This window comes from Massilia phyllostachyos (assembly GCF_021044825.1).
Lineage (GTDB): Bacteria > Pseudomonadota > Gammaproteobacteria > Burkholderiales > Burkholderiaceae_D > Telluria > Telluria phyllostachyos.
In genome coordinates, this window is the sequence record NZ_JAJNOC010000001.1 from 454,102 (window position 1) to 680,291 (window position 226,190).

A 226,190-nucleotide genomic window follows, 5' to 3' on the forward strand; every position below is an offset into this window, starting at 1 on the left:
AAGGAGTCGTTACTGGACGCCGGCCTGCGCGCCGGCATCGACATGCGCTACTCCTGCAAGGGCGGCGTGTGCTCGACCTGCCGCTGCAAGGTGCTGGATGGGCAGGTGGAGATGGATGTGAATTACGCGCTGGAAGACTACGAAGTGGCGCGCGGGTTTGTGTTGAGCTGCCAGAGTTTTCCGATCACTGACAAGGTGGTGGTCGACTTCGACATCGCCGAATAGGCCCGTTAGCGCGTCGTTCCGGCGAAGGCCGGAACCCAAGTTGACTTTCGTAGCTCAGCAACGAACTTGGGTCCCGGCCTGCGCCGGGACGACGACTCAAGGGATAACAAGAATAGTGAAGACACCAATGACCTACGAATCCATCCAGTTCAGCATCGAAAACGGCATCGCCCTCCTGACCCTGAACCGCCCCGATCGCCTGAACAGCTTCACCCAGGCCATGCACCTCGAAGTGCGCGACGCCCTTGAAACACTCCGGGCCGACAAATCCGTCCGCGTCCTCGTGCTGACCGGCGCCGGCCGCGGCTTCTGTGCCGGCCAGGACCTGCAAGACCGCGCGGTGGCCCCAGGCGCCCCCGGCGTCGACCTCGGCGAATCCGTCGAGAAGTTCTACGCCCCGCTGGTGATGACGCTGAAGTCCCTCCCCATGCCCGTGATCTGCGCCGTCAACGGCGTGGCCGCCGGCGCCGGCGCCAACCTGGCGCTGGCCTGCGACATCGTGCTGGCCGCGAAATCCGCCAGCTTCATCGAAGCCTTCTGCAAACTCGGCCTGATCCCCGACACCGGCGGCACCTGGCACCTGCCGCGCCTGATCGGCCAGGCGCGCGCCACGGGCCTGGCCATGCTGGGCGAGAAGCTCACCGCCGAGAAGGCCGAGCAATGGGGCCTGATCTGGGCCTGCGTCCCGGACGAGGCCCTGATGGACCAGGCCATGGCCATGGCCGAGCACTTCGCGAGCGCGCCAACCAAGGGACTGGCATTCACGAAAAAAGCCCTGCAGGCCAGCTGGACCAACACCCTGCCGGAACAGCTGAAACTCGAAGGCGAGATGATGCGCGAACTCGGCTACAGCCACGACTACCGCGAAGGCGTCGCCGCCTTCATCGCCAAGCGTCCGGCGCACTTCAAGGGGGAATGACGATGGAAGCACTCCCGAAGCAAAGCATCGTCGCCGTCATCGGCAGCGGCGCCATGGGCGCCGGCATCGCGCAGGTCGCCGCCAGCGCCGGCCACCAGGTGCTGCTGTTCGACACCCGCCCGGATGCGGCCGACAAGGCCATCGCCGGCATCAAGGCCACCTATGCGAAACTGGTCGACAAGGGCCGCATGGGCGCCGCGGAGGCGGATCTCGCGGGCGAGCGCCTGACGCGCATCGGCAGCCTGCAGGAAGCGTCGCAGGCCGCGCTGGTGGTCGAAGCCATCGTCGAAAACCTCGACGCCAAGCGCGCCCTGTTCACCGAGCTGGAAGGCATCGTGGTCGAGGACTGCATCCTGGCCACCAACACCTCCTCGATCTCCGTCACCGCGATCGCCGCACCGCTGCGCCATCCGGAGCGCCTGGTCGGCATGCACTTCTTTAACCCGGTGCCGCTGATGGCGCTGGTCGAAGTCATCAGCGGCATCGCCACCGACAAGACCGTCGCGGACGTCACGTACGCCACCGCGCAAGCCTGGGGCAAGAACCCGGTGCACGCGAAATCCACGCCCGGCTTCATCGTCAACCGCGTCGCCCGCCCGTATTACGCGGAGAGCCTGCGCCTGCTGCTGGAACAGGCCGGCGACCCCGCCACCATCGACGCGATCCTGCGCGACTGCGGCGGTTTCCGCATGGGCCCCTTCGAGCTGATGGACCTGATCGGCCACGACGTCAACTTCTCGGTCACGAACTCGGTCTACGACGCCTACTTCGGCGACCCGCGCTTCACGCCCTCGATCCTGCAGCAGGAACTGGTCAACGCCGGCTTCCTGGGCCGCAAGACCGGCCGCGGTTTCTACCGCTACGGCGAAGGCGTCGAGAAGCCCGCCGTGCAGACCGAAGCGCCGCGGCCGAAGCCGGAGGCGGTATCGATCGTCGGCAGCGAATCCGACACGCTCGCGCCACTCGCCGCGCGCCTCGCCGCCGCAGGGTACGCATTGCAGTCCGAGGAAACGCTCGACGCGACGGCCGGCTTCCTGTGCGGGGGCGCCGCCGTGTACCTCACCGATGGCCGCAGCGCCACCGAGCGCGCCGCCGAATGCTGGCATGACGACACCGTCGTGTACGACCTGCTGCTCGATCCCGCCGGCGCCACCCGCATCGCGCTGGCCAGGGCCGACCAGTGCAGTGACGACGCTTACTACGCCGTCGTCGGTATGTTCCAGGCCGCCGGCTTCGCCGTGACGCGCCTGGACGACGTGCCCGGCCTGGCCGTGATGCGCACCGTCGCCATGCTGGCCAACGAAGCCGCCGACGCCGTCAACCAGGGCGTGTGCAGCGCGCAAGCGGTCGATATCGCGATGCAGAAGGGCGTCAACTACCCGCGCGGCCCGCTGGCCTGGGCGGACGGCGTCGGCCTGCAGCACATCGTCGCCGTGCTGACCAATCTGGCCGCGACCTATGGCGAGGACCGCTACCGCGTCTCGCCGCTGCTGCGCCGCAAGGTGGCCACGGGAGCGCAGTTCCATGCATGAGAACCCGCAGGCGCTGGCCGAATTGGCCGGCAAGACCATGTACGAGCGCGACCCGGCCAGCCAGGCGCTGGGCATGACCCTGGACGAGATCAAGCCCGGCTACGCGCGCATGTCGATGCGCGTGCGCGGCGACATGCTCAACGGCCACGCCACCTGCCATGGCGGCTACATCTTCATGCTGGCCGACAGCGCCTTCGCCTTCGCCTGCAACTCGCACAACTTCAACACCGTCGGCGCCGGCTGCACCATCGACTACCTGGCCCCCGGCAAGGAAGGCGACGTGCTGGTGGCCGAAGCGACCGAGCAGGCGCTGCAAGGCAAGACCGGCGTCTACGACATCAAGGTCACCAACCAGGAAGGGCGCACGATCGCGCTGTTCCGCGGGAAGTCGCACCGCGTCAGCGGCATGGTGGCAGAGCTTTAGCAACAAAGGAGGTTGAAGATGGTCCAACGCACCCCCGCTCCCGGCGAGCTGGAACCGATCGAACGCGCCAGCCGCGACGAGCTGCAGGCGCTGCAGCTCGAGCGCCTGAAATGGTCGCTGAAGCACGCCTACGAGAACGTGCCGCACTACCGCGCCGCTTTCGACGCCGCCGGCGTGCATCCGGAAGACCTGAAAACGTTGGCCGACCTGGCGAAGTTCCCCTTCACCGACAAGAAGACCCTGCGCGACAACTACCCCTTCGGCCTGTTCGCCGTGCCGCGCGAGCGGGTAGCACGCATCCACGCCTCGAGCGGCACCACCGGCAAGGCGACGGTCGTCGGCTACACGCAAAAGGACATCGACACCTGGGCCGGCGTGGTGGCGCGCTCGATCCGCGCCGCCGGCGGCCGGGCGGGCGACATGGTCCACATCTCCTACGGCTACGGCCTGTTCACCGGCGGCCTGGGCGCCCACTACGGCGCCGAGAAGCTGGGCTGCACGGTGATTCCGATGTCCGGCGGCCAGACCGAGAAGCAGGTCCAGCTGATCCAGGATTTCAAGCCCTCGATCATCATGGTCACGCCCTCGTACATGCTGAACATCGTCGAGGAATTCGCGCGCCAGGGGATCGATCCTGCGACGACCTCGCTGAAGGTCGGCATCTTCGGCGCCGAACCCTGGACCGACGCCATGCGGGGCGAGATCGAAGCGCGCGCCGGCATCGACGCTGTGGACATCTACGGCCTGTCCGAGGTGATGGGGCCGGGCGTGGCGAGCGAATGCATCGAGAGCAAGGACGGCCCGGTGATCTGGGAAGACCATTTCTACCCCGAGATCATCGACCCGGACACCGGCGAAGTGCTGCCGGACGGCGAAGAGGGCGAGCTGGTGTTCACGTCGCTCTCCAAGGAAGCGCTGCCGATCATCCGCTACCGCACGCGCGACCTCACGCGCCTCTTGGCGCCGACCTCGCGCGCGATGCGCCGCATGGGCCGCATCACGGGCCGCTCGGACGACATGCTGATCATCCGCGGCGTGAACGTGTTTCCGAGCCAGATCGAAGAGATCGTCCTGCAAATGCCGGCGCTGGCGCCGCAGTACCAGCTGGTGGTGGCGCGCGACGGCCATCTCGACACGCTGGAAGTGCTGGGCGAGCTGCGCGACACCGCCATTGCACCAAGCGACGTGGACGCGCTGTGCCGCGAACTTCAGCACCGCATCAAGACCCATGTGGGCGTGACCACCCGCGTCACCCTGACCCCGCCCGGCGGCATCGAACGCACGCTGACCGGCAAGGCCCGGCGCGTGGTCGACAAGCGCCCCAAGAACTAGAACACCGAGGAGACTTTCATGCTTGATGCTTTCATCTGCGACGCCGTCCGCACCCCCTTCGGCCGTTACGGCGGCGCACTCGCCAGCGTGCGCGCCGACGACCTGGCCGCGCTGCCGATCGCCGCCCTGATGGCCCGTAACAAGGACGTGGACTGGGGCGCCGTCGACGACCTGTTCTACGGCTGCGCCAACCAGGCCGGCGAGGACAATCGCAACGTCGGCCGCATGGCCGCGCTGCTGGCCGGGCTGCCGCAGGAGGTGCCGGCCAACACCATCAACCGCCTGTGCGGTTCGGGCCTGGACGCCGTCGGCACGGCCGCCCGCGCTATCCGCGCCGGCGAGGCGCAGCTGCTCATCGCGGGCGGCGTGGAGAGCATGAGCCGCGCGCCCTTCGTGATGGGCAAGGCCGACAGCGCCTTCTCGCGCGGCGTCAAGATGGAAGACACGACCCTCGGCTGGCGCTTCGTCAACCCGTTGATGAAGGCGCGCTACGGCATCGACAGCATGCCGGAGACCGCCGAAAACGTGGCGCGCGACTTCGGCGTGAGCCGCGACGACCAGGACGCGTTTGCCCTGCGCAGCCAGGAACGCTGGGCGCGCGCCCATGCCGACGGCTTCTTCCGCGACGAGATCGTGCCGGTCACGATCGCAGGCCGCAAAGGCGAATCGCACGTGGTCGACACCGACGAGCAGCCGCGCGAGACCAGCCTGGTCGCGCTGGCCAAGCTGAAAGGCGTGGTCACGCCCGATGGCTCGGTCACCGCCGGCAACGCCTCCAGCCTGAACGACGGCGCCTGCGCCCTGCTGCTGGCCTCCAGCGACGCCGCCCTGCGCCACGGCCTCACGCCGCGCGCCCGCGTGGTCGGCATGACCACGGTCGGCCTGGCCCCGCGCATCATGGGCTTCGGCCCGGCGCCGGCAGTGAAGAAGCTGCTGGCCCAGACCGGCCTGCGGCTCGAACAGATGGACGTGATCGAACTGAACGAAGCCTTCGCCGCACAAGGCCTGGCCGTCACGCGCGACCTCGGCCTGCCGGACGACGCCGCGCACGTGAACCCGAACGGGGGCGCCATCGCCCTCGGCCACCCGCTCGGCGCCTCCGGCGCGCGCCTGGTGACCACCGCCGTCAACCAGCTGCACCGCACGGGCGGGCGCTACGCCCTGTGCACCATGTGCATCGGCGTCGGCCAGGGCATCGCCCTGATCGTCGAGCGGGTGTAAAGCATGGTCAAGGTCTACGAGATCGACGGCGTGCGGCCGGTGGTCCACCCCACCGCCTACGTGCACCCGAGCGCGGTGCTGATCGGCGACGTCATCGTCGGCCCGCGCTGTTACATCGGGCCCCTGGCCTCGCTGCGCGGCGACTTCGGGCGACTGATCCTGGAAGAGGGGGCGAACCTGCAGGATACCTGCGTGATGCATGGCTTCCCGGGCGAGGATACGGTGGTCGAAGTCGATGGGCACATCGGGCATGGGGCGGTGCTGCATGGCTGCCGCGTCAAGCGCAATGCGATGGTGGGCATGAATGCGGTCGTGATGGACAAGGCGGTGGTTGGAGAAGAGTCGATCGTCGCCGCCATGAGTTTCGTAAAAGCGGGGATGGTGATCCCGCCGCGCAGCATGGTGATGGGCACGCCGGCGAAAGTCATGCGCGAACTCACCGACGAGGATGTGAAGTGGAAGAGCTTCGGCACGCGGCAGTACCACGAGCTGACCGTGCGCTCGCTCGAGACGATGCGTGAGGTCGAGGCCTTGAGCGAGGTCGAGCCGGACCGCAAGGGCATCGAGTTCGACCCGAGCGGCATGCACAAACCGAAAACCTGACTGCACCACCAGCCCGAAGACCGTCGTACGCGCCACTGGCGCCTACGACTACCGGCGAAGGCCGGTACCCAATTTTGTTTGCACAATGGTAGCGCTTTGCGGATGCAGCAGCGGTGCGCAACGGACTTGGATTCCGGCCTTCGCCGCAATGACGTTGGTAAAGAGTGGCGTTATGCGTAGTACCGGATTCCTGAAGAGATAACCGAACGGAGACAACAACATGGGCAACATCGCCACCCTGCAAAGCCTGATCGCCGGCCGCTGGCACGGCGCGCAAGCGCACACCCCGCTGCACAGCGCCCTGAACAACGACCTGATCTTCCACACGCACGCCGAGAAGATCGACTTCGACGAAGCCGTCACCTACGGCCGCAAGACCGGCATCCCGGCCCTGATGCGGCTCGACTTCCAGCAGCGCGCCCAGCGCCTGAAAGCCCTGGCCCTCTACCTGATGGAGCGGAAAGAAGAGCTGTACGAGATCTCGCACCTGACCGGCGCCACCCGCCCCGACAGCTGGGTCGACGTCGAAGGCGGCATCGGCACGCTGTTCGCCTACGCCAGCATGGGCTCGCGCGAGCTGCCCTCGTCGAACGTGCTGCACGAAGGCCCGGCCATGGCGCTGGGCAAGCGCGGCGGCTTTGCAGGCACCCACATCCTGGTCCCGCGCGGCGGCCTGGCGGTGCACATCAACGCCTTCAACTTCCCGATCTGGGGCATGCTGGAAAAATTCGCGCCGAGCTTCCTGGCCGCGATGCCCTGCATCGTCAAGCCGGCCACCGCGACCAGCTACCTGACCCACGCCACGGTCAAGATGATGATGGAATCGAACCTGCTGCCCGAAGGCGCGCTGCAGCTGGTCATCGGCAGCACCGGCGACCTGCTCGACCGCCTGGGCGGCTTCGACGCGGTCACCTTCACCGGCTCGGCCGACACCGCCGCCAAGCTCAAGGCCAACCCGAACCTGATCCGCGAATCGGTCCCGTTCACCGCCGAAGCGGATTCGCTGAACTGCGCCATCCTGGCGCCGGACGTCACACCCGATGACCCCGAATTCGACCTCTTCGTGAAGGAGGTCGCGCGCGAGATGACCGGCAAGGCCGGCCAGAAGTGCACGGCGATCCGCCGCGTCATCGTCCCCGAGCAGCATGCCGAGGCGGTGGGCGCGCGCCTGCGCGAGCGCCTGGCCAAGGTCACCGTCGGCAATCCGAAGATGGAAGGCGTGCGCATGGGGGCGCTGGCCTCGATGGACCAGCACCGCGATGTGTCCGAGCGCGTCGAGATGCTCGCACGCGGCAACGAGGTCCTGTTCAGCGCCCGCGACGGTTTCAGCCCGGTGGGCGAGGGTGTCCCCAACGGCGCCTTCTTCGCGCCGACCCTGCTCCTGTGCCGCAACGCGATGGTCAACGACGCCGTCCACGACATCGAAGCCTTCGGCCCGGTGAGCACGGTGATGACCTACCGCGACATCGACGAAGCCCTGCACCTCGCCGCACGCGGCAAGGGCAGCCTGGTGACGACGCTGGTGACGAAGGACCCGGCCATCGCCGCCCACGCCGTGCCGATCGCCGCCGCCTCGCACGGGCGCGTGCACATCCTCGAGCGCGAATCGGCGGTCGACTCCACCGGCCACGGCTCGCCCTTGCCGCAGCTGAAGCACGGCGGTCCGGGCCGCGCCGGCGGCGGCGAAGAGCTGGGCGGCATCCGCGCGGTCAAGCACTTCCTGCAGCGCGCCGCGGTGCAGGGCTCGCCGACCATGCTGACCGCCGTGACGGGCGAGTACGTGCGCGGCGCCGCGGTCAAGGAAACCGAGGTGCACCCGTTCCGCCGCTGGTTCGAAGACCTCGAAGTCGGCCACTCGCTGCTGACCCACCGCCGCACCGTGAGCGAAGCCGACATCGTCAACTTCGGCGGCGTCTCGGGCGACTACTTCTACATGCACTTCGACGAGATCGCGGCCAGGGACACGCAGTTCGGCAAGCGCATCGCGCACGGCTACTTCGTGCTGTCGGCGGCGGCGGGGCTGTTCGTGTCGCCGGCCCCGGGCCCGGTGCTGGCCAACTATGGCCTCGACAACCTGCGCTTCGTGGCCCCGGTCGCGATCGGCGACACCATCCGCGCACGGCTCACCTGCAAGCGCAAGGTCGACCGCAACCGCACCGACGAGCAGGGCCGCGGCCAGGGCGTGGTGGCGTGGGACGTACAGGTCACCAACCAGAACGACGAACTGGTGGCGAGTTACGATATCCTGACGCTGGTACAGAAGCGCGGCTGAAACGAAGGGGCGGGGGCCCTTGCCGTAGATAAACAGGAGATCACTGCATGTCGAGACTGGATCTGAGCAGCATTCCCGTGGTGAAAGGCACCGGCTATCCGGACCCCTTCGCCGAACTGGTCGACGGACGTTCCCGCCAAGCGCTGGGCGAGGCCGGCGGCCTGAGCCAGTTCGGCGTCAACCTGGTCGAGCTGCAGCCCGGCGCCGCGTCCTCGCAGCGCCACTGGCACACGCACGAGGACGAGTTCGTGATGATCGTGTCGGGCGAGCTGGTGCTGGTCACCGACGAGGGCGAGACCATCATGCGGGCAGGGGACTACGCGGCTTTCCCGGGTGGAAAGCCGAATGGGCATCACCTCATCAACCGCAGCTGGGGCGCAGGCGTGTTCGTCTGCGTCGGCTCGCGCATCAAGGAAGACGCGGCGGAATATCCCGACATCGACCTGCGCTACGACGGCGCCACCGATTCCTATCTGCACAAGGACGGCACGCCGTATCCGAAGCGCGGCTAGGAGCTAGTTCAGCTTGCGCGCATAGCGCGAGCGGATGTGCTGGCTGACAAAGGTCGATAGCCCGCGGCCCTCGCGGGCCAGCTCCTGCATCCTGGCGATGTTCTCGGCGCCGGCGCTGCGCTCGGTGTAGAGGTAGCGATCGCCGCCGGTGAACTGGATGGTGATCGAGTCGCTGTCGATGTCGTAGGCGACGACGCCGGACTCGCCGCTGGTGTTGCGGTAGCGGTGCATGCGCACCTCCGTAGGAATATGTCGATACAGCCCATGTGGGTATCGACCGTTCCAGTGCAAGTTCAGTGGCCGATCTTCCTCTGTACCTTCAGCATGCCATTGTCTAGCCGTACGGCAACGAGGTCGGCGTAATCTGGCACCGGCGCCGAGCGCGTCTCGACCGGATGCGTGTGGGTGGCGGTGACGACGATGCTGTCCATCCCCGCGGCTTCCGCTGCGGCAAGACCAATCGGCGTGTCCTCGAACACCAGGCAATCCTGCGGATTCACGCCCAGCTTCTGCGCACCCAGCAGGAAGGGATCCGGCGCCGGCTTGCCGTTCTTCACATCCTCGGCCGTCACCAGCAGCGGCGGCAGCGGCAGGCCGGCGGCGGCGATGCGCGCGGTCGCCAGCGGCCGCGACGCCGAAGTGACGATGGCCCAGCGCTCAAGCGGCAAGCTGGCCAGGAAACGTCCCACGCCGGCGATCTCCTCGATATCGGCCACGTCCTCGATTTCCGCCAGAGCAATGCCGAGTGCTTCCGCCACCGGATCGACACCGGGCAGCCCCAGCTTGCGGATGGTGTCCTCGGTGCGCTTGCCGTGGACGGTGGGCACGAAGGTGACCGGATCGAGTCCCTGGCGCACGGCCCAGGCGCTCCAGACGCGTTCGGCGGACTTGATCGAGGTGAGGATGGTGCCGTCCATGTCGAACAGGAAGGCGGCGTATTCGCGGGAGGGGAGGACGGTGGGATTAGTTGGCGTCACGGAATGCTCGTCGTCGGTTGATGATACGAGCAAACAGCATAGCGGAAACCGTGACAGGGCATCGCATGCTTCACACGGGGTGGACGGTTGCGCCGCCCACCCCGATCACATCATTCGGCCAACTGCTTGCGCACGCGCTCGATGGCTTTGCGCACCTGATTCGGTGCGGTGCCGCCAACATGATCGCGCGCTGCCACCGACCCTTCCAGCGAGAGCACCTCGAACACATCCTGCTCGATCAGCGGCGAGAATTCGCGCAGCTGCTCCAGCGCCATCTCCGACAAATCGCAGCCGGCGATATCGCAGGCGCGCACCGCATGCGCCACCGCTTCGTGCGCATCGCGGAACGGCAGGCCCTTCTTGACCAGGTAGTCGGCCAGGTCGGTCGCGGTGGCGTAGCCCTGCAGCGCGGCGGCGCGCATGTTCTCGGCCTTGACCGTGATGCCGCCCGCCATGTCGGCGAAGATGCGCAGGGTGTCGGTGACGGTGTCGATGGTGTCGAACAGCGGTTCCTTGTCTTCCTGGTTGTCCTTGTTGTAGGCCAGCGGCTGGCCTTTCATCAGGACCAGCAGGCCGTTCAGGTGACCGTAGACGCGGCCGGTCTTGCCGCGCGCCAGTTCCGGCACGTCCGGGTTCTTCTTCTGCGGCATGATCGACGAGCCGGTGCAGAAGCGGTCGGCGATGTCGATGAAGCCGATGCGCGGGCTGATCCACATCACCAGCTCTTCCGAGAAGCGCGAGACATGCATCATGATCAGGGAGGCCGCCGCGGTAAACTCGATCGCGAAGTCGCGGTCGGAGACGGCGTCCAGCGAGTTGTGGCAGACGTCGTCGAAGCCCAGCGTCTTCGCCACGCGCAGGCGGTCGATCGGGAAGGTGGTGCCGGCCAGCGCGGCGGCGCCAAGCGGCAGGCGGTTCACGCGGCGGCGCGCGTCCTGCATGCGGTCGAGGTCGCGGCCGAACATTTCGACGTAGGCCAGCATGTGGTGGCCGAAGGTGATCGGCTGGGCCACTTGCAGGTGGGTGAAGCCCGGCATGATGGTGTCGGCATGCTTCTCGGCCAGGTCGGTTAGCGCGCCACGCAGGCTGTTCAGCAGGCCGACGATGTCGTCGATCGCCGAACGCACGTACAGGCGGATGTCGGTCGCTACCTGGTCGTTGCGCGAGCGGCCGGTGTGCAGGCGCTTGCCTGCGTCGCCGACCAGCTCGGTCAGCCGCTTCTCGATGTTCAGGTGGACGTCTTCCAGATCCAGCAGCCACTCGAAGGTGCCGGCGTCGATCTCGCCCTTGATCTGGGCCATGCCGCGCTCGATCTCCGCACGGTCCTGGGCGCTGATGATGCCTTGCGCGGCCAGCATCTCGGCGTGGGCCAGCGAACCCTGGATATCGAAGGGGGCCAGGCGCTTGTCGAAGAACACCGATGCGGTGTAGCGCTTGACGAGGTCGGAAACGGGTTCGGTGAAGCGCGCGGACCAGGCCTCGGCTTTCTTGGAGAATTGATCGGTCATGGTGGAATCCAGATTGGGGATTCGACGATTATAACTGGGCTGGCAGACGAATCACTTCGCCCCATCCATGGCGGATGACAAGCCCGCGGAAATGCGTGATGATGCGGACATACTTCATCAAAAGACAATATGGGGGACACATGAAACGACTGAGCCACTTCGGCACGGCGGCGCTGCTGCTTGCCGCATCCTGTGCACCCGCAATCGCGCAACAGGCGACGCCGCCGGCGCCCGGCGCCACCCCGACCGCCATCGCCCCGCCGCCGCCCCAGGCCGCGCCCGGCCTGCCGGCCGCCCGTCCCGCCGACGTTGCCTCGGTCGACGCCATCGTCGCCGCTTTGTATGACGTGATCTCCGGCCCGGCCGGCGCGCCGCGCGACTGGGACCGCATGCGTTCGCTGTTCGCGCCCGAGGGCCGGATGGGCACGGTCGGCATGCGTCCCGACGGCAGCTATGCGCTGCGCAGCCTGACGCCGGAAGACTATATCTCGCGCAATACCAAGGCCTTCGCCACCACCGGCTTCTTCGAGAGTGAAGTCACGCGCACGGTCGAGACCTTCGGCCAGATCGCCCACGTGTTCAGCACCTACGAGGCGCGCCACGCCAAGGATGACGCCAAGCCTTTTATGCGAGGCATCAACAGCATCCAGCTGATCCACGACGGCAAGCGCTGGTACGTGCTGAACCTGATCTGGCGCGCCGAGGACGCCAAGCTGCAGCTGCCCGAGCGCTACCTGCGTAAAGGCTGAGCTGCGCGCGAGCGGCCATGTTTACGCATGGCGCGAGCATGGTCAATCGCGTGTTGTATTGCTGGCAAACGGCGCTAGAATTCACTTTTAAGCCAGAACCAGATACGGGCCCATGATTACCAACGACTCCAGTTTCCAGGTCAGTACCGACCAGACGAAGCTCGACATTCCGATGATCTACCGCTTCCTGAGCGAACAGAGCACCTGGGCAATCGGCATCTCGCGCCCCGTGGTCGAGCGCGCCATCGAGAACTCGCTGTGCTTCGGCGGCTACCTCGACGGCCGCCAGATCGCCTTCGCGCGCGTGATCACGGACTTCGCCACCTTCGCCAACCTGGTGGATGTGTTCGTGGTGCCGGAATACCGCGGCCACGGCTATGGCAAGCAATTGATCGGCGTCGTGCTGCGCCATCCGAGCCTGCAGAAATTGCGCCGCTTCACGCTCGCCACGACCGACTCCCACAGCCTCTACGAACGCTTCGGATTCACCGCGCCGCAACGCCCCGAAACGCTGATGGAGCGTTACTTTCCGAACATATATTTGTCCTGAGCATACTCAACACGGCGACGCCCTTCTCGAATCACGCTTACCATTAGTCGTCATCGAGAAGGAAGCCGTATGTTCCAGGTCGCTGCCCACGTCCTCGTCCGTGCCGCGCTCGCGCTTGCCCTGTTGGCAAGCAATGCCTGCTGGGCAGCCAAGGCCGAGGTTCCTCCGCAACCCAAGGGTTCCCTCGTGATCATCGGCGGCGCGCTGCGCGGCGACAATGCGGCCGTGTGGGAACGCATGGTACAGCTCGCAGGCGGGAAGGGCGCCCGCATCGCGGTATTCGCCTCCGCTTCCGCCAGCCCGGACAAGGCCGGCAAATTCCTGGTCGACCGCTTCAACGCCTACGGCGCGAAAGCCTTCTTCGTGCCGGTCGCCGTGCGCCTCGACGGCACCGACTACCAGGCCGCGGCCGAAGATCCGGCGCTGGCCGACGCCGTGCGCAGCGCCGGCGGCGCCTTCTTCGCCGGCGGCGACCAGGGCCGCATCACGCGCGCGCTCAAGCGCCCCGACGGCGGCAATACCCGCATGCTGGACGCATTGTGGGACCTGTACCGGCGCGGCGGCATGCTGGCCGGATCCAGCGCCGGCGCCGCCATCATGAGCAGCACCATGTTCGGCCACCCCAGGCCGATCCTCGCCACGCTCAGGCTGGGCCTGGACGAGAGCCGCGAAATCGCGCCGGGCCTGGGCTTCATCGGCGAGGACGTGTTCGTCGACCAGCACCTGCTGGTGCGCGGCCGCTTCGCGCGCATGGTGCCGGCCATGCTCAAGAAGGGCTACAAGATCGGCCTGGGCATCGACGAGAACACCGCGATGGTGGTGGGACCGAACCGCGAGGTCGAGGTGGTCGGCTACCGCGGCGCGCTGCTGGTCGACCTGTCGAAGGCGGTGGCGCAGGACGGGCCGCTGAACGTCAGCAATGTGCGCCTGAGCTACCTGGACAACGGCGACCGCTTCAACCTGCAGACCCACGCCTTCACGCCCGCCGGCGACAAGGTCGACAACAAGCTCGACCCCGCCAAGCCCTATTTCCGCGAACCGCTGTTCTCGGCCGACATCCTCGGCAACAGCACCGTGGTCGACCTGATGGCGCGGCTGATCGACAGCGACCAGCCGGAAGCGATCGGCCTCTCGCTCGACAGCCCCAACGGCCCGCAGCCCGACCTCGGCTTCGAGTTCAGGCTGACGCGCACCAACGACAGCGTCGGCTACATGTCGGTGCTCACCGAAGCCTATTCGGTCTACAACATGCGGCTCGACATCCGGCCGATCGTGGTGCAGCGCCCGCTGTACCAGTACCGGCCCGCGGACAGCGCCGGCAACCCGGTCGGCGCCGCCAAGTAGGCCGATCCACTACTCGCAGCGGCCGCCCAGCTGGCTCGCCAGCAGGCGCGCCTGCGCATCGATGAGCGGCACGTTCGGATCGTGGCCGGCACGCGGCACGATGACCAGCTGCTTGCGCGGCGCCGAGATCTTCTCGAAATAGCGTTGCGCGATTTCCTTCGGCGCCACCAGGTCCTGGTCACCGTGCACCATGTAGACCGGCAGCTTGAAGTTCACGGCCTGCGTGGTCATGTCGACTTGCGACATGATGCCGTCGCCCTTGTAGCCCACGAACTGGATGTACGAGTAGTCCTCGCCGGCGACGTAGTCGGCGCGCGCCTTTGGCGTGGAGCGCTCTTCCTTCCACTCGCCCCAGGCGGGCGGCATCGGGTCGGTCACCATGGCTTCGTACTTGCGCGTCGCGCGGCGCAGGATGCCGAAGTTGCGCGGGTTGGTCCAGGGCGGCGTGCCGAGGGCTTCGATCTTCGCGAGCGTCTCGCCGTCGTTCGCCGCGCGGGCGCGCGCCAGGATCATTTCGCGCGAGAGGCGCACGTTCTCGACTTCGTTGACGACCTGCGCCACCGGCATCCAGGCGCAGTACAGTTGCGGGCTGCTGGCGGCCATGTGCCCGCCCAGGATGGAGCCCCAGGAGCTGCCCAGCAGGACCAGCTTGCGCTTGCCGAGTCGCTGGAGCAGGTGGCGCGACAGCTCGGCGCCGTCGTCGCGCATCTGCGACAGCAGCAGCGGGTCGTCCTCATTCGGCGCATTGCGCGACCAGGTCAGGCCCGATGCGCGCTGGTCCCAGTGGACGACGACATAGTTCTTGCTCCAGGCGCCATACGCGTCGGTCTGGTAGACCGAGTTCGGATTACCCGGACCGCCGTGCAGGACCAGGATCGCTGGCTTGCCGCAGTCCTCGCCGTCGATCGAGATCCACTGCTCGATGCCGCCGATCTTGACGTAGCCGCTGTCGTGGATCGGCTGGCCGGGCTTGCAGGCCGCGGGGGAGGCGGCTTGCGCCGCCAGGGGGGAAGCCAGCGCGAGCGCGGCCAGGGTGCTGCGTACGAACAGGTGCATATGGTCTCCGGGTGGTGGTCGAACCATTCTGGGGTCTCAAGCCCCGTGGCGCAACTGTCAACAATGACAGTTCGTGCGAGGTCTTACAATGCGGGTTCTCCACCGAATGAGGACTACCATGTTCCGCCTCCTATCGCCATTCTTCGCCGCCGCGCTGGCCCTGAGCTCCGGTATCGCCACGGCTGGCCCGCAGCCGGCGACCGTGCGCGTCGACTACGCCCATAGCGGCAACGCGCTGGCTGACCAATACGCGCTCGAACGCGTCGTCATCGAGCCGCTGCCCTGGCCGGGCGACACAAGGCGCAATCTCGACGACACGAACCGCGGCCAGAACCGCGTGGAAGTGGTCGATGCGAAAACCGGCGACCTGCTGTACTCGCGCGGCTTCTCGACCGTGTTCGGCGAATGGCGCACGACGGAAGAGGCGAACCGCATCAGCCGCGCCTTCCATGAGTCGGTGCGCTTTCCGAAACAGGATCGCCCGGTGCGCTTGCGCATCCTCAAGCGCGACGAGCGCAACCAGTTCTCGGTGGCGTGGAGCGTCGAGATCGATGCCGACGCCCAGGACGTGGTGAAACAGCAGCCGGCGGCGCCGGCGAAGCCGATCCCGATCCACGTCAGCGGACCGTCGCCCGACAAGGTCGACCTGCTGGTGCTGGGCGACGGCTATACGGCTGCCGAGATGAAGAAGTTCGAGACTGACGCGCGGCGCCTGGTGCAGCACCTGTTCACGGTCTCACCGTTCAAGGAGCGCGCGAAAGACTTCAACGTCTGGGGCCTGGCGGTGCCGACCCTGCAGTCGGGCGTCAGCCGCCCGTCGACCGGCGTGCACCACGCCTCCGCACTGGGCACGCGCTACGACATCTTCGGCAGCGAGCGCTACGTGCTCACGCTCGACAACCGCGCGCTGCGCGACATCGCCCAGCACGCGCCCTACGAGTTCATCGAGATCCTGGTGAACAACGAGACCTACGGCGGCGGCGGCATCTTCGGCCAGTTCAGCACCGCGGCGGCGAGCAACGAGTGGGCCAACTACCTGTTCGTGCACGAATTCGGCCACCACTTCGCGGGCCTGGCCGACGAGTACTACACCTCGCCGGTGGCGTATGCGACCGGCGGCGTGCGCATGGAGCCGTGGGAGCCGAACGCCACCGCGCTGCGCGACCCGGCCAATCTGAAATGGAAGCGCCACGTCAAGGCGGGCACGCCGCTGCCGACGCCGTGGCCGAAGGCGGAGTATGAAGAAGCCTCGCGCGCCTACCAGAAAAAGCGCGCGGCACTGCGCGCCGCCAACCGTCCGGAAAGCGAGATGAATGCGCTGTTCCGCGAAGACCTGAAGACCACCGAGGCGCTGTTCGCGAACAAACCGCACCGCCACGACGTTGGCGCCTTTGAAGGGGCGAACTACGAGGCCAGCGGCTACTACCGGCCGGCGATGCAGTGCCTGATGTTCGACCGCAGCGAGGCCTTCTGCCCGGTGTGTCGCGACGGTGTGAGCGAGATCATCGACCTGTATGCGGGGCCCGCCCGGCAGTAAAGTTTGCTTACAAATGTCACTTAACCTGCGTGGGGTGGCTAACAGACCTGTTGAGCAGGGCGGCCTATTCTGGAACCGTAGTCAGACAAAAACATCAGCGCAGACATAAGGAGCTGCGTGACCACTCACCGGAAAGGAAACATCATGAACAAACTGATCGCCACCCTCATCGCCGGCCTGTTCGCCACCGCCGCTTCGGCCCAGACCGCCACCACCCCGGCCGCCAACAACGCCGTCGTGAAAGCGGAAGCCAAGGCCGAGAAGGAAGTCGTGAAGGCCGAAGCCAAGGAAGTCAAGAAGGCGGCCAAGGCCGATGAAAAAGTGAACAAGGCAGTGGCCAAGGCCAACGAGAAGAAAGCCGAAGCCCACGCGGATGCCGTGAAGGCCCACGCCAACGCGGTCGAGAAAGTCGCCAAGGCCGATCCGGAAGACCGCGCGAAAGCGGTTGCCAAGGCTGAGGAAAAGATCGCCGATGCGAACCTGAAGGCCGACAAGAAGTTCATCAAGGCTGATGAGAAGCTGCTGAAGACCCAGGTCGATGCGGCGGCGGACAAGGCCACTGCTGCAGCGAAGACCGAGCAGGTGCGTGCTGAGGCGACTGCCGACGTGCACAAGGCAGCTGCCAAGCACTAAGCGTTTATCGCTCCAATGAAAAACGCCGGCTTTGTAGCCGGCGTTGTTTGTTTGCGCTGTTGGTGTGCGGGCAAACTTGGATTCCCGCCTTCGCGGGAATGACGTTGTTTCATTGTTCGACTAATCAGTCGACAGCGGTGTTTGCACCGCTAACTTTAAGACCGTCGTTCCCGCGCAGGCCGGAACAATGCCACTGGCATTGTTCCGCCCAAGTTCGTCGCATACCACCAATATCCGATTACACCTCGGTAGCCCGCATCCCCAAATCCATCGCCTTCAACTTCGCCGACAACGGCTTGCCCTTGCGCGCCCGCTTGCCGAAGTGCGGCTCCAGCCCCGACGCGAACAACTCCACCGTGCGCGGCTTCGAGCCCGCCCAGGTGCCGATCACGTTGACACCCTTCTGCGTAATCGGCTGCGCCGCCAGCAGGCTTTCCTTCGGCTCCAACTCCATCAGCGTCACACCACGCCCGCCATTGGTCAGCACCTTCATCTCGTCGATGCCGAACACCAGCACGCGGCCCTTCTCGGACAGGCAGGCCACCGCGCCGGCGGTGTCGACCACGATCCGCGGCGCCAGCGGCGTGGCGCCTTCGTCCAGGGTGATGAAGGACTTGCCGCCCTTGAGGCGGCTGACCATGTCGCCGGCCTTGGCGATGAAGCCGAAGCCGTTAGAGGTGCTCAGCAACAGGCGCGTTTCCGGGTTGCCCGCGAAGTAGTGCAGGATGCGCACGCCGCCCGACAGGTCGACCAGGGTCGTGATCGGCACGCCGTCGCCGCGCGCGCCGGGCAGGGCGGCGACCGGCACCGAGAACGATTTGCCGTTGCTGCCGATGCCGATCAGGGAGTCGACCGTGCGGCACTCGAATGCCTGCAGCAGCGAGTCGCCGGCCTTGAAGGTGAACTGCGCCGGGTCGTGGCCGATGCCGGTGCGCGCGCGCACCCAGCCCTTTTCGGACACGATCACCGTCACCGGCTCGTCGATGATCTTCTGCTCGGCCACCGCGCGCTCGGCTTCCTCGATGACTGTGCGGCGTTCGTCGCCGTACTGCTTGGCGTCGGATTCGATCTCGCGGATGATCAGGCGCTTCATGCTCGACGGATTATTGAGGATGTCTTCGAGCTTTTCCTTTTCGCCGCGCAGGTCGGCCAGCTCCTGCTGGATCTTGATCGCTTCCAGGCGCGCCAGCTGGCGCAGGCGGATCTCGAGGATGTCCTCGGCCTGGCGCTCCGACAGGCGGAAGCGCTCGATCAGGGCCGCCTTCGGCTCGTCCGAATTGCGGATGATGGCGATGACTTCGTCGATGTTCAGCAGGACGGTCTCGCGGCCTTCCAGGATGTGGATGCGGTCGTTGACCTTGCCCAGCCTGAATTCGGTCCGGCGGCGCACGGTCACGAAACGGAAGTCGATCCATTCCTGCAGGATGTCCGTCAGCCCTTTCTGGCGCGGACGGCCGTCGCCGCCGATCATCACCAGGTTCATCGGGCTGGAGGTCTCGAGCGAGGTGTGCGCGAGCAGCATCAGCATGAACTCGTTCTGGTCCTGGTTCTTCGACTTCGGCTCGAACACCAGGCGCACCGCGGCTTCGCGGCCCGATTCGTCGCGCACGGTGTCGAGCGCGCCGAGGATGGTCTGCTTCAGCGCCAGCTGCTCGGGCAGCAGGGCCTTCTTGCCGGCCTTGACCTTCGGGTTGGTCAGTTCTTCGATCTCTTCCAGCACGCGCTGGGCGGAGCAGCCCGGCGGCAGCTCGGTCACCACGGCCTGCCACTGGCCGCGCGCCAGCTCTTCGATCTTCCACCGCGCCCGCACTTTCAGCGAACCGCGGCCGGTCGCGTACATGTCGGCGATGTTCGAGGCAGGGGTAATGATCTGGCCGCCGCCCGGGAAGTCCGGACCGGTGATCAGGGTCATCAGCTCGGCGTGGGTGATCTTCGGATTGCGGATCAGGGCGACCGCCCCTGAGGCCACTTCGCGCAGATTGTGCGAAGGGATCTCGGTGGCCATGCCGACCGCGATGCCGGAGGCGCCGTTGAGCAGCACCATCGGCAGGCGCGCCGGCAGCTGGCGCGGTTCGCTGGACGAGCCGTCGTAGTTCGGCTGGAAGTCCACCGTGCCCATGTCGAGTTCGTCGAGCAGCAGGCGCGACACCGGCGTCAGGCGCGCCTCGGTATAACGCATCGCCGCGGCGCCGTCGCCATCGCGCGAGCCGAAGTTGCCCTGGCCGTCGATCAGCGGATAGCGCAGCGAGAAGTCCTGCGCCATGCGCACCAGCGCGTCGTAGACCGACTGGTCGCCGTGCGGGTGGAGTTTACCGAGCACGTCGCCGACCACGGTCGCCGATTTGCGCGGCTTGGCGGTGTGGCCCAGGCCCAGTTCGTGCATCGAGAACAGGATGCGGCGCTGGACCGGCTTCTGGCCGTCCGACACGTCGGGCAGCGCGCGGCCCTTGACCACCGAGACGGCGTAGTCGAGGTAGGCGCGCTCGGCGAAGGTGGAGAGGGTGAGCATTTCGGTGTCGTCCGAGGGCTCGTGTTGTTGTTCGAAGAGGCTTGCTTGTGACGTCATGATTTGTTTGTTCAGTTCTTGGCGGGGGCTGTCGGCTACGGTGCGAAATTGGATCCCGGCCTTCGCCGGGATGACGGTTTTTAGGTCAACTGTGCTTTCACCGCTAACTTATGCACGTCGTTCCGGCGAAGGCCGGAACCCAAGTTTGCTGGCAGACCTTTACCGCATCAGATATCCGCTTCCGTTTCGTTCCCGTGTTCCTCAAGCCACGCCCTGCGCGCAGCCGCTTCGCCCTTACCCATCAGCATATTGAAGCGCGACGCCGATTCCGCCAGGTTGTACTGGCCGAACGCCACCGGCAGCAAGCGGCGGGTATCCGGATTCATGGTGGTTTCCCACAGCTGTTCCGCGTTCATCTCGCCCAGGCCCTTGAAGCGCGAAATGCTCCATACGCCTTCCTTCAGGCCTTCCTTCTTCAGCTTGTCCTCGATCGCCAGCAGTTCGCCGTCGTCCAGCGCGTACAGCTTCTGGATCGGTTTCTTGCCGCGCGCCGGCACGTCGACGCGGTACAGCGGCGGGCGGGCGACGCAGATGTGGCCGCTGCGGAACAGGGCAGGGAAGTGCTTGAAGAACAGGGTCAGCAGCAGGACCTGGATGTGCGAGCCGTCCACGTCCGCATCGGACAGGATGCAGATCTTCCCGTAGCGCAGGCCGGAGAGGTCCGGATTGTCGTCCGGGCCGTGCGGGTCGACGCCGATCGCCACCGCGATGTCGTGGATCTCGTTGTTGGCGAACAGGCGGTCGCGGTCGGTTTCCCAGGAGTTCAGCACCTTGCCGCGCAGCGGCAAAATCGCCTGGAATTCCTTGTCGCGGCCCATCTTCGCGGAACCGCCCGCCGAGTCGCCCTCGACCAGGAACAGTTCGTTGCGGGTGATGTCGCTCGACTCGCAATCGGTGAGCTTGCCCGGCAACACGGCCACCCCGGACGATTTCTTCTTCTCGACCTTCTGCAGCGAACGCAGGCGCGATTGGGCTTGCTTGATGACCAGTTCGGCCAGCTTCTTGCCGTATTCGACGTGCTGGTTCAGCCACAGTTCCAGCGGCGGTTTCGTGAAGGTCGAAACGAGCTTGACCGCGTCGCGCGAATTCAGGCGTTCCTTGGTCTGGCCCTGGAACTGCGGGTCCAGCACCTTCGCCGACAGCACGAAGGAAACGCGTGCGAACACGTCTTCCGGCAGCAGCTTGACGCCCTTCGGCAGCAGCGAGTGCATCTCGACGAAGTTCTTGACCGCGCCGAACAGGCCATCGCGCAGCCCGGATTCGTGGGTGCCGCCGCTGACGGTCGGGATCAGATTGACGTAGGACTCGCGCACCACGCCGCCTTCCTCGGTCCAGGCCACCACCCAGGCCGCGCCTTCACCCTCGGCGAACCCTTCGTCGCCGCTTGCTGCGTATTGCGCGCCTTCGAACAGCGGGATCACGGTCTGGCCGCCGGAGGTCTGGTTCAGTGCCTCGGTGAGATAGCCGCGCAGGCCTTCGTCATAGCGCCAGGTCTGGACGTCGCCGGTTTTTGCATTGGTGAGCGTGACGGTCACGCCCGGCAGCAGCACGGCCTTGGAGCGCAGCAGGCGCTGCATGTCGCCGAGCGGAATGTTCGGGGAGTCGAAATACTTCGGGTCGGGACGGGCGGTGACGCGGGTGCCGTTCTTCCTGCCGCCACGCTCGGCGGGACGGGAGGCGAGGGGCTCGACCAGGTCGCCGTTCTCGAAGGCCAGGTCGTGCACGCCATTGCCGTCGTCGTCCTTGCGCCAGACGGTGATTTCCAGGCGCGTCGACAGCGCATTGGTGACGGACACGCCGACGCCGTGCAGGCCGCCCGAGAAGGCGTAGGCGCCGCCCGAGCCCTTGTCGAACTTGCCGCCCGCGTGCAGGCGGGTGAAGACGATCTCGACGGTCGGCACGTTTTCTTCCGGGTGCAGTCCAACCGGGATGCCGCGGCCGTCGTCTTCGACCGTGACCGAGCCGTCCGTGTTCAGCGTCACGGCGATGTTCTTGCAGTGTCCGCCCAGCGCCTCGTCGGAGGCGTTGTCGATCACTTCCTGGATGATGTGCAGCGGATTTTCGGTCCGGGTATACATGCCCGGACGCTGTTTCACAGGTTCGAGTCCCTTGAGGACACGGATGGATGATTCGCTGTAGTCGGATGCGGGTTTCTTGGAAGCCATGCTGGGTTTTCTTAAATTTAATGCTTGCGCATTCTAACTTCTATCTTGTCGCGCGGAAAAAAATTGTCTTTTACGCGAAACCAAACGTGCTTGTTAGTCCGCACCATTGTGCTAGATTAAAACGATGTGACCCGGAAGTGCCAGGAAAGGCTGGAAAAGCGATGATCGCACCCAGATATCCGTTCACCATCCGATTGATCGGTTTCGCACCGGCTGAATGCGCGCGGCTGGAATACCTGCTTGCGCAGGCTCCTGCCACAGGGCCGTCGTATTTTTGCCTGCACGACGACAGTTTGCAAGAACCCGACCTCTATATCGCCGATGGCGCCAACCCCGACGCCCTGGCGCGCCTGGCCTGCCTGCCGCCCGGCGCGCTACAGCCGATCCTGCTGATCGGCGGCGACGGCGCCGGCAACTGGCCGACATTATCGCGGCCTGTCGATTGCGCCGGCCTGTGCACCGCCCTGGCCGAACTGCTCGATTCCCGGGTCCAGGCCCAGGCCCTGCTCGCCGCGCGCGGCGAATGCAGCCTGCCGGAGCGCCGCCGAAGGCCTCGGCTGGGGCCGGATACCGAAGCGCCCCCCTATTACCAGCGCATGCGCCAGGGGCCGCCGGACGGCGCGGTCCTGATCATCGACAAGGGCGGCGCTTTCCGCGACCACGTGGCGCGGGTGGTGACCAATCAACTCGGCGCCGGCGCGACCAACAGCAATTCCTGCGGTGGCCGGCCGGTCGAATGGACCGACAGCAGCCGCGCCGCCGTGCGCCTGTGCGACGAAACCCCGGTTTCCCTGGTCATGATCAATACCTGCGCGCCCGGCATCGAACCGTACAGCCTGAGCAGCGCCATCAAATCCCAGGAAGGCGCAGGACGTACCGCCGTGGTGTTTCTTGTTGGGCAATCCTTCAAGTACGACAGCCTGCGCGCCCGCGATGCCGGCGTGCGTGGCCTGCTCGACAAGCCGGTGGCGGACCGTCACCTGGTGGCCACTTTCCGGAAGCTGCTGGCTCTGCCCGGCTAAAACCACTGTAATTGCATACAGTATTAACCGAAATCCGAATTACCGCAAGCTGCCGTTTTCGCAACACGGCCGGCCGTGGTGATGAATATTTGTAACAACTCCGAATCGTGCGCAGTCGCTACGCGGCTATATTGTCATTCATGGCGCAAGACGATCGACAACTTCCCCAGGAAGGCCCCGGCCCGGCCATCGACAAACGTCCGGACACCCCGGAGCGGGTGCCTGACAGGCGCGCTACCCAGGGCCAGACCATGCGTGGCTATGCAAAATACCAGCGCGACGGCGATACGCCGCTGGCGCTGGCGGGGCGCGTGCTGACATCGCGCTGGCGCGCCTTCCGCGAGCGTTTCAATCGCGACTTCATGAACCGCACACTGCACATCGGCGTGTCGGCCCGCATCTTCCATCCCGAAGCCGGCGCCCGCGGCCTGCTCAGCAAGAATCTCCAGTATCTCGAGGAATCGATCGCCCAGTGGGTGATGTCGCGCGACGTGCTGGTGTTCATGATCCCGACGGTGAATACCAACGGCTTGCTCCACCCCAGCAACATCACCCTGCGCCATTACGCCCGCCACCTGGACGGCCTGGTGCTGCAGGGCGGGGCCGACGTGGCGCCCCAGACCTATTCCGAAGTGCCGACCCGGCCCGAGTGGAGCGGCGACCGCGCCCGCGACGTCTACGAGCTCGAGCTGCTGCACGAATTCGTCGATGCCGGCAAGCCGGTCCTGGGGGTGTGCCGCGGCTGTCAATTGATCAATGTCGCCTTCGGCGGCACGCTCTACCAGGACGTCGCCACCAATGTGCCGGAAGCACTGGCGCACGTGCAAGACATCTATGACGCCCACCGCCACGCGATCCGCTTCCCGGCTGGCTCCACGCTCGGCAAGATGTTCGGCACGGTCGAGCGGCCGATCGTCAATTCGATCCACCACCAGGCGGTCAAGGAGCTGGGGCGCGACATCCGCGTCGAAGCGTATTCCGAGCCGGACGGCATCGTCGAAGCGATCCGCTACGAACGTGCCGACTTCGTGATGGGCCTGCAATGGCACCCGGAATTCCACCGCGCCGGCGGCACCGAGCTGCTCGATTGCACGCCGGTACTGGACGAGTTCCTGCGCGCCGCGCGCGAAACCCGGCTCTGACTTCCGACAGGTGTTTCACCCCAAACACGTTTGCCGAAAACGCTTGCTTTCGTTCCGCGACAGGACAATAATTGAATGAGAATGATTCTCATTTGATTTTGCGACCGTTCAGGAGACGTGTGTATGACCATTTCTTTCGCAGACCCTGTCTTGAGCCCGCCGGAACCACGCAGCCAGGACGTGATGCTGGTGGCTTCGCTGCTGCACCTGATGTCGCACTACACCGCCCGCGTCGACGGCGAGCAGCCCTGCGTCAAACTGGCTTCGGTGATCGAGCGCCACCTGTGCGCGCTGTCGCGCCTGCCGGACGTCGATCCGGTGCTGCGCGCCACCTGCGAACAGCTGGCCGATCGCTGGGCGATGCTGGTGGACGAAACCATGCCGCGCCCGCAGCCTGCCAAGCAGCCGCTGCTGGCGCGCTTCATGAAGGGGCAGTGGGCGTCCAAGCCCGCAGTTGCCGGTTGATCGTAGGGCGGACGCGAAACCCGTCCACCCTACAACAGCCACGCTCGCAGCGCGGCTTCTCCCTCCACGCTGAACGCCAGCACGCGCGAGTCCGGTAAGCGTTTGGCCCACCCTAGCCCTTCGAATCGATCGAGCAGCGCCGCGCCCAGCGTCCCAGCCAGATGATGGCGCCGCTCGCTCCAGTCCAGGCAAGTACGGCAGAACGGACGACGCCCACCCGCCGCAGTCGCAGCCACACCGATCCGCTCCATGGCCTGCTGCCCCTGTGGTGTGAGCACGATCCCATCCGCCCCCAGCGCAAACGCGCCGCGCTCGGCCAGCTTCTCGTAGACCAGCACCCCGAGTTCCCCCGCCAGGTGGTCGTAGCAGACGCGCGCCTTGCGCAGCGCCGGTTCGCGCGGACCCGGCCGCGGACCCACGCGCGGCGGACGGGCGAGGGCGGCGGCCCCCATCAGCGACTCCAGCATCTGGGCGACCTCGGCGTCGGCGATGCGAAAGTAGCGGTGCCGCCCCTGCTTCTCGACCGCGAGCAGGCCGGCCTCGACCAGCTGGCCCAGGTGGGTGCTGATGGTCTGGCGCGTGACGCCGGCGCTGTCGGCCAGTTCGGTGGCGGTGAGCGCGCGGCCGGCCATGAGCGCGGTCAGCGCCTGGCTGCGCGCATGGTCGCCGATGAGAAAGGCGATGGTGGTGATGTTCGGTCCCATGCTTCGATCTTAGCCGAAGCATCCGGCCATGCAAACGTCCAGAATGGCTGCATCCACCACACGAGGAGTCCACATGACCATCACCTGCTTCATCCGCTACCAGATCGACCCCTTCCAGCGCGAGAACTTCCGCCGTTACAGCGAGAACTGGGGCCGCATCATCCCGCGCCTGGGTGGCCACCTGCTCGGCTACTTCCTGCCGCACGAGGGAAGCAACGACGAGGCCTGGGGCCTGGTTGCCTTCGACAGCCTGGCGGCCTACGAGGCCTACCGCACCCGCCTGAAACAGGATCCCGAAGCGCGCGCCAACTTCGCGCTGGCGCAGGAACAGCGTTTCATCCTGCGCGAATGGCGCACCTTTACCGAGGTAGTCGATGGCACGCTGGGACGCGAGGCGCTGTCGTGATCGCGGTGATCTTCGAGGTCGAGCCCGCGGAGGGCCGGCGCCAGGCCTACCTCGACATCGCCGCCGGCCTGCGCGCCGACCTCGACGCCATCGACGGCTTCGTGTCGATCGAGCGCTTCGAGTCGCTGTCGCGCCCCGGGCGCATCCTGTCGCTCTCGTTCTGGCGCGACGAGGAGGCGGTGGCGCGCTGGCGTGGTCTCGAAGCGCACCGCGCGGCGCAGGCGCAGGGCCGCGGCGGGATCTTCCGCGACTACCGGCTGCGGGTGGCGCAGGTCGTGCGCGACTACGGCCTGCACGAACGCGCCGGAGCGCCGCTGGATTCGCGCGGCGCGCACGGCTAGACGGCGCCGATCCGGAACGCGGATGGAGGCAGGTGCGTGTTAAGCTTTTTGTAAGACCAAGGCCGAGGCCTTGAACGGCGAAACCAACATACGTACCAGGAGAAAATGTATGAAAGACGTCAGGGTAGATGTGCGCGTGAATGTCGGCGTCGACGCGGCCAGCGTGATCCTGCTGTTCGCGAGTGCGACGGCGGCGCTGTTCTTCTACAAGCAGAACAAGCAGGAAAAACTGCTCGATGCGCTGAAGATGCGCTCACCGGACGGCATGCACCCGTCCGGGAGCGCGACCTAATCCTCGCTGCTCGACGACCGCGGCGACTTCCAGCTCGCATACAGCGTGGGAAGCGCACCGAGCCACGCCATGTTGCCGACCACGAGCGCGAAGGCGACGCCGGCGATGCGCTCGGTCGTCCATGCATGCAACGCCGCCATCAGCATCAGGACCGGCCCGCCGACCATGTTGGCAAAGGCCAGGATGGCGAAGCAGAACAGGAAGGCATCCTTGCGCAACGCGGCTTCCCGTTCGTCGTCTTCGATCGACGGCTTGCCCAGCGGGCCGTTGAGGGAAATGGCCGCCATCGTCGCGATCAGCGGGCCGACCGCGGCATACATGACCGGCGACATGGGTGTCGTGGCGGCAGCCAGGATGAGTCCCGCGCCGCAGGCCATCGGGATCAGCGGAACCCAGCGCATCGGACGATGGCGCCGTCCCGTCTCCAGCTCGTTGGACATATCGCGCTTCACCCGGTCCGATACCCCGGACCAGCGCACCAGCGAATCCATCTTCTGCCAAGCCGTCTTGCCGCTCACATTCATTCTTCTTCTCCCACGCGTTTCAAGGTCATGGCGATCGATTCGAAGCGCTGGAACGAAAACAGCATCTCGACGCTGACGCCGAAGTGCTGGGCGATCTTCATCGCCAGTTCCAGGCTGGGCTTGTAGTCCCCGCGCTCCAGGTAACCGATCGTCTGGTTGTTGACGCCGACTGCTTCAGCAAGCGCGCGTCGCGAGATATTGCGCTCCGCACGGAACAGCGCGATCCTGTTGTGTAACACCATAAGCTTGTATGAATCCCATACGATTTATTGTGATTACACAACAGGGTGGGGCGAGCGTCAATTTCCCATGCATGAAAGAAGGGATGTTTCTATGGACGGAAAGGCTAGCGCACGCGCATGCGCCGGTCGCCCCGGAAGCGCTGGATCGCCGCATGCACCATGCCCTCGACGCTGCCTTCGCGCTCGAACACCCGCCGCAGCTGGGTCGCGTCGCTGCCTTCGCGCGCCGCCGCCGCCAGGTGCTTCAGCGCGTCCACGCTGCCCAGCGCTTCCGCATGCGGCATCATCTTCTCGAGCGTCATGAGGATGTCCTCGCGCAGCGGCAGCGATTCATAAGTCTTCGGATGCGTGATCGACCCCTCCAGCCCGAAGCGGCAGGCCTGGAAGCGGTTGTAGTTGTAGACCAGGTAGTCGTCCTCGACGGGCGCCTCTTCCGCGCGCGTGAGCAGGTAGCGGCACAGGGCCTGCAGGTAGCCGGCGATCGCGGCTGCGCGTTCCACCGTCAGCGGCGTGTCGCACACGCGCAGCTCGATGGTGCCGTATTCGGGTTTCGGCCTCAGGTCCCAGTAGAAGTCCTTCATGCTCTTGATGATGTTGGTGCGCTCCATCTTGGCGAAGTAGACGTCGGTGAACTCCTGCCAGGTGTGGACGAACGGCGCGCGCCCGCTCATCGGGAAGGCGAACACCGAATTCAGGCGCGCCGAGTCGAAGCCGGAGTCGTGTCCCTGAACGAAGGGCGACGAGCTCGACAAGGCGATGAAGTGCGGCAGGTAGCGGTTCAGCGCGTGCAGCAGGTACAGCGCGTCGTCGCCGTTGGCGCAGCCGATGTGCACGTGCTGGCCGAATACCGTGAACTGCTTGGCGAGATAGCCGTACAGCTGCGACAGGTATTCGTAGCGCGGCTTGGCCGAGATTTTCTGTTCCGACCAGTGCTGGAACGGATGCGTTCCTCCGCCGGCGATGCCGACGTTGAGCTGGTCCCCGGCCGCCACCAGGGTGTCGCGGATGTCGAGCAGTTCCGCCAGCAGCGGGCCGTAGGACGAGTGCACGCTCGAGTTAATCTCGATCATGCTCTCGGTGATCTCGGGCGTCACGTTGCCCGGGAAGGGCTTGCGCTTCAACAGGTGCAGCAGGTCGGGCGCGGCGGCGGTCAGGTCGAAGTCGGACAGGCTGACCAGCTGCAGTTCGAGCTCGACCCCGAAGGTGAGCGGCTGGGATGCGTTGAAGGCTTCAAGCGGCATGGTGTTGCTCCGGCTCGCGGGTAGACGATTCGTTGGCCCAGACCAGGGCGCGCTGGATGATGACGGGGCCGAACACTTCGAGCAGCATCGTCACCGCGGCCATGGCGCGTAATTCTTCCACCACGTGCACGCCGGCGTGGCGCGCATGCTCGATCAGGAGAATCACGAACACCGACAAGGGCGCCAGGCCGAGGCCGGTGAGGGCGCCCTTGCGCCAGGAGACGCCGGACAGGTGGGCGAAGGCGGTGACGCCGGCGGTTTTGGCGATCTGGCGCACCAGCACCACGATGACGGCGAGCGCGCTGCCGCTGGCGATCTGGCGCCAGTCCAGGGTCGAGGCGGCGTACAGGAACAGCAGCACGGTGAGCAGTTCGCCCAGCGGCCCGAAATTGCGCTGCGCCTGGCTGAAGGCGACGCGGCGGTGGCGTGCAGTCAAGCCGAAGGCCAGCGTGGCGATGTAGGGCGACAGGGTGCCGGCGTCGCACACCGCCACCAGCAGCACCACGGCCAGGGCGAAGGCGACGGTGGCGTCCTGATGCGGGTTGTGGATGGCGCGCAGCAGGGCCGGCACCAGCAGGCCGAACACGGCGCCGACCAGCAGCGACCCAAGCAGCACCACGAGGCTCTGCCACAGCGCCTCGCCGACCGCGTCGAAGGTGCGGAAGATCCAGAAGCCGATGATGGCGTTGAAGGCGAACACCGCCAGCACGCAGTTCTGCGCGGTCAGGTGCAGCACGCGCTCGGTGACCTGGCCCGAGCTGCGCTGCTCGTTGATGACGCGCACGATGGTGGCCGGCGAAGTGCCCATCGACAGCGCGGCCATCATCAGGGCCACCAGCTGCGGGGTGCCGAAGGCGAGCGCCACCAGGTAGACCGCGACGAAAGTCAGCAGCGCCTCGGCCAGGCCGGCCACGCCGATCCAGGGATTGTGGCGCAGCCAGCGCAGGTTGATGCGGTAGCCGAGTTCGAACAGGATCAGGCCGAAGGCGATGTCGGCCAGCAGGGCGACCGGGCCGGCGTCCGGGGCGGGCAGCACGCCGATCTGGGAAGCGCCGAGGGCGAAGCCGACCAGGCCGTAGAAGCTGATGCGCGGCAGGCCGGTCCAGCGCTGCCCGAATTCGCCGGCGAGCCAGGCGACCGCGAGCGCGATCGGCCAAGCGAGGCTGGTCAGGATGGGCAGCAGGTCGGGCATTCGGTATCCCCAGGTCGAATTGATTTATTGGCAATTCTACAAGGCCTGTAAATGCGCACGATTGATGTGCGAACAGTCCTACTTGCTGAGTAGCCGCATTGCCCGTTCCAGGCCTTCCAGGGTGATCGGGAACATCCGCTCATGCATGATCTGCCGGATCAGCGCGATCGACTGGCGGTAGGGCCACAGGTTCTCCGGCTCCGGATTGAGCCAGGCGAATTTCGGGAAGGCGCTGGTAAAGCGCGCCAGCCAGGCGGCGCCGGCTTCCTCGTTGTTGTACTCGACCGAGCCGCCCGGCGCCAGCACCTCGTAGGGGCTCATGGTGGCGTCGCCGACGAACAGCACGCGGGTGTCGGGCGGATACTTGCGCAGCACGTCCCAGGTCGGGAAGCGCTCGCTGTGGCGGCGCCGGTTGTTCTTCCACAGGTAGTCGTAGACGCAGTTGTGGAAGTAGTAGAACTCCATGTTCTTGAACTCGCTTTTCGCGGCCGAGAACAGTTCCTCGACGCGCTCGATGTGGTCGTCCATCGAGCCGCCGACGTCCAGCAGCATCACCACCTTGATGCGGTTCCGGCGTTCCGGCTGCATGCGGATGTCGAGGTAGCCGGCATTGCTGGCGGTGGCGCGGATGGTGTCGTCCAGCGCCAGCTCTTCCGCGGCCCCGGTGCGCGCGAAGCGGCGCAGGCGGCGCAGCGCGACCTTGAGGTTGCGGGTGCCCAGTTCGCGCTCGTCGTCGTAGTCGCGGTAGCTGCGCTGGTCCCAGACTTTGACCGCGGTGCGGTTGCGGCCTTGCCCGCCGATGCGGATCCCTTCCGGATTGGTGCCGCCATTGCCGAAGGGGGAAGTGCCGCCGGTGCCGATCCACTTGCTGCCGCCTTCGTGGCGGCCGTGCTGTTCCTTCAGGAGTTCCGCCAGGCGCTGCTGCAGCTTGTCGTAGCCGAGCTTTTGCAGCGCCGCCTTCTGCTCCGGCGTCAGCTCGCGCTCGAAGCGCTTGAGCAGCCAGTCGAGCGGAATCTCGGCCTTTTCGTCGAACACCGCGTTCACGCCCTTGAAGTAGGCGCCGAAGGCGCGATCGAACTTGTCGAAGTGGGCCTCGTCCTTCACCAGGGTCAGGCGCGACAGGTAATAGAATTCGTCGAGCGAGGGCGCGATCACCTGGCGCTGCATGGCCTCCAGCAAAGTCAGGAATTCCTTGACCGTGACCGGGACTTTCGCGTCACGCAGGGCGTAGAAGAAATCGATCAGCATGATTCAAGCCCTTGAATGGCGCTCCAGCCGCTCGTGCAGGGCGCGCTTGATGGCTGGCCATTCGCTTTTCAAGATGCTGTACATGACGGTGTCGCGCACCGTGCCGTCGCGGCGCAGGACGTGGTGGCGGATCGTGCCGTCCTTCTTCGCGCCGAGTTTTTCGATGGCCGCCTGCGAGGCGAAGTTCTCGCAGTCGGTGCGCAGGCCCGCCACCCCGGCGCCGAGCGTGTCGAAGGCGTGCGAGAGCAGCAGCAATTTGCAGCTGGTGTTCACGTGGCTGCGCTGGACGCGCCTGGCGTACCAGGTGTAGCCGATCTCCACGCGATCCGCCGCGGGCACGATGTCGTGGTAGCTGGTGGTGCCGAGCACCGCGCCGCTGCGGGTATCGACCGCGGCGAAGGCGACGCGGTCGCGCGTCTCGAGCGCGGTGGCGATGTACTGCCGCGTGTCGTGCGGCTCGGGCACGCTGGTCACGCGCAGGTTCCAGAGTTCGCCGTCGCTGGCGGCGGCGCGCAGGCCTTCTTCGTGGTGCAGCGCCAGCGGTTCCAGGCGCAGGCCGTTGAACTCGAGCGTGACGGGGACGACCGTGATCATCGATTCATCCTCGACATGGTCACCAGGCGCTCGAACAGGTGCACGTCCTGTTCGTTCTTGAGCAGGGCGCCGTGCAGCGGCGGCACGATCGCCTTGGCGTCCTGGCTGCGCAGCGCCTCGGCTGGGATGTCCTCGGCCAGCAGCAGTTTCAGCCAGTCCAGGAATTCCGAGGTCGAGGGCTTCTTCTTGATGCCGGCGACCTCGCGCAGTTCGTAGAAGCTCTGCAGGGCGGCGGCGAGCAGGTCCTGCTTCAGGGTCGGGAAGTGGACCTTGACGATGTCGCTCATCGTCTCGCGGTCCGGGAATTTGATGTAGTGGAAGAAGCAGCGGCGCAGGAAAGCGTCCGGCAGTTCCTTCTCGTTGTTCGAGGTGATGATCACCAGCGGGCGGTGCTTCGCGACCACCATCTCGCGCGTCTCGTAGACGTAGAACTCCATGCGGTCCAGTTCGCGCAGCAGGTCGTTCGGGAACTCGATGTCGGCCTTGTCGATCTCGTCGATCAGCAGCACCACCGGCTCCGGCGCCGTGAAGGCCTGCCACAGCACGCCCTTGACGATGTAGTTGTGGATGTCGCGCACGCGCTCGTCGCCCAGTTGCGAATCGCGCAGGCGCGACACCGCGTCGTATTCGTACAGGCCCTGCTGGGCCTTGGTGGTCGACTTCACGTGCCACTGCAGCAGCGGCATGTCCAGGGCGGCCGCCACCTCTTCCGCCAGCATGGTCTTGCCGGTGCCCGGCTCGCCCTTGATCAGCAGCGGGCGGCCGAGGGTCAGGGCGGCGTTGACGGCCAGTTTCAGGTCGGCGGTGGCGACGTAGCTGTCGCTGCCTTCGAAGCGTGCTTGAGCGTGCATGGGCGTTCTGGATTCGAGTGAAATGGAGTCGAGTATATGCCAGAAAGCTAAGCCCGACAGGCTGCGCGCGTTTGTAGACTGGTGTCAACTCTTCAGATAGAATCGACAGGTTGGTAGTCCATTTGCTAACTTTTTGTGCGTTTGCGGTATTCGAATTACAACTAACGAGCCACACCCATGAAAAAATCCTTAGCACTACTGGTACTGGCCGCGTTCGCCGGTACCGCCACGGCGGCGGAGGTCGTCGGCAATCCCAAGGCAGCACCGAGCAAGATCGAGATGTGCATCGGCTGCCACGGCATCCCCGGCTACAAGGCAGCCTTCCCCGAGGTCTACCGCGTGCCGATGATCGGCGGCCAGTCGGCCAAGTACATCGAAGCCGCGCTGCACGCCTACAAGAAGGGCGACCGCAAGCACCCTTCGATGCGCGGCATCGCCGCCAGCCTGAGCGACCAGGACATCGCCGACGTCGCCGCGTACTACGCGCAGCAGACCCCCGCCACCGCCAAGCGCTGAGGACCGACATGAAGAAACTCGTTTTCACTTTGCTCGCCTGCGCCGCCTCGTTCGCCGCCTCTGCCGCCGACGTCTCCAAGGGCGAAGCGCTGGTCAAGAAGTACAACTGCGCGTCCTGCCACGGCGCCGACTACAACAAGCCGATCGACCCGAGCTACCCGAAACTGGCCGGCCAGCACGCCGACTACCTGGCCCACGCCCTGCGCGCCTACAAGCGCGGCGCCGCCGCCAACGGCCGCACCAATCCGATCATGGCGGGGCAGGTGCAGCCGCTGTCGAACAAGGATATGGAAGACATTGGGGCGTACCTGGCAAGCTTGCCGTCGAACTTCGTGGTGAGCAAATAAGCTTGTAAAGACACGGTTGCCGGCGCTTAGCTGGTAAACTATCGATCCCCCCGACCGGGCAGCCGGCGGGGGGATTTTGTTTTGCGTATCGACTGCGGCATACGTCGTGGTACGCACGCAAAATTGGGTTCCGGCGAAGGCCGGGATCCAAGTTTTCACGCACGCCGCCGCCATTTCTCGAATCCCCATGCTCACCCCATCCCACATCAAAACCAACCTGCTCAGCGGCCTCACCGTCGCCCTCGCCCTGGTCCCCGAAGCCATCGCCTTCGCCCTGGTCGCCCAGGTCTCCCCGCTCACCGGCCTGTACGCCGCCGTGCTGGTCGCCCTCATCACCTCCAGCTTCGGCGGCCGTCCCGGCATGATTTCGGCGGCGGCCGGGTCGCTGGCGGTGGTGATGACGGCGCTGGTGGTGCAGCATGGCGCGCAGTACCTGTTCGCGGCGGTGGTGCTGATGGGCGTGCTGCAGCTGCTGTTCGCCGCATTCAGGCTGGGCAGGTTCATCCGCATGGTGCCGCATCCGGTGATGCTCGGCTTCGTCAACGGCCTGGCGCTGGTGATCTTCGTGGCCCAGTTCGGGCACTTCAACAACGGCGGCCAGTGGATGGCCGGCGCGGAACTGTGGACCATGCTGGCGGTGGTGGCCGTGACCGTGGCCGTCATCTACCTGACCCCGCGCATCACGAAGGCGGTGCCGTCCACGCTGGTCGGCATCCTGCTCGCCACGGCGGGCTGCGCGCTGCTCGGCGTCGACACCAAGACCGTCGGCGACCTCGGTTCGATCGCGGGCGGCCTGCCCAGCTTCGCGATCCCGGACCTGCCGTGGAACCTCGAGACCCTGCGCATCGTCTTCCCCTATGCGCTGGTGCTGGCCGGCGTCGGCCTGATCGAATCGCTGCTGACGCTCACCCTGATCGACGAGATCACCGACACCCGCGGCCAGCCGAACCGCGAATGCCTGGCGCTGGGCGCGGCCAACGTCGTCACCGGTTTCTTCGGCGGGATGGGCGGCTGCGCCCTGATCGGGCAGAGCATGATCAACGTGAACAGCGGCGCCACCGGGCGCCTGTCGGGCATCGTCGCGGCGCTGTTCCTGGCCTCCTTCATCCTGGTCGGCTCCAGCTGGATCGAGCAGATCCCGCTGGCGGCCCTGATCGGCGTGATGTTCGTGGTGTGCGAGAAGACCTTCGAGTGGGGCACCTTCCGCCTGTTCGGCAAGGTGCCGCGCGCGGATGCGCTGGTGATCGTGCTGGTGGCCGGCATCACCCTCGCCTTCGACCTGGCGGTCGCGGTGCTGGTGGGCGTGATCGTGTCGGCCCTGGTGTTCGCCTGGCAGCACGCGAAGCAGATCCGCGTCGCCACCAGCATCGATGCCCAGGGCTGGAAGGTCTACGAGCTGGAAGGCACGCTGTTCTTCGCCTCGGTGAGTGGCTTCCAGGCGCTGTTCGCGCCGAAGGACGACCCGCAGGACGTGGTGATCGAATTCAGGCGCGCGCGCGTGGCCGACCACTCGGCGATCCAGGCCATCGACGCGCTGGCGGAACGTTATCGCGGGCTCGGCAAGCGCCTGCACCTGCGCCACCTGAGCCCGGACTGCCGCGAGCTATTGGAGCGCGCCCGCGACATGATCGAAGTGAACCTGCCCGAGGATCCGCGCTACCACGTCGCCGACGACAAGCTGGCCTGACTGGTCGCCCGAACGCATCGGCTGAAACTCAGCCGCCCAGCTTCGTGTAGGTCAGCTCGGGCGTGGTGCAGCCGGCCTTGATCTGAGCCTCGACGGCTTGCTCCTGCGCGGCCTGTCCGTGCGCGCGGTGGAAGTCGCCCATCGCGGCCAGAGCTTCGCAGCGGCGCTCGGCGCCCTCGCTGTTGGCGCCGCCGGCTTCGGCCAGCAGCTTCTCGGCGGAGAGCTTGCCGAGATAGAACTCGCCGATCGGCTTCGGCCATTCGTCGCTCTGGGTGCGCGCAAAGGTGGCCGCCAGTTCCGACTTCGCGAGGTCGGCCTGGCCGGCGCGCACGCGGGCGATGTAGAGCCAGACCGCGCCGTGGCGTTCGGCCGGCAGCTTGTCGAGCGCGGTGCGCAGGCGCGCGGCGGCGGCGGGGTAGTCGCGGCTCACCAGCAGCTCGTGGCCGGTGTACAGGTTGGCGTAGCCGTTGCCGCCCTTGGCGGCCTTTTCCAGCCACTCGTCGGAACGCGCACGGTCCTTGGCGACCAGCTTGCCGCTGCGGTAGGCGCGCGCCAGCGTGTACTGGGCGTCGCCGTTGCCGGCTTCGGCCTCGGCCACCACCCAGGGCTCGAGCGTGCGGCGCTGGCCGAACGGGTCGCCGCCCACGTAGGAGAAGTAGAGCTTGTTCTGGCTGACCGCGAACAGCACGCGGTGGGCGCGCAGGAAGTCGGCGCCCAGCACCACGTCGGCCATGTTCAGGCCGGAGTTCTCGATCCCGATGTCCGCGTTCTGGACGATCTCCTCGCCGATCTGGAAGGTCGTCTTCGCATGCCAGCGCGAAGCGGCATAGTCGCCGATGCCGCCGATGTCGGTGCCGCGCGTGACGTTGGGGCCGTTCAGGTCGATGCCGGCGCGCTTCGCGGCGTCGGCCGTCATCATGGAGGCAAAGGCTCCGGTATCGATCATCGCTTCCAGTTCCTTGCCGTTGATGCGCACGAAGAACTTGGGATTCATGTGGTCTTCGTCGTGGCGCCGCAGCGGAACCGACTGCACATCCTTGCCCCAATAGCCGAGCCAGGCGCCGCCGCATTTTTCGGGCACGAAGAAGATCAGGTGCTTGTTGGCGAGCGAAATCTCGACGTCGGTCTGGAAGATGAAGGGCGCCCCGAGGATCCCGTCGTAGGAGGGCGTGTCGCCGAAGGTGCCGATCACCGGCATGTTGCTGCGGCCGGCGCGTACCGGGCCGACGATGAACTCGTTGGCGATCGAGGCGTAGATCGGCGAGGAGCCGCCGAAACCGCTGGCGCGGCGGCCGGTGGCGTACAGGCGGATGCCGCGCCGCTCGGTTCCGGTGCGGGTCAGGGCGGTCGCATAAGCGCCGGTGTCGACCAGCAGCTCGGCCGGCATGCCGTTGATGGTGCCCTCGGTGGTGATCTCCAGGCCCGGCCCGCTGTAGCGCAGCGGCAGCTTGCCGATCGGCTGGTACTTGCATTCGCTCTGGGCGAGGGCGTGGGTGAGCGGCGCGAGGGCGCAGGCGGCGCCCAGGACCAGGCGCGGGAAGTGGCGGAGTAGGGAAGTATGCATGCAGAAATTCTAGGAGGAAAGTTTCCTAGAATGCAATCTATCACGCATAAATACGGAAAGGTGTATGTATTCGGTCACGCCTTGAAGACCGTCGTACGCGCCACTGGCGCCTACGACTACCGGCGCGAACACCGATATGGTTGCTAGCGCGTGGCGCGCCCGCGCACGCACTCGACGTAGGCCTCGGTATCCGGCGGCAAGCCACTCCGTTGCGAGGCCCAGATCATTTCGCCCAGGCACTCCATGATCTCGTGGTGCGCCTCGTGCTCGCCGCGGCGCGCGACCAGCAGGTCGTGGGCGGCCTTGATGCCGCGCGGCTGGTCGATCGAGACCTGTTCCACGATCGACAGGTGCATCGACAGGTGGAGGAAGGGGTTCGGCTTGCCGCCCTCGACCGAGTAGTCGCGCGCGATCGCCTCCTCGGCGTCCGCCAGTTCGGCGTGGTATTCGGGATGCTGGACGATCCAGTCGGCCGCGATGGCGTCCATCGGGGTCAGGACTTCTCCGTTGCGCTGCTTGCGCAGTGCGTCGCAGAAAAAGCGGCGCACGTCGTGCGAGGACGGTGTGAACATGGCTGGGGAGGAGGCAATAAAAGGCAGGAAGCCGGCATTCTAGCGCGTCCTGCCTAGCCTTGCTTACGTCGCCTTCGGTGGCGGAGCGCACTCCGGCCGCTGCGCCAGCATGGCCTTGGCCCTGTCCGCCTCGCCCAGCGCCGCGTGGTATTCGGCGATCGCGGTGCGGGCGAAGCAAGCCTGGGCGTTGGCGTGCGGCTTGTCCTCGCGCGCGTCGTCCAGCACGTCGTCCAGGCTGCGCTTGCCGAGCAGGTAGCGCGCCACGGCTTTCGGCCACTGGTCGTTGTCGTCGCGCGCGAAGGTCTTTTCCAGGTCGGCGCGCGCCGCCTCGCCTTCGCCCAGGCGCAGGCGCACCACGTACAGCCACAGCGCGGCGATGCGGTCGCCCGGCAGGCCGCGCAGGCCGGTGCGCAGGCGCCGCGCCGCTTCCTCGTAATCGCCGCGGCCCATGGCCGCGCGGCCGATGGTGAAATTGGCGCGCGGGTTGCCGGCCGCGGCGGCGCGGTCGAACCAGGCCCGGGCCTGGACCGGATCCGCCGTCACGCCGTGGCCGCTGCGGTACATCGAAGACAGCATCATCTGGGCGTCGCTGTTGCCGGCCTCGGCTTCCTTCTGCATCCAGGGCTCGATGCCGCGGCGCTGGCCGAGCGGCTCGCCGCCGACGTAGCTGATGTAGAGCTTGCGCTGGCTCATCGCGAACAGCACCCGGTGCGCGCGCAGGAAGTCGGCGCCGAGCAGCAGGTCGATGTCGCCGAAACTGGCGTCGAGGACGCCGACCGCGGCATTGCGGATGATTTCGCCGCCGATCTGCAGGGTATCGAAGGTGGCGCCCCAGCGCGCTACCCTGGTGTCGCCGACGCCGGCGCTTTCGCCCAGGCGTTCGACGTTCGGCGCATCGAGCTTCATGCCGGCGCGCCTGGCGGCGGCGAGCGTGACCGAGGTGACGCTGGCGCCGCTGTCGATGACCGCGTTCAGCTTCTTCCCGTTCAGCAGCACCGTGAACTGCGGGTTGGGGCTGGACGACCAGCTCGATTCGAAGGGCACCACGACGGCGTCCTGGTCCCAGTAGGCCAGGAAGCGGCCGCCGCAGTTCCTGGGGCGGAAGAAGCGCAGCTCTTTTTCCGCCAGCGAGATCTCGAAGTCGCTCTGCAGCAGGAAGGGCGCGCCGACCAGGCCGTCGAAGTCGGGCGGCACGCCGAAGTCGTGGATCACGCGCAGTTCGCCCGAGCTGGCCGTGGCCGGGCCGGCGCGGAATTCCTTGTAGCGGGTGCGGTAGATGCGGCTGTAGCCGCCGATGCCGACGCTGCTGGCGCCGGTCGACCACAGCGACATGCCGCGCGGTTCGGTGCCGGTGCGGGTCAGCGCCGTGTCGCTGGCGCCGGTGTCGACGAGCAGCTGGGCCGGGGTACCGTTGATCGAACCGTCCATGGTCAGGTTGAGCGAGGGGCCGGTGTAGTGGACCGGGACGCTGGCAACGTTGACGTAGAGGCAACCGTTGGGGTCGATGGCTTGCGCCTGGACGGACGCGGCAGCGAGGAGGGCGGCGCAGGCGAGCGCGCGGGCGAGGGGATGCATGGCTGTATTGTCAGGGCCGCTTATCCGGCTGACAATGCGCCAGGCATAAAACAGAAAAGGACGAGCCGCGGCTCGTCCTTTTGGAGGGTTACTTGTCCGGAACCAGCACCAGCGAATCCGGCGCTGCCGGCTTGGCCGAAGCCGCGGCCAGCGGCGCCTGCTGCGCTTGCGCGCCGCCCTTGCCGCCCTGCGAGCGGCCGTGCGGCTGGCGCAGGTAGCGCGCGCTGTGGCGGCGCTCGCCGTGCTGGCCCTTGGCCGGCCAGGTGATGAAGCGCGACAGTTCCTGCAATGCGCGCTGGTAGACATCGCGCTTGAACTCGATGACCACGTCCAGCGGCACCCAGTAGTCGTGCCAGCGCCAGGCATCGAACTCGGGATGGTCGGTCAGGCGCAGGTTGACGTCGTTGTCGCGCGCCGTCATCCGCAACAGGAACCAGATCTGCTTCTGGCCACGGTAGTGGCCGCGGATCTCGCGCTTGATGAAGTGATCCGGCACCTCATAGCGCAGCCAGTCGCGGGTGCGGCCCACGATCTTGACGTGCTCCTGGCGCAAGCCGATTTCTTCCTCGAGCTCGCGGTACATCGCCTGCTCCGGCGTCTCGCCGTATTTGATACCCCCTTGCGGAAACTGCCACGAGTGCTCGCGCACCCGCTTGCCCCACCACACCTCGTTGTTGGCGTTCAGCAGGATGATGCCGACGTTGGGCCGAAACCCTTCACGATCGAGCATAAGTGCACCTCGAAACTTTCTGCCGGCCGTACGATCCTTATATTTTTACCCACAAATCGGCGCGGCCGCAGCGCCGGCAAATTGCCGACGGGGCCGGGGTTGCCAGTTCCTCTGCGTGTTCCGGACCCATTTGTAGAAAGATTGGTCGCATCAGCCAGCTAATCCTTTAAAATTAGGTTGATTATAACTCTCTCTTTTTAAAAAGAATTCACGGATATGCGCGCCTCACGATTTTTTATTTCTACGCTTAAAGAAGCGCCTTCCGACGCGGAAATCGTCAGCCACCAGCTGATGATGCGCGCCGGGATGATCAAACGGCTCGGTTCCGGCATCTATACGTACATGCCGACTGGCTTGCGGATCATCCGCAAGGTGGAGAACATCATCCGCGAAGAGATGAACAAGGCGGGCGCGATCGAACTGCTGATGCCGCTGGTGCAGCCGGCCGAACTGTGGCAGGAAACCGGCCGCTGGGACAAGATGGGCCCCGAGCTGATGCGCGTGAAGGACCGCCACGGCCGCGAGTTCGCGATCCAGCCGACCTCGGAAGAAGTCGTGACCGACGTCGTGCGCAGCGAGTTGAAGTCCTACCGCCAGCTGCCGATCAACTTCTACCACATCCAGACCAAGTTCCGCGACGAGCGCCGTCCGCGCTTCGGCCTGATGCGCGGCCGCGAGTTCACCATGAAGGATGCCTACTCCTTCGACCGCGACGTCGAGGGCATGCAGAAGTCCTACGCGACGATGTTCGATGCGTATAAACAGATCTTCACCCGCTTCGGCCTGAAGTTCCGCGCGGTGGCGGCCGACAACGGCGCCATCGGCGGCACCGGCTCGCACGAATTCCACGTGATCGCCAGCACCGGCGAGGATGCGCTGGTCTACTGCCCGGATTCGGACTACGCGGCCAATATGGAAGCGGCGGAAGCGCTGGCCATCGGCGAGCGCGGCGCGGCCACGCAAGAACTGACCAAGACCTCCACGCCCGGCAAGACCAAATGCGAAGCCGTGGCCGAACTGCTGTCGATCCCGCTCGAGAAGCACGTCAAGAGCATTGCGCTCACCGTCGAGAACGAAGGCAAGAAAACCTACTTCCTGCTGCTGCTGCGCGCCGACCATGAACTCAACGAGATCAAGGTGTCGAAGGTGGAAGGCCTGAAGGAATTCCGCTTCTCGACCGAAGCCGAGATCCAGGAAGTCTACGGCACCGTGCCGGGTTATCTCGGCCCGATCTCTACCCGCCTGCCGGTCACCGTCGTCGCCGACCGCACGGTCGCCAACATGGCCGATTTCGTCTGCGGCGCCAATGAAGTCGACTACCATCACATCGGCGTGAACTGGGGCCGCGACGTGGCGGAACCCATCGTCGCCGACCTGCGCAACGTGGTCGAGGGCGACGCTTCGCCGGACGGCAAGGGTAAACTCGCGATCGAGCGCGGCATCGAAGTCGGCCACGTGTTCCAGCTCGGCACCGCCTATTCGGAAGCCATGGGCGCCACCTTCCTCGACGAAGCCGGCAAGCCGGCGCCGCTGCAGATGGGCTGCTACGGCATCGGCGTGACCCGCATCCTGGGCGCGGCGATCGAGCAGAACTTCGACGACAAGGGCATCGTCTGGCCGGATGCGATCGCACCGTTCGAACTGGTGCTGTGCCCGATGGGCCTGGACCGCAGCGAGATGGTCAAGGAGCAGACCGAGAAGCTGTACGCCGACCTGGTCGCTGCCGGCATCGACGTCATCGTCGACGACCGCGGCCTGCGTCCGGGCGCGATGTTCGCCGACTGGGAACTGATCGGCGTGCCGCACCGCGTCGTGATCGGCGAACGCGGCCTCAAGGAAGGCAACCTGGAATACCAGGGCCGCCGCGACGACGCCGCCACCAGCGTGCCGGTCGACGGCATGGTCGCCTTCATCAAGGGCAAGCTGGGCAAGTGATCCAGTCGGCGCTGCTTCCCTTTACCGCAGGTGCGCTGCTGGCCGCCGGACTGTTGTTCGGCGCCTCGGCGCATGCCGGCAACCAGAAGGAAGAACAGCTGGCCGACTCGGTGCGCCTGGCCCTGGCCAACGCCATCCACGACACCCGGCCGCCCAAGCCCGTGCTGCGCGACGCCGCCGCGCGGGCGCGCTACGGGGCCTGGTTCGACGAGATGTCGAAGCGCCTGGCCAAGCGCATCCCGGACCAGCTCTCGCGCACCGAATTCCTCGAGACGGTGTGGTACGAATCGACCCGCTCCGGCCTCGATCCGGCCATGGTGCTGGGCCTGATCCAGGTCGAGTCGGCCTACCGCAAGTACGCGATCTCGATCGCCGGCGCGCGCGGCTACATGCAGGTGATGCCGTTCTGGACCAAGGTCATCGGCGACAGCGACCGCCGCATGCTGTTCAACATGCAGACCAACCTGCGCTACGGCTGCTCGATCCTGCGCATGTACATCGACATGGAAAAGGGCAACCTCTACCTCGCCCTCGGCCGCTACAACGGCAGCCGCGGCAAGCCCCAATACCCGAACGCGGTGCTGGCCGCGTGGAAGAAATGGGAGTTCAACCACGCCGGTTGAGATGGTGAACGCTCGATTGCACCGTTAGCCGTAAAACCGTCGTACGCGCCACTGGCGCCTACGACCTCCGGCGAAGGCCGGAGCCCAATTTCCACCACCCGAACTCCCCATGTAATAAATCTGTCACACGCTCTTCTGCCGGTGTATCCTCACCGCTTCCCAATTCCAGAGGTCTCCATGCGACAGCCCCCTCTCGCCAGCCTCGCGCTCGCCTTCGCGCTCGCCGGCTGCGCCTCCGCCCCACCGGCCCCGCCGCACACCGCCGCGCAACACAACCCCATCGACCCGCCCGCGAAAAACGTCATCTTCTTCCTCGGCGACGGCCTCGGCGTCAACACCCTGACCGCCGCCCGCATCTTCCACGCCGGCGAAGAAGGCCAGCTGACCATCGACCGCATGCCCGAATCGGCCTTCGTGAAGACCTTCTCGAACGACGCCATGGTCACCGACAGCGCGGCCGGCATGGCCGCCTACATGACCGGCGTGAAGCACAACAACGGCGTGATCTCGATGTCCTCCGGCACCCGCGCGGTGGCCCCTGGCAAGGACGCCAACGGCAACGCCCTGGTGAGCCGCTGCATCGAGGCCGGCGCCAACGGCGCGCCCGCTCCCACTCTGCTGGAACTGGCGAAACGCCGCGGCATGGCGCTCGGCGTCGTCACCACCACCAGCGTCACCGACGCCACCCCGGCATCGAGCTATGGCCACGGCTGTCACCGCAAGCTGGAAACCGACTTCGCCGCCATGGTCGTGCCGGGCGGCGCCGGCTACAACGCCGCGCTCGGCGCGCGCGGGCTGGACGTGCTGTTCGGCGGCGGCCTGCAATACTTCACGCCCTTCGCGCGCGGCGGCAAGCGTGCCGACAATCGAGACCTGTTGGCGGAACTCGGGCAGCAGGGCTTCCGCGTCGCCACCGACACCGCGGGCTTCAACGCTCTCAATGCGGGCCAGCCGGCCATCGGCCTGTTCGCCCAGAGCCACATGGACTATGACGCCGCGCGCAAGCCGGCGCAGCAACCGAGCCTCACCGAGATGACGCGCAAGGCGATCGACCTGCTGGCGCCGCACGCTGGCAAGGACGGCAAGGGCTTCTTCCTGGTAGTGGAGGGCGGCCTGATCGACCACGCGCTGCACGCCACGCTGGGCAAGCGCGCGCTGCAGGAAACCGTCTCCTTCAACGACGCCATGCAGGCCGCGATCGACAAGATGGAAGCGATCGATCCGGGCCTGAAGAACACCCTGATCGTCTCCACCGCCGACCACGACCACACCCTGCTGCTGAACGGCTACGCGGTCCGCACCGGCAAGACCACGCCGACCAATCCCGGTGTGCTGGGCCTGGTGCGCAACCTCGACGGCACGCCCAAGCTGGACCAGAACGGCCGGCCCTTCACCATCATCGGCTTCGGCACCGGCGAGAACCGGGTCAATGGCCCGCGCGGCTCCCAGCCCGCGCTCACCGACGAGATCGTGACGCGCGACGACTACCACCAGGAGGCCGTGGTGCGCACCCGCGCGGGCGCCGAAACCCACGGCGGCAGCGACGTGTTCCTGGGCGCCCAGGGCGCCGGCGCGGAGATGTTCCGCGGGACCATCGACAACACCCGGGTCTTCAGCCTGATCAAGAATGCCGCCGGCCTGTAAGGAGACCACGATGAAACGACTTTCGACACTGCTGCTTGCCGGCCTGTTCACGACTTCCGCGTTCGCCGCGCCGCAAGCGAAGAACATCATCTTCTTCCTCGGCGACGGCATGGGCCCGACCACCATCGCCGCCGCGCGCATCTTCAAGCACGGCGAGGAAGGCTTCCTGAACTTCGAACGCCTGGAACGCACCGCGCGCATCAAGACCTATTCGAACGACTTCCAGACCACCGACAGCGCACCCTCGATGGGCGCCTACATGACCGGCGTGAAGATCAACCAGGACGGCATCTCGATGAAGGATGCGCGCGCGATCGACCCCGCGAAGGACGCCAACGGCAACCGCACCGTCGACCAGTGCGGGCAGAACAACGGCTACGTCGCCCCGACCATCCTGGAACTGGCCAAGGCCCGTGGTAAAGCCGTGGGCGCGGTCACCACCACCGAACTGACCCACGCCACGCCGGCATCGACCTTCTCCCACGTCTGTCACCGCGACGCGGCCTACACCATCGCGCGCCAGATCGTGCCGGGCGGGGAGGGCTACAACGTCGCGCTGAAGGATGGCGTCGACGTGCTGATGGGCGGCGGCCGCCACCACTTCACGCCCTACGACAAGGCCGCCAATCCGAAGGGCCGCGCCGACGGCCGCGACCTGATGGCCGAATTCGAAGCGCAAGGCTATGCCGTCGGCCGCACGCGCGCCGACATGATGTCGGCGCGTCCGGGCCGCAAGTTCGTCGGCATCTACAGCGCCGATGACCACCTCGACTATTCGCTGGCGCGCCGTCCCGAGCAGCCGACGCTGACGGACATGGCGCTCAAGGCGATCGATTTGCTCTCCAAGGATCCGGACGGCTTCTTCCTGATGGTCGAAGGCGGCAAGATCGACCACGCCCTGCACGACAACAACGCCAGGAACGCGCTGGCCGACACGGTGGCGTTCGACGAAGCGATCCAGGCGGCGATCGACCGGATGCGGCAAATCGATCCGGGCCTGGAGAACACCCTGATCGTGATCACCGCCGACCACGACCACACCATGGTCCTGAACGGCTACCCGAAGCGCGGCAGCAAAGTCCTCGACATCGTCCACGACTATGCGTCAGGCCAACCGAAGAAGGACGCCGACGGCAAGACCTTCACGGCCCTCGTCTTCGGCAACGGCAAGGTGCGTCCCGACGTGCGCGCGGATATCGACAGCGCCGTTGCGCTGGGTGACGATTACCAGCAGGAGGCGGGTGTGCATACGGTGTACGAGTCGCACGGCGGCGGGGATGTGAAGCTGTATGCGGTGGGGGCGGGGTCGGCGCCGTTCAAGGGAACGATGGAGAATACGCAGGTGTTTTACTTGATGAAAGCAGCTGCAGGCTTATAAGACATGCGGCTTCGTCGAAGCCGCTGCTTATGAATACCGTCATCTCTAATCAACGTCATTCCGGCCTGCGCCGGGATGACTGTTCATCAGCTAACAAATGAATTGGAGGCAGTGGTCAGCACATTCCTCCGCATCGCCCAAAAACAAAAAGCCCCGCTATCCGACGGGGCTTTTCATTTACAAGGCTACTGGACAGCCGGCCAGTGCTTACTTCAGGTGGTCCGAAATCAGCTTGGTCATTTCGAACATCGACACCTGGGCCTTGCCACCGAAGACGGCTTTCAGCTTGTCGTCGGCGTTGATCATGCGGCGGTTCGCGGCGTCTTGCAGATTCTGTGCCTTGATGTAGTCCCAGACCTTCTTGGTCACTTCGGTACGTGGCAGCGGCTTGTTGCCCACCACTGCTGCCAGTTCGCCCGACGGGGTCATCTCTTTCATGAAAGCGGCGTTCGGCTTGCGGGCTGCCGCAGGCTTTGCTGCCGGTTTCGCTGCTGCTTTTGCTGGAGCTGCTGCTTTCTTCGCTGCAGGCTTGGCGGCTGCTGCCGGCTTGGCGGCGGCGGCCTTTTTAGCTGCTGCTGGCGCTGCGGTGGATTTTTTGGCTGTTGCCATCTTCGAGCCTCCTAAAACGATCATAGGGAAATTGCGTTATTTACGCACGGGCTTATATTGGTGGCCTTTTACTGTTCGTGCAAGTCTTTTTCGAATTTTTTTCATTCTTGTAAGCCCCAAAATGCGAGCTATCGCACACTGAGTGTATATTCAATGAAAAAAACGGCCTCCAGAACGTAAAAAAACCGCGCAAGGCCAGTGCCCGCGCGGTTTTTCGAAAAGCGCCGATCGATCAGCGCAGGCCGGGCATCATGCCCTTCATCCCGCGCATCATCTTCATCAGGCCGCCGCCTTTGAGCTTCTTCATCATGGTCTGCATCTGGTCGTATTGATTCAGCATGCGGTTCACTTCCTGCACCTGCACGCCGGCGCCGGCCGCGATGCGACGCTTGCGGTTGGCCTTGATCAGCTCCGGCTTGGCGCGCTCGCCCGGCGTCATCGAGTCGATGATGCCGACCATGCGCCGCACCTGCTTCTCGGCCTGGTCCATGTTGGCGCCGCTTGCTGCCTGCTGGAACTGCGCCGGCAGCTTGTCGAGCAGGCCGGACATGCCGCCCATCTTCTTCATCTGCGTGAGCTGGGCCTTGAAGTCGTTCATGTCGAACTTGCCGCCGCCCTTGATCTTGTTGGCGAGTTCGGTCGCGGCTTCGGCGTCGACGCCCTTGCGCGCTTCTTCGACCAGCGCCAGGATGTCGCCCATGCCCAGCACGCGGTTCGCCATGCGCGATGGATCGAAGGCTTCCAGGCCGTCCAGTTTTTCGGACACGCCGGCGAACTTGATCGGCTTGCCGGTCACGTGGCGCACCGATAGCGCCGCACCGCCGCGCGAGTCGCCATCGAGCTTGGTCAGCACCACGCCGGTCAGGGGCAGGGCGTCGTTGAAGGCCTTGGCGGTATTGATCGCATCCTGGCCCAGCATGGCGTCGACCACGAACAGGGTCTCGACCGGATTCACGGCGGCGTGCACCGCGGCGATCTCCTGCATCATCGCTTCGTCGATGCCGAGGCGGCCGGCGGTGTCGATGATCAGGACGTCGTGATAGTGCTTCTTGGCCCAGTCGAGGGCGTTACGTGCGATGTCGACCGGCTTGTCGTTGGCGGTGGTCGGGAAGAAGTCGGCGCCGACCTGCCTGGTCACCGATTCCAGCTGCGCGATCGCGGCGGGGCGGTAGACGTCGGCGGAGACGGTCAGGACCTTCTTCTTTTTCTGCTCTTTCAGGTACTTGGCGAGCTTGCCGGTGGTGGTGGTTTTACCCACACCCTGCAGGCCGGCCATCAGGATGATCGCCGGCGGCTGCTGGGCGAAGGACAGCTGGGTGGCGTCGGGACCGAGGTCGGCGCCCATCAGGGCGGCCAGCTCGCGCTGCACCACGCCGACCAGGGCCTGGCCCGGGCTGAGCGAGCCGATGACTTCTTCGCCCAGCGCTTTTTCCTTCACTTTGGCGATGAACTCGCGCACCGCCGGCAGCGCCACGTCGGCCTCCAGCAGGGCCATGCGCACTTCGCGCAGCATCTCGGCGGTGTTCGCCTCGGTAAGGCGCGCCTCGCCGCGCATGGTCTTGACGACCTTGGCAAGGCGTTGGGTAAGGTTATCTAGCATGTTCTACCTAGCGTATATATATGACCGACGAAAACCCCCATTTTACCTTGCGCAGGCTGCCATGGTCCGGCCGAGCCGAGCATATAGCGCACTTTTTCAGCACCCGTGATGTGTTCGATCACCCCCGACCATTGTCGGATTTGACACATCTCACGTACCACTAGGTCATTTCCCGTCAGCATCGTCCTTTGTGCAGCGCACTTTTTTCGCACCGCATTCAACAGGAGAGAAGCATGACGAAGGTATTCGGCAGCATTCTTGTCGCGGCCGCCCTGCTGGCCGGAGGCGGCGCCCGGGCCCAGGACGTGATCCGGCTCGGCAACCTCAAGCTGGCCCACTTCGGCGCCGTGTCCTATATCAAGGAGATCGCCCCCAGGTGCGGCATCCGGATCGAGGAAAAGGTCTTCGCCAAGGGCCTGGACGTGATGCAGGCGATGATCGCCGGCGAACTGGACGTCGGCGCCACCGCCTCCGAGGCGGCGATCTCGGGCCGCGCCGGCGGCGCGCCGATCGTCGCGGTGGCCGGCTTCGCGCGCGGCGGGGCACGGCTGGTGGCGCGGCCCGAGCTCGGCGTCAAGAGCGTGGCCCAGCTCAAGGGCCGGCGCGTCGGCGTGACGCGCGGCGCGATCCAGGAAGTGCTCTTGATGGCGCAGCTGGCCAAGCACGGCCTTACCTCCGCCCCCGCGCCCGGCAAGGACGTGCAGCTCGTGTACCTGTCCTATCCCGACCTGAACCAGGCCCTGCTCGGCAAGCAGATCGACGCCATGATGCAGTCCGAGCCGCAGTCCTCGCAGGCCATCAACAAGGGCTTCGGCAGTGAAGTCATCAAGCCCTACGATACCCCGATCGGCGAGCCGGTGCGCACCCTGGTCATGACCGAGCAGTTCTACCGCGAGCGCCGCCCGGCCGCCGAGAAGTTCATGCGCTGCTTCGTGGAGGCGACCAGGACCTTCATCGACCAGCCGGCCGTGGCCGAGAAGTACGTACGCGAATCCATCTTCAAGAACCAGATCTCGAGCGACGACTTCCAGGATGCGATCCGCAACTCGCCTTACTCCTATGCCCTCACGCCCCAGCACATCCAGGTCACCACCGACATCATGGTCAAGACCGGGGTGGGACGCATGGCGCGCGCGCCGCTGGCCAGGGACTGGGTGCGGACCGACCTGCTGGAGGCCGCGATGAAGAGCCTCGGCGTGCGCTAGGGGGGAGCGGCCATGAGGATTGCGGACAGGCGAACACGCGCGCGCGCGCGCTGGCGTGAGGTCGCGGTGGGCATGGTGGCGCCGGTGCTGGCGATCGCCCTGTGGCAGTGGGTCGCGTACATGGGCTGGGTCAATCCGCAGGTGCTGCCGGCGCCGCTCGACGTCTGGCGCAAGTGGGTGGCCTACCTGCTGCCGCTCGTGCCCTTCGACCAATACACGGAAGGCGGCCGGCTCTCCTGGGCGTTCTCGGGCGAGCTGCCGATGGACATCTGGACCAGCATGGTGCGCGTCGTGATCGGCTTCGCGATCGGCGCGGGTCTCGCCCTGCCGCTGGGCCTGGCGATGGGCGCGAGCCAGGCCGTGCATGCGTGGATGAACCCCCTGGTGCAGATCCTGCGCCCGATCCCGCCGATCGCCTACATCCCGCTCGCCATCCTGTGGTTCGGCCTGGGCAATCCGCCGGCCGTGTTCCTGATCGCGCTGGGCGCTTTCTTCCCGGTGCTGATGAACACCATCGCCGGCGTGCGCCACGTCGACGGCATCTACCTGCGCGCGGCGCGCAACCTGGGCGCGGGCGGGGCGACCATGTTCCTGCGCGTGATCCTGCCGGCCGCCGTGCCCTACATCCTGTCCGGCGTGCGGATCGGCATCGGCACCGCCTTCATCGTGGTGATCGTGTCCGAGATGATCGCCGTGAACAACGGCCTGGGCTTCCGCATCCTGGAAGCGCGCGAGTACTTCTGGTCGGACAAGATCATCGCCGGGATGATCACCATCGGCCTCTTGGGCCTGGCCATCGACACCGCCGTCAACCGCCTGAACAACCACCTGCTGCGCTGGCACCGCGGCCTGGAGCACTGACATGAACGCACGGCTTGATCCATCGCTCTCCCACATCCGCATCGACCAGGTCCACAAGGCCTTCTCGACCGGCGGCCGGGTCGTGACCGCGCTGCAGGACATCCGGCTCGAGATCCCGCGCGGACAGTTCACTTGCCTGCTCGGGCCTTCCGGCTGCGGCAAGTCCACGCTGCTCAACGCGGTGGCGGGCTTTTCGCTGCCCAGCAGCGGGTCGATCACGGTCGATGGCAACCCGGTGAAGGGGCCGGGGCCGGACCGCGGCATGGTGTTCCAGGAATATGCGCTGTTCCCCTGGATGACGGTCGAGGACAATATCGCCTTCGGCCTGCACATCAAGGGCATGGCGAAGGCCGAGATCCGCGACCGGGTCGGCAGCCTCCTGTCGATGCTCTCGCTGGGCGACTTCCGCCAGCGCTTTCCCAAGGACCTGTCCGGCGGCATGCGCCAGCGCGTGGCGATCGCCCGCGTGCTGGCGCTCGATTCGCCGATCATGCTGATGGACGAGCCCTTCGGCGCGCTGGATGCGCTCACCCGCCGCAACCTGCAGGACGAGCTGCTGCGCATCTGGTCGGAGCTGAGGAAGACCATCCTGTTCGTCACCCACAGCATCGAGGAAGCCGTCTACCTGGCGGACCGCATCGTGGTCATGACCTACCGGCCGGGGACGGTCAAGCGCGACGTCCTGGTCGAGATGCCACGCATGCGCGATCCGGCGGCGCCGGAATTCAACCTGCTCAAGCGCGAGCTGGGGGGGATGGTGATGGAGGAGCAGCAGCGGCATCATTCTGATGAGCTGAGAATGGCGGCGGTCGATTGAGGTCGTGGGTGCGGTAAGTAACTTGGGTCCCGGCCTCCGCCGGGACGACGTGCATGAGCTGACACTTAGTAATGCAGTACCACTAGCCCGAAGACCGTCGCCCCGGCGCAGGCCGGGGCCCAAGTTTGCATGACCAGCCACTGACCTCCCTCGGGCCCGCCAGCCCCCGCCACCGTCGCGATCCGATGGTGTAGACTCCCAGTATGCAGAACTCCCTCTTCCTCGCCGCGGCCGTCCTGTACGCGGTGTGCGCCCTGCTGCCGTCGCGCCGGGGCGCCGTCATCTCCGGCGTGACCGCCCTGGCCTGGGCGGTGCATGGCGCCGCGCTTGTGCTCGACGTGGCCGCGCCCGGCCGGCTGCGGGTCGGCTTCGCCATCATGCTCTCCAGCGCCCTGTGGGTCTCGGTCGCCGCCTACTGGCTGGAAAACCGCAATTTCGCCCTCGACGGCATGCGCCGCCTGGTGATGCCCTTCGCCTGCGTGGCGTCCGCGCTGCCGGTGCTGTTCCCGGGCAGCCTGCTGGCGCTGGACGGCCAGTCGCCCGCCTTCGGCTGGCACGTGGCTGTGGCGGTGCTGGCCTACAGCACGCTGACCATCGCCGCCTTCCACGCGGTGCTGATGGCGCTGCAGGAAGCGCGGCTGCATGCGCGCGGCGGAGCTTCCAGTGGCTGGCTGGGCGGCGCGCTCGACCAGCTGCCGGCCCTCTTGACGATGGAAAAGCTGCTATTCCGCGTGATCTGGATCGGCTTCGTCCTGCTCAGCCTCACCGTGCTGTCCGGCGTGGTGTTCTCCGAACAGCTGTTCGGCCGCGCCCTGCGCTTTGACCACAAGAGCGTGTTCGCGCTGCTGTCCTGGCTGCTGTTCGCGGCGCTGCTGGCCGGCCGCCGCTACCAGGGCTGGCGCGGCAAGACCGCGCTGCGCTTCACCCTGGCCGGCTTCGCCACCCTGGCGCTGGCCTATGTCGGCAGCCGCTTCGTGCTCGAAGTGGTCCTGCACCGGGGGGCGGCATGACCCGCATCCTGTTCTGGATCGCCCTGATCGTGCTGATCGGGATGGCGGTGCGCGCCAAGCTGAAGAAGATGTCCAGCCAGCAGCCGCCGTTCCAGCAGCCGCCGCGGCCGCAGGAACCGGCCCGCGAAATCGAATCGATGACCCGCTGCGCCCACTGCGGCCTGCACTTCCCGGCTTCCGAGGCGGTGCGCGCGGACGGCCTGGATTACTGCTCGCCGGGCCACGTGCGCCTGCCGCCGCAGTAAGGCCGGCCGATGTCGTTCCGGACCGCGCTTTCGCGCGAAGCACGCGTCACCCTGTGGCGCTCGCTGCAGACCTTCACCGTCACCCGCATCGTCATCGCGCTGGTGCTGCTGCTCTACCTGGGCCTGGACATCGCCGAGGACGGCGTGCACGGCACTTCGAGCAGCGAGGCCTGCCTGTTCTACCTGGCGGCGGCGCTCGGCTTCGCCGTCGCCGGCGCGCGCTACCGGCGCCGCTTCGCGCTGCAGCTGGGGGCGCAGGTCGCGGTCGACCTGGCCGTCATCTCGCTGCTCTACCTGGCGGCCGGCGGCATGCGCAGCGGCCTGGCCATCCTCTACCTGTTCCCGCTGGCCGGCGCCGCGATCCTGGCGCCGCTGCTGCTGGCCCTGTTCTCGGCCTCGGTCGCGACCCTGTTCCTGCTGGCCGAAAGCCTGTGGCAGGTCTTCATGCAGGACCGCCAGCCGCCCCTGATGCAGGCCGGCCTGTACGGCGCCGCCTTCTTCGCCGGCGTCCTGATGATCAACCGCCTGGCGGCGCGCCTCCTCAAGCAGGAAGAGCTGGCGGCCCAGCGCGGCACCGACCTGCAGGTCCAGCAGCTGATCAACGGGATCGTGATCGCCGACGTCGGCGACGGCATCCTGGTGGTCGGCGACGATGGCGTGGTCTTCACCGGCAACCCGGCGGCGCGGCGCATGCTCGGCCTGGCGGGGGAGGCGACCGGCTTCCGGCTCGGCGAAGGCCCCGGCATGGAGCCGCTGTCCCAGGCCTTCAATGCCTGGCTGCGCGCGCCGGTGGACGGCGCCGTGTTCGTCACCGTGAAGCCCTACCAGGAAAGCGAAGGCGTGCTGCGCGGCCGGCGCGACGGGCCGGTGCACCTCAAGTTGCGCTTCACGCGGGTCGACACACCCGGCGTCGCGCTCGGCCGCAGCGTGGTCTTCATGCAGGACGTGAGCGCCATCGAAAACCAGGCGCAGCAACTGAAGCTGGCCTCGATGGGCCGCCTGACCGCCAGCATCGCGCACGAGGTGCGCAACCCGCTGTCGGCGATCGGCCACGCCACCGCGCTGCTGGCCGAGGACCTGCACGGCCCGGCCGAGGTGCGTCTCTTGAAAATCGTCGGCGACAACGTGGCGCGCGTGAACCGCATGGTCGAGGACATCCTGCAACTGTCGCGCAAGGTGCAGCCGAACGGCGAGCCGCTGCTGCTGGCGAACTTCCTCGCCGAGCTGAAGGCCGAATTCTGCGAAACCCATGGGCTCGCCGATGATATAGTCCATATCGGCGACGCCGGAGCCAGTTCGGTGCGCTTCGACCCGCTGCACCTGCACGAAGTGCTGCTCAACCTGCTGGGCAATGCGATCCGCTACGCCAGCCGCCAGCCGGCCAGCATCCGCATCTTCCCGGCGCGCGACGCCGCCGGCCGCATCGAGCTGCACGTGCAGGACGACGGCCCGGGCATCACGCCGGAAGTGCGGTCCCACCTGTTCGAGCCCTTCTACACGACCTCGAGCAAGGGCACCGGGCTGGGGCTGTACCTGGCGCGCGAGCTGTGCCTGAACAACGACGCGCAGCTCGACTACGAATACCGCTTCGACGCCGCGGCGATGGGGCCGCGCAAGGCGAGCGGACGCTTCGTCATCAGCTTCGCCCGGCCGGCTTGACCCGCTAATCCGCTAATCCGCTAAACCGTATAGATCAGTCAGAGAAAACCATGGCCGCACCCCGCATCCTCGTGGTCGACGACGAAGCCGACCTGCGCGAACTGCTCGAGATCACCCTGCTCAAGATGGGCCTGGACGTCGACAGCGCCGCCACCTTGCGCCAGGCGCGGGCCCTGGTGGAGGAACACGACTACGCCCTGATCCTGACCGACATGCGCCTGCCCGACGGGCTCGGGCTGGAGCTGGTGCGCGAAGTCAGCAGCTCCAACAAGGCGACGCCGATCGCCGTCATCACCGCCTACGGCAGCGCCGAGAACGCGGTGGTCGCGCTCAAGGCCGGCGCCTTCGACTACATCTCCAAGCCGGTGGCGCTCGACGCGCTGCGCGTGATGGTGCGCTCGGCCCTGAAACTGTCCGAAGCCCCGCCCGCCGCCCAGGACGGCGCCGCACCCGGTTCGCGCATGATCGGGTCCTCGCCCGCGATGCAGTCGCTGCGCGCCCAGATCGGCCGCCTGGCGCGCTCGAACGCGCCGATCTCGATCACCGGCGAATCCGGCAGCGGCAAGGAACTGGCGGCGCGCGAGATCCACGCCCAGAGTTCGCGCGCATTGAGATCCTTCGTGGCGGTGAACTGCGGCGCGATCCCCGAGACCCTGATGGAGGCCGAGTTCTTCGGCTACCGCAAGGGCGCCTTCACCGGGGCGGCGGACGACCGCGACGGCTTCTTCCAGGCGGCCAACGGCGGCACCCTGATGCTGGACGAGGTGGCCGACCTGCCGCTGCCGATGCAGGTGAAGCTGCTGCGCGCGATCCAGGAGCGGCGCGTGCGCAAGATCGGCGCGACGAACGAGGAGCCGGTCGACGTGCGCATCATCAGCGCCACCCACCAGGACCTGGCGCGCTGCGTCGAGCAGGGCAAGTTCAGGCAGGACTTGTTCTACCGCCTGAACGTGATCGAACTGTCGCTGCCGCCGCTGCGCGAACGCATCGACGACCTGGCGCCGCTGGTCGACGCCATCCTGGCGCGCCTGGCGGGGCCGGGGCAGGCCACGCTCGGCGCCGGCGTGCTGGACGCGCTGCGCGCCTATTCCTTCCCCGGGAATATCCGCGAACTGGAAAACGTGCTGGAGCGGGCGCTGGCCTTCGCCAACGACGGCGTGATCGAAGTGGGGGACCTGTCGCTGAAGGCGGCGCGGCCAGGGGATGCGGTGCGCGAGCCGGCGCCGGCCGCGGCTCCCGTGCCGCCGGTGGAGATCGCCGTGGAGCTGGAGCCGGCCCCGGCGGCCGACCCGGCGCCGCCTGGCCTCGGCCCCGCCGGCCTGCCCAGCAACCTGCCCGAGTACCTGAGCCAGGTCGAGCGCGACATCATCGGCCGCGCGCTCCAGCAGACCAACTTCAACCGCACCCAGGCCGCGGCCCTGCTCGGGATCAGCGTGCGCCAGCTGCGCTACCAGATGCAGAAACTCGAGATCGTCGCCCCCGACGACAGCGCCTGACGAATCCGGCCCGTGGGCGGCGATGACATCTATATATAGGGTGGGCGGTCGTGTATGATGGCGGCCCCCCCCCGTCAAATGGCAGAGGCGCCGCTGTCATCATGTTGTCTTTTCGCCAGCGCAAAATGCACGACTTTGATGCATCGCGCATCGCCTTGCTGAAGGCTTGGGCAGCACGATTGAACATCGTTAGTAGCCGCTCACCGCATACCGCCTATCGTTTGGGACGAACTTCGTTGTCAACCCCATGCACCAAAAAAAACAGAAAAAATTGCGAAGGTATTCACTTGCCCTGACCTAGGTCAGGTACTACAATTAGTCTTAACTCAAGATCGAACACTAGATATAGTGGTAGTGGACTGGAAGCAACTAGATTCACTTTCGACTTGAAGCTTGCTCTGCAAGTTCCTGATTAGACAGCGATTTCTGACCCTGCGTATCTGGTTGCCAGTGAGGCGTTCCGGCTGGCGGGGCATCGCTTTGCTTGAAATTTTGTCGGGTTCACCTACCCGGCCCAAGACAAACCACGGCGGCCCGCGCCGCCCACTGGAGGCCCAATGCAAACAGCACAAGACATTTCGATCAACCCGCACGTCACCCCAGGCGCGCCGGCAGGCGCCACGCCTACCGAGATCGTCGCTCGTGGTGACTACCGCGTCATCCGCCGCAACGGCGCCGTGGTGGCCTTCGAACCGCACAAGATATCGGTCGCGATGACCAAGGCCTTCCTCGCCGTCGCCGGCGGGCAGGGCGCGGCATCGGCCCGCATCCGCGAACTGGTCGAGCAGCTGACCGGCAACGTGGTGGCCGCCCTGGTGCGCCGCCAGCCGAACGGCGGCACCTTCCACATCGAAGACGTGCAGGACCAGGTCGAACTGTCGCTGATGCGCTCGGGCGAGCATGACGTCGCGCGCGAATACGTGCTGTACCGCGCCAAGCGCATGGAAGAGCGCAAGGCCGCCAAGGCCGCCGCCGGTGGCGCCGCCGTGGCCACGCCGCAGATCCACGTGGTCGACGGCGGCGAGCGCCGCCCGCTGGACGTGAACGACGTCTACGCCCTCGTGAACGCCGCCTGCTCGGGCCTGGAAAAGCACGTCGACGCCGACGCCATCGTCGCCGAGACCCTGAAGAACCTGTACGACGGCGTGCCGGTCGAAGAACTGTACAAGTCCGCCATCCTGGCCGCCCGCGCCCTGATGGAAACCGATCCGGCCTACAGCCAGGTCACCGCGCGCATCCTGCTGCACACCATCCGCAAGGAAGTCTTCGGCCACGAAGTGCCGCAAGCCGGCGCCGCCGCCGAATACATCACCTACTTCCCGCAGTACATCGCCAAGGGCATCCAGAACGAGCTGCTGGACGAAGAACTGGGCAAGTACGACCTCGAGCGCCTGGCCAAAGCCCTGGTCGCCGACCGCGACCTGCAGTTCGGCTACATCGGCCTGCAGACCCTGTACGACCGCTACTTCCTGCACGTGCGCGAAACCCGCATCGAAATGCCGCAGGCCTTCTACATGCGCGTCGCGATGGGCCTGGCCCTGCGCGAAGCGGACCGCGAAGCGCGCGCGATCGAGTTCTACAACCTGCTGTCGAGTTTTGATTTCATGAGCTCGACCCCGACCCTGTTCAACTCGGGCACCCGCCGCTCGCAGCTGTCGTCCTGCTACCTGACCACCGTCGGCGACGACCTGGAAGGCATCTACGACGCCATCAAGGAAAACGCGCTGCTGTCGAAGTTCGCCGGCGGCCTCGGTAACGACTGGACCCCGGTGCGCGCGCTCGGTTCGCGCATCAAGGGCACCAACGGCAAGTCGCAGGGCGTGGTCCCGTTCCTGAAAGTGGTGAACGACACCGCCGTCGCGGTGAACCAGGGCGGCAAGCGCAAGGGCGCGGTCTGCGCCTACCTGGAAACCTGGCACATGGACATCGAGGAGTTCCTCGACCTGCGCAAGAACACCGGCGACGACCGCCGCCGCACCCACGACATGAACACCGCGAACTGGATTCCGGACCTGTTCATGAAGCGCGTGATGGAAAAGGGCCACTGGAGCCTGTTCTCGCCGAGCGAAACCCCGGACCTGCACGACCTGGTCGGCAAGGCCTTCGAAGAAGCCTACCTGGGCTACGAAGCCAAGGCGGCGCGCGGCGAAATCACCGTGTACAAGAAGATCGAAGCGCTCGACCTGTGGCGCAAGATGCTGTCGATGCTGTTCGAGACCGGCCACCCGTGGATCACCTTCAAGGATCCGTGCAACATCCGCTCGCCGCAGCAGCACGTGGGCGTGGTGCACTCGTCGAACCTGTGCACCGAGATCACGCTGAACACCAGCGCCGACGAGATCGCCGTCTGCAACCTGGGCTCGGTCAACCTGCCGCAGCACATGAAGGGTGACGGCCTGGATCACGCCAAGCTGCAGAAGACCATCCGCACCGCGATGCGCATGCTGGACAACGTCATCGACATCAACTACTACGCCGTCGACAAGGCGCGCAACTCGAACTTCCGCCACCGTCCGGTCGGCATGGGCATCATGGGTCACCAGGACTGCCTGCACATGATGCGCGTGCCGTTCGCTTCGGACAAAGCGGTGGAGTTCGCCGACAAATCGATGGAAGCCGTCTGCTACTACGCCTACCTGGCCTCGACCGAACTGGCCGAAGAGCGCGGCCGCTACGAGACCTACGAAGGCTCGCTGTGGGACCGCGGCATCCTGCCGCAGGATTCGATCAAGCTGCTGGCGGAAGAACGCGGTGGCTACCTGGAGCAGGACACCAGCGAATCGATGGACTGGACCGTGGTGCGCGAGCGCATCAAGCAGTTCGGCATGCGTAACTCGAACTGCGTGGCGATCGCCCCGACCGCGACCATCTCGAACATCATCGGCGTGTCGGCCTGCATCGAGCCGACCTTCCAGAACCTGTACGTGAAGTCGAACCTGTCGGGCGAATTCACCGAGATCAACTCGTACCTGGTGCGCGACCTGAAGGCACGCGACCTGTGGGACGAAGTCATGATCGCCGACCTGAAGTACTTCGACGGCTCGCTGTCCAAGATCGACCGCGTGCCGCAAGACCTGCGCGACATCTACGCGACCGCCTTCGAAGTCGAGCCGAAGTGGCTGGTGGAACAGGCATCGCGCCGCCAGAAGTGGATCGACCAGGCCCAATCGCTGAACATCTACATGGCCGGCGCCTCGGGCAAGAAGCTGGACGAGACCTACAAACTGGCATGGCTGCGCGGCCTGAAGACCACCTACTACCTGCGCACCATCGCCGCGACGCACATGGAGAAGTCGACCACCCGCACCGGCGCCCTGAACGCGGTCCCGGTCTCGGGCGGCCTGTCCGGCCACGCAGCCCCGGCCGGTTCGCCAGCCGCCGCCAACGGCCCGGCAGCCGCAGCCCCGGCCGCCGCCAGCGCCGAAGTGGTGGAAGGCGCCGCCTGCTACCTGCGTCCGGGCGACGCCGGCTTCGACGAGTGCGAAGCCTGCCAGTAATGAAATGAGGTGAAAGCCAGCCCGGAGTGCTGGCTTTCACCATTAACCTAAAAACCGTCGTTCCGGCGAAGGCCGGAACCCAAGTTTGCAAGCGATATCGCAAACGCCCGAGGTTCTGCCAACAGCGAACGACACCAATCATTTACGTGACTTGCCTGCGGTCCCCGCGACAATTCACGACAGAAGGAATCGCTATGCTCTCTTGGGACGACGAACCAACCACCGCACCAGCCCCCGCACCGCAAGCCGCCAGCGGCGACGCCGCACCCACCGCCGCCGAAGTCGCCAAGCGCGTCAACGCCGACGACAAGCGCATCATCAACGGCCAGACCGACGTGAACCAGCTGGTCCCGTTCAAGTACAAATGGGCATGGGACAAGTACCTGGCCGGCTGCGCGAACCACTGGATGCCGCAGGAAGTCAACATGCAGCGCGACATCGAGCTGTGGAAGAGCCCGAACGGCCTGTCGGAAGACGAGCGCCGCCTCGTCAAGCGCAACCTCGGCTTCTTCACCACCGCCGACTCGCTGGCCGCCAACAACATCGTGCTGGGCACCTACCGCCACATCACCGCCCCCGAGTGCCGCCAGTACCTGCTGCGCCAGGCCTTCGAAGAGGCGATCCACACTCACGCCTACCAGTACATCGTCGAGTCGCTCGGCCTGGACGAGAAGGAAATCTTCAACGCCTATAACGAGATCGCGTCGATCCACGACAAGGACCAGTTCCTGATCCCGTTCATCAACGTGCTGACCGACCCGGAATTCAAGACCGGCACCCTGGAAGCCGACCAGCAGCTGCTGAAGTCGATCATCGTCTTCGCCTGCCTGATGGAAGGCCTGTTCTTCTACGTCGGCTTCACCCAGATCCTGGCGCTGGGCCGCCAGAACAAGATGACCGGCGCCGCCGAGCAGTACCAGTACATCCTGCGCGATGAGTCGATGCACGTGAACTTCGGCATCGACCTGATCAACACGATCAAGATGGAAAACCCGCAACTGTGGACCCCGGCCTTCCGCGACGAGCTGAAAGCCCTGTTCCTGCAGGCCGTCGAACTCGAATACCGCTACGCCGAAGACACCATGCCGCGCGGCGTGCTGGGCCTGAACGCCCCGATGTTCAAAGGCTACCTGCGCTTCATCGCCAACCGCCGCGCCGTGCAGATCGGCCTGGATGCGCTGTTCCCGAACGAAGAGAACCCGTTCCCGTGGATGAGCGAGATGATCGACTTGAAGAAGGAGCGCAACTTCTTCGAGACGCGTGTGACCGAGTACCAGACCGGTGGGGCGCTGAGCTGGGATTGATTTTCAGGCCCATCCTCTGCCTTAAGCATGAACAAAGCCCGTCCACTGTGACGGGCTTTGTTTTTTACAATAGCCGTATACCGATGATCTTCGTGGAGTGAGCATGCGCCTGTTGTTGTCATACGCAATCCTCTTGCTGTCCTGCGCCGCTGCCTCGGCGCAGGAAGTTCCCCAGGATCTGGAAGCGTACGGCGAAGTCTATCCGGCCGCCTGCAAGGCCAGCGAACGAAAGGCCCTGAAGTCCTCGTTGGAAGCGTTGAAGGAAGCCGACACGCAGAAACTGTGGCAGGCGATCGACACGCTGCTCTGCGCCCCTGCCACACCGGCCAACGAGCGCTTGGTGAAGCAGATGCTGGCGTCCAGGGGCGAGACGCTGGATGAAGACACGGGTTCCGAACCCACGGTACGGCGCCGACCGCCAACAAACGAACTGGCCCAGGAGCTGATGGCCAAGGGCCAGGCGTGGCGCGCTACCATCGAACTGCATGACGAGGGGCTGGTCCTGCAGTATGCGCCGAACGAGGCCTGCATCTCCAGCGTGACCTTCGTCTACCGCGGCAAGAAGTGGTGGATCTTCCAAACAGGATCGGCATGTGATTGACCAGGACGAGGAAAGGACAGCCATGAACGCACAGGAAGCCGAAGTCTTGCTCCAGACATTGCGAGACCGCTTCGACAAGCACAAAGGGCGTCACGATGCCCTGGCGTGGGCCGACGTCGAAGCCCGGCTTGCGGCCAATCCGAAAGCCCTGCGATCGCTCGCCGCAATGGAGGACACCGGCGGCGAACCGGACGTTACCGGACATGACGCCTCCACCGGCCGCATCGTTTTCTGCGATTGCTCGCCCGAGACCCCATCGGGCCGGCGCAGCATCTGCTTCGACCGCCCCGCCTTGGACGCCCGCAAGGAAAACAAGCCGCGCAGCAGCGCCATGGAGATGGCGGCCGAGATGGGCATCGAGCTGCTCACCGAAGCCCAGTATCGCGCCTTGCAGGAACTCGGTGAATTCGACCGCAAGACCTCGAGCTGGATCGCGACGCCGCCCGACATCCGCAAGCTCGGCGGCGCGCTGTTCTGCGACCGCCGCTACGGCAAGGTCTTCGTGTACCACAACGGTGCCGAGTCCTATTATGCGGCGCGCGGCTTCCGGGGCATGCTGATCGTTTGAACCTCCGGCTCGGCTGTTATGGTAGCGTCTCCAAAAAGGTGAAGAACCATCATCGACTACAGGAGACAGCAATGCCGGCCAGGACGAACATGACAATGATGCGCCACTTGTTGCGCACAATAATCACCACGCTGATGGCGGTGATATTGCCAGTGGCAGCCCAAGCTGCGACGCCCATTCGCGACGCCGCCCAGATGGTGCGCGCCGACGGCCCGCGCTGGGTCACTAGCGACGGCAAGCCCATCGTCCTGAAAGGCGCCAACCTCGGCAACTGGCTGATCAACGAATTCTGGATGATGGGCCAGGGCAAGCACGGCATCGACGACCAGTGCACGCTGGAGGCCGCGCTCGACCGCCGCTTCGGCTACCCCGAGCGCGAGCGCCTGATGAAGCTCTTCCGCGACAACTGGATGACGCCGAAGGACTGGGACATGCTCGCCTCCTTCGGCGTCAACCTGGTGCGCGTCCCCTTCATCCACACCGTGGTCGAGGACGAGAAGCAGCCGGGAAAACTCCGCCAGGATGCCTGGCACTACCTGGACCAGGCCATCAGTGAAGCCGAACAGCGCGGCATCTACGTCATCCTCGACCTGCACGGCGCCGCCGGCAGCCAGGGCTGGGAGCACCACAGCGGCTGCGCCGGCCGCAACGGGTACTGGAGCAAGCCGGAATACCGGAAGCGCACCGTCTGGCTGTGGCAGCAGGTTGCCAGCCGTTACAAGGACCGCCCATCGGTCGCCGGCTACAGCCTGCTGAACGAACCCTGGGGCACCGGTTCCGCCAACATGGCCGCGGTGGTCGCGACCCTGTACCAGGCCGTGCGCGAAAAAGACCCGAACCACGTCATCATCCTGCCCGGCCACGTCAAGGACGACATCAAGGCCTATGGCGACCCGAAGCAGCGCGGCATGCGGAACGTCGCCTTCGAGATGCATCCCTATCCCGGCCACTTCGGCTGGAAGACCGCCGGCCGCGAAGTGCACCGCGAATGGCTGCGCTGCGAACCCGATGGCAAGAGCGGCGTATGCGACTGGGACCGCCGCATCCGCGAACTCGACACGCCTTTCTATCTGGGCGAAATCCAGCCCTGGGCCAGCATGGGCCTGGAACTGGGCGGCCAGGTGGCGCGCGCCAGCTTCGACACCTATGCGCGCTACGGCTGGGCGGCGACCGCCTGGTCCTATAAATTCGTCAGCAACAAGGGCGGCCACGGCGACGGCACCTGGGGCATGGTCACCAATGCGGCAGGCGAAGAGGTGCCGGCGCTCGACTTCAACACCGCATCGCTGGCGCAGATCGAGGCGCTGTTCAAGCGGTTCGGCACGATGCGCTACGAGCCGCACGGCCCGCTGCTGCGCTGGATGACCAGCCCATCGCCGCCCGATCCCTTTGCACCCGGCGCGCGCTGATACAAACGCGCGTGTAAAGCAGGCTGCGCTCCAGGCCGACTTGACCTATGATGGCGAGCTATCAACAAATCCGTCAAACAGGAGAGTCATTTGCAAGCCAAGTCCCTGACGCTGCATGCCGCGCTGCTCGCCAGCCTGGCAGCGATGCCCGCTGCCCATGCCGTCGCCCAGAACGCGGGCCAGACCACCTTCCAGAACAACTGCGCCAGCTGCCACAGCGTCGATGCGAAGCTGACGCCGCTCGCGGGGCCGGGCCTGCACCGGGTCCTGGGCCGCAAGGCGGCATCGGTCCCCGGCTATAACTATTCGGCGGCGTTGACGAAGGCTGGCGCCGCCGGCAAGACCTGGACCCGCGCGGAGCTCGACGTGTTCCTGGCCGACCCGGCGAAGAACGTCCCCGGCACCACGATGCCGGTCGGGATCTCGGACAAGAAGGCGCGCGCCGCCCTGATCGACTACCTCGCCAGCCTGCAAGGCCCGGCCGTCGCCGCCGCCGCCGCTAGCGCGCCGGCCGCGAAAACCGCGCTGGAGCGCCGCGGCAGCTGGGACGACAGCCAGCCCGGCAGGATCTGGCACCTGAAAGCCAGCGACCTGCCGCCGCCCTTCGCCACCAGCAGCGCCGGCAACGGCCCGCGCGTCGAGGCGCGTCCGAACGGCAGCATGCCGACCGTGCCGAAAGGCTTCACGGTGGGCGTGTTCGCCCAGGACGCGGACAAGCCGCGCCTGCTGCTCCGCGCGCCGAACGGCGACATCTTCCTGGCCGCCACCGCCAAGGGCGAAGTCAAGGTGCTGCGCGCGAAGAACGGCGAGAAAGCCGACAACGTCGAGACCTTCGCCAGCGGCTTGACCCGCCCCTACGGCATGGCCTTCTGGCCCTCGAACGACAACCCGCAATACCTGTACGTCGCCAACGTGAATTCGGTGGTGCGCATCCCGTATCGTAACGGCGACCTCAAGGCGCGCGGCGAAGCCGAAGTGATCGTGCCGACCCTGTCCGAGACCAGCGGCGGCCACACCACCCGCACCCTGGCATTCTCCAGCGACGACAAGACCCTGCTGCTGTCGATCGGTTCGGCCACCAACGTCGCCACCGAGATCGGCGCCAAGCCGCCGGAGCCGCTGGCGCAGTGGGAAGCCAAGCATGGCTTCGGCGGCGCCTGGGGCGTGGAGACCGACCGCGCCACCGTCATGGCCTTCGACCCGGACGGCAAGAACCGCCGCACCTACGCCACCGGCCTGCGCAACTGCGTCGGCATGCTGGTGTATCCGGGCACCGGCGACGTGATGTGCAATGTGAACGAGCGCGACGCGCTGGGCGACAACCTGCCGCCGGACTACCTGACGCGGGTGAAGCAGGGCGGCTTCTACGGCTGGCCGTGGTACTACATCGGCGACAACGAAGACCCGCGCCTCAAGGGCCACCGCCCGGACCTGAAGGGCAAGGCCATCGTGCCGGACGTGCTGATCCAGCCGCACTCGGCGCCGCTCGGCATGGCGGTCTACCAGGCGCCGAAGAACGCCGCCAACGCCTTCCCGAAGGAGTATGAAGGCGACGTATTCGTGGCGCTGCACGGTTCCTGGAACCGCGGCGTGCGCACCGGCTACAAGGTGGTGCGGGTATTCATGAAGAACGGCGTGCCGACCGGGCAGTACCAGGACTTCATGTCCGGCATGGTGCTCAGTGACCGCGACGTCTGGGGCCGCCCGGCCGGCGTGGCGGTGGCGCAGGATGGCGCGCTGCTGGTGGTCGATGACGCCGGCGGCGTGGTGTGGCGGATCGCGCCGCAACGCTGAACGCTTCACGAGAACCCGCCGCAAGGCGGGTTCTTTTTTTGCTAGAGGTGTATCAGCATCGCGTGGGTGTGCCTGCACTAAGGAGCGCGGATTAATCACAGAGGGAGAGCGGCCCGCAGCTACCGCGGGTGTTCAGCCTCGACGCGCAGCTTGGCACGCCGCACGGCTTCGGCTACGGAATTGTCGGCGGCATGGTCGGGTGCACAATCCCGACTGAGCGCCGCTCCCGGCGCGGCCTCGCTATGATGGTCGCAAGCCTGTCCCGGGAGTCCGCATGCACGACCGCTTTGCCCTGCACTACGTTCCCGAAGCCTTCTCCACCGCCGGCCAGAAGCTGATGGGCCGCCAGTCCGCCGGCGTCGGCCTGCTGCGCGCGATCGCGCGCCATGCCGGCGACGCGGACATCGGCTGCTTCGCCGCCGAGCGCAGCCACGCCGACGCGTTCCAGGCCGCGCTGCGCGAGGAAGGCTACGGCGGCGAGGCCACCTGGGTGCCGCATGCCGCGCCGCAGGAACTCGGCCGCTTCGGCTGCCTGTACCACCCCGGCCCCGGCATCGAGCGCCTCGCCTGGCGCCGCCTGCAGGCCGGCGAGCACCGCTACAGCCTGTGCGGTGTCACCCACTGCACCGCCTCGCACGAGACGATGAGCATGGTGACCGGCCTGCTGGTGGCGCCGGTGCGCAGCTGGGATGCGATTGTCTGCACCTCGCGCGTGGTGCGCGACAGCGTGCGGGTGCTGATCGAGGCGCAGGCCGACTATCTGCGCACGCGGCTGGCCGCGCAGCGCTTCGAGCTGCCGCAGCTTCCCCTGATTCCGCTCGGCGTGCATTGCGTTGACCTGCAGGCCGAACCCGGACGCCGGATGGAAGCGCGCGCCCGCCTCGGCATCGGCGAGGACGATGTCGCCTTTCTCTACCTCGGCCGCCTGTCGGTGCACGCCAAGTCGCATCCGCAGCAGATGTTCACCGCGCTCGAGCGCGCCGACAAGGGCGGGCGGCGAGTGCACCTGATCCTGGCCGGCTGGTTCGCCGGAGAGGCGATCGAGCATGCCTTTCGCGAAGCCGCCGCGGCGCTGTGCCCGTCGGTGCGGCTGGTCGACGTCGATGGGCGCGACCCCGGCAACCAGGACGACGTGTGGGCGGCGGCCGACGTGTTCACGTCGCTGTCCGACAATGTGCAGGAGACCTTCGGCCTGAGCCCGGTGGAGGCGATGGCGGCCGGGCTGCCCTGCGTGGTCTCGGACTGGAACGGCTACCGCGACACGGTGCGCGACGGCGTCGACGGCTACCGCATCCCGACCATCATGCCGGGGCCGGGCGCGGGGCTCGACCTGGCGCAGCGCTACGACGACGGCGTGGACGGCTTCGACATGTACTGCGGCCACACGAGCCAGGCGGTGGCGGTCGATGGCGCGCTGCTGGCCGAGGCCTACGGCCGCCTGGTGCGCGACGCCGAGCTGCGCCGCACGATGGGCGAGCAGGCGAGAAAGCGCGCGCTGGCGGAGTTCGACTGGAGCGTGATCTTGCAGCGCTACCGCGCGCTGTGGGACGAGCTGGCGGAGCGCCGCCGCGCCGACCCGGTGCTGGCGCCGCCGCTGCCGTCGCGCGCGCCGGACCGGCCCGATCCCTTCAAGCTGTTCGCGACGTATCCGACGCGGCCCCTGACGGCGGCTTCGCTGGTCGAGCTGACCGGGGACGCGTCGCTGGCGCTGGTGCGCCAGTACCGCGATCTGGCCATCAACCGCTTCGCCGCGGCCTCGCTGCCGACACTCGAGGATTTCGGCCGCCTGTTCGGGGCGATCGGCCCGCGGCCGGTGGAAGTCGAAGAGCTGATCGACACGCTGGGTCCGTGCGACCGCCCGACGCTGCTGCGCGGCCTTGCCTGGCTGTGCAAGATGGACCTGCTCAGGGTGGTGGAATGACGTGGGGCGGCCATGCCGCCCCACGGATCGATCAAGCGACTTGGGTCACGCGCTTACGGCTGCTCGCCGCATCCACGCTGTAGGCGCCGGCGCCGAACGCCACCACCTGCAGCAGGCCGCCGGCCATCGCGATGTTCTTCATGAAGTGGATCAGCTGGTTCTGGTCGCCCAGCGCGTGGTGGAACACCAGCGCCGTCACCACCGAGAAGATCGCCAGGCCCAGCGCCACGATGCGGGTCTTGATACCGAGCGCCAGCATCACGCCGCCGCCCAGTTCGACCGCGATCGCGACGATCAGGCCGACGGTGGCGAAGGGCAGGCCTGCGGACTCGATGTAGCCGATGGTGCCGGCCGGGGCCAGGGCCTTGCCGACGCCGCTGAGGATGAAGATGGCGGCCAGCAGCAGGCGGCCGATGGCCGGGACGGCGGATTGATTGGTGGTGGTGTTCATGACGGCTCCTTTCGGTATGGGGTTGTGTGCTGCGATGGAGTCATCTTAGGCAGGATAGATCGATCCAGGAAGCCTATATAATTCGATAAGACCTATCGAAGGAGTAGATACATGCTCGACGGCCTCTCCATGGACCAGCTGCGCACCTTCATCGCCGCAGCCGACGAAGGCAGCTTCTCGGCCGCGGGCCGCAAGCTGCGCCGCGCGCAGTCGGTGGTGAGCCACACGCTCGCCAATCTCGAGCTGCAGGTGGGCCTGGCGCTGTTCGATCGCAGCGGACGCTATCCGCAGCTGACCGAGGCCGGACGCGCGCTGCTGGAAAGCGCGCGCGAAGCCGCGAACAGCATGGACGCGTTCAAGGCGCGGGCGCGCATGCTCGCCGGCGGCCTTGAGCCGGAGCTCGCGGTGGCGGTCGACGTGATGTTCCCGATCGCGACATTGACCGACGCCGTGAAGGCCTTCCACCACCAGTTCCCGGCCACGCCGCTGCGCCTGTACGTGGAGGCGATGGGTGCGGTGGTGCAGCCGCTGCTCGATGGCCGCTGCCGCATCGCGGTGATCGGTTCGCTGCCCGACATCCCGGCCGATTGCGCATCCGACTACCTGGCCGGCGTGCCGTCCGCGATCGTCGCGGCGCCGGAACATCCGCTGGCGAAGGCGCGCCGCGCCCTGACGCGCGCGGAGATCAACAAGCACGTGCAGCTGGTGCTGACCGACCGCTCCACCCTGACCGCGGGCCGCGAGTTCGGCGTGATGTCTCAGCACGTGTGGCGCCTGGCCGACCTGGGCGCGAAGCACGCTTTTCTGCGCGCCGGCCTGGGATGGGGCAGCATGCCGCTGCACATGGTCGAGCAGGATCTCGCGGACGGCACGCTGGTGCGGCTGTCGCTCAGGGCGCACCCGCTGCTCGGCACGGCCTTTTCAATGCACGCGATCTGGTTGAAAGACCAGCCGCCGGGACCGGCGGGACGCTGGTTTGTCGATCGATTGAAATGCGATTAGCGCTTTTGTGTGCGCTGTTTCACATACGAATGCACAAGTGTGTGTGGTTGAATGCGTAAGCGCATGTTTTAGCGCGCAAAATCGATTTGATTTGCGCCGATCCGGTTGCGCGCTCACAAAGTTTTCGTGTACTTTACGTGATTGAATTTGTCAAAACGTGAAGATGTGATATTGTCGCGTCCATCCAGGCAGTAATCGATCGAATAATAGGACACTGATTCAATCAGTATGCACGCAAGCGCAGCGAAAAGAACAAGCCGCACTGCCTGACGAAATGCTCAGGCATGGCGGCTTTTTCTTTTCGCGCCCGTGAGGGTAGCGAGCTGAAAACACGTTGAGTCGGTTGCCTGTCGACGTTGGCTGAAGCGCTGCAATTGTGAGGAGTTGCAGCAGTTCAGCCGGTGCCGGATTCATTGGCCTTAACCGCTTCGGTTTGGTCCGATGAATAATTCGCTCACCACGGTGGTCGGGCGGATTTTAAACCTTGAGCATTTCTCATCGCAGATGAAGGAGCATAAAAATGGCAACCGCTAAGAAACCAGCAGCAAAATCCGCCGCCGAGAAACCGGCAGCAAAGCGAGCTTCGACAGTGTCGAAGTCGAGCGCGGCAGCGACCAAGACTGCAGCCGCCAAGACCACCGCCACCAAGGCAGCCGCCAAGCCGGCCGCCAAGGCAGCGACCAAGCCGGCAGCCAAGCCTGCTGCAAAGAAAGCAGCAGCGACCAAGACTGCAGCGAGCAAGACCACTGCTACCAAGGCAGCGGCAAAACCTGCAGCGAAGAAAACCGCTGCTGCGAAACCCGCAGCAAAACCTGCTGCAAAGAAAGCAGCTGCTAAACCGGCAGCAAAGAAGGCAGCTGCCAAGCCAGCAGCGAAGAAAGCAGCTGCTAAACCGGCAGCAAAGCCTGCAGCGAAGAAAGCAGCTGCTAAACCGGCAGCCAAGCCTGCAGCGAAGAAAGCAGCCGCTAAACCGGCAGCAAAGCCGGCAGCAAAGAAAGCAGCCGCCAAGCCAGCAGCCAAGGCTGCCACCAAGTCGGCAGCTAAGTCGGCAGCTAAGTCGACCGCAAAACCGGCAGCCAAGAAAGCCGCCGCAAAGCCGGCAGCTAAACCTGCTGCAAAGCGAGCTTCGACAGTGTCGAAGTCGAGCGCAACTGCTAAACCGGCAGCGAAGTCGACCGCCAAATCGGCAGCAAAGCCGGCAGCGAAGAAAGCCGCCGCTAAACCGGCAGCGAAATCGACCGCCAAATCGGCAGCCAAGCCGGCCGCAAAGAAAGCCGCTGCTAAACCGGCAGCCAATAAAGCGACCGCTACCAAAACCGCAGCCAAATCGACCGCTAAATCGGCTGCTAAACCAGCTGCAAAGAAAGCGACCGCAAGCAAAACCGCCGCTAAACCGGCTGCTAAAGCGACCGCTGCAAAACCTGCTGCAAAGCGAGCTTCGACAGTGTCGAAGTCGAGCGCAACTGCTCCGGCTAAAACCGCTGCTCCGGCTAAATCGGCTGCTCCGGCTAAAGCCGCTGCTCCGGCTAAAGCCGCTGCTCCGGCTAAAGCCGCTGCTCCGGCTAAATCGGCTGCACCGGCTAAAACCGCCGCTACCAAATCGACCGCCACCAAATCGGCTGCCAAGCCTGCCGCCAAGCCGGCTGCGAAAGCAGAAGCCAAGCCGGAAGTGAAAGCCGAATCGAAGCCGGAAACCAAGGCTGAAGCCAAGCCGGAAGTGAAAGCCGATACCAAGGCCGACAGCAAAACCGATTCGAAATCGGAAACCAAATCGGATTCGAAATCGGATTCGAAAGCCGACGGTAAAGCCGACAGCAAGGCGGCAGCGCCTGCTCCGGCAGCAAAAACCACCCTGTCGCCTGCAGCGGCCTGGCCGTTCCCGACCAGCAGCCGTCCGTAATGGCAGGCTGACACTCGCTCGATAGCGAGCTTTGCCTGGATCAGGCAGAATACCGCTGTGTGAACTTTCACACGGCGGTTTTTTTTTGAGGAGCCTACGTGCTGTCCATTCTCCAGTTCATTGTCGATATCATCGCCGGCCTGCTTGGCGGGCTGCTCCTGCTGCGCTTCTGGATGCAGGCGATCCGCGTGCGTCCGCCGCAGCAGATCGGGCAGTTCACCTTCACGCTCACCGACTGGCTGGTGCTGCCGCTACGGCGACTCCTGCCGGGTGTCGGGGGCTATGACTGGGCGAGCCTGATCGGCGCCTTCCTGATGGTGCTGATCGCGAGCTCGATCGTGCTGATCCTCGGCGCGGACTGGCACGCGGTGCTGGTGGGGGCGCTGTACCGGTTCCTGAGCTGGATCCTGTACGGCTTCATGGCGCTCCTGATCATCGACGCGGTGTTCAGCTGGGTGAACCCGCAGGCGCCGCTGGCGCCGTTCGTGCACGCGATGAATACGCCGATCCTGCGGCCGATCCGGAGGGTGGTGCCGCCGATTGGGGGGATTGATTTGTCGGTGCTGGTGGCGTTGGTGCTGATTCAGATTATTCAGTTTGTGTTGAGGCAGGTATTCTTCGGGTAATGGTGTAGCCGTGCTGTAGTGGCGAGCCAAAGAAATTGGGTCCCGGCCTTCGCCGGGACCCAAGTTTTATGTGCGCCGTGTTAGCGGAACTTGTACCCGAACGCCGCCTCGAACTTCTGCTCGATCTCCTGCGCCGTGAACGTGTGGTTCTGCGCGCCCACGGTGCCGATCTTGATCGCGCCCAGCACGCTGGCGATGCGGCCGCTGGTCGGCCAATCCAGGCCATTGGTGATCCCGTACAGCAGGCCGGCGCGGTAGGCGTCGCCGCAGCCGGTCGGGTCGGCGATGGTGTCGACCTTGACGGCCGGGATGCGGTGGTGTTCGCCGCCGGCGTAGATGTCCGAGCCTTCGCCGCCGCGCGTGACGATCAGCGCTTCCAGGCGCGCGGCGATGTCCTGCAGCGACAGGCCGGTGCGGTCCATCACCACTTCGAATTCGTAGTCGTTGCAGGCCAGGTAGGTGGCTTGCTCGATGAAGCGGATCAGCTCTTCGCCCGAGAACATCGGCAGCTGCTGGCCCGGGTCGAACATGAACGGGATCTTGTTGGCGGCGCAGTCGGCGGCGTGCTTGATCATGCCGTCGCGACCGTCCGGCGAGATGATCGCCACGCGCAGCGCGCCTTGCTCGGCCACGCTGTTCTCGTGCGAGTTCTGCATCGCGCCCGGGTGGAAGGCGTTGATCTGGTTGTTGTCCTGGTCGGCGGTGACGAAGCACTGGGCGGTGTAGGCGTCACCGATGGTGCGGATCGCGCGCGTGTCCAGGCCCTGCTTCTTCATGCGCTCGAGGTAGTCGCCGCCGTCCTGGCCGATGGTGCCCATGATCAGCGGTTCGCCGCCGAGCAGCTTCAGGTTGTAGGCGATGTTGACCGCGCAGCCGCCGTACTCGAGGCGCATGGTCGGCACCAGGAAGGAGACGTTCACGCGGTGCAGCTGGTCGGCGAGCAGGGTCTCGGCGAAGCGGCCGTGGTACTGCATGATCTTGTCGAAGGCGATCGAGCCGCAGATCAGGGCGGTCTTGGTCATGAATGGGCTTTCAAAGGATTAAGGATAGAAGACCGCGATATGGTAACCCGACGGCGCGGGATCCCCGACACGGAAGTGCAGCTTGACGGCCTGCTCGCTGCGCGCGGCGAAGCCGGCGGCGGCGAGCGGCCCGGCGGGCAGGTAGTCGCGCGGGCCGAACACGCGGCGCACCAGCGGCTTGTCGTCGTCGTCCGAGAGCGTCAGTTCCAGGCTCGGCCAGGCCTGCACCAGATCGCCCTGGTTGCGCAGCTGGGTCGTGAAGGTGTAGGCATTGCCGCCCAGCGTGGTCAGCTCGCCGGTGTCCACCACCAGCTGCTCGATGCGGGCCGGCAGCTCGACCCGGCAGCCGAGCAGGGCGCAGGTCGAGACCAGGGCCGGTTTCAGGCCCGGGTAGCGCGCGGCCAGGGTGTTGCGGAAGGTGTGGACGGCCTGCAGCGCCAGCGCCACCAGCAGCAGCAGGCTGCCGGCGATCATGGCGATGCGCACCGCCTTGCCGGAACGTTCGCGCTGGCGGCCGCGGCGCACGAATTCCGGCTCGTCGGTTTCCGGCACGCGCAGCTTGGGTGCATCGATTTTGGTCGGCGTCAGCTTGGAGCGGCGCGCGGCGCGTGCCTCGGCGGCCTTGGCGCGCGGCGTGCGCGGAGCGACCGGAGGCGCGCTCGGGGCGGCCGGCATGGTGACGGTGGTGGGGCCGGATTCGCGCAGCAGCAGCGGCGCGCCGTCATCGTCGTCGGCCTTGCGAGGCGCTGCGGATGCGGGAGGCGGGTCCTCTTCGTCGTCGTGCAGCGGCGCGGCGACCAGCTCTTCGTCGACCGGCGGTTCGGGTTCTGGTACTGGCTCGGGTTCCGGCTCGACGATCGGTTCGATCTCGGGCGGCGTCTCTGGCGGTAATTCGGGCGGCGCCGGCGGCTCGGGTTCCGGTTCCGGCTCGATGACCGGCTGCGGCTCGGGTTCCGGCACTGGAATCTCCGGCTCCGGCAGGTCGACCACCAAGACCTCGTCTTCGCCACGCGCTTCTTCGCTGCTCACCTGCGGAATGATGCCGAAGGGTGCGAAGGTGCGGTCGAATTCGAGGGTGAAGACCGGATCCTCTTCCGGAACCGGCTCAGGCGCCGGCGCGGGTGGAGGAGGGGGAGGGGAAACGGGAACCACCGCGGCCAGGTCGACCAGCGCGGTATTCCCGTCGAAGACGCCCTGGCAGGCGCCGCAGCGCACGATGCCCCCGCGCAGCTTGAGCTGGTCCGCGGCGACGCGGAAGGTCGTGCCGCAGTGGGGGCATTGGGTGGCGAGCGCCATGCGTCAGCCGGCAGTGGCGGAGCGCGGCTGAGGCGTATCCTGGCCGAGCGTCCCGTGAAGGGCAACCCAGCCGTCCTGCTCGGCCCAGACGCCCAGCTTGATGAAAGGTGCGTAGGCCGCGGCCACTTCCTCGGCCTGGCGCGCCAGCACGCCCGACAGGATCAACGAGCCGCCCGGCGCCACGCGGCCCGACAGCATCGGCGCCATCAGCTTCAATGGGCTCGACAGGATGTTGGCCACCACGATGTCGAACTGGCCTTTCGCATGACGCTCGTTCGGCGTCACGGCCAGGTCGTCCGGCACGTAGAAGTCGATCGCGCAGTTGTTACGCTCGGCGTTGCTGCGCGCCGATTCGATCGCCTGCGGGTCGATGTCCACGCCGGCGACGTCGCCCGCGCCCAGCTTCTTGGCGACCATCGCCAGGATGCCCGAGCCGCAACCGTAGTCCAGCACCGACTTGCCCGGAGCCGGATGCGCTTCCAGCCATTCCATGCACAGGCGGGTGGTCGGGTGGCTGCCGGTGCCGAAGGCCAGGCCCGGATCCAGCTCGAGAATCAGGCCATTCGGGTCCGGCGCCTCGTGCCAGCTCGGCACGACCCAGATATTGGCGCCGATGTGGATCGGCTCGAACTGCGATTGGGTCAGGCGCACCCAGTCGGCATCCGCCACCGCGCGGGTGGTAAAGGACGGCACGACTGGCAGCTTGATGGCATTGGCGGCTTCCTGGACGATCGCGAACTGGTCCGCGTCCGTCTCGGTGAGGGCGACCACACGCGAGTGGTCCCACGCGGCCTCGGTCGGCTCCATGCCCGGCTCGCCGAACAGCGGCTTTTCCGCCTCCGTGCCTTCGTCCGCGTCTTCCACCGAGACCGACAGGGCGCCCGCTTCCATCAGGGCGTCCGACAGCGCCTCGGCGTGGTCGCGCGCGACTTCGATGACGACTTCGGTCCAGCTCATGCGTCTGCCTTGGTGTCAGATTTTGCGCCGATACCGCCTTCCTTCGGCAGGTCCGGCTTCGAAGCCAGCTTGTGCTCCAGGTAGTGGATGTTGGTGCCGCCTTCGATGAAGCGGGCGTCGACCATCAGTTCGCGGTGCAGCGGGATGTTGGTGAGGATACCCTCGACCACCATTTCCGAGAGCGCGATTTGCATGCGGCGAATGGCCTGCTCGCGCGTCGCACCGTAGGAAATTACCTTGCCGATCATCGAGTCGTAATGAGGTGGCACATAGTATCCGGCATACGAGTGCGAATCGACACGGATGCCGGGGCCGCCCGGCGGGTGCCAGCCGGTGATGCGGCCTGGCGACGGGGTGAACTTGAACGGGTCTTCCGCATTGATGCGGCACTCGATCGCGTGGCCCGACAGCATGATGTCGCGCTGCTTGAAGCGCAGGCGCTCGCCGCAGGCGATGCGGATCTGTTCCTGCACGATGTCGATCCCGGTGATCATCTCGGTGACCGGGTGCTCGACCTGGACGCGGGTGTTCATCTCGATGAAGTAGAACTCGCCGTTCTCGTACAGGAATTCGAAGGTGCCGGCGCCGCGGTAGCCGATCTTGCGGCAGGCTTCGGCGCAACGGTCGCCGATCTTCTCGATCAGTTTGCGTGGAATGCCCGGCGCCGGCGCTTCCTCGATTACCTTCTGGTGGCGGCGCTGCATCGAGCAGTCGCGTTCGCCCAGCCAGACGGCGTTCTTGTGCTCGTCGGCCAGCACCTGGATCTCCACGTGGCGCGGATTTTCCAGGAACTTCTCCATATAGACTTCCGGATTGCCGAAGGCGGTGCCGGCTTCGGTCTTGGTCATCTGCACGGCGTTGAGCAGCGCGGCTTCGGTATGCACCACGCGCATGCCGCGGCCACCACCGCCGCCGGCGGCCTTGATGATGACCGGATAGCCGACGCGGCGCGCGGTCTGGATGATCTCTTTCGGATCGTCCGACAGGGCGCCGTCCGAACCCGGCACGCAGGGCACGCCGGCCTTGATCATCGCCTGCTTGGCCGAGACCTTGTCGCCCATCAGGCGGATCGAGTCGGAACGCGGGCCGATGAAGACGAAGCCCGACTTCTCGACGCGCTCGGCGAAGTCGGCGTTCTCCGACAGGAAACCGTAGCCCGGGTGGATCGCCTCGGCGTCCGTCACCTCGGCGGCGCTGATGATGGCCGGCATGTTCAGGTAGCTGAGCGCCGACTGGGCCGGCCCGATGCAGACGGATTCGTCCGCCAGCTTCACGTACTTGGCGTCCTTGTCCGCCTCGGAGTGAACGACGACCGTCTTGATGCCCAGCTCGCGACAAGCGCGCTGGATACGCAGCGCGATTTCACCACGGTTGGCGATGAGGATTTTTTCAAACATGGTAGGTTCGGTGTTTCTTGTGAAAACCGGCGCAGCTTTCAATACAAAGCAGCGCCGGACACGACATGGATGGGCTGGGCGGCAGGACGCCGCCTGGCAGGCTGCTTAACCGATGACGAACAGCGGCTGGCCGAATTCGACCGGCTGGCCGTTTTCCACGAGGATCTTGGTGATCGTGCCCGACAGTTCGGCATCGATCTCGTTCAGGAGCTTCATCGCTTCGATGATGCACAGGGTATCGCCCTGCTTGATGCTCTGGCCGACTTCGACGAAGGCCGGGGCGCCCGGAGCGGACGAGCGGTAGAAGGTGCCGACCATCGGCGACTTCACGACGGTGCCGGTCTCGGCGGCAGGGGCGGGTGCGGCAGCCGGCGCTGCGCCGGCTGCCGGGGCGGCGGCCGGCACGGCCGGCGCGGCGAACTGCTGCACGCCCTGCGGCGGCAGCATGACCATCTGGTTCTGCGGGATTGCGGAGGACTTGACGATGCGGACCTTGCTTTCGCCTTCGGTCACTTCGAGCTCGGCGATGTCCGATTCGGCGACCAGGTCGATCAAGGTCTTGAGTTTTCTGAGATCCATGTGAAACCCCTTGGAATTATTCGTTTTAGAGAGCCGGCAGCGCGATGATGGGTGGACGCGCTCCCCGCTGATACATGAAGTTGACGTAGATTAACGCGATTTAAGCGCAAAGTCGATGGCAAACCTGTATCCATCAGGCCCCAATCCGCAGATCACGCCTTGCGCGATCGCAGAGAGGTACGAGTGATGCCGGAAGGACTCGCGGGCGTGCACGTTCGAGATGTGCACCTCCACGAAAGGTATCGCCACCGCCGCGAGCGCATCGCGCAAGGCCACGCTGGTGTGGGTCAGGCCGCCAGGGTTGATGACGATCGCGTCCACGCCTTCGGTGCGGGCGGCGTGGATGCGGTCGATCAGGGCTCCTTCATGGTTGCTCTGGAAGCTGGCCAATGTTGCGCCTGCTTCTTGCGCCTGGGCCACCGCCGCCGCTTCGATGTCGGCCAGCGTCGTCGCGCCGTACACCGCCGGCTCCCGGGTCCCCAATAAGTTGAGGTTGGGGCCGTTGAGCAGCAGTAGCTTTTTCGCCATGTTAAAGAGTCTGGAACGCCCGAAAGGAAGGCATTGTGCCGCCAAGCTCAGCTATTGGCAAGCGGTAAAATTATGCGGCGATAAGCGCATAATCGCCGATATTCCGAATAGAACGACCGTTCGCAGTTGGCGGGTTTCAAATGCGTCAAACCCGCCGTTCACATTACAACTTTGCGAGATCGGCGCGCAATTCCTCGAATTTCAATTTGCCGAGATAGGTCTTCTTTACCTGGCCATCGGCGCCGATCAATACGGTATACGGCAAGCCGCCGGCGCTATTGCCGAATTCCTTCGACAATTCGGTGCCGCCCATTCCCGCCACGTACAGCGGATACGCAATCTTGAGTTTCGCCGCGAATTCGTTCATGTTCGACGGCGAATCGATACCGATGCCGATCACATTGAAGGTCTTGCCGCCATCCTTGCCGGCCAGTTCGGACAGCTCCGGCATCTCCTGCACGCAGGGCGCGCACCAGGTCGCCCAGAAGTTTACCAGGAGCGGCTTGCCCTTCCATTTGGCGAGCGGCTGCGGCTGGCCGGCGAGGTCGTTCAGCGATTGCCCGAACAGATTGTCGACCGCCGTGTGCGGCTTGCCGCCGGTCGGGGCGATCGTGGTGGTGATCGGGGAAGGGTCTTTCTTGTTGATGGCGACCAGTGCGCCCATGATGCCGAACATGGCGGCAACCGCCACATAAACTGCTACGTGTTTCTTGTTCATTCGTCCTGTTCCAAAGTCTCGTCATTCGCCATCAGCGCGCGCAATCCCGCCGCATCGACCCGCTGCAGGCGGCCGTCGCCGCGCGGTTTGAGTGCCCCGCGCAGGTCGTGAAAGTCATATAACTCCGCGTGAATCATTTCCTTATGCCACATGAAGCTCACGGTTTCAACCGGATCGTGGCGACCGCCCTTGAAATGGGGCGTTTCGGAGATCTCTATATTGACGTTGCGGTTGAGGAGATAGATCTCGACTTCCTTGGCGCTCTCGGCGAACAGTTGCAGATGGATGTCGTCGTGCTCGCCCGCGGTGCCATTCAGGACGGCGCCGGTGAGATAGGGGCGGAAGTCCGCCAGCTGGTCCATGACCTGCAGCGCGGTCTCGCGCAGCGCGTTCAGGCGCACGCCATGGCTGGGGCCGCCGAACAGGCTCTGGTATTTACGGACCTCGTCCTCGATCTGCGAATTGTCGGGCATCAGGTTGGGCGCCGGGCGGTCCACGCCGAGCACCTGGCGGGCGGCCTTGCGGCGGGCGGTGTCGTAGTCGGCGCCATCCTGGGCGATCATGCGCGCCGCACCTGCAGCGATTTCGGCGCGCAACTGGAGTACGTCATTGTTTTGTGTCGGCATGATGGCTACATCATACTCTTGAACGGAAAATGACAGCGGGTCGGGTAGAATCGCGTATTCGCGTTTTTCGTCCTGCACTTTCTTCCACGACATGCACATTCATATTCTCGGTATCTGCGGCACCTTCATGGGCGGCCTGGCCGTGCTGGCCAAGGAAGCCGGCCATCGCGTCACCGGTTGCGACGCCAACGTCTATCCCCCGATGAGCACCCAGCTGGAAGCCCAGGGGATCGAACTGATCCAGGGCTATGGCCCGGAGCAGGTGTCGCTGAACCCGGACCTGTACGTGATCGGCAATGTCATGACGCGCGGGAATCCGCTGATCGAAGAGATCCTGAACCGCGGCCTGCCCTATATGTCCGGCCCCCAGTGGATCGGCGAGCACATCCTGCGCGAGAAATGGGTGCTGGCCGTGGCCGGCACGCACGGCAAGACCACGACCACCTCGATGCTGGCCTGGATCCTGGAAGACGCGGGCTATGCGCCGGGCTTCCTGATCGGCGGCGTGCCGATGAACTTCGGCGTGTCGGCGCGCCTGCATGGCGACAAGCCGAGCGACTTCTTCGTGATCGAGGCGGACGAATACGACACCGCCTTTTTTGACAAGCGCAGCAAGTTCGTTCACTACCACGCCAAGACCGCGGTGCTGAACAACCTGGAATACGACCACGCCGACATCTTCCCGGACATCGGCGCCATCGAGACCCAGTTCCACCACCTGGTGCGCACCGTGCCGGGCGTGGGCCGCCTGGTCGTCAACGGCGACGAAGCCTCGCTGGCGCGGGTGATCAAGCGCGGCTGCTGGAGCGAGAAGGAGAGCTTCGGCATCTCGGACGGCACCAACTGGACCATGGTCGAGCACCAGGGCGGCAGCTTCGACGTGCTGTTCAACGGCGACGTCCAGGGCACCGTGCACTGGGAACTGACCGGCCACCACAACCGCTCGAACGCGCTGGCCGCGATCGCCGCCGCGCGCCACGTCGGCGTGCCGACCTCGCAGGCTATCGCCGCGCTGTCGCGCTTCCAGAGCGTGAAGCGCCGCATGGAAGTGCGCGGCAAAGTGAACGACATCACCGTCTACGACGACTTCGCGCACCACCCGACTGCGATCGCGACGACCGTCGGCGGCCTGCGCCAGAAGATCGGGACGACGGGCCGCATCCTGGCCGTGCTCGAGCCGCGCTCGAACACCATGAAGCTGGGCGCGATGAAGGATGCGCTGCCGGGCAGTTTGAAGGATGCCGACCTGGTGTTCGGCTTCGGCAGCCAGCAGGCGCTGGGCTGGTCGCTGGCCGATGCTCTCAAACCCTTGGGAGCGATCGCCCACAGCTTCGACCAGATCGACTACATGGTGCAGGCCATCGTGCAGGCCGCCCAGCCGGGTGACCACATCCTCGTGATGAGCAATGGCGGCTTCGGCGGCGTGCACCAGAAACTGCTGGACGCGCTGGCTCCATGATTCTGTATCTGCACGGCTTTCGCTCCTCGCCCGTGTCCTTCAAGGCGCGGGTGGTGCAGAAGGCATTGGAAGACGCCGGCCGCGCCGAAGAGCTGATCTGCCCGCAGCTGCCGGCCTCGCCGAAAGAGGCGATCGACCTGGCCCTGCGCCTGGCCGGCTCCCACGCGCCTGGCAACCTGTCGATCATCGGCTCTTCGCTGGGCGGCTTCTACGCGACCTGGCTGGCCGAACGCCTGGGCGTGCGCGCGGTGCTGCTCAACCCGTCCGTGAATCCGCTCAAGAACCTGGAACACCACGTCGGCATCACCACCGCCTGGCACTCGGATGAACCGTTCGAGTTCCGCCGCGAGTACATCGACGAGCTGGCCGCATTGAGGGTCGAGACCATCACCCGGCCGGAGCGCTACTTTCTGATCGCCGCGACCGGCGACGAAGTGCTCGACTACCGCGACATGGTGGCGCACTACGCCGGCGCCAGGCAGCACGTGATCGAGGGCAGCAACCATGCGATCTCGGAATTCCCACAGTACGTGGACGACGTCCTGGCCTTCTGCACGGGCAGCGTCGCGTGAGGGGCGCGTCCCTGCGGCAGGCGGCGTGGCAGCCGCATGCGAACGCCGTGCGCGCGCCCGGCAAGATGCACGACTGGCTCACCACCGAGGGCTCGCTGACGGCGCGCCTGATGGCGCACAGCGAACGCTTCCGGGTGCGCCGGCTGCATCAGCGGAGCAGCCTGTGCCTGGCGGACGAGGCGCGCGCCATCGGCCTGCCGCGCCCCGAACGGGTGTGGGAACGCGAAGTGCTGCTCGAATGCGACGGCAAGCCGGCGGTGTTCGGCCACACGGTGGTGCCGACGGATTGCACGGCCACCGACTGGCCCCTGTTTTCGGCGCTGGGCGAACGCTCGCTCGGCACCACGCTGTTCCACGACCCGCTGGTGCGCCGCGGCCAGCTGGAATTCGCGCGCATCCGCGCGGGCCATCCGCTGTTTGCGCGCGTGCGCGCGGCGATCGGCGGGACGGACGACACCCTTTATTATGCGCGGCGCTGCGTCTACCGCCGCCATCAAGGCCTGCTGCTGGTCACCGAGGTATTCTTGCCCGCGGTGCTGAACCTGCAGCCGGCCAAACCAGAACAGAACACGAAATAATATGAACGTATTTTTTGAAGAGTCGGGCGACTTCAAGGTCGGCACGGTGCTGTCGCAGGCCGGCGAGGCCTACCAGGTGGAGCTGGCCAGCGGCAAGCGCAGCAAGGTCAAGGCCAAGGACGTGCTGATCCAGTTCGCGACGCCGGAACCGGAAGCCCTGATGACGGCAGCGAAGGCCATCGCCGCCGAGGTCGACCTTGACTTCCTGTGGGAAGTCGCGGGGCAGGAGGAATTCGGCTTCGCGGAACTGGGTGCCGAGTACTTCGGCCACGCGCCGCTGCCGCCCGAAGCCGCCGGCCTGGTGCTGGCGCTGCACGCCGCGCCGATCTACTTCCACAAGAAGGGCCGCGGACGCTACAAGGCCGCACCGGAGCAGACGCTGAAAGCGGCGCTGGCCGGCATCGAGAAGAAGAAGCAGCAGGCCATCATCCAGGCCGGCTACGTCGAGGAACTCAAGGGCGGCAAGCTGCCGTCGTCGATGCAATCGATCGTGCACCAGCTGCTGTTCAAGCCGGACAAGAACACCATCGAATACAAGGCGCTGGAAGCGGCCGCCAACGAACTGCAGACCACCGCGCCGCGCCTGATGCTGAACACGGGCGGCCTGGCCTCGCCCAAGGACCTGCACATGGCGCGCTTCCTGTTCGAGCACTTCCCGCGCGGCGCCGGTTTCCCCGCCGTGGACGTGCCGGCGGCGCCGGGCGACCTGCCGCTGGCCGACGTCGCCGCCTTCTCGATCGACGACGTGACCACGACCGAGATCGACGATGCGTTCTCGGTGGTGAAGTTAGAGGACGGCACGGTCCGCGTCGGTATCCACATCGCCGCGCCGGGCCTGGGCATCCGTCCGGACGACGCCATCGACAAGATCGCGCGCGCGCGCATGTCGACCGTGTATATGCCGGGCGATAAGATCACCATGCTGCCGGACGAGGTGGTCAACGCGTTCACGCTGGCCGAAGGCAACGACTGCCCGGCGCTGTCGCTGTACGCGGTGCTGAACCCGGCCGACTGGACCGTGGTCTCGACCACCACCCGCGCCGAGCGCGTGCCGGTCAAATCGAACCTGCGCCACAACGACCTCGACGCCCTGGTCAACGAAGAGACCCTGGCCAGCGGCGAGGGCGAGTATCCGCACAAGGAAGAGCTGGGCCTGCTGTGGCAGTGGGCGCTGCAGCTGGAAGCCGGCCGCATGAAGAAGCGCGAAGCCTTCGGCCTGAAGCCGGAGCAGGCCAACCGCGTCGACTTCAACTTCTACGTCGACGATGACGTGGTATCCATCGTGCGCCGCAAGCGCGGTGCGCCGCTCGACAAGATCGTCGCCGAGCTGATGATCTTCGCGAACTCCACCTGGGGCAAGCTGCTGCACGACTCGGGCGTGCCGGGCATCTACCGCTCGCAGGGTCCGGGCGCGGGCGGCTGGAACGCCAAGATCCAGGTCCGCATGGTCACCCACGCGGCGCCGCACCAGGGCTTGGGTGTCGACCAGTACGCGTGGAGCACCTCGCCGCTGCGCCGCTACACCGACCTGGTGAACCAGTGGCAGATCCTGGCCTGCGCGTCGAACGGCGTGACCGCGCCGCTGGTGGCGCCGTTCAAGCACCGCGATGCGACGCTGTTCGCGATCGTCTCGAGCTTCGATGCGGCCTACGCGGCCTATAACGACTTCCAGCAGAACATGGAACGCTACTGGTGCCTGCGCTGGCTGGGGCAGGAACAGGCCAAGCAGGTCGATGCCGTGGTGCTGAAGGACGAGATCGTGCGTTTGGTCGACATTCCGCTGGTGGTGCGCCTGGCCGGCATGCCGCAGGTGGCGCGTGGGGCGCAGGTCAAGCTGGACGTGATTCGCTGGGATGAAGTCGATCTGTCGCTGGAGGCGCGGCTGCTGGAAGTGGCGGCGGTGGCGCCGGGTGCGTCGGTTGAACTCGACGAGGAGGAGGGCGATACGGGTGAAGCCGCGCTGGCCGAAGTCGTGGAAGCCGAGGGCGTGGTCGCCGCGGTCACGACCGAGGAAGGCGTCGAAGTTCCCGCGAACGCGGGAACCAATTGAGTTAGCTGCAGGTCAGGCGCGGATCGGCCGGCAACAGGGTCGCGCCGCAGCTTGTCCGGTGCCCCTCGTAGGCAACACGCACGCCGCCGATGGTATGGCGTGCTTCCCCCTCCACGATGCTGCCCTGGCCATGGATTGGACAGCTGGTCTTGTCGCCCACCCGGGCGACGGGGCCGCCGCCCACCGTGAAATGGGTCGCGGCGACGCTGACGACCTTCCCGCCATGACTGGTGGCGTCGTTCAGGCGGATGATCTTGCGCATGCCGCTTCCTTCTAATGGTAATTGCCGGGATCGACGGCTGGCGTGCCGCGATGCGCGAACACGTCGCCGCCGCGGGGATGCTTCTGGGTCTTGCGCTGCTCGTCCGTCGGAGGACTGATCAGGACGATGCTGGCTTCATCCTCGCCACGCAGATTGACCGCCGCGCTCACGCCGCCGTCGCGGTAGCTGCCCATCACGCCGATCGCCATCTGCACGAACAGGGTGGCGGCGCCCGTGTCGCCCAGGCGCTTGTCGGTATCGATGAACTGGGCTGACTTGTTCGTATCCATCTCGGGACCGCCGGCAGCCGCCTGGGCATCGAGCACGCCGTGCAGGGCAATCAGCTGCTCGGCCTTGCCGCCGGTGGCGGCGATCACGCGCGCCGGTGCGTCCTTGCGCCGGCCTTCCGGCAGGTTCTGGAGCGCGGCCTGCCAGCCGGCCTGCAGCAGCTTTTGCCGCTCGGCGCGCCGCGTTACCGGTTTGCCTTCCGCATCATTGAATCGGACGAAGACCGGGCGGTGCAGGTAGCCGAGGGTGGGCAGGCGGTCGAAGGTCGATAGCTGCTCGCGGTTCCAGGGTATCGGAAACCAGGGGGTCGGTTTCCATTCTTTGGGCGGGTAGTGCTTGAAGGGGTTCACAGTGGCTAACATGCCGCTGACGCCCACACCGCGCAGGTCAGGGCGCTGGCTGAATGCGGCAGCGGCTTCGAGCCATTCGCTGATCAGGGGCTGACGCTCGACTTCTCCGTAAAGTTGCTGGTGCGTCATGTCGGCGCCGACTTGGGATGGGGTCTGAAGAGCATGCTTGCGGATCCAATTGGGTACCGCGAACAGCAGCTGGCAGTACATCCAGCGAAACTCCTTCTGCACGAACTCATTATCCGGATCGTCCCATACGAAAGGTCGCACAGGATCAACGCGCTCGCGCCGCGTCAACACGAAGAGAGCGGAAGCATCCGGCTTTTCGGTGACATAGTTGCCATCCTTGAGCAAGGGCGGTGCATCGTTCGGCTGGTTGCTTTCGCGCGTGCCTAGGCTGTCTTCCGAATTCAGTACGATGTAGGGCACATCCGGGTGGGCGTCGAAGAAAGCGAATACGTCTTCGAGAATGCGGTCGGGCTGCTCGCCGAAGCGGCGAGGGCCGACCACGAACAGGTGCCAGGCCATACCGGATTGAATTGCACCGCCTGCCAAGCCCGACAAGGGAAGCTCGGGACTGTCCCTGCGCAACGCATTATGCGACTCCTGTTGGGCGTTGAAGACGGGCACCGCAAAATACATCGGAGTGAACGATGCGCCGTTCTCAAGCGCATCGCCGCCACGTTCGCCGCCAATTCCATCCTTGTCGAGCGCGCTCCAGGGATATTTGCTGGGATCCTGCTCGCGGATGGTAGCGTAAGGATTGCCGGCCTGGATCGCCTCCCATAACTTGCCCTGCCGGTACTTATCCAGAGTAACGCCTAGCCCAATTACCTCGAGAACGTATTCGCGCTTCTGCTGTTCGCTCAGACTCGCCGCCTGAGTCCGCTGTGTGTCAGCCTGTCGGATTGCCTTATCGCTTTTCGTGGCATTTCCCCAATGTGCGCCAAATAGGCCAGCCACTAACACAAATGGCCCAAGGATCCACCACAAGATTCGATTGCCCATTGTCTGTTCTCCCATAATCAAGCTTTCCGGTTCGATTACCGTCATCACGAACACAGTCCATATCGGGATCAGGAACACCAGCGTCAGTACGGCGCTGGTGACATACACGCCAGCCCTGCCCCTGACGCTCCTGTCATTGCTGTTCATTTCCTCTCCTTGTTTTCGCCTGGCTTAGCTGTGACACGGTCGCCTGCCACCGTTTCGCAGATGACAAGCTTCGGCAGCCCGACATGCAGGCCGGGCACGCAGGCCGGTAGTTCGCCGGAGCTGTAATAAACCGAGTTGCCCTTGATGAGCTCCTTGCGTGCAGGATTCTCTGTTGCCCAGTAGGCACCGAAGAGCGTTTCGAATTTTTCCCAACGCATGATAGAGCGACGCCTTTCGGCATTCAGATCGGACTGCAACCTCCAGTCCGCCACTGCGCACAGATACGCATAGAACGCCGGATCGCTCGATGCCTTCCCGCCGCCGATAGCGAGGTCATAGGCCGTCACGTTCTGGTGATTTTTTACACTCCCGAAGATCGACCCGTGGAACGATTTCGGGCTGACTTCGTTCTGCCAGCGCCTGCGCGCGTCGTTCGGACTTTCCTGGATCTGAGCCATGACCTTGCCATTGGGAAGGCGGGTGGCTCCCAGCACGCGGCGGCGCGCGTTTTCGCCATCCTGGTCGAGCTTGTGCTCGCGGTTGTAGCGCTCCTCGATGCGCTTGCAGTCTGCCGGCGCAAGCACCTCGAACTGCTGCGGGTAGCGCGGAGCGCCGGAGGGATCGGGAACCTCTTCGTATCTGGAGTCGAGCCCCTTGCCGCTGGTGACAGCGATCGCCGCGTCGATCGGATCGACTTCTTCGCATGGCCCCTGGTCCTCGACGGCCACCTTGGCCTGCTTCGACCCTTTCGGGATATTCTTCGGATCGATCTGGCCGCTGCCGCGCAGGTCCGCCAATACCGGCGTGTGCAGGGCTTCGCCATTGATCGTGCGCAGGCCTTCGCGCTTGTCCGCCTCGGATTTCATGAAGTCCAGCATGCCCGGCTTGGCCGGCCATGCCACCTCAGGGTGATGCGTGCGCAAGGTCCGGTTCGCGTCAGCCACGTGTGCGTGGTCGTCCTCGCCATCCACGCGCAGGGCAAAGTCGTGGGGGGCCTGTCCGACCAGCACAGGAGCGACGGCCTTCTTCACCGGGTCGTGGCGTTGTTTGGCAGTGAAGACCCGCTGGAAGAAGCCTCGCCCCAGCTCCGCCAGCGGCTTACGCTGATGCACTTCCGTCGCGACCTGCCTGGTCGAATTGCCCCGGTCACCATGCACCGGGCCTCGCCCATCTTTGTGTACCGCCTTGCCGCTCATGAAGTCAGGAACGCCTTGCCAGCCGATGCCTTTCATATTGTCCAATGCTACCGTCATGTCCTCGGGACAGAAGTAGAGATAGACCTTTCCCCGGTTGTCGCGGTCGGCGCCGGCACTCCACTTGGCACCGACCATGCCGTGGTGTTTCGCATGGTCGGACAGCGCGGCAAAAGCGGGAGTCGTATGCTTGCCGGCGGTGACGCCTTGTACGATGTTGGCCAGCGTGCGCAGACGTGCGTCGAACGTCTGGCGTGACCTTAGGGACGCATAATGCCCCTCCATGGCACGGTCAGTTCCGCTCTTGACGATCTCTGCGATGCCCAGGTAGCTAGCATCCTCTTCGAGGCTATAGGGCGGATGGGTCAGGACCAGGGTGTCGGCCGGGCGCTTACCCTCGTCGAGCAGGTAAGCCTGGGCCAGCAGGCTGACCAGGCAGCCCTGGCTATGGGCAACGATGTTGACTGCTTCGTTGTTGTCATAATCGCGGATCATGGCGACCAGGGCGGCCAGCCGCTTGGCCGCCAGCACCATGTACATGCGACCAGGTGCGCTATACACCGGACGTATCGGATCGCCCCCCACGTCCATCGGTGAGCAGATACCGCGGTTCCACATGTCGGGCAAGGTACTGGTGGCATTGGCGAACGGGCCGCCGCCCTTCGACAAGTCCTTGTCGAGGCGGTTTCCATAGCGGTCGACGCGTTGCCCATTCTTCGTTCCGGCTTCGCTGCGCACTTCGCGATAGCCCCAGTAGAACGGAATCATCGGGCTGTGGGTCGCGTCCTGCATGCTGCGCTTGAAGAATACCGCGTCAGGATCGGCCTCGACCACGTTCTTGTCCGCTGCAGTCGGCATGCGGTAGCTGCCCGGTACGAAGCGCCCCGGCTTGCCGTGCAGGCGCATGTCGAGGCCCGCGCACAGCCCTTGCTCGACCGCGCCGAAGCCGGTGCCGACGTCGTTGACGCCGTGGATGACAATGACATTGCAGGGAAGGTCGGGGCGTACGTCGACAGTCTTGTCCGACTTGCGTCCGCATTGCAGCACGCTGGCATCCTGTCCAATACAGCTGGCCTGTCGTGGGTAGCGCATGATGTGCTCCTCAGGTTTCGTCGCTCAGGATGCGGATGCGCGCGATGTGCATCGCATCGCGTTCCAGCAAACTGGTCTTGCCGGAAGTGTCGCTGGTTCCGCTCAAGATGCTGCCGTCGCTCAGTGCGATCTCGTAGCGGCGGTTGGCGGCGGCCACCGGGTCTTCGCCGTGGGCGCCGTACTTCAGCACGAACTTCTGGTCGGGCGCGCTCTTGTCGAAGACCGGTAGCTCGGTCGCCATCGTGGCCGGGCCGTCGAACGGAAACTTCGCGCCATGGTGTTTGATGTCGCCTTCGGTACCGAGCGTGATGCCGCCGCCGATCTTGATGAACGAGCCGTCTTCGGCGATGAGCTGGATTTCTTTTGCCATCACGACGACCTTGCCGTCCGTGGCCGTGACCCTGACGTTCTTCGCGGAGTTGAGTTCGGTATCGTCGTGCTGGCTCTGGAGCAGGAACTTGCCCTGATGGGCGATGGCCTTGATGCCCCCGTGGTGCGCGAACAGCGACACGCCTTGTCCCGCGTTCAGGTTGAAGCGCTGGCCCGCCGTGAGCTGGAGATGCTGCTGGGCGACGCTGTCGAGATTGCTTCCCGCGTAGCTGACCAGGGCCTTGGACGTGGCGAAGCTGATGCCCTCCGGCGCGCTCAGGCCGATGACGGCGCCGCCGCCGCCCTGGTCCTTGGGAGCGACGTTGCTGCTGTTCTCCCAGCTGTCCAGCTGTTCCTTGAGCTGGGCGAGCGGTTCGGCGTCGAGCGCCATGGCCTGGTGTTCGGCCGCGTAGCTTCCCAGGCTTTGGCATTGCTCCAGGCATTGACCCATCAGGGACAGGAATTCCGCGCGCGCCAGCTGGCTGTCGACCGCGTTCAGGCGTTTCCATGCACTGAGCAGGATGCCCTTGGCCGCGCGGACGGCCACATGGTCGTCGCTGCGTAGTTCCGCGCCTTCGCCGCGTGGCTCCGCCTTGCCATCGCTCCGAGCATGGCGCAATTCACCAAGGTTGAGTTGGCTGTGACCATGCTCGCTTGCTAGCTGGATGCTGATCTGGCCCGGGGTATCGTCCATGCGCAGCTGGTTGTAGCGACGACCGCCGATTTCGCGGCTTTTGATCCCTGACAGGAACCGGTTGCCCGGCAACGTGCCCTGGTGCGTGAAGTCCGGCGGTGGCGTGCGCGCCCCGTGGACCCGGCCGATGATGACCGGCTTGTCCGGATCGCCTCCGAGGAAGGCCACCAGGCACTCGTCGCCCGCGCGCGGCAGCGAGATCGCGCCGCAGTGGTCGCCGGCCCAGGAACTGGCCACCCGTATCCAGGCCGAATCGGTGTCGGTGCCCGATGCCCCTGCGCCCTGGGCATGCAGGTGGTCGCCCGGGCGGCAGGCCGGGAAACGCACCTTGACCCGGCCATGCTGGTCGCAATGCACTTCCTCGTCCGTCGGCGCGACCACGATCACGCTTTGTACCTGCACCTGCGGAAGGTCGACGCGCGGGTCGAAGGCGGGCACGATGGGAATGCCGCGCCGTACGCAACTGAAGCGGTTCACGTAACGGCCGCGTTCCGTGCCGGCTCGCACAGATCCCTCGTCGAGGCGGCGCCACTGGTTCCGGGCAAACAGACGCATGATCCGGTCGTTCAGGGACGTGGGCAGGTTGTTCTCCGCCTCGATGCGCAGGTCAGTCAGCACGAACTCGCGCTCTTCTCGAGGATGCGTATCAAGTTCGGCATGGTCTTCGACGCCGATCCATTGGCCGACATTCAGGTCACGCACGCTGCTCTCCGCCTCGAACACCTTGGCGACGTACTCGTGATGCTCCATGCGCAAGGTCGCAAGATCGCGGAAATCGCGGGGATCGTCGCCGGCATGGGGGGTAACGGCCAGGTAGTCGTCCAGGTTTGCGGCGAAGCGGTTGCCACGCGCGCCCTGGTCATGCCGGCCCGGCACAGCGATCTCCGATCCCGAGGACTGCTTGTAGTCCCAGCTATGACGTGTGACATTCGCGCAGCCCAGCGAACGAAGCGCATGCCATGCGGTGATGCTGTCGCGCGCTTCGGTGCCGTCGTCACGGTGATAGCGGACAGTCCCCGCGCTGGCTTGTGTGAGCGCGCGCGGATCGTCGAACAGCACCAGCCGGTGCCCGCGTACCACATCGCTGCCCAACCGTTCGCCGGCCTCGAAGAACCACGCCAGCCCGCGTTTCTTCCATAGACGGCGCAGGAAAGCGGCGTCGGATTCGTTGTACTGCATCGTGAACTCACGGCGTGGGTAGCTTGTCTTTGCCAGGACCCGAAAATCGAAGGCGCCAGCCAGGACCGGGTTGTTCTGCAAGCATTCGCGCAGCAGGACATGGGTGATGTCGACTTCGCTGGAGTCGCGGAACACCCTTGAGTTGGTACGCGCTTCCATCAAGGCCAGCGCATCGCGGACGACCAGCTGGAAGGTCGCCAGCCCGCCGTCGCTCTCACCCTCTGCCGCATGTGCAACGATTCCGCAAACCGAGTGCAGTTCGCCGCGGTCGGTAACGATCTGCAGTTCCGCCGCCATGGCGTTGAACATCTTGAGCGGCAAGCCTGCCCTGGTGGCAACGCAGAGCAGTCGATATTCGAATCCACCGCAGATTGTGGTGTGCCCTTGTACGTGCTGGACCAGCAGGAGGTCGTCGAGCACTCCCTGTTCACCTGAAAGGCGCAAGCGCAGGGGACGGTTTGCATTGCTCAGTGTGTCGGGTGGCAGTTGCATAGAAGTCATGGGAAGCTCCACCGATCAAATCGAAATGGTGGAGCAACCCTACGAAAATGCTATTGACTGCTGTCAATACATCGGTAGGGAGCCCGACGCATGATGCGTCACTGCCTGTCGCAGCCGCGCCCCACAATCTCCCCGCCTCCGCAGTTGCAGGTTAGAATGCCCCATCCTGATTCCCTAGCCCGTCCGGGCATGCGCAGTGAAGTATTTGCAGAACAATCGCCCCCTGATGATCGCCCTCGGCGTCTCCGTGCTCGCGCACGCAGGCCTGCTGGCCGTGCGTTTCGCCGCGCCGGACGCCTTCCGGCAGCAGCCCGCCGATCCGGGGCTCGAAGTCATCCTGGTCAACGCCAAGCACGCGAACGCGCCGAGCAAGGCCGATGCGCTGGCCCAGGCCAGCCTGGAAGGCGGCGGCACGGCCGACGCGGGCCGCGCCCGGTCCCCGCTGCCGGACCTGCGCAAGATCGAGAACGGCGAAAGCATCAAGGCCCTGCAGCGCCGCATCGCCGACCTCGAGCAGCGCCAGCAGAACGTCCTGACGCAGGTAAGCAAATCCACCTTCACCGCGCCGCCGAAAACCGAGCAGGACAAGCCCGACCCCACCCGCCTTGGTGCCGACGCTTTCGACACCAGCCGCGCCATTTCGCGCGCGGCGGCCGAAGTCATCGAGCGCATCGAGGACCAGAACAAGCGCCCCAAGCGCACCCAGATCACGCCCAGCACGCGCCAGGTCGGCTATGCGCTCTACTATAAAGAGATGCAGAAGCGGATCGAGGAAGTCGGCACGCTCAACTTCCCGCAGCAGGGCGGCAAGAAGCTGTACGGCGAGCTGGTGGTCTACATCCCGATCTTCCAGGACGGGACCATCTATACCAAGGACGGCGGCCCGCGCATCGAGCGCAGCTCGGGCAACCCGGCGCTGGACGCGGCGGCCCTGCGCATCGTGCGCCAGGCCGCGCCCTTCGGGGGCTTCCCGGCGAACATGCGCACGCGCGGCAAGGACGACCTGTGGGAAGTGATCACGCGCTTCCGCTTCACGCGCGAAGAGACCATGCAAGCCGAATTGCGAGGCAATTGAGAATGACGGATAAATACTGCGTGATCGGCAACCCGATCGCCCACAGCAAATCCCCCGAGATCCACCCCGTCTATGCGGCGCAGACCGGCCAGGACCTGGTCTACGAACGCTGCCTGGCGCCGCTCGACGGCTTCGAGGCCACCGTGCAGCGGCTGGTGGCGGAGGGCTACCGCGGCGCCAACGTCACCTTGCCGTTCAAGCTCGAGGCGGCGCGCGTCTGCACCCGCCTGGAAGAACGGGCGCGCGCGGCCGGCGCCGTCAACACGCTCAGCTTCGCGAACGGCGAGATCGTCGGCGACAACACCGACGGCCCGGGCCTGGTGGCCGACATCACCCGCAACGCCGGCGTGAGCATCCAGGGCAAACGCGTACTGCTGCTCGGCGCCGGCGGCGCGGCGCGCGGGGCGCTGCTGCCCTTGATCCAGCAAGGCCCGCGCGAGATCGTCATCGCCAACCGCACCGTCGCCACCGCCGAAGGATTGGCGCAGGATTTCGGCCGCTACGGCATCCCGATCACGGCCAGCGGTTTCGCGGATGTGGAGGGCAGCTTCGACATCGTCATCAACGCCACCGCCGGCAGCATCGCCGGCGACGTCCCGCCGGTTGCGCCGGGCGTGTTCGGCCCGGACGCGCTGGCATTGGATATGATGTACGGAAATCAACCCACCGTCTTCATGGAATTTGCCGCCAGGCACGGCGCCGGCGTGCGCGACGGCCTCGGCATGCTGGTCGAGCAGGCCGCCGAAGCCTTCGCCATCTGGCGCGGCGTGCGTCCCGACACCAGCACCGTCATGAAGAAAATGCGCCCATGAGCACAACGACCATCAGCATGCCCGCGACCAAAAAAGCGGCGGGAAAGAAGACCTCGCGCCGCTGGCTCAAGTGGATCATCCTCGGGCCGATCCTGCTGGTGCTGCTGGTCCAGCTTTACTTCTTCGTCATGGTCTGCTGGTACGCGGTGTTCAATCCCGGCTCGACCAGCTTCATGCGCCAGCAGCTGTCCGAGCTGCGCGAAAAGAACCCGAACGCCCAGCTCAAGCACGAATGGGTGCCCTACGAGCGCATCTCGAACAACCTGAAGAAGGCGGTGGTGGCGTCCGAGGATTCGCGCTTCGCCGAGCATGGCGGCGTGGATTGGGAGGCGCTGGAAAAGGCTTATGAGCGCAATAACAAGCGCAGCAAGGTGGTCGGCGGCGGCTCGACCATCACCCAGCAGCTGGCCAAGAACCTGTTCCTGTCCGGCTCGCGCAGCTATCTGCGCAAGGGGCAGGAGATGATCATCGCCTTCATGCTGGAGACCGTGATGAGCAAAAAGCGCATCCTCGAGGTCTACCTGAACGTGGTCGAGTACGGGCGCGGGGTATTCGGCGCCGAAGCCGCGGCGCGCTACTATTACAAGACCGCGGCCGCCAACCTGAACCCCCAGCAGGCCGCGCGCCTGGCGGTGATGCTGCCCAATCCGCGCTACTACGACAAGCACCGCGCCACCAATTACCTGGTGCGCCGCACCGCCCTGATCCAGCGCCGGATGCGCTTCGCCGACCTGCCGTAGGTTCCTGGCGACGAAATTGTCGGTACGGGGTGGCCGCGCGCGCTGCCGGTCGGTTACACTTGCGGAAATTTTCGAACCCCGGCCGAGAAACAGCGCATGATCAACGTATTTGTCCTACAAAATGGCCGCTTGAACCAGGTCAGCGTCGAGTCGCGCGAGGACCTGGAGAACGTGACGCCGGTCTGGGTCGACCTCAACGAGCCCACCGACGAAGAGCGCATCCTGGTCAAGACCACCTATGGCGTGACCCTGCCGGGCGAGGACGAAGTCTCGGACATCGAAGCATCGGCCCGCTACTACGAAGCGGAAAACGGCGACCTGCACCTGCGCACCGACTTCCTGCTGGAAGAAGAGGACGGCCCCTCGCGCGTGGTCACGGTCGCCTTCATCCTGTCCGGCAAAATCCTGTTCTCGGTCCATAACGACGACCTGCCGGTGTTCCGCCTGGTGCGCCTGCGCGCGCGCTCGCGTCCCGGTTCGATCGAAGACTATATGGACGTGCTGCTCGACCTGTATGCGACCGATGCCGAGTATTCGGCCGACGCGCTCGAGGGCATCTACGAGGCGCTGGAAGAAGTCTCGACGCGCGTGCTGCAAAAGGAATTCACCGACCAGGACGCGGCCGCCGCGCTGAACGCGATCGCGCACGAGGAAGACTTGAACGGCCGCATCCGCCGCAACATGATGGACACGCGGCGCGCGGTCAGCTTCCTGATGCGCGGCCGCCTGCTCAATTCCGACCAGTTCGAGGAAGCGCGCCAGATCCTGCGCGACATCGAGTCGCTCGACGGCCACACCTCCTTCCTGTTCGACAAGGTGAACTTCCTGATGGACGCCACTGTCGGCTTCATCAACATCAACCAGAACAAGATCATCAAGATCTTCTCGGTGGCCTCGGTCGCCTTCCTGCCGCCGACCCTGATCGCCAGCATCTACGGCATGAACTTCCGCGTGCTGCCGGAAATCGACTGGACCTTCGGCTATCCGTTCGCGCTGGGCCTGATGGTCACCTGCGGCATCGCGCCGCTGTGGTACTTCCGCCGGCGCGGCTGGTTGCGCTAAACGGTGAAATAAAATTTCAAAAAGGAACGGGCGGTGAAATTTAATTTCACCGCCCGTTTCGTTCGTGGATACGAAACACGGCATGGCATTTGTATAAATACATTGACAAGTGAATGAGAATTGTTATCATTCGCGTTCAGTAACATGGTGCGCCGCACAAGCCGAGCTTGCCGGGCGCCGCTTTCCACCACTTGTCGAGATTCCCATGACCATCCACGCCCGCAGCACCTTCCGGCTGAACCGCCTCGTTTTCCTCGTCGCCGCCTCCCTGTCCCTGACTGCCCAGGCGGAAGAAGCCGACCAGACCACCGGCATCCAGCAAGTGCAGGTCAACGCGCGCAAGATCGGCGAGACGAGTTACACCGCCGGCAGCGCGCGCAGCGCCACGGCGCTCGACCTGTCGCTGCGCGAGACGCCGCAGTCGGTGTCGGTGGTGACCTTGCAGCGCATCGAAGACCAGAACATGCAGACCGTGACCGACATCGTCAACAACGTGATCGGCGTCTCGGTCAACCAGTACGAGACCAACCGCGCCGGCTTCACCGCGCGCGGCTTCGACATCGACAACCTGCAGATCGACGGCATCCCGGCCACCTGGGACCAGGCCTGGAGCGCCGGCGAAGTGGCCGGCAGCCTGGCGCAGTTCGAGCGCGTCGAAGTGGTGCGCGGCGCGACCGGTTTGATGACCGGCGCCGGCAACCCCTCGGCCGCGATCAACCTGGTGCGCAAGCACGCGACCAGCCGCACGCTCACCGGTTCGGTGGAGGCGGGCATCGGCCGCTGGAACGAGCGCCGCCTGCTGGGCGACGTGTCGACGCCGCTGAACGCGGCCGGCACCGTGCGCGCCCGCGTGGTGGGCGAGTACACCAAGTCCGACAGCTGGGTCGACCTGCTCAAGAACGAAAGCAAGACCTTCTACGGCGTGATCGACGCCGACCTCGGTCCTCGGACACTGCTGTCGGCCGGCGTCAGCCGCCAGGACCTGGACCCGCGCGCCGGTATGTGGGGCGGCCTGCCGTTCTGGTACAGCGACGGCTCGCGCACCAGCTGGGACCGTTCGAAGACCACCGCGGCCGACTGGGTCAGCTGGGCTTCGCGCTACGACAACGGCTTCATCACCCTCGAACACGGTTTCGACAACGGCTGGAAGCTGCGCGCCAGCGCCAACCATTCGAAACGCATCGGCGACTCCTACCTGCTCTACCTGTCGGGCATCCCGAACCGTGTGACGGGCGGCGGCATGAGCGACTTCGCCGGCTCCTACTACACCACCACCAAGCAGGACGACTTCGGCCTGCAAGCCAGCGGTCCCTTCGAGCTGTTCGGCCGCCGCCATGAGGCGACCTTCGGCTACACCCGCATGTCGCAGAAGTTCAACTCCAACAACCGCGCGGCGGACTTCGGCAGCGTCGATCATTCGGTGCGCGACTTCAACGCTTGGGACGGCGCCGCCTATCCAGAGCCGTCCTGGGGCCCGCAAACCTTCTACGAAAGCGCCGAAACCACGCAATCGGGCCTGTACGGCGTGGCGCGCTTCGCCATCACCGATCCGCTCAAGCTGATCGTCGGCGCGCGCGTCACCGACTACGAGAAGAACGGCCGCGGCCTGTGGACGGCGGCCTACGCGATCAAGCACGAGAACGAGGTCACGCCCTACGCCGGCCTGGTTTATGACCTGGGCAACAACTGGTCGGCCTATGCCAGCTACACCGACATCTTCCAGCCGCAGAACCGGAAGGACCTGGCCGGCAATATGCTCGAGCCGATCGTCGGCAAGAACTACGAGCTGGGCGTGAAGAGCGAATTCTTCGGCGGCCGCCTGAACGGGTCCTTCGCCGTGTTCCGCATCGAACAGGACAAGCTGGCGCAGGAAGCCGGCCGCATCGACCGCGACGGCGCCGGCCCGCTGCTGGAAGAAAGCTACTACCGCGCCGCCGAAGGCGCGAAGAGCGAAGGCGTCGAGTTCGAGCTGTCGGGCGAACTGGCCCCGGGCTGGAACGCCACCGCCGGCTATTCGCAGTTCCGCGCCAGGGACGCCAGCGGCGCCGACGTGAACAGCATCTACCCACGCCGCCTGCTGCGCGTGTTCACCACCTACAAGCTGGCGGACGCCTGGAGCGGCCTGACGGTCGGCGGCGGCGTGAACTGGGAAGGCCGCACCTGGACGATCGACCCGGCGGCGCCCGCCGGCAGCAACGGCCTGATCGAGCAGGGCTCCTTCGCCCTGGTCAACCTGATGGCGCGCTACGAGTTCAGCCCGAACCTGTCGGCCCAGTTCAACGTCGACAACCTGTTCGACAAGAAGCACTTCGGCATGTTCGCCGCCTACGGCGCCCTGACCTGGGCCGCGCCGCGCAGCGCCTCGCTGTCGCTGAAGTACCGTTTCTGATAGGGGACCCGCCATGCGCGCTTTCTGGACCCTGGTGCACCGGTATGCCGGATTGATCACCGCCGCCTTCCTGTTCGTGAGCGGCGTGACCGGCGCCGTCATCTCCTGGGACCACGAGCTGGACGACCTGCTCAATCCGCACCTGATGGAAGCGCACACGCCGGGCACGGCGCAGCCGGCGCTGGCATTGGCGCGGAAGGTCGAGGCGCAGTATCCGGAGGTGCGGGTGTCCTATGTCCCGCTGCATCCGGAACCGGGCCGCTCGCTGGCCCTCGGCGTGTCGCCGCGCTGGGATCCAGCAGCGAACGCCATGACGAAGCCCGGCTTCAACCAGGTCTTCCTCGACCCGGTCACCGGCGCGGAACTGGGCAAGCGCGAATGGGGCGCGGTGTGGCCGATCAGCCGCGAGACCTTCGTCTCCTTCCTGTACCGGCTGCACTACACCCTGCACATCCCCGAGATGTGGGGCATCGACCGCTGGGGCATCTGGCTGCTGGGCGTGATCGCGATGATCTGGACGGTGGATTGTTTCGTCGGCTTTTACCTGACCCTGCCGGTGCGCAGGAAAGCCGCGACGGCGGGCGGCAAGTCCTGGGGCGAGCGCTGGAAACCGGCCTGGAAGGTGCGCTGGAAGGGCGGCTCCAGCAAGCTCAATTTCGACCTGCACCGCGCCTTCAGCCTGTGGACCTGGGCGCTGCTCCTGATCCTGGCCTTCACCGCCTTCTCGCTGAACCTCTACAGCGAGATCTTCTATCCGGTGATGAAGACGGTGTCCGAAGTGACGCCGACGCCGTTCGACACCCGCCCCATGAAGCTGGGCGCCGACGTGATCGAGCCGCGCGTGGCGTTCGACAAGGTCGTGGACACCGCGGGTGCGGAAGCGGCGGCCCGGCAGTGGGAAGCGCCGGTCGGCGGCGTGTTCTATTCGCAGGAATACGGCATCTACATGGTCAGCTTCTTCGAGCCGGGGAACGACCACGGCACCGGCGGCGTCGGCCCGCCGATCCTGTATTACGACGGCGTGAACGGGCAGTTGCTGGGCGAGCGCCAGCCGTGGAAGGGCAGCGCGGCGGACATCTTCGTGCAGGCGCAGTTCCCGTTGCATTCGGGGCGCATCCTGGGGATTCCGGGGCGGATCCTGATTTCCGTGATGGGGGTGGTGGTGGCCATGCTGAGCGTGACCGGGGTGATTATCTGGTGGCGGAAGCGCAGGTCGCGCAAGGCAGTCGCGACCCAGCGCGTATCGGAAGAAATGAAGGAAGTGTTAACCTGAAGACCGTCGTACGCGCCACTGGCGCCTACGACTTCCGGCGAAGGCCGGAACCCAAGTTTGCATGCGTACCAGCTGCTCAACGACATTGGGCACCGGCCTTCGCCGGTGCGACGGTCTTGCGGCTAACCGATGCGTTTGAATACGCGGCGTGCTGCTTCGATCGTTTCGTCGATCACCGCGTCGGTATGCTGCGCCGACACGAACCCCGCTTCGAACATCGCCGGCGCAAAATACACGCCTTCGTCCAGCATGCCGTGGAAGAAGCGATTGAAGCGCTCCTTGTCGCCCGCCATCATCTGCCCATAGGTCGACGGCACGTTGTGATTGAAGTAGAAGCCGAACATCCCCCCGACCGCATCGCCGCAGAACGGAATGTCCGCTTCCTTCGCCGCCTCGGTCAGCCCGTTCACCAGGCGCTGCGCCGCCGCCCCCAGCCGCTCGTAGAACCCCGGCTCCTGGATCAGCTTCAGCGTCGTCATCCCTGCCGCCACAGCCACCGGATTGCCCGACAGCGTGCCCGCCTGGTACACCGGCCCGATCGGCGCCATCTTCTGCATCAGTTCCGCGCGCCCGCCGAAGGCCGCCACCGGCAGGCCGCCGCCGATCACCTTGCCCAGCGCGGTGAGATCCGGCGTAATGCCGTACATCTCCTGCGCGCCGCCGAGGCCCACGCGGAAGCCGCACATCACCTCGTCGAAGATCAGCACCGCGCCATGCTCGGTGCACAGCTCGCGCATGCGGGTCAGGAATTCCGGCGTGGCGCGGATCAGGTTCATGTTGCCGGCCACCGGCTCGACGATCACGCAGGCGATGGTGTCGCCCATCGAGGCGAAGGCGTCTTCCAGCTGCGGGATGTTGTTGTAGTCGAGGACCAGGGTGTGCTTCACGAAGTCTTCCGGCACGCCGGCGGACGTCGGGTTGCCGAAGGTGAGCAGGCCGCTGCCGGCCTTCACCAGCAGCGAATCGGCGTGGCCGTGGTAGCAGCCTTCGAACTTGACGATCTTGTCGCGGCCCGTTGCGCCGCGCGCCAGGCGCAGGGCGCTCATGGTCGCCTCGGTGCCCGAGGACACCAGGCGCACCTGCTCGATCGACGGCACCAGGCGGCAGAGCTCTTCGGCGATCTCGATCTCGCCTTCGGTCGGCGCGCCGAAGGACAGGCCATTCGCGGCCGCATCCTGCACCGCCTTGACCACCTTCGGATGCGCATGGCCGACGATGGCCGGGCCCCAGGAACCGATATAGTCGATGTAGCGCTTGCCGTCCGCGTCCCAGAAGTAGGGGCCTTCGGCGCGGGTGATGAAGCGCGGGGTGCCTCCCACCGAGCGGAAGGCGCGCACCGGCGAGTTCACGCCGCCCGGTGTGGTCTGCTGGGCGCGGGCGAACAGCTGGTCGTTCTTCGAAGTATGTTCAGTCATGGTCTCTTGGAGGGCAGGTCAGGCCCGGTAGAATTTATTGGGAATGAATTTGCCCATGCCGAAGCGCTGGGCGTGTTCGAGGGCGCCGTTGGTGTAGTCCTGGGCGGCGAACAGCGCCTGCGGCGCGTCCATGCCATGCGCCATCAGGGCGGTGAAGGCGGCCGAATAGGTATTGCCGGCGCCCACAAAAGGCCCGGGCAGGTGCTGCCACTCGACCTTGGCCACCACGCCGTCGGCGTCGAACAGGGTGTTCGAGCAGGTGCCGGTTTCGTCGCGGGTGCCAGTGACCAGCACGTACTGGCAGCCGGCATTGGTGAGTTCGGCCACGTCTTCCAGCAGGGAGCCGTCGTTCGCGGCTTCGCGCCAGGTCTCGGCCATGCGGCCCAGTTCCGACTGCGACAGCATCAGCACCGTGGTCTGCGGCGCGAGGATCGAGCGGATCGCCGACAGCATCTCCTCGTCGGCCAGGCCGGAGTCGGGCAGGGCGGTGAGGAATGGGTCGAGGATCAGCGGGGCGTCCGGATAGTCGGACACGATCTCGGCGATCGCCGCCAGCTGCAGGACGTTGGCGACGGCGCCGACCTTGAAGGCGGCCACCGGCATGTCCTCGAGCAGGACTCTCGCCTGGTCGGCCATCCAGTCGCTGTCGACTTCGTGCAGGTTCTCGACCTTGGCGCTGTCCGCCACGAGGATGCCGGCGACCACCGACAATCCGTGGCACCCGTTGGCGGCGAAGGCGGCCAGGTCGGCCTGCACGCCGAGCGCGCCGACCGGGTCGGACACGCCAAATGTCAGGATAAGGGGTAACGTTTGGTTTTGCACGGCTGCTGCATGTAAGATACGCGACTCTCCATTCTACTAGATACAAGGACGTATATTGTGAGCACTGAATCGACGGCCCCATTCCAGACCTGGATGTGCCTGATCTGCGGCTGGGTGTATGACGAGGCCGCCGGCGCCCCGGACGACGGCATCGCCCCGGGCACCCGCTGGGCCGATGTCCCGATGAACTGGACTTGCCCGGAATGCGGCGCGCGCAAGGACGATTTCGAGATGACGGCTATCTAAAATGGCAATCAAATCAGGCAACTAAGTTGCCTGCGCAGCACGTCAGTTTGCAAGTTATTACCAAAGAGTTGACGTGCTGCAACACTTTTCGCACAAGCCAAACCCCCTGTGCTATCTTGACGTTTCATGCTGAAGTGAAACGAAAATGACGATATCGCCGCAATCGACCGGCCTGACCATCATGGTGATCGACGACAGCAGCACGATCCGCCGTTCCGCCGAAATCTTCCTGACCCAGGCCGGTTACCACGTAGTGCTGGCGGACGATGGCTTCGATGCGCTCGCCAAGATCAACGACCACCACCCCGCGCTGGTGTTCTGCGACATCCTGATGCCGCGCCTGGACGGATACCAGACCTGTGCCCTGATCAAGAAGAGCGCGCGCTTCCACGCGACGCCGGTGCTGATGCTGTCGTCCAAGGACGGCCTGTTCGACCGTGCGCGCGGCGCGATGGTCGGCGCCTCGGCCTATCTGACCAAACCGTTTTCCAAGGACAGCCTGCTGGCCGCGGTGCGCGAGCACACGGCGGACAAGGCCTGATCCACCCATGCAGTCCGAACACCGAACACCGGAGCCCAACGTGGCCATACACAAGATCCTGATCGTCGACGATTCCCCGACCGAACGCTTTTATCTGACCGACATCCTGGCGCGCGCCGGCTATGAGGTGAGCACCGCCGTCAACGGCGAGGAGGCGATCGACAAGATCCGCGCCGAGCGCCCGCAACTGATCCTGATGGACGTGGTCATGCCCGGCGCGAACGGCTTCCAGGTGACGCGCGCCATCGCCCGCGACCCGGACCTGAGCGCGGTCCCGGTCATCATCTGCAGCAGCAAGAACCAGGAGACCGACCGCATCTGGGGCATGCGCCAGGGCGCGCGCGACTACCTGGTGAAGCCGGTCGACCCGGCGCTGCTGCTGGGCGCCATCGCCACGCTCGACGCGCAAGCGGCCGCAGCGGCATGAGCGACACCGGCGCCGCACGCCGCGCCCGCCTGCGCGAATACCAGGAGCAGCTCCTCGAGCGCATGCAGGCCGCGAAGAGCGGCAGCGGCGCGCCGATCCAGCAGCTCGGCCTGCAGGTGGGCGGCACCCGCTACCTGCTCGACCTGCTGGAAGCGGGCGAGATCGTCGCCCCGGTGCCGCCGGTGCGCGTGCCGCTGACCGTGCCCTGGTACCTGGGCCTGGCCAATGTGCGCGGCACCCTGGTCGGCGTGGTCGACCTGGCGCGCTACCTGGGCGAGGACGGGGCGGCAGGCGCCGGCCCGGCCACCCGCATGATCACCTTCGCGCCCGTGCTGGGCGTGAACTGCGCGCTGCTGGCCGAGCGCGTGTTCGGCCTGCGCCAGGCCAGCGGCATGACGCGCGACGGCGACGCCCTGGTCGACGCCGACGGCCAGCGCTGGACCCCGCTTTCGCTCGCGGCGCTGGTGCGCGAGCCTCGTTTCCTCGATGTGACACAGCCACCAGAACCACAATAACGACAGCAGGACTAGGGAGCCGGTATGGGATTCGCCACGAAACTCAGCATGAACGTATTCTCGAAGGAAGACCCGGACGGGGACTCCGTCCTGACCGCGCCCGATACGCAGTTCGGCCCCGGTGCGTCCCCTGACGGCCAGGTGCACGGCTCGGCCGAAGCGGCCGCGCGCCGGCTCGGCAACACCCGTGCGCGCCGGCCGCAGATCGTGGCCGACGAGGACGAGAACCTGCGCCTGCCCCTGATCGGCCATATGCCGCTGGCGCGCCAGCTGCGCCTGGTGCTGGTCGCCTTTGTCGCCGGCATCCTGCTGACCGTGACCGCGATGTGGCAGGACGGCGCCCACACCGACGTGGTCTCGCAGCAGGGCCAGCTGGCGGCGGACGCGCTGATGCACTCGCAGCGCGTGGCCAAGGCCGCGCCCAACGCCCTGCGCGGCGAGGCCACCGCCTTCGTCGAACTGGACGAAAGCCGCGCCGAACTGGGGCGCCTCCTGACCCTGCTGGCGCGCGGCGGCAAGTCCGGCGCCCTCGACCTGCCGCCCGCCTCCGGCCAGCTGGCGGCCATGCTGGCCAAGGCGCGCTCGGGCTGGTCGGCCTCGAACGCGGCCGCCAGCACCATCGTCGGCAACAAGCGCCACCTGATCGGCTTCGGCGCCAGCGTCGACCGCCTCGACGCCCTGGTCCCCGACCTGCAGCTTCTCGCCGACCGCCTGCGCGGCGGCAGCGCGCGCGACGCCGCCGCCGGCGAGCGCCTGGCCGCGCTGAGCGAACGCCTGCCGGCCGCCGCCCACGCCTTTTCCAGCCCCGGCGCCGCCCACGGCGACGCCGCCAGGGTCGTCACGCGCGACAGCGCGGAACTCGGCGCCCTGCTCGATTCCCTGAGCACCGGCCCGAACCCGGTCGCCGACATCGACCTGCGCGAGCGCCTGGCCGCGGCGCGCATCCTGTGGAAGTCCTGGCAGGAAGGCGTGGCGCCGCTCGCCACCAATATGCACAACTTCGCCGCCGCCCGCACCGCCGAGGAAGTCGTGGCGCGCGACAACGAAGGCCTGCGCGCCACCCTGGCCAAGGCCCAGGCCGAGTACCGCGCCACGCTGGCGGTCAAGAGCAGCTGGTTCTGGGTGCTGGTCGGCGCCTCGGTGTTCACCCTGGCGATGGGCGGCAGCTTGAGCCGCGTGATGCTGCAGGACTCGCGCAACCGCACCCGCGGCGCCGAGGCGCGCCGCCAGGAAGCGGAAGCGATGCGCCAGCTGGCCCAGGCCAAGGAAGAAGAAGCCAAGGCCACCAACGACCAGAACCAGGCCGCCATTCTGCGCCTCATGAACGAACTGCAGGAAGTGGCGGACGGCGACCTGACGGTGCACGCCACCGTCTCGGAAGACATCACCGGCGCGATCGCCGACTCGGTCAACTACACGGTCGAGGAATTGCGCGGCCTGGTGCAGCGCGTCATCAAGACCGCCGAGCAGGTGACCCACGCTTCCGGCGGCGCGCAGACCGTGTCGAGCGAGCTGCTGGGCGCGGCCGAAGCGCAGTCGCGCGAGATCCAGGACGCCTCCAGCACGGTGCTGCGGATGGCGACGCAGATTTCCGACGTGTCGCGCTCGGCGACCGAATCGGCCGACGTGGCGCGCCAGTCGGTGGCGGCGGCGGAGCAGGGCGCGCAGGCGGTGCAGAATGCGATCCTGGGCATGAACGAGATCCGCGAGCAGATCCAGGAAACCTCGAAGCGCATCAAGCGCCTGGGCGAATCCTCGCAGGAGATCGGCGAGATCACCGACCTGATTTCCGACATCACCGAACAGACCAACGTGCTGGCGCTGAACGCGGCGATCCAGGCCGCATCGGCCGGCGAAGCGGGACGCGGCTTCTCGGTGGTGGCGGAAGAGGTGCAGCGCCTGGCGGAACGCTCGGCCGAATCGGCCAAGCAGATCGGCGCGCTGGTGCGCACCATCCAGGCCGACACCCACGACGCGGTGGCGGCGATGGAAAAGTCGACCCAGGGCGTGGTCGAGGGCGCGCGCCTGTCGGATGCGGCGGGCGCCGCGCTGTCCGACATCTCGCGCGTGTCGAACCGCCTGGCGGAGCTGATCCAGGGAATTTCGCTGGCGGCCGAAGAACAGGCGACGTCGGCCAACGGCGTGGCCCATAATATGCAGCACATCCTGTCGGTGACCGAACAGACCCAGGGCGGCACGCGCCAGACGGCGCAGTCGATCCATGAACTGGCGCTGCTGGCGCAGGAGCTGAAAGATTCCGTGTCGCGCTTCCGCGTCGCGGCCTGAGACAAGCACTTACGAGCACAATGACCAAGCCATCCTCCCGCCTGCCCGCCTTCGATACCGGACCGCTGTCGTGGGTGATCGGCGAGATCCGCGACGCCCTCGGGCGCTCGGGCACGGCGCTGCGCGACGCGGCCAGGCGTAGCCAGGAGGCCCAGCCGACCCTGCTGCTGCACGCCAAGACCCACCTGCACCAGGCCCACGGCGCGCTGCAGATGGTCGACGTCGAGGGCGTCAACGTGCTGGGCGGCGCGGCCGAACGGCTGATCGACCGCTTCAAGGATGGCCAGCTTCCCTGCACCCCCGAGACCGTCAAGGTGGTGCAGGACGCATACCAGGCGCTGGTCGAATACCTGGATGAACTCCTGGCCGGCAGCCCGCAGCAGCCGGCGCGCCTGTTCCCGTATTACCGCGACCTGCAGGACCAGCTCGGGGTCGAACGCATCCACCCGTCCGACCTGCTGCCGTCCGACCTGGGCCAGGCGGTCGACCTGCCGCTGGCGGACAACGCCCCGCAGCCGGACATCGCGGCCTGCCGCGCGCGCTTCGAAAAGTCGCTGCTGCCTTACCTGAAAAGCGGAGAAGCCCAGCACGCGGCCGGCATGCGCGATGCGATTGCCCCGATCGCGGCCAGCCGGCAGGACGCCCGCGTGCGCCTGTTCTGGAGCGCGATGCACGCCTTCGCCGGCGTGGTCGCGGACGGCCAGGTCGACGCCGACCTGTATGTGAAGCAGCTGCTCGGCCAGGTCAACCTGCAGCTGCGCCGCCTGTCGCAAGGGCAGGGCGGCACGCCGGATGCGATGCTGCGCGATGCGCTGTTCTTCGTTGCGGCCGCTGGCGAACCGAATGAAGATGCGCGGCGCCTGCGCGCGGCCTGCGGCCTCGATGGCCTGGTGCCGCACGATTACGCGGCGCGCCGCTACGGCCGCATCGACCAGGATGCGCTGCAGGAAGCGCGCGAAGCGCTGGCGCGCACCAAGTCGGACTGGGACCGCATCGCCAGCGAAGGCGTGGACGAGGGCGAGGTCAAGGAAGATTTCGACGCCCAGCTCTCGCGCCTGGCCGGCGCCAGCGAAAAGCTGGGCGCGCCGGCCCTGGCCCAGCTGCTGCGCGAACTGGGCCGCGCCGCCCAGGATGCGATCGCCGCCGGCCGCAGCGACGGCGTCAAGCTCGAGATGGCGGCGGCCATGCTGTTCGTCGAGAACGGCCTGGACCAGCTGCGCCAGCTGCCCGAGGACTTCGCCGAGAACGCCGAGGCGGTCGGCGCGCGCCTGCTGGCGCTGGCCGCGGGCGAAACCCCGCCGGATGCGCCGCAGTGGCAGGGCGAACTGGCGCGCCAGATCCAGCAGGGCCAGACGGTGGCCGTGCTGGCGGGCGAGATCAAGGCCGGCCTGCGCCAGGTCGAGAAGCTGCTCGACGATTACTACGACAACCCAGGCAAGCGCGAGGCGCTGGTCCAGGCCGAGCCGGTGCTGCACGGCGTGCAGGGCGCGCTGGCCATCCTCGACCAGGAGCAGGCGGTGCTGGCGGCGCGCCACGTGGCCGGCGAAGTGCGGGTGCTGGCCCAGAGCGACGGCGAGGTGAACACGCAGTCGGCGCTGCTGCACAACATCGCCCAGAACATCGGCGCCCTCGGCTTCTTCACCGACCTGCTGGCCCAGAACAGCGAATCGGCCAAGGGCCGCTTCACCTTCGATGTCGAGAAACGCCTGCTGCGCGAGCTGCCCTTCGAATTCGTCGAGACGGCGCCGGAGGCCGCGCCCGAGCCCGCACCCGTTGCGGCGCCGGCGCCTGAGGTCACGGCGCAGGAAGCGACGATCGAATCCGAGCTGCTCGAAATCTTCATCCTCGAAGCCCAGGAAGTGCTGGGACTGGTGGCGGCGAACCTGCCGCAGGCGGAAAGCACCCCCGACAACCAGGAAACCCTCACCCTGCTGCGCCGCGCCTTCCACACCCTGAAGGGCAGCAGCCGCATGGTGAACCTGGAGCGCTTCGCCGAAGGCGCGGCCGCGGTCGAGAAGGTCATGAATCTGTGGTTGTCGGAGGCGCGCAGCGCCACGCCGGCCCTGCTGGCGCTGCTGCGCGATGCGCATGCGCAGTTGTCCGCCTGGGTCGACGAGCTGGCCGCGCAAGGCGCGTCGCAGCGCGACAGCGAGACGCTGGTGGCGGCGGCGGCGCGCGTGCTGGAAGGCGGCGAGCCCGAGGCCGCGCCGGTGGCGCAAGTGGAGGAAGCCGCGCCCGCGACCAAGCGCGTGGGCGAACGCGAGATTCCGCTGGCCCTGTACACGATCTACCTCGACGAAGCCGAGGCGCTGGTGGCGCTGCTGGCGCAGGATCTCGAGGACTGGCGCGCCGCGCCGCAGCGCCCCGCATCGGAAGACGCGGTCAAGGCTGCGCACACGCTGGCCGGGACCTCGTCCACGGTGGGCTTCGGCGCCTTGCACGACGTCGCCCACGCCTGGGAGTCGGTGCTGGAAAAACTGGCCGTTCCCGGCCCCGAGCTGGACGCCGCCGGCCGCGAGCTGCTGGACGCGACCCTGGCGCGGGCCCGCACCATGCTGCAGGTGTTCTCGCTCGGCGAACTCGCGCCGCCCCAGCCGGACCTGATCCACCAGCTCGAGACCCTGGGCGAGCGCCTGGCCGGCCAGCAGGCCGCCGGCGTCCATGGCGGCGCCGACACCGGCCTGGCCGCGAAACTGGATGCGCTGTTCGCCACCGCCTACGACGAGCTGCTGGCCGCCCCGCCGCCGGCGCCGCTGCCGCCGGAAGTGCGCGAAGAGGAAGAGAAGGCCGAGGCGGTCAGCGAGATCGACGACCTGTTCGACAGCTTCCTCGACGACCCCTTTGCGCCGCCGCCGCTGCTGCAGGCCGCGCCGGAGGAAGAGGCGCCCGCCTTTGTCGCGGTCACGCCGGACGAGGCGGTGCTGGCCGAAGCGGTACTGGACGAGGCCGTGCCGGATGTCGCGCCCGTTGCCGAGCCCGAGCCCGAGATCGAGATCGAACTGCAGCCGCTGCCCGAGCCCGAGCCTGAGCCCAAAAGCGAACCGGAACCCGCACCCGCCGCGCCGCAGGACGACGGCGCGCTCCCCGTCACCCCGGTGTTCGCGGACGAACTCGACGCCGACCTGCTGCCGGTGTTTCTGGAAGAGGGCGCCGACCTGTTCCCGCAGATCGGCAAGGGCCTGCGCCAATGGCAGCTCGATCCCCAGGACCACGCCGTGGCCCAGGGCCTGCAGCGCGCCCTGCACACGGTCAAGGGCAGCGCCCGCATGGCCGGCGCGATGCGCCTCGGCCAGCACACCCACGAGCTGGAAACCCAGATCGAGAACATGGTCCACGCCGGGACCACCACGCCGGCCGCTTTCGACGAACTGCTGGCCAACTACGACCAGGCCCTGCTGCTGTTCGAACAGCTGCAGCAGCCGGCGCAAGCGCCTGTCGATGCCCCCGTCGAGGCCGCGCCGGCGCCGCCGGAACAGGGCGGCGCCCGCACGCCGCTGGTGCGGGTGCGCGCCGACATCCTCGACCGCGTCGTCAACCAGGCCGGCGAAGTGTCGATCACCCGTTCGCGCCTGGAGAACGGGGTCGGTTCGCTGAAGGGCGCGCTGTCCGACTTCTCGGACAACCTGGACCGCCTGCGCCGCCAGATGCGCGAGATCGAGATGCAGGCCGAGTCGCAGATCGCCTCGCGCCTGTCGATCGCCGGCGAACGCGAATTCGACCCGCTCGAGTTCGACCGCTTCACGCGCCTGCAGGAATTGACCCGCATGATGGCCGAGAGCGTCAACGACGTCGAAGCCTTCCACGAGAGCCTGTCGCGCACCGTGGACAGCGCGGCGGAAGACCTCGCGGCCCAGCAGCGCATGACGCGCGACCTGCAGCGCGACCTGATGCGGGTGCGCATGGTGCCCTTCGCCAGCCTGTCGGAACGCCTGTTCCGCGTGGCGCGCCAGACCGCCAAGGAACTGGAAAAACGCGTCAACCTCGACATCCGCGGCGGCGGCGTCGAAATCGACCGCAGCGTGCTGGAACAGATGGCCGCGCCGTTCGAACACCTGCTGCGCAACGCCATCGTGCACGGCATCGAGGCGCGCTCCGAGCGCGCCGGCGCAGGCAAGGGCGAGACCGGCGAAGTGCTGGTGCAGGTCGCCCAGCACGGCAACGAAGTCGCGATCGGGTTCAGCGACGACGGCGCCGGCCTGGACCTGGACCGCATCCGCGCCAAGGCGCGCGCGCTCGGCCTGGTCGCGCAGGACGCGGTGGTCTCCGATCATGACGCAGCCGAACTGATCTTCGAGCCCGGCTTCTCGACCGCCGACACGCTCACCGAACTGGCCGGCCGCGGCGTCGGCATGGACGTGGTGCGCTCCGAAGCGCATGCGCTGGGCGGCCGCGTCGCGGTCGAGTCCACGCCGGGCCAGGGTACGCGCTTCTCGATCCACCTGCCCCTGACCCTGGCGGTGGCCCAGGTGGTGCTGGTCAGCGCCGCCGGCCGCACCCACGCGCTGCCCTCGACCCTGGTGGAACAGGTGCTGCAGGTGCGCGACAGCGACCTGCTGGCGGCGCAGGCGGCCGGCACGATCGCCGCCGGCGGCCAGCCGCACGATTTATTCGCCCTCGACGCGCTGCTGGGCGAACCGGCAGCGGGCGGCGGCGCGCCGCAGAAACTGACGCCGGTGCTGGTGGTGCACGGCGCCAGCGGCCGCATCGCCCTGCGCGTCGACGAGGTGCTGGGCAACCGCGAAGTCGTGGTCAAGAACATCGGCCCGCAGCTGGCGCGCGTCCCCGGCATCGCCGGCGCCACCGTGCTGGGCACCGGCGAGATCGTGCTGATCCTCGACCCGGTGGTGCTGGCCGAACGCCCGGCCCCGGCCGGCGCACAGGTCGCGGAGATCGAAGAGGAACAGCGCGCGACCATCATGGTGGTCGACGACTCGATCACCGTGCGCCGCGTGACCCAGCGCCTGCTGGAGCGCGAGGGCTACGGCGTGATGCTGGCCAAGGACGGCATCGACGCGCTGGAACAGATCGAAGCGGCGGCGCCGGACCTGATGCTGGTCGATATCGAGATGCCGCGCATGGACGGCTTCGACCTGACGCGCGAGGTGCGCGAGAATCCGCTGACGCGCGGGATTCCGGTCATCATGATCACGTCGCGTACTGCCGACAAGCACCGCAACTATGCCTTGGGGCTTGGGGTGAATGCGTACTTCGGGAAGCCGTATCAGGAGGCGGTGTTGTTGGCGGCGATTGAGGAGTTACTCAAGAAGGGTTAGGGGCTGTTCGACGAACTTGGGGGAATTGATGCCAGTGGCATCAATCCCGCCTTCGCGGGAAGTCGTAGGCGCCAGTGGCGCGTACGACGGTCTTTAGAGCAGTGGTGAAAATAACGTCAGCGTAGCTCAAGCACGTCGTTCCGGCGAAGGCCGGAACCCAAGTTTGCGTGATCAGCCTGCGGCCTTTTTCACGACCGCAAACCGCTCGAGCGTCCGCTTACGCGCAGCATCGTGCTCGACGACAGGCAGCGGATAATCCTGCCCAAGAACGACTCCTTTTTCGGCCAGCACCTCCTCCGCCACCAGCCACGGCGCATGAATCTCCTTCGCGCTCAACAGCTTCAGGGCCGGCACCCACTCCCGAATGAACTCCCCATGCGCATCGAACCGCGTCGACTGCGACACCGGATTGAAAATCCTGAACCACGGCTGCGCATCGCACCCCGTCGACGCCGCCCACTGCCAGCCCCCGTTGTTCGACGCCAGCTCGTAGTCGTTCAGCTTCAGCGCGAAATACCGCTCCCCGCGCCGCCAGTCGACTCCCAGGTCCTTGGTCAGAAAACTCGCCGTCACCATGCGCAGCCGGTTGTGCATGAAGCCAGTCTGGTTCAGCTGCGCCATCGCCGCGTCCACCAGCGGATAGCCGGTACGCCCCTCGCACCAGGCCGCGAACAGTTCTTCGGCTTCGTCCCCGCTTTCCCACGCCAGCGCATCGAAGGCCGGCTTGAACGAGCGCTCCACGACATGCGGATTGCGCGCCAAAATCATCGAATAGAAATCGCGCCAGATGAGTTCCGACAGCCACACCGAGGCCCCGGCGCCGCCGGCGCCGTTCTCCGCCATCTGGCGCGCGGTGCGCACCAGGTGGCGGATCGAGGTGGTGCCGAAGCGCAGGTGGACCGACAGGCGCGAGGTGCTGTCCTCGGCCGGAAAGTCGCGCGCGCGGCCGTAGTCGGCGATGCGGTTCACGAAGTCCTCGAACAGCATCTCGGCGCCTTCCATCCCGGCCGGCAGCGGCGGCTCGCCGGGCGCGAAACCGATCTCCTCGAGCGAGGGCAGGGCCGGCGTGCCGGACGGCGGCGGCGCGAAGTTGTGGGCGTACGGGTCGACCGGCCAGGCGGCCAGCGTCTCCGGCATCGCCGCCAGGCGTTTGAGCCAGGCATTCTTGTACGGCGTGAACACCGAGAACGGTCCCTTTGCCAGGGTCAACACCTCGTGCTGCTCGAAAATGACCTGGTCCTTGAACTTCAAGAATTGCCTGCCGTCAGCCCTCAGGCGCTCCTCCATTTGTGCGTCACGTTCGACCGCCTCGGGTTCATAATCGGCACATACCAACACCGCGTCGACGTCCAATTCGGCGGCCAGCGCGGGAACCACTTCAAGAGGGCGGCCCTGCCGCACGATCAGACAAGCACCGAGCCGGCGCAGTTCGGCATCGAGACTGGCGATGCTCGCGTGAATGAAACGCACCCGCCGGTCGTCACGGGGCAGCGGGTCCAGGATATCGCTGTCATAAACGAAAACGCAGTGCACACGATTGGATGAGGTCAAGGCCTGGTAGAGGGCCGCATGGTCGAATGCGCGAAGGTCCCGCCGGAACCAAACCAAAGAGTTGCTCATATTCATCATCGTGTGCGGGGTCAAGGTGGCGGCCGATTTTACTGGGTAGGATTCTTCCTAGCGGTACAAGGAAGCAGGGAGGCGGGACAGTTGCGGGGCGCACGAGCGGGTTCGACCGGTATCGCGGGTCAGCCAAAAGAGGCGCTTAAGTGGCCGTTCAGCCAATTCAGTGTAAACTATCGAAAAGCGTGTTGTTGTGTTGTGGACACCTTCGGTTGCAGACCTTGTCTATTAGCGCTGTCGATAAACCAGAGTGAGCCCATGTGAGAGTAGCGTATGAAGAAAAGCAAAGTTGGCAACACTCTACCGAAGCCCGGCATGCCACCGGAAGCTGAAACGACGCTCGGCAAGATCGGCCCCGCTCCGTCCGGACTGAATCTCGCCAACCATTTCCTGATCGCGATGCCGTCGATCCAGGATCCGATCTTCGGCGGCACCGTCGTCTACGTCTGCGAGCACAACGAAAAGGGCGTGCTCGGCGTGGTCATCAACAAGCCGACCGACATGACCATGGACGTGCTGTTCGACCGCGTCGACCTGAAACTCGCCCCCGGCCTGCGTTCTTCCGTGACCGACCAGCCGATCATGTTCGGCGGCCCGGTCCAGGACGACCGCGGCTTCGTGCTGCACACGCCCAGCGGACGCTACTCGTCCTCGCTCACCGTCACCGACGACGTCGCCTTCACCACCTCGATCGACGTGCTGGAAGCGGTCGCCAGCGGCGCCGGCCCGGCCCGCATGCTGGTCTCGATCGGCTATGCCGGCTGGAGCCCGGGCCAGCTCGAGGAAGAACTCTCGCGCAACGGCTGGCTCACCGTCGGCGCCGATGCCAAGGTCCTGTTCGACCTGCCGATCGAGGAACGCTATACCGCCGCCATCAAACTGCTGGGAATCGATCCGCTCATGCTCGCGACTGAAGCCGGCCATGCATAAGGGGTTGTTTCCCTGATGGTCGACATCGTATTTGGCTTCGACTTCGGGGTGAAGCGCATCGGCATTGCCATGGGCAACACCCTTACCTGGCAGGCGCAACCCTTGACCGTCATCAAGGCGGTCGATAACGCCACCCGTTTCCAGGTCATCGGCGACCTCATCAACGAATGGAAGCCGGCCCGCCTCATCGTGGGCGAGCCCTTCCATCCCGACGGCGCCGAGCACGACATGACCTTGCGCAGCCGGCGCTTCGCCAACCAGCTCCACGGCCGCTTCAATCTCCCTGTCGAACTCGTCGACGAGCGCTACTCGTCCGCCGTCATCCCGCACAAGCGCGGCGAGGTCATCGACGCCAAGGCGGCCGCCATTATTTTGCAACAATACTTTGACGCTCATGCCAACATCTAATCAAGAGTACGACGCGGAGGCGCTGTACCGCGAGCTGCTGGGCCAGGTCCGCGCGGGCCTGGACGGGGTCGCGGACGCCGCCATCGTCGGCATCCATTCCGGCGGCGCCTGGCTGGCCGAACGGCTGGCCAAGGACCTGGATCTCAGCAATCGCCTGGGTTCCATCGACGTCTCCTTCTACCGCGACGACTACGCCAAGAAGGGCCTGCATCCGGACGTGAAGCCGACCCACATCCGCTTCCCGGTCGACGGCGCGACCGTGGTGCTGGTGGACGACGTGCTGCAGACCGGCCGCACCGTGCGCGCCGCGATCAACGTGCTGTTCGACTACGGCAGGCCAAGCTGCATCCGCCTGGCGGCCCTGGCCGACCGCGGCGGACGCGAGCTGCCGGTGGCGCCGGATTACGTGGGCACCCGCGCCACCCTCGCGCCGAACCAGTCGCTGTGCCTGCAGCGCGACGACGCCGGCCAACTCTCGCTGACCATTGAAGTTGAACACACCGACAATGTCCAAGATCTTTCTTAATCCGCAACTGAACAAGCACGGCGAGCTGCTGCACCTGCTCTCGATCGAGGGCCTGCCGAAGTCCATCCTGAACCACATCCTCGACACCGCATCGAGCTTCGTCTCGATCTCGGACCGCGAGGTCAAGAAGGTCCCGCTGATGCGCGGGAAGAGCGTGTTCAACCTCTTCTTCGAGAACAGCACGCGCACCCGCACCACCTTCGAGATCGCGGCCAAGCGCCTGTCGGCCGACGTCATCAACCTGAACATCCAGGCTTCCTCGGCCAGCAAGGGCGAGTCGCTGCTGGACACCATCGACAACCTGTCGGCCATGCACGCCGACATGTTCGTGGTGCGCCACGCCCAGTCGGGCGCCCCCTACCTGATCGCCAAGCACCTGATCGAGACGCAGCAGTCGCACGTGCACGTCGTGAACGCCGGCGACGGCCGCCACGCGCACCCGACCCAGGGCCTGCTCGACATGTACACGATCCGCCACTACAAGCAGGATTTCACCAACCTGCGCGTGGCCATCGTCGGCGACATCCTGCACAGCCGCGTGGCGCGTTCGGACATCCACGCGCTGACCACGCTCGGCGTGCCGGAAGTGCGCGCGATCGGCCCGCATACCCTGCTGCCGGGCGGCCTGGAGCAGATGGGCGTGCGCACCTTCACCAACATGGATGAGGGCCTGAAGGACGTCGACGTCATCATCATGCTGCGCCTGCAGAACGAACGCATGAGCGGCGCGCTGCTGCCCTCGGCGCAGGAATACTTCAAGAGCTACGGCCTGACCCCGGAACGCCTGGCGCTGGCCAAGCCGGACGCGATCGTGATGCACCCGGGGCCGATGAACCGCGGCGTCGAGATCGATTCGGCGGTGGCCGACGGCAGCCAGGCGGTGATCCTGCCGCAGGTGACCTTCGGCATCGCGGTACGCATGGCAGTGATGAGCATTTTGGCGGGAACCCAGGCATGAAACACCATATCAAGAACGGGCGTGTGATCGACCCGGCAAACGGCATCGACCAGGTGACGGACCTCTTCATCGCCGACGGCGTGATCGCCGGCCTCGGCGCGGCCCCCGATGGCTTCGTGGCCGACAACGTCATCGACGCCACTGGCCTGGTGGTCGCGCCGGGCCTGGTCGACCTGTCGGCGCGCCTGCGCGAGCCGGGCTACGAATACAAGGCGACGCTGGAATCGGAAATGCAGGCGGCGGTGCAGGGCGGCGTGACGACGCTGGTCTGCCCGCCCGACACCGACCCGGTGCTGGACGAACCCGGGCTGGTGGAGATGCTCAAGCACCGCGCGCGCATCCTGAACCAGGCCAACGTCCACCCGCTGGGCGCGCTGACCATGGGCCTGAAGGGCCAGGCGCTGACCGAGATGGCCGAGCTGACCGAAGCCGGCTGCATCGGCTTCGCCCAGGCCGAGGAACCGATTTTAGATACCACCGTGCTGCTGCGCGCCATGCAGTACGCGAAAACCTTCGGCTTCACGGTCTGGCTGCGCCCGCAGGACGCCCACATCGGCCGCGGCGGCGTCGCCCACAGCGGTCCGCTGGCCTCGCGCCTGGGCCTGTCCGGCGTGCCGGTGATGTCCGAGACCATCGCCCTGCACACCATCTTCGAGCTGATGCGCGCCACCGGCGCCCGCGTGCACCTGTGCCGGATGTCCTCCGCAGCCGGCCTGGCGCTGGTCGCCGCGGCCAAGAAGGAAGGCTTGCCGGTCACCTGCGACGTCGGCGCCCACCACCTGCACCTGACCGATGCGGATATCGGCTTCTTCGACTCCAATGCCCGCTTCACGCCGCCGTTGCGCAGCCAGCGCGACCGCGATGCGATCCGCGACAGCCTGCTGGACGGCACCATCGACGCGATCTGTTCGGACCACACGCCGGTGGACGACGACGAGAAGCTGCTGCCCTTCGCCGAAGCCTCGCCCGGCGCGACCGGCCTCGAGCTGCTGCTGTCGCTGGTGCTGAAGTGGACCGAGGACCAGCGCGGCAGTGATGCGCTGCCGCGCGCGCTGGCCAAGGTGACGTCCGATGCCGCCCGTATCGCCGGGCTGCCGGCCGGGACCCTGTCCGTGGGCGCCGCCGCCGACGTGGTGCTGTTCGACCCGGATGCGCGCTGGAAGGTCGAGCGCCGTGCGCTGGCGAGCCAGGGCAAGCACACGCCCTTCCTCGGCTACGAGCTGGCCGGGCAGGTGCGTGCGACCGTCGTGCGCGGCCGCGTGGCGTTCCAGCGCTAGTCAAGCAGGGCGGCTTGCCGCCGCCCGTTTCCTGACCCGTGAAACTCTGGCTTGCCCTGCGCCTGGCGCGCGTACTGGTCCACCTGGTGGCGGGCCTGGCGACCTGCGCGCTGCTGTTTCCGCTCGCCTCGAAGGGTGCGCGCGAGCGCCTGACGCGGCGCTGGTCGCGCAAACTGCTCGGCATCTGCCGCGTCACGGTCGAGCAGGTGGAGGTCGCGCCGGCGCTGGAACACGCGCTGGTCGTCGCCAACCACGTCTCCTGGCTCGACATCTTCGTCATCAACGCCCTGCATCCCTGCCGCTTCGTGGCCAAGGCCGAGATCCGTTCCTGGCCGGTGCTGGGCTGGCTGGCGGCCGGCGCCGGCACCATCTTCATCGCGCGCGGCAACCGGCGCGAGCTGCGCCACATCTTCAAGGGCATCGTCACCGTGCTGGCGCAGGGCCAGCGCGTCGGCCTGTTCCCGGAAGGGACCACGTCGAAGCAGGGCGAGGTGCTGCCCTTCCACGCCAACCTGTTCGAGGCCGCCATCGACGCCAAGGTGGCGGTGCAGCCCTTCGCGCTGGCCTACCTGGACGGCGCGGGGCGCTTCCATCCTTCGATCGACTACGTCGGCGACACGACTTTTGTGGACAGCATGTTCGCGATCCTGCGGGGCCCGCCGGTGCGTGCGCGCCTGAGCAGCCTGGCGCCGATCGACGCCACCGGCGCCCACCGCCGCGAGCTGGCCGAACAGACGCAGACCGCAGTCGCCCAAGCCCTGGTCTCTGATTCATAAAAAGAATCACAGAACGCTGAATCATATATTGGACAAATCACCGGTGGCTTGGCACGCTGGTGCTTTGCTTCGTCCGCATTCCGAGGAGACCACCATGCCGACTTACCGTTCCCGCACCACCACCCAGGGCCGCAACATGGCCGGCGCCCGCGCCCTGTGGCGCGCCACCGGGATGAAGGACGGCGACTTCGAGAAACCGATCATCGCCGTCGTGAATTCCTTCACCCAGTTCGTGCCCGGCCACGTGCACCTGAAGGACCTGGGCCAGCTGGTGGCGCGCGAGATCGAGGCCAGCGGCGGCGTCGCCAAGGAGTTCAACACCATCGCGGTCGACGACGGCATCGCCATGGGCCACGGCGGCATGCTGTATTCGCTGCCCTCGCGCGACCTGATCGCCGATTCGGTCGAGTACATGGTCAACGCCCACTGCGCCGACGCGATGGTGTGCATCTCGAACTGCGACAAGATCACGCCCGGCATGCTGATGGCCGCGATGCGCCTGAACATCCCGGTGGTGTTCGTCTCGGGCGGCCCGATGGAGGCCGGCAAGGTGGTCAAGGTCGTCGACAACGGTAAAAAAGTCATCAAGCTCGACCTGATCGACGCCATGATCAAGGCCGGCGACAGCAGCGTGTCCGACGCCGACGTGGCGGAAGTGGAACGCTCGGCCTGTCCGACCTGCGGGTCCTGTTCCGGCATGTTCACCGCGAACTCGATGAACTGCCTGACCGAGGCGCTGGGCCTGTCGCTGCCGGGGAACGGGACCATCGTCGCTACCCACGCGGACCGCAAGGAGCTGTTCCTGCGCGCCGGCCGCCTGATCGTCGAGCTGGCAAAACGCCATTACGAGGGCGACGATTACTCGGTGCTGCCGCGCTCGATCGCCACCAAGGCGGCGTTCGAGAACGCGATGGCGCTGGACGTCTCGATGGGCGGCTCGACCAACACCGTGCTGCACCTGCTGGCGGCCGCCCACGAGGCGCAGGTGGAATTCACCATGGCCGACATCGACCGCATCTCGCGCAAGGTGCCCTGCCTGTGCAAGGTCGCGCCGATGACCGACAAGTACCACATCGAGGACGTGCACCGCGCCGGCGGCATCGTCTCGATCCTGGGCGAGCTGGCGCGCGCCGGGCTGCTGGACACCTCGCTCCCCACCGTGCACAGCGCCTCGGTGGGCGAGGCGATCGAGAAGTACGACATCAAGCGCAGCATTGATGCGGCGGTGCACCAGCTGTTCCGCGCGGCGCCGGGCGGCGTGCCGACCCAGGTGGCGTTTTCCCAGGCCGAGCGTTTCGAGGCGAATGACCTCGACCGTTCCAACGGCTGCATCCGCGACCGCGAGCACGCGTATTCGCAGGACGGTGGCCTGGCGGTCCTGTACGGGAACATCGCCGAGAAGGGCTGCATCGTGAAAACGGCGGGGGTGGACGAGAGCATCCTGAAGTTCTCCGGCAAGGCGCGCGTGTTCGAGAGCCAGGACGCGGCGGTGGAAGCGATCCTGGGCGACACGGTCCACGCCGGCGACGTGGTCATCATCCGCTACGAGGGGCCGAAGGGTGGGCCGGGGATGCAGGAGATGCTGTATCCGACCTCGTACATCAAGTCCAAGGGACTGGGCAAGGCCTGCGCGCTGTTCACGGACGGGCGCTTCTCGGGTGGCTCGTCGGGCCTGGTGATCGGCCACGCCTCGCCGGAAGCGGCCGAGGGCGGCGCGATCGGGCTGGTGGAGGAGGGGGACTTCATCGACATCGACATCCCGGCGCGCACCATCAACCTGCGCGTCTCGTTCGAAGAGCTGGCGCACCGGCGCGCGAAGATGGAAGAGCGTGGCGCCGATGCCTGGCAGCCGGTCGGGCGCGAGCGCTACGTCTCGCAAGCCCTGCAGGCCTACGCCGCATTGACCACGTCTGCCGACCGCGGCGCCGTGCGCGATCTCAGCCAGCTGCGCCGCTGAACGATCCGAACCGGCGCCGTTCCCGGCGCCGGCGTCATTTCTTGCCGCTGTGTTCCCGGTACTCGGGACAATCCACCTGCAACAGCGAGCGGTCATCCAGGCACACCGCCGTCAGCTTCCCACCCCACACGCAGCCGCTGTCCAGCCCCACCAGGTTCGGCCTGAGGATCAGGCCCAGCGCCGACCAGTGCCCGAACACGACGGTCACATCCTGCGTGCGCCGCTGCGGCAGGTCGAACCACGGCAGCAGCCCCGACCCCTCCGGCCCGCGCTCGCTTTCCTTGTGCAGGAAATCCATGCGTCCATCCGGCGTGCACAGGCGCATGCGGGTCAGCGCGTTGACGATGCAGCGCAGCCGCGCCATACCGGTGAGGTCATCGCTCCACTGGTCCGGCTCGTTGCCGTACATCGCCGAGAGAAAATCGATCCACCCGTCGCCGCGCAGCACGCTCTCGACCTCGTGCGCCAGCGCCAACGTCTGCGCCGCATCCCACTGCGGCGCCACGCCCGCATGCACCAGCAGATGCGCGTCGACGAACATCGCCAGCGGCCGATAACGCAGCCAGGCGATCAACTCATCGCGGTCGGGCGCGGCCAGGATCTCGTCGAGCGTGTCGCTGCGGCTGGTGCGCTGGGCGCCGACCGCCACCGCGATCAGGTGCAGGTCGTGATTACCCAGCAGCGCTTCGACGCGGCCGGGATTGTCTTCGGTGAGCGCCTTCATGCGGCGCAGCGCGGTGAGCGAATCGGGGCCGCGGTTGATCAGGTCACCGACGAATAAAATGCGCGACTGCGTTTGTCCGTGACGCTGCGCATCCTCGTGAATGCAGTCGATCAGGAGCCGCGCTTCGTGGGCACAGCCTTGCAGGTCGCCGATGGCGTAGGTTCTCATGTTGTTCTTATCTGGTGTGGCCTGGAAGCTTGGATACTAAATGATTTTGCGCCCCGATGCAGGACGCATTTGATCCAATCGCGAACGCGCGCCGCACGATCCATTTTGTCGCCGGAGGCCCTCATCTATTCCGGTACAATGAACTCATATCGATCGAAAAGAGTGCCGCGGATTTTCCGCAGGGCCGCACGGAAACGGCCTGCCTATTTGCACCGAAAGAATAATAATGTTCTCCTTTTTCGTCAGTTTCGTATCCTGTGCGCTGCTGACTCTGCTAGTAATCAAGTATGCGAAGCGCAATGGCACGGCGCTGGACAACAATTATGGCGGCGTGCAGAAGTTTCATTCCCATTCGGTCGCGCGCATCGGCGGCGTGCCGATCTATCTCGCGGTCCTGATCACCGGCGCCATTTCGTCATTGCGCGAAGGAGGCTATGGCGCGTGGATCGCGCCTTTGCTCGGATGCGCATGCATCGCAATGGCGGGCGGTATCGTCGAAGACCATACCGGCCGCGTTTCGCCGGCGCGCCGGCTGCTGCTCACCATGCTCGCCGCACTCATCGCCTATTACCTGCTCGATGCGAAACTGGTGCGCCTCGATTATCCGGGCGGCGTGCTGCAGCTCGATCTCGCGTGGATCGTGCTGCCGCTGACGGTGCTCGCGGTGGCGGGCATCGCGAATGCGGTGAACATCATCGACGGCTTCAACGGCCTGGCCGGCGTGGTCAGCATTTGCATGCTGCTGTCGCTGGCCTACGTGGCGCTGCAGGTGGGCGATACCTTCGTGCTGGTGACGGCGATGGTGGTCGCCGGCGCCACCGCCGGATTCCTGATCTGGAATTATCCGGTGGGCCTGATTTTCCTCGGCGACGGCGGCGCCTACTTCCTCGGTTTCATGCTCGGCGAACTGGCGCTGCTGCTGGTGATGCGCAATCCGCAGGTGTCCACCTGGTATGCGGCGCTGCTGCTGATTTATCCGGCTTTCGAAACGATATTCTCCGCTTACCGCCGCATGTTTGTGCGCGGTAAATCACCGGCGCTGCCGGACGGAATTCATCTGCATAGTTTGATATTCCGGCGTATCGTGCAATGGACGGTCGGTCCGCGCGAAGCGCGCGCTTTGATGAAACGGAACGCGCGCACCTCGCCTTATTTATGGCTGTTTTCGCTGATGGCCGTGATTCCTGCAACGGTGTTCTGGAAAAACACCGGTGTGCTGATCTTCTTCAGTCTGTTGTTTATAATCAGTTACCTGTGGTTATATGCGCGTATTGTTCGATTCAAGTCGCCCCGTTGGCTCTTTTGGAACAGGAAAGACTAGTAGTTGGATATTAATGTAGTATATTGCGACAATTGGTGATTTTCTCACCTTGGCTGTTTCAACCTTAACTATCGAGGGAACGAAGATGGATCTGTCCAATATGTCCGTAGCTGATTTGCGCAACCTGCAGGAACAAATCAAGCAGGAAATGAAGAAGCGCGAAACGCAGGACCTGCAGAAAGCGCGTGAACAAATCCTGGCGATCGCCCAGAGTGTCGGCGTGCCCCTCAAGGACCTGCTGGCAACCGGCGGCCGTGGCGGCAGCTCGTCCAAGGGCAATACCGTGGCGGTGCGCTATCGCCATCCGGACAATGCTTCGCAGCAGTGGACCGGCCGTGGCCGTCAGCCGAAGTGGGTCAAGGAATGGGTCGAAGGCGGCAAGTCGCTGGACAAGCTGCGCGTCTGATCCTTCTTGAAGTTGTGCCGGCGTTCGGGCGCTATATAAGCGCCTGAACCGCCCTCCACACGCGGTCCGTTCAATTCCCAAGAAACGCCGCTTGCCGCTACAATAGCGCGATCATTTGTCATTCTTCCATTTGTTAATCCATTAATTTGCGCCGAGGCCTTGCCCTCACTGGCTGCACAGCCGCAGTACAGCCGACTTGCGCGCCCCAGCTTTCCAAGGAAACCATGGTTGCTCTCTCCAAAACGATCTTCAAGGCCTATGACATCCGCGGCGTCATCGACAAGACGCTCGACGAAGGCATCGCCCGCCACATCGGCCGCGCATTCGGCGCTGCCGCCCTGGCGAAGGGAGAGAAGAAGGTCGTGATCGGCCGCGACGGCCGCCTGTCGGGCCCGGGCCTGGCCGCGGCGCTGGGCGAAGGCCTGCGCGACGCCGGCGTCGACGTGATCGACCTCGGCATGGTCGCCACCCCGATGGTCTACTTCGCCACCAACGTGCTCGACACCCGCTCGGGCATCATGGTCACCGGCAGCCACAACCCGCCGGACTACAACGGCTTCAAGATGGTGATGGCGGGCGAGGCGATCTACGGCGACGCGATCACCGCGCTGCACGACAGCATCGCAGCCTACGACGGCGCCATCGCAGGCCAGCGCGGCGAGTACGGCACCCACGATATCCGCGCCGCCTACCTGGAACGCATCATTGGCGACGTCAAGATCGCACGCCCGATCAAGATCGCGGTCGACTGCGGAAACGGCGTGGCCGGCGCCTTCGCCCCCGACCTGTTCCGCGGCATGGGCTGCGAGGTCGTCGAGCTGTTCTGCGAAGTGGACGGCCACTTCCCGAACCACCACCCGGACCCGGCGCACCCGGAAAACCTGCAGGACTTGATCCGCGCCCTGCAGGACACCGATGCCGAGATCGGCCTGGCCTTCGACGGCGACGGCGACCGCCTCGGCGTCGTCACCAAGGATGGCCAGATCATCTTCCCGGACCGCCAAATGATGCTGTTCGCGTCCGACGTCCTGTCGCGCAACCCGGGCGCCGAGATCCTCTACGACGTCAAGTGCACGCGCCACCTCGGCCCCTGGATCGAAAAGGCCGGCGGCCGTCCGCTGATGTGGAAGACCGGCCACTCGCTGGTGAAGGCCAAGCTGAAGGAAACCGGTTCGCCGCTGGGCGGCGAGATGAGCGGCCACATCTTCTTCAAGGACCGATGGTACGGCTTCGACGACGGCCTGTACGCCGGCGCGCGCATGCTCGAGATCCTGACGAAAGAGGCCGATCCCTCGCAGCTGCTCAACAGCCTGCCGATCGCGTCGAGCACCCCGGAACTGCACCTGCACCTGAAGGAAGGCGAGAACTTTACCCTGATCGACAGCCTGCGCGCCAACGCGACCTTCCCGACTTCCGAGAAGATCAACCCCATTGACGGCCTGCGCGTGGAATACCCGGACGGCTTCGGCCTGGCGCGTTCCTCGAACACGACCCCGGTCGTGGTGCTGCGCTTCGAAGGCGAGAACCCTGAAGCGCTGGCGCGCATCCAGGGCGAATTCAAGAACGTGATCCTGGCCGCCAAGCCGGACGCCGAGCTGCCTTTCTGAGGACCTGCGTTTGAAGATCCTGCTGGTGCGCGTGTCCTCGCTGGGAGACGTGCTGCACAACCTGCCGATGGTGGCCGACATCCTGCGCCACCATCCCGGCGCCACCATCGACTGGGTGGTGGAAGAGGGCTATACCAGCCTGGTGCGCCTGAATCCGCACGTGCGGAAGATCATCCCCTGGGCGCTGCGCCGCTGGCGCAAGAGCCTCGGCAAGAAGGAGACGCGGGCCGAGATCAAGGCCTTCCTTAACACCCTGCGCGAGGAAGAATACGACGTCGTGTTCGACACCCAGGGCCTGCTCAAGACCGGCATCATCATGGGCGCCGCCCGTACCCGCAAGGGCGGGCGCAAGGTGGGCCTGGCCAACGGCAGCGAAGGCTCGGGCTACGAAGGCATCTCGCGCATCTTCCACACCAACAGCATCCCCCTGAGCCCGCGTACCCACGCGGTCGCGCGCGGCCGCCTGGTGGCCGGCGTGGCGCTCGGCTATGCGGTCGATACGCCGCCGGACTTCGGCCTGCCGGCGCCGCAGGCGGCGACGCGGCCGGCTTTCCTGCCGGCCGAGGATTACACCGTGTTCTTCCACGGGACTGCGCGCGACGCCAAGAAGTGGTCGCGCGCGAACTGGGTCGCGCTCGGCAAGGCGCTGGCGCCGATGCCGGTGCTGCTGCCCTGGGGCTCGCCGCAGGAGCTGGCCGAGGCTGAAGCGCTGGCGGCGCAGCTGCCGAACGGGCGCGTGCTGCCCAAATTGTCGATGATGGACGCGGTCTCCGTGGCCCAGCATGCGCGCCTGGCGGTCGGCGTCGATACGGGCCTCACCCACATCGCCGCCGCTTTTGTCCGCCCGACCGTCGAGATCTACGCCGATTCGCCGAAGTGGAAGACCGAGGGCAACTGGTCCGATCGGATCGTCAACCTCGGCGACCTGGGCAGCCCGCCGTCGGCCGAGGAAGTCATCGACGCGGCGCGCGGCCTGCTGGGGCGCGCGTGAGCCGTCTGCTGTATTCGCTGGCCTGGTACCTGGCGCTGCCGCTGGTGCTGGCCAGGCTGTGGTGGCGCGGGCGCCAGGAGCCGGGCTACCGCGCGCACTGGGCCGAGCGCCTCGGTTTCCCGGATGCGCCGGCCTCCGATCGCCTGACCTTGTGGGTGCACGCGGTCTCGGTCGGCGAGACCCGCGCCGCGGAACCGCTGGTCGAAGCGCTCCTTACGACATACCCCGACAGCCGCATCCTGCTCACCCACATGACCCCGACCGGCCGCGCCACCGGCAAGTCGCTGTTCGGCCACCATGGCGAGCGCGTGGTCCAGTCCTATCTGCCCTACGACACCGGCTTCATGGTCGGGCGATACTTAGAGCGCTTCCGGCCGCGCGTGTGCATCCTGATGGAGACCGAAGTCTGGCCGAACCTGGTCGCCGGCTGCGCCAGCGCCGGCGTGCCGGTGGCGCTGGTGAACGCGCGCCTGTCCGAGCGCTCGCTGCGCCGTGGCCGCAAGATGGGCGCCCTGATGCTGGATGCGGCCGCCGCGATTCCGCTGGTGGCCGCCCAGACCGAGGCGGACGCCGACCGTATCCGCTCGCTCGGCGCGCCAAAAGTCGCCATCACCGGCAGCATCAAGTTCGACGTGGTGCCGCCTGCCGCGGCCCTGGAGAAGGGCGCCTGGCTGCGCGCGCAGGCCGCCAACCGTCCGACCTTCCTGTGCGCCAGCACCCGTGAAGGCGAGGAAGCGCTGATCCTGGACGCCTGGGCGCGCGTGGACGGAAAGCCTGCAAACGCCTTGCTGGCGATCGTGCCGCGCCATCCGCAGCGTTTCGACGAGGTGGAGAAGATGGTCGCTGCGCGCGGCCTGAAGGTGGTGCGCCGCTCGCAGCTGGAGCATGGCGTGGGCGACGCCGACGTCCTGCTGGGCGATTCGATGGGCGAGATGTTCGCCTACTACGCCGCCTGCGACTGCACTTTCGTCGGCGGCAGCCTGATGCCGCTGGGCGGCCAGAACCTGATCGAGCCATGCGCCCTGGGCAAGCCGGTGCTGGTCGGCGAGCATACCTTCAACTTCGCCGACGCCACCGAGGAAGCGGTGGGCGACGGCGCCGCGATGCGGGTGCCGGATGCCGACGCCCTGATGGCCGCCGCCGTGCGCCTGCTGGAAGACGCGGCGGCGCGAAGCCATATGGGTGAGCGTGCGCTCGCTTTCGCCGGCCGCCACCGTGGCGCGACCCTGCGCACTGTTGAACTCCTGCGACAGCTGATCCGCTGAGATTTGCTACCATTCTCTCTTGGAGCTCGCATAAATACAGGGATACAGGGGATGCGCTATGTTGTCGTTTAATCACCCGAGACCGGTCAACAGCAATAAACCCGTCGCCGTGCTGGTGCAACAGCAGGACGACGACAAGGTGCTGCACGTGCCGGTCGGGACTGCCCCGGCGGAACCCCCGCTGGCGGCCGCCGCGTCCCTGCCCTTGTCCGAGCTGCACTTCTTCGTGCGCTACACCCTGGGCGAGTACATCGCCTTCATGTGGCAGCACGGCGGCTACCTGATCCGCCGCCGCCGCATCCGCTTCCCCGCCAGCCTCTACCTGCGCCTGAAGAGCACCCTGGGCGCCGCCGTCCACTTCGTCCTGCTCGGGCGCGGCCGCCGCACCTACGAATTCACGATCGACCAGCACGGCATCGTCCGCACCAGCGGCGGCGTGACCCTGATCGGCTGGGAAGACGTGATGGCGGTGCGCACCTATCCGCGCGGGTTCATGATGGTGCTGAAACGCGGGACGCTGCCGATTCCCTATCGGGCTCTTTCGGAAGCGCAGATGGGCGCGATGAAGCAATTAGCCGCAGCGCGAAGAGATTCGCTTCTGTAGGGTGGGCCTGGGCGGCCCCGCGGTCCTCCGCCCACGCGGTGATAGTTAGACGATGAACAGCCGCGCGGGCAGCATTAACGTGATTTGAACGCGTGGGCGGAGGACCGCCCACCCTACGAAATCAGTCGGTGAACAGCACCGGCATCTCGTGCGAGCGCTTCTTGAGCGCCAGCCGCGCCCCATCGTAATCCGGATACACCTCGCCCACCGCCGCCCAGAACGCCGGGCTGTGGTTCATCTCGCGCAGGTGCGCCAGCTCGTGCGCCACGACGTAGTCCACCAGCCCCAAGGGATAATGCACCAGGCGCCAGTTCAGGCGGATGTTGCCCTCCACCGTGCAGGAACCCCAGCGTGTGCCGGCCGAGGACAGCGCGAATGCGCGATAGGTCACCCCCAGCAGTGGCGCATAGTGGTCGAGACGCTCCTTGAACAGCTTCTTCGCCTCCGCCTGGAACCACAGCTTGACCCGCTCCTTGAGCTGCCATTCCGACAAGCCCGGCACTACGCCGATCCACAGCTCGCCGTTCGACGCATCGAACTGGCAGTGGCTGCGCGGCGCTTCCTCCAGCCGCAGCGTGATCTCGCCGCCGAGGTAGGGCAGGCGCGCGCCATCCTTCCATTCGACCGGCGCGCGTTCGAGGCGCTGGGCGCGCCGTTCACCGCGTTCGAGCAGCTTGGTGAGGATCCAGCGCTGCTTGGCACGGATCGCGTTGTCGATATCGAGCTGGCTGCAGCGGCGCGGCGCCGTCACGCGCAGGCCGTCGTCGTCGATCATGAAGCCGATCGAGCGGCGCGTGGAGCGGCGCAGGGCGTAGTCGACGGTGTGGGCGCCGAGCACGATGCGCTTGAGCGGCGGCTCGCCGTCGGCGACGGGAGGCGAGGGGATGAGATTGCGTGGCGCCGGAGGCGGCGCCTTGAACAGCGGCTGCGCCGGCGCCGCCGGTTTATCCGAGGGCTTGAGCGCCGCGAAGAAGTCCTGCGCAAACAGTTCCAGCTGGCTCGAGTCGACCTTTGACGACGCCATGGATTGCTGCGGTTTCGACTCCCTGATCTGGGCGCTGACGTCGCTCAGCCACCTCTGTAGGCGTGGGGCGAAATGACGCGCATTTCGGATTCTATCCAATTTTCGACCTCTTGCATCATGCTGTCGGGAGTGTGGCCTGCTGGCGAAATCGGCTTGCCGATCGAGACCGTCACCAGGCCGGGGCGCTTGATGAAGGAATTCTTGGGCCAGCATTCGCCTGAATTATGCGCGATCGGCACGACCACGCTTTGTGTTTCGATAGCCAGGCGCGTGCCGCCGCTCTTGTACTTGCCCTTCTGGCCGACCGGGATGCGGGTCCCTTCCGGGAACATGATGATCCACTGGCCGTCGGCCAGCCGGCGCTTGCCGTGGCGGACCACGTGGCCGAAGGCGTTCTTGCCCTGCTTGCGGTCGATCGGGATCATGCGCAGCAGGCCCATGGCCCAGCCGAAGAAGGGAATGTACAGGATTTCCTTCTTGAAGACGAAGACCAGGGGGCGGGTCAGGTTCGGCAGCAGGAAGATGGTCTCCCAGGCCGACTGGTGCTTCGACAGCACCACCGCCGGCGCGTCCGGCAGGTTCTCGTAACCCTTGAATTCATAGCGGATCCCGCAGATCACCTTGGCGCACCAGATGATGAAAACGTTCCAGCGCGAGGTCACCCAGAAGCGCTTGTTGTAGGGCAGGGGCGCGGCCAGGAAGCAGATGCAGGCCCAGACCACGGTGGCCACGATCATGATGACCGTGAAGAGCAGGGAACGCAGGAACAGACTGAAGGTGTGCAAAGGGGCTCCGGACGAATTTCTGGTTTGGACGGTGATGCTTGTTTTTGTATGCTGCTCAGTCAGGCCGCTGTGCCGCGGTCTTCAGGAAGGACTGTACCATCGAAGCGAGGTCGGGGAAAACCTGGGTGCCCGGCGGCAGGCCGCCGGTCTGTTGCGTTTTCTCCCCTTTGCCGGTCAGGACCAGGTAGGGCACGCAGCCCAGGCGAAAGCCCGCCTGCAGGTCGCGCAGCGAGTCGCCGACCGTCGGCACGCCCTTCAGGCTCACCTTGAAGCGCTTGCTGATCTCCTCGAACATGCCGGCCTTGGGTTTGCGGCAGTCGCAGTTGTCGATCGCGGCGTGCGGGCAGAAGAAGATGGCGTCGATGTCGGCGCCCACCAGCTGGGCGCTGGCGTGCAGTTTCTGGTGGATCGCGTTCAGGGTCGTCATGTCGAACAGTTCGCGCGCGATGCCCGACTGGTTCGAGGCGATGACGACCCGGTAACCCGCCTGGTTCAGGCGGGCGATCGCTTCCAGCGAGCCGGGGATGGGAATCCACTCCGCCGGCGACTTGATGAAGTCCGGCGAATCGTGGTTGATGACCCCATCCCGGTCGAGGATGATGAGTTTCATGGCACTACCTTCAAAAGCTTACGCGGCGAGTTTCGAGATGTCGGCCACGCGGTTCATCATGCCGTGCAGCTTCGACAACAGCGCCAGGCGGTTGTTGCGCAGGTTGACGTCTTCCGCCATCACCATCACGTCGTTGAAGAAGGCGTCGACTTCGTCCTTCATCAGCGCCAGGGTCTTGAGGGCGCCGGTGAAGTCGCCCTTCTCGAACGCAGTGGTGACATCGCCCTCGAGCTGCTGCATGCGGGCGGCCAGCGCCTGTTCGGCCGCTTCCACCAGCAGTTCCTGTTTGATCGAAGCATCCGCCGGCATCGCTTCCTCGTTCTTCTTGAGGATGTTGGTGATGCGTTTGTTGGCGGCGGCCAGCGAGCTTGATTCCGGCAGGGCGGCAAAGGCCTGCACCGCTTCCAGGCGCTGGACGACGTCGTCGACGCGGTCCGGGTTCTGGGCCAGCACGGCTTCGACTTCGTTCGGCGAGAAGCCGCGCTCGCGCAGCATGCCGCGCAGGCGGTCCAGCATGAAGTCCTTCACTTCGCCCGACGGGTCCTTGAACGCGGCCTGGCCCGCGAACACGCCGGCGGCATCGCCCAGCAGTTCGGACAGCGACAGCGGCAGGCGCTTCTCGACCAGCATGCGCATCACGCCCAGGGCGTGGCGGCGCAGCGCGAACGGATCCTTCTCGCCGGTCGGCTGCAGGCCGATGGCCCAGATGCCGACCAGGGTTTCCAGCTTGTCGGCCAGCGCGACCGCCAGGCCGGTATTGGTCGACGGCAGGGCGTCGCCGGCAAAGCGCGGCTGGTAGTGCTCGGAGGCGGCCTTGGCCACTTCCTCGTGCTCGCCGTCGTGACGCGCATAGTAGGTGCCCATGATGCCCTGCAGCTCGGGGAACTCGCCGACCATGTCGGTCAGCAGGTCGGCCTTGGACAGGCGCGCGCCGCGTTCGGCCAGCGCCACGTCGTAGCCGAGGCGCTTCGCGATACTGGTCGCCAGCTTCGTCACGCGTTCGCTGCGCTCGGCCTGGGTGCCCAGCTTGTTGTGGTAGACCACGTTCGACAGCTGCGGCAGGCGCGACTCCAGCGTCTTCTTCTTGTCCTGCTCGAAGAAAAACTTGGCGTCCGACAGGCGCGGGCGCACCACGCGCTCGTTGCCGCCGACGATGGCGGCCGGATCGTCGGTGGCGATGTTCGACACGATCAGGAAGCGCGAACGCAGCTTGCCGTCGTTATCGGTCAGCGCGAAGTACTTCTGGTTCGTCTGCATGGTCAGGATCAGGCATTCCTGCGGCACCGCCAGGAATTCGTCCTCGAAGCGGCACGCGTAAACGACCGGCCATTCGACCAGCGCGGCCACTTCATCGAGCAGCGACTCGGGCATCAGGACGCGGTCGGCGCCGGCTTTTTCCAGCAGCTGCGAACGGATGCTTTCCTTGCGCGCCTCGGCGGAGGACAGCACCTTGCCTTCGGATTCCAGCACCTGCGCGTACTGGTCGGCGTGCGGCACGGTGATCTCGCCGCCATGCGACAGGAAGCGGTGACCCATGGTCTGGCGGCCGGCCGTCAATCCCAGCAGGGACAGCGGCAGCACCTGCTCGCCGTGCAGGGCGAGCAGCAGGTGTACCGGGCGCACGAACTGCACGGTCGCGCCGTCCGGACGCTGGTAGCTCATGACCTTCGGAATCGGCAGCTTGGACACGGTCTCCTGCAGCACGTCCTGCAGGGCCCCGGCCAGCGCGCTGCCGCTTGCGGTGTAGGTGTAGAAGAAGGATTCGGCCTTTCCGTCCTGGGCGCGTTCGAGGTCGCTGATCTGCAGGTCGGGGAAGCCGAGGGCCGCCAGCTTCTTGGCCAGCGGCGCGGACGGGTTGCCGTCCTTGTCCAGCGCGACCGACACCGGCAGCACTTTTTCGCGGATCGACTTGTCGGGCGAGGTGCCGCGCACATTGGTGATGGTGACGGCCAGGCGGCGCGGGGTGGCGTGGGCCGTGGCGACGCTGTCGCTTTCGAGGAAGTCGCGCGCCTTCAGGCCATTGGCGATGCCGTTGGCGAAGGCGGCGCCCAGTTTCACGAGCGCCTTTGGCGGCAGTTCTTCGGTCTGGATTTCGACGAGGAGAGTCTGGTTCATGGTCATGTTCTGTTCTTCTTCTTAGGCGGCGGCTTTGGCGGCGCCTGGCAGCATCGGGAAGCCCAGCTTCTCGCGCGAATCGTAATAGGCCTGCGCCACCAGGCGCGACAGCGTGCGCACGCGGCCGATGTAGGCGGCGCGTTCGGTCACCGAGATGGCGCCGCGCGCGTCCAGCATGTTGAAGCTGTGCGAGGCCTTCATGATCTGCTCGTAGGCCGGCAGCGTGAGCTGCAGTTCGATCAGGCGCTTGGCTTCGGATTCGTGGTTGGCGAAAGCCTGGAACAGCAGCTCGGTGTTCGCGTGCTCGAAGTTGTAGGTCGACTGCTCGACTTCGTTCTGGTGGAAGACGTCGCCGTATGACAGGGTCTTCTTGACGCCGTTTTCTTCCCACTCGGTCCACACCAGGTCGTAGACGTTCTCGACGCCCTGCAGGTACATCGCCAGGCGCTCGATGCCGTAGGTGATCTCGCCCAGCACCGGCTTGCAATCGAGGCCGCCGACCTGCTGGAAGTAGGTGAACTGGGTGACTTCCATCCCGTTCAGCCAGACTTCCCAGCCCAGGCCCCAGGCGCCCAGGGTCGGGCTTTCCCAGTCGTCCTCGACGAAGCGCACGTCGTTCTTCTTCAGGTCCAGGCCCAGGGCTTCCAGCGAACCGAGGTAGAGGTCGAGGATGTTTTCCGGGGCGGGCTTGAGCACCACCTGGTACTGGTAGTAGTGCTGCAGGCGGTTCGGGTTCTCGCCGTAGCGGCCATCCTTCGGGCGGCGCGAGGGCTGCACATAGGCGGCGCGCCAAGGCTCCGGTCCGATCGCACGCAGGAAGGTGCCGGTGTGGAAGGTGCCGGCGCCGACTTCCATGTCGTAGGGCTGCAGCAGGGCGCAACCCTGCTTGTCCCAGTAGGTCTGCAGGGTGAGGATGATTTGTTGGAATGTGAGCATGTGGTGGGCGCCGCGGGGTTGGTGCCGCGGTCGCGGTAAATTTGCCAAATGACCAATTCTACTGAATTTTGGCCAGGGGCTGGGGCGTGATTCGACTCAGCAGTAGGAATTTGTAGGGTGGGCGGTCCTCCGCCCACCCTACGAAACCCGTTGGCGGTACTGGCGGCCGGCGAACCAGGCGCCGAGCAGCATGAGGGCGCCCAGCAGCAGGAAGGCTTGGTTGCCGAAGCGGACGTAAGGCGTCAACCCTTCGGTGCCGCGCACGGTCGCGCTCAGGACGCCGCGTCCATAGAAGGGCAGCGCCTGCGTCACCTTGCCGCGCCCGTCGATGATGGCGGTCGCGCCGTTATTGGTCGAGCGCAGCATCGGCCGCCCGGTCTCGATCGCGCGCATCTGCGAGATCTGCAGGTGCTGCGGGATCGCCACCGACTCGCCATACCACGCCAGGTTCGACACGTTCAGCAGCAGGGTCGCGGGACGCGGCGCGTTGCGCAGCTGGGCCGCGATTTCTTCGCCGAAGGCGTCCTCGTAGCAGATATTCGGCAGCACCAGCTGATCCTTGATCGGGAAGGCCGCCTGCAGCGCCGCGCCGCGGGTCTGGTCGCCCAGCGGAATGCTCATCAGGTCGGTGAACCAGCGGAAGCCCGGCGGGATGAATTCGCCGAAGGGCACCAGGTGGTGCTTGTCGTAGCGGTAGGGCGAGGAGCCGGGGCCGAAGGCGATCACGCTGTTGCCGTATTTCGTCGGGCTGTCCATCATCGGAATGCCGAGCATCAGGTGGCTGCGGGTCCGGGCCGCAAAGTCCTGCAGGCCGGCCAGGTAGTCGGGCGGCAGGTACTGGGGCGAGACCGGAATCGCCGTCTCCGGCGTGGCGATCAGGTCGGCCGGCGCCGCCGTGATCAGCCCCTGGTAGCGGCCGACGATGTCCATCAGGTAGGCCGCATCGAACTTCTGGTCCTGGCGCACGTCGCCCTGCAGCAGGCGCACGGTGAGCGGCTGGCCCACTTCATGGGTCCAGTCGACGAATTTCAGGGTGAAGCCGCCCACCATCACTGCCGCGAACAGCGACAGCGCCGGCCAGCGCGCACGCTGGGTCAGCATCACGATGCAGCCGGCGCACAGGGCCGCCAGCACGCCGACGCCGTAGACGCCGACGATCGGCGCGTAGCCGCCCAGCGGCGAAACGTTGTGCGCATAGCCCGCCGCCGCCCAGGGGAAGCCGGTGAAGACCCAGCCGCGCATCCATTCCGACACGCCCCACGCTGCGGGCAGCACCAGAAGCACGAAGGCCGGCACGGGCAGCGACCACTTGCGGCGCAGCCAGCTGGCGGCGCCGCCGGCGAACGCGCCGAACAGGCCCATGTAGAGACCGAGCAGGGCGATCGCGATCGCGCCGAGCACGGCGGGCAGGCCGCCGAAGCGGGTGATGGCGATGTAGAGCCAGTGCATGCCGGCCACCGACCAGCCGAAGCCGAAGGCCCAGCCGAGCCAGACCCCGCGGCGCGACGAGGTCCCCATCCCGACCTGGTAGAAGAAATACGCCAGCGCCAGGAACTGCAGCGGCCACCAGCCGAAGGGCTCGAAGGAGAACAGCGAGGTGGCGCCGGCAAGCGCCATCAGCGCCAGGGCTCTGGCGGAAGGCCTGCTTGCTTTGAGGGCGGGGTCAGGGCTGGTGGCGGGCTGGGTACGGCGGCGCAGCATCAGTCGTGGTCGGATTCGAGCGCGGGCAGCTTCTCGACCAGCAGCACGTGGATCTGGCGCGCGTCGGCGCGCAGCACTTCGAAGCGCAGGTTCTCAAGGTCGAACACCTCGCCTTTGTGCGGCATGCGGCCCAGGTGGCTGGCCACCAGGCCGCCGATGGTGTCGGCATCGTCTTCCGGCAGGTCGACACCGATCTCTTCGTTGAACTGCTCGATCTCGGTGAGCGCCTTGACCCGCCAGCGCGGGCCCAGCTGGCCTTCCTTGATCGACAGGACGTTGTCTTCTTCCTCGTCGAAGTCGTACTCGTCCTCGATGTCGCCGACGATCTGCTCGAGCACGTCCTCAATGGTGATCAGGCCGGCCACGCCGCTGTACTCGTCGACGACGATGGCCATGTGGTTGTGGTTGGCGCGGAAGTCGCGCAGCAGCACGTTCAGTCGCTTCGATTCCGGGATGAAGATCGCCGGGCGCAGCATCTTGCGCACGTCGAAGGACTCTTCGGCATAGTAGCGCAGCAGGTCCTTGGCCAGCAGGATGCCGACCACCTTGTCGCGCTCGCCCTCGATGGCGGGGAAACGGGAATGTTGCGTCTCGAGCACGATCGGCAGCCATTCCTCGATGGGCTTGGAAATGTCGATCACGTCCATTTGCGAGCGCGGCACCATGATGTCGCGCACCGACAGGTCGGACACCTGGAACACGCCTTCGATCATCGACAGCGCATCGGCGTCGATCAGGTTGCGTTCGTGGGCTTCGTGCAGGACTTCGAGGAGTTCCGCGCGGTTTTCAGGCTCGGGGGAGATGAGTGCGGTCAGCCGTTCGAACAGCGACCGGTGGGGTTTGGCGTCCGATCGGACGTCACTGGGATACTCGGGCATAGTTGGCGTGAAGCCGTTGTTGCGATGGGTATAGGATACACGAAAAGGGCAGATGCCCCACAAAGCGCACCGTTGCCGTAAAGAATGGCAGTGGACGGCGCCGCCGTCCACCATCGGCATCAGTCCGCGTACGGGTCCGGATAGCCCAGCACTTCCATGATGTCGCGCTCGAACTGCTCCATCTCGTCGGCTTCCTCGTCGTGCTCGTGATCGTAACCCTGCGCGTGCAGCACGCCGTGCACCACCAGGTGGGCCGCGTGTTCCTCGACCGTCTTCTTCTGCTCCTCGGCCTCGCGCAGCAGCACGTCGGTGCACAGGATGATGTCGGCCTGGGTCGGGTCCTCGTCGCCGAGTTCCTCGCCCTCGTTGTAGGCGAAGGTGAGCACGTTGGTGGCGTAGTCCTTGCCGCGGTACTGGCGGTTCAGGGCCTGGCCTTCCTCGGCGTCGACGAAGCGGATCGCCAGTTCGGCGGGCCCCAGCAGGGCCGCGTCGACCCAGCGCTGCAGCATCTCCTCGGTGATCTCCTCCTCGAGGCGGGTGTCGGCGTACTGGACGTCGAGGTCGAGCTTATGTTTTTTTTCTTGCATTTTTCACCGGTAGCGGTTTGGGTAAGGAGGCCAGGTCCTCGACCGAGGAATGGGCTTCGTAGGCGTCGATGATGCGTCCCACCAGCGGGTGGCGCACCACGTCGACGCTGGAGAACTGGGTGAAGCCGATGCCGCGCACGTTCTTCAGCACGTGCATGGCGTCGACCAGGCCGGAGCGCTGCGACTTGTGCAGGTCGACCTGGGTCACGTCGCCGGTGATCACGGCCTTGCTGCCGAAGCCGATGCGGGTCAGGAACATCTTCATCTGCTCGACCGTCGTGTTCTGGGCTTCGTCCAGGATCACGAAGGCGTGGTTCAGGGTGCGCCCGCGCATATAGGCCAGCGGGGCGATCTCGATCACCTGCTTCTCGAACAGCTTCTGGGTACGGTCGAAACCCAGCAGGTCGTACAGCGCGTCGTACAGCGGGCGCAGGTAAGGGTCGACCTTCTGGCTCATGTCGCCCGGCAGGAAGCCGAGGCGCTCGCCCGCTTCCACCGCGGGGCGGGTCAGGATGATGCGCTTGACCGCGTCGCGTTCCAGCGCGTCCACCGCGCAGGCGACGGCGAGGTAGGTCTTGCCGGTGCCGGCCGGGCCGATGCCGAAGCTGATGTCGTGCTCGAGCACCGATTTCAGGTACTGGATCTGGTGCACGGTGCGGCCGCGCAGGTCGCTGCGGCGGGTTTTCAGGGTCGGGCTGACCAGCTCGGACGGCTCGCCATCCTCCGCCGCATCGTCAGGCTCCTTGTCCTTCGCGGCCGGGGCGTCCGGCGCCGCGTCGTCCGGCACGCGCGGCTTCAGGCCCGAGCGCTGCTCGACCAGGGCCAGCTGCACTTCCTCGATCGGCACGACCTTGTTGGCGACCGCATAAAAGCGTTCCAGCAGTTCGACCGCGCGCTCGGCATTGCTGCCGCTGACGATGAATTTCTCGCCGCGGCGGAAGATGGTGACGTCGAGCGCGGCCGAGATCTGGCGCAGGTTCTCGTCCAGCGGGCCGCACAGATGGGCGAGCCGCGTGTTGTCGAGCGGCTCGGGGATGAAGTACGAAGGCTGTTGTGGTGTGTTTTTCAACTGGCTTTGGCAATCGTTTCTAGGTTGGCGACGAGTTCGCCGCGGAGGAAATAGTCATGGCTGGCGGTGATGCGCAGGTCGACCAGCTGGCCGACCAGGCCCGCCATATCATCGGCGTCGAACAGCACCGCGCGGTTGTTTTCGCAGCGGCCCTGCAGCTTCTCTGGTTCTTTCTTGGCCGGCCCTTCGACCAGCACGCGCTGCACGCTGCCGACCATCGCCGCACTATATTTGCGCGTATTCGCGTCGATCAAGGCCTGCAGGCGCTGCAGGCGCACCAGTTTCACCTCGTGCGGGGTATCGTCCTCGAGGTTCGCGGCCGGGGTGCCCGGGCGCTTGCTGAAGATGAAGCTGAAGCTGTTGTCGAAGCCGACGTCTTCCACCAGCTTCATCATCGCCTCGAAGTCGGCCTCGGTCTCGCCCGGGAAGCCAACGATGAAGTCGGACGAGAAGGTCATCTCGGGACGCACCGCGCGGATGCGGCGGATGATCGACTTGTATTCCAGCCCGGTATAGCCGCGCTTCATGGCGCCCAGGATGCGGTCCGACCCGTGCTGCACCGGCAGGTAGATGTGGTTCACCAGCTGCGGAATCCTGGCATAGGCGTCGATCAGGCGCTGGGTGAATTCCTTCGGGTGGCTGGTGACGTAGCGCAGGCGCGCGATGCCGGGCAGGTCGGCGATGTATTCCAGCAGCAGGGCAAAATCAGCTGTACCCCCGGCGACTTCCCCGCCTTCCATCACGCCGCGGTAGGCGTTCACGTTCTGCCCCAGCAGCATGATTTCCTTCACGCCCTGGGCCGCCAGGCCGGCGCATTCGGTCAGCACGTCCTCGAAGGGGCGCGAGACTTCCTCGCCGCGGGTGTAGGGCACCACGCAGTAGCTGCAATACTTGCTGCAGCCTTCCATGATCGACACATAGGCGACCGGGCCGTCGACCTTGGCGGGCGGCAGGTGGTCGAACTTTTCGATTTCCGGGAAGCTGATGTCGACCTGGGCGGCGCCGGTGGCGCGGCGCTCGCGGATCATCTGCGGCAGGCGGTGCAGGGTCTGCGGGCCGAACACCACGTCCACGTGCGGCGCGCGCTTGACGATTGCCTGCCCCTCCTGCGAAGCCACGCAGCCGCCCACGCCGATCACCAGGTCCGGCTTGTCGCGCTTGAGCGCCTTGAAGCGGCCCAAGTCGGAAAACACTTTCTCCTGCGCCTTTTCGCGCACGGAGCAGGTGTTCAGCAGGATGACGTCGGCGTCTTCCGGCGTGTCGGTACGGACCAGGTTGTCGGTCGAGCCGAGCAGGTCGGCCATCTTGTCCGAGTCGTACTCGTTCATCTGGCAGCCGAAGGTCTTGATGAATACTTTTTTCTGCATGGAATGCTGTGTTGAATGGAAGTGCAGCTGCCGCGGCAAGTGCGGCGCCCAGTTTATCGTAAATCACTAAATGGGCCGGAAATCGGCCCGTGCGCTCCCGGTTTTCATGCCTCAGGGAACGATAAGTTTCTTAACCTAAAGTCGTTGTCTTACTGTTCAGATTGTTAAATGTGTGTTCGCTAACCGAGCGCTGGAGTAATATCGGACAGTATGTCGACAGCAAACTGTTTCTTCTTGTAAATCAATGGGTTCGAACGGAATTCTGATTAGGAAAATTTATTAAAGAAATCTCTTGCGTGCGCCACAAAACATCCCCATGTGCTGAAATGCCTATGTGACAAGCTTTCCACACGATAGCTTGATTTCTAACAATGAGTCACATGCGTAGCTCGGGTGTACTGAGGGCGTATGGGCCTGATAATTTGTTCGAAAGACAAGTGCGCATGTGGGGAGAGGCACGCAGGGGCATGCGGTCCAGTACGTTTCTTTAAGGAGATTTTCAGGAACCACCTGTTTAATTTCCTCAAGGAAGACGGGGAACTTATGTTGACGAGGTCGCTTTTAACAAAAGTTCGTAAGGGAACTATTTTAACCAACTTAAGAGGTAAACATCATGGCACAACAGCACCATGCATTGTCATCGCAAGAAAGCTACAACCCGAACCATCTGCTGGATATCCTGCTCGGCAAGATGCAACTGAAAAACGACGCCGCGCTGTCGCGCATGCTGGAAGTTGCGCCGCCGGTCATCAGCAAGATCCGCCACCACCGCCTGCCGGTCGGCGCTTCGCTGCTGATCCGCATGCATGAAGTCACCGGCATGAGCATCCGCGACCTGCGCGACCTGATGGGCGATCGCCGCACCAAATACCGCCTGTCGGACGCACAAGGCCGCCCGAAACCAGAAGAGAAGGCAGCCCAGGCAGCCGCAGCGGCCGCCGCCCAGCAGCAACCACAGCAGCCGCAATCGACCAACGAGAACCAGTCGTCCTCGTCCGGCAATTATGCTCACTGATGCCGTGGGCATGACGGAAACGCCGGTCATGCCTTCGGTACCAGCGGGCTGCGGCGCCGCGCCCTGAAGGGCGGCGCCGCGTCCCACATAGATCAAGACGCCTTTCGTCTTTTTGGCCAGCTTGGCCAGTACGTCCTCAAGCCGATCAGTCGGCTGTTTTTTTTAGGCCATCAGGATGGCCGCCATCTCCTCGACCTGCAGCTCGGTCTCGTGGAACACCTCGAGCCACGCTTCCTCAGACAATCCCAGCGCCGTCCACGCCACCGCCGACACGCGCGGAACCAGCTCGTCCGGATTGCCGGCCAGGTCCAGCGCATGCACCACCGCGCTCGCCACGTGCACGATGGTCGCCAGGAAACCCGCGCCCGGCGCTTCCGGCAGGCGATAGAAGGCGATCGCCTGGCGCATGGTATCCGAGAAATGCCAGTGCTCGGCCAGCGCCACGCCGGCGTCGACGTGGTCCAGCCCCATCAGGGCGCGCTCGGCCTCGGCCAGTTCGCAGTCGCGCTTGTCGCGCAGCGAAAGCACGGCCTGGTAGCGTTCGGGAAAGCGGGTCACCAACACCAGGCGGCCGATGCCGTGCAGCAGGCCGGCCGAGAAGGCGTAGTCCGGATTGAAGCGCACCCGCCGCGCCAGTACCCGCGCGCAGGCCGCGGTGGCGATCGAGTGGCGCCAGAAGGCGCGGTCATTGAAGCCGGGGCAGCGTCCGGCCGGAAAGCATCCGGTCAGCGCTGCGGCCGTGATCAATTGTCGCATGGTTTCGTAACCGAGGAAGGTCATGGCTTGCTGGACCGTGGTCGCCTTTACCTGCAGCCCGTAGGCCGAGGAGTTGGCCAGGCGCAGCGTCTTGGCCATCAGGGCGGGGTCGCTCGCGACCTTTTTCGCCAGCACGGCGGTGTCGATGTCTTCCTGCTCGATGCTGCCGAGCAGTTCCATCACGATGTCCGGCAGCGAGGGCAGGTCGTCCACGCCGCCAATCAATTCCTCGATCGACAGGGGGGCGTCGAGATCGTTCATGGCGCCACCCCGCGTTTCAGGCGATAGTCCTCGACGTAGCGGCGCAGCAGGCCGGTGGCCCAGTCGCCCAGGTCGTCGCGGTCGTTGCGGCGGAACAGGTGATCGATCCTGGCCTGGATCTCGGCGTCGCCGGGAGCCGCCAGCGGGGCCGCGCGCTGGACCGGCGCGGCGCCGACGCCATGCCGCGCCAGCGACGCGATCGCCGCCTCGTTCAGGACCGCGCCCGCCGCCAGCAGGACGTGTCCGTGTTCGTCCATCACGGCGTCGGCCAGCACCATCCCCGGGTAGAGGTGGGCCAGCGGCGTCATTTCATAGGTATCGCTCATTGTTTCCCCGCGTAGTTTCTTGTACGTAAAGCCTGTCGATCTTAACACCGCAATGTGATGGACGAGGATGAACGGTGCAGGCTGTGGCGTTCCCGCAAAGTCCGGCGCAAAAATGTTGTACGCTTGCAATCGCGCGGTCATCACCGCATTTATCGTTGAAAAGGATTCGCATGAAACTGTACGTCAGCCCGGGCGCCTGCTCGCTCGCCCCGCACATCGCCCTCACCATCGCCGGCCTGCCGTTCACGGTCGAGCGCGTCAGCCTGAAGAGCAAGTCGATGGCCGGCGGCGGCGACTTCCGCACGATCAACGACAAGGGCTCGGTGCCGGCGCTGCAACTCGACGACGGCAAGCTGCTGACCGAGGCGGCGGTGCTGCTGCAGTACATCGCCGACCAGGCGCCGGCATCCGGCCTGGCGCCCAGCCACGGCAGCTTCGAGCGCTACCAGGTCATGGAATGGCTGAACTACATCGCCACCGAACTGCACAAGCGCTTCTCGCCGATCTTCACGCCCGGCGTCACGCCAGAAGGCCGCGAAGCCGCCTGGACTGCCCTGGCGCGTCCGATCGGCTACCTGGCCGGCAAGCTCGAGGGCCAGCGCTTCCTGATGGGAGAGCAGTTCAACATCGCCGACCTTTACCTGTTCACGGTACTGAACTGGGTCGGCTTCGCCGGTTTCACCCTGGACGCCTGGCCGGTATTGCAGGCCTACCACGCGCGCGTCGCCGCCATCCCCGCCGTGAAGGACGCCCTGCGCGCCGAGGGCCTGGCCTGAGCGCCATCACCGAACCGCCTCGGCTACCATCGATCCATGAGCCAATGCTACGTCGCCCTCTTGCGAGGAATCAATGTTGGACGCGCCAAGCGCGTCGCCATGGCCGACCTGCGCCAGCTGGTCGAGGGCCTGGGTTTTACGCAGGTGCGCAGCCTGCTCAACAGCGGTAATGTGGTGTTCCAGGCCGAGGGCACCAGCGCCGGGGCGGCGGCCGCGGCGATCGAGGAAGCGCTGGTGCTCAAGCTGGGCGTCGCGGCGCGCGTCTTCGTGCTGGACAGTGAAGAGCTGGCAGCCATCGTGGCCGCCAATCCCTTGCTCGACGTGGCGGACAACCATTCGCGCTTGATGGTGTTCGTGCTCGGCGACCCGGACCAGCGCGGCCGCCTCGCGGCGCTGGCCGAACAGGACTGGGGCTGCGAGCAGCTGGCGCTGGGCGAGCGCGCCGCCTATGTCTGGTGTCCGGAAGGGGTGCTGGACAGCGCGCCGGCGCTGGCGCTCGGCAAGCAACTGGGAGACGGGACCACGTCCCGCAACTGGAGTACCTTGATGAAGCTGCACGCCATGTGCAGCGCGTCCTGAAGCCTCGACCTCAGGGCCGGGCAGGGCGCCCGGCCTCATTCAATTCCTGCTTACCTGAACTTCTCGCTGCTGTCGCGGCTCGCCCGGTAGCCGATCAGGACCAGGCCCAGCAGCATCATCGCGAACACTTCCGGCTCCGGTAGCTCGGACATGTGGCTGGGCGGCGTGACGACGTCCTGGCGCTGGGTCACGGACAGGTTGCGGACCGGCTGCTGGGTGGCGGTGGCCGCCGCGCCGGTATGGAGGTCGATCAGGGAAGCTTGCGCCGGACTGCCGAGGCAGAATGCAAGCGCTGCTGCCAGTGCGTATCGTTTCATAGCCATTCCTCTTGAAGAGTAGGAAAGGGCGAACCCAATGTCGGAATCAGCATAGCAAAACTGCGTGAATGGATGCGTTCAATTGAAAGGATGAGTTGCGCAAAGATCTCAACACTATGCACAAAGATGCCTACTGTTGAGCTCACACAAACACATCTTTCACTGTCGCAAAATAGCCTCGCCCATGGCTGACATTATGGCAAGCGTAAGAATACTTTGTAATGGCATTTGAATAAGTAATGCGAATTCTTTTACTACTCCAATAATATTTCCTGACAGTCTGACAAGCAAAATCATTATCGTTGTTTTCACTATCGGAGTAATCGGCATTTTTTTCGTCGCACGGTATACACCTCGGTTTTTTTTGCGGGTATAGTCTCCATATTCCTATTGCCTTCGGGCATCAAAACAATACCAAACGTGCACGTTTGGACTCCAGAGCGGCCCACGCGCCGCAGCCGATCCCGCGCAGACCACGCCGGCACGGCACCCAGCAGCAGCATCGTCGTAGCGTCGCCGTTCCAACCCAAGCCAGAGATCAACCATGCCGAATTTCTCCCAATTGCAAGTTGCTTTCAAGAACGCGTTCAAGAGCGTTTACGTCCGTCTGGCGCTCGCAGCGCTGTTCGGCGTGATTGCAGCCGTGACAATCTGGAAGTCGACCGTGAGCCAGGACCCGGCGCCGGTCGTGCAGTCGCAAAACATTGCCGAGATCACCGAACTGGCCGCCCAGAAGGCGCGCCTCGAATACCTCCTGATCGCCAAGCCGCTGTCGGAGTCGCCGCGCTACGTCTATAAATTCAAGGACGCCGCCAGCATCCACGTGGTAAAGGTGCCGAGCACCTCGCACCTGTCGCTCGAGCGCGAAGTGCTGCTGAAGAACGCGATTCCGTATTCGATCGCCAAGGACGACTACCTGGCCAGCCACAAGGCCGTCATGGACGAGGGCGAAAGCTTCCTCGACAAGACCGGCACTTTCTTCAAGAACTACGGCCTGCAGATCGGCCTGGTGCTGCTGGTGCTCTACCTGCTCAAATTCGGCCTGCCGGGCATGAACACGGCCGGCGCCTCGCTCATCACCCCGGACAAGCTCAAGGGCAGCATGGACGACCTGATCGGCATGGAAGACATCAAGCAGGAAGTGCTGCACCTGGAAGACATGATCCGCAACCGCGACGAATACCAGTCGCACAACATCGACAAGCCCTTCAACGTGATGCTGACCGGCCCCGCCGGCACCGGCAAGACCAAGCTGGTCGGCTACCTGGCCAAGCGCCTCGACATGCCGCTGATCTCGGCCTCGGGCTCGGCCCTGGAATCGGGCTACGTCGGCGGCGGCTCGAAAGCGCTGAACGCGCTGTACAAGAAAGCCTGCGCCAAGGGCAAGTGCATCATCTTCCTGGACGAAGCGCAAAGCCTGTTCATGCCGCGCGGCCGCAGCGAAAAGAAGTGGGAAGACGACACCGCCAACACCCTGCTGGGCCTGCTGGACGGCGTGAAGAGCGACAAGGGCCAGGGCGTGATCTGGGTCGTTGCCTCGAACTTCGACGACTCGAACACCGAGATGGACGAAGCGATGCTGCGCCGCTTCTCGGTCAAGATCAACTTCCGCCTGCCGAACAAGGGCGAGCGCAAGGAACTGCTGCGCAGCTTCCTGGCCCGCAAGAAGGACGGCCTGGTGGACTGGACCGACACCAACCTGGACCAGGTGGCCGAGATCACCCAGAACCTGAGCCCGGCCCTGCTGGAAACCGTGGTCGAACGCGCCTCGATGCTGTCGATCCAGGAAAAGGCGATCATCAACACCAACCTGCTGTTCCGTGCCTACGAACGCGCCACCATCGGCCTGACCGACCGCGCGACGACCGCCGAAAAAACCAAGCAGCGCGAGCGCATCGCCCTGCACGAACTGGGTCACTTCTTCATGCAGATCGATCCCTGGCTGCGCCAGGGCCTGAGCCTGGCCGAAGTGAAGGAAAAGTCGCACCTGCTGAAGATCTCGACCGAAGCGGTGTCGAAGATCGGCGCCCTGGGCTACGTGCTGCAGTCGGGCGAAGACATGTCGCTGCGCACCCTGGAAGAGCTGGAGCGCGATGTCGTCGGCCTGTACGGCGGCGTGGCGGCGGAAGAACTGTTCTACGGCGCCCGCGGCATTTCGGTCGGCAGCCAGAACGACATCGAGAAGATCACCAAGATGCTGAACCTGATGGTCAGCCGCCTGTCGATGTACTCGCGTTCGAAGCTGGATTATTCGCAGCTGTCGAAGGAAGTCGGCGGCGAACACACGCTGCGCCTGGTGGAAGAAAAGGCCGATGAGCTGTACAGCTACACCCTGAACGCGATCCACGACTACAAGCTGGTGATCGAATCGCTGAAGGACACCCTGATGGACGAGTACGTGCTGTCCAAGGATGCGGTGTTCGCCCTGCTGGAAGAGCGCAGCGAGATGATCTACTCGCAGCTGCATGGGCGCCACGCCAACCTGAAGCTGTGCGTCGAAGAAGCCGCCGCTTAAATACTGACCGTTTTTTCCTTGCTGTTCTTAACCCCGCCGCGCGCAAGCCGGCGGGTTTTTTTTGCGTGCGCTGCGCTGCGCGGACGTGAAACAAGATTGTTAGCTTGAAGACCGTCGCTCCGGCGAAGGCCGGAGCCCAATATCGTCGCGTCACGTTAGCAGGTGCACGCAAGCGTTGGTAGGATGCGAAGGAAATTGGGTCCCGGCCTGCGCCGGGAGTCATGGGCGCCAGTGGCGCGCATGACGTTGGTAACGGTATGGGTATAGAGCAGGTCGCGGGCTTCGGTCAGTGCGCCGCGGCGCTTTCCTTCAGCGTCTCCAGCACATGCCGCGACATGCTCGCCGCCAGCTCCTGCTCGCCCACGAACACCTTGCCGCCCGTCTCCTGGCGCAGCAGCGCCGCCTCGCCTTCGTTGTGGCTGCGCACCACCACCTTCACCGCCGGATTGAGCATGCGCGCGATCTCCACCATGCGCCGCACGTGGAAGGTGTCCGGCGTCGCGATCACGAGCAAGGCCGCGTGCGTGATGTGCGCCTGGATCAGCACCGCCGGCTCCGCCGCATTGCCCGCCACCGCGGGAATGCCCTTGGCCCGCAGCTGTTCGACGATCTCGCGGTTCTGTTCCGCCACCACGAAGTGCACGCCGCGCGCCATCAGGTCGTCGGCCATGCGGCGGCCGACGCGGCCGAAGCCGACCAGCACCACCTGGCCGCTGAGCTTTTCGTGCGCGGTTTCCATCGGCAGCTCGGCCAGCGGGTCGGCCGGGCGTTCGAGTTTGCGCGCCAGCTCTGGCTTCGATTTCAGCCATTTTTCCAGCGGCGCGCCGAGGCTGAACATCAGCGGGTTGACGGCGATCGAGATGATGGCGCCGGCCAGGATCAGGTTCTGGCCCAGCGCCGGCAGCAACTCGAGCTGCATGCCCAGCGCTACCAGGATGAAGGAGAATTCGCCGATCTGCGCCAGCGAGGCCGAGACCGTGACCGCGGTGTTGATCGGGTAGCGCAGCGCGATCACCAGCACGAAGGCGGCGATCGATTTGCCGACCAGGATGATCGCTACCACCGCCAGCACCTGCAGCGGATAGTTGATGACCACCATCGGATCGAACAGCATGCCGACCGAGACGAAGAACAGCACCGAGAACGCGTCGCGCAGCGGCAGCGACTCTTCGGCCGCGCGGTGGCTCAGTTCCGATTCGCGCAGCACCATGCCCGCGAAGAAGGCGCCCAGCGCGAACGACACCCCGAACAGGTGCGAGGAACCGTAGGCGATGCCGACCGCCGCCGCGATCACCGACAGGGTGAACAGCTCGCGCGAGCCGGTCTTGGCCACGCGCCACAGGAACCACGGGAACACTTTGCGGCCGACGATCAGCATGAAGGCGACGAAGGCGCCCACCTGCAGCAGGGTCTTGCCCAGCGACGGCCACAGCTCGGCGCCGGCATCGCCCTTGCCGCCCAGCGGGCCGGCCAGCGCCGGCAGCATCACCAGCACCAGCACCATCACCAGGTCCTCGACCACCAGCCAGCCGACCGCGATACGGCCGTTCATCGAGTCGAGCACGCCGCGCGCTTCCAGCGCGCGCAGCAGCACCACGGTGCTCGCGACCGACAGCGCCAGGCCGAACACCAGGCCCGCGCCCAATCCCCAGCCCCACCAATGCGCCAGCCCCATGCCCATGAGCGTCGCCACCGTGATCTGCAGCAGCGCGCCGGGCAGGGCGATCTTCTTCACGTCGAGCAGGTCGCCGAGCGAGAAGTGCAGGCCGACGCCGAACATCAGCAGCATCACACCGATTTCCGCCAGTTGGGACGCTAGCTGCACGTCGGCGACGAAGCCCGGTGTGGCGGGGCCGATCAGGACGCCGGCGGCGAGGTAGCCGACCAGCGCGGGCAGTCGAAGGCGTATGGCGAGCATGCCGAACACGAGGCCGAGGCCCAGTGCGGCGGCGATGGTGGTGATCAGGCTGAGTTCATGGTGCATCCGTGCGGCCTCCGTGACAGGTTGTTAACGCCACGAGTATAAAGTACCGACGCTCCCTGCCGGGAAAAAGTTAACGCCAATTCACGGCACGGTCGCGAGCGATAACAGCACTTTGTGCACCGATGCGCGCATGGCGGCGAATTGCGCGGGGCGCGCGCGGCGGTCCGGGCGAAACAGCATCAGGCCCTCGACCTGGGCCACGATCAGCACCGCGCGCTGCATCGCTTCCTCGTCGTCGATGGCCGGGTTCAGCCCGCGGATCAGGCCATATACGGCCTTGCGCTCGCGCGCCATCATCCTGCCCATCAGGTCGGAAGCGAAGGGGTGGCGCGAGGCCAGCGCCCAGATTTCGAAGAAGATCGCATGCGTGACGGGTTCCGTGATCTCGTCCAGGAACATGTCGATCGTGCTGAGGAAGCGCTCGACCTGCGGCCGGCCCGCCATCGCCACCGCGATGCGGTCCATCTTGGCCTGGAATTCGTCCATCGTGGTGAGCAGCAGCGCTTCGAGCAGGCGCTCCTTGCTGCCGTAGTAGTGCTGGACGTTGGACAGGCTCATGCCGGCATCCTGGGCCACGCGCCGCATCGACAGGCCGGCGTAGCCTTCGGCGGCGAGCAGGGCGCGCGCGGCCTGCAGGATGGCGTGGGCGCGGCCGAGGCCTTTTTCGGTGGTCAGCGAAGGCTTGTTGCGCAGCGCGCTGTCGTTAAGCGGTGTCATGTTGCGATTATCGCATCGGCATGCAAGAATCGAGCGATAACTAGGTCGCGCGACCTAAAACGAGGAGACAGCATGAACAAGGTGGTCGTGAGCGGCGTCGGGATGATCCCCTTCGCCAAGCCGGGCGCGAGCCGCCCCTATCACGAGATGGGCGCGCAGGCGGCGCGCGCGGCGTTGGAGGATGCGGGGATCGCGTGGGACCTGGTCGAGCAGGCCTATGCCGGCTACGTCTACGGCGATTCCACCAGCGGCCAGAAGGCCCTGTATGCGGTCGGCATGAGCGGCATCCCCATCGTCAACGTCAACAACAACTGCTCGACGGGTTCCACCGCGCTGTTCCTGGGCCGCCAGGCGGTGGCCAGCGGCGCGGCCGACTGCGTGCTGGTGCTGGGCTTCGAGCAGATGAGCCCCGGCGCCCTCGGTTCAATCTTCACCGACCGCCCCACGCCCTTCGACGCTTTCGACGCCGTCACCGACCGCGTGGTCGGCAAGCCCGAGATCCCACTGGCGCTGCGCTACTTCGGCGGCGCGGGCCTGGCGCACATGGAGAAGTACGGCACGCCACTGGAGGCCTTCGCGCGCATCCGCGCCAAGGCCAGCCGCCACGCCGTGAACAATCCGCTGGCGCTGTTCCGCAAGGAGGTCACGGCGCAGGACGTGCTGGACGCGCCGGAAATCTGGCCCGGCGTGATGACGCGCCTGATGGCCTGTCCGCCGACCTGCGGCGCAGCGGCGGCCCTGTTGGTGTCGGAAGATTTCGCGCAGCGCCACGGCCTGCGCCGCGACGTCCACATCGCCGCCCAGGCCATGACCACCGACCGCCCGGACACCTTCGAGTCCGGCGACATGATGCGCCTGGTCGGCTATGACATGAGCCGCGCCGCGGCGAGCAAGGTCTACGAGCAGTCCGGCCTGGGGCCGGAAGACCTCGACGTGGTCGAGCTGCACGACTGCTTCGCGCACAACGAGTTGATCACCTACGAAGCGCTGGGCCTGTGCCCGGAAGGCGGCGCCGACAAGTTCATCGTCGAGGGCGACAACACCTATGGCGGCAAGGTGGTCACCAACCCGTCCGGCGGCCTGCTGTCGAAAGGTCACCCGCTCGGCGCGACCGGCCTGGCGCAGTGCTACGAGCTGACCCACCAGCTGCGCGGCACGGCCGACGCGCGCCAGGTGGCGGACGCACAGGTGGCGCTGCAGCACAACCTGGGCCTGGGCGGCGCCTGCGTCGTCACCATGTACCGGAAAGGGTGACGACATGGACATGACGTCCCCGTGGATGAACGAAGAGCTGGGCGCCTTCCGCGACGCGGTGCGCCGCTTCGTGGCGGGCGAAGTCACGCCGCGCCAGGAGGCCTGGCGCGAGCAGCGGCGCGTCGACCGCGAGGTGTGGCGCAAGGCCGGCGAGCTGGGCCTGCTGCTGGCCGACATCCCGGAAGACTACGGCGGCGCCGGCGGCGGCTTCGCCCACATGGCCGTGGTGTTCGAAGAGCTGTCCTATGCCGGCGATACGGCCTTCGGCATCCACGTGCACGCCATCGTCGCGCACTACCTGCTGAACCAGGGCACCGAGGAGCAGAAGCGCAAGTACCTGCCACGCTTGGCCAGCGGCGAGATGATCGCGGCGATCGCCATGAGCGAGCCGGGAGCCGGCTCGGACCTGAAGGGCATCGCTACCCGCGCCGTGCGCGGGGCGGACGGCTACCGCGTGAGCGGCTCCAAGACCTTCATCTCGAACGGCTACCTGGCCGACCTGATCCTGGTGGTGGCGAAGACCGATCCGCAAGCTGGCGCCAGGGGCGTCTCCCTGCTGCTGCTCGAGACAAAGGAGAATCCGGGCTTTCGTGTCGGCCGCATCCTGGAGAAGGTCGGGCAGAAGGGCCAGGACACCTGCGAGCTGTTCTTCGACGAGGCCCACGTGCCGCTGGAGAACATACTGGGAGGCGAGGAGGGCAGGGGCTTCGCCCAGCTCATGACGGAGTTGCCCTATGAGCGCACCATCCTCGGCGTGTGCGGCGTAGCCGCCATCGAACGCGCCCTGCAGCTGACGATCGACCATACGCGCGCGCGCCGCGCCTTCGGCCAGGCCCTGATCGAGATGCAGAACACCCGCTTCGTGCTGGCCGAGATCAAGACCGAGGCCACGGTTGCCCGCATCTTCATCGACCGCTGCATCGAAGACATGCTGGCGGGCCGCATGGACACCGTGCGCGCCTCGATGGCCAAGTACTGGATCTCGGACCTGCAGTGCAAGGTCGTCGACCAGTGCCTGCAGCTCTTCGGCGGCTACGGCTACATGCTGGAATACCCGATCGCCCAGATGTACGTGGACGCGCGGGTGCAGCGCATCTACGGCGGCGCCAACGAGATCATGAAAGAGATCATCGCGCGCTCACTGTGAACCCCGGGAAGGAGATGACGATGGCAGGACCTTTGGCAGGCGTGCGGGTGGTCGAGATGGTCGGCATCGGTCCCTGCCCCTTTGCCGCCATGATGCTGGCCGACATGGGCGCGGAAGTGATCCGCATCGACCGCAAGGCGGCGCCCGGCGAGGACAATCCCTACCCGATGCTGGGCACGCGTCACGACGTGATGGCGCGCGGACGGCGCTCGCTCGCCCTCGACCTCAAGCAGCCGGCCGGGCGCCTGGCCGCGCTGCGCCTGGTCGAGCGCGCCGACGCGCTGCTCGAAGGCTTCCGTCCCGGCGTCATGGAGCGCCTCGGCCTGGGTCCCGACGTCTGCCTGGAGCGCAACCAGAAACTGGTCTACGGCCGCGTCACCGGCTGGGGCCAGGACGGGCCGCTGGCGCAGGCGGCGGGGCACGACATCAACTACGTGGCGCTGTCCGGCATGCTGCACGCGATGGGGCGCACGGGCGAGGCGCCGGCTCCGCCCCTGAACCTGGTGGGCGACTTCGGTGGCGGCGGCATGATGCTGGCCTTCGGCGTGGTGTGCGCGGTGCTGGCGGCGCGCAGTTCCGGCCAGGGCCAGGTGGTGGACGCCGCCATGACGGACGGCGCGGCGCTGCTCGGCGCCATGATGTACGGCCTGCGCGGTTTCGGCGCCTGGAGCGACGAGCGCGAAGCCAACCTGCTCGACGGCGGCGCGCCCTTCTACGACAGCTATGCCTGCAGCGACGGTAAATTCATTGCGCTCGGCGCGATCGAGCCGCAGTTCTTCGCCAAATTGCTGGCGCTGACCGGGACGGAAGTCGACGAATTCGCCCAGCGCTGGGACAAGGCGCAGTGGCCGCGGCAGAAAGAGCGCCTCGCCGCGCTGTTCGCGAGCCGGACGCGCGAGGAATGGTGCCGCCTGCTGGAAGGGACCGATGTCTGCTTCGCCCCGGTGCTGGACATGGCCGAAGCGCCGCAGCACGCGCACAACGCGGCGCGCCGTACTTTTGTGGAGATCGACGGCGTGGTCCAGCCGGCGCCGGCGCCGCGCTTTTCGCGCACCGTCCCGCCAGAGCCCGCGCCGCCATCCAGCCCGGGCCAGGACAGCGACGCCATCCTGCGCGACTGGGGCTTTACGGCAGAGTCAATCGAAGCGCTGAGTGCCAGCGAAGTCATATAGGATGGTGGTGGACGGATCCCCACACAACCATCCCGATGACCAAGGAAGTCGAACTCCGACAATCCAAGCAGCTCGCCCTCTCATTCTTCGTGGGCGCAGCAGCGCTGTTCGTGCTCACCCTGTTCCTGCCCCAGAACTGGTGGACCGGCCTGCTGCGCGCCTTTTCCGAAGCCGCCATGGTCGGCGCCCTGGCCGACTGGTTCGCCGTTGTGGCCCTGTTCAAGCGCGTGCCGATCCCGATCGTGGTGCGCCACACCGAGATCATCCCGAAGAACAAGGAGCGCATCGCCGACAACCTGGCCCTCTTCGTACGCGAAAAATTCCTCGACACCGACTCCATCGTGGGCCTGATCCGGCGCCACGACCCGGTGCAGAAAGTGGCCGAGTGGCTGGTCAAGCCGGCCAACACCGAGCTGCTCGGCCAGCACCTGGTGCGGGTCGGCGTGTGGATGCTCGACTTCATCGAGGACAGCGCGGTGCAGGGTTTCATCCGCCGCGCGGTGCACGCGATGGTCGGCAGCGTCGACCTGTCGAAATCCGCCGGCACCATCCTCGAAAGCCTGACCCGCGACGGCCGCCACCAGGAGCTGCTCAACGAAGGCATCACCCAGCTGGCGCGCCTGCTCGACAACGCCGACACCCAGGACACCATCGGCCAGGGCATCGTCGACTGGCTCAAGGAAGACTATGCCTTCATCGAAAAGATGCTGCCCTCGGAACTCATCGGCCGCAAGGGCGCCGACCTCGCGGTGCGGCTGGCGTCCGGCATCCTGAACAAGGTGGCGGCCGACCCCCACCACCCGCTGCGTGCGCGCTTCGATACCTTCACGGCCGAGTTCATCGAACGTTTGAAGCGCGATCCCGCATTCGCGCAGAAGGCCGACGAAATCAAGAGCTACCTGCTGGGCGACGAGACCCTGAACGGCTACCTCGGCGCGCTGTGGGGCGAACTGAAAGGCTGGCTCAAACAGGACCTGCAAAGCGAGGATTCCAGCCTGCGCCAGCGCCTGGTCGCCACCGGCTCCTGGGTCGGCAAGGTGCTGGCCGAAGACCCGCAGCTGCGCGCGTCGCTCAGCGAGAACCTGGAATCGGCCGCGCGCGGCGTGGCGCCCGAATTCGCGGGCTTCCTGACCCGCCACATCGCCGACACCGTGAAGCAGTGGGACGACCGCGAGATGTCCGAGCAAATCGAACTCAACATCGGCAAGGACTTGCAGTACATTCGCATCAACGGCACCATCGTCGGCGGCCTGATCGGGGTCACCCTGTACCTGCTGTCGCAGGCGCCCGCATTGTTCGGATAAGGAGAGCACCATGGCGCAACTCGCACTGGACGACTGGCTGGCGGCGCACCCGGACGTGGTGCAGATCCCGGGCCGCGACCTGTTCATCATCGCCCGATACCTGATCCCGATGGAGGCCACCCTGGCGCAAGGCTGCCTGGCCGCCGCCGGCATCCCGGCCGTCCTGGCCGACGCCCACCTGATGCAGGCGGACCTGCTGCTGGCGCCGGCGCTGGGCGGGGTGCGCATCCTGGTGCCGTCGGACTTTCTGCAGCAGTCGGCCGACGTGCTGGCGGGCCTGGCGCGCGGCGACTATGCGCTGGACGAGTCGTTTACGGATGAGTAGAACGCTGGCTTGCGTGAGGTAGCGAACGTTGCGAGAACGGGCGGAGGCGTAGGCTGATTTGCGTGGACCAACCCACCAATCAAGGAGAATCATCATGCCTCAAGGTGATAAATCGTCCTACACGGACAAGCAGAAGCGCCAGGTCAAGCACATCGAAGAAGGGTACGAGAAGAAGGGCGTCGGCAAGAAGGAAGCCGAACGGCGCGCCTGGGCCACCGAGAACAAGGTCTCGGGTGGCGGCAAGAAGCACTGATTCTTGCGCTTCTCATGAAAAGCCCGGTTCCAGCGAGCCGGGCTTTTTCGTTGCGGCGCGTGGGGGCGGATTATGCGGCGGACGTGGACGTGGATACCGGGCGTGGCGCATGCTAGAGTCGGCAAGATTGCCGATCAGTACATCCACGCGAGAGGAAACCATGTCCAAGGCCGCCTTCACTGCCAGGGTCTTCGCCGTCTACCTGTTCATCCTCGGGCCCGTGCTGGTGGTCGCGCCCAACGTCCTGCTGTCGCTGTTCGGCATTCCAGCCACCGCCGAAGTCTGGATCCGCGTTGTCGGCGTGATCGTTTTCATGCTGGGGGTCTATTGCTGGGTTGCGGCCAAGCATGAGCTGCGGCCGTTTCTCGAGGCCTCGGTCTATACCCGCTTCGGCGTCTTCATTGCGTTGACCGCCTTTGCTGTTCTGGAGCTGGGCAGCCCCATGCTCGCGCTGTTCGGCGTGATCGACCTGCTCGGCGGTATCTGGACCTATCTTGCGCTGAAGGCCGACGCGCAGTCGGGCCATCCAGCACTGACCATACCCGGAATGTCCGAGTCATGAGCAAAGACCCGTCGAGCTGGATCGACTACCTGGATAATCGCCTCGCATTGAATAACATCTTTGGCGGAGAGGTTCCTGCGCTGGACAAGCTGGTCCTGGCGCAGTTCGTCCTCGATGCTGGCGCCATGTATATCAGTTTGAATTTTCCCTCGCTTCCATCCGGCAGCCCAGCCAGGTGGATTGCACGAGGGTGCGACAGCGCCCAGCTTCGGCTGTCGTTTCACTCCTTGTTTGAGATCTCGATGACAGGAACATGGGAAGAAGCGCCCGACGTGGTCGCTTCTTTCCATTCCGATAAATGTTTTTCGATGTCGAACCCGGAATTCAATGTCCGGTTCAAGTATGAGCACGTGAACGCGGACCTGTATCCGTACAACTCGGATATTTTTGAAGAACCGCGGGATTGGTATCACAGGTAGCGACGACCGCGAAAAGGAAGCCATGGAAGCAGAGAAGCCGAAGCAAACCGCTGATGTTGTTTCACTAAGCGGTCATCCCATCTACAGACATGACGATCCTGCGCCGTGGAGTACGCCGCAAGGCGAGGAATTCATTCGGCAGATATCGGACCACATCGAAAAGCATCTCGGACCGGTGGACGCCGTCTTCCACGAGCTGGTGTCGGACACTGTCCATATCGATGTCCATATCGTCAAACCCACAGCAGAATTCCCCTATACCCGGTTAGTCACGTCCGGCATGAGCGATTTGCCGATGAGCACGCCAGACGAGTCGGACGCGCCGAAATACGTCGAGCTGTTGATGACGCTTCCCGCCGACTGGAAAACCGACCAGTCCTCGTTCGACGACGAATGCTGGTATTGGCCGGTCCGGCTGCTCAAGCAGCTTGCACGTCTCCCGCACAAATACCAGACGTGGCTGGGCTATGGCCATACCATTCCGAATGGCGACCCGGCGGAGCCCTACGCCGCCAATACCGCGTTCTCCGGCGCGATCGTTCTCCCTTCGGTGAGCGTTCCGGAAAGCTTTCATGTCCTCGGCATACCCGGGGTGAAAACAATCACCTTCTTTTCAGTGGTGCCGCTTCATGCCAATGAGATGGCGTTCAAGTTGCGTCTTGGCACGGACGAATTGCTGGAGAAGTTCGACCGCAAAGGATTCAATGACGTTGTCGTGCCGAATCGACCGGATGTCACCGCGAAGAGGTTCTTGCTATGGTGATAAGACGCTCCCGGGCGTCAAGCGTGCGCATGGGGCGGCGACAGGATAAGGAGCGCTGAAATGAAAACGGCGAGATCGCAGATCTCGCCGTTTTATCCTGGTGGTGATAGGTGGACTTGAACCACCGACCCCAGCATTATGAGTGCTGTGCTCTAACCAGCTGAGCTATATCACCGAAACTCGTACTTGCGCGGTAAAACAAAATGGCCTGACTGCGAGAGCCAAGCCATCCGTTTGGAATTCTGTGGTGGTGATAGGTGGACTTGAACCACCGACCCCAGCATTATGAGTGCTGTGCTCTAACCAGCTGAGCTATATCACCGCAACGGCAGGCATTATCGGGGCCAGCGCGACGCCTGTCAAGGCTGGACACTGTTCCCTTGCGCAAAAATCTCGCGCCGATGTCATTTTTCCAACGCGGACAACTGGTCGAGCAGCGTCCGTGTCGGGTCCGTACCGAGGCAGTCTATCACGATCCGCTCCGGCATCGCGCGCAGCCAGGTGATCTGGCGCTTGGCCAGCTGGCGCGTGGCGATGATGCCCAGTTCGCGCAGCTGTTCCCGGCCGATCGTGCCGTCCAGGTAATCCCAGGTCTGGCGATAACCGACGCAGCGCATCGAGGGCAGGGTCGGCGACAGGTCGCCGCGCGCCCGCAGCCGCGCCACTTCCGCCACCAGCCCCTCGTCGTCGCGCGTGCCCAGCATCCCGTCGAAACGCTGTGCGATCCGTTGATGGAGCACCGCGCGGTCCGATGGTTCCAGCGCGAAGGACACCAGGTCGAAGGGCAGCTCGGGCTTCTCGCGCTTGCCCAGCAGTTCCGACATCGGCTGGCCGGTCAGCTGGATGATCTCGAGCGCGCGGTTGATGCGCTGCGCGTCGTTCGGCTTCAGGCGCTCGGCGGTGACCGGGTCCAGCACGGCGAGGCGCGCATGCATGGCGGGCCAGCCGATGCGCGCCGCGTCTTCTTCGATGGCGGCGCGCACGGCCTGGTCGGCGGTCGGCAGATCGTCCAGGCTGTCGGTCAGCCCTTTAAAATACATCATGGTGCCGCCGACCAGCAGCGGCAGCGCGCCGCGCGCCGCGATCTCGCCCACCAGGCGGATCGCATCCTCGCGGAACTGCATCACCGAATACGCCTCCAACGGGTCGATGATGTCGATCAGGTGGTGCGGCACGGCCGCCAGTTCTTCCGCAGAAGGCTTGGCAGTGCCGATGTCCATCTCGCGATACACCAGGGCCGAGTCGACCGAGATGATCTCCACCGGACGCGTCTTCGCGATCGCCAGCGCCGCCGCGGTCTTGCCGGACGCGGTCGGGCCCATGATGGCCACGGCCATCGGCTTCTTCGTTTGAGACACCATCATTGACCGCGCAGGAACAGCTTGTCGAGCGCCGCGATCTCCAGCTGGACCCAGGTCGGGCGGCCGTGGTTGCACTGGTCGGAGCGCTCGGTGATTTCCATCTGGCGCAGCAGCGCGTTCATCTCCTGGTTCGACAGGATGCGGTTGGCGCGCACGGCGGTGTGGCAGGCGAGGGTGCCGAGCAGCTCGTTGCGGCGCTCGATCAGCACGCGCGAGCCGCCGTATTCGCGCACGTCGCGCAGCACGTCGCGCGCCAGGGTCTGGGCGTCGGCATTCTTCAACAGGGTCGGCACCGTGCGCACGGCCAGCGTGGTCGGCGACAGGGCGGCGATGTCGAAACCGAGCGTCTTCAGGGTCTCGCCATGGTCCTGGGCGGTGGCCACTTCGATGGCGTCGGCATAGAAGGTCACCGGGATCAGGAGCTGCTGCACCTGCAGCTCCTCGCCGTCGGCGCGAGCGTCGAGCGCATTCTTGATCTGCTCGTAGAGGATGCGCTCGTGGGCCGCGTGCATGTCGACCAGCACCAGGCCCTTGGTGTTCTGGGCCAGGATGTAGATGCCGTGCAGCTGGGCCAGCGCGAAGCCGAGCGGGAAGTCGTCGTTCGACAGCGGGCGGTCCGAGGCGGACAAGGGCACGCCCACCGGCGCCGCGGCCTTGGCCGGCTCGTTCGATGCGAACAGGGCGCCGTAGGCTGCCGTGGTCTGGGCCACGCCGCCGGTGGCGGGCTGCGGCCGCGCATCGTCCCAGCGGCTGCCCGGCGCGAACGGAGAGGGCGAGAAGGTCGGCGCCAGCTGCGCGCCGAACGAGGTCTGCTCGTGCGGACGCGGCGCCCACACCGGCGTGCCGGTGGGACGCACTTCGGCGGCGGAGATCGGCGCCGGCGCGCTGCCGTGGGCGGTGGCCGAGGTCTGGGCCAGGGCGCGCTGCACCGCGTGGAACACGAACTGGTGCACCGCGCGGCTGTCGCGGAAGCGCACCTCGATCTTCGAGGGGTGGACGTTGACGTCGACCATGGCCGGATCGAGGTCCAGCGACAGCACGTAGCAGGGGAAGCGGTCGCCGTGCAGCACGTCCTGGTAGGCCGCGCGCACCGCGTGTACCAGCACCTTGTCGCGCACGAAGCGCCCGTTCACGTAGAAGAACTGGCCGTCGGCGCGCGCCTTCGAGGCGGTCGGCAGGCCGACGTAGCCGTGCAGGCGCAGCGGGCCGGCGGATTCGTCCAGCGGCAGGCGCGCCTCGGCGAAGTCGTTGCCGAGGATATGGGCGCTGCGCTTGGCCGCTTCGCTCACGTTCCAGTGGTCGATGGTGCGGCCGTTGTGGGTCAGGCTGAACGAGACGTCCGGCCGCGCCAGCGCGATGCGGCGCACGACTTCGGCGCAGTGGCCGTATTCGGTCTGTTCCGACTTCAGGAATTTGCGCCGCGCCGGCGTATTGAAATACAGGTCCTGCACGTCGATCGTGGTGCCGAAGGCGCCCGACGACGGCGCCACCGTCCCTTCGTGCGAGCCGACGATTTCATGGGCATGGGCGGCGCCCGGCGTGCGCGAGGTGATGCGCACCGCGGCCACCGAGGCGATCGAGGCCAGCGCCTCGCCGCGGAAACCCAGGGTGCCGACGTGTTCCAGGTCGTGCAGCGAAGCGATCTTCGAGGTCGCGTGGCGCGCCAGGGCCAGCGGCAGCTGTTCCGGCGCGATGCCGCGGCCGTTGTCGGTAATGGCGATGCGCTTGACGCCGCCTTCTTCCAGGCGTACGGTGATCTGGGTCGCGCCGGCGTCGAGCGCGTTCTCGAGCAGCTCCTTCACCACGGCGGACGGCCGCTCGACGACCTCGCCGGCGGCGATTTGCGAGATGAGCTGGTCAGGCAGCTGCTGGATCGGACGGTGGGTGGGGGCGGGCGCGTTCATGCGCAAATTATAGCCCGCCCGCCGGGCTACGGCGGCGGCCTTATCGTTGCTCGCGCACCGGAATCGGCGCGTTGCACAGGTCGATCTTGCCGCTAGCGACCTTGGTCCACGGCCCGCCGCGGTTGCGCTGGGCCTCGACCACCGCCTGGTAAGTGGCGCTGTCGGTGCGCATCACTTCGAACTTGCTGCGCTCGGCTTCCGGCAGGTCGGCCGCCAGGCGCACCGTCTGCAGCGGCATGCGCTGCTCCGGCTTCTCGTAGAAGCCGGCCGCGCCGGTTCCGCGCGGCTGGGCGGACAGCAGGGGCATGCCCTGCACGATGCGCCCGACCACGGTGATGTTGCGGTCCAGGTGGCGCGGCGAGTGGCCGGTGACCACGTAGAGCTGGGAGCCGTTGCCGCTGTCGAAGCCATTGTCGCGCGCCACGCCGACCATGCCGTAGCAGTGCGGCAGCCAGGTCTCGCCCTTGGCCGGGTCGCGCGCGGCGGGGAAGCCGTTCACGTGGCCGACCTGGGGCGCGTAGACGTCGCCGTCCTTCAGGCGGGTGAAGACGCCGCCCTTGCTCGCGGCCTTGATCGATACCGTGAACTCTTCCTTCACCGTTTTGGCGGCCTTGAACGGCTTCGGATTCTCCTCGTCCGGGTCACCCCACTGCACCACGAAACCATCCTGCGAGCGGATGATGAACAGGCCGTCGAAGTATTTTTCGCGCACCAGGGCGCGGATGTTGGCGGCGGTGGCCGGCGCGAAGGCCGGGGCCAGTTCCATGATCACGCGGCCGGTCGGCAAGTCCATGTAGACCGTGTTTTCGGGGTCGAGCGGGCGCCAGTCGGCCGACTTCGAGGCCTTGACCACGTCGGCCACGCTGGCTCTTGGCGGCAGGGGCTTGGCCTGCTCGGGGGCGGCCTGGGCGCCGGCGGCGAGCAGGGCCAGGGTGGCGGTGGCGAGGCGCGAAGCGAACACGGCGGTCATGCAGTCTCCCGAATGGATGCGTAATCGGGCGATTGTGCGGCAATGTGGTCACAAGGTAAAGCCGTATGCCGCCGGGGTGATATGATGGCGGGCTACCTCTAGGACGAATATGGATTTGATGCAATTGGTCGACATGATCCTGCATGTCGATAAGACGCTGGGCACCCTGCTGGCCCAGTACGGCCTGTATGTCTATATCGTGCTGTTCGCGATCGTGTTCTGCGAAACCGGCCTGGTCGTCCTGTTCTTCTTCCCTGGCGACACCCTGCTCTTCGTCGCGGGCGCCTTCTGCGCCACCGGCGAAATGAATTATCCCTTGCTCACCAGCCTGCTGGTCGCGGCGGCGGTCCTCGGCAATACCCTGAACTACTACATCGGCCGTGGCATCGGCCACCGGGTGTTTTCGCACAATTACCGCTGGATCAATAAGGAAGCGCTGCAGCGCACCCACGATTTTTTCGAGAAACATGGTGGCAAGACCATCATCATCGCCCGCTTCGTGCCGGTGGTGCGGACCTTCGCGCCCTTCATCGCCGGGGTGTCCGAGATGACCCATGCGCGCTTCCAGATGTTCAACATCGCCGGCGCGGTATTGTGGGTGGTCAGCCTGGTCACGGCCGGCTACCTGTTCGGCAATATCCCGATCATCCAGGAGCACTTGACCGAGATCGTGCTGATCGGTATCTCGGCGGCGATGGTGCCGCTGGCCATTGGCGGGATGTACAAATTCGCACGGCGCATGCTTGGCAGATAGTCTTGCCGCTTTGATTTCACCTCTTGCCGCTCTTCCAACGCCCCGATTTTTTCGGGGCGTTGTTGCTTTGGTGCACTCAAGTTTTGACGACGATTTGCCGATAAGACTGAGGAGAGAACACACTGGAATCCCATGCGCCACCTTATCGCCCTGTTCGCTTGCAGCCTTGCCATGGCCGGCGCAAGCGCGAGCGACCCCGCTCCAAAACCCGCCGCCCCGGCCAAGCCGGTTGCCGAATTCAAGGCCAGCGACGCCAAGCTCGACGGCAAGTCGGCCGACGTCAAGGCCATCCTCGAAGGCAAGGGCAGCGCGCCCGCCAAGCCCTCGATCAAGCCGGACCTGAAGACCGCCGCCGTCCGCACCCAGGCGCCCGCGGCCGCCGCCGCTGCGCCGGCCGCCCATGACGAGGACCAGTCCGAGGTCGACCTGTCGGTCCGCATCGCCGAACGCCTGGCCCAGCTGCGCGAGCAGCAGGCCGCGCGCGTGGCGTCGGCCGCCAGGGCGAAAAAGGCGGCGGACGCGAAACGCCGCAAGGAAGCCGAAGCCGCGATCGCCGCCGCCAACAAGCCGAAGAACGGCACCCACTGGACCTATGAGGGCGAGTACGGCCCGGCCAACTGGTCGAACATCAATTCGAACTGGGCCAAGTGCAGCACCGGCAACCGCCAGTCGCCGATCGACCTGCGCGACGGCATGAAGGTCGACCTGGAGCAGATCGCCTTCGATTACCACCCGACCTCGTTCAGCGAGATCGACAACGGCCACACCATCCAGGTCAACGTCGGCGGCGGCAACTTCCTCACGGTCGGCAACCAGACCTACGAGCTGCAGCAATTCCACTTCCACCGCCCGTCGGAAGAACGCATCAACGGCAAGGGCACCGAGATGGTGATCCACTTCGTGCACCGCAGCTTCGAAGGCAAGCTCCTGGTGCTGGCCGTGCTGCTGGAACGCGGCCGCGCCAATTCCCTGATCCAGACCGTGTGGAACAACCTGCCGCTGGAGAAGCTGACTTCGGTCTCGCCCTCGATCGTGCTGGACCCGAACGAAGGCCTGCCGGAAAAGCGCGAATACTTCACCTACATGGGATCGCTGACCGAGCCGCCCTGCACCGAAGACGTGCTGTGGATCGTCATGAAGCAGCCGATGCAGGCCTCGCCCGCGCAGATGGCGCTGTTCTCGCGCCTCTATCCCCTGAACGCCCGTCCGGTCCAGCCGAGCAACGGCCGCATGATCAAGGAATCGAATTAACAGGCGCTCCACCGTTTCACCGCACCGCCTGCACGGCTCGACGCATCGCGCTGGATCGCCGCCCGGCGACCACTTAAGGTGGGAACATTCCAACTCCAGGAGTTCCCATGCGTCTCGCCCTTTCCTCGATCCTGCTCGCCCTCTGCCTGAGCCTCCCCGCGCACGGCGCCGATAAAGTCACCGGCAACGGCCCGGCCGCCGACGTCGCGGCCATCAACAAGGTGGTCGAGCAGTTCAAGGCCGCCATCATCGCCCACGACGGCAAGACCCTCGGCAGCCTGTTCCTGCAGGACCACGACAGCTGGCTGTCGGTGGCGGATGATGGGGTCTGGGCCAAGGTCAAGGCGCGCAATCCGAAGGCGCGCAAGGTCTTCCCCGGCAGCTGGAAGAAGTTCGCCGAGATGATCCAGAACGCCGACAAGCCCGTCGAGGAACGCTTCTACAACGTGCGCATCGACACCAACGGCGCGGTCGCCTCGGTGTGGTTCGACTTCGACTTCCTCGACGACGGGAAGGTGACCAACCGCGGCAGCGAAAGCTGGCAGATGGTGCGCGCCGAAGACGGCTGGAAGATCAGCTCGATGCTGTTCTCGATGGGCGACTGACGCGCTAGAATCGTACGCATCACAAGAATCGGAACGTCCAGCGTGAAAGTCGAAACGCCCCTGCTCGTCCCCGTGCTGGCCGCCTTGCCGGTCTGCGCCTGCATGGCCATCCTCGGGCTGCCGGCCTTCAGCCACCAGCATGGCGCGGCCTTCCGCACGCTGTACTTCCTGGCATGCCTGGCCTGGCTGATGCCGCTGGCGCTGCTGCAGCGCGCGATGTGGCGGCGCGAATGGCCCTGGCTGCGCATGGCGCTGGTGCTGCTGCTTGCAAGCTATGCGATGTCGGTGCTGAACGCCGTGCTGGGCCAGCGCCTGGCGATCTCGCTCGGACTGGAGACCGAGTACCGCTGGTCCGAACTGGTCGAGGGCCTGGACGGCTGCTGGCTGGCCCTGATCGCCTTCTGCGCGGTGCACGCGGTGGCGGGCTACTACCTGTCGCTGCAGCAGGTGCGCCTGCACCTGGCCCAGGCGCAGTCTGCGGCGCGCGACGCCGAGCTGCGCGCGCTGCGCCTGCAGGTCAATCCCCACTTCCTCTTCAACTCCCTGAACGCGATCTCGGCGCTGGTGGCGGCGCAGTCGAACCGCGAGGCCAACCGCATGCTCGCCTGCGTCTCCGACTTCCTGCGCGCCACGCTGGCGCACGACGGCCGCCACGAGCACGCGCTGGCCGAGGAGCTGGCCCTGCTCGACGCCTACCTCGAGATCGAAAAGGCGAGGTTGGGCGAGCGCCTGCGCTTGACGATGAAGGCCGGCCCCGACGTGCTGGAGGCCGTGGTGCCCTACCTGATGCTGCAGCCGCTGGTCGAGAACGCGATCCGCCACGGCATCGCACCGCTGGCGGCGCCGGGCCGGCTCGACATCCGCGTCGAGCGCCAGGACGCACGCCTGCTGGTGGAGGTGCACAACGATGGCCTGGCGCCGGCGCAGGCGGGCAGCGGCATCGGCCTGGCCAACGTTCGTGAGCGCCTGCGCCATCTGTACGGCGCCGAGCAGCAGGTCGAGGCAGCGTGGGACGAGGATGGCCGCTTCGGCGTGCGCATCGCCATGCCGCTGCGCGCTGCGGAGGCGGCGGCATGACGATCCGCGTAGTCATCATCGACGACGAGCCGCTGGCCCGCCTCGCGGTCAAGACCCGGCTCGCGCAGCGCGGCAGCTTCACGCTGGTCGGCGAATTCGGCGACGGCGACAGCGCCCATGACGGCATCGCGGCCTTGCGTCCCGACCTGGTGTTCGTCGACGTCGAAATGCCGGGACGGACCGGCTTGGAGGTGCTGGCCGCGCTGCCGCCCGCGCAGCGGCCGATGGCGATCCTGCTGACCGCCTACGACGGCTTCGCCCTGCAGGCTTTCGACCTGGCCGCCATCGACTACCTGCTCAAGCCCGTCGACGACGAGCGCATGGACGAAGCGCTGGACCGTGCGCAGCAGGCCTTTCCCTACCGGGGACAGGGCCGCGCCACCGCGCCCGCCGCGCCGGCGGTGCAGGCCTTTTCGGTGCGGGTCGGCGCGCGCACGGTGCTGGTCCCGGTCGCCGAGGTCGAGCGCATCGAGGCCGACGGCGACTATGCAACCCTGCATGCGAACGGCAAGACCTGGCTGGTGCGCGAGCGCCTGCACACCCTCGCCCTGCAGCTCGATCCGCGCCGGTTCCACCGCGTGCACCGCTCCAGCATCGTGCGGCTCGACATGATCGCCGAGCTGCGCGCCCTCACCAACCGCGACGCCCTGCTGCGCCTGCGCGACGGCAGCGTGCTGCGCGCCAGCCGCACCTATATGCCCGCCCTGGCGGAAGCCCTCCAACAACGCAAATCCGCATGATCCCCATGTATTCGAAGCCGGCCCGGCTCGCCGGCCTGGACACCCTGCGCGCGCTCGCCATCGTCCTGGTCCTGATGTCCCACTACAACGGCTTCGTCAGCCGCGCGCCGACCTTCGGCATCGCCGGCGCCATCGGCTGGGCCGGCGTCGACCTGTTCTTCGTCCTGAGCGGCTACCTGATCGGCAACCAGCTCCTCGCCCCGGCGGCGCGCGGCGAGAGTCTGGAACTGAAATCCTTCTTCGCGCGGCGCCTGCTGCGCACGCTGCCGAACTACTACGCGGTGCTGGCCGTTTATCTTCTGCTGCCCGACAGCCCGATCGCGGGAAAAAGCATGGCGCCAGCCTGGCAGTTCCTCACCTTTACCCAGAACTTCGGCCTGAACTACGGCGAGACCTTCACCCATTCCTGGTCGCTGTGCATCGAGGAACAGTTCTACCTGGTGCTGCCGCTCGCGGTGCTGGCGCTGGTCGGCGCGCGCCGTTCGCCGCGCCTGCTGTGGTGCGCGCTGTTCGCGGCAATCGGCGCCGGCATGATGGCGCGCGGCCTGGCCTTCATGGACGGCAAGGACGTGTTCGCGGCGCCGGTGTACTACTCGAGCTTCTGCCGCTTCGACGAACTGCTGCCGGGCGTGGCGATCGCGATGCTGAAGAACTTCCATCCGGCGGCCTTTGCGCGCCTCCTGCGGCACGGGAACGCTCTCCTGGCGGCTGGTCTTGCGATGGCGGCGGCGGTCCTGTACGGCGTGATGAACGAGGCGCCGACCGCCTTCATGGCCTCGACCTTCGGCTTCTCGCTGGTGGCCACGAGTTTCGCGCTGCTGACCCTTTCCGCGCTCAGCCCCGGCGCGCTGCTGAACCGCTTGCAGGTTCCCGGCGTGGCCAGCCTGGCGCTGTGGTCCTACGCGGTCTACCTGGTGCACAAGCCGGTGTTCATGGCGCTGCGTCCGGAGCTTGCCAGCCGCGGCATCGATCCGGGCGCGCCGCTCACCATCGCCGCCGTCATGGCGGCCGGCATCGGCGGCGGCTGGCTGCTGTACCGGGTGGTCGAGACGCCGTTCATGCGGCTGCGGGCGCGCTGGTATCCGGCGGGTGGCGCGAAGCCGGCCTGGCCCGCTGCCGCCTACCCGTCTGCGTGACAGTGCGCGTACTTTCGCGCCCGCGCCGGCTGCTACCATCGCTTGTCCCGATACGATGAGGAGGCTGTCCATGAGTATGCTGTCTTTGACGCCCGGCTGGATGAAACGTGCTTGCGTCGCCCTAGCTGTCGGTGCGTTCGCCGTCCTGGAGGCCCATGCCTGCCACGCCCCGCCGCGCGCGCAGAACGTGACACCGGAAGAGCTGGTCGCCATGGCCACCGACGTCTCGGTTGCCAAAGTCGTGCGCGCGACGCCGTCGGCGGCGTGGTCGGGCCGTGGGCGTCAGCCCGTGGAATACGAGTTCGAAGTGGTCCAGCGCATCCTCGGCCCGGACGAGGCGCGCTTCGTCATCGCCGGCGCGCAAGGCGAAACGCGGATGACGCAAGCGGCCGGCGACCATGGCGACGAAGGATTCTGGAACCGCGGCGGCGGTCGGCTGTACAACGATTCGGATTGCGTGCTGCGGCCGAACTTCACGGTCGGCGAAAGCTACCTGATCTTCCGCGACAAGCCGGCCACCTGGCGCAGTTTCGAGCGCATCGAGACTGTACGCGGCCGGCCGAATTCCGACGACAAGTGGTTGTCCTATGTGGTGGAAAAGCTCGGAAGCCGCTAGCCCGACGACTCCCGCATCACGGCTTGCACAGGGCCCGTTTCACGTTTTGAACGCATGAGTGGTTCTCTCCCGCGCAGTCCCCGGACACCTCCAGTATCCGGTCCTGCGCATCCACGAAGACGAAGATGCCGTAGTGGTTGTCGACGTCATCGAAGCCGACGAACCTGACGCGTTCGCCCTGTTTCAGTTCGCCCACGTCCATCAGCACCAGGTAGTCCTCATTCGGCGTGAGGTTCACTTCACGCAGCACCCATGAGTTGCAGAAGTTGTAATCACTAAGCGCTTTCATGTCTCCCTCAAACAAGTCCACCCTACACTTGGCATGACGGAATCATGTCCGGGCGCAGAGGCTGTTCGGCGCCTGGACACGCACCAATCATTTAAACGAGTAATTCACGCTGGCATAGAAGCGCCGCCCACGCGGATCCGTATAGCTCGGATCGTAACCCGACAGGAAGTAATACGCCTGGTTCGAATACGGCGGGCTCTCGTCGAACAGGTTCTGCACGCCGGCGCGCAGCTTCAGGGTCGGCGTCGCCTGCCAGGCGCCCGAGAGATCCCACAGCGAATACGACTTGACCTTGTTGGCCGCGACCACCGAACCGTCGTCGATGTTGATCGCGGTGTTCTGGTCGTCGTAGCCGCTCGACCAGGTGTTCTGCAAACTGGCGGACAGCGGGCCGCGGTCCCAGTCGAAGCTGACCGTATGGCGCCAGCGCTGCACCACGCCGTCGGTGACGAACTTGTTCAGGTTACTGACGAACGCATCGCCCGGCGCATTCTGGATGCGCGAAGCCAGCACGTAGGTGCCGTTCAGGCGTCCGCCGAAGCGGCCGATTGCGGTGTCGACGCCGCGCACCGTCACCGCCAGGTCCAGGCCGCGCGCCACCTGCGCGCCGCGGTTTTCCTTGCGCAGCTCGATGTAGTCGATCAGGCCGTCCTCGTCGCGGTACACCAGGTCGCCGTACTTGGCCAGGTTGCCGAGGATGATGTCGTCGCCGATCTCGCTGATCAGGTCCGTGCGCTTGATGTTCCAGTAGTCGAGCGAGAGGTTGACGTGGCGGCCGGCCGCGAAGGCGGCGCCGAGCGAGAACTGGCGGCTGCGTTCGGGCTTCAGGTCCGGGTTGCTGTAGCGGCGGGTGTCCCAGTTGTCGGCGCAGTCCGAGTAGTTGTTCTCGACGGTGGCGCAGTAGACCGGGTCGGGCAGGGTGGCGGTGGCGCTGTAGACGGTCGGGCGGAACAGTTCGTTCATCGTCGGCGCGCGAAAACCCCGCCCGGCCGAGGCGCGCAGCAGCAGGGCGTCGCTGGGGCGGTAGCTCAGGCCGATCTTCGGGCTGGCGGCGCCGCCGACCTGCTCGTAGCGGTCGTAGCGCGCCGACAGCTGCGCTTCCCACTGCTTCGCGAACGGCAGCAGCACTTCGCCGTACAGGCCGGCCACGTCGCGGCTGTCGCGGGTCGAGCGGCCGCCTTCCGGAGCCGCGTCGTTGTTGATGTTATCGCTCAGCAGCAGGGCGGACGGGTCGAAGCGGTTCTTCTCGCGCCGCACCTCGCCGCCGACCGCCAGCGCCAGGTTACCGCCGGCCATGGCGCCGAAGGTGCGCGAGAGCTTGAAGTCGACCGAGTCGAGGGTGCCGCGCGCGCGCCGCACCACGTCGTCGACCTGGATGCTGTCGATCAGGTCGCGGCCCGCCTGGCTCGATGGCCCGAAGGGATTGATGAGGCCTTCCTGGATGCCCGTCATCAGCTCGTCATACAGCACATAGCCGTGGGTGTCGCGGTCCTTGACCGTGTTGACGCTGTGGTTGTAGGCGACGTCGTAATCCCAGCCGCCCACGGCGCCGGTGGCGCCGACCACGAAGCGCATGCCTTCGCTGGTCAGTTCGCTGGAGCGCTGGCCGGCTTCGTTCAAGCGCATGCGCAGTTCCAGTTCGCCCGGATAGTCGTCGTCGAGGTCTTCGAGGCCGGTGCCGACCAATTGCGGCACCAGGCGGTAATCGATGTAGCCGGTCACGCGCGCCGAGGAGCCGGTGTACCAGCTCTTCGCGCGGCTCAGCGCCACCTCGGCATAGGCCTGGTGGCCGCCGCCCAGCTTCACGACGCCGCGGCTGAGCAGGCTCGCTTTTTCCGTCTTCGGATACAGCTCGGTGTCGCCCATGTAGTTGTAGGTGCAGGCATCGACGCCGCCGGTGCCGGCGGGCAGGTAGACGTTGGCCGGCGGCGCGCAGTTCGGCGCCGACAGGTTGATCAGCCGGTTGGTGATCGGCTGGCCATTGATGGTGAAGCCGAGTTCCTGCAGGCGGTCGCGCTGGTTCGAGGTCAGGCGGATGTTGGCCGGACTGGTGTAACCGGATAGCAGGTGGCCGAGGCGCTTCTCGACCTCCAGGTTCGGGATGAACTTGCGCTGTGCGGTGCTGAGCGCGTCGGTGCGCTGGAAGTCGGCCACCGCGAACACGTTGTAGCCGTCGCGTTCCAGGTCGCCCTTGCCGGCGCTGATGCTGGCGGTGCGCTTGCCGGCGCCGCCCTCATCGGTCTTGCCGCCGTAGGCGTTCAGCTCCAGGCCCTGGAAGTCCTTGCGCGTGATGAAGTTGATGACGCCGCCGATCGCATCGGTGCCGTACAGCGCCGACGCGCCATCGAGCAGCACCTCGACCCGTTCCAGCGCGGCGGCCGGGATGTTGTTCAGGTCGACGCCGCTGTCGTCGCCCGGGGAGGCGAAGTTGGCCATGCGGCGGCCGTTGAGCAGCACCAGCGTGGAGGAGGTGCCGATGCCGCGCAGGTTGGCGCTGTTGAAGCCGCGCTGGTCGCCGCCGACATTGATGCTGGCGCCGTCGGTCAGGCCGTTGACGTTGGCGGAGACGCGGCCCAGGATCTCGGCGGCGGTGGTCACGCCGGCCTTCTCGATCTCGGCGCGCGAGACGATCTGCACCGGCAGCGCGGTCTCCGACTGCACGCGGCGGATCGCCGAGCCGGTGATCTCGACCTTCGGCATGTCGGCGGGCGCGGGCTGCGCCTGCGGTTCCTGCGCCTGCGGCGTTTCCTGCGCCAGCGCCGGCAGCGCCAGCACGCCGCCTGCCATCCAGGCGCCGGCGAGCAGTGCGCCGCGCACGGCGCGTGCGCCCGCGTTCAACTTCGTATGCATCAGTTTTCCCTATCAAAGATTCTTTGCTAATTCGGAATAGTAGCGTTGTCACTATCCAAAGAAACAAACTATTTGAATCGGAAAAAGCGGATGTTGCGAATAAGGTACGGTTATCGACAATGTGCCCGAACAAGGCCGGTGCTTATTTCGCGGCGCTGCGTTTCTTGCGCTGCTCTTCCCGGTATTGCTGGAAGCGCTCGATATGTTCCTCGCGGCGCAGGATCTTCGAATTCGGATCGAGCACGTAGTGGGCATCCGCGTCGAGCGTGACCGTGCCGCGGCCGTCCGCCATGGGCACGTTCACGATGCGGTTCCCGACGCGCACTTCGACCGGCATCGGGAAGGGGGTGTCCTTCTCGGTCTTCCACGCCAGGTTCAGCGTGTTGCCGTTGCGGGTCGCCTGCAGCTCCGGCAGCTTGGCCTGGTAGAGGTAGGCCTGGAAGAACCAGTCGAGGTCGCGCCCGCTCACGCGCTTGGCGATCTCCATGAATTCCCTGGTGGTGCCGAGGCGCGGCTGGAAGTTGCCGGGGCGTGGGTCGGGGGTGCCGTAGACGCTCTCGCGCACGGTGCGGAAGAAGGCGTCGTCGCCGACCAGGCCGCGCAGCGTGTGCATCACCAGCGCGCCCTTGGTGTAGATGTCCTGGCCCGGGCCGCCGCGCTCTAGCGAGTAGACCTGGCCTTCGGTACGCGGCTTGCCCGAGACGATCGGCGCCTTGTTCTGGATGCCGGCGCGCTGCGCCATCAGCTCGGCGAAATAGGCTTGCTGGCCGCGCAGGTACTGCATGTAGAGCGGCTGCATATAGGTGCCGAGGCCCTCGTGCAGCCACATATCGTCCCAGTCGGCATTGGTCAGCTGGTTGCCGAACCACTCGTGGGCCAGCTCGTGCTGCAGCAGCTCGTCGTAGCCGTACTGTGTCTTGGCGTACTTGTTGCCGTAGGCGTTGATGGTCTGGTGTTCCATGCCCTTGTGCGGAGTCTCGACCACGCCCATCTTCTCGTCGCCGAAGGGGTAGGGGCCGACGGTGCGTTCGAAGAACTCGAGCATCTGCGGGAATTCCTTGAACAGCTCCGCCGCCTGCTTGTCGTACTGCGGCAGGTACCAGAAGCGCAGCGGGATGGTGTTGCCGTAGCGGCTGGCGTAATTCCCTTCCAGGAGTTTATAGGGGCCGACGTTGATCGAGATGCCGTAGGTGCTGGGGTTCTTCGTGCTCCAGTGCCAGGTGCGCCAGCCGTCCTTCTCCTCCATGCCTTGCGCGACCCCGGCGCCGGCCGCGACCAGCGGCGACGGCACGGTGAAGTGCTGGTCGACCTGCTTCGGTTTGCCGGTGGGGTGGTCGATGCAGGGCCAGAACAGGTCGCAGCCTTCGCCCTGGACGGCGCTGGCCACCCAGGGCTGGCCGTCTGGCGTCTGCGACCAGACAAAGCCGCCGTCCCACGGCGCATTCTTCGCGACGTGCGGCGTGCCGTGGTAGCGCACGCGGATCGTGGTTTGCCTCCCCGGCTCCAGGCGCTGCGGCAGCTTCACGGTGAGGCGGCCCTCCGGATTGCTCCAGCCGCCGGCGGCGAGCGGCTGGCCATCCACCTCGATGGCGTCGATCGGCAGGTTGCGGTCGAGGTCGAGTTCGATGCGGTCGACCGGCTGGCGGGTGCCGAAGGTGAGCATGGCGTCGCCCTGGATGCTGCGGGTCTTGGGCTCGACGCGGATCTTGAGATCGGCCTTCTCGAAGCTGAGCGCCAGCTGGTCCGGGCTGCGGGCGACGCCGGAATCGACGGTGTAGTTGCTGAGGGAAGCGGGTGGGGCGGTGGTGGCGCAGGCGGTGAGCAGGGAGCAGGCGGCGGCGATCGCGAGTTTTTTCATCGAGCAGGACGGACGGTGGGTAATCCGTTCAATTTATCACGGTGGCAAGGCCCCGGATAGTTTGACGGCCCGCCGCTGGTCAGCTTACGCGATAAGTGCCGGTCCAGGTTTCGCCGGGCGCCAGGGTATGCGGCTCGAGCAGCGCCGGCTCGATGCACACGAAACGCTGGTATTCGTCGTCCGCCATGTCGGCCAGGGCCGCGGTGTCCGCCGCGCCCGGATTCCACACGACCGCGTCGAGGAAGCCGCTCTGTTCGAGCAGCAGGGTGCGCTCGCCGGTCGCCAGGGTGGCGCGGCCGCTCACGTGCTGATAGACCTCGTCGAGCTTGTCGATGATCGAGATCTCGTCCGACGAGATGCCCTCGATGCGCACCGCGCACACGTCCGGCACCAGGTGGTAGGTGTGCAGGGCGGCGGAGAAGGGGAAGGATGCGCCGCCCGCGTTGCGCACGGTGAGCGTCATGGACAGCGCGTTGGCGCACACCGCCACGCGCAGCAGCAGGGCAAAGTCGTGGGCCCAGGCCTGGCGCACCGGCTCGGCCAGCATGCGCGGCGCGAGCAGGAATTCGGCCCAGGCGGTATCGCCATCGAGGCCGCTGGCGGCCAGCTCCCAGGTGCTGACGCGCGCGAAGCCGTGGCGCATGCCGGCGCCGCGTTCGGCGAACTGGGGGAAGATCACCGGCACGCCGCCGCGGATCGCCTTGCCGCCGTCCAGCGCGGAGTTCGCACTGAGGAACATGCGCTCGCCGCCGTCCGCCCCCGTCCACGACACCAGGTGAGCGCCGTACAGCGTCACGATGGCCTGGGCGCCGTCCGGCGCCGCGATGCGGATGGCGGGCAGCTGCCCGAAGGTGATGGCGGTGGCGTGGGTCATGGTTGATAAAATCAGGTCTGGCGGTTCTTGGCCATCGGCGGGTTGTCGGCGAAATAGCGCTTGATGCCCTTGGTAATGGCGTCGGCCAGCTGGTTCTGGTAGCCGTCGTCGCGCAGGCGCGCTTCCTCGTCGGGGTTCGAGATGAAGGCGGTTTCGACCAGGATCGAGGGGATGTCCGGCGCCTTGAGCACGGCGAAGCCGGCCTGCTCGACGGCGGCCTTGTGCAGGCGGTTGATGCCGCCGATCTCCTTCAGCACGGCCTTGCCGACCTTCATGCTGTCGTTGATCTGGGCCGTGGTCGACAGGTCGAACAGCACGCTGGCGAGCTGCTTGTCCTGCACCGCGGCGGTGTTGGCGCCGCCGATCAGGTCGGCCTTGTTCTGGTCGTTGGCCAGCCAGCGCGCCGCGCTCGAACTCGCGCCCTTCTCGGACAGCACGAAGACCGAGGAGCCGCGCGCGGTGGGCGAGACCCAGGCGTCGGCGTGGATCGAGACGAACAGGTCGGCCTGCACCTGGCGCGCCTTCTGCACGCGCTGGCCGAGCGGGACGAAGAAGTCGCCGTCGCGGGTCAGCATCACGCGGGTATTGGGCATCTGCTCGAGTTTGGCCTTGAGGCGCTTGGCGACCGCCAGCACGATGTCCTTCTCGCGCGCGCCGGTGGCGCCGATCGCGCCCGGGTCTTCGCCGCCGTGGCCCGGGTCGAGCGCGATGGTCACCATCCGCACCACCTTCTGCGCCGGCGCCTTGGCGACCTGCTTGCCCGGCGTCGGCTGGATCGCCTGCGGCGGCGGGGTGCCGTTCTGGGCCGACATCTCGGATTCGAGCTTGGCGATGGCGTCCGGCACCACGCCGGTCTGGGCCGGCGGCGCGGCCGGCAGGGGCGAGGCCGGGTTGGCGCTGCCCACCGCGGCGGCCGGGGCGTCGGTGCTCCACTCGCCCTTCTGAATCATGGCGGCGAGCGGATCGACCGGCCTCACCGGGTACAGGTCGAAGATCAGGCGGTGCTGGTAGCCGGCCACCGGCGCCAGCGTAAACACCTGCGGCTTGATCTCTTCCTTCAGGTCGAACACCAGGCGCACCACGTTCGGCCGGTTCTGGCCGACGCGCACCTGCTTGATGTAGGGGTCGTTCGATTCGACCTTGGCGACCAGGCTTTTCAGGGTGGCGTTGAGCGCCAGGCCGTCGATGTCGACCACCAGGCGCGGCGGATCGGTCACCAGGAAATGGGTGGTTTTCAGCTCGCTGTCGTTTTCCAGCGTGACGCGGGTGTAGTCCGGCGCCGGCCACACGCGCACGGCCATGATCTGGGCCGCGCCGGCGGTGAGCGGCGTGAACACGGACAGCAGCAGGGTGCCGCCCGCCTTGATCAGGGTGCGGCGGTGCGAGGAAGCGGGAGTCAGGGCGGCGGGGCGTAGGCGAGACGGTCGAGGCATAGCAGGCCCAATTGAGACAACGCCTGCAATTCTACCTCACGGCCGAGCCCACTGACGCTCAGCAATACCCGGACGTCGGGTGGCGGCAACACCGGCTCGCCCTTTTCCGGCCATTCGACGATGCAGACATTGCGCCCGTCGAAGTCGTCGCGGAAGCCCGCATCCAGGAATTCTTCCGGGCTCGACATCCGGTACAGGTCGTAGTGGATGATGTTGCCGGGCTGGCCATCGATGCTCACGCGATACGGTTCCGACAGGGTGTAGGTCGGGCTCTTGACCGTACCGCCGTGCCCGCTGGCCTGGATCAGGGCGCGGGTGAGCGCCGTCTTGCCGGCGCCGAGGTCGCCGTGCAGGTAGATCACCAGGCCAGGCTGGAGCGCGCGCGCCAGCGCCTGCCCCAGGGCGATGGTGGCGGATTCGTCGGGCAAGTAGGCTTTGAAGGGCTGCATCGAATAAAATAGCGAGTTGATTCGCGGCCGGTTACGCCGCCTGAGTTCCATCCTGCCATGTCCACCACCACCCCAGATCTGCCAGAACTAGCCCGCGCCATCAAGGCGTGGGGGCGCGAACTCGGCTTCGCCGACGTGCGCATCGCGGACGTCGACCTGGCGCATGCCGAAGCCGGCCTGCAGGCCTGGCTGGACGCGGGTTACCACGGCGAGATGGATTATATGGCAAGCCACGGCATGAAGCGTGCGCGGCCCGGCGAGCTGGTGCCGGGCACGGTGCGCGCCATCGTCGCGCGCATGGATTACCTGCCGATGGGGCGCGAGGAGGGCTGGCGCGAGCAGGAGCGCACCCGCCAGTCGGATCCGGGCGCGGCCGTGGTCTCGGTGTATGCGCGCGGCCGCGATTACCACAAGGTGCTGCGCAACCGACTGCAGGCGCTGGCGGAAAAGGTCAAGGCGGCGGTCGGCGAACTCGGTTACCGCGTGTTCACCGATTCGGCGCCGGTGATGGAGTTGCCGCTGGCGGAAAAGGCGGGCCTGGGCTGGCGCGGCAAGCACACCCTGCTGCTGTCGCGCGACGCCGGCTCGACCTTCTTCATCGGCGAGATCCTGGTCGATTTGCCATTGCCGGTCGATCCGCCCACCGGCGCCCACTGCGGCGCCTGCAGCGCCTGCATCGTCGCCTGCCCGACCCAGGCCATCCTCGGTCCGGGGCGGCTGGATGCGCGGCGCTGCATTTCCTATCTCACCATCGAGCTCAAGGGCAGCATCCCGGAAGAATTGCGGCCGCTGATCGGCAACCGCATCTACGGCTGCGACGATTGCCAGCTGGCTTGCCCGTGGAACAAGTTCGCGCAACGCGCCAGCGTGCCGGATTTCGATGAGAGAAATGGCCTGGGCGAAGCGGGGATGATCGCGTTGTTCGCCTGGGACGAGGAAGAATTCAACCGCCGGATGGAAGGCAGTCCAATCCGCCGCATCGGCCACGAGCGCTGGCTGCGCAACCTGGCGGTCGGGCTGGGGAATGCGGCGGGGGAGGAAGGCGCCGACGTGGCGGCGATCGTGGCGGCGCTGCGGAAGCGTGCCGCGCACCCATCCAGCCTGGTGCGCGAGCACGTGGGGTGGGCGCTGGCGCGCCACGGCGCATCACTCGATGCGCTTGAGGCGCAGGGCTGACCAGTCGCCGTCGATCGAGATCATCGCCACGCCGGTGATGCCGTTTTCCTTGGCGTAGGCATTGATCGAATCGCGGTGGATGTCGGTCGCCTTGGAGGCGGTCTGCTTGAGGTAGGCGATCCAGAGCGAACCCTTGTCGCCGAGGCGTTCCTTGGCGGTGGGGAGGTATTGTTCGAGTTCCTTGCGGTTGAGGGCGAACATCAGGATGACGTCGAAGGGGCCGTCACCTTCCTTGACGAGCTCGGCAGGCATCTGCGCCGCCACGCTGGGGTTGGCCTGGCCATTGAGGATCAGCATCGATTTGGCCGTCCTCAGGAACATTTTGTCTGCGACAGTTTTTTCGTTCATGAGTATTCCTAAATGCAATTGCTCGCCGCGCAATGCGGCGAGGCGTTCAGGCTGATTTTACAAGGCTTCGTTCAAGAGGCTCGAACGCTTGCATGCGTGCAAAAATCCATGACGATCGGATATCCGTAGGGTGGGCGATCCCTCGCCCACGCGTTCAACTCCCTTGTGAATGGTGGCGGCGCGGCTGTTTATCGGGTGGTTGAACGCGTGGGCGGAGGACCGCCCATTTTTCACACCCTCTACTTGAGCAGCCCGGCCAGTTCGACGGCCGTCTTGACTTGCATCTTGTCGAAAATGTGGGCGCGGTGCACCTCCACCGTCCGCATGCTGATACCCAGCTTGTCCGCCACGACCTTGTTCATCATCCCGGCCAGGATCAAATCCAGCACCTCGCGCTCGCGCGCGGACAAGGTTGCCAGGCGCTCCTGCACCGCCGCCGAGTCGGCCGCCTTGCGCGAGGCCGCCAGGGCTTCCTCGACCCGGTCCATCAGCATATTGTCGTTGAACGGTTTTTCGAAGAAATCGAAGGCGCCGCGCTTGAGCGAGTCGACCGCCATCGGCACGTCGCCGTGGCCGGTGAGGAAGATCACCGGCAGGCGCGCGAGCAGGCCGCGCGCCACCAGCTGGTCGAACACCGCGATGCCGTTCATGTCGGGCATGCGCACGTCCAGCAGCACGCAGTCGCCTTCCGGATCGGGCTGCCTGACCTCGTCGAGAAAGGCCTGGCCGCCCGAATAGCCGCGCGCCTGCAGGCCGCGCGACTGCGCCAGCCAGGCCAGGGCGTCGCGGATGACGTCTTCGTCGTCGACGATGTGCAGCATGGGTGTCTCCGTCTGTCGATGTTGTTATGCTGGGTTGCAGGCGGATTTTAGCCCAGCGTCCCGTTCGCCGCTTGGGTCGGCAGCGCGAAGGTGAACACGGTGCCGCCGCCGGGGTTCGGCGCGTGCGTCAGGGTGCCGCCGTGGAATTCGATCGCGGTGCGGCAGATCGACAGGCCCATGCCCATGCCCTCGGCCTTGGTCGAATAGAAGGGCTCGAACAGGCCGGCGGCGACGTTTTCCGGAATTCCGTGGCCGCGGTCGATCACCGACACCGCCACCTTGTCCTCGATATGGGCGGCCGCGATGCGCAGCACGCGCTGTCCCGGCGCGGTGTCCTGCATCGCTTCGATAGCGTTGCGGGTGAGGTTGAGCAGCACCTGCTCCAGCATCACGCGGTCGGCCAGCACCGCGGGCAGCTGGGGCGGCAGCTCGACCCGCAGGGTCACGCCGGCCTGGCGCGCCTGCAGCTCGACCAGGGCGCGCACGCCGTCGATCACGCTGCGGATCGTCACCTGTTCGCGGCGCGGTTCGCGTTTCTTCACGAATTCGTGCACGCTGCGGATGATCTGGCCGGCGCGCTGGGCCTGCTGGCGCGCCTGTTCCAGCGCGTGGCGCAGCATGCCGCCGTTGACCGGCTCGCCGGATGTGTTGTTGCGCTCCAGGACATTGATCGCGCCCGCCGTGTAGCTCGAGATCGCCGCCAGCGGCTGGTTCAGCTCGTGCGCCAGCATCGAGGAAATCTCCCCCATGGTCGCGAGGCGCGCGCTGGCTTCCAGCTTGGCCTGCTGCTGGCGATTGAGTTCCTCGGCGCGCTTGCGGTCGGTGATGTCGAGGATCGAGCTCATCCAGCCGCTCTGGCGTCCGTAGGCATCCACCAGCGGCGCCTCGAACACCAGCACCGGCACCCGCACGCCGTCGGGGCGCTGGAACACGGTCTCGAATTGCGGCGTGATATTCCCGGACAGCACGCCGCGGAAGCGTTCCTCGTACTCGGCCATCGCTTCCGGCGCCCAATAGGGCATGGGCGGTTTCTTGCCGACCAGTTCTTCCGCCGAGTGGCCGACGATCTCGCAGAAGGCCCGGTTGACGTAGGTCACGCGTCCCTCGAGGTCGCGCGCGCGCAGTCCCGTGATCAGGGAGTTTTCCATCGCGGTGCGAAAAGCCATCTGCTGGCGCAGCGCGCTTTCGGCGGCCAGGGTGCGCGAGATGTGGCGCCACAGCGCGCCCAGGCTGAGCACCAGGCCGAGGGCCAGCACGATCACCGAACCGACCAGCAGGTTGGGCAGCAGTTGCGGCGCGCGCTTGGTGCTGTCGGTGGACAGGATCACCAGCGCGCCCGGCAGGTCGAGTTCGCGCCGGTGGGTGTAGATGCCGCGCCCCGGGCCGCCGGCCGCGCGGCGCGCCACCGGATCGTCGTCGCGATCGAGCAGGGTCAGGGCATTGTCCTGGGCGAACCACCAGGGCACGGTTTCGTCGAGCAGGATCTGCAGGCTGTAGGTCGCCACCAGGCTGCCGGCCGGGCGCCCGTTCGCGTACAGGGGCAGCACGTAGTCGAGCAGGCCCGGGGTGGCGGAGGTGGCGCCGTAGGGCTCGCTGTAGCGGGGGCGGCGGGTGCCGTTCGCGATGTCGGCGGCCAGGCGCGTCGGCGCGGGCAGGGCGGCGGGCGGCTCCAGGCCGTGGCTGGCCAGCACCTGTCCGTCGACGCCGTACCAGACCGCGCGCACCAGCTCGTGGCCGTTGTTGAACATCTGCTTGAAGCGCGCGTCCAGGGCGGCTGGCGTGGGCGGATGATTGACCAGGTCGGCGCCGAGGCCGGCCAGGGCTTCCTCGCTGCGCGCCAGTTCGAAGCGCAGGGTCTGTTCGACCCACAGCGTGTCAGCGATCAATTGCTCCTGGCGCTCGGTGGCCTCCATCTGGCGCGCCTGCCACGGCAGCCAGACCAGCACCGCGAGGAACAGCAGCACCAGCAGCACCGGCACCAGCCAGCGCCAGGAGCGCGCGCGTTGGGCGGCCGCGGGCTGGGCGGAAGGAAATTTCATGGGCACGTCGACATCCCTTACACTGTCGGGCGATTGTGGAAGTCCACGATGGTGCGCCGGCCATGCGGCGCGCAGACTGCGATCATCTTATTCTCTTTGTTTAACCCGTCAAACCTGGAACACCGCCATGCGATTCCCTCTCCTGGCCGCGGCGCTGATGGCCTGCGCCGGACTCGCCGCCAGCGCCGGCGCCTTCGCGCAGACGCAGGGCGCGCCGATCATCATCAAGTTCAGCCACGTGGTCACGCCCGATACGCCGAAGGGGCAGGCCGCGCTGCGCTTCAAGGCCCTGGCCGAGCAGATGAGCAATGGCCGGGTGAAGGTGGAAGTCTACCCGAACAGCCAGCTCTACAGGGACCGCGAGGAACTCGAAGCCCTGCAGCTGGGCGCGGTGCAGATGCTGGCGCCCTCGCTGGCCAAGTTCTCGCCGCTGGGCGTGAAGGAATTCGAAGCCTTCGACCTGCCCTACATCTTCCCGTCCAAGCAGGCGTTGTACGCCGTCACCGAAGGGCGCATTGGCCGCGGCCTGCTGCGCAAGCTGGAAGCCAAGGGCATCACCGGCCTGGCGTATTGGGACAATGGCTTCAAGATCATGTCGGCCAACAAGCCGCTGCTGGCGCCGTCCGATTTCCGCGGCCTGCGCATGCGCATCCAGTCCTCGCGCGTGCTGGACGAGCAGATGCGCGTGCTGGGCGCCCAGCCGCTCTCGCTGGCCTTCTCGGAAACCGCGCCGGCGCTGCGCGAGGGCGTGGTGCAGGGCACCGAGAACACCCCCTCCAACATGTACACCCAGCGCATGCATGAAACCCAGAAGCACCTGACGTTGTCTAACCATGGCTACCTGGGCTATGCGGTGATCGTCAATAAGAAATTCTGGGACGGCCTGCCGGCCGGCACGCGCCGCATCCTCGAGCGCGCCATGGCAGAGGCCACCGCCTACGAGAAGACGATCGCCCAGCGCACCAACGACGCCGCGCTGGAATCGATCCGGCGCGCGGGGACGACCACCATCCACACGCTCAGCCCGCAGCAGCAGGCCGAGTGGCGCAAGGCGATGGCGCCGGTGTATGCACGCATGGAAGAGCGCATCGGCAAAGACGTAGTCGGGGCGATCCAGCGCGAAGTCGCCCGGCCATGACAGCGGGATGACAAGCGATGCGAACGCTCATGCGTTTTCTTGATAACTAAAATAATTTCCTGGAATGTGGTCGAAAAGATACGTTTCCAATTAAAGCTTGCGTTATGATGGGGACCTCACGCACTCACATGGTGCGTACGCGAACAGAACACACACGGTTTTGGGGAGCATAGAGAAAATCACGGTAATCCATACCGGAGAACAATCGAGGAGACACACGTTTTACAGAAGCCGTTAGCACAGCTAAACGGCCGGGGACGTGACCCGAATTGGAGCGCACCTTCGAGTGCGCTTTTTTTTCGTCCGCCGCCCGCCCGGCGGTTTAGAATAAGCGCATGAAGACTGACCAGGTTTCGTTCAACGCCATCGTGCCGGCCCCTTTCGGCGCGATCGGCATCCGCACGCAGGATAATTCGGTGCGCGAGCTGGTCTACCTGCCGCCCTCGTTCGAGGAACAGGCCGCCGACAACCCGGTGGCCGCCGAGGCCGCCCACCAGGTCGCGCAATATCTCGAAGACCCCGATTTCCGTTTCGACCTGCCCCTGTTTGCGGCCGGCACCGACTTCCAGCGCCGCGTCTGGGACGAGATTTCCAGCATCCCGCGCGGCAGCGTCAAGACCTACGGCCTGCTGGCCAAGACCCTCGGCTCGGCCCCGCGCGCGGTTGGCCAGGCTTGCGGCGCCAACTGGTTCCCCCTGATCATTCCCTGCCACCGCGTCACCGCATCCGGCGGCCTGGGCGGCTTCTCGAACCAGGACGACGAAAACGGCTTTCATTTATCCGTCAAGCGCTGGCTGCTGCGCCACGAAGGCGCCACCGCATCTCCATGGCAGCAGCAATCGATCTGGGACTGATCGACGAGTTCTGCGACACCCTCTGGCTGGAACAGGGGCTGGCCAAAAATTCGCTCGACGCCTACCGCCGCGACCTGAAATTGTTCGCCGGCTGGCTGGAGGCCACGCGCCCCGGGCGCGCCAGCCTGCTGGCCGTGCAGCCGGAAGACATCGCCGCCTACTTCGCCGAACGCCACGAGGACACCCGCCCGAGCTCGGCCAACCGGCGCCTGTCGGTGCTCAAGCGCTTCTATGGGCTGGCGCTGCGCCGCAACCAGATCGCGCAGGATCCCTGCCTCAAGATGGCTTCGGCCAAGCAGCCTCTGCGTTTCGTCCATACCCTGACGGAAAGCCAGATCGACGCCTTGCTGGACGCGCCCGATGTATCCACGCCGCTCGGTTTGCGCGAGCGCACCATGCTGGAACTGATGTATGCCAGCGGCTTGCGGGTGTCGGAACTGGTGGCCCTGAAACTGGTCGAAGTGAGCCTGAACGATGGCGTGCTGCGCATCACCGGCAAGGGCAGCAAGACCCGCCTGGTGCCGTTCGGACAGGAGGCGCGGCTGTGGCTGGAACGGTATCTGAAGGATGCGCGCGGCATCATCCTGAACGGCCAGGTCGACGATGCCCTGTTCGTCACCGGACGCGGCGGGGCGATGACGCGTCAGATGTTCTGGATCCTGATCAAGAAACATGCGGCCAAGGCCGGCATCAAGGGGCCGTTGTCGCCGCACACCCTGCGCCACGCCTTCGCCACCCACCTGCTGAACCATGGCGCCGACCTGCGCGTGGTGCAGCTGCTGCTTGGCCACGCCGACATTTCTACCACACAGATTTACACGCATGTTGCGCGCGAGCGCCTCAAGCACCTGCACGCCCAGCATCATCCGCGGGGTTAATTCAAACCGCGGCGCATTCCCTCGTCCATAATGGCCGGGCAGCATGGCAGTGGACATCCTTCTTCAATCGGCACAGCGCGACATGAGGTGAACATGGCACGGACCAATTTCCAGTACGAAAAGCGGCAACGGGAACTCGAGAAGAAGCGCAAGGCCGAGGAAAAGGCGCGGCGCAAGCAGGAGGCCAAGCTGGCGGCCCCGGAAGGCCAGGATGGCGCGCCGGCCGGCGAAGGCAGCGAAGGCGAGGCGCCGGCGGAAGACGAGGCGGCCCAGCAGGGCGCTGCCTGAGCGCCAGCCGCCAGCGCGCGCATAGTGGGCGCTCAGGCTCCGTCTTGGATGCAAGATGGAGCTCCTTGCGCATGGTGTGACTGTAGGCGCACTAGCCATGCGCCGCCACCGGCGTGCGACAGGCGGCGGCGCGGCGGGTCTGGAATGCGCCCATGCGCGACGAAATGCAGCCGCCGAACCGTTTGCGTGCCCGCAAACGGTCGATCGCGGGAAGGGGAAGAATGGCGGGGTTGTCATCGGTTGCCCGATGTTTCCCCTCCAGACAAGGAACTTTCCCGTGGACGAATTCAAACAGGATCAGACTGGCCGGCCGGGGACGCCCGGCGACGGCGATCCTGGCCGGCCCAAGCCGTTCGCACGCAGCGAAGGCCAGGCCGGCGTCTTCCACAGCGATAGTCCCGGCCGCGAAGCGCTGGACTGGCTGTACCGCTTCGTGACGGCCATCGAGCTGGCGCCGGCGGTCGCCGTGCATTCGGTCGACGCGAAGGGCATCGTGCGCTTCTGGAACCATGCCTGCGCCCAGTTGTTCGGGATCCCGGCCAGCCATGCGCTGGGGCGGCCGTTTCGCGATCTGGTCTTCCACCTCGAACGCCAGGCCGAATTCGACGCCACCATCGCCGGCATCTGGCGCGACGGCAGCGCACCGGCGCCGCGCGACTGGCAGGTCGAAACCGCCGCCGGCCGCCGCCTGTGGCTGCACTCGAACCATTTCCCGGTCAAGCGCGAGGGCGCCACCCAGCAGGTGTTCTGCATGGAGGTCGACATCACCGGCCGCAAGCAGGTCGAGGACAACCTGGTGTCGGCCGCGCGCGTGTTCGAGAACGCGCACGAGGGCATGATCCTGATGGACGCCGAATACCGGGTGCAGTCGGTCAACCCGGCCTTTACGGCGATTACCGGCTACGCCGCCGCCGACATCGTCGGCGCCACGCTGGCCAGCCTGCCCTGGGGCGAAACCGAGACCGGCTTTTACGAGAGCATCTGGTCCCAGCTGGACGGCAACGACCACTGGCAGGGCGAGGTCGCGGCCATGCGCAGGAACGGCGAGCGCTACCCGGCCTGGGTGGCGCTGACCACCATCCGCGACCCGCGCGGCGAGGCAGTCAGCTACATGGCGATGCTGTCCGACATCAGCGAGCGCAAGCGCGCCGAAGACCGGGTGCGCCACCAGGCCGAGCACGATCCGCTCACCGGCCTGCCGAACCGCGCGCTGTTCCTCGACCGCATGCACCACGCGCTGGCCACCTGGCGCCGCCAGCGCGACAACTTCGCCGTGCTGTTCCTCGACCTCGACCGCTTCAAGGCCATCAACGACAACAACGGCCACCAGACCGGCGACGCCGTGCTGCGCGAGGTGGCGGCGCGCCTGCGCGGCTGCGTGCGCCGGGTCGACACCATCAGCCGCCTCGGCGGCGACGAGTTCGTGATCCTGCTGGCCGACATCGGCGGCGCCGACCAGGCCGCCCACGTGGCGAACGCCGTGATGCAGGCGGTGGCGCGGCCCATTGAGGCGGGCGGCGTCCAGCTCACGCTCTCGGCCTCGATCGGCGTCGCCATCTGTCCCACCGACGGGGTCGACGTCGACACCCTGATGCACCACGCCGACGTCGCCATGTACCACGCCAAGGAGAACGGGCGCGACAGCTTCCGCTTCTTCAGCCCCGAAATGAACGCCCGCATCCTCGAGCGCGGCGTGCTCGAGCGGCGCCTGCGCCAGGCTTTGGCGCAGGGCGAATTCCTGCTCGAATACCAGCCCGAGCTCGAGGTCGGCAGCGGCCGCGTGATCGGCGTCGAGGCCCTGATCCGCTGGCGCCATCCCGAACGCGGCCTGCTGCTGCCGCACGATTTCCTGCCCGTGGCCGAGGAATGCGGCCTGATCGTCCCAATCGGCGACTGGGTGCTGCGCGAAGCCTGCCGCCAGGCGCGCAACTGGCGCGACGAAGGGCATGAGGTCTCGGTGGCGGTGAACCTGTCCGACGCCCAGTTCCTGCACGCGGATCTGCTGGACACCGTCGACGACGCCCTGCAGCAGTCCGGCCTGGCGCCCGACTGCCTCGACCTGGAAATCACCGAAGGCGCGATCATGCGCGGCGACGCCGGCCTCGACGACATCGTCGCCGCCCTGCGCACCCGCGGCGTGCAACTGACCATCGACCGCTTCGGCACCGGCCTGTCGAGCCTGTCGTCGCTGCGGCGCTATCCGCTGTCGAAGCTGAAGATCGACCGCAGCTTCGTGAGCGACATCGAACACGACCCGCTCGACGCCGCCCTGATCCCCGCCATCATCGCCATGGCCCGCAGCCTGCGCCTGCGCGTGGTGGCCGAGGGCGTGGAAACGGCGGAGCAGCTGCGCTTCCTGCAGCAGCACGGCTGCGACCAGTACCAGGGATTTTATGCTGCCGGGGCGAGCAGCCGCCCGGATTTCAGGCCGGTTCTTCTGTAGGGTGGGCGGCTCCACCCTTAAATGTGACCGGCCAACGGCCCGAACGCCGCCCACGCGGTCAACGAACGGGTCCGAAACACGGAGCATGCCGGGACACGTGATTTGAACGCGCGGACGGCGAAGCCGTCCACCCTACTGGGCGGTAATGGCATCACGTCGCCCACACGTCAACGAACGGATTCGCCAATCGTGGTCCGATCCACCCAACACACGGGAGACGTGTCGCGCGTCGCGCGCCTAATCCCGCTCGCCGTCGAACCGCCCCGCCTGCGGATACAAGCGAATCCGCGCCAGCACCTGCCCATGGTCCGACGCCTCCGGCAGCCCCAGGTCCAGGTGGTCATTCAGGTACACCACATCCACCACTTCCCCGATCGCATCCGGCAGCACCGGATTGAATTCCTGCGATACCAGGATATGGTCGATGGTCGAATGCCGGCTTTCGTGCACGATCGAGAACCCCACGCTGCGCAGGTTATCCTGGTGCATGTGCAGGCGCGCCGCATCGAACATGCGCTCTGCCAGCGGCGCGCCTTCGCCCAGCACGATCTCGGTGGTGACCGAATCGGCCACGTCGTTGAAGTCGCCCAGCACGATGCGCGGGCGCTGCTGTTCGCGCGCCATATCGGTGAGCAGCACGCGCAGGGCGGTGGCTTCGGTGCCGCGCCGGACCAGCGAACGCAGGCAGGCGAGGGCGTACAGGTTCGGGTCTTCGCCGGTGTCGCTGGCGCGGTAGTCCGGGCGGCGCGACTTCAGGTGCACGACGATGACGTCGATCACGATGCCCGGCGCCAGTTCGACCTCGGCATGCAGCGGCGCGCGCGTGAAGCGGTCCGGGTCGCGGCTGCCGGCCGGCATCGACACGCTCTCCGGGAACATGGTCATGGGCCGCGCATGGCCGACCACCGGCAGGCGCGAGACCAGCGCCACGCTCGGCGTCAGGCGCGGCGCTTCCGGATCGGGATCGAAGCCGAGGTGGATCGCGTCGCGAAAGCGCCGGGTGCGTGCCAGCACTTCGCGCAAGGTGGCCTGCGAAAAAATCTCCTGGAAGCCGATGACGTCCGCATTGAGCAGGTCGATCTGGCGCGCCGTCCACTCCAGCTTGGCCTCGTATTCCTCGGCGCTGCACGGCTCGAGATTTTCGTAGCAGCGCATGCCCGGCGGGGCGAGGTTATAGGTATTGAAGGTGGCAAAGCGAATTTCTTGCTGCATAATGGAAATCCCTTATATTCGTCTTTAGCGTACCACGCATGGCCAAGAAAGAGCACGTGTCCGAGACACCCGCAACCCAGTTCCTGCGCAAGCAGGGCGTGAGTTTCACGGAACATCCCTATGACTATGAAGAACATGGTGGAACGTCCGTTTCCTCGCGTGAATTGGGCGTGCCCGAGCACCATGTTGTGAAGACACTGGTGATGCAGGACGAGGCGGCGCGTCCGCTGATCGTGCTGATGCATGGCGACCGCAAGGTCTCGACCAAGAACCTGGCGCGCGCGATTCCCTGCAAGTCGGTCGAGCCGTGCAAGCCTGAGGTGGCGCAGCGCCATTCGGGCTACCTGGTCGGCGGCACGTCTCCCTTCGGCATCCGCAAGGCGATGCCGGTGTATGTCGAGGAATCGATCCTGGCGCTGGAAAAAATCTATATCAACGGCGGCCGCCGCGGCTTCCTGATCGGCATCGACCCGAAGGTCCTGAGCGTCGTGCTGGGCGCGCGCGCGGTCCAGTGCGCGCTGGCCGAGTGAGCTTCCAAGTGGCTCGGGCAATGGTGTATAGTCCCGTGCGCCCCAGTACATGTACTGACGAGAACAGCAAGAACACATTCAGAGAAACCCCATGAATACCCTGATCGCCACCATCGCCGCCTACCTGATCGGCTCGATTTCCTTCGCCGTCGTGATGAGCCGCGCCTTCGGCCTGTCCGACCCGCGCACCTACGGTTCGAAGAACCCGGGCGCCACCAATGTGCTGCGCAGCGGCAGCAAGAAGGCCGCGATCGCGACCTTGGTCGGCGACGCCGCCAAGGGCTGGCTCGCGGTGTGGCTGGCGGTCAAGTTCGGCCCGTCCTACGGCCTGGAAGAGGGCGGCATCGCGCTGGTCGCGATCGCGGTCTTCGTGGGCCACCTGTGGCCGGTGTTCTTCCGTTTTGTCGGCGGCAAGGGCGTGGCGACGGCGCTCGGCGTGCTGCTCGGCATTAACGTCTGGCTCGGCCTGGCGACCCTGGCGACCTGGCTGATCGTCGCCTACGCTTTCCGCTATTCCTCGCTGGCCGCCCTGATCGCCTCGGTCTTCGCACCTTTCTATTACGGCCTGCTGTTCGGCGCCGACGAGATCCTGTTCGCGGTCGTCGTGATGAGCGCGCTGCTGCTGTGGCGCCATAGCGCGAACATCGCCAACCTGATCGCCGGCAAGGAGTCGAAAATCGGCAGCAAGGCCAAGGGCGCTGCAAAGAAATAGAGCCCCGGCTACTGGTGCGCCGAAGTAGCCGGCGCGCCACGCCAATATCCACATCGCGTTACCATACGCCACCCGGCACATCCTCGTGCCCGCAATTATTTGAAAGGTGGCGTCATGACCAAGCAACTCAGGATCGACTTCGTATCGGACGTTTCGTGCCCATGGTGCGCGATCGGCTACAAGTCGCTGGAAACGGCGCTGCTGCGCATGGGCGGCGAGGTGACCGTCGACCTGCACTTCCAGCCCTTCGAGCTGAACCCGAACATGGGGCCGGACGGCCAGGACATCGTCGAGCACATCACGGAAAAATACGGCGCGACCGCCGAGCAGCAGGCCAGCAGCCGCGAGATGATCCGCCAGCGCGGCGCCGACGTTGGTTTCACCTTCGACATGGAACGGCGCGGCCGCATCTACAACACTTTCGACGCCCACCGCCTGCTGTCCTGGGCCGAGGGCGAAGGCCAGCAGCGTGACCTGAAGGTGGCCTTGCTGGAAGCCTATTTCACCCGCTGTGAAGATCCGAGCAAGCACGACGTGCTGCTGCGCGCCGTCGAGCGCGTCGGCCTGGACCGCGACACCGCCGAGCAAATCCTGAAGTCGGACGCCTTTGCGGACGAGGTGCGCGAGCGCGAGCAATTCTTCCAGCGCGCCGGCATCCATTCGGTGCCGGCCATCATCATCAACCAGCGCCACCTGATCTCGGGCGGGCAGCCGCCGGAAGTGTTCGAGCAGGCGCTGCGCGAGATCGCCGCACGCGGCGATACGCCCCAGCCTGAGTAAGCTCGCTTAATTCAGTTCGAGCACGATCGGCTGGTGGTCCGAGGCCGCGGTCTCGGACTGCACGTCGACCGAGACCACGCGCGGCGCCAGGTCCTCGGTGACGAAGAAATAGTCGTAGCACTCGGGCCGCTCCGGCCACGGATAGCCGTGCAGGCCGGTGGTCGGCGCCCGCGCCACGCCGCCGTGGGCCACGCGCCAGGCATCCTGGAAGGCGGGAGCGCCGCCCTCCATCGGGCTCAGCAGCGCCGTGTAATCCTCCGCGTCCGGGGCAAAATTGAAATCGCCGCAGAGGATCGCGGACGCCGGCCGGAAGCCCAGCTGGAAGGGCGCGTCGAGGTTCGGATCGGGCTGGAAGATGCGGGCCCGGCTGCTGGCTTCCATGTGCAGCTCGCGGATGCGGCGCACCTGCGCCATGCGCTGCAGCGGCGAATAGTACTCGAGGTGGGTGGTCATCAGGCGCAGCTTGCCGCTGGGCGCATCGATGACGGTTTCCATCAGGCCGCGCGGCATGCCGGCGGGACGCTCGGGGTCGGCTGGCCAGGGCAGCAGGTGGCGGTGCACCTGCGAGATGCGGTACTTCGAGAGGATCAGGTTGCCGAACAGGCGCGGCGAGTTGTTCTTGTAGAGTTCACTCGGGGCATGCTCCATCATGTGGTAGCCGCCGAAGGCGCCGCCCAGCTGCTTGAACTGGTTGGCGGTGGCGCCGCCCTCCAGCTCCGAATGATTCGCCGCCACTTCCTGCAGGCAGACGACATCCGGATTCAGCCGGCGCAGGACGTCGATGATCGCGTGGATGCGAATCCTTCCGTCCTTGCCACAGCCCCAGTGAATATTCCAACTTACTACGCGCATCACGATACCTCCGTAAAACTTTACCGCCGGATATTGCCACTGTTTGGCAGGGGGCGGTCACACGGTAGGATCGGTGTCAAGCTAGCAAGTTCAATCCTGCTAACAAGCGTTTCAGCAGAGAATCAGGCCGCTTCGAGCTCGTCCAGCGGCCAGCGCGGACGCACATTGAAGGCGTAATCGCGCTGCGCCAGATCGGGGTTGCGCTCGAGACGCAGGGCGCCGGCGAAGGCGATCATGGCGCCGTTGTCGGTGCAGAATTCCAGCTCCGGATAATAGACCTGGAACTTGCGCTTGGCGGCCGCGGCATCGAGCGACGCGCGCAGCTGGCGGTTGGCGCCGACGCCGCCCGCGATCACCAGGCGTTTCAAGCCCGTGTGCTTCAGCGCGTTGACGCACTTGGCCGTCAGCACGTCGACGATCGCATCGACGAAGCCGCGCGCGATGTTGGCCTTGTCCTGTTCGCAGATGTTCGCCACCGCCTCGTTGTGGTTCTTCACCACGGTCAGCACGGCGGTCTTCAGGCCCGAGAAGCTGAAGTTGAAATCCTTCGAGTGCAGCATCGGACGCGGCAGCGTGTAGGCGGCCGGGTCGCCGAATTCCGCCAGGCGCGAGATCGCCGGACCGCCGGGGTAGCCGAGGCCGAGCAGCTTGGCCGACTTGTCGAAGGCTTCGCCGGCCGCATCGTCCAGCGTCTCGCCCAGCAGCGTGTAGCGGCCGACGCCGTCCACCCGCATCAACTGCGTGTGGCCGCCCGAGACCAGCAGCGCGATGAAGGGAAATTCCGGACGCTCGCTCGCCAGCAGGGGCGAGAGCAGGTGGCCTTCCAGGTGGTGCACGCCGAGCACCGGCTTGTCGAGGGCAAGGGCCAGCGAGCAGGCCACCGAAGACCCGACCAGCAGGGCGCCGGCCAGGCCCGGGCCCTGGGTGTAGGCGATGGCGTCGATGTTCGATGCGGGAAGGTCGGCGCGCTTGAGCACTTCTTCCAGCAGCGGCAGGGCGCGCCGGATGTGGTCGCGCGAGGCGAGTTCCGGCACCACGCCGCCGTACTCTTCGTGCATGGCGACCTGCGAATGCAGGGCATGGGACAGCAGGCCGCGCTCGGTGTCGTACAGAGCCAGGCCGGTTTCATCGCAGGAGGATTCGACGCCGAGGACAATCATGGGAGAGAAAGGTAAAGCGGAATCCGCCATTGTAACGTAGGGTGGGCGGATTCCGCCCACGCGGTGATACATGGCAGCCAGATCATCCGGCGCGAAACCGGAGCCGATAACGTTACGGGCGTTGCAGCAGCTCTGCGTGCGCGCTACGCAACATCGCTTCCGTCTCTTCCCACCCGATGCACCCATCCGTTACCGAGCACCCATACTTCAGCTGCGACAGATCCGCCGGAATCGCCTGCGCCCCGCTGACGATGTTCGACTCGATCATCACCCCCACCAGCGACCCATTGCCATGCTTGATCTGCTGGATCACATCCGACATCACCAGCGGCTGCAGTTCCGGTTTCTTGTAGCTGTTCGCGTGCGAGCAGTCGACCACCAGGTTCGCCGGCAGCCCCGCCTTCTTGAGCGCACCCTCGGCGATCGCGACCGACACCGAGTCGTAGTTCGGACGCCCGCCGCCGCCGCGCAGCACCACGTGGCCGTAGGCATTGCCGCTGGTGCGCACGATGGACACATTGCCCTGGCCATTGATGCCGAGGAAGGCGTGCGGATTGGCCGAGGACAGCACCGCATTGATCGCGATGCTCACATCGCCGTCGGTGCCGTTCTTGAAGCCGACCGGCGTCGACAGGCCCGACGACATCTCGCGGTGGGTCTGCGATTCGGTGGTGCGCGCGCCGATCGCGGTCCAGGCGATCAGGTCGCCCAGGTACTGCGGCGAGATCGGATCCAGCGCCTCGGTGGCGGTGGGCAAGCCCAGTTCGCACACGTCCAGCAGGAAGCGGCGCGCGCGTTCCATGCCGACCTCGACGCGGAAGGAATCGTCCATGAACGGATCGTTGATATAACCCTTCCAGCCGGTGGTGGTGCGCGGCTTCTCGAAATACACGCGCATCACCAGCACCATGGTGTCGGCCACTTCGTCCTGCAGCGCCTTGAGCCGGCGCGCATAGTCCAGGCCCGCTTCCGGATCGTGGATCGAGCAGGGCCCGACCACCACGAACAGGCGCTTGTCCTTACGATCCAGGATATTACGCAGGGTTTCGCGGCCGCGCATCACGGTGGCGAAGGCGCTGTCGCTGAGCGGCAGGGTGGCGTGGAGTTCCGTCGGCGTCGGCATGCGTGCGAAGGAACTGACGTTGGTATTTTCGATTGCTGGGGTATTGATCATGGTGCGATGGTCTCTGGTGGACATACCAGTGTAGACCGAAATTGCTGCGAATGCACAATCAGGGCGCATTTCGGCAACGCGTTGTATGCTGGCGTCATGGACAAGAACACTGAACGTTTTGCCGCGGCGCCCTTCATCAAGGAAATCGGCCGCGGCGTCAAAGGCGCGCGCAGCATGTCGCGCGAAGATGCCGGCGCGCTGTATGCCGCCATGCTGGAGGGCCGCGTTTCCGACCTCGAACTCGGTGGCATCCTGCTCGCCATGCGCATCAAGGGCGAATCGGTCGAGGAACTGGCCGGCTTCATGGATGCGGCGGAACGTTCCTTCGCACCCTTGCCGGCGCCACCGGGGCAGTATGCCCCGGTCCTGATCCCGAGCTACAACGGCGCGCGCAAGCTGGCCAACCTGACGCCGCTGCTGGCCCTGCTGCTGGCGCGCGAGGGCGTGCCGACCTTGGTGCATGGCGTGAGGAACGATCCCGGCCGCATTACCACTGCCGAGATCCTGGCCGAACTCGGCCTGGCCGAAGCCGGCGGCTCGGCCGACATCCTGGACGCGATGGCGAGCGGCCGCCCGGCCTTCATCCCGATCGAGCGCCTGGCGCCGGAATTGGCGCATCAATTGTCCCTGCGCCGCATCCTGGGCGTGCGCAATTCCACCCACACCCTGGTCAAGATCCTGCAACCCTTCGAGGGCCCGGCGCTGCGCCTGGTGTCCTACACCCACCCCGAGTACCTGGAAACCCTGGGCGCCTACTTCATGACGGCCGCGCCATCGGCGCGCGGCGACGCCTTCCTGATGCGCGGCACCGAAGGGGAGACGGTGGCCAACCCGCACCGCGCCCAGCAGATCGACTGGTTCCATGGCGGCGAGCGCACCGTGCTGGCCGAGCGCGATGCGCCGGCCGACGAGCTGGCCGAAGTGCCGGAAGCACGCGACGCCGCGACCACCGCCGCCTGGATCGCCGCCGCCCTGCGTGGCGAGGTGCCGGTGCCGCGTCCGATCGCGGCGCAAGTTGCACATTGCGTGCGCGTCGCACGTTCCCTGCGCGCCTGAGCTGCCCCCGCCTTTCGCCTGGCTCATCAACCGTTTACAATGGTCGGTTTGGCGGAAGATTCAGGGGCAGGAGCATGGCAAAACAGTATGATGTGGCAGTAATCGGCGCGGGCGCCGCCGGCATGATGTGCGCCGCCGTGGCCGCTGCGCGCGGCAAGCGCGTGGTGCTGCTCGACCACGCCACCCGCCTGGCCGAGAAGATCCGCATCTCCGGCGGCGGGCGCTGCAATTTCACCAACGTGGGCGCCGGCCCGGCCAACTTCCTGTCCGAAAACCCGAACTTCTGCCGCAGCGCCCTGTCGCGCTACACGCCGCAGGATTTCCTCGGCCTGGTCAAGAAATACCGCATCGCCTGGCACGAAAAGCACAAGGGCCAATTGTTCTGCGACGATTCTTCCGAGCAGATCATCGGCATGCTGCGCGCCGAGTGCCAGCAGGGCGACGTCGCCTGGCGCATGCCGTGCAAGATCGGCGGCATCGAAAAGCTGGATGCCGGCTTCCTGATCACGGCGGAAGGCGGCGACATCGCCTGCGACAGCCTGGTGATCGCCACCGGCGGCCTGTCGATCCCGAAGATCGGCGCGACCGACCTCGGCTACCGCATCGCGCAGCAGTTCGATCTGCAGATCGTCGCACCGCGCCCCGGCCTGGTACCGCTGACCTTCGACGGCCCCAGTTGGGAAGCGTTCGCGCCGCTGGCCGGCATCGCCCTCGAAGTCGAGGTCAGCACGGGCGGCACCGGGAAAGGGAAGAAGAACAAGGGCGGCGGCCATTTCCGCGAAGACCTGCTGTTCACCCACCGCGGCCTGTCCGGTCCGGCCATCCTGCAGATCTCGAGCTACTGGCAACCGGGCACGCCGATCGTGCTCGACCTGCTGCCGGAGATGGATGTCGCCGAGGAATTGATCTCGTCGAAAACCACGGTCAAGAAGCAGCTCGGCAATGTGCTGGCCCAATGGCTGCCGGCGCGCCTGGCCGAGGGCTTGCTGCTGGCGAACGGCTTCGCGCCCGATGCGCGCTTGGCGGACATGGCCGACGCGAAACTGCGCAAGCTGGGCGACGCCATCAACCGCTGGGCCATCGTCCCGACCGGTTCCGAAGGCTATAAAAAGGCCGAAGTGACGCTGGGCGGCGTGGATACGCGCGAACTGTCCCAGCAGACCATGATGGCGAACAAGGTGCCGGGCCTTTACTTCATCGGCGAGACCGTCGACGTCACCGGCTGGCTCGGCGGCTACAATTTCCAGTGGGCCTGGGCCTCGGGATTTGCTGCCGGCAGCAGCGTGTGAAGCACATGTGTCAATTGCGGCACAGCGTGATAAAACCTTCCACAGTTCGGCAAATGGTGCTAGAATTTCGTTCTTCCCTAAATCCAACGGTTTGATTTTTACATGACCACTATCCGCCTTAAAGAAAACGAGCCGTTCGAAGTCGCTATGCGTCGCTTCAAGCGCACTATCGAAAAAACCGGTCTGCTGACTGAACTGCGCGCTCGCGAGTTCTACGAAAAGCCAACTGCAGAGCGCAAGCGCAAGCTGGCTGCCGCAGTGAAGCGTCACTACAAGCGCATCCGCAGCCAACAGCTGCCGAAGAAGCTGTACTAATCAGACTGCACCCGCGGCTTGCTCCGGCGACACCATTGTCCCGGCGAGCCGCTGAGCGTCCGCAAGCCCGCTCCGGTTGTTACCGCGGCGGGTTTTGTCGTTTATATCCATCGAACACGGAGAACCCATGAGCCTGAAAGCACAAATTACCGAGGACATGAAAGCGGCGATGCGCGCCAAGGAAAGCGCCCGCCTGGCCACCATCCGCCTGATCCTCGCCGAGATCAAGCGCAAGGAAGTGGACGAGCAGATCGAAGTCGACGACACCCAGGCCCTGGCCATCGTCGAGAAGATGATCAAGCAGCGCAAGGACTCGATCACCCAGTTCGAAGCCGGCGGCCGCGCCGACCTGGCCGAGATCGAAAAGGGCGAGCTGGCGATCCTGTCGGCCTATATGCCGGCTGGGCTGTCGGACGAGGAAATTGCTGCCGAAGTGCAGGCTGCCGTGGCGTCGACTGGGGCCGCAGGTCCGCAGGACATGGGCAAGGTGATGGGCGTGCTCAAGCCGAAGCTGGCCGGGCGTGCGGACATGACGGTGGTGTCCGGTTTGGTGAAAAAGGCGCTGTCCGGCGGCTGATCGTCGTGTCGTGAACGCGTGGGCGGCTATGCCGTACGCGCGTCCAACCGGCTCATGAATGCCTGTGATGCGCACTCCCCACAACCAACCCCATCAAGACCACCCGCCTTGGCATAAATCAATTTGCAGTCACCGCTGCGGTATAGTCTGAGTTGAGACAAACACTGAGTACCTCCTAGTGATTCCGCAATCCTTCATCACCGATTTGCTCAATCGTGTCGATATTGTCGACATCGTAGGCCGCTACGTCCAACTGAAAAAGGGCGGGGCCAACTACATGGGCCTGTGCCCGTTCCACAACGAAAAATCCCCCAGCTTCACGGTCAGCCCGACCAAGCAGTTCTACCACTGCTTCGGCTGCGGCGCCCACGGCACCTCGATCGGCTTCCTGATCGAATACTCGGGCATGGGCTTCGTCGACGCCGTCAAGGACCTGGCCCAGAACGTGGGCATGGTGGTCCCGGACCAGGACGACAAGATCCCGCCCCAGCAGCGCGCCGCCCAGCAGGCGCAGGCGCTGGCGATGACAGACGCGCTGACCCAGGCCTGCGCCTTCTACCGCGCCCAGCTGCGCGAGGCGCCCAACGCCATCGCCTACCTGAAGAACCGCGGCCTGACCGGCGAAGTCGCGGCCCGCTTCGGCATGGGCTACGCCCCCGGCGGCTGGGACAACCTGCGCTCGGTCTTCCCCGATTACGACGCCCTGGCGCTGGTCGAATCCGGCCTGGTGATCGACAAGGTCGACGAGGACGGCAATAACAAGAAACGCTACGACCGCTTCCGCGAGCGCGTCATGTTCCCGATCCGCAATACCAAAGGGCAGGTGATCGGCTTTGGCGGCCGCGTGCTCGACGGCGGCGAACCGAAATACCTGAACTCGCCGGAAACGCCGCTGTTCCAGAAAGGCCTCGAACTGTACGGTCTGTTCGAAGCGCGCCAGGCGATCCGCGACGCCGGCTACGTCTTGGTGACCGAAGGCTACATGGACGTGGTCGCGCTGGCCCAGCTCGGGTTCCCGCAAGCCGTGGCAACGCTCGGCACCGCCTGCACCAGCACCCACGTGCAAAAGCTGTTGCGCCAGACCGATACCGTGATCTTCAGCTTCGACGGCGACAAGGCCGGCCGCCGCGCCGCCCGCCGCGCGCTGGAGGCCTGCCTGCCGCAGGTGACCGACGACAAGACCATCAAGTTCCTGTTCCTGCCCCAGGAACACGATCCGGACAGTTTCGTGCGCGAACGCGGCGCCGACGCCTTCGACCAGGAAATCCAGGATGCGATGCCGCTGTCCCAGTTCCTGCTGCGCGAAGTAACCACCGAGCACGACCTCGACACGCCGGAAGGCCGCGCCCACGCCCAGCACGAGGCCAAGCCGATGCTGCAGGCGATGGCGCCGACCTCGCTGCGCCTGCAGATCGTGCGCGGCCTGGCCAGCCTCACGGAATCGACGCCGGCCGAGATCGAATCGCTGTTCGAACTGTCCAAGCCGGTATCAGTGGCGCGCCGGGCGCCGCCGCGCCAGGGCCGGCCCAAGCCGGTGGGGCTGGAACTGCAGATGCTGCGCATCCTGGTCTCGCATCCGCACCTGGCGGGCCAGCTCGACGAGGCCGCGCAACAGTCCTTCGACTATTTCGGCCAGGAAGCCGCGGACAATCTGCGCCACCTGGTCGGCATGGCCCAGGCGCTGGGTGAATACGGCACTTTCGCTGCCCTGTCACAACAATTAAAGGAAGTGACGACAGAATACGACAGTCTGATCGCAGAAATTGCGGCGGAGCCGGAGTCGGAAGTTGATGCAGATCGCATATGGCTAATGAGTGCTGTGCGGCAAATCAAGATGGAATCGTTAAAGCAGGAACTTAACCAGTTGTTTTCTTCCGGGCTAACCCCAGATCAGGTAAGTACTCGCTATCGCGAAATTACCGCCCAGCAGGACCTCCTGGCCCGAGAAGCAGCGGCAGAGATGACGCCCCGTTGATCAAGACTATCAAGCACAACTGTGTACATTTGTGCAACTTGGAAAAATAGGGGTGCGTGCTATAATAAAACGCTAACTATTGCAACCTTTGAAACCATTTTTTGTTTCAATCGGGGCGTGGTGTTTCAGTTAGCGAGGCAACAGATTGTTGTCTGCAGGGTGATGTAAGGTAACAAAACTTTATCTTTAACCATCGTAAAGTTAGTCGTTGTGACTTCGAAAGCGCCTGTGCCAACCAAGAAACCCGAAACCAAAGTGGCTGCTAAAACCACGAGAGCGTCCGCCAAGGCGGATCAAGGTCAAGACAAGGCCGAGGTTCGTACCGCGAGCCCGGCGCCTGTCAGCCAGACGACCGATGCGGCAGCACTGGCCGCGATCGACACGTCCGGTTATGTCCTGCCGTCCGTCAAGGTCCCGGGACGCCGTGGTCGCAAGCCGAAGGAATTCACGCCCGAGAACGACGAGATCGCCGCGCTGAACGCGGTCGAGCGCGCCGAACTGAAAGCTGCGGACAAGGCCAAGGCCAAGGACCGCAAGGCCAAGGAAAAAGCGCTGCTGAAAGACGCGTTCTCGTCCGATACCGAAGCGAGCGAGGAAGAGCTCGAAATCCGCCGCAACAAGCTCAAGGCCCTGATCAAGTCGGGCAAGGAGCGCGGCTTCCTCACCTACTCGGAAATCAACGACCACCTGCCGGAAAACATCGTCGATCCGGAAGCGATCGAAGGCATCATCGGCACCTTCAACGACATGGGCATCGCCGTCTACGAGCATGCCCCTGACGCGGAAACGCTGCTGCTGTCCGATAACGTGCCGAACGCCACTAGCGACGACGAGGCCGAAGCGGCTGCCGAAGCCGCCCTGTCGACCGTCGATTCCGATTTCGGCCGCACCACCGACCCGGTCCGCATGTACATGCGCGAAATGGGTTCGGTCGAGCTGCTCACCCGCGAGGGCGAGATCGAGATCGCCAAGCGCATCGAGGATGGCCTGAAGGACATGATCCAGGCGATCTCCGCCTGCCCGGTGACCATCGCCGAGATCATCGACGCCGCCGCCAAGATCGAGAAGGACGAGATCAAGATCGACGAGATCGTCGACGGCATGGTCGACCCGGACGAGGACGAGAACACCTCGCCGACCGCGGTCGCCCCGACCTCGACCGACGACGAGGACGAGGACGAGGACGAAGAGGAAGAAGCCGAAGAGGAAGAAGAGGAAGCGTCCGGCGGTTCCGCCGCGGCCGGCTACTCGGCCGAGCAGCTGGAAGCCCTGAAGCAGTCGGCGCTCGACAAGTTCCGCAACATCGCGGACCAGTTCGACAAGATGCGCAAGGCCTTCGAGAAGGATGGCTACAACTCCAAGGCCTACGTCAAGGCGCAGGATGCGATCTCCGACGAACTGCTGGGCATCCGCTTCACGGCCAAGGTCGTCGAGAAACTGTGCGACACCCTGCGCGGCCAGGTCGACGAGGTGCGCCACATCGAGAAGCAGATCCTGGACGTCGCCGTGAACCGCTGCGGCATGCCGCGCGCCCACTTCATCAAGGTGTTCCCGGGCAACGAGACGAACCTGGAATGGGTCGATGGCGAAGTCAACGCCGGCCACGCCTACAGCGCCATCCTGGGCCGCAACATCCCGACGATCAAGGAACTGCAGCAACGCCTGATCGACCTGCAAGCGCGCGTCGTGCTGCCGCTGCCGGACCTGCGCAACATCAACCGCCAGATGGCGGCCGGTGAAATGAAGGCGCGCAAGGCCAAGCGCGAGATGACCGAGGCCAACCTGCGCCTGGTGATTTCGATCGCCAAGAAGTACACCAACCGCGGCCTGCAGTTCCTGGATCTGATCCAGGAGGGCAATATCGGCCTGATGAAGGCGGTGGACAAGTTCGAATACCGTCGTGGGTATAAATTCTCGACGTATGCGACGTGGTGGATCCGCCAGGCCATCACCCGTTCGATCGCGGACCAGGCGCGCACGATCCGTATTCCGGTGCACATGATCGAAACGATCAACAAGATGAACCGGATCTCGCGCCAGATCCTGCAGGAGACCGGCGCCGAACCCGATCCGGCCACCCTCGCCATCAAGATGGAGATGCCGGAAGATAAGATTCGCAAGATCATGAAGATCGCGAAGGAACCGATTTCGATGGAGACGCCGATCGGCGACGACGACGATTCGCACCTGGGCGACTTCATCGAGGACAACAACACGCTGGCGCCGTCGGATGCGGCCCTGCACGCCTCGATGCGCGGTGTGGTGAAGGACGTGCTGGACTCGCTGACCCCGCGCGAAGCCAAGGTGCTGCGCATGCGCTTCGGCATCGAGATGTCCACCGACCACACGCTGGAAGAGGTCGGCAAGCAGTTCGACGTCACCCGCGAGCGCATCCGCCAGATCGAAGCGAAGGCGCTGCGCAAGCTGCGTCACCCGTCGCGCTCGGACAAGCTGAAGAGCTTCCTCGAAGGCAGTTCGTGATCGTTGTAGTCTGGCCTTGACGTACCTGCACTAAAAGCAATATCCTCTCGCCACTCTGCTTCACGGTATCGCACCGCTGGAGCGTGTGGCGAGATCACTTTCTGGCCGTAGTTCCGATTTTTGGGCCTCTAGCTCATGCCTGGTTAGAGCAGCGGACTCATAATCCGTTGGTGCCCGGTTCGACTCCGGGGAGGCCTACCAATAAAATCAAGCACTTAGAGTGCTTTTTGCGATTTGCGCAGTTCCGCAAAACGATTTTTGCGTCTGCAAAGGTTCGCAATAGCCGCCCAAAGCCGCCGCTCACAGTCAAACGCCAGATGAGGCAATGTACGCCGCCAATGCGCAAAAGTTAGTGCGCTGCAGGCGGCTCCCTAGAATGAAGTGTTAGCCTCGACCTATTAGCTTCACCGGAAGGATTTGATCAGGTGCTTTTACAGTTACCTGGCGAAATGGACCAACGCATCGCCAACTGATGTTACCGCAGTCGCAGCGGGCCCAATAGAAGAGCCGCTGCTTTGGGATTGACGAGGGTGATACCGAACCACAGGTAAGGCACTGCACATACCCTCCCAAGGTCGGACGCCAACCCGCGCTGCCGTTAGGAAGCACTACAAACAACTCGTTAAGCCGCTTGCGTGTCAGAAGCGGTAGCCTGTGATGGAGCCACTTTTCTCGACGCATACCGTTCTTGTAGTTAGCTCCCCATTTAGGATCATCATACGTGGCGGGGTTTGCGGTCTTCAAGGCGGCATGAATCTCTGCTGACTGCCGCGCAACCTCAGCCTTCCCGAGGTTTTTGAGCTGTCTTTTACGTTCGGCATCCATGAGGGTTGACGTGTTATAGATCGGAAATGCCAGCTTAACATGGGCTAGCTGTCTCTTAGTATAGGCCGGCAAACTGTTGACTGGCCGCTTGTTGCCGTTAGCGGTGGACCGACGGCTGAGTGTAAAACCCACGTTAGCCATGAGGCAAGTATGGAAGTGGAATGCGGTTCCGCAAAAACACTTCAAATTCTGCAGAAGCCCAAGAGGAATAAGCGAAAGTTCTAATTTTTGCGGAACTATTCTTTGCTTAAGTGCTTGATTTCATTGATTTTCGCAGGTGACTCATAATCCGTTGGTGCCCGGTTCGACTCCGGGGAGGCCTACCAATTAAATCAAGCACTTAGAGTGCTTTTTGCGATTCTCGCAGTTCCGCAAAACGATTTTTGCGTCTGCAAAGGTCCGCTAACGACCTGTTGAACACGTGCCGTTGCGTTATTTTTTGCGGCGTCCCGGAGGAGGCAAGGTCTCCACCCAACCGATATATTCTGCCAGCTCCTTTTCTACTGAACTGTTACCAAATCCGTTATTAGAGCGCCGTGCACTCTCCGCTGCTGCCTCGGCACGAATGCGCCAAAACGCTTTCATGCATTCCATGTCGTTTGACCGGATGCACTGCTGCTCTTCAACACGGACAAATGTAGCGTTCACATACGCCGAGCGGCCAATAGCACTATTCATTCCGGCGACGTAGGCGAAGTAGCTTGCTATCCCGACTAATAGCACAGAGAGAATGACAACGTGTACCCGTCGAAAAGCGTTTATCTTTGTGATCAAGGAGACGATTCCTAACCGTGCTTGCGGTGTCGAACAGTAGTGCTTACTGTCTCTGGTTGTGGCCGATAACGGACGATTGATAGCTGAGTGTACAAACAGAGTTGGCTTCAAGGCAAGAAGGTCTTGGCCGGCAAGCTGTTTTTCGTGCAATAGGCAGTTCCGCAAATGTTTCTGGAAAACCTTGGAAGCCTAAGGAATTTAATGAGAAATCTTGGTTTTTGCGGAACGATTTTTAACCTAAGTGCTTGATTTTATTGAGTTTAGTAGGTGACTCATAATCCGTTGGTGCCCGGTTCGACTCCGGGGAGGCCTACCAATAAAATCAAGCACTTAGCGTGCTTTTTGCGATTGGCGCAGTTCCGCAAAGCGAATTTTGCGTCTGCCGAGGTCCGCTATCGACCCAAAGCGGTCATCGCATCGTTGACTAGGATTGGCGCGAATCTGCGGCCGAATATGATCTTGTTGAGCCATGCTCAGCAAGGAATGCGTCAATCAACGGCCTTGTGTACTTGACCTCTGGATCAGTACCCGGCGGATCAGTCTCTCGGTAATATTCTCCGGCGTCGAACGCCGCGTAGACGGCACTCGTCGCAGGGGGAATAGTTCGGTCGTAATCAGCCCAAAACTCTTCGGAAACGCAGACGGCCCAAAGGGCATTCATGACCGCGTCTGCTACCTCAAAATCTATTTCATTGGCAGAGTATCGCGACGCTACTACATAGGAGAGCTCATCAAGAAGATCAGGGGCGCTCCGTCCAGACTGAATAGCGGCATCCTTCAACAGCGCATACGGGACGCGTCCATTCTGTGCAGCTTCGAAAAGCCTCGAATCAGCTGAAGAATTCGTCATGTTCTATGTTGTTCGTTGGTAGTCGTTCCGATGTCCGCTCCTGGCCGCTAGCGGAAGTTCGATGGCTGAGTGTACGACCGCAGTGGCCTCAAGGCAAGGAAGGCCTTGGCCGACAAGGCCTTTTTTCGAGCACCCTGCAGTTCCGCAAAAGTGTCTAGGAAACGTTCGAAGCCTGAGGAAAACGGCGCGAAATTTTGATTTTTGCGGAACGATTTTAAATCTAAGTGTTTGATTTTATTGAATTTCACAGCTGACTCATAATCCGTTGGTGCCCGGTTCGACTCCGGGGAGGCCTACCAATTCAGTCAAGTATGTGGAGTGCTTTAGCAAAGCCCCATGTCCGCAAAACGAAATTGCCTTCGAAGTAATTCGCTATTAACCCAAGCGGACCTTCATGTGTTTGGTTTGTGCTCACCAAATTTTGCGATCAGTGACCTACAGGCATCAGCAGCAACACTTGAAGCCCATTGTTCAGCCTCTTCGATCTCAGGCTGAAGGCGAGCCAAGGCGTCCCGGTCCCAATGCTCTTGAACCGCGCCAAGCGGCAAATCATCGGTTTCCGACGCAATAGCAACGAAAGTCACGAAGTCAGCGTCGTCTGCAGCCATGCCAGTCTCATCGCATAAGGCAGCCAGTTGTCGTGAACCGATCAGAAAGCTCAGCTGTCCCTCGAGCATTGCCTGTGTTGTAGAGACGACCTGCCGGCATACGGACCGGACGTATTCCTCATGAGTAATGTGTTGAGACACCTCGTCACTGCCCTTCTTCTGGTCAGTCGCAAGACATTGAGAGAATATTTCGCGCCAAAAATTTGTTCTTGGCCGTACCCGGATCAGGGACGCTTCAACTGGCCAATAATGCTCGCCACCTTGGTGGTGATGACATCGACCGCCGGCCCATTCGCGCCATGCGGCAGGATGACATCGGCGTGCCGCTTGGTCGGCTCGATGAATTGCTTGTGCATCGGCCGCACCGTTTCCAGGTACTGGTTGACGATGCTTTCCGTCGTGCGGCCGCGCTCGGCGATATCGCGCTGCATGCGGCGGATGAAGCGCACGTCGGCGGCGGTGTCGACAAAAATCTTCAGCGACATCATGTTGCGCAGGTCGGCGTCGTACAGGGCGAACAGGCCCTCGATCACGATGACCGGGGCGGGCTTGACGGGAATGGTCTTGTTGGAGCGGTTGTCGATCGTGAAGTCGTATTCCGGCATGGCGATCGTTTGGCCATTGCGCAAGGCCTGGACGTGCTCCACCAGCAGCGGCCAGTCGAAGGCTTCCGGGTGGTCGTAGTTCTGCTTGCGGCGGACTTCGGGGGTGAGGTCGGATTGGTCGCGGTAGTAGTCGTCCTGCATCACGACCGAGACCATCTCGGTACCGAACGAGGCCAGTACCTGCTGGGTCACCGTTGACTTGCCACTGCCGCTTCCTCCAGCGACACCGATGACAAACGGTTGGAAAGAAATCTGATTCATCCCCGAATGATACCGGAGTGGCGGGCGGACCGACAGGGCCGCCTGATGTGGCGTGACGTGTTCGATACGGTGTCAACGCCTGTTTCCATGCTGGATTGTCAAGGTTGCTCACCCGCTGCCCAACTGATCTGTAACGCGTACTCCGCACTTCAAATCGTCCAGTCAACACCGATACCGATGAGCCGAACCCATCCACCCGGTGCGTCGATATCGCCGCGTTCCCGGTATAGTCGGTCATCGAATCATATTGACAGGGAAAGGCTGGACATGAAAAAAATCTTCTGCTTGACTGCGATTGCACTCCTCAGCGCATGCTCGGACAAGGCGGCGCCACCCGCCGCGCCGAATGCGCCTGCCACGACCGTGGCTATTCCAGCATCGCCGGCGAGCGAGGCGCCGGTGCAGGCAGTTCCCGCGGCAACCCCTGCGCCGGCGCCGAATGCGCTGAGCGCCCAGGGCATCGGGGCGGTCCGCTTCGGCATGACCCTGGCGGAAGCGGAGGCGGCGGCCGGCAAGGCGACCTTGCCCGAGCCCTTCGATCCGGTCTGCAGCATGGTGCGTTTCGCGTCCTTGCCCAAGCTGCGCTTCATGCTGGAAGAGAACGTCGTGAAGCGGGCGGATGCCGAGGCCGGTGTCGAGAATGCCGTGGGCGTGGCGGTCGGCGACACGCTGGCGCAGGTGCGCGACAAGCACCCGGAAGCGCAAGTCAGCACGCACAAGTACGACAAGAACGGCCACTACGTGACCTTCCCGACCGCCGACGGCAAGGCCGCCATCATCCTGGAGGAATCCGGCGGCAAGGTGACCAAGGTGCGTGCCGGGTTGCAGCCGGCGGTGGCGTACGTCGAGACCTGCGGATAATCCCGGTCCTGACTCAGTCGCACAGTGCGATCGTTTTGCTGCGCTGGTCGATCATTACCGTGTAGCGTTGCAGGATGTGCGCGCCCACCAGCAGTTCCGGGAAGCGCTCCGATACGCGCACGTCGACGCCCGACAGGCTGGAAGAACCGAGCGTGACCGGTTGATCGAGGACGCCGCGTTTGGTGTCGATCCGTGTGTTGGTAAGCATTCCCTGACCGGCATCCCGCAGGGAAGCGCGCGACACCTTGTCGAACATCGCCTGCGGCATCACCAGGCCGACGTTCGCACCCGTGTCGAGATTGCCCTCGAGCTTGTTCCCGCCGATGGACACGGGGACGCGAAATGCCCGTTCATACTTCAGCACGTTGCTGCCCGTTGCAGCGAGCGACAGGGCAGGACTGAAGGACAGGGTCCTGGCCGGATAGTCGAGGATCAGGAGGCCGTCCGCGAAGAAGTCGCGTCCCAGGATGCCGTGGAATGCCGCTTCGGGTTTCATGCGGCTGCCGTAGTCGCGCGTGATCACCTCTAACGCTCGCCGGGACAGTCCGCCCAGTTCCACGGAATCGAGTAATACCGTGTCGACCGTGGTGGATTGCACGCCATCCGAACTGGCGCTCGCGCCGTGGATCGGCAAGCCCAGCGCGGCCACCAGCGTCTTGTCCGCACGGCCGAGTCCGCTCGCTCCCGTATCGACGGCGAACCTGAACGGACCGCGGCCGTTGACGCGGACTTGCACGTAGATGCGGCCATCGACGACGTCGAAAGGAAGGCGCGCGGTGAAATTGCTGGCCGGCGCCCTGGGCAGCGCGCAGGTTTGCGATGCCGGCGCCGGCTGGGCCGCCACGGCCATGGATGTAATCAGGCAGAACAGGCAAAGGATTGTGGATAAAAAGCGTGCATAGGCGAACATGGCGTCTCCCTGGAAGAAAACGCAAGTGTCCTGGCAAGCCTCCGCACGCGCCTCGGCTTTCCGACGAAACCGTGCAGGGAGCGACGAAACGCCGCTCCCTCCGCATACCGGGCTATGCCGCCATCTTTAACGCCCGCCTCGGATTGCGCCGCTGCAGCAGATCGAAGCGGTCCAGCATCATGACCTTGTCCCAGGCCGCCACGAAGTCGCGTACGAACCGTTCCTTGGCATCGTCGCTCGCATACACCTCGGCCAGTGCGCGCAGCTGCGAATGCGCGCCGAAGACCAGGTCGGCCGCCGTCGCCGTCCAGCGCACCGCCTCCGTCGCACGGTCGCTGCCCTCGTAGAGCTTCTCGCCCGACGTCGATGGCCGCCACGCCGTGCCCATGTCGAGCAGGTTGACGAAGAAGTCGTTGCTCAGGACGCCCGGCTGCGCGGTGAACACCCCGTGCGGCGCCTGGCCGTGGTTGGCGCCCAGCACGCGCAGGCCCCCGACCAGCACCGTCATCTGCGGCGCGGTCAGTTTCAGGAGGTTGGCGCGGTCGAGCAGGCGGGTTTCCGGCGGCAACGGGTCGTCCGGGCGGAAGAAGTTGCGGAAGCCGTCGCCCATCGGTTCGAGCACGTCGAAGATGGCTTCGTCGGTCTGTTCCTGGGAGGCGTCGGTGCGGCCCGGGACGAAGGGGACCGTGATCTGGACGCCTGCCCTGGCGGCTGCATCCTCGACCGCGGCGCAGCCGGCCAGCACGATCAGGTCGGCCAGCGAAATCTTCTTGCCGCCGGCTGCCGCGCCGTTGAATTGCTGCTGGATCTGTTCCAGCCCGGCCAGCACCTGCGCCAGGCGCGCCGGTTCGTTCGATTCCCAGTCCTTTTGCGGCGACAGCCGGATGCGGGCGCCGTTGGCGCCGCCGCGCTTGTCGGTGCCGCGGAAGCTCGCGGCCGCGTTCCAGGCGGTGGAGACCAGGTCGGCGGGGGCGATGCCGGATGCCAGGATGGTGCGCTTGAGGGCGGCGATGTCGTTCTCGTCGACCAGCGGATGGTCGACCGGCGGGACTGGATCCTGCCACAGCTGCGGCTCCGGCACCCAGGGGCCGAGGTAGCGCGACAGCGGGCCCATGTCGCGATGCAGGAGCTTGAACCAGGCCTTGGCGAAGGCATCGGCGAGCTCCTCGGGGTGTTCGTGGAAGCGCTTGGCGATCGGGCCGTAGACCGGGTCCATGCGCATCGACAGGTCGGTGGTCAGCATCATCGGCGGATGGCGCTTGGCGGCGTCGTGGGCGTCCGGCGCCAGGTCCTGCGGTTCCGGATTTTTCGGGGTCCATTGCTTGGCGCCGGCGGGGCTGGTGGTCAGTTCCCATTCGTACTTGAACAGGTTCTCCAGGAAGCCGTTGTCCCACTTGGTGGGGTTGGCGGTCCAGGCGCCTTCGAGGCCGCTGGTGATGGCGTGCGGGCCCTTGCCTGTACCGAACTTGTTCTTCCAGCCCAGGCCCTGGTCTTCGAGCGGCGCGCCTTCCGGTTCGGGGCCGACGTTGCCGACCGCCGGGGCGGCGCCATGGACCTTGCCGAAGGTGTGGCCGCCGACGATCAGGGCCACGGTTTCTTCGTCGTTCATGGCCATGCGCGCGAAGGTTTCGCGGATGTCGTGGCCGGCGGCCAGCGGGTCGGGGTTGCCGGCCGGGCCTTCGGGGTTCACGTAGATCAGACCCATCTGGACGTTGGCGAGCGGCTTGGCGAGCTGGCGTTCGCCGCTGTAGCGCTCGTCGCCGAGCCAGGTGTCTTCCGGGCCCCAGAAGATGTCTTCGGGTTCCCAGACGTCGGTGCGGCCGAAGCCGAAGCCGAAGGTCTTGAAGCCCATCGATTCCATGGCGACGTTACCGGCCAGGACCAGCAAATCGGCCCAGGACACGGACTGGCCGTATTTCTGCTTGACGGGCCAGAGCAGGCGGCGCGCCTTGTCGAGGTTGGCGTTATCGGGCCAGCTGTTGAGCGGCGCGAAGCGCTGCTGGCCTTCGCCGCCGCCGCCGCGGCCGTCGGCGATGCGGTAGGTGCCGGCCGCGTGCCAGCTCATGCGGATGAACAGGGGGCCGTAGTGGCCGTAGTCGGCCGGCCACCACTCCTGGGATTTCGTCATGACCTCGACCAGGTCGCGCTTCAGGGCCTCGGGGTCGAGCGCCTTGAACTGTTCGGCGTAGTCGAATTCTTCTTCGAGGGGACAGGACAGGTGGGAATGGGTGTGGAGTATGGAGAGGTCCAGCTGGTTGGGCCACCAGTCCTGGTTCCGGCGCGGCCGCCCGACTTTCGGGGTGGGCGCCGGCATTGCCGGGTTTTCGCTTTCGCTGACGCTGCGGGTATTGTCCTTGTCTGCCATGTCGGTCTCCATCGAATAGGGGCACAGTATTGGAGTGCTTCAGTCAACAGCGCGTTCAGCCTAAGCCAAAGTGATCGACACGACAATCAAATTAAATCAATGATGGCGATAAGTTTTCGCCAAGGGGAAATGCCCCACGGCGCAGCCAGCCGCGCGCGATGCGGAAGGTCCATTCGCGTTCCGCACGCACGTCCCGGGCCTGGTCGCCGACCTGCCAGTGCACCTCGGCCAGGCCCTGCAGCTGCAGGATGTCGCCGCTGCCGAAGTCGACCATCACCAGCGAGGCGCGCGGTTGCAGCAGCAGGTTGCCGAGCGTGTTGAAGTAGCGGTTGCCCCAGTAGTCGGGCACCGTCAGCACATTGCCGTCCAGGCGCAGGAAGCCGGCTTCGCCGCCGCGGTGCGAGATGTCGAGGCCGGCGCCATGCAGGGACGCGCCGCTCGAGGTGGCGACGAACATGGTGTCGCAGCGCGCGATCAGCGCGGCCGCGTCCGCGGGCAGTTCGGAGCCGAAGGTTTCTACCGGCTGCGCTTGCCGCGTGACGGGACCGAGCTGGCGCACGTGGATGTACTTCGGGCAGTTGCCGAACGATTCGTTCACATCGACCAGCAGACCACCGTCGCCGGCTCGTGCGATGACGCCGTTGACCCGGTTGCGCCGGCGCGTGGCGAGGTCGATGCCGAGCATGCCGATGGCGGCGCCATCCGTCACCAGGGCAAGCGCCGGATCGTCCGCATCGGGCAAGGCGTCGATGCGCAGCCGGCCGGGGTCGGGAGAAGCCACGAAGCCCGGTGCGCCATGCACCAGCGTCGCCAGCGGCCAGTCGCTCGCGTCCGCCACCCCCACGCAGAGGAAACGGAGCAGGGGAAAGAACTGCCGGTGCTGTTCCGGCATCCGGCTGCGGATCGGCGCGCCGGGCGGGCCGCCGCCGGCGAGTTGCTGGGCGCGCAGTTCGCCGGCGTGGAAGGGTTCGGGAATGCGGTCGTCCATCATGGTGTCAGTCCTCGGGCATGGCGACGAAATGGGGCAGGGCCTGGATGCGCGCGATCCAGTCCAGCACGTTCGGATAGGGATCGAGCGCGATGCCGCCCTCCGGCGCGTGCGCGATGTAGGCGTAGCAGGCGAGGTCGGCCAGGGTCGGCGCGGCGCCGGCGAGGTAATCGTCCGGGGCGAGCGCCACATCCATGAAGCCCAGTACCTTGTCCGCCAAACGGTGCGTCAGTTCCGGCGGCACGCCGGTGTCGTAGAAACGGGCCGAGATCCGCGCGCTCGCCGGGCCGAAGGCAATTTCTCCGGCTGCCAGCGAAAGCCAGCGCTGGACCCGGGCGGCGCCCACGGCGTCCTCGGGCAGCCAGCCGCTGTCCGGAGCGTAACGTTTGGCCAGGTAGACCAGGATGGCGTTGCTGTCGGCCAGCACCAGGCCGCCATCCTGCAGCACCGGGATCTGGCCGAGCGGATTCAGGCGCAGGAATTCGGCGCTCCGGCGCACCGCGGCCGAGGCATCGACGTGGCGGTAGGGCAGTTGCAGCAAGTGCAGGAACAAGGCCACGCGGTGGGTATGGCCGGAGAGCGCGGTGCCGTACAAGGTGAGGGTCGGGTTCATGTCTGCGAAGAGTTGGTGGGAGGTGCTTCATCGTAGGTACAAAAACACCATTGCGGAATGGGGCATAATGACAATTCATTCTTTCGAATTTCGCAACAATGGACCGACTGGACGAACTGCAGGTATTCCTCGCCATCCTCGACACCGGCAGCATGGCGGCGGCCGCGCATAAACTGCGGCGCTCGGCGTCGAGCGTGACCCGCGTCCTCGCGACGCTCGAGGAGCGGGTCGGCGCGCGCCTGTTCGAGCGCAGCACGCGCCGGCTGACGGCGACCAGCGAGGGGCTGGGCCTGGCCGACGGGGCGCGCCGCCTGCTGGCCGACTACGACGCGGCGATCCAGGAACATGGTTCCAGCGCACCGCGCGGCCTGCTGCGGGTGACCGCGCCGATGGTGTTCGGACGCCGGCACATGGCGCCGGTCGTCACCCGCTTCCTGATGCGCTATCCGGAAATCCAGGTCGACCTGGTGCTGGCCGACCGCAATGTCGACCTGATCGACAATGGTATCGATGTGGCCCTGCGGATCGGGGCGCTGGACGATTCCGGGCTGGTCGCGCGCCAGCTGGGGACGGTGCGCCGGGTGACGCTGGCCAGTCCCGCTTACCTGGAGCGGCGGGGCGAGCCGCGCAGGCCCGAGGAACTGGCCGGGCACGAGCTGATCCTGGGAACGGCCGTGCACGGCCTGGCGGAATGGCGCTATCGGACGGGCGAGCGGGAGCAGGTGGTGCGCTTCACGCCGCGCTTGCAGATGAACGACGTCGAGGGCGTGCTGCATGCGGCGCGCGAAGGGTTCGGGATTGCGCGGGCCCTGTCTTACCAGGCAGCGCCGGACCTGGAGGCGGGCACGCTGAAGCAGATCCTGGGCGCGTACGAGCCGGACCCGATCCCTGTGCAGCTGGTGTTTCCGAGTGGGCGGCATATGGCGCCGCGCTTGCGTGCCTTTGTAGATTTTTCGCTGGAGCAATTCGCGCAATTGGCGCTGATCGGCCAGGGTGGACGGGCATTCGGGCCGACGGCCTGACTGTCGAACGCGGCGCAGCCTGCCATCCTGCGAAGCGGCACACATCGCAGGCGTCCCATGGCGCTTCCTGCTGCAAACTGCCAAAATCCCCCTAGCTCATTCCCCGATACATTTGGTTTTGCTTTATAGTGCTTCCTCCAGTCAACGTCAGATAATCAAGGACATCTGATGTGATTTTTACCCAAGTAAACGAACCAAGGCAGCAATGGACACCCTCGATCAATTCGTCGAAAAATTCAAGAATGCCGTCGACTTCCAGGAAGAAGTCGAACTCAGCGGCGATACCAACCTGAAGGCCCTGGCGGAATGGGATTCATTGGCCGCCCTCGGCGTGATCATCATGTTCGACATGGAATACGGCAAGGCCATCACCGGCAAGGATCTGGTCCAGTGCCAGCTGGTCAGCGACGTCTACAAACTCATCGGCTGAGAACTCCATGGCACAGGCGACCATCCATAACGTCCGCTACGCAGGCATGGCGACCTGCGTGCCCAGGCGCGTGCTGTCGAACGTCGACGATTGCCCGCCGCAGATGCGTTCGGCGCGCGAACGCGTGGTGCGCAACATCGGCATCGAGACCCGCCGCATCTGCTCGGAATGGCAGTATTTCTCCGACCTGGCGTTCGACGCGACGGAGCGCCTGCTGGCCGAGCTGGAATGGGAGCGCGACGAGATCGACGCGCTGATCGTGGTGACCCAGTCGCCGGACTACCTGATCCCGGCCACCGCGATCATCCTGCAGGAGCGGCTCAAGCTCAAGCAGACCACCATCGCCTTCGACATCAACCTGGGCTGCTCGGCCTATGCCTTCGGCCTGCACGTGCTGGGGTCGATGATCGCGTCCGGCGGCATCAGGAAGGGTCTGCTGCTGGTGGGCGACAAGTCGGCCTCGGTGATCGAGCCGCTGTTCTCGGACGCCGGCACCGCCACCGCGCTCGAGTACGATCCGGATGCGCCGCCGATGTATTTCGACCTGAACAGCGACGGCAGCGGCTACCAGGCGATCATGCTGCCGGCCGGCGGCCATCGCGAGCCTTTCGCGACCCAGCACATGATCCCGACCAAGGACGAGGACGGCATCTGGCGCTATCCCGGCGCGCTGATCCTGGATGGTCCCGCGGTGCTGAGCTTCTCGACCCAGCGCGTGCCGCCGGCGGTGAAGAACCTGCTCGAGTATGCCGGCTGCGGCATCGACGACATCGACTACTTCATCTTCCACCAGGCCAACCGGATGATCAACGAGACCATCCGCAAGAAACTCGGACTGCCGGTGGAAAAGGTGCCGAGCACCTTGCAGGACTTCGGCAACACCAGCGGCGCGTCGCTGCCGGTGACGATGACGGCGCGCATCCGCGACGCGCTGCTGGCGAAGAAGAACCGGGTCCTGATGTCCGGCTTCGGCATCGGCCTGTCCTGGGGCAGCTGTATCGTCGACATCGAGAACGCGGTGTTCCCGGAGCTGGTCATATCGTGAGCGACGCGCCGTCGAACCCCTTCAGCCTCGAAGGGCGCCGGATCCTGGTGACCGGCGCGTCGTCGGGCATCGGCGAGGCCAGCGCCCGCATGTGCGCCAATATGGGCGCGACGGTCGTCGCCTGCGGCCGCGACACCGCGCGTCTCGAGGCGGTCGTGGCCGGCCTGGCCGGCAGCGGCCACCAGATGGTCGCCGGCGACCTCACCGATCCTGCCGCGCGCCATGCGCTGGTCGATGCCGTGCCGGCGCTGGACGGCTGCGTGTTCAGCGCCGGCGTGGTCGCGCTGGCGCCGATGCGGATGGCGTCGCAGCGCCACCTCGACGCCCTGTTCGCGGTGAACTACGACGCGCCGGTGCTGCTGACCCAGGCGCTGCTGGCCAAGCGCAAGCTGGCCCCTGGCGCCTCGCTGGTGTACCTGTCGGCGCTGGCCGAGCATACCGCGCCGTACGCCACCGGCGTGTATTCCGGCACCAAGGGCGCGCTCGAGTCGACCGTCCGCACCATCGCCTCCGAGGTCGCCAAGCAGGGCATGCGCGCCAACTGCGTCTCGCCCGGCTATGTCGCCACGCCCATGATGGATGGCCTGCAGAACGTCATGAACAGCGACAGCAAGATGGAGATGGCGGCGCTGGGCCCGATCGAGGCCGACGACGTCGCCGCCGGCATCGTGTACCTGCTGGCGCCGGCCAGCCGCTGGGTCTCGCGCGCCTCGCTGCCGATCGACGCCGGCCTGACCCTGCACCATCGATAGACGGATCGACCATGTTCCAGAATCCCTTCAGCCTGCACGGCAAGACCGTGCTCGTGACCGGCGCCTCGAGCGGCATCGGGCGCGCGGTCGCGGTCGAATGCGCGCGCGCCGGCGCCTGCCTGGTCATCACCGGCCGCGACCGGCCGCGCCTCGATGACACCCTGGCCCTGCTGGCCGCGCCGGCCGAGGGCGCGCACCAGGCGGTGACCGCCGACCTGACCGATGCCGGGCAGCTGGCGCAGCTGGTGGCCGCCGTCGGCCAGCTCGACGGCGTGGTGTTCGCCGCCGGCACCCACGGCACCTCGCCGGTGCGCATGTTCCGCCAGGCCCACCTGGAATCGGTGATGGCCACCAACTACATCGCGCCGGCCATGCTGACGCAGAAGCTGCTGTTCCAGAAGAAGCTGCGCAACGGGGCCTCGCTGGTCTACGTGTCGTCGATCTCGGTCCATACCGGCACCGTGGGCGTCGGTCCGTATTGCGCCTCGAAAGCGGCGCTGGAAGGCTTCATGCGCGCGCTGGCGCTGGAGGTCGCGCCGCGCGGCATGCGCGCCAACGCCCTGGCGCCAGGCCTGGTCGACACCCCGCTGGTATCCTGGGCCGAGGAGTGGTTCGCCGAGCAGGAAAAGAAGTACCCGCTCGGCCTGGGCAAACCGGAAGACGTGGCCTGGGGCGCGGTCTACCTGCTGGCCGACGCCAGCCGCAAGGTCACCGGCATCCACCTGCACCTCGACGGGGGCATCGTATGGACCTGAGCCCGGATCCGGCCTTGCGGCGCATCCTGGTCATCAGCGCGGGCGGTTTCGGCCGCACCATCCACGGCATGGTGCGCGACGATCCCGCCAGCGGCAAGGAATGGCGCATCGCCGGCTTCCTCGACAGCCGTCCCGAGATGGCCGGCAAGACCGCGCTGCCGATCGTCGGCGATCCGCTTACCTACCAGCGCCAGCCGGGCGAGGAATTCATCTGCGCGCTGGGCGACCCGCGCCAGCGCCGCCGCTTCGCCGCGCCACTGCTGGCGCAGGGCGCCGTGTTCATGAACCTGTGCACCGGCCTGATCGACTACGGCGGCCCGGTCATGGGCCAGGGCTGCATCTTCGAACAGCACGTGCGCACCGGCGTCGACCTGCGCATGGGCGACTTCGTGATCGTCCAGTCGACCACCATCATCGGCTACGAAGTGCGGATCGGCTCCTACGTGACGATCGGCAGCTTCGTCTTCGTCGGCGGCGGCGCCGAGATCGGCGACGACGTGATCATCCATCCGCACGCCACCATCCTGCCCGGCGTGAAGCTCGGCGCAGGCAGCGTGATCGGCGCGGGCAGCGTCGTCATCAAGGACGTGCCGCCCGGCGTCACCATGATGGGCAATCCCGCCCGGATCTTCCAGTTCAAGTAAATGCATACCCGGATACCGCCGCAAGCCTACATCGACCAGGAATGGTTCGAACGTGAGCGCGACCTGCTGTTCAAGCCGCTCTGGCAATTCATCGCGCCCAGGACGATGCTCGACAAGCCGAACGCCTTCGTCACCCGCACCCTGTTCGGGATGCCGATCGTGGTGCAGAACATGAAGGGCGAGCTGCGCGCCTTCGAAAACGTCTGCCCGCACCGCCAGAACCCGATCCAGCTGCAGCCGCATGGCGTGCGCCCGCTGTTCTGCGGCTACCACGGCTGGAGCTTCGGCCAGGACGGGGCGCCCGTGAACATCCCGTTCGAAGACACGATCTACCGCTTCACGCCGCAGGAAAAGGAGTGCCTGCACCTGCGTCGCTTCGCGCTCGAAACCGTGGGCAACCTGGTGTTCATCAACCTGTCGCCGCAGCCGCTGCCGATCGAGGAGCAGTTCGGCGCCGACTATCTCGCCTACCTGGCCAGCGCGTCGGAAGCCTTCGACAGCGAGGTGATCATGACCACCTACGATGCGCGCTTCAACTGGAAGCTGGTGTACGAAAACCTGCGCGACGCCAACCACGCGCGCTACGTGCACTCGCGCACCCTGTACCAGGAAACCCGCTTCCAGCCGGTCATCAACGAAGACAACCTGGCGCTGCTGCGCCGCATGGAACGGGCCGGCGACATCACCGACCGTGGCCAGGCGCTGGCGGCCCTGCGCTCCTTCAGCACCGGCGGGCGCGACGCGCCGCTGGAGCAGGAACCGGCGAATGCCTGGCACCCGCTGGTCGAGCGCTTCCGCGACCGCGACGGCGAGCACCATGACGACTATTACAACTGGCTGCCGTTCCCGAACATGCACATCGCGTCGGCCAACGGCGGCTATTCCTTCACCATCGAGCATCACATTCCGGTGTCGCCCGGCCGCACCGAGATGATCGTGTACTACATGACCGCGAAGAAGAAGCGGCCATATGCGGCGTCGGCGGCGGTGCTGCACGCGACCATGATGGGGGCGGACAAGGTGCTGCGCGAGGATATCGACGTCATGGAAGACATCCAGCGCACGCTGCATCCGGCCGCCTGCCACGCCAGCCTCGGCGAATACGAGTCCGAGAACGCGATCATCCATCACTGGTACATGAACCTCATGGAGGGGAAATTTGTCCTGTAAATTCGTGGTCGGCACGGGCGCCGCACTGGACTGGGCGATGGGCGCCTGGCGCGAAGCCGCGCCCGAACTGGAACTGGTGCCGCTGGCGATGACCTCGATCGCCGATGCCGCCGAGGTCGAGGCGCTGCTGGCGGGACGCGCGCTGGCCGGCGCGACCGCCTTCGTGACCTTCGACGCATTGCACCTGAATTTCGCGCGCCTGGAGCGCATGGGCGCCTTCCGCATGCACGGCCTGCGCATGCCGCCGCTGGTCTGCCGCGGCGCCATCATCAGCGACAGCGCGAAGATTTCCGAGAACAGCTACGTCGGGCCGGGCGCCATCGTCGGTCAGGGCGTCAAGGTCGGCTTCAATACCGTGATCGGCGCCGGCGCCCGCATCGGTCACGGCGCCAGCATCGGCAACTCCTGCTGGATCGAGGATGGCGTCGTGGTGGGACGCGCGGTGAAACTCGGCGCCCACGTCACGCTGGGCGGCGGGGTGGTGGTCGCCAACGAGGTCGAGATCGGCAAGCTGTGCGTGGTCGACAAGCCGATGCGGGTCGATGCCGACATCGCGGCCAGGACCTTCATCCAGGCGTCGCATGCCAATCCGATGGTGATCGTCGGCGAATAAGCCCTGCAGCCGGAGGCCGGCTTGCAGGGAGGTCGAATCAGGCGCCGAACAGCGCGGGCGTCAGGATCGCCGCCACCAGATTGCTGGCCGTCGTATCCGGCTGGCGCAGCAGGATGCGGTACTGGCGCCCCTGGCAGGCATCCGCGACGGCGACATAGTCGATGATCGAGCGCCGCATGAAGAACACAGCCGACAGCAGCGCGCCGGCCGGCAGGACCGGCGCCGTCGATCCGCTCAGCAGGATCGATCGCGGGTCCCGCGCCGCCTCATCGCGGGCGAAAGGCGCCAGGCAGTCGGACAGGCTGCGGCGATAGAACTCGGCGCGCCCGCCCAGGTCCGCCATGGCAGCCTCGCTCACGCTCACGGTGAACGATGCGTTCGCATCGTGATGCTTCAGCTTCAGGATGGCGTCGAGGAACAGGCGTGGCGTATCGAGCACGATCAGGTGCCTGAGCAGGCCTTGCCGGCCCAGATCGAGCAGGATCGTGAAGACCGCGCTGTCCGGCGTATCGTCCTGGTCGAAGCCGATCAGGTGGTGCCATTCCGAATGGCGGAAGACGCCGTCGAGCGTGGCGGCCAGCCTGCTCGATGCCGGGTCCAGGAAATGCTGGTCGAAGGGGCCGGGTGCAGGCCGGGTCTTGAGCTTCCTGATGTCGCTCGCCTTGATGCCCTCGACCGGCAGCTGCAACGCGTCCTGCCGGTCGTCGCCGATCAGGCGATCGAGGAAGGCCGGGATGCCGACGAGCGGGATGCCTTGCGCCGCGAAGAACGTGGCCAGCTCTTGTTGCAGCGCGGGATTGGCCGCCGTATCGAGGACGGTGTCGTCCGGCCCGACGGCCTCCCGGGCCGCCTCGAAGTCGAGCACGGGAATGCCCTCGATATCGTCGGGCACTTTTTTCGGGTACACGATGCCGGCCAGCGCCATGCCGTTCAGGCGCAGGAATTTCTTGAAATAGTTCTCATGCGGCTTCTGGAGCGACCACCCCGCAGCGAAGGTTTTCATAGTCATTTCTTCTGGAACTCGAAAAATAGGGTGTCGCCGGCCTCGAGGTCGAGCGGGCGCTGGTTGTCGATCTGGTAGGGATAGAACAGCCGCGCCACGCCGTCCTTGTAGGCCTGGCACGAGGTCGAAAACGCGGCGATCTCGGCCAGCCCGTAGCGTTCGGCGAGTGCGCGCACCTCGGCCGGCTGGAAATGCTTGTAGTGCCAGATGTAGCCGTCATAGGGCATGGTGTCCTGGTTCGGCGACGAGATGAACAGCCGCCCGCCCGGTTTCAGCGCTTTCGCCAGGGTCCAGAAGAAGGTCTCGAAGTCCTTGACGTGCTCGATCGACTCCAGGCTGGCGATGAAATCGAAGGCGGCCTCCGGCAATTCGAAGGGGAACAGCTTGTTCGCGAAGATCACATTGGACGCGTTCAGTTTCCGGTTCGCGAAATCGATCGCATCCTTCGAGCCGTCGATCGCGAGGATGGTCGCGTTCAGCCCTTGCGACATCAGCATCGCGCCGTAGCCGGAACCGCAGAACACGTCCGCGCCGAACAGGCTTCCCTCCTGTCCGGCCATGCGCTCGACCACGTATTGATAGCGCCACAGGTGGTCGCCGCCGATGAGCGTCAAGTCGAAGGACCCATAGCGCTCGCCGCTTTTCAGTGAATAGTCTTTCATTTCTCCGGGTTTTCCTTGGACCGATCGATCAGTAGAAGTACAGGCAGGTGTCCCAACGGTCTTCCGTGTGGTGGCGCAGGCCGATCCGGTAGTCCGGCGCGACCGTGTCGATGAAGGCGGGGATCCCCAGCAGGTCGGTGGAGCGGTGGTAGCCCGAGACCATCAGCTTGGGGCGGGCGTCGCGGATCACGCCGGCTGCGCCCTTCAATGCAGCCAGTTCGGAACCCTCGACGTCCATCTTGATGATGGTCGGCTTGTCGTCGACGATGTCGTCGACGCGCCGTACCCGCACGTAGTCGGCGCGCGGGACGTCGGGCGCCCCGCTTGCGGGCAGCACCGCGCTGCCATGGTTGCCCAGGTGCTGGAAGGGGACCTCGTCGTCATGCTCGCCGACGGCGCACTGGTGCAGCGTCAGCTTGGCGGCAATGTCGGTGCCGGCGTACTTCCTGAGAAGGACCTGCAGGCCGGCGATGTTCAGGCGGTCCGGCTCGATCATCCAGGAACGGTCGAAGCGTCCCTGGGTGGCGCTGTTCAGGGCATTGGTCGATTCGCCGACCGAGGCGCCGCAGTCGACCATCCTTTCGTGCGCCGAGAGCGAAAACAGGCCGCTGCGGAAGTACAGCGTCGGAATCGGACGGGCCACGCTCAGCAGCCATTCGGGATTGCCGGTCAGGTGGAAACCCAGCACGCCGTACAGGGTCTCGGCGGAATAGCGGTCGCCCATGCGCTGCGCCAGCTTGTGGTAGGACTGGACGTTCTCGCCGATCACGCTGCCCCAGTCGGCGACACGGTGGTCCAGGGTGTCGTTCAGGTCGAACGCGCGCGCGCCCTGCTCGAAGGTCATGCACGGGATGCCGTGGTTGCGGCACAGGTCGTCGAAGTAGCGCTTGGAGAAGTCCGCGCGGCAGGCGTTGATGGTGACGATGTCGGGATCCTGCCGGGCCATCGCCAGCAAGCCGTCGGTGGTCGTGATGTCGACGCCGTAGTACTGCTCGCCGCGGCGTGCGCGGAAGTCGTCGACTACCGCGAGGAGCTTGCCGCGCTGGCCGAGCGCGCTCATGAAGTTGGCGCCGAAGTGGCTGCGGCCCAGCATGACGATGGGGGTATCGGCGCCGCGGCGCGACAGGATCTCGCGGGCGCGTGCCGGTACGCAGAACAGCGGATCCTTGCGGTACAACTCGGCGGTGGCCAGGAAGGCGTCCTCGGGATCGAAGTTTCCGAGCCCGAGATGGGAGACGAGGGAATCGGTGGTGAAGGACTGCATGGGTGTTCCTTTCAGGAGGATTTGATCAGGCTGGCGATGCTGTCGATGGCGCCTGGTTCCAGCCCCGGATAGATCGGCAGGCACAGCACCTGGCGCGCCGCCGCCGCCGCCTGCGGCAGGTTCTCCGGCGCGGCCGAGGCAATCCCCTGGTACATGGGGAAGTCGCTGATCAATGGGTAGAAGTAACGGCGCGCATGGATGCCGGCGTCGCGCAGCTTCTGGTAGAGGCCGTCGCGTCCGAGCGGGTAGTCGTCGCCCACCAGGATCGGGAAGTAGCCGTCGTTCGCCTCGTGCACGGGGGCGGGCATGCAGCGCACGCCCGGCACGCCGGCCAGCAGGCGGCGGTAGTGCGCGGCGACGGCGCGCCGCTTGCCGATCGCGGCGTCGACGCCCTTGAGCTGCAGCAGTCCGCAGGCGGCGCTGACCTCGTTCATCTTGCCGTTGATGCCGGCGGCGACTACCGTTACTTCGTCGGCGATGCCGAAATTCTTCAGGTGGTCGATGTGCTGCTTCATCGCGGCGTCGCGGCAGACGATGGCGCCGCCCTCGAAGGTGTTGAAGACCTTGGTGGCATGGAAGCTGAGCACCGACAGGTCGCCGTGGCGCAGGATGCTGCGGCCGTCCTGGCGCACCCCGAAGGCGTGGGCGGCATCGTAGATCACCTTCAGGCCGTGCCTCTTGGCGATGGCCTCGATGCGCTCGACGTCGCAGGGATTGCCGTAGCAGTGCACCGGCATGATCGCCGTGGTGCGTGGCGTGATCGCGGCTTCGATGCGGGCCGGGTCGAGGTTGAAGGTGGCCGGGTCGATGTCGGCGAACACCGGCTGCAGGCCGTTCCACAGCAGGGCGTTGGCGGTGGCGACGAAGGAATAGGGCGTGGTGACGACCTCGCCGCCGATGCCGAGCGCCTGCAGCGCCGTCATCAGCGCGATGGTGCCGTTGGTGAACAGCGACACGTGCTCGACGCCCAGGTACTCGCACAGCGCCGCCTCGAACTGCTGGTGGAATTGCCCGCCATTGGTCAGGAACTTGCTGTCCCAGATCTGCTCGAGCGCGGCGACGAAGTCCTGCAGCGGCGGCAGTTCGGGCTGGGTCACGTAGATAGGGGGCGGCGCCGGCGCCGGGACGACCGGGTCGGCCACCGGTTCCATGTACAGCGGCGCCTCGAAGCTGGCCGTGGGCAGCCCGGCGCACCAGCGCCGCCACATCAGGCGCAGCGCATGCTCGACGCCGTCGGCCACCAGCACCATGTCCGTCGACGAAGCCGCCGGGAAGCGGCGGCGCATGTTGGCGCGCAGGACCGCCAGCGCTGGCAAGTCGGCGCAGGCGGCCAGGCCGCGCGCCACGAAATCGTCGGCGTCGTGGCCGATGAACTGGGGCAGGCGCTTGTGCTCGAGGATGCAGGCGCTCTGGCGCCCGGCGGCGGTGTCGCCGGCCAGGGTCAGCGTCGGCACGCCCATGTAAAGCGCATGCAGGGTGGTGGTGCCGCCCGAATACGGGAAGGTGTCGAGGTTGATGTCGACCGCATTGTGCAGGGCCAGGTAGTCGCGCATGCCGGTGCGCGGATGGCAGCGCACGCGCGCCCTGTCGATGCCTTCCTCCTCCAGCCAGGCCAGCAGCGCTTCCTGGCCGCCGCCTTCCGGCAGGCCCGCGACCAGCAGCCGGGAGGCAGGCAGGGCGCGCAGCAGGCGGCCCCACGCGGCCGCCACCTGGCGGCTGATCTTGCTGATCCGGTTGAAGCTGCCGAAAGTGACGTGGCCGTTCGCCAGTGCCGGCAGCGGGGCCAGGTCGGGCGCATCGGGCGCCGGCTGGAATGGCGCCGACGCCGGCAGGTGCACCAGCTTTTCGGTGAACAGGTGGTCGAACTGCCCGGGCGGCAGGATGTGGCGGTCGGTCAGGTAGTAATCCATCGCCGCCAGGCCGGTGCTGAACGGGTAGCCGATCCAGGTCGCCTGCAGCGGCGCCGGCTTGCGTGCGAACACGGGCAACCGGTTGTGCGCGGTGTGGCCGGCCAGGTCGATCAGGATGTCGATGCCGTCGGCGCGGATCGCCGCTGCCAGCGCGTCGTCATCCAGCTGTGCGGCGTCGACCCACCCGTCCATGTAGCCGCGCAGGCGTTCGCTCACCGCATCCCGGGCCGGATAGGTATAGTAGGCGTACAGCGCCACGCCCGGGCGGCCGCACAGCTGCCGCAGCACCGGTTCGATGAAGCTGGTCAGCGCGTGGTGGCGCAGGTCGCCCGACACGAAGCCGATGCGCAGGCGGCGTTCCGGCTCGCGGCCGTTGTCCCAGCCGCGCGGCGCGCCGAGACGTTCTTCCAGCCGGCGTCCGAAGGCGCGGTGGGCGGCGAACAGTTCGTCCGCGGCGACGCCCTCCATCTGGCTCATGCAGAACAGCATATTGCTGTGCGCATCCGTGAAGTCGGGCCGCTGCGCCAGCACCTTGCGGTAGGCCGCCACCGCCTCGGCCGCGCGGCCCTGGCGCGCCAGGATCGCGGCCAGGGTATTGCCGGCGTCGGCGTCGAGCGGATCGAGCGCCACGGCGCTGCGCGCGCTGGCCAGCGCGGCTTCCAGACGCCCCATTTCCATCAGGGTCACCGCCAGGTTGTTGTGCGCGCTGGCGCTGTCCGGCTGCAGGGATATCCCGCGCAGCAGCACCTGCTCGGCCTCGGCCAGGCGGCCGGCCAGTTTCAGCAGCATGCCGAAGTTGCTGACGGTCTCGGGGTCGTCCGGGCCGCGCTCGGCGGCGGCGCCCATGGCGGCGACCGCGGCGGCGATGTCGCCGCGCAGGTGGTGGATGGCGCCCAGCAGCTTGAAGCCGAAGGGATGCTGCGGATAGTTCGCGGCCAGCGCCTGCGCGGTGGCGTGGGCGGCGTCCAGCCGCCCCTGCGCGAACAGGTCGCTGGCGGCGTCGATCGCCTGCGCGTCCGGCGCCCCGGCCGCCGCCAGCTGGCGCGCGATCGCGTCCACCGCCTCGCCCTGCAGGCCATGATCGCGGCCCAGGTCGAGCACGGATCGGGCGGTGCCGAACTGGCGCGCCACGATCAGGGCGTCGAGATAGGCGAGCCAGTGCGCTTCCTCGCCCGGGTCGGCTTGCAGCGCGTCGGCGAAATGGGGGAGGGCCTGGTCGAGGCGGCCGGCCGCGCAGGCCAGCGCGGCCAGGCCGAAATGCGCGCCGGCGTGGTTCGGCACGAGGGTCAGGACCGCCTGGTACAGCGCACCGGCCTGCTCGCCGCGGCCGGCGCCGGCTTCCAGCCGGGCCGAGCGGATCGCTTCATCGGCCAGCCGCAGGGCTTCGTCGCTCGGGGATGACTGCGTGAATTCTTGCATGAAGTGCTAGCCTGCGAAGCGGGACGTCCAAGGGTATCGACGGCGTCGGATGCGCCTGTCGCATGCCGGCATGTTGCCCGGCGTTACTGCGACACAATAGAGCAAGGGCAGGCGAGGGTCAAGAATCGTCCGCCTCCTCGTCCGGGGCGGGGGCGGGGCGGGCGCCGCCGCGGCTCTTCAGCCAGTCGCGCCCGCCGTTGGCGAGGGCTTTCGCGATGACGTCGGCGGGCAGGCTGTAGACGGTGGCCCAGGTGGCGCGCCCGTCGGCGGCGTTGGACGGGAAGCTGGTGGTCTCGATCGGCCAGTGGTACTTGCGCTTCAGGGCGCGCACGATGGCGGCCAGGGTGATGCGGCCGCGCATCGGTTCGGCGCCCAGCTGGTCCTCGTTGGACAGCAGGACGGCGAGGACGGCGCCGCGCGCGGTCGTGGGGCCGGGGAAGAGGGGGGATTTTTTGGGCATGGGCGATTGTAGAGGATCGGAGGCTCTGCGGTTCATGCGGCAAGCCGCAGCACGCCATCCTTGCCCAGCTCATAGCGATCGAGATCGCGCGCCAGCGCCAGCGTGCCCTGGTAGTGTTCGCGCGCCTCGCGCTCGATGTCGTCCAGGCTCGGCGCGCCGTTCCCCGGCCGGTCCAGGTAGCGCGGGCTGAAGTGCGTCAGCACCAGGTTCGGCACCCCGGCCTCGCGGGCGAAGCGCGCCACCATGGCCGCCGAGCTGTGCTGCGGGCCCGGGCCGATCTTGTGCAGGATTTCCTCGGTATAGGTAGCTTCGTGCACCAGCAGGTCGGCGTCGCGCGCATCGATCGCCAGCAGCGAAGGCGTGTCGTTGTCGCCGCCGATGATCACCTTGCGCGGCTTGCGCGGCGGCGCCAGGTAGTCGGCGGCGGCGATGCGCCGGCCGTCGGGCAGGGTGACGTCGCGTCCTTGCTGGATCTCGCCCCAGGCCGGACCGGATGCCACGCCGCCGGCGCGCAGCCTGTCGCGGTCGAGGCGCCGTTCGACCGCGGCCTCGGTGAAGCTGTAGGCCCAGCAGTCGATGCGGTGCGACAGCTTGGTCGCGCGCACCTGCAGGTCGGGCAGCACCGCACGCTGCGGCAGCGCCTCGATCGCCACCCAGTCGAGCGCATAGGGCAGCTCCAGCTGGGTCCCCGCCATGATGCATTCGATCATGGCGCGCAGTGGCGCCGGGCCGACGATGACGAGCGGCTCGCGGCGGTTCAGCATGCCGGCCGTGGCCAGCAGGCCGGGCAGGCCGTAGCAGTGGTCGCCGTGCAGGTGGGTGATGAAGATGGCGCGCAGGCTCATCGGCGACAGGCCGGCGCGCTGCAGGCGGTGTTGCGTGCCTTCGGCGCAATCGACCAGCGACCAGGTCTTGGCGCCGCTGTTGCGGACCGCGATCGCCGTCATGTTGCGGCTCCGGGTGGGCACGCCGGAGGAAGTGCCGAGGAACTGGATTTCCATGGGATGGGGCTGCGATGACAATGCCCCATTATCACGCAATCGGCGAAATGTTTGATATTTCGCAAAGCGTATGCATTCCGCGTTTTGTCTGACGTGACAGGACGGCCGCCGTGGCGCGGCTGCCACCGTCATCGACTACGAGGAGGTGTCATGGGTACTTCAACGATGCTGATCGCGGCAGCATGCCTGCTGGCCGCGCCGATTTCATCCGCTGCCGAGTGCAGCGGCAGGGTCTCGCGCGCCGCGCTGACCGATACCGGGCGCCAGGCGGGCGCCTCGGTGCTGGCCGGCACCGACATCCGCGGCATGTACACGCTGTCCAACGGGCAGCGCCTGAAGCTGGTCGATTACTACGGCGACCTGGTCGCCGTGTTCGAGCAGCGCCGGCCGGTGCGGCTGGAGGAGGTGGGCGTCAACCGCTTCGCCTCGCGCGAGCGCGACGTCGAGGTGAGCTGGGAGCCGCACAACGACCTCATCCGTCTGCAATACCCGGCCGATGGCACGGGCCGGCTGCAGCGCGCCTGCGACTAGCGCAGCCGACGCAACTTCAGCCGAACATCAGCGACTGGTGCGCGCCGGCGCCGGCGATGGCGCCGTCGGCCACCGCGATCGCGACATTGCCGGCCGCCCGCGCCGCGTCGCCGCCCGCGTACACCCCCGGCACGCTGGTCTGCTTGCGCTCGTCGGTGCGGATGAAGCGCCCCAACGGGCCGTCGTCGAAAGCGCAGCCGAGGCGCTCGGCCAGCGGGCTGGCCATGTGGGTGCGGCCGTAGGTGAACAGGCCCGCCATCGGCAGCCGGCGGCCATCGAGCAGCACCACGGTGGCGGCGTCCTCGATGCGCGCGACCAGGGTCTCTTCGATGGCGGCCACGCCGCGCGCCGCCATCGCCGCGCGCTGTTCCTCGTTCGGCGTGAAATTGCCGTTGGTGAACAGGGTCACGCGGCCCCAGTCCGGCAGCATCATGGCCTGGTGGAAGGATAGTTCGCCCGTCGCGAGGATGCCGATCGCGCCCTCCTGCAGCTCGTAGCCGTGGCAGTAGGGACAGTGGAACACGCTGCGGCCCCAGCGCTCGGCCAGGCCCTCCACCGGCGGCAGCTCGTCGCGCACGCCGGTGGCGAGCACCAGGCGGCGGCCGTGCACGGCGGGCGCGCCCTCGAGTTCGACGACGAAGCCCTCGCCCTCGGCGCGCGCGTCCAGCGCCGCGCCCTGGTGCCAGCTGACGTTCGGATAGGCGGCGACATCGTCCCGGCCGGCCTGCGCGATGGCGGCGGCGCCCTGGCCGTCGCGGCCGAGGAAGCCGTGCGACTCCCGGGCGAAGCGGTTGCGGCGCTGGCCGGCGTCGACGACCAGCACGCGGCGGCGCGCGCGCGCCAGTTGCAGGGCGGCTGACAGGCCGGCGTAGCTGCCGCCAACGACGATGGCGTCAAAGTTCGGGGTGGTCATGGTGGGGGCCTCCGTGTTGTGCAAGGTGATGGTCGTATTTGCGGTTGAACTCGGCCGACAGGTCGGCCAGGCTCACGTGCCCGAGACGGCGCATGAGCAGGGCTTCGGCTTCGTCGAAGGCTTCGCCGAGCGAAGCGTTGACCACCTGTTCGACCAGGCAGCCGGGCGACTCGGTCCGGTTGCCCATGGCGAAGAAGGGCGGGGCGCCGACCGCTTCGTAGATGTCGCGCAGCGTGACTTGCGCCAGGTCGCAGGTGATGCTCCAGCCGCCGCCGTGGCCGCGGTTCGAACTGATATAGCCGCGCTCGCGCAGGCCGGCCAGCACGCGCCGCACCAGCACCGGGTTGGTGTCGAGGAAGCGCGCCATGTCTTCCGAGGTCATCGGATGGTCGCTGTGGGCCAAGTGCAGCAGCACGTGGAGCACCGAGGATAGTTTGCTGTCGCGTCTCATGTAACTCATGATATTACAAATTTGGCCGGCCGTGTGCGCGGACATGCGAAAACGGGATCAGCGCGGCGGCAGGCGCAGGGTCGGCAACACGCGCCACATGTAGTAGCTGACGCAGGCGCCGGTCAACCCCAGCAGCGCCGGCGCCAGCATGCCCTCGAAGCGGCGCATGCCCATCAGGAGCGAACCCCATAGCATCACGGTCGCCACGATCTTGGCGCGCAGCGGGATGCCGCGCCCGGCCTCGACATTGCGCAGGTACTCGCCGAACACGCGGTGCGACAGCAGCCAGCCGTGCAGGCGATCGGAACCGCGCGCGAAGCACCAGGAGGCCAGCAGCAGGAAGGGCGTGGTCGGCAGCAGGGGCAGGAAGATGCCGAGGATGCCGAGCAGCACGGCGATCACGCCAGCCAGGTTGTACAGGGATTTCATGATGTCACTCTAGCATGCGGGCCGACGTGCGGCTGAAGAGGCGGGCATGAAAGAATATTTCATGAGAGGCTTGCGAATGAAACAATATTTCATCGTTGTGAAATGGCAGCGATGAGTAATCAATTTCAGCAAATTAAAAGGCAACACTAAGTTCCACAAGGAAACAAGCGGTATAATCGTGTCAAATTTGACGGGCGCGATTCATGAATGAACAGGCGCGAGCATGACGCCCGGCTCCGCCTCATTGCCAAGTGCCGCGTTTCGCCGTCCATGTTTCCATCCACGACTTCCTCTTCAAGCGCTTCAACCCGACGCAGCCGGCGCCCGGGCGACTTCTTCCGCCCGCGCGTGCTGCGCGACCTTGCCATCTACCTGGCCTGCATGCTGCCCATCGTCTGGGGCCTGGTGGCGGTGGAGCAGACGCGCTTCACCGCGCTGGCCGAAACCGCTACCCGGCGCGACCTGCGCAATTACGCGAGGGTGTGCACCGAGGAAGTGCGCGCCACCGTCGGCATCGTCGACCTGTCGCTGCTGCAGCTGCGCTCGACCTGGCTGCGCGACCGCGACGGCTTCGCCCTGACGGTGGGCGAGCATGCGCACTACCTGCGAAACCGGGTCCCGATGGTAATCACCGTCGTCGATGCGGCGGGGCGGCTGGTGTACACCAACGCAGGGCCGTCGCACGCGGGACGCGACCTGAGCGCCTACGCTGCCTATCGAACCCACCTCGAGACAAAAGAGGATCGTTTCTACAGCGGACATCTGGTCGAGTCTCCGCTGACCCATGCCTGGGCAATCCAGTTCAGCCGCCCGATCCGCGGCAAGGGGGGGCGCCTGCTGGGCGTGATCGTGGCCGCCGTGTCGCCCGACTACTTCGTGCGATTCTATGACGACATCGATTTGGGGCCGAGCGGGTCGGTGTCCCTCCTGAGCGTCGACGGCGTCCTGCTGGCGCGCAGCACCCGGAACGACCGCCACCGCGGCATCGGCAGCGTCCTGCAGGACAATCCGTACAGCGAGTCCAGCCTGCTCACGGGTAGCTTCCGACGCAGCAGCCAGATCGACCGCGTCGAGCGCTACTTCGCCTGGAACAAGCTGCCCGAGTACGGGATGGTGGTGACGGTCGGCCAGGCCGTGCAGGACGCCGGAGCGCGCTATGCGCAGCAGCGCGACGTACTGTCCGGGATCGGCGGCGGCGTGTCGCTGCTGCTGGCATTGCTGGGCTGGGCCGCGCTGGCCGCCACCGACCGCCGCCGGCGCGCCCTGAAGGCGCTGGCCGCCGCCGAGACGCGCTGGAAGCTGGCCCTGAACGCGGCCGGCGACGGCGTCTGGGATTGCGACGTGGTCACCGGCCTGGCGACGCTGTCCTCGCGCGCCCAGCTGATCCTCGACACCGACCGCGCCGTGCTCTCCTGGTACGGCAGCGCGCTCGACGGCATCGTCCATCCGGACGAGCTGCCGGAACTGCGCAGCGCCCTGCGCAGCCACCTGGCGGGACGCAGCGCCGACTTCGCGGCCGAATTCCGGGTGCGCATGCGGCGCGGCGACTGGAGCTGGATCGAAGCGCGCGGCACCGTCAGCGAGCGCGACGAACTGGGCCAGCCGCTGCGCATGGTCGGCACCTTCTCCAACATCGACGTGCGCAAGAACGAGGAGGCGCGCATGCGCCGCATGGCGCACGAGGACGCGCTGACCGGCCTGCCGAACCGGGTGCTGCTGGGAGACCGCCTGCGCCAGGCGATCCGCAGCGCCGGCCGCGACGGCCACAAGGTGGCGGTGGTCTACTTCGACCTCGACCGCTTCAAGCCGGTCAACGACACCCACGGCCACGCGGTAGGCGACCGCCTGCTGCAACTGGTGGCGCGCCGCCTGCGCGCCGGCCTGCGCGAGTCCGACACCCTGGCGCGCGTCGGCGGCGACGAATTCGTCGTGCTGCTGCCGCGCTGCGCCGGCAGCGAGGACGCGGCCACGGTGGCCGACAACATCCTGGCCCAGCTCAACCAGCCTTTCGAGGACGGCGAGCTGACCCACCGCATCTCGGGCAGCCTGGGCATCGCGCTCTACCCGGACGATGGGCTGGACGGCGACAGCCTGCTGCGCAGCGCCGACCTGGCCATGTACGACGCCAAGTCGCACGGGCGCAACCGCGTAGAAAGCCACCGCAGCGAACCGTAGGGTGGGCGAGGGATCGCCCACCCTACGGTTGCGCGGCCGTGTCTTCCGTTACGGCGCGCGGTGCGACCGCCACATGGCGCGGCAGGTAAATCGTCACCGTCGTGCCTTCGCCCGGCACGCTCGCGATGCGGATATCGCCGCCGCTCTGGCGCGCGAAGCCATGCGCCATCGACAGGCCGAGGCCCGTGCCCTTGCCCTCGGGCTTGGTGGTGAAGAAGGGTTCGAACACGCGCTCCATCACTTCGGGCGGCATGCCGTGGCCGCTGTCGGCCACCGCCACCGTGACGTAGTCGCCGGGCGCCAGCTCCGGGTCGTCCTCGACGTGCACGTTGTCGAGCACCAGGCGCACGCGGCCGGCGCCGTCCATCGCGTCGCGCGCGTTGATGACGAGGTTCAGCAGCACGTTTTCCAGCTGGTTCGGGTCGGCCAGGGTCGGCCACAGCACGGGCGGGCTGCTGCGCTCGATGGTGACGGCGTCGCCGGCGGCGCGCTGCACCAGGCTGTCCATGCGCGCCAACAGGGCGTCGACGTGGACTTCGCTCGGGTGCAGCGGCTGGCGGCGGGCAAAGGCGAGCAGCTGGCCGGCCAGCTTGGCGCCGCGCTCGACCGCGTCGAGGATGCTGAGCAGGCGCTTGCGCACGCCGTCGTCGATGCGGCCGGCGCGCAGCATCAGCTGCACGTTGGCGCTGATGATGTGCAGGATGTTGTTGAAGTCGTGCGCCACGCCGCCGGTGAGCTTGCCGACCGCTTCCAGCTTCTGGGCCCGCGCCAGCGCCTGGCGCGCCTCGACCAGGCGCTGCTGGCGCTGCTGTTCGCGCAGCAAGGCTTCGCGCCGCGCGCTGATGTCGCGCACGAAGATGGTGGCGCCGAACGAGGCGCCGATCGGCAGCACTGCCCCGCTCAGTTCGACGGGAATGCGGCGGCCCGCGCGGTCGATCACGTCGAGCTCGGTGGGGCCGCCCAGCAGGGGACAAGGTTCGCCGGCGAGGAAGCGCGCGAATCCGTCGCGGAAGGCGGCGCGGGCGTCAGGCGGCAGCAGCTCTTCCACGCCGCGCCCGATGGCTTCCTCCGCGCTCCAGCCGAACAGGCCCGCGGCCCGGGCGTTCCAGTCGGTGATGCGGGCGCCGGCGTCGACCGCGAGGAAGGCGTCGTGGGTGTGCTCGAGGATGACCTGGATGCGCTGGCGCTCGGCCGCGACCTGGTCGTGCGACTGGCGCAGCTCGAGGGTCATGGCGCGCGCCAGCAGCAGGGCGCGGCGGCGCGAGCTGGCCAGCAGCCAGACCACCAGGCTCAACAGCACGCTCAGGCTGATGCCGGTGAGCGCGACCAGGCGCGGGCGGGTGCTGTCGACGCTTTCTTCGAGCGCGGGGCTGGAGCGCATGCTGACGGTCCAGGTGCGCCCGCCCGGCATGATCTGGGCGCTGGCCTTCAGGCGCGGAACGCGCGCCGGCTCGGCATGCGTGGAGCGGTACAGCAGGGTGGCCTCGCCTTGCGGGTCGCCGTCGTGGATCTCGATCTCGAGGTCGGCCGAGTGGGCGCCGCCCAGGCCGCGCATCAGGTCGTCCATGCGGAAGGGCGCGTAGACCCAGCCGGCGAGGGCGGCGCGGCGCTGTTCGACCGTGCCGGCCAGCTGTCCGGCGCGGTAGACCGGCAGGTACATCAGGGCGCCCGACTGCGGCGCGGCGGCGGCCCCGTGCGGGCCCTCCTGCACCAGCACCACCTTGCCGCTCAGGGCCGCGCGGCCGCTGTCGCGCGCGCCTTCCATCGCGGCGCGCCGCACCGGCTCGCTGAACATGTCGAAGCCGAAGGCGCGCAGGTTGCGCCCGCCGAATGGTTCGATATGCGTGATCGCGGTCAGCAAGGGGCGTTCGCCGGGCGGCGTCACGCGGTAATCGGGAAAACCTGCGCGCCGAACCGCCGCTTCGTGCGCGGCCAGCTGTCCGGGTGCGATCACGGTGGCGATGCCGAGCGCCTCCATGCCGGGGAAGGATTGCTGCAGGCCCAGCACCCGGTAGTACTCGGCCCAGTCGCGCCGCTCGAGCGCCACCGAGCCGCGCAGGTAGCCGCGCGCGCCGCGCAGCACCTCTTCGTAGACCGCCATGCGGCGGCTGATCGACGACACCATGTCGCGGGTGCGGTAATCGAAGGTTTCCAGCAGCCGCGCCTCGACGGCCTGCCTGGCGCCGCTCCAGGTGAAGAACGTGACCAAGAGGGTGACCAGGCATACCAGCATGGCCAGCAGCAGCGGCAGATGCCCTGATTCGGGCGGCGTGCTGCGGCTGGCGGAAGAAGGCTGGGAAAGCGGCATGGTTCGGGGCGCGCGGCGGCGCCTTGGCGGCGGCGAGTTGATCGGGATCGAAAACGCGCACAAACGTGTAGCATACGCATCCTTGCCCTGTCGGGGCGCACGCCACTTTGCGCATTTGGCAACGGCATTATCCTCTAAAATTGGTCTAGTGCAACTTTCCAGCCTTCCCCTGCTGCGCCGCCACTGGCCGCTGGCGCTGTTGTCCAGCCTGCTCGGCCTGGCCCTGCTATGGGGTGCCCTGTGGCCGCTGGGCGGCGGCAGCCATGAGCTGCTGCTGGAGGTGCCGCCCGGCGCGCGCGGCGTGCCGGCCGAGGTGCGCCTGACCGCCGGCGTGCGCGACGTGCTGCTGCTGCGCAACCGCAGCGGCCGGCCGCTGGTGTTCGGGCCGCTGCAGCTGGCGCCCGGCGCCCAGGTGCGGCTGCCGTTCGGGGAGGAGGGCGAGCAGGCGATGCCGATGCCGATCCTGCAGGGCGGGGTGCTGCGGGTGCGGGTGGTGCCGATGCCCTCGCCGGGCTGGGAGCGCCTGCGCTGGCGCTTCGGCAACCTGGGGGACGCGGTCCGGACCCTGCCGCTGCAGGGCCCCGACTGAGGCGGCAAAGCGCCCAATCGTGCACCGCGCCCCCCGGCGATTCTGTCATCATGGGCATCATGCCGACGATCTCCATGCCCCTGTTCCCGCTCAGTACGGTACTGTTCCCGGACGGGGTCTTGCCGCTGCAGGTGTTCGAGGTGCGCTACCTCGACATGATCAGCCGTTGCCTGACCGAGGACATGCCCTTCGGCGTGGTCTTGCTGACCCAGGGGCACGAGGTGCGCCAGCCGGAACGCGAGCCGGAACGCTTCGTGGCGTCCGGCACCATCGCTTCCGTCACCGAGACCGAAAGCACCACCCCGGGCCTGCTGCAGGTGCTGTGCCGCGGCGGCTCGCGCTTCACCGTGATCACGGCCGAGCAGCGCCTGAACGGCCTGTGGATGGCCGAGGCCGAGCTGTGCGAGGACGACCACGACGTGCGCATCCCGTCCGAGCTGCAGGGCGCCTCGGACGCCCTCGACCGGGTGCTGAATTCGCTGCACGACGTGCCCCAGCACCGCTGGCCGGTGCAGCCGCCGTTCCGGCTCGACGACTGCGGCTGGGTCGCCAACCGCTGGTGCGAACTGCTGCCCTTGCCCAACCGGCAGAAGCACAATATGCTCATGCTGGACAACCCCGTGATCCGGCTCGAACTGCTGCACGATGTCCTCGACGAGCACGGCCTGATCACGTCCTAGCAGGGAGAAGCCGCGGCCATGAAATTCTCGGACGACCTCCTGATCGCCTACCTCCACGGCGAGCTGGCCGAGCCGGCGCGCGCCGCGGTCGAACGGGCGATGCGCGCCGACCCGGTGCTCGCCGCCCGCATCGCCCAGCACCGCCGCAGCGAAGCGCGCGCCCACATCTTCAGCGTCTCGGCCAACGGCCACCACGACGGCGGCCAGCCGCAGCGCCAGCTGCCGCCCAAGGGCGCCAAGGTGGTGCACCTGGACGCGATCCGCCCGGGCCGCCCCGTGCCGCCGCCCGCGCCATCGGCGCAGCACGGCTGGCGCGCGCGCCACTGGCTGGCTGTGGGCGGCGCCCTGGCTGCCGCCCTGGCGACCGGCCTGGTGGCCGGCGCGCTCGGCTGGCAGCAACTGCAGGGCGGTCCGCGGCTCGTGATGCTGGTGGCCGGCGACGGCGCCCTGGTCGCGCGCGGCCGCCTGGTCGACGCCCTCGGCGAGCAGCTGGCCAGCCCGGGCCCGGCCGAGACCGGCGTGCGGATCGGCGTCACCTTCGTGTCGAAGGACGGCGGCTATTGCCGCAGCTTCGTGGTCGACACCAGCGCCGGCCTGGCCTGCCGCGGCAACGGGCGCTGGACCATTCCCGTGCTGGCCCAGGCCCCGGCCGGCGCAGCCTACCTCGACGGCAGCGTGCCGCCGCCGGCGGTGCAGGCTGCGATCGACGCGCGCATCGTCGGCGCGGCGCTCGACCCGCAGGCCGAACGCGCCGCCCAGCAGCGTGGCTGGACCCCGTGATGACGGTGGACGATGGGCGCCGTCCGGCCGAAAATCGGCCCCGAAAACAGGACTTTATATACAGTAGGGTGGATTTGAGGTATCGTGTCACCCGCTAAAGTGCCTCTACCTCCGCGCGCCCGTACCGCCGGCGCCTTTCGCGGCAGAGCGGTCCGGTCGCCCGGCCCGCCATCCCCTCAGGAAGCTTCCCGCGCAGGCCCCATCGTGCCCGCAGGCGGCGCCGTAGAGCTAACGAAATACTGTCGAAAAAGAAAATGTCTGATATCCAAAATGAAGCCAGCACCGATCCGGTCGACAACCTGCCGATGGGCGACGATACGCCGGTGGTCCAGGTAGCCGCCGACCAGGCGCCGACCGTGCGCTTCGCCGACCTCGGCCTGGCGCCGGAAATCCTGCGCGCCCTGACCGACCAGGGCTATGTGCATCCGACCCCGATCCAGGCCCAGGCCATCCCGCTGGTGCTGCAGGGCCGCGACGTCATGGGCGCCGCCCAGACCGGCACCGGCAAGACCGCCGGCTTCTCGCTGCCGATCATTCAGCTCTTGATGGCGCACGCCAACGCCAGCATGTCGCCGGCGCGCCACCCGGTGCGCGCCCTGGTGCTGACCCCGACCCGCGAGCTGGCGGTGCAGGTGGCCGACAATGTCAAGGCCTACTGCCGCCACACCCCGCTGCGCTCGACCGTCGTGTTCGGCGGCATGGACATGAAGGGCCAGACCACCATCCTGAAGGGCGGCGTCGAGATCGTCATCGCCACCCCGGGACGCCTGCTGGACCACGTCGAGCAGAAGAACATCAGCCTGGGCCAGGTGCAGATGCTGGTGATGGACGAAGCCGACCGCATGCTCGACATGGGCTTCCTGCCGGACCTGCAGCGCATCATCAACCTGCTGCCGAAGGCACGCCAGAACCTGATGTTCTCGGC

The 226,190-nt window shown here is 66.0% G+C and carries 208 protein-coding genes, 3 tRNA genes and 1 pseudogene (2 of these 212 only partly in view); 123 read left to right on the top strand and 89 right to left on the bottom strand.

Annotated features, from left to right (window positions below; translation table 11 throughout):
* The 9 genes from paaE to LQ564_RS01980 form a co-directional block, all read left to right on the top strand.
* Positions 1–225, top strand: partial view of a 1,2-phenylacetyl-CoA epoxidase subunit PaaE gene (gene paaE / locus LQ564_RS01940; protein WP_231056399.1) — the final stretch only. The gene continues 852 nt to the left of window position 1, outside the view; only the last 225 of its 1,077 coding nucleotides appear in the window; the start codon falls outside the window, past its left edge; the stop codon is at positions 223–225.
* Between the two features lie 127 nt (positions 226–352).
* Positions 353–1,144: a 2-(1,2-epoxy-1,2-dihydrophenyl)acetyl-CoA isomerase PaaG gene (gene paaG, locus LQ564_RS01945; RefSeq protein ID WP_231056400.1), complete on the top strand. Its 792-nt coding sequence runs from the start codon at positions 353–355 to the stop codon at positions 1,142–1,144.
* A 2-nt stretch (positions 1,145–1,146) separates the two neighbouring features.
* On the top strand, positions 1,147–2,676 hold the full coding sequence (gene paaH, locus LQ564_RS01950; protein ID WP_231056401.1) for a 3-hydroxyacyl-CoA dehydrogenase PaaH: 1,530 nt from the start codon (positions 1,147–1,149) through the stop codon (positions 2,674–2,676).
* Positions 2,669–3,100 carry a hydroxyphenylacetyl-CoA thioesterase PaaI gene (gene paaI, locus LQ564_RS01955; protein ID WP_231056402.1) on the top strand — a complete coding sequence of 144 codons (432 nt, stop codon included), beginning with the start codon at positions 2,669–2,671 and terminating at the stop codon, positions 3,098–3,100. Before paaH ends, paaI begins: the two co-directional genes overlap by 8 nt.
* An 18-nt stretch (positions 3,101–3,118) precedes the next feature.
* Positions 3,119–4,432: a phenylacetate--CoA ligase PaaK gene (gene paaK, locus LQ564_RS01960; RefSeq protein ID WP_231056403.1), complete on the top strand. Its 1,314-nt coding sequence runs from the start codon at positions 3,119–3,121 to the stop codon at positions 4,430–4,432.
* Positions 4,433–4,450: 18 nt separating this feature from the next.
* On the top strand, positions 4,451–5,653 hold the full coding sequence (pcaF, locus tag LQ564_RS01965; protein WP_231056404.1) for a 3-oxoadipyl-CoA thiolase: 1,203 nt from the start codon (positions 4,451–4,453) through the stop codon (positions 5,651–5,653).
* A 3-nt stretch (positions 5,654–5,656) separates the two neighbouring features.
* Positions 5,657–6,256 (top strand): phenylacetic acid degradation protein PaaY, encoded by a 600-nt coding sequence (paaY, locus tag LQ564_RS01970; protein ID WP_231056405.1) that lies wholly within the window; start codon positions 5,657–5,659, stop codon positions 6,254–6,256.
* 220 nt (positions 6,257–6,476) lie between these two features.
* Positions 6,477–8,528: a phenylacetic acid degradation bifunctional protein PaaZ gene (gene paaZ / locus LQ564_RS01975; RefSeq protein ID WP_231056406.1), complete on the top strand. Its 2,052-nt coding sequence runs from the start codon at positions 6,477–6,479 to the stop codon at positions 8,526–8,528.
* A 47-nt stretch (positions 8,529–8,575) separates the two neighbouring features.
* Positions 8,576–9,040, top strand: coding sequence for a cupin domain-containing protein (locus LQ564_RS01980; protein ID WP_231056407.1), 465 nt, complete (start codon positions 8,576–8,578; stop codon positions 9,038–9,040).
* 3 nt (positions 9,041–9,043) lie between these two features.
* Here the strand turns inward: LQ564_RS01980 and LQ564_RS01985 are convergent, their stop codons facing one another.
* The 3 genes from LQ564_RS01985 to argH all read right to left on the bottom strand — a co-directional run bounded on the left by LQ564_RS01985 (position 9,044) and on the right by argH (position 11,525).
* Positions 9,044–9,271 (bottom strand): hypothetical protein, encoded by a 228-nt coding sequence (locus tag LQ564_RS01985; RefSeq protein WP_231056408.1) that lies wholly within the window; start codon positions 9,269–9,271, stop codon positions 9,044–9,046.
* 62 nt (positions 9,272–9,333) lie between these two features.
* Entirely contained in the window at positions 9,334–10,017 is a 684-nt protein-coding gene (locus LQ564_RS01990; RefSeq protein ID WP_231056409.1) for an HAD-IA family hydrolase, read from the bottom strand.
* A 110-nt stretch (positions 10,018–10,127) separates the two neighbouring features.
* Positions 10,128–11,525: an argininosuccinate lyase gene (gene argH, locus LQ564_RS01995; RefSeq protein ID WP_231056410.1), complete on the bottom strand. Its 1,398-nt coding sequence runs from the start codon at positions 11,523–11,525 to the stop codon at positions 10,128–10,130.
* Positions 11,526–11,665: 140 nt separating this feature from the next.
* Between argH and LQ564_RS02000 the strand changes: the two genes are divergently transcribed.
* From LQ564_RS02000 to LQ564_RS02010, 3 genes are all read left to right on the top strand, one after another.
* Positions 11,666–12,274, top strand: a complete 609-nt coding sequence (locus LQ564_RS02000; RefSeq protein WP_231056411.1) for a hypothetical protein — start codon at positions 11,666–11,668, stop codon at positions 12,272–12,274.
* 112 nt (positions 12,275–12,386) lie between these two features.
* Positions 12,387–12,824, top strand: coding sequence for a GNAT family N-acetyltransferase (locus LQ564_RS02005; protein WP_231056412.1), 438 nt, complete (start codon positions 12,387–12,389; stop codon positions 12,822–12,824).
* 69 nt (positions 12,825–12,893) lie between these two features.
* On the top strand, positions 12,894–14,168 hold the full coding sequence (locus tag LQ564_RS02010) for a cyanophycinase (RefSeq protein ID WP_231056413.1): 1,275 nt from the start codon (positions 12,894–12,896) through the stop codon (positions 14,166–14,168).
* A 9-nt stretch (positions 14,169–14,177) separates the two neighbouring features.
* Here LQ564_RS02010 and LQ564_RS02015 read toward each other — a convergent pair whose 3' ends face one another.
* Entirely contained in the window at positions 14,178–15,224 is a 1,047-nt protein-coding gene (locus tag LQ564_RS02015; protein WP_231056414.1) for an alpha/beta fold hydrolase, read from the bottom strand.
* A 118-nt stretch (positions 15,225–15,342) separates the two neighbouring features.
* Here LQ564_RS02015 and LQ564_RS02020 point away from each other — a divergent pair, with 118 nt between their 5' ends.
* Together LQ564_RS02020 and LQ564_RS02025 are read left to right on the top strand one after the other, a co-directional pair.
* Complete coding sequence (locus LQ564_RS02020) at positions 15,343–16,761, top strand: IgA Peptidase M64 (RefSeq protein WP_231056415.1); 1,419 nt, start codon at positions 15,343–15,345, stop codon at positions 16,759–16,761.
* A 144-nt stretch (positions 16,762–16,905) separates the two neighbouring features.
* Entirely contained in the window at positions 16,906–17,394 is a 489-nt protein-coding gene (locus LQ564_RS02025; RefSeq protein WP_231056416.1) for a hypothetical protein, read from the top strand.
* Between the two features lie 238 nt (positions 17,395–17,632).
* On the opposite strand, the gene parC is transcribed toward LQ564_RS02025, so the two are convergent.
* Both parC and LQ564_RS02035 read right to left on the bottom strand, forming a co-directional pair.
* Entirely contained in the window at positions 17,633–19,960 is a 2,328-nt protein-coding gene (gene parC / locus LQ564_RS02030; RefSeq protein ID WP_231056417.1) for a DNA topoisomerase IV subunit A, read from the bottom strand.
* A 167-nt stretch (positions 19,961–20,127) separates the two neighbouring features.
* Positions 20,128–22,125 (bottom strand): DNA topoisomerase IV subunit B, encoded by a 1,998-nt coding sequence (locus tag LQ564_RS02035; RefSeq protein ID WP_231056418.1) that lies wholly within the window; start codon positions 22,123–22,125, stop codon positions 20,128–20,130.
* A 293-nt stretch (positions 22,126–22,418) separates the two neighbouring features.
* Here LQ564_RS02035 and LQ564_RS02040 point away from each other — a divergent pair, with 293 nt between their 5' ends.
* From LQ564_RS02040 to LQ564_RS02050, 3 genes are all read left to right on the top strand, one after another.
* On the top strand, positions 22,419–23,147 hold the full coding sequence (locus LQ564_RS02040) for a response regulator (RefSeq protein WP_231056419.1): 729 nt from the start codon (positions 22,419–22,421) through the stop codon (positions 23,145–23,147).
* A gap of 140 nt (positions 23,148–23,287) precedes the next feature.
* The gene (locus LQ564_RS02045; protein ID WP_231056420.1) at positions 23,288–24,289 is read left to right on the top strand and encodes a gamma-glutamyl-gamma-aminobutyrate hydrolase family protein; all 1,002 of its coding nucleotides are present in this window, start codon (positions 23,288–23,290) and stop codon (positions 24,287–24,289) included.
* A gap of 123 nt (positions 24,290–24,412) precedes the next feature.
* The gene (locus LQ564_RS02050) at positions 24,413–24,754 is read left to right on the top strand and encodes a hypothetical protein (RefSeq protein ID WP_231056421.1); all 342 of its coding nucleotides are present in this window, start codon (positions 24,413–24,415) and stop codon (positions 24,752–24,754) included.
* 29 nt (positions 24,755–24,783) lie between these two features.
* Here LQ564_RS02050 and LQ564_RS02055 read toward each other — a convergent pair whose 3' ends face one another.
* Positions 24,784–25,458: an ArsR/SmtB family transcription factor gene (locus LQ564_RS02055; protein ID WP_231056422.1), complete on the bottom strand. Its 675-nt coding sequence runs from the start codon at positions 25,456–25,458 to the stop codon at positions 24,784–24,786.
* 73 nt (positions 25,459–25,531) lie between these two features.
* Between LQ564_RS02055 and LQ564_RS02060 the strand changes: the two genes are divergently transcribed.
* The 3 genes from LQ564_RS02060 to LQ564_RS02070 all read left to right on the top strand — a co-directional run bounded on the left by LQ564_RS02060 (position 25,532) and on the right by LQ564_RS02070 (position 26,497).
* A complete protein-coding gene (locus LQ564_RS02060) occupies positions 25,532–25,864 on the top strand; it encodes an NIPSNAP family protein (protein WP_231056423.1) in 333 nt (110 codons plus the stop codon).
* The gene (locus LQ564_RS02065) at positions 25,861–26,205 is read left to right on the top strand and encodes an antibiotic biosynthesis monooxygenase family protein (RefSeq protein WP_231056424.1); all 345 of its coding nucleotides are present in this window, start codon (positions 25,861–25,863) and stop codon (positions 26,203–26,205) included. The genes LQ564_RS02060 and LQ564_RS02065 overlap by 4 nt, the downstream gene beginning before the upstream one ends.
* 109 nt (positions 26,206–26,314) lie before the next feature.
* Complete coding sequence (locus tag LQ564_RS02070; RefSeq protein WP_231056425.1) at positions 26,315–26,497, top strand: hypothetical protein; 183 nt, start codon at positions 26,315–26,317, stop codon at positions 26,495–26,497.
* Here the strand turns inward: LQ564_RS02070 and LQ564_RS02075 are convergent.
* From LQ564_RS02075 to LQ564_RS02105, 7 genes are all read right to left on the bottom strand, one after another.
* Positions 26,494–27,021: a hypothetical protein gene (locus tag LQ564_RS02075; protein ID WP_231056426.1), complete on the bottom strand. Its 528-nt coding sequence runs from the start codon at positions 27,019–27,021 to the stop codon at positions 26,494–26,496. The genes LQ564_RS02070 and LQ564_RS02075 overlap by 4 nt on opposite strands.
* On the bottom strand, positions 27,018–27,263 hold the full coding sequence (locus LQ564_RS02080; RefSeq protein ID WP_231056427.1) for a helix-turn-helix transcriptional regulator: 246 nt from the start codon (positions 27,261–27,263) through the stop codon (positions 27,018–27,020). Before LQ564_RS02080 ends, LQ564_RS02075 begins: the two co-directional genes overlap by 4 nt.
* A gap of 104 nt (positions 27,264–27,367) precedes the next feature.
* Positions 27,368–28,504, bottom strand: a complete 1,137-nt coding sequence (locus LQ564_RS02085; RefSeq protein WP_231056428.1) for a YbdK family carboxylate-amine ligase — start codon at positions 28,502–28,504, stop codon at positions 27,368–27,370.
* The gene (locus tag LQ564_RS02090; protein ID WP_231056429.1) at positions 28,494–29,696 is read right to left on the bottom strand and encodes a cation:proton antiporter; all 1,203 of its coding nucleotides are present in this window, start codon (positions 29,694–29,696) and stop codon (positions 28,494–28,496) included. Before LQ564_RS02090 ends, LQ564_RS02085 begins: the two co-directional genes overlap by 11 nt.
* A gap of 78 nt (positions 29,697–29,774) precedes the next feature.
* Complete coding sequence (locus LQ564_RS02095; protein WP_231056430.1) at positions 29,775–30,944, bottom strand: vWA domain-containing protein; 1,170 nt, start codon at positions 30,942–30,944, stop codon at positions 29,775–29,777.
* 3 nt (positions 30,945–30,947) lie between these two features.
* Positions 30,948–31,538: a GNAT family N-acetyltransferase gene (locus tag LQ564_RS02100; protein WP_231056431.1), complete on the bottom strand. Its 591-nt coding sequence runs from the start codon at positions 31,536–31,538 to the stop codon at positions 30,948–30,950.
* A complete protein-coding gene (locus LQ564_RS02105; RefSeq protein WP_231056432.1) occupies positions 31,535–32,389 on the bottom strand; it encodes an AAA family ATPase in 855 nt (284 codons plus the stop codon). Before LQ564_RS02105 ends, LQ564_RS02100 begins: the two co-directional genes overlap by 4 nt.
* Before the next feature lie 177 nt (positions 32,390–32,566).
* On the opposite strand from LQ564_RS02105, the gene LQ564_RS02110 reads away from it, so the two are divergent.
* The 3 genes from LQ564_RS02110 (at position 32,567) to LQ564_RS02120 (ending at position 34,939) form a co-directional block, all read left to right on the top strand.
* Positions 32,567–32,905 carry a c-type cytochrome gene (locus LQ564_RS02110; protein ID WP_231056433.1) on the top strand — a complete coding sequence of 113 codons (339 nt, stop codon included), beginning with the start codon at positions 32,567–32,569 and terminating at the stop codon, positions 32,903–32,905.
* Positions 32,906–32,913: 8 nt separating this feature from the next.
* Complete coding sequence (locus LQ564_RS02115; protein WP_231056434.1) at positions 32,914–33,252, top strand: c-type cytochrome; 339 nt, start codon at positions 32,914–32,916, stop codon at positions 33,250–33,252.
* 187 nt (positions 33,253–33,439) lie between these two features.
* A complete protein-coding gene (locus LQ564_RS02120; protein WP_231056435.1) occupies positions 33,440–34,939 on the top strand; it encodes a SulP family inorganic anion transporter in 1,500 nt (499 codons plus the stop codon).
* Between the two features lie 28 nt (positions 34,940–34,967).
* Here the strand turns inward: LQ564_RS02120 and LQ564_RS02125 are convergent, their stop codons facing one another.
* The 4 genes from LQ564_RS02125 to LQ564_RS02145 all read right to left on the bottom strand — a co-directional run bounded on the left by LQ564_RS02125 (position 34,968) and on the right by LQ564_RS02145 (position 39,380).
* A complete protein-coding gene (locus tag LQ564_RS02125; protein ID WP_231056436.1) occupies positions 34,968–36,503 on the bottom strand; it encodes a retroviral-like aspartic protease family protein in 1,536 nt (511 codons plus the stop codon).
* A 143-nt stretch (positions 36,504–36,646) separates the two neighbouring features.
* The gene (locus LQ564_RS02130; protein WP_231056437.1) at positions 36,647–37,075 is read right to left on the bottom strand and encodes a DUF1841 family protein; all 429 of its coding nucleotides are present in this window, start codon (positions 37,073–37,075) and stop codon (positions 36,647–36,649) included.
* 63 nt (positions 37,076–37,138) lie between these two features.
* Positions 37,139–38,650: a retroviral-like aspartic protease family protein gene (locus tag LQ564_RS25785; protein ID WP_272492074.1), complete on the bottom strand. Its 1,512-nt coding sequence runs from the start codon at positions 38,648–38,650 to the stop codon at positions 37,139–37,141.
* Positions 38,651–38,738: 88 nt separating this feature from the next.
* The gene (locus LQ564_RS02145) at positions 38,739–39,380 is read right to left on the bottom strand and encodes an RNA pyrophosphohydrolase (protein WP_231056438.1); all 642 of its coding nucleotides are present in this window, start codon (positions 39,378–39,380) and stop codon (positions 38,739–38,741) included.
* A 216-nt stretch (positions 39,381–39,596) separates the two neighbouring features.
* On the opposite strand from LQ564_RS02145, the gene LQ564_RS02150 reads away from it, so the two are divergent.
* The 4 genes from LQ564_RS02150 to LQ564_RS02165 all read left to right on the top strand — a co-directional run bounded on the left by LQ564_RS02150 (position 39,597) and on the right by LQ564_RS02165 (position 44,960).
* Positions 39,597–41,315, top strand: coding sequence for a proline--tRNA ligase (locus LQ564_RS02150; protein WP_231056439.1), 1,719 nt, complete (start codon positions 39,597–39,599; stop codon positions 41,313–41,315).
* Positions 41,315–41,938, top strand: a complete 624-nt coding sequence (locus tag LQ564_RS02155) for a lytic transglycosylase domain-containing protein (protein ID WP_371873431.1) — start codon at positions 41,315–41,317, stop codon at positions 41,936–41,938. The genes LQ564_RS02150 and LQ564_RS02155 overlap by 1 nt, the downstream gene beginning before the upstream one ends.
* A gap of 177 nt (positions 41,939–42,115) precedes the next feature.
* Positions 42,116–43,582 carry an alkaline phosphatase gene (locus LQ564_RS02160; RefSeq protein WP_231056440.1) on the top strand — a complete coding sequence of 489 codons (1,467 nt, stop codon included), beginning with the start codon at positions 42,116–42,118 and terminating at the stop codon, positions 43,580–43,582.
* Positions 43,583–43,592: 10 nt separating this feature from the next.
* Complete coding sequence (locus LQ564_RS02165; RefSeq protein WP_231056441.1) at positions 43,593–44,960, top strand: alkaline phosphatase; 1,368 nt, start codon at positions 43,593–43,595, stop codon at positions 44,958–44,960.
* Positions 44,961–45,167: 207 nt separating this feature from the next.
* Here LQ564_RS02165 and LQ564_RS02170 read toward each other — a convergent pair whose 3' ends face one another.
* Both LQ564_RS02170 and ffh read right to left on the bottom strand, forming a co-directional pair.
* Positions 45,168–45,569 carry an SWIB/MDM2 domain-containing protein gene (locus LQ564_RS02170; protein WP_231057349.1) on the bottom strand — a complete coding sequence of 134 codons (402 nt, stop codon included), beginning with the start codon at positions 45,567–45,569 and terminating at the stop codon, positions 45,168–45,170.
* A gap of 232 nt (positions 45,570–45,801) precedes the next feature.
* Positions 45,802–47,169 carry a signal recognition particle protein gene (gene ffh / locus LQ564_RS02175; RefSeq protein WP_231056442.1) on the bottom strand — a complete coding sequence of 456 codons (1,368 nt, stop codon included), beginning with the start codon at positions 47,167–47,169 and terminating at the stop codon, positions 45,802–45,804.
* Between the two features lie 233 nt (positions 47,170–47,402).
* Here ffh and LQ564_RS02180 point away from each other — a divergent pair, with 233 nt between their 5' ends.
* The 14 genes from LQ564_RS02180 (at position 47,403) to LQ564_RS02245 (ending at position 65,556) form a co-directional block, all read left to right on the top strand.
* The gene (locus LQ564_RS02180) at positions 47,403–48,374 is read left to right on the top strand and encodes an ABC transporter substrate-binding protein (RefSeq protein WP_231056443.1); all 972 of its coding nucleotides are present in this window, start codon (positions 47,403–47,405) and stop codon (positions 48,372–48,374) included.
* A gap of 72 nt (positions 48,375–48,446) precedes the next feature.
* Positions 48,447–49,235, top strand: coding sequence for an ABC transporter permease (locus tag LQ564_RS02185; RefSeq protein ID WP_371873432.1), 789 nt, complete (start codon positions 48,447–48,449; stop codon positions 49,233–49,235).
* 1 nt (position 49,236) lies between these two features.
* Complete coding sequence (locus tag LQ564_RS02190; protein WP_231056445.1) at positions 49,237–50,052, top strand: ABC transporter ATP-binding protein; 816 nt, start codon at positions 49,237–49,239, stop codon at positions 50,050–50,052.
* Positions 50,053–50,255: 203 nt separating this feature from the next.
* Complete coding sequence (locus LQ564_RS02195) at positions 50,256–51,062, top strand: cytochrome C assembly family protein (protein WP_231056446.1); 807 nt, start codon at positions 50,256–50,258, stop codon at positions 51,060–51,062.
* Entirely contained in the window at positions 51,059–51,307 is a 249-nt protein-coding gene (locus tag LQ564_RS02200; protein WP_231056447.1) for a PP0621 family protein, read from the top strand. The genes LQ564_RS02195 and LQ564_RS02200 overlap by 4 nt, the downstream gene beginning before the upstream one ends.
* 9 nt (positions 51,308–51,316) lie before the next feature.
* Positions 51,317–52,966 carry a sensor histidine kinase gene (locus LQ564_RS02205; RefSeq protein ID WP_231056448.1) on the top strand — a complete coding sequence of 550 codons (1,650 nt, stop codon included), beginning with the start codon at positions 51,317–51,319 and terminating at the stop codon, positions 52,964–52,966.
* A gap of 50 nt (positions 52,967–53,016) precedes the next feature.
* The gene (locus LQ564_RS02210; protein ID WP_231056449.1) at positions 53,017–54,462 is read left to right on the top strand and encodes a sigma-54-dependent transcriptional regulator; all 1,446 of its coding nucleotides are present in this window, start codon (positions 53,017–53,019) and stop codon (positions 54,460–54,462) included.
* Positions 54,463–55,019: 557 nt separating this feature from the next.
* On the top strand, positions 55,020–57,959 hold the full coding sequence (locus LQ564_RS02215) for a ribonucleoside-diphosphate reductase subunit alpha (protein WP_231056450.1): 2,940 nt from the start codon (positions 55,020–55,022) through the stop codon (positions 57,957–57,959).
* Positions 57,960–58,153: 194 nt separating this feature from the next.
* On the top strand, positions 58,154–59,263 hold the full coding sequence (locus LQ564_RS02220; protein WP_231056451.1) for a ribonucleotide-diphosphate reductase subunit beta: 1,110 nt from the start codon (positions 58,154–58,156) through the stop codon (positions 59,261–59,263).
* Positions 59,264–59,366: 103 nt separating this feature from the next.
* Complete coding sequence (locus LQ564_RS02225; protein ID WP_231056452.1) at positions 59,367–59,864, top strand: hypothetical protein; 498 nt, start codon at positions 59,367–59,369, stop codon at positions 59,862–59,864.
* A gap of 22 nt (positions 59,865–59,886) precedes the next feature.
* On the top strand, positions 59,887–60,432 hold the full coding sequence (locus LQ564_RS02230; protein ID WP_231056453.1) for a DUF4256 domain-containing protein: 546 nt from the start codon (positions 59,887–59,889) through the stop codon (positions 60,430–60,432).
* A 152-nt stretch (positions 60,433–60,584) separates the two neighbouring features.
* On the top strand, positions 60,585–61,841 hold the full coding sequence (locus LQ564_RS02235; RefSeq protein WP_231056454.1) for a glycoside hydrolase family 5 protein: 1,257 nt from the start codon (positions 60,585–60,587) through the stop codon (positions 61,839–61,841).
* Between the two features lie 90 nt (positions 61,842–61,931).
* Positions 61,932–63,635 carry a PQQ-dependent sugar dehydrogenase gene (locus LQ564_RS02240; protein ID WP_231056455.1) on the top strand — a complete coding sequence of 568 codons (1,704 nt, stop codon included), beginning with the start codon at positions 61,932–61,934 and terminating at the stop codon, positions 63,633–63,635.
* Between the two features lie 274 nt (positions 63,636–63,909).
* On the top strand, positions 63,910–65,556 hold the full coding sequence (locus LQ564_RS02245; protein ID WP_231056456.1) for a glycosyltransferase family 4 protein: 1,647 nt from the start codon (positions 63,910–63,912) through the stop codon (positions 65,554–65,556).
* Positions 65,557–65,587: 31 nt separating this feature from the next.
* On the opposite strand, the gene LQ564_RS02250 is transcribed toward LQ564_RS02245, so the two are convergent.
* Complete coding sequence (locus LQ564_RS02250) at positions 65,588–66,007, bottom strand: DoxX family protein (protein ID WP_231056457.1); 420 nt, start codon at positions 66,005–66,007, stop codon at positions 65,588–65,590.
* Positions 66,008–66,118: 111 nt separating this feature from the next.
* Here LQ564_RS02250 and LQ564_RS02255 point away from each other — a divergent pair, with 111 nt between their 5' ends.
* Positions 66,119–67,009 (top strand): LysR family transcriptional regulator, encoded by an 891-nt coding sequence (locus LQ564_RS02255; protein WP_231056458.1) that lies wholly within the window; start codon positions 66,119–66,121, stop codon positions 67,007–67,009.
* 495 nt (positions 67,010–67,504) lie between these two features.
* Here LQ564_RS02255 and LQ564_RS25940 read toward each other — a convergent pair whose 3' ends face one another.
* Entirely contained in the window at positions 67,505–68,980 is a 1,476-nt protein-coding gene (locus LQ564_RS25940) for a hypothetical protein (RefSeq protein WP_307729911.1), read from the bottom strand.
* A gap of 27 nt (positions 68,981–69,007) precedes the next feature.
* Here LQ564_RS25940 and LQ564_RS02265 point away from each other — a divergent pair, with 27 nt between their 5' ends.
* Positions 69,008–69,535, top strand: a complete 528-nt coding sequence (locus LQ564_RS02265; RefSeq protein WP_231056459.1) for a YggT family protein — start codon at positions 69,008–69,010, stop codon at positions 69,533–69,535.
* Positions 69,536–69,615: 80 nt separating this feature from the next.
* On the opposite strand, the gene LQ564_RS02270 is transcribed toward LQ564_RS02265, so the two are convergent.
* The 8 genes from LQ564_RS02270 to LQ564_RS02305 all read right to left on the bottom strand — a co-directional run bounded on the left by LQ564_RS02270 (position 69,616) and on the right by LQ564_RS02305 (position 76,658).
* Positions 69,616–70,557 carry a carbohydrate kinase family protein gene (locus LQ564_RS02270; RefSeq protein ID WP_231056460.1) on the bottom strand — a complete coding sequence of 314 codons (942 nt, stop codon included), beginning with the start codon at positions 70,555–70,557 and terminating at the stop codon, positions 69,616–69,618.
* 18 nt (positions 70,558–70,575) lie between these two features.
* Positions 70,576–71,853 (bottom strand): DUF3426 domain-containing protein, encoded by a 1,278-nt coding sequence (locus tag LQ564_RS02275; RefSeq protein ID WP_231056461.1) that lies wholly within the window; start codon positions 71,851–71,853, stop codon positions 70,576–70,578.
* Positions 71,854–71,856: 3 nt separating this feature from the next.
* The gene (gene prmA / locus LQ564_RS02280) at positions 71,857–72,810 is read right to left on the bottom strand and encodes a 50S ribosomal protein L11 methyltransferase (RefSeq protein WP_231056462.1); all 954 of its coding nucleotides are present in this window, start codon (positions 72,808–72,810) and stop codon (positions 71,857–71,859) included.
* Positions 72,807–74,207, bottom strand: a complete 1,401-nt coding sequence (gene accC, locus LQ564_RS02285) for an acetyl-CoA carboxylase biotin carboxylase subunit (protein ID WP_231056463.1) — start codon at positions 74,205–74,207, stop codon at positions 72,807–72,809. The genes prmA and accC overlap by 4 nt, the downstream gene beginning before the upstream one ends.
* A 105-nt stretch (positions 74,208–74,312) precedes the next feature.
* The gene (gene accB, locus LQ564_RS02290; RefSeq protein ID WP_231056464.1) at positions 74,313–74,786 is read right to left on the bottom strand and encodes an acetyl-CoA carboxylase biotin carboxyl carrier protein; all 474 of its coding nucleotides are present in this window, start codon (positions 74,784–74,786) and stop codon (positions 74,313–74,315) included.
* Between the two features lie 90 nt (positions 74,787–74,876).
* Complete coding sequence (gene aroQ, locus LQ564_RS02295) at positions 74,877–75,314, bottom strand: type II 3-dehydroquinate dehydratase (RefSeq protein ID WP_231056465.1); 438 nt, start codon at positions 75,312–75,314, stop codon at positions 74,877–74,879.
* Between the two features lie 163 nt (positions 75,315–75,477).
* Positions 75,478–76,032 carry a TlpA family protein disulfide reductase gene (locus tag LQ564_RS02300; RefSeq protein ID WP_231056466.1) on the bottom strand — a complete coding sequence of 185 codons (555 nt, stop codon included), beginning with the start codon at positions 76,030–76,032 and terminating at the stop codon, positions 75,478–75,480.
* Entirely contained in the window at positions 76,029–76,658 is a 630-nt protein-coding gene (locus tag LQ564_RS02305) for a hypothetical protein (RefSeq protein ID WP_231057351.1), read from the bottom strand. The genes LQ564_RS02300 and LQ564_RS02305 overlap by 4 nt, the downstream gene beginning before the upstream one ends.
* A gap of 91 nt (positions 76,659–76,749) precedes the next feature.
* Here LQ564_RS02305 and mpl point away from each other — a divergent pair, with 91 nt between their 5' ends.
* From mpl to LQ564_RS02325, 4 genes are read left to right on the top strand one after another with little or no spacing between them, the layout of a single operon-like run.
* Positions 76,750–78,117, top strand: coding sequence for a UDP-N-acetylmuramate:L-alanyl-gamma-D-glutamyl-meso-diaminopimelate ligase (gene mpl, locus LQ564_RS02310; RefSeq protein WP_231056467.1), 1,368 nt, complete (start codon positions 76,750–76,752; stop codon positions 78,115–78,117).
* Positions 78,114–78,689 carry a YqiA/YcfP family alpha/beta fold hydrolase gene (locus tag LQ564_RS02315; RefSeq protein ID WP_231056468.1) on the top strand — a complete coding sequence of 192 codons (576 nt, stop codon included), beginning with the start codon at positions 78,114–78,116 and terminating at the stop codon, positions 78,687–78,689. The genes mpl and LQ564_RS02315 overlap by 4 nt, the downstream gene beginning before the upstream one ends.
* The gene (locus LQ564_RS02320; RefSeq protein ID WP_231056469.1) at positions 78,686–79,267 is read left to right on the top strand and encodes a chorismate--pyruvate lyase family protein; all 582 of its coding nucleotides are present in this window, start codon (positions 78,686–78,688) and stop codon (positions 79,265–79,267) included. Before LQ564_RS02315 ends, LQ564_RS02320 begins: the two co-directional genes overlap by 4 nt.
* Before the next feature lies 1 nt (position 79,268).
* Positions 79,269–81,317: a ribonuclease catalytic domain-containing protein gene (locus tag LQ564_RS02325; RefSeq protein WP_231056470.1), complete on the top strand. Its 2,049-nt coding sequence runs from the start codon at positions 79,269–79,271 to the stop codon at positions 81,315–81,317.
* A gap of 1 nt (position 81,318) precedes the next feature.
* On the opposite strand, the gene LQ564_RS02330 is transcribed toward LQ564_RS02325, so the two are convergent.
* From LQ564_RS02330 to LQ564_RS02345, 4 genes are read right to left on the bottom strand one after another with little or no spacing between them, the layout of a single operon-like run.
* The gene (locus tag LQ564_RS02330; protein ID WP_231056471.1) at positions 81,319–81,579 is read right to left on the bottom strand and encodes a PAAR domain-containing protein; all 261 of its coding nucleotides are present in this window, start codon (positions 81,577–81,579) and stop codon (positions 81,319–81,321) included.
* Between the two features lie 11 nt (positions 81,580–81,590).
* Positions 81,591–83,372 carry a type VI lipase adapter Tla3 domain-containing protein gene (locus LQ564_RS02335; protein ID WP_231056472.1) on the bottom strand — a complete coding sequence of 594 codons (1,782 nt, stop codon included), beginning with the start codon at positions 83,370–83,372 and terminating at the stop codon, positions 81,591–81,593.
* On the bottom strand, positions 83,369–85,657 hold the full coding sequence (locus tag LQ564_RS02340; RefSeq protein WP_231056473.1) for a T6SS effector phospholipase Tle3 domain-containing protein: 2,289 nt from the start codon (positions 85,655–85,657) through the stop codon (positions 83,369–83,371). The genes LQ564_RS02335 and LQ564_RS02340 overlap by 4 nt, the downstream gene beginning before the upstream one ends.
* A 10-nt stretch (positions 85,658–85,667) precedes the next feature.
* Positions 85,668–88,400 (bottom strand): type VI secretion system Vgr family protein, encoded by a 2,733-nt coding sequence (locus LQ564_RS02345; RefSeq protein ID WP_231056474.1) that lies wholly within the window; start codon positions 88,398–88,400, stop codon positions 85,668–85,670.
* Between the two features lie 226 nt (positions 88,401–88,626).
* On the opposite strand from LQ564_RS02345, the gene LQ564_RS02350 reads away from it, so the two are divergent.
* The 6 genes from LQ564_RS02350 (at position 88,627) to LQ564_RS02375 (ending at position 95,751) form a co-directional block, all read left to right on the top strand.
* A complete protein-coding gene (locus tag LQ564_RS02350) occupies positions 88,627–89,475 on the top strand; it encodes a TonB C-terminal domain-containing protein (protein ID WP_231057352.1) in 849 nt (282 codons plus the stop codon).
* Between the two features lie 2 nt (positions 89,476–89,477).
* Positions 89,478–90,287, top strand: a complete 810-nt coding sequence (aroE, locus tag LQ564_RS02355; protein ID WP_231056475.1) for a shikimate dehydrogenase — start codon at positions 89,478–89,480, stop codon at positions 90,285–90,287.
* A 17-nt stretch (positions 90,288–90,304) separates the two neighbouring features.
* The gene (gene mtgA, locus LQ564_RS02360; protein WP_231057353.1) at positions 90,305–91,027 is read left to right on the top strand and encodes a monofunctional biosynthetic peptidoglycan transglycosylase; all 723 of its coding nucleotides are present in this window, start codon (positions 90,305–90,307) and stop codon (positions 91,025–91,027) included.
* 96 nt (positions 91,028–91,123) lie between these two features.
* Positions 91,124–92,089, top strand: coding sequence for a magnesium/cobalt transporter CorA (gene corA / locus LQ564_RS02365; protein WP_231056476.1), 966 nt, complete (start codon positions 91,124–91,126; stop codon positions 92,087–92,089).
* 205 nt (positions 92,090–92,294) lie between these two features.
* A complete protein-coding gene (locus tag LQ564_RS02370; RefSeq protein WP_231056477.1) occupies positions 92,295–94,478 on the top strand; it encodes a TonB-dependent siderophore receptor in 2,184 nt (727 codons plus the stop codon).
* Positions 94,479–94,491: 13 nt separating this feature from the next.
* Positions 94,492–95,751: a PepSY-associated TM helix domain-containing protein gene (locus tag LQ564_RS02375; protein WP_231056478.1), complete on the top strand. Its 1,260-nt coding sequence runs from the start codon at positions 94,492–94,494 to the stop codon at positions 95,749–95,751.
* Positions 95,752–95,873: 122 nt separating this feature from the next.
* On the opposite strand, the gene hemL is transcribed toward LQ564_RS02375, so the two are convergent.
* Complete coding sequence (hemL, locus tag LQ564_RS02380; protein WP_231056479.1) at positions 95,874–97,166, bottom strand: glutamate-1-semialdehyde 2,1-aminomutase; 1,293 nt, start codon at positions 97,164–97,166, stop codon at positions 95,874–95,876.
* Between the two features lie 18 nt (positions 97,167–97,184).
* Complete coding sequence (gene thiD, locus LQ564_RS02385) at positions 97,185–97,988, bottom strand: bifunctional hydroxymethylpyrimidine kinase/phosphomethylpyrimidine kinase (RefSeq protein WP_371873412.1); 804 nt, start codon at positions 97,986–97,988, stop codon at positions 97,185–97,187.
* Between the two features lie 93 nt (positions 97,989–98,081).
* Between thiD and LQ564_RS02390 the strand changes: the two genes are divergently transcribed.
* The 6 genes from LQ564_RS02390 to LQ564_RS02415 all read left to right on the top strand — a co-directional run bounded on the left by LQ564_RS02390 (position 98,082) and on the right by LQ564_RS02415 (position 107,276).
* A complete protein-coding gene (locus tag LQ564_RS02390) occupies positions 98,082–98,234 on the top strand; it encodes a rubredoxin (protein WP_029755924.1) in 153 nt (50 codons plus the stop codon).
* A gap of 145 nt (positions 98,235–98,379) precedes the next feature.
* Complete coding sequence (locus tag LQ564_RS02395) at positions 98,380–98,775, top strand: response regulator (protein ID WP_231056481.1); 396 nt, start codon at positions 98,380–98,382, stop codon at positions 98,773–98,775.
* A 40-nt stretch (positions 98,776–98,815) separates the two neighbouring features.
* Positions 98,816–99,202, top strand: a complete 387-nt coding sequence (locus LQ564_RS02400; RefSeq protein ID WP_288378652.1) for a response regulator — start codon at positions 98,816–98,818, stop codon at positions 99,200–99,202.
* Positions 99,199–99,717 carry a chemotaxis protein CheW gene (locus LQ564_RS02405; RefSeq protein ID WP_231056482.1) on the top strand — a complete coding sequence of 173 codons (519 nt, stop codon included), beginning with the start codon at positions 99,199–99,201 and terminating at the stop codon, positions 99,715–99,717. Before LQ564_RS02400 ends, LQ564_RS02405 begins: the two co-directional genes overlap by 4 nt.
* 48 nt (positions 99,718–99,765) lie before the next feature.
* Positions 99,766–102,003, top strand: a complete 2,238-nt coding sequence (locus LQ564_RS02410) for a methyl-accepting chemotaxis protein (protein ID WP_231056483.1) — start codon at positions 99,766–99,768, stop codon at positions 102,001–102,003.
* Between the two features lie 20 nt (positions 102,004–102,023).
* Positions 102,024–107,276, top strand: a complete 5,253-nt coding sequence (locus LQ564_RS02415) for a hybrid sensor histidine kinase/response regulator (RefSeq protein ID WP_231056484.1) — start codon at positions 102,024–102,026, stop codon at positions 107,274–107,276.
* A gap of 171 nt (positions 107,277–107,447) precedes the next feature.
* Here LQ564_RS02415 and LQ564_RS02420 read toward each other — a convergent pair whose 3' ends face one another.
* Entirely contained in the window at positions 107,448–108,902 is a 1,455-nt protein-coding gene (locus tag LQ564_RS02420; RefSeq protein ID WP_231057355.1) for a cryptochrome/photolyase family protein, read from the bottom strand.
* A gap of 312 nt (positions 108,903–109,214) precedes the next feature.
* On the opposite strand from LQ564_RS02420, the gene LQ564_RS02425 reads away from it, so the two are divergent.
* The 7 genes from LQ564_RS02425 to ilvD all read left to right on the top strand — a co-directional run bounded on the left by LQ564_RS02425 (position 109,215) and on the right by ilvD (position 115,731).
* A complete protein-coding gene (locus LQ564_RS02425) occupies positions 109,215–109,829 on the top strand; it encodes a YqgE/AlgH family protein (protein WP_231056485.1) in 615 nt (204 codons plus the stop codon).
* 15 nt (positions 109,830–109,844) lie between these two features.
* Positions 109,845–110,237, top strand: coding sequence for a Holliday junction resolvase RuvX (gene ruvX, locus LQ564_RS02430; protein WP_231056486.1), 393 nt, complete (start codon positions 109,845–109,847; stop codon positions 110,235–110,237).
* The gene (pyrR, locus tag LQ564_RS02435; RefSeq protein WP_231056487.1) at positions 110,224–110,763 is read left to right on the top strand and encodes a bifunctional pyr operon transcriptional regulator/uracil phosphoribosyltransferase PyrR; all 540 of its coding nucleotides are present in this window, start codon (positions 110,224–110,226) and stop codon (positions 110,761–110,763) included. Before ruvX ends, pyrR begins: the two co-directional genes overlap by 14 nt.
* Entirely contained in the window at positions 110,744–111,721 is a 978-nt protein-coding gene (locus tag LQ564_RS02440) for an aspartate carbamoyltransferase catalytic subunit (RefSeq protein WP_231056488.1), read from the top strand. Before pyrR ends, LQ564_RS02440 begins: the two co-directional genes overlap by 20 nt.
* Positions 111,718–112,998: a dihydroorotase gene (locus tag LQ564_RS02445; RefSeq protein ID WP_231056489.1), complete on the top strand. Its 1,281-nt coding sequence runs from the start codon at positions 111,718–111,720 to the stop codon at positions 112,996–112,998. The genes LQ564_RS02440 and LQ564_RS02445 overlap by 4 nt, the downstream gene beginning before the upstream one ends.
* Before the next feature lie 38 nt (positions 112,999–113,036).
* Positions 113,037–113,774, top strand: a complete 738-nt coding sequence (locus LQ564_RS02450) for a lysophospholipid acyltransferase family protein (protein ID WP_231056490.1) — start codon at positions 113,037–113,039, stop codon at positions 113,772–113,774.
* A 94-nt stretch (positions 113,775–113,868) separates the two neighbouring features.
* A complete protein-coding gene (gene ilvD, locus LQ564_RS02455) occupies positions 113,869–115,731 on the top strand; it encodes a dihydroxy-acid dehydratase (RefSeq protein WP_231056491.1) in 1,863 nt (620 codons plus the stop codon).
* Positions 115,732–115,765: 34 nt separating this feature from the next.
* On the opposite strand, the gene LQ564_RS02460 is transcribed toward ilvD, so the two are convergent.
* Positions 115,766–116,623 (bottom strand): symmetrical bis(5'-nucleosyl)-tetraphosphatase, encoded by an 858-nt coding sequence (locus LQ564_RS02460; protein ID WP_231056492.1) that lies wholly within the window; start codon positions 116,621–116,623, stop codon positions 115,766–115,768.
* 226 nt (positions 116,624–116,849) lie between these two features.
* On the opposite strand from LQ564_RS02460, the gene LQ564_RS02465 reads away from it, so the two are divergent.
* From LQ564_RS02465 to LQ564_RS02490, 6 genes are all read left to right on the top strand, one after another.
* Complete coding sequence (locus tag LQ564_RS02465; protein WP_231056493.1) at positions 116,850–117,944, top strand: glycosyltransferase family 4 protein; 1,095 nt, start codon at positions 116,850–116,852, stop codon at positions 117,942–117,944.
* Between the two features lie 85 nt (positions 117,945–118,029).
* Positions 118,030–118,350, top strand: a complete 321-nt coding sequence (locus LQ564_RS02470) for an H-NS histone family protein (protein WP_231056494.1) — start codon at positions 118,030–118,032, stop codon at positions 118,348–118,350.
* A 224-nt stretch (positions 118,351–118,574) separates the two neighbouring features.
* Positions 118,575–119,957 (top strand): phosphomannomutase/phosphoglucomutase, encoded by a 1,383-nt coding sequence (locus LQ564_RS02475; RefSeq protein WP_231056495.1) that lies wholly within the window; start codon positions 118,575–118,577, stop codon positions 119,955–119,957.
* Between the two features lie 10 nt (positions 119,958–119,967).
* The gene (gene waaC, locus LQ564_RS02480; protein WP_231056496.1) at positions 119,968–120,948 is read left to right on the top strand and encodes a lipopolysaccharide heptosyltransferase I; all 981 of its coding nucleotides are present in this window, start codon (positions 119,968–119,970) and stop codon (positions 120,946–120,948) included.
* Positions 120,945–122,213 carry a lipid IV(A) 3-deoxy-D-manno-octulosonic acid transferase gene (gene waaA / locus LQ564_RS02485; RefSeq protein WP_231056497.1) on the top strand — a complete coding sequence of 423 codons (1,269 nt, stop codon included), beginning with the start codon at positions 120,945–120,947 and terminating at the stop codon, positions 122,211–122,213. The genes waaC and waaA overlap by 4 nt, the downstream gene beginning before the upstream one ends.
* 58 nt (positions 122,214–122,271) lie before the next feature.
* Positions 122,272–122,817 (top strand): YcxB family protein, encoded by a 546-nt coding sequence (locus tag LQ564_RS02490; RefSeq protein ID WP_231056498.1) that lies wholly within the window; start codon positions 122,272–122,274, stop codon positions 122,815–122,817.
* Between the two features lie 121 nt (positions 122,818–122,938).
* On the opposite strand, the gene LQ564_RS02495 is transcribed toward LQ564_RS02490, so the two are convergent.
* The 10 genes from LQ564_RS02495 to miaB all read right to left on the bottom strand — a co-directional run bounded on the left by LQ564_RS02495 (position 122,939) and on the right by miaB (position 133,889).
* On the bottom strand, positions 122,939–123,841 hold the full coding sequence (locus LQ564_RS02495) for a M48 family metallopeptidase (protein ID WP_231056499.1): 903 nt from the start codon (positions 123,839–123,841) through the stop codon (positions 122,939–122,941).
* A gap of 44 nt (positions 123,842–123,885) precedes the next feature.
* Positions 123,886–124,626 (bottom strand): lysophospholipid acyltransferase family protein, encoded by a 741-nt coding sequence (locus tag LQ564_RS02500; RefSeq protein ID WP_231056500.1) that lies wholly within the window; start codon positions 124,624–124,626, stop codon positions 123,886–123,888.
* A 55-nt stretch (positions 124,627–124,681) separates the two neighbouring features.
* Positions 124,682–125,236 (bottom strand): D-glycero-beta-D-manno-heptose 1,7-bisphosphate 7-phosphatase, encoded by a 555-nt coding sequence (gmhB, locus tag LQ564_RS02505; protein ID WP_231056501.1) that lies wholly within the window; start codon positions 125,234–125,236, stop codon positions 124,682–124,684.
* 18 nt (positions 125,237–125,254) lie between these two features.
* The gene (glyS, locus tag LQ564_RS02510) at positions 125,255–127,351 is read right to left on the bottom strand and encodes a glycine--tRNA ligase subunit beta (protein ID WP_231056502.1); all 2,097 of its coding nucleotides are present in this window, start codon (positions 127,349–127,351) and stop codon (positions 125,255–125,257) included.
* 21 nt (positions 127,352–127,372) lie between these two features.
* On the bottom strand, positions 127,373–128,287 hold the full coding sequence (glyQ, locus tag LQ564_RS02515; RefSeq protein WP_231056503.1) for a glycine--tRNA ligase subunit alpha: 915 nt from the start codon (positions 128,285–128,287) through the stop codon (positions 127,373–127,375).
* A gap of 138 nt (positions 128,288–128,425) precedes the next feature.
* A complete protein-coding gene (lnt, locus tag LQ564_RS02520; RefSeq protein ID WP_231056504.1) occupies positions 128,426–129,988 on the bottom strand; it encodes an apolipoprotein N-acyltransferase in 1,563 nt (520 codons plus the stop codon).
* On the bottom strand, positions 129,988–130,866 hold the full coding sequence (locus LQ564_RS02525) for a CorC family transporter (protein WP_231056505.1): 879 nt from the start codon (positions 130,864–130,866) through the stop codon (positions 129,988–129,990). Before LQ564_RS02525 ends, lnt begins: the two co-directional genes overlap by 1 nt.
* A 119-nt stretch (positions 130,867–130,985) precedes the next feature.
* Positions 130,986–131,453, bottom strand: coding sequence for an rRNA maturation RNase YbeY (ybeY, locus tag LQ564_RS02530; protein ID WP_231056506.1), 468 nt, complete (start codon positions 131,451–131,453; stop codon positions 130,986–130,988).
* Positions 131,434–132,522 (bottom strand): PhoH family protein, encoded by a 1,089-nt coding sequence (locus LQ564_RS02535; protein ID WP_231056507.1) that lies wholly within the window; start codon positions 132,520–132,522, stop codon positions 131,434–131,436. Before LQ564_RS02535 ends, ybeY begins: the two co-directional genes overlap by 20 nt.
* Positions 132,519–133,889, bottom strand: a complete 1,371-nt coding sequence (miaB, locus tag LQ564_RS02540) for a tRNA (N6-isopentenyl adenosine(37)-C2)-methylthiotransferase MiaB (protein WP_231056508.1) — start codon at positions 133,887–133,889, stop codon at positions 132,519–132,521. Before miaB ends, LQ564_RS02535 begins: the two co-directional genes overlap by 4 nt.
* Before the next feature lie 613 nt (positions 133,890–134,502).
* Between miaB and LQ564_RS02545 the strand changes: the two genes are divergently transcribed.
* A complete protein-coding gene (locus tag LQ564_RS02545) occupies positions 134,503–134,904 on the top strand; it encodes a hypothetical protein (protein ID WP_231056509.1) in 402 nt (133 codons plus the stop codon).
* A 162-nt stretch (positions 134,905–135,066) separates the two neighbouring features.
* On the opposite strand, the gene LQ564_RS02550 is transcribed toward LQ564_RS02545, so the two are convergent.
* Together LQ564_RS02550 and LQ564_RS02555 are read right to left on the bottom strand one after the other, a co-directional pair.
* Positions 135,067–135,921 (bottom strand): HDOD domain-containing protein, encoded by an 855-nt coding sequence (locus LQ564_RS02550; RefSeq protein ID WP_231056510.1) that lies wholly within the window; start codon positions 135,919–135,921, stop codon positions 135,067–135,069.
* A complete protein-coding gene (locus tag LQ564_RS02555; protein WP_231056511.1) occupies positions 135,918–136,247 on the bottom strand; it encodes a hypothetical protein in 330 nt (109 codons plus the stop codon). Before LQ564_RS02555 ends, LQ564_RS02550 begins: the two co-directional genes overlap by 4 nt.
* Before the next feature lie 170 nt (positions 136,248–136,417).
* Between LQ564_RS02555 and gstA the strand changes: the two genes are divergently transcribed.
* Complete coding sequence (gene gstA, locus LQ564_RS02560) at positions 136,418–137,023, top strand: glutathione transferase GstA (RefSeq protein WP_231056512.1); 606 nt, start codon at positions 136,418–136,420, stop codon at positions 137,021–137,023.
* A gap of 36 nt (positions 137,024–137,059) precedes the next feature.
* Positions 137,060–137,602, top strand: coding sequence for a DUF1697 domain-containing protein (locus LQ564_RS02565; RefSeq protein ID WP_231056513.1), 543 nt, complete (start codon positions 137,060–137,062; stop codon positions 137,600–137,602).
* A 50-nt stretch (positions 137,603–137,652) separates the two neighbouring features.
* On the opposite strand, the gene LQ564_RS02570 is transcribed toward LQ564_RS02565, so the two are convergent.
* Positions 137,653–137,919 carry a hypothetical protein gene (locus tag LQ564_RS02570; RefSeq protein ID WP_231056514.1) on the bottom strand — a complete coding sequence of 89 codons (267 nt, stop codon included), beginning with the start codon at positions 137,917–137,919 and terminating at the stop codon, positions 137,653–137,655.
* 544 nt (positions 137,920–138,463) lie between these two features.
* Between LQ564_RS02570 and LQ564_RS02575 the strand changes: the two genes are divergently transcribed.
* Positions 138,464–140,434 (top strand): AAA family ATPase, encoded by a 1,971-nt coding sequence (locus LQ564_RS02575; RefSeq protein WP_231056515.1) that lies wholly within the window; start codon positions 138,464–138,466, stop codon positions 140,432–140,434.
* A gap of 286 nt (positions 140,435–140,720) precedes the next feature.
* On the opposite strand, the gene LQ564_RS02580 is transcribed toward LQ564_RS02575, so the two are convergent.
* Complete coding sequence (locus LQ564_RS02580) at positions 140,721–142,418, bottom strand: cation:proton antiporter domain-containing protein (protein ID WP_231056516.1); 1,698 nt, start codon at positions 142,416–142,418, stop codon at positions 140,721–140,723.
* 81 nt (positions 142,419–142,499) lie between these two features.
* Positions 142,500–143,135 carry a TetR/AcrR family transcriptional regulator gene (locus tag LQ564_RS02585; protein WP_231056517.1) on the bottom strand — a complete coding sequence of 212 codons (636 nt, stop codon included), beginning with the start codon at positions 143,133–143,135 and terminating at the stop codon, positions 142,500–142,502.
* Positions 143,136–143,207: 72 nt separating this feature from the next.
* On the opposite strand from LQ564_RS02585, the gene LQ564_RS02590 reads away from it, so the two are divergent.
* The 9 genes from LQ564_RS02590 to LQ564_RS02630 all read left to right on the top strand — a co-directional run bounded on the left by LQ564_RS02590 (position 143,208) and on the right by LQ564_RS02630 (position 150,334).
* Positions 143,208–144,389: a lipid-transfer protein gene (locus tag LQ564_RS02590; RefSeq protein WP_231056518.1), complete on the top strand. Its 1,182-nt coding sequence runs from the start codon at positions 143,208–143,210 to the stop codon at positions 144,387–144,389.
* Between the two features lie 10 nt (positions 144,390–144,399).
* Positions 144,400–145,536 (top strand): acyl-CoA dehydrogenase family protein, encoded by a 1,137-nt coding sequence (locus LQ564_RS02595; protein WP_231056519.1) that lies wholly within the window; start codon positions 144,400–144,402, stop codon positions 145,534–145,536.
* A 20-nt stretch (positions 145,537–145,556) separates the two neighbouring features.
* Positions 145,557–146,708, top strand: a complete 1,152-nt coding sequence (locus LQ564_RS02600; RefSeq protein WP_231056520.1) for a CaiB/BaiF CoA transferase family protein — start codon at positions 145,557–145,559, stop codon at positions 146,706–146,708.
* Between the two features lie 35 nt (positions 146,709–146,743).
* The gene (locus tag LQ564_RS02605) at positions 146,744–148,012 is read left to right on the top strand and encodes a DUF445 domain-containing protein (protein WP_231056521.1); all 1,269 of its coding nucleotides are present in this window, start codon (positions 146,744–146,746) and stop codon (positions 148,010–148,012) included.
* Between the two features lie 10 nt (positions 148,013–148,022).
* A complete protein-coding gene (locus LQ564_RS25790) occupies positions 148,023–148,337 on the top strand; it encodes a putative signal transducing protein (protein ID WP_269143390.1) in 315 nt (104 codons plus the stop codon).
* Positions 148,338–148,431: 94 nt separating this feature from the next.
* Positions 148,432–148,590 (top strand): hypothetical protein, encoded by a 159-nt coding sequence (locus tag LQ564_RS02615; protein WP_211524545.1) that lies wholly within the window; start codon positions 148,432–148,434, stop codon positions 148,588–148,590.
* A 160-nt stretch (positions 148,591–148,750) separates the two neighbouring features.
* Entirely contained in the window at positions 148,751–149,152 is a 402-nt protein-coding gene (locus LQ564_RS02620) for a hypothetical protein (protein ID WP_231056522.1), read from the top strand.
* Complete coding sequence (locus LQ564_RS02625; protein ID WP_231056523.1) at positions 149,149–149,571, top strand: Imm50 family immunity protein; 423 nt, start codon at positions 149,149–149,151, stop codon at positions 149,569–149,571. Before LQ564_RS02620 ends, LQ564_RS02625 begins: the two co-directional genes overlap by 4 nt.
* 22 nt (positions 149,572–149,593) lie before the next feature.
* Positions 149,594–150,334 (top strand): suppressor of fused domain protein, encoded by a 741-nt coding sequence (locus LQ564_RS02630; RefSeq protein WP_231056524.1) that lies wholly within the window; start codon positions 149,594–149,596, stop codon positions 150,332–150,334.
* 98 nt (positions 150,335–150,432) lie between these two features.
* Here the strand turns inward: LQ564_RS02630 and LQ564_RS02635 are convergent.
* From LQ564_RS02635 to LQ564_RS02655, 5 genes are all read right to left on the bottom strand, one after another.
* A tRNA-Met gene (locus tag LQ564_RS02635) sits at positions 150,433–150,509 on the bottom strand.
* Between the two features lie 70 nt (positions 150,510–150,579).
* Positions 150,580–150,656: transfer RNA gene (locus LQ564_RS02640), tRNA-Met, on the bottom strand.
* Between the two features lie 82 nt (positions 150,657–150,738).
* Positions 150,739–151,671, bottom strand: a complete 933-nt coding sequence (miaA, locus tag LQ564_RS02645; protein WP_231056525.1) for a tRNA (adenosine(37)-N6)-dimethylallyltransferase MiaA — start codon at positions 151,669–151,671, stop codon at positions 150,739–150,741.
* 23 nt (positions 151,672–151,694) lie between these two features.
* On the bottom strand, positions 151,695–153,599 hold the full coding sequence (mutL, locus tag LQ564_RS02650; RefSeq protein ID WP_231056526.1) for a DNA mismatch repair endonuclease MutL: 1,905 nt from the start codon (positions 153,597–153,599) through the stop codon (positions 151,695–151,697).
* Between the two features lie 40 nt (positions 153,600–153,639).
* Positions 153,640–154,569 (bottom strand): peptidylprolyl isomerase, encoded by a 930-nt coding sequence (locus tag LQ564_RS02655; RefSeq protein WP_231056527.1) that lies wholly within the window; start codon positions 154,567–154,569, stop codon positions 153,640–153,642.
* 109 nt (positions 154,570–154,678) lie between these two features.
* Here LQ564_RS02655 and LQ564_RS02660 point away from each other — a divergent pair, with 109 nt between their 5' ends.
* The 7 genes from LQ564_RS02660 to LQ564_RS02690 all read left to right on the top strand — a co-directional run bounded on the left by LQ564_RS02660 (position 154,679) and on the right by LQ564_RS02690 (position 160,748).
* A complete protein-coding gene (locus LQ564_RS02660) occupies positions 154,679–155,323 on the top strand; it encodes a VTT domain-containing protein (protein ID WP_231056528.1) in 645 nt (214 codons plus the stop codon).
* A gap of 132 nt (positions 155,324–155,455) precedes the next feature.
* Positions 155,456–156,574: a carbonic anhydrase gene (locus LQ564_RS02665; RefSeq protein WP_231056529.1), complete on the top strand. Its 1,119-nt coding sequence runs from the start codon at positions 155,456–155,458 to the stop codon at positions 156,572–156,574.
* Between the two features lie 107 nt (positions 156,575–156,681).
* Positions 156,682–157,179, top strand: coding sequence for a Cif family virulence factor (locus LQ564_RS02670; RefSeq protein ID WP_231056530.1), 498 nt, complete (start codon positions 156,682–156,684; stop codon positions 157,177–157,179).
* Positions 157,180–157,221: 42 nt separating this feature from the next.
* Positions 157,222–158,256 (top strand): sensor histidine kinase, encoded by a 1,035-nt coding sequence (locus tag LQ564_RS02675; RefSeq protein WP_231056531.1) that lies wholly within the window; start codon positions 157,222–157,224, stop codon positions 158,254–158,256.
* The gene (locus LQ564_RS02680; protein ID WP_231056532.1) at positions 158,253–158,996 is read left to right on the top strand and encodes a LytR/AlgR family response regulator transcription factor; all 744 of its coding nucleotides are present in this window, start codon (positions 158,253–158,255) and stop codon (positions 158,994–158,996) included. Before LQ564_RS02675 ends, LQ564_RS02680 begins: the two co-directional genes overlap by 4 nt.
* Complete coding sequence (locus LQ564_RS02685; RefSeq protein ID WP_231056533.1) at positions 158,993–160,132, top strand: acyltransferase family protein; 1,140 nt, start codon at positions 158,993–158,995, stop codon at positions 160,130–160,132. Before LQ564_RS02680 ends, LQ564_RS02685 begins: the two co-directional genes overlap by 4 nt.
* Positions 160,133–160,202: 70 nt before the next feature.
* Positions 160,203–160,748 carry an H-NS histone family protein gene (locus LQ564_RS02690; protein ID WP_231056534.1) on the top strand — a complete coding sequence of 182 codons (546 nt, stop codon included), beginning with the start codon at positions 160,203–160,205 and terminating at the stop codon, positions 160,746–160,748.
* Positions 160,749–160,764: 16 nt separating this feature from the next.
* Here the strand turns inward: LQ564_RS02690 and LQ564_RS02695 are convergent, their stop codons facing one another.
* The 6 genes from LQ564_RS02695 to tsaE form a co-directional block, all read right to left on the bottom strand.
* Positions 160,765–161,037 (bottom strand): hypothetical protein, encoded by a 273-nt coding sequence (locus LQ564_RS02695; RefSeq protein ID WP_231056535.1) that lies wholly within the window; start codon positions 161,035–161,037, stop codon positions 160,765–160,767.
* Between the two features lie 87 nt (positions 161,038–161,124).
* Entirely contained in the window at positions 161,125–163,887 is a 2,763-nt protein-coding gene (locus LQ564_RS02700) for a TonB-dependent receptor (RefSeq protein WP_231056536.1), read from the bottom strand.
* A gap of 142 nt (positions 163,888–164,029) precedes the next feature.
* Entirely contained in the window at positions 164,030–165,745 is a 1,716-nt protein-coding gene (locus tag LQ564_RS02705) for a M1 family metallopeptidase (RefSeq protein ID WP_231056537.1), read from the bottom strand.
* A gap of 79 nt (positions 165,746–165,824) precedes the next feature.
* Entirely contained in the window at positions 165,825–166,619 is a 795-nt protein-coding gene (locus tag LQ564_RS02710; protein WP_231056538.1) for a D-hexose-6-phosphate mutarotase, read from the bottom strand.
* Between the two features lie 11 nt (positions 166,620–166,630).
* Positions 166,631–168,052 (bottom strand): N-acetylmuramoyl-L-alanine amidase, encoded by a 1,422-nt coding sequence (locus LQ564_RS02715; protein WP_231056539.1) that lies wholly within the window; start codon positions 168,050–168,052, stop codon positions 166,631–166,633.
* On the bottom strand, positions 168,016–168,501 hold the full coding sequence (gene tsaE / locus LQ564_RS02720; RefSeq protein WP_231056540.1) for a tRNA (adenosine(37)-N6)-threonylcarbamoyltransferase complex ATPase subunit type 1 TsaE: 486 nt from the start codon (positions 168,499–168,501) through the stop codon (positions 168,016–168,018). The genes LQ564_RS02715 and tsaE overlap by 37 nt, the downstream gene beginning before the upstream one ends.
* 57 nt (positions 168,502–168,558) lie before the next feature.
* Here tsaE and queG point away from each other — a divergent pair, with 57 nt between their 5' ends.
* Entirely contained in the window at positions 168,559–169,677 is a 1,119-nt protein-coding gene (gene queG / locus LQ564_RS02725) for a tRNA epoxyqueuosine(34) reductase QueG (protein WP_231056541.1), read from the top strand.
* On the opposite strand, the gene LQ564_RS02730 is transcribed toward queG, so the two are convergent.
* The 3 genes from LQ564_RS02730 to LQ564_RS02740 all read right to left on the bottom strand — a co-directional run bounded on the left by LQ564_RS02730 (position 169,648) and on the right by LQ564_RS02740 (position 172,885).
* Entirely contained in the window at positions 169,648–169,974 is a 327-nt protein-coding gene (locus LQ564_RS02730) for a DUF3052 family protein (protein ID WP_231056542.1), read from the bottom strand. The two genes, queG and LQ564_RS02730, sit on opposite strands and share 30 nt — an antisense overlap.
* A gap of 290 nt (positions 169,975–170,264) precedes the next feature.
* Positions 170,265–170,846, bottom strand: coding sequence for a response regulator transcription factor (locus tag LQ564_RS02735; protein WP_231056543.1), 582 nt, complete (start codon positions 170,844–170,846; stop codon positions 170,265–170,267).
* A 47-nt stretch (positions 170,847–170,893) separates the two neighbouring features.
* Positions 170,894–172,885 carry a two-component system sensor histidine kinase NtrB gene (locus tag LQ564_RS02740; protein WP_231056544.1) on the bottom strand — a complete coding sequence of 664 codons (1,992 nt, stop codon included), beginning with the start codon at positions 172,883–172,885 and terminating at the stop codon, positions 170,894–170,896.
* A 127-nt stretch (positions 172,886–173,012) separates the two neighbouring features.
* Here LQ564_RS02740 and LQ564_RS02745 point away from each other — a divergent pair, with 127 nt between their 5' ends.
* The 5 genes from LQ564_RS02745 (at position 173,013) to LQ564_RS02765 (ending at position 178,486) form a co-directional block, all read left to right on the top strand.
* Entirely contained in the window at positions 173,013–174,023 is a 1,011-nt protein-coding gene (locus LQ564_RS02745; protein ID WP_231056545.1) for a TRAP transporter substrate-binding protein, read from the top strand.
* A 335-nt stretch (positions 174,024–174,358) separates the two neighbouring features.
* Positions 174,359–174,877: a methylated-DNA--[protein]-cysteine S-methyltransferase gene (locus tag LQ564_RS02750; RefSeq protein WP_231056546.1), complete on the top strand. Its 519-nt coding sequence runs from the start codon at positions 174,359–174,361 to the stop codon at positions 174,875–174,877.
* A complete protein-coding gene (gene xerD / locus LQ564_RS02755) occupies positions 174,850–175,755 on the top strand; it encodes a site-specific tyrosine recombinase XerD (protein ID WP_231056547.1) in 906 nt (301 codons plus the stop codon). The genes LQ564_RS02750 and xerD overlap by 28 nt, the downstream gene beginning before the upstream one ends.
* Before the next feature lie 93 nt (positions 175,756–175,848).
* Positions 175,849–176,043, top strand: coding sequence for a hypothetical protein (locus LQ564_RS02760; protein ID WP_231056548.1), 195 nt, complete (start codon positions 175,849–175,851; stop codon positions 176,041–176,043).
* A gap of 277 nt (positions 176,044–176,320) precedes the next feature.
* Positions 176,321–178,486 carry a putative bifunctional diguanylate cyclase/phosphodiesterase gene (locus LQ564_RS02765; RefSeq protein ID WP_231056549.1) on the top strand — a complete coding sequence of 722 codons (2,166 nt, stop codon included), beginning with the start codon at positions 176,321–176,323 and terminating at the stop codon, positions 178,484–178,486.
* 237 nt (positions 178,487–178,723) lie between these two features.
* Here the strand turns inward: LQ564_RS02765 and LQ564_RS02770 are convergent, their stop codons facing one another.
* On the bottom strand, positions 178,724–179,698 hold the full coding sequence (locus LQ564_RS02770; RefSeq protein WP_231056550.1) for an endonuclease/exonuclease/phosphatase family protein: 975 nt from the start codon (positions 179,696–179,698) through the stop codon (positions 178,724–178,726).
* Positions 179,699–179,736: 38 nt separating this feature from the next.
* Here LQ564_RS02770 and ybaK point away from each other — a divergent pair, with 38 nt between their 5' ends.
* From ybaK to LQ564_RS02785, 3 genes are all read left to right on the top strand, one after another.
* Entirely contained in the window at positions 179,737–180,228 is a 492-nt protein-coding gene (gene ybaK, locus LQ564_RS02775; protein WP_231056551.1) for a Cys-tRNA(Pro) deacylase, read from the top strand.
* A gap of 91 nt (positions 180,229–180,319) precedes the next feature.
* The gene (plsY, locus tag LQ564_RS02780) at positions 180,320–180,940 is read left to right on the top strand and encodes a glycerol-3-phosphate 1-O-acyltransferase PlsY (RefSeq protein WP_231056552.1); all 621 of its coding nucleotides are present in this window, start codon (positions 180,320–180,322) and stop codon (positions 180,938–180,940) included.
* A gap of 114 nt (positions 180,941–181,054) precedes the next feature.
* Positions 181,055–181,720, top strand: a complete 666-nt coding sequence (locus LQ564_RS02785) for a DsbA family oxidoreductase (RefSeq protein ID WP_231056553.1) — start codon at positions 181,055–181,057, stop codon at positions 181,718–181,720.
* Positions 181,721–181,726: 6 nt separating this feature from the next.
* Here the strand turns inward: LQ564_RS02785 and LQ564_RS02790 are convergent, their stop codons facing one another.
* From LQ564_RS02790 to LQ564_RS02800, 3 genes are all read right to left on the bottom strand, one after another.
* A complete protein-coding gene (locus LQ564_RS02790; protein WP_231056554.1) occupies positions 181,727–182,572 on the bottom strand; it encodes an endonuclease/exonuclease/phosphatase family protein in 846 nt (281 codons plus the stop codon).
* A 122-nt stretch (positions 182,573–182,694) separates the two neighbouring features.
* Positions 182,695–183,732, bottom strand: coding sequence for a tRNA (adenosine(37)-N6)-threonylcarbamoyltransferase complex transferase subunit TsaD (gene tsaD, locus LQ564_RS02795; protein WP_231056555.1), 1,038 nt, complete (start codon positions 183,730–183,732; stop codon positions 182,695–182,697).
* A 112-nt stretch (positions 183,733–183,844) separates the two neighbouring features.
* Positions 183,845–184,903, bottom strand: coding sequence for a 3-deoxy-7-phosphoheptulonate synthase (locus LQ564_RS02800; RefSeq protein ID WP_231057357.1), 1,059 nt, complete (start codon positions 184,901–184,903; stop codon positions 183,845–183,847).
* 99 nt (positions 184,904–185,002) lie between these two features.
* On the opposite strand from LQ564_RS02800, the gene ybiB reads away from it, so the two are divergent.
* The 7 genes from ybiB to LQ564_RS02835 all read left to right on the top strand — a co-directional run bounded on the left by ybiB (position 185,003) and on the right by LQ564_RS02835 (position 192,800).
* Positions 185,003–185,962, top strand: a complete 960-nt coding sequence (gene ybiB, locus LQ564_RS02805) for a DNA-binding protein YbiB (protein ID WP_231056556.1) — start codon at positions 185,003–185,005, stop codon at positions 185,960–185,962.
* A 74-nt stretch (positions 185,963–186,036) separates the two neighbouring features.
* On the top strand, positions 186,037–187,251 hold the full coding sequence (locus LQ564_RS02810; protein WP_231056557.1) for a BaiN/RdsA family NAD(P)/FAD-dependent oxidoreductase: 1,215 nt from the start codon (positions 186,037–186,039) through the stop codon (positions 187,249–187,251).
* A gap of 102 nt (positions 187,252–187,353) precedes the next feature.
* A complete protein-coding gene (gene rpsU / locus LQ564_RS02815; RefSeq protein ID WP_005665410.1) occupies positions 187,354–187,566 on the top strand; it encodes a 30S ribosomal protein S21 in 213 nt (70 codons plus the stop codon).
* Positions 187,567–187,693: 127 nt separating this feature from the next.
* Positions 187,694–188,143 carry a GatB/YqeY domain-containing protein gene (locus tag LQ564_RS02820; protein ID WP_231056558.1) on the top strand — a complete coding sequence of 150 codons (450 nt, stop codon included), beginning with the start codon at positions 187,694–187,696 and terminating at the stop codon, positions 188,141–188,143.
* Positions 188,144–188,321: 178 nt separating this feature from the next.
* Entirely contained in the window at positions 188,322–190,118 is a 1,797-nt protein-coding gene (gene dnaG, locus LQ564_RS02825; RefSeq protein ID WP_231056559.1) for a DNA primase, read from the top strand.
* Positions 190,119–190,346: 228 nt separating this feature from the next.
* Positions 190,347–192,599, top strand: a complete 2,253-nt coding sequence (rpoD, locus tag LQ564_RS02830) for an RNA polymerase sigma factor RpoD (protein WP_231056560.1) — start codon at positions 190,347–190,349, stop codon at positions 192,597–192,599.
* A 122-nt stretch (positions 192,600–192,721) separates the two neighbouring features.
* Positions 192,722–192,800: transfer RNA gene (locus LQ564_RS02835), tRNA-Ile, on the top strand.
* A 1,056-nt stretch (positions 192,801–193,856) separates the two neighbouring features.
* Here the strand turns inward: LQ564_RS02835 and LQ564_RS02840 are convergent.
* The 3 genes from LQ564_RS02840 to udk all read right to left on the bottom strand — a co-directional run bounded on the left by LQ564_RS02840 (position 193,857) and on the right by udk (position 196,522).
* Complete coding sequence (locus LQ564_RS02840; protein ID WP_231056561.1) at positions 193,857–194,198, bottom strand: hypothetical protein; 342 nt, start codon at positions 194,196–194,198, stop codon at positions 193,857–193,859.
* Positions 194,199–195,440: 1,242 nt separating this feature from the next.
* A complete protein-coding gene (locus LQ564_RS02845) occupies positions 195,441–195,656 on the bottom strand; it encodes a hypothetical protein (protein ID WP_231056562.1) in 216 nt (71 codons plus the stop codon).
* Between the two features lie 224 nt (positions 195,657–195,880).
* Positions 195,881–196,522, bottom strand: coding sequence for a uridine kinase (gene udk / locus LQ564_RS02850; protein WP_231056563.1), 642 nt, complete (start codon positions 196,520–196,522; stop codon positions 195,881–195,883).
* Between the two features lie 363 nt (positions 196,523–196,885).
* On the opposite strand from udk, the gene LQ564_RS02855 reads away from it, so the two are divergent.
* Entirely contained in the window at positions 196,886–197,383 is a 498-nt protein-coding gene (locus LQ564_RS02855; protein ID WP_231056564.1) for a hypothetical protein, read from the top strand.
* A gap of 13 nt (positions 197,384–197,396) precedes the next feature.
* Here LQ564_RS02855 and LQ564_RS02860 read toward each other — a convergent pair whose 3' ends face one another.
* From LQ564_RS02860 to LQ564_RS02875, 4 genes are all read right to left on the bottom strand, one after another.
* Complete coding sequence (locus tag LQ564_RS02860; protein WP_231056565.1) at positions 197,397–198,293, bottom strand: aspartyl protease family protein; 897 nt, start codon at positions 198,291–198,293, stop codon at positions 197,397–197,399.
* A gap of 112 nt (positions 198,294–198,405) precedes the next feature.
* Positions 198,406–200,607, bottom strand: a complete 2,202-nt coding sequence (gene katG / locus LQ564_RS02865) for a catalase/peroxidase HPI (RefSeq protein ID WP_231057358.1) — start codon at positions 200,605–200,607, stop codon at positions 198,406–198,408.
* A 142-nt stretch (positions 200,608–200,749) separates the two neighbouring features.
* Positions 200,750–201,649, bottom strand: coding sequence for a pyridoxamine 5'-phosphate oxidase family protein (locus LQ564_RS02870; RefSeq protein ID WP_231056566.1), 900 nt, complete (start codon positions 201,647–201,649; stop codon positions 200,750–200,752).
* Positions 201,650–201,653: 4 nt separating this feature from the next.
* Positions 201,654–202,259, bottom strand: a complete 606-nt coding sequence (locus LQ564_RS02875; protein ID WP_231056567.1) for a glutathione S-transferase family protein — start codon at positions 202,257–202,259, stop codon at positions 201,654–201,656.
* A 98-nt stretch (positions 202,260–202,357) separates the two neighbouring features.
* Here LQ564_RS02875 and LQ564_RS02880 point away from each other — a divergent pair, with 98 nt between their 5' ends.
* The 8 genes from LQ564_RS02880 (at position 202,358) to LQ564_RS02915 (ending at position 208,690) form a co-directional block, all read left to right on the top strand.
* Positions 202,358–203,281 carry a LysR family transcriptional regulator gene (locus LQ564_RS02880; RefSeq protein ID WP_231056568.1) on the top strand — a complete coding sequence of 308 codons (924 nt, stop codon included), beginning with the start codon at positions 202,358–202,360 and terminating at the stop codon, positions 203,279–203,281.
* Positions 203,282–203,486: 205 nt separating this feature from the next.
* Positions 203,487–203,711 carry an acyl carrier protein gene (locus LQ564_RS02885; protein ID WP_231056569.1) on the top strand — a complete coding sequence of 75 codons (225 nt, stop codon included), beginning with the start codon at positions 203,487–203,489 and terminating at the stop codon, positions 203,709–203,711.
* 7 nt (positions 203,712–203,718) lie between these two features.
* Entirely contained in the window at positions 203,719–204,756 is a 1,038-nt protein-coding gene (locus LQ564_RS02890; RefSeq protein ID WP_231056570.1) for a ketoacyl-ACP synthase III, read from the top strand.
* Positions 204,753–205,508 carry an SDR family NAD(P)-dependent oxidoreductase gene (locus LQ564_RS02895; RefSeq protein WP_231056571.1) on the top strand — a complete coding sequence of 252 codons (756 nt, stop codon included), beginning with the start codon at positions 204,753–204,755 and terminating at the stop codon, positions 205,506–205,508. The genes LQ564_RS02890 and LQ564_RS02895 overlap by 4 nt, the downstream gene beginning before the upstream one ends.
* Before the next feature lie 11 nt (positions 205,509–205,519).
* The gene (locus LQ564_RS02900) at positions 205,520–206,263 is read left to right on the top strand and encodes an SDR family NAD(P)-dependent oxidoreductase (RefSeq protein ID WP_231056572.1); all 744 of its coding nucleotides are present in this window, start codon (positions 205,520–205,522) and stop codon (positions 206,261–206,263) included.
* Positions 206,254–206,907, top strand: a complete 654-nt coding sequence (locus tag LQ564_RS02905; protein WP_231056573.1) for a PglD-related sugar-binding protein — start codon at positions 206,254–206,256, stop codon at positions 206,905–206,907. The genes LQ564_RS02900 and LQ564_RS02905 overlap by 10 nt, the downstream gene beginning before the upstream one ends.
* Positions 206,908–208,077 (top strand): aromatic ring-hydroxylating oxygenase subunit alpha, encoded by a 1,170-nt coding sequence (locus tag LQ564_RS02910; RefSeq protein WP_231056574.1) that lies wholly within the window; start codon positions 206,908–206,910, stop codon positions 208,075–208,077.
* On the top strand, positions 208,067–208,690 hold the full coding sequence (locus LQ564_RS02915) for a hypothetical protein (RefSeq protein ID WP_231056575.1): 624 nt from the start codon (positions 208,067–208,069) through the stop codon (positions 208,688–208,690). Before LQ564_RS02910 ends, LQ564_RS02915 begins: the two co-directional genes overlap by 11 nt.
* Positions 208,691–208,727: 37 nt before the next feature.
* Here LQ564_RS02915 and LQ564_RS02920 read toward each other — a convergent pair whose 3' ends face one another.
* From LQ564_RS02920 to LQ564_RS02950, 7 genes and pseudogenes are all read right to left on the bottom strand, one after another.
* Complete coding sequence (locus tag LQ564_RS02920; protein WP_231056576.1) at positions 208,728–209,693, bottom strand: hypothetical protein; 966 nt, start codon at positions 209,691–209,693, stop codon at positions 208,728–208,730.
* A 2-nt stretch (positions 209,694–209,695) separates the two neighbouring features.
* Complete coding sequence (locus tag LQ564_RS02925) at positions 209,696–210,355, bottom strand: class I SAM-dependent methyltransferase (RefSeq protein WP_231056577.1); 660 nt, start codon at positions 210,353–210,355, stop codon at positions 209,696–209,698.
* Positions 210,356–210,383: 28 nt separating this feature from the next.
* Positions 210,384–211,619, bottom strand: a complete 1,236-nt coding sequence (locus tag LQ564_RS02930) for an FkbM family methyltransferase (RefSeq protein WP_231056578.1) — start codon at positions 211,617–211,619, stop codon at positions 210,384–210,386.
* Between the two features lie 11 nt (positions 211,620–211,630).
* Positions 211,631–212,770 (bottom strand): DegT/DnrJ/EryC1/StrS family aminotransferase, encoded by a 1,140-nt coding sequence (locus tag LQ564_RS02935; RefSeq protein ID WP_231057359.1) that lies wholly within the window; start codon positions 212,768–212,770, stop codon positions 211,631–211,633.
* A gap of 138 nt (positions 212,771–212,908) precedes the next feature.
* Positions 212,909–214,948, bottom strand: a pseudogene (locus tag LQ564_RS02940) (tetratricopeptide repeat protein); the annotation flags it as partial.
* Between the two features lie 118 nt (positions 214,949–215,066).
* The gene (locus tag LQ564_RS02945) at positions 215,067–215,408 is read right to left on the bottom strand and encodes a hypothetical protein (RefSeq protein WP_231056579.1); all 342 of its coding nucleotides are present in this window, start codon (positions 215,406–215,408) and stop codon (positions 215,067–215,069) included.
* A gap of 32 nt (positions 215,409–215,440) precedes the next feature.
* Entirely contained in the window at positions 215,441–216,409 is a 969-nt protein-coding gene (locus LQ564_RS02950; RefSeq protein WP_231056580.1) for a ribonuclease Z, read from the bottom strand.
* Positions 216,410–216,559: 150 nt separating this feature from the next.
* Here LQ564_RS02950 and LQ564_RS02955 point away from each other — a divergent pair, with 150 nt between their 5' ends.
* Positions 216,560–216,940, top strand: a complete 381-nt coding sequence (locus LQ564_RS02955) for a hypothetical protein (protein WP_231056581.1) — start codon at positions 216,560–216,562, stop codon at positions 216,938–216,940.
* Between the two features lie 16 nt (positions 216,941–216,956).
* Here LQ564_RS02955 and LQ564_RS02960 read toward each other — a convergent pair whose 3' ends face one another.
* Genes LQ564_RS02960 through LQ564_RS02970 form a run of 3 tightly spaced genes read right to left on the bottom strand, consistent with a single transcriptional unit; the run spans position 216,957 to position 218,733 of the window.
* The gene (locus tag LQ564_RS02960) at positions 216,957–217,853 is read right to left on the bottom strand and encodes an NAD(P)/FAD-dependent oxidoreductase (RefSeq protein WP_231056582.1); all 897 of its coding nucleotides are present in this window, start codon (positions 217,851–217,853) and stop codon (positions 216,957–216,959) included.
* Positions 217,834–218,304: an Rrf2 family transcriptional regulator gene (locus LQ564_RS02965; protein ID WP_231056583.1), complete on the bottom strand. Its 471-nt coding sequence runs from the start codon at positions 218,302–218,304 to the stop codon at positions 217,834–217,836. Before LQ564_RS02965 ends, LQ564_RS02960 begins: the two co-directional genes overlap by 20 nt.
* A gap of 57 nt (positions 218,305–218,361) precedes the next feature.
* On the bottom strand, positions 218,362–218,733 hold the full coding sequence (locus LQ564_RS02970; RefSeq protein WP_231056584.1) for a YbaN family protein: 372 nt from the start codon (positions 218,731–218,733) through the stop codon (positions 218,362–218,364).
* Between the two features lie 270 nt (positions 218,734–219,003).
* Between LQ564_RS02970 and LQ564_RS02975 the strand changes: the two genes are divergently transcribed.
* Entirely contained in the window at positions 219,004–220,908 is a 1,905-nt protein-coding gene (locus LQ564_RS02975; RefSeq protein ID WP_231056585.1) for a bifunctional diguanylate cyclase/phosphodiesterase, read from the top strand.
* Between the two features lie 22 nt (positions 220,909–220,930).
* Here the strand turns inward: LQ564_RS02975 and LQ564_RS02980 are convergent, their stop codons facing one another.
* Positions 220,931–223,216, bottom strand: a complete 2,286-nt coding sequence (locus tag LQ564_RS02980) for a CHASE domain-containing protein (RefSeq protein WP_231056586.1) — start codon at positions 223,214–223,216, stop codon at positions 220,931–220,933.
* A 148-nt stretch (positions 223,217–223,364) separates the two neighbouring features.
* Between LQ564_RS02980 and LQ564_RS02985 the strand changes: the two genes are divergently transcribed.
* The 4 genes from LQ564_RS02985 to LQ564_RS03000 all read left to right on the top strand — a co-directional run.
* Positions 223,365–223,805 (top strand): hypothetical protein, encoded by a 441-nt coding sequence (locus LQ564_RS02985; RefSeq protein WP_231056587.1) that lies wholly within the window; start codon positions 223,365–223,367, stop codon positions 223,803–223,805.
* A gap of 59 nt (positions 223,806–223,864) precedes the next feature.
* Entirely contained in the window at positions 223,865–224,485 is a 621-nt protein-coding gene (locus LQ564_RS02990) for an LON peptidase substrate-binding domain-containing protein (RefSeq protein ID WP_231056588.1), read from the top strand.
* Between the two features lie 18 nt (positions 224,486–224,503).
* Entirely contained in the window at positions 224,504–225,265 is a 762-nt protein-coding gene (locus LQ564_RS02995) for an anti-sigma factor (RefSeq protein WP_231056589.1), read from the top strand.
* Positions 225,266–225,570: 305 nt separating this feature from the next.
* A protein-coding gene (locus LQ564_RS03000; RefSeq protein ID WP_231057360.1) for a DEAD/DEAH box helicase crosses the window boundary here: on the top strand, positions 225,571–226,190 show its 5' end (the start). The gene runs 901 nt beyond the window's last position; 620 of the gene's 1,521 nt are visible here — the first part of the coding sequence; the start codon lies at positions 225,571–225,573; the stop codon falls past the right edge of the window.

Bases quoted from the DNA above. Each gene is read 5' to 3' on its own strand.
- LQ564_RS02250 (WP_231056457.1), bottom strand. From the start codon at position 66,007: ATGAACACCACCACCAATCAATCCGCCGTCCCGGCCATCGGCCGCCTG.
- ilvD (WP_231056491.1), top strand. From the start codon at position 113,869: ATGCCGACTTACCGTTCCCGCACCACCACCCAGGGCCGCAACATGGCC.
- paaK (WP_231056403.1), top strand. From the start codon at position 3,119: ATGGTCCAACGCACCCCCGCTCCCGGCGAGCTGGAACCGATCGAACGC.
- LQ564_RS02655 (WP_231056527.1), bottom strand. From the start codon at position 154,569: ATGACCGCCGTGTTCGCTTCGCGCCTCGCCACCGCCACCCTGGCCCTG.
- LQ564_RS02205 (WP_231056448.1), top strand. From the start codon at position 51,317: ATGTCGTTCCGGACCGCGCTTTCGCGCGAAGCACGCGTCACCCTGTGG.
- LQ564_RS02415 (WP_231056484.1), top strand. From the start codon at position 102,024: ATGACCAAGCCATCCTCCCGCCTGCCCGCCTTCGATACCGGACCGCTG.
- LQ564_RS02255 (WP_231056458.1), top strand. From the start codon at position 66,119: ATGCTCGACGGCCTCTCCATGGACCAGCTGCGCACCTTCATCGCCGCA.
- LQ564_RS02690 (WP_231056534.1), top strand. From the start codon at position 160,203: ATGAGTATGCTGTCTTTGACGCCCGGCTGGATGAAACGTGCTTGCGTC.
- glyQ (WP_231056503.1), bottom strand. From the start codon at position 128,287: ATGCTCACATTCCAACAAATCATCCTCACCCTGCAGACCTACTGGGAC.
- aroE (WP_231056475.1), top strand. From the start codon at position 89,478: ATGACGGATAAATACTGCGTGATCGGCAACCCGATCGCCCACAGCAAA.
- LQ564_RS02670 (WP_231056530.1), top strand. From the start codon at position 156,682: ATGCGTCTCGCCCTTTCCTCGATCCTGCTCGCCCTCTGCCTGAGCCTC.
- ybaK (WP_231056551.1), top strand. From the start codon at position 179,737: ATGGCCAAGAAAGAGCACGTGTCCGAGACACCCGCAACCCAGTTCCTG.
- LQ564_RS01985 (WP_231056408.1), bottom strand. From the start codon at position 9,271: ATGCACCGCTACCGCAACACCAGCGGCGAGTCCGGCGTCGTCGCCTAC.
- LQ564_RS02110 (WP_231056433.1), top strand. From the start codon at position 32,567: ATGAAAAAATCCTTAGCACTACTGGTACTGGCCGCGTTCGCCGGTACC.
- LQ564_RS02995 (WP_231056589.1), top strand. From the start codon at position 224,504: ATGAAATTCTCGGACGACCTCCTGATCGCCTACCTCCACGGCGAGCTG.
- LQ564_RS02170 (WP_231057349.1), bottom strand. From the start codon at position 45,569: ATGGCAACAGCCAAAAAATCCACCGCAGCGCCAGCAGCAGCTAAAAAG.
- LQ564_RS02245 (WP_231056456.1), top strand. From the start codon at position 63,910: ATGCACGACCGCTTTGCCCTGCACTACGTTCCCGAAGCCTTCTCCACC.
- LQ564_RS02125 (WP_231056436.1), bottom strand. From the start codon at position 36,503: ATGCATACTTCCCTACTCCGCCACTTCCCGCGCCTGGTCCTGGGCGCC.
- ybeY (WP_231056506.1), bottom strand. From the start codon at position 131,453: ATGCAAGAAAAAAAACATAAGCTCGACCTCGACGTCCAGTACGCCGAC.
- pyrR (WP_231056487.1), top strand. From the start codon at position 110,224: ATGCCAACATCTAATCAAGAGTACGACGCGGAGGCGCTGTACCGCGAG.
- LQ564_RS02975 (WP_231056585.1), top strand. From the start codon at position 219,004: ATGTTTCCATCCACGACTTCCTCTTCAAGCGCTTCAACCCGACGCAGC.
- LQ564_RS02440 (WP_231056488.1), top strand. From the start codon at position 110,744: ATGTCCAAGATCTTTCTTAATCCGCAACTGAACAAGCACGGCGAGCTG.
- LQ564_RS02340 (WP_231056473.1), bottom strand. From the start codon at position 85,657: ATGCGCTACCCACGACAGGCCAGCTGTATTGGACAGGATGCCAGCGTG.
- LQ564_RS02935 (WP_231057359.1), bottom strand. From the start codon at position 212,770: ATGGAACCGGTGGCCGACCCGGTCGTCCCGGCGCCGGCGCCGCCCCCT.
- LQ564_RS02160 (WP_231056440.1), top strand. From the start codon at position 42,116: ATGCGACAGCCCCCTCTCGCCAGCCTCGCGCTCGCCTTCGCGCTCGCC.
- LQ564_RS02550 (WP_231056510.1), bottom strand. From the start codon at position 135,921: ATGAACGATCTCGACGCCCCCCTGTCGATCGAGGAATTGATTGGCGGC.
- LQ564_RS02100 (WP_231056431.1), bottom strand. From the start codon at position 31,538: ATGATCACGGTCGTCCCCGTCACGCTCGAGTTCAACGGCCTGCGCCTG.
- LQ564_RS02095 (WP_231056430.1), bottom strand. From the start codon at position 30,944: ATGCTGATCGATTTCTTCTACGCCCTGCGTGACGCGAAAGTCCCGGTC.
- LQ564_RS02050 (WP_231056421.1), top strand. From the start codon at position 24,413: ATGACCATTTCTTTCGCAGACCCTGTCTTGAGCCCGCCGGAACCACGC.
- LQ564_RS02680 (WP_231056532.1), top strand. From the start codon at position 158,253: ATGACGATCCGCGTAGTCATCATCGACGACGAGCCGCTGGCCCGCCTC.
- LQ564_RS02565 (WP_231056513.1), top strand. From the start codon at position 137,060: ATGAGCCAATGCTACGTCGCCCTCTTGCGAGGAATCAATGTTGGACGC.
- LQ564_RS02370 (WP_231056477.1), top strand. From the start codon at position 92,295: ATGACCATCCACGCCCGCAGCACCTTCCGGCTGAACCGCCTCGTTTTC.
- LQ564_RS02785 (WP_231056553.1), top strand. From the start codon at position 181,055: ATGACCAAGCAACTCAGGATCGACTTCGTATCGGACGTTTCGTGCCCA.
- LQ564_RS02460 (WP_231056492.1), bottom strand. From the start codon at position 116,623: ATGAGAACCTACGCCATCGGCGACCTGCAAGGCTGTGCCCACGAAGCG.
- LQ564_RS02150 (WP_231056439.1), top strand. From the start codon at position 39,597: ATGCGCGCCTCACGATTTTTTATTTCTACGCTTAAAGAAGCGCCTTCC.
- LQ564_RS02950 (WP_231056580.1), bottom strand. From the start codon at position 216,409: ATGGAAATCCAGTTCCTCGGCACTTCCTCCGGCGTGCCCACCCGGAGC.
- LQ564_RS02710 (WP_231056538.1), bottom strand. From the start codon at position 166,619: ATGACCCACGCCACCGCCATCACCTTCGGGCAGCTGCCCGCCATCCGC.
- LQ564_RS02715 (WP_231056539.1), bottom strand. From the start codon at position 168,052: ATGCCTCGACCGTCTCGCCTACGCCCCGCCGCCCTGACTCCCGCTTCC.
- glyS (WP_231056502.1), bottom strand. From the start codon at position 127,351: ATGAACCAGACTCTCCTCGTCGAAATCCAGACCGAAGAACTGCCGCCA.
- LQ564_RS02845 (WP_231056562.1), bottom strand. From the start codon at position 195,656: ATGGCTGCAGACGACGCTGACTTCGTGACTTTCGTTGCTATTGCGTCG.
- LQ564_RS02525 (WP_231056505.1), bottom strand. From the start codon at position 130,866: ATGCCCGAGTATCCCAGTGACGTCCGATCGGACGCCAAACCCCACCGG.
- LQ564_RS02055 (WP_231056422.1), bottom strand. From the start codon at position 25,458: ATGGGACCGAACATCACCACCATCGCCTTTCTCATCGGCGACCATGCG.
- ffh (WP_231056442.1), bottom strand. From the start codon at position 47,169: ATGCTAGATAACCTTACCCAACGCCTTGCCAAGGTCGTCAAGACCATG.
- LQ564_RS02165 (WP_231056441.1), top strand. From the start codon at position 43,593: ATGAAACGACTTTCGACACTGCTGCTTGCCGGCCTGTTCACGACTTCC.
- paaI (WP_231056402.1), top strand. From the start codon at position 2,669: ATGCATGAGAACCCGCAGGCGCTGGCCGAATTGGCCGGCAAGACCATG.
- mpl (WP_231056467.1), top strand. From the start codon at position 76,750: ATGCACATTCATATTCTCGGTATCTGCGGCACCTTCATGGGCGGCCTG.
- xerD (WP_231056547.1), top strand. From the start codon at position 174,850: ATGGCAGCAGCAATCGATCTGGGACTGATCGACGAGTTCTGCGACACC.
- argH (WP_231056410.1), bottom strand. From the start codon at position 11,525: ATGACCGATCAATTCTCCAAGAAAGCCGAGGCCTGGTCCGCGCGCTTC.
- LQ564_RS02745 (WP_231056545.1), top strand. From the start codon at position 173,013: ATGCGATTCCCTCTCCTGGCCGCGGCGCTGATGGCCTGCGCCGGACTC.
- LQ564_RS02200 (WP_231056447.1), top strand. From the start codon at position 51,059: ATGACCCGCATCCTGTTCTGGATCGCCCTGATCGTGCTGATCGGGATG.
- LQ564_RS02300 (WP_231056466.1), bottom strand. From the start codon at position 76,032: ATGAACAAGAAACACGTAGCAGTTTATGTGGCGGTTGCCGCCATGTTC.
- LQ564_RS25785 (WP_272492074.1), bottom strand. From the start codon at position 38,650: ATGCATCCCCTCGCCCGCGCGCTCGCCTGCGCCGCCCTCCTCGCTGCC.
- LQ564_RS02600 (WP_231056520.1), top strand. From the start codon at position 145,557: ATGGCAGGACCTTTGGCAGGCGTGCGGGTGGTCGAGATGGTCGGCATC.
- LQ564_RS02880 (WP_231056568.1), top strand. From the start codon at position 202,358: ATGGACCGACTGGACGAACTGCAGGTATTCCTCGCCATCCTCGACACC.
- katG (WP_231057358.1), bottom strand. From the start codon at position 200,607: ATGCCGGCGCCCACCCCGAAAGTCGGGCGGCCGCGCCGGAACCAGGAC.
- gstA (WP_231056512.1), top strand. From the start codon at position 136,418: ATGAAACTGTACGTCAGCCCGGGCGCCTGCTCGCTCGCCCCGCACATC.
- LQ564_RS02210 (WP_231056449.1), top strand. From the start codon at position 53,017: ATGGCCGCACCCCGCATCCTCGTGGTCGACGACGAAGCCGACCTGCGC.
- LQ564_RS02185 (WP_371873432.1), top strand. From the start codon at position 48,447: ATGGTGGCGCCGGTGCTGGCGATCGCCCTGTGGCAGTGGGTCGCGTAC.
- LQ564_RS02990 (WP_231056588.1), top strand. From the start codon at position 223,865: ATGCCGACGATCTCCATGCCCCTGTTCCCGCTCAGTACGGTACTGTTC.
- LQ564_RS02685 (WP_231056533.1), top strand. From the start codon at position 158,993: ATGATCCCCATGTATTCGAAGCCGGCCCGGCTCGCCGGCCTGGACACC.
- LQ564_RS02735 (WP_231056543.1), bottom strand. From the start codon at position 170,846: ATGCTGCACATCGTCGACGACGAAGACGTCATCCGCGACGCCCTGGCC.
- tsaE (WP_231056540.1), bottom strand. From the start codon at position 168,501: ATGCAGCCCTTCAAAGCCTACTTGCCCGACGAATCCGCCACCATCGCC.
- accC (WP_231056463.1), bottom strand. From the start codon at position 74,207: ATGTTTGAAAAAATCCTCATCGCCAACCGTGGTGAAATCGCGCTGCGT.
- LQ564_RS25790 (WP_269143390.1), top strand. From the start codon at position 148,023: ATGGCGCAACTCGCACTGGACGACTGGCTGGCGGCGCACCCGGACGTG.
- LQ564_RS02730 (WP_231056542.1), bottom strand. From the start codon at position 169,974: ATGCTGATCCTCAATGGCCAGGCCAACCCCAGCGTGGCGGCGCAGATG.
- LQ564_RS02045 (WP_231056420.1), top strand. From the start codon at position 23,288: ATGGCGCAAGACGATCGACAACTTCCCCAGGAAGGCCCCGGCCCGGCC.
- udk (WP_231056563.1), bottom strand. From the start codon at position 196,522: ATGAATCAGATTTCTTTCCAACCGTTTGTCATCGGTGTCGCTGGAGGA.
- LQ564_RS02270 (WP_231056460.1), bottom strand. From the start codon at position 70,557: ATGACCAAGACCGCCCTGATCTGCGGCTCGATCGCCTTCGACAAGATC.
- LQ564_RS02665 (WP_231056529.1), top strand. From the start codon at position 155,456: ATGCGCCACCTTATCGCCCTGTTCGCTTGCAGCCTTGCCATGGCCGGC.
- LQ564_RS02760 (WP_231056548.1), top strand. From the start codon at position 175,849: ATGGCACGGACCAATTTCCAGTACGAAAAGCGGCAACGGGAACTCGAG.
- rpsU (WP_005665410.1), top strand. From the start codon at position 187,354: ATGACCACTATCCGCCTTAAAGAAAACGAGCCGTTCGAAGTCGCTATG.
- LQ564_RS02860 (WP_231056565.1), bottom strand. From the start codon at position 198,293: ATGTTCGCCTATGCACGCTTTTTATCCACAATCCTTTGCCTGTTCTGC.
- LQ564_RS02945 (WP_231056579.1), bottom strand. From the start codon at position 215,408: ATGCCCAAAAAATCCCCCCTCTTCCCCGGCCCCACGACCGCGCGCGGC.
- LQ564_RS02810 (WP_231056557.1), top strand. From the start codon at position 186,037: ATGGCAAAACAGTATGATGTGGCAGTAATCGGCGCGGGCGCCGCCGGC.
- LQ564_RS02910 (WP_231056574.1), top strand. From the start codon at position 206,908: ATGCATACCCGGATACCGCCGCAAGCCTACATCGACCAGGAATGGTTC.
- LQ564_RS02425 (WP_231056485.1), top strand. From the start codon at position 109,215: ATGCCACCGGAAGCTGAAACGACGCTCGGCAAGATCGGCCCCGCTCCG.
- LQ564_RS02025 (WP_231056416.1), top strand. From the start codon at position 16,906: ATGAACAAACTGATCGCCACCCTCATCGCCGGCCTGTTCGCCACCGCC.
- LQ564_RS02395 (WP_231056481.1), top strand. From the start codon at position 98,380: ATGACGATATCGCCGCAATCGACCGGCCTGACCATCATGGTGATCGAC.
- LQ564_RS02060 (WP_231056423.1), top strand. From the start codon at position 25,532: ATGACCATCACCTGCTTCATCCGCTACCAGATCGACCCCTTCCAGCGC.
- LQ564_RS02885 (WP_231056569.1), top strand. From the start codon at position 203,487: ATGGACACCCTCGATCAATTCGTCGAAAAATTCAAGAATGCCGTCGAC.
- LQ564_RS02595 (WP_231056519.1), top strand. From the start codon at position 144,400: ATGACGTCCCCGTGGATGAACGAAGAGCTGGGCGCCTTCCGCGACGCG.
- LQ564_RS02410 (WP_231056483.1), top strand. From the start codon at position 99,766: ATGAACGTATTCTCGAAGGAAGACCCGGACGGGGACTCCGTCCTGACC.
- LQ564_RS02630 (WP_231056524.1), top strand. From the start codon at position 149,594: ATGGAAGCAGAGAAGCCGAAGCAAACCGCTGATGTTGTTTCACTAAGC.
- LQ564_RS02890 (WP_231056570.1), top strand. From the start codon at position 203,719: ATGGCACAGGCGACCATCCATAACGTCCGCTACGCAGGCATGGCGACC.
- LQ564_RS02015 (WP_231056414.1), bottom strand. From the start codon at position 15,224: ATGCACCTGTTCGTACGCAGCACCCTGGCCGCGCTCGCGCTGGCTTCC.
- LQ564_RS02000 (WP_231056411.1), top strand. From the start codon at position 11,666: ATGAAACGACTGAGCCACTTCGGCACGGCGGCGCTGCTGCTTGCCGCA.
- LQ564_RS02475 (WP_231056495.1), top strand. From the start codon at position 118,575: ATGGTTGCTCTCTCCAAAACGATCTTCAAGGCCTATGACATCCGCGGC.
- LQ564_RS02695 (WP_231056535.1), bottom strand. From the start codon at position 161,037: ATGAAAGCGCTTAGTGATTACAACTTCTGCAACTCATGGGTGCTGCGT.
- LQ564_RS02325 (WP_231056470.1), top strand. From the start codon at position 79,269: ATGAACGTATTTTTTGAAGAGTCGGGCGACTTCAAGGTCGGCACGGTG.
- LQ564_RS02495 (WP_231056499.1), bottom strand. From the start codon at position 123,841: ATGGCGTCGTCAAAGGTCGACTCGAGCCAGCTGGAACTGTTTGCGCAG.
- LQ564_RS02555 (WP_231056511.1), bottom strand. From the start codon at position 136,247: ATGAGCGATACCTATGAAATGACGCCGCTGGCCCACCTCTACCCGGGG.
- LQ564_RS02010 (WP_231056413.1), top strand. From the start codon at position 12,894: ATGTTCCAGGTCGCTGCCCACGTCCTCGTCCGTGCCGCGCTCGCGCTT.
- mtgA (WP_231057353.1), top strand. From the start codon at position 90,305: ATGCCCGCGACCAAAAAAGCGGCGGGAAAGAAGACCTCGCGCCGCTGG.
- LQ564_RS02090 (WP_231056429.1), bottom strand. From the start codon at position 29,696: ATGCCCGACCTGCTGCCCATCCTGACCAGCCTCGCTTGGCCGATCGCG.
- LQ564_RS02930 (WP_231056578.1), bottom strand. From the start codon at position 211,619: ATGCAGTCCTTCACCACCGATTCCCTCGTCTCCCATCTCGGGCTCGGA.
- LQ564_RS02960 (WP_231056582.1), bottom strand. From the start codon at position 217,853: ATGACCACCCCGAACTTTGACGCCATCGTCGTTGGCGGCAGCTACGCC.
- paaH (WP_231056401.1), top strand. From the start codon at position 1,147: ATGGAAGCACTCCCGAAGCAAAGCATCGTCGCCGTCATCGGCAGCGGC.
- pcaF (WP_231056404.1), top strand. From the start codon at position 4,451: ATGCTTGATGCTTTCATCTGCGACGCCGTCCGCACCCCCTTCGGCCGT.
- LQ564_RS02770 (WP_231056550.1), bottom strand. From the start codon at position 179,698: ATGCAGCAAGAAATTCGCTTTGCCACCTTCAATACCTATAACCTCGCC.
- LQ564_RS02230 (WP_231056453.1), top strand. From the start codon at position 59,887: ATGAACGCACAGGAAGCCGAAGTCTTGCTCCAGACATTGCGAGACCGC.
- LQ564_RS02375 (WP_231056478.1), top strand. From the start codon at position 94,492: ATGCGCGCTTTCTGGACCCTGGTGCACCGGTATGCCGGATTGATCACC.
- lnt (WP_231056504.1), bottom strand. From the start codon at position 129,988: ATGCTGCGCCGCCGTACCCAGCCCGCCACCAGCCCTGACCCCGCCCTC.
- aroQ (WP_231056465.1), bottom strand. From the start codon at position 75,314: ATGGCGAAAAAGCTACTGCTGCTCAACGGCCCCAACCTCAACTTATTG.
- LQ564_RS02335 (WP_231056472.1), bottom strand. From the start codon at position 83,372: ATGAACAGCAATGACAGGAGCGTCAGGGGCAGGGCTGGCGTGTATGTC.
- LQ564_RS02345 (WP_231056474.1), bottom strand. From the start codon at position 88,400: ATGACTTCTATGCAACTGCCACCCGACACACTGAGCAATGCAAACCGT.
- LQ564_RS02925 (WP_231056577.1), bottom strand. From the start codon at position 210,355: ATGAAAGACTATTCACTGAAAAGCGGCGAGCGCTATGGGTCCTTCGAC.
- LQ564_RS02130 (WP_231056437.1), bottom strand. From the start codon at position 37,075: ATGTTCACACCGTCCTCGCACGACGTGCGCCGCTTTTTCTGCGACGCA.
- LQ564_RS02570 (WP_231056514.1), bottom strand. From the start codon at position 137,919: ATGAAACGATACGCACTGGCAGCAGCGCTTGCATTCTGCCTCGGCAGT.
- LQ564_RS02330 (WP_231056471.1), bottom strand. From the start codon at position 81,579: ATGCGCAAGATCATCCGCCTGAACGACGCCACCAGTCATGGCGGGAAG.
- LQ564_RS02115 (WP_231056434.1), top strand. From the start codon at position 32,914: ATGAAGAAACTCGTTTTCACTTTGCTCGCCTGCGCCGCCTCGTTCGCC.
- LQ564_RS02420 (WP_231057355.1), bottom strand. From the start codon at position 108,902: ATGAATATGAGCAACTCTTTGGTTTGGTTCCGGCGGGACCTTCGCGCA.
- LQ564_RS02005 (WP_231056412.1), top strand. From the start codon at position 12,387: ATGATTACCAACGACTCCAGTTTCCAGGTCAGTACCGACCAGACGAAG.
- LQ564_RS02120 (WP_231056435.1), top strand. From the start codon at position 33,440: ATGCTCACCCCATCCCACATCAAAACCAACCTGCTCAGCGGCCTCACC.
- LQ564_RS02070 (WP_231056425.1), top strand. From the start codon at position 26,315: ATGAAAGACGTCAGGGTAGATGTGCGCGTGAATGTCGGCGTCGACGCG.
- LQ564_RS02750 (WP_231056546.1), top strand. From the start codon at position 174,359: ATGAAGACTGACCAGGTTTCGTTCAACGCCATCGTGCCGGCCCCTTTC.
- ruvX (WP_231056486.1), top strand. From the start codon at position 109,845: ATGGTCGACATCGTATTTGGCTTCGACTTCGGGGTGAAGCGCATCGGC.
- LQ564_RS02970 (WP_231056584.1), bottom strand. From the start codon at position 218,733: ATGAAATCCCTGTACAACCTGGCTGGCGTGATCGCCGTGCTGCTCGGC.
- LQ564_RS02215 (WP_231056450.1), top strand. From the start codon at position 55,020: ATGCAAACAGCACAAGACATTTCGATCAACCCGCACGTCACCCCAGGC.
- corA (WP_231056476.1), top strand. From the start codon at position 91,124: ATGATCAACGTATTTGTCCTACAAAATGGCCGCTTGAACCAGGTCAGC.
- ybiB (WP_231056556.1), top strand. From the start codon at position 185,003: ATGGACAAGAACACTGAACGTTTTGCCGCGGCGCCCTTCATCAAGGAA.
- LQ564_RS02180 (WP_231056443.1), top strand. From the start codon at position 47,403: ATGACGAAGGTATTCGGCAGCATTCTTGTCGCGGCCGCCCTGCTGGCC.
- LQ564_RS02470 (WP_231056494.1), top strand. From the start codon at position 118,030: ATGGATCTGTCCAATATGTCCGTAGCTGATTTGCGCAACCTGCAGGAA.
- tsaD (WP_231056555.1), bottom strand. From the start codon at position 183,732: ATGATTGTCCTCGGCGTCGAATCCTCCTGCGATGAAACCGGCCTGGCT.
- mutL (WP_231056526.1), bottom strand. From the start codon at position 153,599: ATGAACGCGCCCGCCCCCACCCACCGTCCGATCCAGCAGCTGCCTGAC.
- LQ564_RS02965 (WP_231056583.1), bottom strand. From the start codon at position 218,304: ATGAGACGCGACAGCAAACTATCCTCGGTGCTCCACGTGCTGCTGCAC.
- LQ564_RS02740 (WP_231056544.1), bottom strand. From the start codon at position 172,885: ATGAAATTTCCTTCCGCCCAGCCCGCGGCCGCCCAACGCGCGCGCTCC.
- LQ564_RS02900 (WP_231056572.1), top strand. From the start codon at position 205,520: ATGTTCCAGAATCCCTTCAGCCTGCACGGCAAGACCGTGCTCGTGACC.
- LQ564_RS02980 (WP_231056586.1), bottom strand. From the start codon at position 223,216: ATGCCGCTTTCCCAGCCTTCTTCCGCCAGCCGCAGCACGCCGCCCGAA.
- miaB (WP_231056508.1), bottom strand. From the start codon at position 133,889: ATGCAGAAAAAAGTATTCATCAAGACCTTCGGCTGCCAGATGAACGAG.
- LQ564_RS02545 (WP_231056509.1), top strand. From the start codon at position 134,503: ATGGCACAACAGCACCATGCATTGTCATCGCAAGAAAGCTACAACCCG.
- LQ564_RS02875 (WP_231056567.1), bottom strand. From the start codon at position 202,259: ATGAACCCGACCCTCACCTTGTACGGCACCGCGCTCTCCGGCCATACC.
- LQ564_RS02585 (WP_231056517.1), bottom strand. From the start codon at position 143,135: ATGACACCGCTTAACGACAGCGCGCTGCGCAACAAGCCTTCGCTGACC.
- paaZ (WP_231056406.1), top strand. From the start codon at position 6,477: ATGGGCAACATCGCCACCCTGCAAAGCCTGATCGCCGGCCGCTGGCAC.
- gmhB (WP_231056501.1), bottom strand. From the start codon at position 125,236: ATGAAACTCATCATCCTCGACCGGGATGGGGTCATCAACCACGATTCG.
- plsY (WP_231056552.1), top strand. From the start codon at position 180,320: ATGAATACCCTGATCGCCACCATCGCCGCCTACCTGATCGGCTCGATT.
- LQ564_RS02620 (WP_231056522.1), top strand. From the start codon at position 148,751: ATGTCCAAGGCCGCCTTCACTGCCAGGGTCTTCGCCGTCTACCTGTTC.
- miaA (WP_231056525.1), bottom strand. From the start codon at position 151,671: ATGGCCGTGGCCATCATGGGCCCGACCGCGTCCGGCAAGACCGCGGCG.
- LQ564_RS02870 (WP_231056566.1), bottom strand. From the start codon at position 201,649: ATGATGGACGACCGCATTCCCGAACCCTTCCACGCCGGCGAACTGCGC.
- LQ564_RS02035 (WP_231056418.1), bottom strand. From the start codon at position 22,125: ATGGCTTCCAAGAAACCCGCATCCGACTACAGCGAATCATCCATCCGT.
- LQ564_RS02275 (WP_231056461.1), bottom strand. From the start codon at position 71,853: ATGGCGCTCGCCACCCAATGCCCCCACTGCGGCACGACCTTCCGCGTC.
- accB (WP_231056464.1), bottom strand. From the start codon at position 74,786: ATGGATCTCAGAAAACTCAAGACCTTGATCGACCTGGTCGCCGAATCG.
- LQ564_RS02700 (WP_231056536.1), bottom strand. From the start codon at position 163,887: ATGCATACGAAGTTGAACGCGGGCGCACGCGCCGTGCGCGGCGCACTG.
- LQ564_RS02080 (WP_231056427.1), bottom strand. From the start codon at position 27,263: ATGGTGTTACACAACAGGATCGCGCTGTTCCGTGCGGAGCGCAATATC.
- LQ564_RS02820 (WP_231056558.1), top strand. From the start codon at position 187,694: ATGAGCCTGAAAGCACAAATTACCGAGGACATGAAAGCGGCGATGCGC.
- LQ564_RS01980 (WP_231056407.1), top strand. From the start codon at position 8,576: ATGTCGAGACTGGATCTGAGCAGCATTCCCGTGGTGAAAGGCACCGGC.
- LQ564_RS02580 (WP_231056516.1), bottom strand. From the start codon at position 142,418: ATGCACCATGAACTCAGCCTGATCACCACCATCGCCGCCGCACTGGGC.
- parC (WP_231056417.1), bottom strand. From the start codon at position 19,960: ATGACGTCACAAGCAAGCCTCTTCGAACAACAACACGAGCCCTCGGAC.
- LQ564_RS02145 (WP_231056438.1), bottom strand. From the start codon at position 39,380: ATGCTCGATCGTGAAGGGTTTCGGCCCAACGTCGGCATCATCCTGCTG.
- LQ564_RS02575 (WP_231056515.1), top strand. From the start codon at position 138,464: ATGCCGAATTTCTCCCAATTGCAAGTTGCTTTCAAGAACGCGTTCAAG.
- LQ564_RS02350 (WP_231057352.1), top strand. From the start codon at position 88,627: ATGATCGCCCTCGGCGTCTCCGTGCTCGCGCACGCAGGCCTGCTGGCC.
- LQ564_RS02315 (WP_231056468.1), top strand. From the start codon at position 78,114: ATGATTCTGTATCTGCACGGCTTTCGCTCCTCGCCCGTGTCCTTCAAG.
- LQ564_RS02190 (WP_231056445.1), top strand. From the start codon at position 49,237: ATGAACGCACGGCTTGATCCATCGCTCTCCCACATCCGCATCGACCAG.
- paaY (WP_231056405.1), top strand. From the start codon at position 5,657: ATGGTCAAGGTCTACGAGATCGACGGCGTGCGGCCGGTGGTCCACCCC.
- LQ564_RS02020 (WP_231056415.1), top strand. From the start codon at position 15,343: ATGTTCCGCCTCCTATCGCCATTCTTCGCCGCCGCGCTGGCCCTGAGC.
- queG (WP_231056541.1), top strand. From the start codon at position 168,559: ATGTCCACCACCACCCCAGATCTGCCAGAACTAGCCCGCGCCATCAAG.
- LQ564_RS02590 (WP_231056518.1), top strand. From the start codon at position 143,208: ATGAACAAGGTGGTCGTGAGCGGCGTCGGGATGATCCCCTTCGCCAAG.
- hemL (WP_231056479.1), bottom strand. From the start codon at position 97,166: ATGACTGAACATACTTCGAAGAACGACCAGCTGTTCGCCCGCGCCCAG.
- LQ564_RS02660 (WP_231056528.1), top strand. From the start codon at position 154,679: ATGGATTTGATGCAATTGGTCGACATGATCCTGCATGTCGATAAGACG.
- LQ564_RS02390 (WP_029755924.1), top strand. From the start codon at position 98,082: ATGTGCCTGATCTGCGGCTGGGTGTATGACGAGGCCGCCGGCGCCCCG.
- LQ564_RS02075 (WP_231056426.1), bottom strand. From the start codon at position 27,021: ATGAATGTGAGCGGCAAGACGGCTTGGCAGAAGATGGATTCGCTGGTG.
- LQ564_RS02490 (WP_231056498.1), top strand. From the start codon at position 122,272: ATGTTGTCGTTTAATCACCCGAGACCGGTCAACAGCAATAAACCCGTC.
- LQ564_RS02220 (WP_231056451.1), top strand. From the start codon at position 58,154: ATGCTCTCTTGGGACGACGAACCAACCACCGCACCAGCCCCCGCACCG.
- LQ564_RS02790 (WP_231056554.1), bottom strand. From the start codon at position 182,572: ATGCGCGTAGTAAGTTGGAATATTCACTGGGGCTGTGGCAAGGACGGA.
- LQ564_RS02085 (WP_231056428.1), bottom strand. From the start codon at position 28,504: ATGCCGCTTGAAGCCTTCAACGCATCCCAGCCGCTCACCTTCGGGGTC.
- LQ564_RS02445 (WP_231056489.1), top strand. From the start codon at position 111,718: ATGAAACACCATATCAAGAACGGGCGTGTGATCGACCCGGCAAACGGC.
- LQ564_RS02625 (WP_231056523.1), top strand. From the start codon at position 149,149: ATGAGCAAAGACCCGTCGAGCTGGATCGACTACCTGGATAATCGCCTC.
- LQ564_RS02105 (WP_231056432.1), bottom strand. From the start codon at position 32,389: ATGCACGCTCAAGCACGCTTCGAAGGCAGCGACAGCTACGTCGCCACC.
- LQ564_RS02615 (WP_211524545.1), top strand. From the start codon at position 148,432: ATGCCTCAAGGTGATAAATCGTCCTACACGGACAAGCAGAAGCGCCAG.
- prmA (WP_231056462.1), bottom strand. From the start codon at position 72,810: ATGAGCTGGACCGAAGTCGTCATCGAAGTCGCGCGCGACCACGCCGAG.
- LQ564_RS02465 (WP_231056493.1), top strand. From the start codon at position 116,850: ATGTTCTCCTTTTTCGTCAGTTTCGTATCCTGTGCGCTGCTGACTCTG.
- paaG (WP_231056400.1), top strand. From the start codon at position 353: ATGACCTACGAATCCATCCAGTTCAGCATCGAAAACGGCATCGCCCTC.
- LQ564_RS02305 (WP_231057351.1), bottom strand. From the start codon at position 76,658: ATGCCGACACAAAACAATGACGTACTCCAGTTGCGCGCCGAAATCGCT.
- LQ564_RS02195 (WP_231056446.1), top strand. From the start codon at position 50,256: ATGCAGAACTCCCTCTTCCTCGCCGCGGCCGTCCTGTACGCGGTGTGC.
- LQ564_RS02920 (WP_231056576.1), bottom strand. From the start codon at position 209,693: ATGAAAACCTTCGCTGCGGGGTGGTCGCTCCAGAAGCCGCATGAGAAC.
- LQ564_RS02905 (WP_231056573.1), top strand. From the start codon at position 206,254: ATGGACCTGAGCCCGGATCCGGCCTTGCGGCGCATCCTGGTCATCAGC.
- LQ564_RS02225 (WP_231056452.1), top strand. From the start codon at position 59,367: ATGCGCCTGTTGTTGTCATACGCAATCCTCTTGCTGTCCTGCGCCGCT.
- LQ564_RS02605 (WP_231056521.1), top strand. From the start codon at position 146,744: ATGACCAAGGAAGTCGAACTCCGACAATCCAAGCAGCTCGCCCTCTCA.
- LQ564_RS02955 (WP_231056581.1), top strand. From the start codon at position 216,560: ATGGGTACTTCAACGATGCTGATCGCGGCAGCATGCCTGCTGGCCGCG.
- LQ564_RS02705 (WP_231056537.1), bottom strand. From the start codon at position 165,745: ATGAAAAAACTCGCGATCGCCGCCGCCTGCTCCCTGCTCACCGCCTGC.
- LQ564_RS02405 (WP_231056482.1), top strand. From the start codon at position 99,199: ATGAGCGACACCGGCGCCGCACGCCGCGCCCGCCTGCGCGAATACCAG.